Annotated in this window: 215 protein-coding genes and 1 pseudogene (1 of these 216 running past the window's edge); 102 read left to right on the forward strand and 114 right to left on the reverse strand. The window is 67.7% G+C overall.

Going from position 1 to position 229999, the window contains the following annotated elements; genetic code table 11:
* The 7 genes in view from VMT65_RS31370 to VMT65_RS31400 are tightly spaced (at most 7 nt apart) and all read right to left on the reverse strand, a layout consistent with a single transcriptional unit that may run on beyond the window.
* Window positions 1-566, reverse strand: partial view of an FHA domain-containing protein gene (locus VMT65_RS31370; protein ID WP_326312136.1) — the 5' portion only. Its footprint begins 193 nt before the window's first position; only the first 566 of its 759 coding nucleotides appear in the window; it begins with the start codon at window positions 564-566; the stop codon falls past the left edge of the window.
* Window positions 566-1855, reverse strand: a complete 1290-nt coding sequence (locus tag VMT65_RS31375; RefSeq protein WP_326312137.1) for a vWA domain-containing protein — start codon at window positions 1853-1855, stop codon at window positions 566-568. The genes VMT65_RS31370 and VMT65_RS31375 overlap by 1 nt, the downstream gene beginning before the upstream one ends.
* Window positions 1852-2979: a PP2C family serine/threonine-protein phosphatase gene (locus VMT65_RS31380; protein WP_326312138.1), complete on the reverse strand. Its 1128-nt coding sequence runs from the start codon at window positions 2977-2979 to the stop codon at window positions 1852-1854. The genes VMT65_RS31375 and VMT65_RS31380 overlap by 4 nt, the downstream gene beginning before the upstream one ends.
* A complete protein-coding gene (locus tag VMT65_RS31385) occupies window positions 2976-5522 on the reverse strand; it encodes a serine/threonine-protein kinase (protein WP_326312139.1) in 2547 nt (848 codons plus the stop codon). Before VMT65_RS31385 ends, VMT65_RS31380 begins: the two co-directional genes overlap by 4 nt.
* Window positions 5519-6700, reverse strand: coding sequence for a hypothetical protein (locus VMT65_RS31390; protein ID WP_326312140.1), 1182 nt, complete (start codon window positions 6698-6700; stop codon window positions 5519-5521). Before VMT65_RS31390 ends, VMT65_RS31385 begins: the two co-directional genes overlap by 4 nt.
* Window positions 6701-6707: 7 nt before the next feature.
* The gene (locus VMT65_RS31395; protein ID WP_326312141.1) at window positions 6708-7676 is read right to left on the reverse strand and encodes a glutamate ABC transporter substrate-binding protein; all 969 of its coding nucleotides are present in this window, start codon (window positions 7674-7676) and stop codon (window positions 6708-6710) included.
* Entirely contained in the window at window positions 7673-8941 is a 1269-nt protein-coding gene (locus VMT65_RS31400) for a hypothetical protein (protein ID WP_326312142.1), read from the reverse strand. Before VMT65_RS31400 ends, VMT65_RS31395 begins: the two co-directional genes overlap by 4 nt.
* 297 nt (window positions 8942-9238) lie before the next feature.
* On the opposite strand from VMT65_RS31400, the gene VMT65_RS31405 reads away from it, so the two are divergent.
* From VMT65_RS31405 to VMT65_RS31415, 3 genes are all read left to right on the forward strand, one after another.
* A complete protein-coding gene (locus tag VMT65_RS31405; RefSeq protein ID WP_326312143.1) occupies window positions 9239-10666 on the forward strand; it encodes an ammonium transporter in 1428 nt (475 codons plus the stop codon).
* Window positions 10666-11034, forward strand: coding sequence for a P-II family nitrogen regulator (locus VMT65_RS31410; RefSeq protein WP_326312144.1), 369 nt, complete (start codon window positions 10666-10668; stop codon window positions 11032-11034). Before VMT65_RS31405 ends, VMT65_RS31410 begins: the two co-directional genes overlap by 1 nt.
* A gap of 156 nt (window positions 11035-11190) precedes the next feature.
* Window positions 11191-14016 carry a hypothetical protein gene (locus VMT65_RS31415; RefSeq protein ID WP_326312145.1) on the forward strand — a complete coding sequence of 942 codons (2826 nt, stop codon included), beginning with the start codon at window positions 11191-11193 and terminating at the stop codon, window positions 14014-14016.
* Between the two features lie 239 nt (window positions 14017-14255).
* On the opposite strand, the gene VMT65_RS31420 is transcribed toward VMT65_RS31415, so the two are convergent.
* Entirely contained in the window at window positions 14256-14846 is a 591-nt protein-coding gene (locus VMT65_RS31420) for a hydrolase (RefSeq protein WP_326312146.1), read from the reverse strand.
* Window positions 14847-14878: 32 nt separating this feature from the next.
* Complete coding sequence (locus VMT65_RS31425; RefSeq protein ID WP_326312147.1) at window positions 14879-15331, reverse strand: MarR family winged helix-turn-helix transcriptional regulator; 453 nt, start codon at window positions 15329-15331, stop codon at window positions 14879-14881.
* 114 nt (window positions 15332-15445) lie between these two features.
* Between VMT65_RS31425 and VMT65_RS31430 the strand changes: the two genes are divergently transcribed.
* Window positions 15446-16003, forward strand: coding sequence for a TIGR03086 family metal-binding protein (locus VMT65_RS31430; RefSeq protein WP_326312148.1), 558 nt, complete (start codon window positions 15446-15448; stop codon window positions 16001-16003).
* Window positions 16004-16073: 70 nt separating this feature from the next.
* On the opposite strand, the gene VMT65_RS31435 is transcribed toward VMT65_RS31430, so the two are convergent.
* Window positions 16074-16718 carry a dihydrofolate reductase family protein gene (locus tag VMT65_RS31435; RefSeq protein ID WP_326312149.1) on the reverse strand — a complete coding sequence of 215 codons (645 nt, stop codon included), beginning with the start codon at window positions 16716-16718 and terminating at the stop codon, window positions 16074-16076.
* Between the two features lie 183 nt (window positions 16719-16901).
* Here VMT65_RS31435 and VMT65_RS31440 point away from each other — a divergent pair, with 183 nt between their 5' ends.
* The 7 genes from VMT65_RS31440 (at window position 16902) to VMT65_RS31470 (ending at window position 22829) form a co-directional block, all read left to right on the forward strand.
* A complete protein-coding gene (locus VMT65_RS31440; protein WP_326312150.1) occupies window positions 16902-17387 on the forward strand; it encodes a methylated-DNA--[protein]-cysteine S-methyltransferase in 486 nt (161 codons plus the stop codon).
* Window positions 17387-18109, forward strand: a complete 723-nt coding sequence (locus VMT65_RS31445) for a 2OG-Fe(II) oxygenase (RefSeq protein WP_326312151.1) — start codon at window positions 17387-17389, stop codon at window positions 18107-18109. Before VMT65_RS31440 ends, VMT65_RS31445 begins: the two co-directional genes overlap by 1 nt.
* 4 nt (window positions 18110-18113) lie before the next feature.
* On the forward strand, window positions 18114-18365 hold the full coding sequence (locus VMT65_RS31450) for an Ada metal-binding domain-containing protein (protein ID WP_326312152.1): 252 nt from the start codon (window positions 18114-18116) through the stop codon (window positions 18363-18365).
* A 33-nt stretch (window positions 18366-18398) separates the two neighbouring features.
* A complete protein-coding gene (locus VMT65_RS31455; RefSeq protein WP_326312153.1) occupies window positions 18399-19523 on the forward strand; it encodes an AAA family ATPase in 1125 nt (374 codons plus the stop codon).
* A 33-nt stretch (window positions 19524-19556) separates the two neighbouring features.
* Window positions 19557-20213 (forward strand): TetR/AcrR family transcriptional regulator, encoded by a 657-nt coding sequence (locus VMT65_RS31460; protein WP_326312154.1) that lies wholly within the window; start codon window positions 19557-19559, stop codon window positions 20211-20213.
* A 144-nt stretch (window positions 20214-20357) separates the two neighbouring features.
* Window positions 20358-21410: an esterase/lipase family protein gene (locus VMT65_RS31465; RefSeq protein WP_326312155.1), complete on the forward strand. Its 1053-nt coding sequence runs from the start codon at window positions 20358-20360 to the stop codon at window positions 21408-21410.
* A 93-nt stretch (window positions 21411-21503) separates the two neighbouring features.
* A complete protein-coding gene (locus VMT65_RS31470) occupies window positions 21504-22829 on the forward strand; it encodes a lipase family protein (protein ID WP_326312156.1) in 1326 nt (441 codons plus the stop codon).
* On the opposite strand, the gene VMT65_RS31475 is transcribed toward VMT65_RS31470, so the two are convergent.
* On the reverse strand, window positions 22760-24019 hold the full coding sequence (locus VMT65_RS31475; protein ID WP_326312157.1) for a PucR family transcriptional regulator: 1260 nt from the start codon (window positions 24017-24019) through the stop codon (window positions 22760-22762). The genes VMT65_RS31470 and VMT65_RS31475 overlap by 70 nt on opposite strands.
* A 135-nt stretch (window positions 24020-24154) precedes the next feature.
* Here VMT65_RS31475 and VMT65_RS31480 point away from each other — a divergent pair, with 135 nt between their 5' ends.
* Window positions 24155-24769, forward strand: coding sequence for a TetR/AcrR family transcriptional regulator (locus VMT65_RS31480; protein ID WP_326312158.1), 615 nt, complete (start codon window positions 24155-24157; stop codon window positions 24767-24769).
* 22 nt (window positions 24770-24791) lie between these two features.
* Here VMT65_RS31480 and VMT65_RS31485 read toward each other — a convergent pair whose 3' ends face one another.
* Window positions 24792-25949: an epoxide hydrolase family protein gene (locus VMT65_RS31485; protein WP_326312159.1), complete on the reverse strand. Its 1158-nt coding sequence runs from the start codon at window positions 25947-25949 to the stop codon at window positions 24792-24794.
* Between the two features lie 104 nt (window positions 25950-26053).
* Here VMT65_RS31485 and VMT65_RS31490 point away from each other — a divergent pair, with 104 nt between their 5' ends.
* On the forward strand, window positions 26054-29056 hold the full coding sequence (locus VMT65_RS31490) for a helix-turn-helix transcriptional regulator (protein ID WP_326312160.1): 3003 nt from the start codon (window positions 26054-26056) through the stop codon (window positions 29054-29056).
* A gap of 3 nt (window positions 29057-29059) precedes the next feature.
* Here the strand turns inward: VMT65_RS31490 and VMT65_RS31495 are convergent, their stop codons facing one another.
* Window positions 29060-30064: a sigma-70 family RNA polymerase sigma factor gene (locus tag VMT65_RS31495; protein WP_326312621.1), complete on the reverse strand. Its 1005-nt coding sequence runs from the start codon at window positions 30062-30064 to the stop codon at window positions 29060-29062.
* Window positions 30065-30132: 68 nt separating this feature from the next.
* On the opposite strand from VMT65_RS31495, the gene VMT65_RS31500 reads away from it, so the two are divergent.
* A complete protein-coding gene (locus VMT65_RS31500; RefSeq protein WP_326312161.1) occupies window positions 30133-30534 on the forward strand; it encodes an SgcJ/EcaC family oxidoreductase in 402 nt (133 codons plus the stop codon).
* Between the two features lie 204 nt (window positions 30535-30738).
* Window positions 30739-31488, forward strand: a complete 750-nt coding sequence (locus VMT65_RS31505) for an SDR family NAD(P)-dependent oxidoreductase (RefSeq protein ID WP_326312162.1) — start codon at window positions 30739-30741, stop codon at window positions 31486-31488.
* A gap of 495 nt (window positions 31489-31983) precedes the next feature.
* On the opposite strand, the gene VMT65_RS31510 is transcribed toward VMT65_RS31505, so the two are convergent.
* Window positions 31984-32727 (reverse strand): hypothetical protein, encoded by a 744-nt coding sequence (locus VMT65_RS31510; protein WP_326312163.1) that lies wholly within the window; start codon window positions 32725-32727, stop codon window positions 31984-31986.
* A 114-nt stretch (window positions 32728-32841) separates the two neighbouring features.
* A complete protein-coding gene (locus VMT65_RS31515) occupies window positions 32842-33207 on the reverse strand; it encodes a hypothetical protein (protein WP_326312164.1) in 366 nt (121 codons plus the stop codon).
* A 127-nt stretch (window positions 33208-33334) separates the two neighbouring features.
* Here VMT65_RS31515 and VMT65_RS31520 point away from each other — a divergent pair, with 127 nt between their 5' ends.
* On the forward strand, window positions 33335-33808 hold the full coding sequence (locus tag VMT65_RS31520) for a DUF6630 family protein (RefSeq protein ID WP_326312165.1): 474 nt from the start codon (window positions 33335-33337) through the stop codon (window positions 33806-33808).
* Between the two features lie 418 nt (window positions 33809-34226).
* Here the strand turns inward: VMT65_RS31520 and VMT65_RS31525 are convergent, their stop codons facing one another.
* Entirely contained in the window at window positions 34227-34352 is a 126-nt protein-coding gene (locus VMT65_RS31525; protein ID WP_326312166.1) for a hypothetical protein, read from the reverse strand.
* A gap of 103 nt (window positions 34353-34455) precedes the next feature.
* Between VMT65_RS31525 and VMT65_RS31530 the strand changes: the two genes are divergently transcribed.
* The 4 genes from VMT65_RS31530 to VMT65_RS31545 all read left to right on the forward strand — a co-directional run bounded on the left by VMT65_RS31530 (window position 34456) and on the right by VMT65_RS31545 (window position 40741).
* On the forward strand, window positions 34456-35286 hold the full coding sequence (locus VMT65_RS31530; RefSeq protein WP_326312167.1) for an NAD-dependent epimerase/dehydratase family protein: 831 nt from the start codon (window positions 34456-34458) through the stop codon (window positions 35284-35286).
* Between the two features lie 141 nt (window positions 35287-35427).
* Window positions 35428-38673 carry an AfsR/SARP family transcriptional regulator gene (locus VMT65_RS31535; RefSeq protein WP_326312168.1) on the forward strand — a complete coding sequence of 1082 codons (3246 nt, stop codon included), beginning with the start codon at window positions 35428-35430 and terminating at the stop codon, window positions 38671-38673.
* Window positions 38674-38876: 203 nt separating this feature from the next.
* On the forward strand, window positions 38877-39857 hold the full coding sequence (locus tag VMT65_RS31540; protein WP_326312169.1) for an NADP-dependent oxidoreductase: 981 nt from the start codon (window positions 38877-38879) through the stop codon (window positions 39855-39857).
* Window positions 39854-40741, forward strand: coding sequence for an LLM class flavin-dependent oxidoreductase (locus VMT65_RS31545; protein ID WP_326312170.1), 888 nt, complete (start codon window positions 39854-39856; stop codon window positions 40739-40741). Before VMT65_RS31540 ends, VMT65_RS31545 begins: the two co-directional genes overlap by 4 nt.
* Before the next feature lie 95 nt (window positions 40742-40836).
* On the opposite strand, the gene VMT65_RS31550 is transcribed toward VMT65_RS31545, so the two are convergent.
* The gene (locus VMT65_RS31550) at window positions 40837-41451 is read right to left on the reverse strand and encodes a helix-turn-helix domain-containing protein (protein ID WP_326312171.1); all 615 of its coding nucleotides are present in this window, start codon (window positions 41449-41451) and stop codon (window positions 40837-40839) included.
* Window positions 41452-41614: 163 nt separating this feature from the next.
* Between VMT65_RS31550 and VMT65_RS31555 the strand changes: the two genes are divergently transcribed.
* A complete protein-coding gene (locus VMT65_RS31555; RefSeq protein WP_326312172.1) occupies window positions 41615-43006 on the forward strand; it encodes an MFS transporter in 1392 nt (463 codons plus the stop codon).
* Window positions 43007-43078: 72 nt separating this feature from the next.
* On the opposite strand, the gene VMT65_RS31560 is transcribed toward VMT65_RS31555, so the two are convergent.
* Window positions 43079-43894, reverse strand: a complete 816-nt coding sequence (locus VMT65_RS31560; RefSeq protein WP_326312173.1) for an alpha/beta fold hydrolase — start codon at window positions 43892-43894, stop codon at window positions 43079-43081.
* An 84-nt stretch (window positions 43895-43978) separates the two neighbouring features.
* Window positions 43979-45502, reverse strand: coding sequence for an MFS transporter (locus VMT65_RS31565; RefSeq protein ID WP_326312174.1), 1524 nt, complete (start codon window positions 45500-45502; stop codon window positions 43979-43981).
* 474 nt (window positions 45503-45976) lie between these two features.
* Here VMT65_RS31565 and VMT65_RS31570 point away from each other — a divergent pair, with 474 nt between their 5' ends.
* A complete protein-coding gene (locus tag VMT65_RS31570; protein ID WP_326312175.1) occupies window positions 45977-46561 on the forward strand; it encodes a helix-turn-helix domain-containing protein in 585 nt (194 codons plus the stop codon).
* On the opposite strand, the gene VMT65_RS31575 is transcribed toward VMT65_RS31570, so the two are convergent.
* The 4 genes from VMT65_RS31575 to VMT65_RS31590 all read right to left on the reverse strand — a co-directional run bounded on the left by VMT65_RS31575 (window position 46546) and on the right by VMT65_RS31590 (window position 50867).
* Window positions 46546-47895: a 2OG-Fe(II) oxygenase gene (locus VMT65_RS31575; protein WP_326312176.1), complete on the reverse strand. Its 1350-nt coding sequence runs from the start codon at window positions 47893-47895 to the stop codon at window positions 46546-46548. The two genes, VMT65_RS31570 and VMT65_RS31575, sit on opposite strands and share 16 nt — an antisense overlap.
* A gap of 276 nt (window positions 47896-48171) precedes the next feature.
* Window positions 48172-48687, reverse strand: a complete 516-nt coding sequence (locus tag VMT65_RS31580; RefSeq protein WP_326312177.1) for a L,D-transpeptidase — start codon at window positions 48685-48687, stop codon at window positions 48172-48174.
* A gap of 181 nt (window positions 48688-48868) precedes the next feature.
* Entirely contained in the window at window positions 48869-50038 is a 1170-nt protein-coding gene (locus VMT65_RS31585; protein WP_326312178.1) for an MlaD family protein, read from the reverse strand.
* Window positions 50039-50159: 121 nt separating this feature from the next.
* Window positions 50160-50867: a hypothetical protein gene (locus tag VMT65_RS31590; protein WP_326312179.1), complete on the reverse strand. Its 708-nt coding sequence runs from the start codon at window positions 50865-50867 to the stop codon at window positions 50160-50162.
* A gap of 96 nt (window positions 50868-50963) precedes the next feature.
* On the opposite strand from VMT65_RS31590, the gene VMT65_RS31595 reads away from it, so the two are divergent.
* Window positions 50964-52148, forward strand: coding sequence for an acyl-CoA dehydrogenase family protein (locus tag VMT65_RS31595; RefSeq protein ID WP_326312180.1), 1185 nt, complete (start codon window positions 50964-50966; stop codon window positions 52146-52148).
* A gap of 16 nt (window positions 52149-52164) precedes the next feature.
* The gene (locus VMT65_RS31600; RefSeq protein ID WP_326312181.1) at window positions 52165-53265 is read left to right on the forward strand and encodes an acyl-CoA dehydrogenase family protein; all 1101 of its coding nucleotides are present in this window, start codon (window positions 52165-52167) and stop codon (window positions 53263-53265) included.
* A gap of 229 nt (window positions 53266-53494) precedes the next feature.
* Here VMT65_RS31600 and VMT65_RS31605 read toward each other — a convergent pair whose 3' ends face one another.
* Window positions 53495-56389, reverse strand: a complete 2895-nt coding sequence (locus VMT65_RS31605) for an AfsR/SARP family transcriptional regulator (RefSeq protein WP_326312182.1) — start codon at window positions 56387-56389, stop codon at window positions 53495-53497.
* Between the two features lie 571 nt (window positions 56390-56960).
* On the opposite strand from VMT65_RS31605, the gene VMT65_RS31610 reads away from it, so the two are divergent.
* Together VMT65_RS31610 and tuf are read left to right on the forward strand one after the other, a co-directional pair.
* Window positions 56961-59495 carry an MFS transporter gene (locus tag VMT65_RS31610; protein WP_326312183.1) on the forward strand — a complete coding sequence of 845 codons (2535 nt, stop codon included), beginning with the start codon at window positions 56961-56963 and terminating at the stop codon, window positions 59493-59495.
* A gap of 239 nt (window positions 59496-59734) precedes the next feature.
* Window positions 59735-60907, forward strand: coding sequence for an elongation factor Tu (tuf, locus tag VMT65_RS31615; protein ID WP_326312184.1), 1173 nt, complete (start codon window positions 59735-59737; stop codon window positions 60905-60907).
* Between the two features lie 454 nt (window positions 60908-61361).
* Here tuf and VMT65_RS31620 read toward each other — a convergent pair whose 3' ends face one another.
* Window positions 61362-62012, reverse strand: coding sequence for a carbohydrate-binding protein (locus VMT65_RS31620; RefSeq protein WP_326312185.1), 651 nt, complete (start codon window positions 62010-62012; stop codon window positions 61362-61364).
* 478 nt (window positions 62013-62490) lie between these two features.
* Between VMT65_RS31620 and VMT65_RS31625 the strand changes: the two genes are divergently transcribed.
* A complete protein-coding gene (locus VMT65_RS31625) occupies window positions 62491-63096 on the forward strand; it encodes a response regulator transcription factor (RefSeq protein WP_326312186.1) in 606 nt (201 codons plus the stop codon).
* Here the strand turns inward: VMT65_RS31625 and VMT65_RS31630 are convergent.
* The gene (locus VMT65_RS31630) at window positions 63066-64919 is read right to left on the reverse strand and encodes a sensor histidine kinase (protein WP_326312187.1); all 1854 of its coding nucleotides are present in this window, start codon (window positions 64917-64919) and stop codon (window positions 63066-63068) included. The two genes, VMT65_RS31625 and VMT65_RS31630, sit on opposite strands and share 31 nt — an antisense overlap.
* A gap of 128 nt (window positions 64920-65047) precedes the next feature.
* On the opposite strand from VMT65_RS31630, the gene VMT65_RS31635 reads away from it, so the two are divergent.
* Window positions 65048-66196 (forward strand): epoxide hydrolase family protein, encoded by a 1149-nt coding sequence (locus tag VMT65_RS31635; protein ID WP_326312188.1) that lies wholly within the window; start codon window positions 65048-65050, stop codon window positions 66194-66196.
* Window positions 66197-66364: 168 nt separating this feature from the next.
* On the opposite strand, the gene VMT65_RS38505 is transcribed toward VMT65_RS31635, so the two are convergent.
* The 3 genes and pseudogenes from VMT65_RS38505 to VMT65_RS31645 form a co-directional block, all read right to left on the reverse strand.
* Window positions 66365-66742: a transposase gene (locus tag VMT65_RS38505; protein WP_442790346.1), complete on the reverse strand. Its 378-nt coding sequence runs from the start codon at window positions 66740-66742 to the stop codon at window positions 66365-66367.
* A gap of 34 nt (window positions 66743-66776) precedes the next feature.
* Window positions 66777-67802 (reverse strand): annotated as a pseudogene (locus VMT65_RS31640) (IS110 family transposase); the annotation flags it as partial.
* Between the two features lie 57 nt (window positions 67803-67859).
* Window positions 67860-68954 carry a TY-Chap domain-containing protein gene (locus VMT65_RS31645; protein ID WP_326312190.1) on the reverse strand — a complete coding sequence of 365 codons (1095 nt, stop codon included), beginning with the start codon at window positions 68952-68954 and terminating at the stop codon, window positions 67860-67862.
* 141 nt (window positions 68955-69095) lie between these two features.
* Here VMT65_RS31645 and VMT65_RS31650 point away from each other — a divergent pair, with 141 nt between their 5' ends.
* Window positions 69096-69416 carry a hypothetical protein gene (locus VMT65_RS31650; protein ID WP_326312191.1) on the forward strand — a complete coding sequence of 107 codons (321 nt, stop codon included), beginning with the start codon at window positions 69096-69098 and terminating at the stop codon, window positions 69414-69416.
* A 232-nt stretch (window positions 69417-69648) separates the two neighbouring features.
* Here VMT65_RS31650 and VMT65_RS31655 read toward each other — a convergent pair whose 3' ends face one another.
* The 4 genes from VMT65_RS31655 to VMT65_RS31670 all read right to left on the reverse strand — a co-directional run bounded on the left by VMT65_RS31655 (window position 69649) and on the right by VMT65_RS31670 (window position 71935).
* Window positions 69649-70203 carry a chromate transporter gene (locus VMT65_RS31655; RefSeq protein WP_326312192.1) on the reverse strand — a complete coding sequence of 185 codons (555 nt, stop codon included), beginning with the start codon at window positions 70201-70203 and terminating at the stop codon, window positions 69649-69651.
* The gene (locus VMT65_RS31660; RefSeq protein ID WP_326312193.1) at window positions 70155-70892 is read right to left on the reverse strand and encodes a chromate transporter; all 738 of its coding nucleotides are present in this window, start codon (window positions 70890-70892) and stop codon (window positions 70155-70157) included. The genes VMT65_RS31655 and VMT65_RS31660 overlap by 49 nt, the downstream gene beginning before the upstream one ends.
* A gap of 114 nt (window positions 70893-71006) precedes the next feature.
* The gene (locus VMT65_RS31665) at window positions 71007-71438 is read right to left on the reverse strand and encodes a chromate resistance protein ChrB domain-containing protein (protein WP_326312194.1); all 432 of its coding nucleotides are present in this window, start codon (window positions 71436-71438) and stop codon (window positions 71007-71009) included.
* A complete protein-coding gene (locus VMT65_RS31670; RefSeq protein WP_326312195.1) occupies window positions 71435-71935 on the reverse strand; it encodes a Chromate resistance protein ChrB in 501 nt (166 codons plus the stop codon). Before VMT65_RS31670 ends, VMT65_RS31665 begins: the two co-directional genes overlap by 4 nt.
* 94 nt (window positions 71936-72029) lie before the next feature.
* On the opposite strand from VMT65_RS31670, the gene VMT65_RS31675 reads away from it, so the two are divergent.
* Genes VMT65_RS31675 through VMT65_RS31685 form a run of 3 tightly spaced genes read left to right on the forward strand, consistent with a single transcriptional unit; the run spans window position 72030 to window position 74465 of the window.
* Window positions 72030-73040: a YncE family protein gene (locus tag VMT65_RS31675; protein WP_326312196.1), complete on the forward strand. Its 1011-nt coding sequence runs from the start codon at window positions 72030-72032 to the stop codon at window positions 73038-73040.
* A 30-nt stretch (window positions 73041-73070) separates the two neighbouring features.
* Entirely contained in the window at window positions 73071-74054 is a 984-nt protein-coding gene (locus tag VMT65_RS31680; RefSeq protein ID WP_326312197.1) for a DUF1259 domain-containing protein, read from the forward strand.
* Window positions 74055-74096: 42 nt separating this feature from the next.
* Complete coding sequence (locus tag VMT65_RS31685) at window positions 74097-74465, forward strand: hypothetical protein (RefSeq protein WP_326312198.1); 369 nt, start codon at window positions 74097-74099, stop codon at window positions 74463-74465.
* Between the two features lie 56 nt (window positions 74466-74521).
* On the opposite strand, the gene VMT65_RS31690 is transcribed toward VMT65_RS31685, so the two are convergent.
* The 5 genes from VMT65_RS31690 to VMT65_RS31710 form a co-directional block, all read right to left on the reverse strand.
* A complete protein-coding gene (locus VMT65_RS31690; protein ID WP_326312199.1) occupies window positions 74522-74806 on the reverse strand; it encodes a hypothetical protein in 285 nt (94 codons plus the stop codon).
* Between the two features lie 76 nt (window positions 74807-74882).
* Window positions 74883-76043, reverse strand: coding sequence for an IS110 family transposase (locus VMT65_RS31695; RefSeq protein ID WP_326312200.1), 1161 nt, complete (start codon window positions 76041-76043; stop codon window positions 74883-74885).
* A 404-nt stretch (window positions 76044-76447) separates the two neighbouring features.
* The gene (locus VMT65_RS31700; protein ID WP_326312201.1) at window positions 76448-77278 is read right to left on the reverse strand and encodes a hypothetical protein; all 831 of its coding nucleotides are present in this window, start codon (window positions 77276-77278) and stop codon (window positions 76448-76450) included.
* Between the two features lie 144 nt (window positions 77279-77422).
* On the reverse strand, window positions 77423-77677 hold the full coding sequence (locus VMT65_RS31705; RefSeq protein ID WP_326312202.1) for a hypothetical protein: 255 nt from the start codon (window positions 77675-77677) through the stop codon (window positions 77423-77425).
* A 77-nt stretch (window positions 77678-77754) separates the two neighbouring features.
* The gene (locus VMT65_RS31710; protein WP_157386789.1) at window positions 77755-78288 is read right to left on the reverse strand and encodes a hypothetical protein; all 534 of its coding nucleotides are present in this window, start codon (window positions 78286-78288) and stop codon (window positions 77755-77757) included.
* Between the two features lie 292 nt (window positions 78289-78580).
* Here VMT65_RS31710 and VMT65_RS31715 point away from each other — a divergent pair, with 292 nt between their 5' ends.
* From VMT65_RS31715 to VMT65_RS31740, 6 genes are all read left to right on the forward strand, one after another.
* Window positions 78581-78766, forward strand: coding sequence for a hypothetical protein (locus VMT65_RS31715; RefSeq protein WP_326312203.1), 186 nt, complete (start codon window positions 78581-78583; stop codon window positions 78764-78766).
* A gap of 1440 nt (window positions 78767-80206) precedes the next feature.
* Complete coding sequence (locus tag VMT65_RS31720; protein WP_326312204.1) at window positions 80207-80593, forward strand: hypothetical protein; 387 nt, start codon at window positions 80207-80209, stop codon at window positions 80591-80593.
* A 279-nt stretch (window positions 80594-80872) separates the two neighbouring features.
* Complete coding sequence (locus VMT65_RS31725) at window positions 80873-81160, forward strand: hypothetical protein (protein WP_326312205.1); 288 nt, start codon at window positions 80873-80875, stop codon at window positions 81158-81160.
* On the forward strand, window positions 81157-81906 hold the full coding sequence (locus VMT65_RS31730) for an MBL fold metallo-hydrolase (protein WP_326312206.1): 750 nt from the start codon (window positions 81157-81159) through the stop codon (window positions 81904-81906). The genes VMT65_RS31725 and VMT65_RS31730 overlap by 4 nt, the downstream gene beginning before the upstream one ends.
* A gap of 68 nt (window positions 81907-81974) precedes the next feature.
* A complete protein-coding gene (locus tag VMT65_RS31735; RefSeq protein ID WP_326312207.1) occupies window positions 81975-82931 on the forward strand; it encodes a purine-nucleoside phosphorylase in 957 nt (318 codons plus the stop codon).
* Window positions 82932-82985: 54 nt separating this feature from the next.
* Complete coding sequence (locus VMT65_RS31740) at window positions 82986-84143, forward strand: acyl-CoA dehydrogenase family protein (RefSeq protein ID WP_326312208.1); 1158 nt, start codon at window positions 82986-82988, stop codon at window positions 84141-84143.
* Window positions 84144-84429: 286 nt separating this feature from the next.
* Here VMT65_RS31740 and VMT65_RS31745 read toward each other — a convergent pair whose 3' ends face one another.
* From VMT65_RS31745 to VMT65_RS31760, 4 genes are all read right to left on the reverse strand, one after another.
* The gene (locus VMT65_RS31745) at window positions 84430-84666 is read right to left on the reverse strand and encodes a hypothetical protein (protein WP_326312209.1); all 237 of its coding nucleotides are present in this window, start codon (window positions 84664-84666) and stop codon (window positions 84430-84432) included.
* Window positions 84663-84965, reverse strand: a complete 303-nt coding sequence (locus VMT65_RS31750) for a hypothetical protein (RefSeq protein ID WP_326312210.1) — start codon at window positions 84963-84965, stop codon at window positions 84663-84665. Before VMT65_RS31750 ends, VMT65_RS31745 begins: the two co-directional genes overlap by 4 nt.
* 94 nt (window positions 84966-85059) lie before the next feature.
* The gene (locus VMT65_RS31755; protein WP_326312211.1) at window positions 85060-85875 is read right to left on the reverse strand and encodes an SDR family oxidoreductase; all 816 of its coding nucleotides are present in this window, start codon (window positions 85873-85875) and stop codon (window positions 85060-85062) included.
* 9 nt (window positions 85876-85884) lie between these two features.
* Window positions 85885-86031 (reverse strand): hypothetical protein, encoded by a 147-nt coding sequence (locus VMT65_RS31760; protein ID WP_326312212.1) that lies wholly within the window; start codon window positions 86029-86031, stop codon window positions 85885-85887.
* A gap of 231 nt (window positions 86032-86262) precedes the next feature.
* Between VMT65_RS31760 and VMT65_RS31765 the strand changes: the two genes are divergently transcribed.
* Window positions 86263-87255 carry an AraC family transcriptional regulator gene (locus VMT65_RS31765; RefSeq protein WP_326312213.1) on the forward strand — a complete coding sequence of 331 codons (993 nt, stop codon included), beginning with the start codon at window positions 86263-86265 and terminating at the stop codon, window positions 87253-87255.
* Here the strand turns inward: VMT65_RS31765 and VMT65_RS31770 are convergent, their stop codons facing one another.
* The 3 genes from VMT65_RS31770 to VMT65_RS31780 all read right to left on the reverse strand — a co-directional run bounded on the left by VMT65_RS31770 (window position 87256) and on the right by VMT65_RS31780 (window position 91912).
* On the reverse strand, window positions 87256-88980 hold the full coding sequence (locus VMT65_RS31770) for an N-acyl-D-amino-acid deacylase family protein (protein ID WP_326312214.1): 1725 nt from the start codon (window positions 88978-88980) through the stop codon (window positions 87256-87258). It abuts the gene before it with no gap.
* Between the two features lie 62 nt (window positions 88981-89042).
* Window positions 89043-89963 carry an endonuclease/exonuclease/phosphatase family protein gene (locus VMT65_RS31775; protein ID WP_326312215.1) on the reverse strand — a complete coding sequence of 307 codons (921 nt, stop codon included), beginning with the start codon at window positions 89961-89963 and terminating at the stop codon, window positions 89043-89045.
* Window positions 89960-91912, reverse strand: coding sequence for a glycoside hydrolase (locus tag VMT65_RS31780; RefSeq protein ID WP_326312216.1), 1953 nt, complete (start codon window positions 91910-91912; stop codon window positions 89960-89962). Before VMT65_RS31780 ends, VMT65_RS31775 begins: the two co-directional genes overlap by 4 nt.
* 75 nt (window positions 91913-91987) lie before the next feature.
* On the opposite strand from VMT65_RS31780, the gene VMT65_RS31785 reads away from it, so the two are divergent.
* A complete protein-coding gene (locus VMT65_RS31785; protein WP_326312217.1) occupies window positions 91988-92650 on the forward strand; it encodes a response regulator transcription factor in 663 nt (220 codons plus the stop codon).
* Window positions 92647-94023, forward strand: coding sequence for a HAMP domain-containing sensor histidine kinase (locus VMT65_RS31790; protein ID WP_326312218.1), 1377 nt, complete (start codon window positions 92647-92649; stop codon window positions 94021-94023). Before VMT65_RS31785 ends, VMT65_RS31790 begins: the two co-directional genes overlap by 4 nt.
* Before the next feature lie 3 nt (window positions 94024-94026).
* Here VMT65_RS31790 and VMT65_RS31795 read toward each other — a convergent pair whose 3' ends face one another.
* Entirely contained in the window at window positions 94027-94299 is a 273-nt protein-coding gene (locus VMT65_RS31795) for a hypothetical protein (protein ID WP_326312219.1), read from the reverse strand.
* Between the two features lie 180 nt (window positions 94300-94479).
* Between VMT65_RS31795 and VMT65_RS31800 the strand changes: the two genes are divergently transcribed.
* From VMT65_RS31800 to VMT65_RS31815, 4 genes are all read left to right on the forward strand, one after another.
* Window positions 94480-95586 carry a tetratricopeptide repeat protein gene (locus VMT65_RS31800; RefSeq protein ID WP_326312220.1) on the forward strand — a complete coding sequence of 369 codons (1107 nt, stop codon included), beginning with the start codon at window positions 94480-94482 and terminating at the stop codon, window positions 95584-95586.
* Between the two features lie 106 nt (window positions 95587-95692).
* Window positions 95693-95971: a hypothetical protein gene (locus tag VMT65_RS31805; protein WP_326312221.1), complete on the forward strand. Its 279-nt coding sequence runs from the start codon at window positions 95693-95695 to the stop codon at window positions 95969-95971.
* A gap of 203 nt (window positions 95972-96174) precedes the next feature.
* Window positions 96175-96843: a lysophospholipid acyltransferase family protein gene (locus tag VMT65_RS31810; protein WP_326312222.1), complete on the forward strand. Its 669-nt coding sequence runs from the start codon at window positions 96175-96177 to the stop codon at window positions 96841-96843.
* A 31-nt stretch (window positions 96844-96874) separates the two neighbouring features.
* A complete protein-coding gene (locus tag VMT65_RS31815) occupies window positions 96875-97540 on the forward strand; it encodes a hypothetical protein (protein WP_326312223.1) in 666 nt (221 codons plus the stop codon).
* Here the strand turns inward: VMT65_RS31815 and VMT65_RS31820 are convergent.
* Together VMT65_RS31820 and pdxR are read right to left on the reverse strand one after the other, a co-directional pair.
* The gene (locus VMT65_RS31820) at window positions 97537-97944 is read right to left on the reverse strand and encodes a RidA family protein (RefSeq protein WP_326312224.1); all 408 of its coding nucleotides are present in this window, start codon (window positions 97942-97944) and stop codon (window positions 97537-97539) included. The two genes, VMT65_RS31815 and VMT65_RS31820, sit on opposite strands and share 4 nt — an antisense overlap.
* Before the next feature lie 31 nt (window positions 97945-97975).
* The gene (gene pdxR / locus VMT65_RS31825; RefSeq protein WP_326312225.1) at window positions 97976-99439 is read right to left on the reverse strand and encodes a MocR-like pyridoxine biosynthesis transcription factor PdxR; all 1464 of its coding nucleotides are present in this window, start codon (window positions 99437-99439) and stop codon (window positions 97976-97978) included.
* 46 nt (window positions 99440-99485) lie between these two features.
* On the opposite strand from pdxR, the gene VMT65_RS31830 reads away from it, so the two are divergent.
* On the forward strand, window positions 99486-100700 hold the full coding sequence (locus VMT65_RS31830) for an MFS transporter (RefSeq protein WP_326312226.1): 1215 nt from the start codon (window positions 99486-99488) through the stop codon (window positions 100698-100700).
* On the opposite strand, the gene VMT65_RS31835 is transcribed toward VMT65_RS31830, so the two are convergent.
* Window positions 100664-101482 (reverse strand): MBL fold metallo-hydrolase, encoded by an 819-nt coding sequence (locus VMT65_RS31835; RefSeq protein ID WP_326312227.1) that lies wholly within the window; start codon window positions 101480-101482, stop codon window positions 100664-100666. The two genes, VMT65_RS31830 and VMT65_RS31835, sit on opposite strands and share 37 nt — an antisense overlap.
* Window positions 101483-101557: 75 nt before the next feature.
* Here VMT65_RS31835 and VMT65_RS31840 point away from each other — a divergent pair, with 75 nt between their 5' ends.
* Complete coding sequence (locus tag VMT65_RS31840; RefSeq protein WP_326312228.1) at window positions 101558-102145, forward strand: helix-turn-helix domain-containing protein; 588 nt, start codon at window positions 101558-101560, stop codon at window positions 102143-102145.
* A 24-nt stretch (window positions 102146-102169) separates the two neighbouring features.
* Here VMT65_RS31840 and VMT65_RS31845 read toward each other — a convergent pair whose 3' ends face one another.
* Window positions 102170-102670: a hypothetical protein gene (locus VMT65_RS31845; protein WP_326312229.1), complete on the reverse strand. Its 501-nt coding sequence runs from the start codon at window positions 102668-102670 to the stop codon at window positions 102170-102172.
* Between the two features lie 122 nt (window positions 102671-102792).
* On the opposite strand from VMT65_RS31845, the gene VMT65_RS31850 reads away from it, so the two are divergent.
* A complete protein-coding gene (locus VMT65_RS31850) occupies window positions 102793-103254 on the forward strand; it encodes an SRPBCC family protein (protein ID WP_326312230.1) in 462 nt (153 codons plus the stop codon).
* 42 nt (window positions 103255-103296) lie between these two features.
* On the opposite strand, the gene VMT65_RS31855 is transcribed toward VMT65_RS31850, so the two are convergent.
* The 7 genes from VMT65_RS31855 to VMT65_RS31885 all read right to left on the reverse strand — a co-directional run bounded on the left by VMT65_RS31855 (window position 103297) and on the right by VMT65_RS31885 (window position 112604).
* A complete protein-coding gene (locus VMT65_RS31855) occupies window positions 103297-104841 on the reverse strand; it encodes a flavin-containing monooxygenase (RefSeq protein WP_326312231.1) in 1545 nt (514 codons plus the stop codon).
* Between the two features lie 8 nt (window positions 104842-104849).
* Entirely contained in the window at window positions 104850-107429 is a 2580-nt protein-coding gene (locus tag VMT65_RS31860; protein ID WP_326312232.1) for an SDR family NAD(P)-dependent oxidoreductase, read from the reverse strand.
* Window positions 107430-107458: 29 nt separating this feature from the next.
* Window positions 107459-108949 (reverse strand): flavin-containing monooxygenase, encoded by a 1491-nt coding sequence (locus VMT65_RS31865; protein WP_326312622.1) that lies wholly within the window; start codon window positions 108947-108949, stop codon window positions 107459-107461.
* A 211-nt stretch (window positions 108950-109160) separates the two neighbouring features.
* The gene (locus VMT65_RS31870; protein ID WP_326312233.1) at window positions 109161-110612 is read right to left on the reverse strand and encodes an ABC1 kinase family protein; all 1452 of its coding nucleotides are present in this window, start codon (window positions 110610-110612) and stop codon (window positions 109161-109163) included.
* A gap of 143 nt (window positions 110613-110755) precedes the next feature.
* Window positions 110756-111556, reverse strand: a complete 801-nt coding sequence (locus tag VMT65_RS31875) for an amino acid-binding protein (RefSeq protein WP_326312234.1) — start codon at window positions 111554-111556, stop codon at window positions 110756-110758.
* Between the two features lie 223 nt (window positions 111557-111779).
* Window positions 111780-112115: a TfoX/Sxy family protein gene (locus VMT65_RS31880; protein ID WP_326312235.1), complete on the reverse strand. Its 336-nt coding sequence runs from the start codon at window positions 112113-112115 to the stop codon at window positions 111780-111782.
* Window positions 112116-112154: 39 nt separating this feature from the next.
* Window positions 112155-112604, reverse strand: a complete 450-nt coding sequence (locus tag VMT65_RS31885) for a DUF4345 domain-containing protein (RefSeq protein WP_326312236.1) — start codon at window positions 112602-112604, stop codon at window positions 112155-112157.
* Window positions 112605-112706: 102 nt separating this feature from the next.
* Between VMT65_RS31885 and VMT65_RS31890 the strand changes: the two genes are divergently transcribed.
* Both VMT65_RS31890 and VMT65_RS31895 read left to right on the forward strand, forming a co-directional pair.
* A complete protein-coding gene (locus tag VMT65_RS31890) occupies window positions 112707-113315 on the forward strand; it encodes a TetR/AcrR family transcriptional regulator (RefSeq protein ID WP_326312237.1) in 609 nt (202 codons plus the stop codon).
* Window positions 113316-113427: 112 nt separating this feature from the next.
* Window positions 113428-114516 (forward strand): glutamate--cysteine ligase, encoded by a 1089-nt coding sequence (locus VMT65_RS31895; RefSeq protein ID WP_326312623.1) that lies wholly within the window; start codon window positions 113428-113430, stop codon window positions 114514-114516.
* A gap of 21 nt (window positions 114517-114537) precedes the next feature.
* On the opposite strand, the gene VMT65_RS31900 is transcribed toward VMT65_RS31895, so the two are convergent.
* The 5 genes from VMT65_RS31900 to VMT65_RS31920 all read right to left on the reverse strand — a co-directional run bounded on the left by VMT65_RS31900 (window position 114538) and on the right by VMT65_RS31920 (window position 118824).
* Window positions 114538-115323 (reverse strand): LppU/SCO3897 family protein, encoded by a 786-nt coding sequence (locus VMT65_RS31900; RefSeq protein ID WP_326312239.1) that lies wholly within the window; start codon window positions 115321-115323, stop codon window positions 114538-114540.
* Window positions 115324-115423: 100 nt separating this feature from the next.
* Window positions 115424-115963 carry a DUF4333 domain-containing protein gene (locus VMT65_RS31905; RefSeq protein WP_326312240.1) on the reverse strand — a complete coding sequence of 180 codons (540 nt, stop codon included), beginning with the start codon at window positions 115961-115963 and terminating at the stop codon, window positions 115424-115426.
* 165 nt (window positions 115964-116128) lie between these two features.
* Window positions 116129-116755, reverse strand: coding sequence for an MBL fold metallo-hydrolase (locus VMT65_RS31910; RefSeq protein WP_326312242.1), 627 nt, complete (start codon window positions 116753-116755; stop codon window positions 116129-116131).
* Window positions 116755-117840 carry an S-(hydroxymethyl)mycothiol dehydrogenase gene (locus VMT65_RS31915; protein WP_326312624.1) on the reverse strand — a complete coding sequence of 362 codons (1086 nt, stop codon included), beginning with the start codon at window positions 117838-117840 and terminating at the stop codon, window positions 116755-116757. Before VMT65_RS31915 ends, VMT65_RS31910 begins: the two co-directional genes overlap by 1 nt.
* A gap of 105 nt (window positions 117841-117945) precedes the next feature.
* Window positions 117946-118824, reverse strand: a complete 879-nt coding sequence (locus VMT65_RS31920; RefSeq protein ID WP_326312243.1) for a LysR family transcriptional regulator ArgP — start codon at window positions 118822-118824, stop codon at window positions 117946-117948.
* 73 nt (window positions 118825-118897) lie between these two features.
* Here VMT65_RS31920 and VMT65_RS31925 point away from each other — a divergent pair, with 73 nt between their 5' ends.
* The 3 genes from VMT65_RS31925 to VMT65_RS31935 all read left to right on the forward strand — a co-directional run bounded on the left by VMT65_RS31925 (window position 118898) and on the right by VMT65_RS31935 (window position 121033).
* Window positions 118898-119515, forward strand: coding sequence for a LysE/ArgO family amino acid transporter (locus tag VMT65_RS31925; RefSeq protein WP_326312244.1), 618 nt, complete (start codon window positions 118898-118900; stop codon window positions 119513-119515).
* 187 nt (window positions 119516-119702) lie between these two features.
* The gene (locus tag VMT65_RS31930; RefSeq protein WP_326312246.1) at window positions 119703-120218 is read left to right on the forward strand and encodes a DUF2199 domain-containing protein; all 516 of its coding nucleotides are present in this window, start codon (window positions 119703-119705) and stop codon (window positions 120216-120218) included.
* Window positions 120219-120655: 437 nt separating this feature from the next.
* On the forward strand, window positions 120656-121033 hold the full coding sequence (locus tag VMT65_RS31935) for a nitroreductase family deazaflavin-dependent oxidoreductase (RefSeq protein WP_326312248.1): 378 nt from the start codon (window positions 120656-120658) through the stop codon (window positions 121031-121033).
* Window positions 121034-121047: 14 nt separating this feature from the next.
* Here the strand turns inward: VMT65_RS31935 and VMT65_RS31940 are convergent, their stop codons facing one another.
* From VMT65_RS31940 to VMT65_RS31950, 3 genes are all read right to left on the reverse strand, one after another.
* Complete coding sequence (locus VMT65_RS31940; protein ID WP_326312250.1) at window positions 121048-121830, reverse strand: hypothetical protein; 783 nt, start codon at window positions 121828-121830, stop codon at window positions 121048-121050.
* Between the two features lie 86 nt (window positions 121831-121916).
* Window positions 121917-122942 (reverse strand): Gfo/Idh/MocA family protein, encoded by a 1026-nt coding sequence (locus VMT65_RS31945; protein ID WP_326312251.1) that lies wholly within the window; start codon window positions 122940-122942, stop codon window positions 121917-121919.
* 11 nt (window positions 122943-122953) lie between these two features.
* Window positions 122954-123958 (reverse strand): LacI family DNA-binding transcriptional regulator, encoded by a 1005-nt coding sequence (locus VMT65_RS31950; protein WP_326312253.1) that lies wholly within the window; start codon window positions 123956-123958, stop codon window positions 122954-122956.
* A gap of 272 nt (window positions 123959-124230) precedes the next feature.
* On the opposite strand from VMT65_RS31950, the gene VMT65_RS31955 reads away from it, so the two are divergent.
* From VMT65_RS31955 to VMT65_RS32030, 16 genes are all read left to right on the forward strand, one after another.
* Entirely contained in the window at window positions 124231-125133 is a 903-nt protein-coding gene (locus VMT65_RS31955; RefSeq protein WP_326312254.1) for a TIM barrel protein, read from the forward strand.
* A gap of 19 nt (window positions 125134-125152) precedes the next feature.
* On the forward strand, window positions 125153-126148 hold the full coding sequence (locus VMT65_RS31960) for a substrate-binding domain-containing protein (protein ID WP_326312256.1): 996 nt from the start codon (window positions 125153-125155) through the stop codon (window positions 126146-126148).
* Between the two features lie 19 nt (window positions 126149-126167).
* A complete protein-coding gene (locus VMT65_RS31965) occupies window positions 126168-127223 on the forward strand; it encodes an ABC transporter permease (protein WP_326312258.1) in 1056 nt (351 codons plus the stop codon).
* Window positions 127220-128023, forward strand: a complete 804-nt coding sequence (locus VMT65_RS31970) for an ATP-binding cassette domain-containing protein (RefSeq protein WP_326312260.1) — start codon at window positions 127220-127222, stop codon at window positions 128021-128023. Before VMT65_RS31965 ends, VMT65_RS31970 begins: the two co-directional genes overlap by 4 nt.
* Window positions 128024-128962, forward strand: a complete 939-nt coding sequence (iolC, locus tag VMT65_RS31975; protein ID WP_326312262.1) for a 5-dehydro-2-deoxygluconokinase — start codon at window positions 128024-128026, stop codon at window positions 128960-128962.
* Window positions 128953-129846, forward strand: coding sequence for a Cgl0159 family (beta/alpha)8-fold protein (locus VMT65_RS31980; RefSeq protein ID WP_326312264.1), 894 nt, complete (start codon window positions 128953-128955; stop codon window positions 129844-129846). Before iolC ends, VMT65_RS31980 begins: the two co-directional genes overlap by 10 nt.
* On the forward strand, window positions 129843-130733 hold the full coding sequence (iolB, locus tag VMT65_RS31985; protein WP_326312266.1) for a 5-deoxy-glucuronate isomerase: 891 nt from the start codon (window positions 129843-129845) through the stop codon (window positions 130731-130733). Before VMT65_RS31980 ends, iolB begins: the two co-directional genes overlap by 4 nt.
* On the forward strand, window positions 130730-132574 hold the full coding sequence (gene iolD, locus VMT65_RS31990; RefSeq protein ID WP_326312268.1) for a 3D-(3,5/4)-trihydroxycyclohexane-1,2-dione acylhydrolase (decyclizing): 1845 nt from the start codon (window positions 130730-130732) through the stop codon (window positions 132572-132574). The genes iolB and iolD overlap by 4 nt, the downstream gene beginning before the upstream one ends.
* A 204-nt stretch (window positions 132575-132778) precedes the next feature.
* A complete protein-coding gene (locus VMT65_RS31995) occupies window positions 132779-134281 on the forward strand; it encodes a hypothetical protein (RefSeq protein ID WP_326312270.1) in 1503 nt (500 codons plus the stop codon).
* Window positions 134282-134421: 140 nt separating this feature from the next.
* Window positions 134422-136410, forward strand: coding sequence for an MFS transporter (locus VMT65_RS32000; RefSeq protein ID WP_326312272.1), 1989 nt, complete (start codon window positions 134422-134424; stop codon window positions 136408-136410).
* On the forward strand, window positions 136407-137321 hold the full coding sequence (locus VMT65_RS32005; protein ID WP_326312274.1) for a winged helix-turn-helix transcriptional regulator: 915 nt from the start codon (window positions 136407-136409) through the stop codon (window positions 137319-137321). The genes VMT65_RS32000 and VMT65_RS32005 overlap by 4 nt, the downstream gene beginning before the upstream one ends.
* Before the next feature lie 70 nt (window positions 137322-137391).
* Complete coding sequence (locus VMT65_RS32010) at window positions 137392-138852, forward strand: carotenoid oxygenase family protein (RefSeq protein ID WP_326312276.1); 1461 nt, start codon at window positions 137392-137394, stop codon at window positions 138850-138852.
* A 14-nt stretch (window positions 138853-138866) separates the two neighbouring features.
* Window positions 138867-140000: an LLM class flavin-dependent oxidoreductase gene (locus VMT65_RS32015; protein ID WP_326312278.1), complete on the forward strand. Its 1134-nt coding sequence runs from the start codon at window positions 138867-138869 to the stop codon at window positions 139998-140000.
* Complete coding sequence (locus VMT65_RS32020) at window positions 139993-141177, forward strand: thiolase family protein (RefSeq protein ID WP_326312279.1); 1185 nt, start codon at window positions 139993-139995, stop codon at window positions 141175-141177. The genes VMT65_RS32015 and VMT65_RS32020 overlap by 8 nt, the downstream gene beginning before the upstream one ends.
* A 73-nt stretch (window positions 141178-141250) precedes the next feature.
* Complete coding sequence (locus VMT65_RS32025) at window positions 141251-142996, forward strand: class I adenylate-forming enzyme family protein (protein ID WP_326312281.1); 1746 nt, start codon at window positions 141251-141253, stop codon at window positions 142994-142996.
* 22 nt (window positions 142997-143018) lie between these two features.
* Window positions 143019-144236, forward strand: coding sequence for an acetyl-CoA acetyltransferase (locus VMT65_RS32030; RefSeq protein ID WP_326312625.1), 1218 nt, complete (start codon window positions 143019-143021; stop codon window positions 144234-144236).
* Between the two features lie 3 nt (window positions 144237-144239).
* Here the strand turns inward: VMT65_RS32030 and ilvD are convergent, their stop codons facing one another.
* Window positions 144240-146093 (reverse strand): dihydroxy-acid dehydratase, encoded by a 1854-nt coding sequence (gene ilvD / locus VMT65_RS32035; protein WP_326312283.1) that lies wholly within the window; start codon window positions 146091-146093, stop codon window positions 144240-144242.
* A gap of 137 nt (window positions 146094-146230) precedes the next feature.
* On the opposite strand from ilvD, the gene VMT65_RS32040 reads away from it, so the two are divergent.
* The gene (locus tag VMT65_RS32040; RefSeq protein WP_326312285.1) at window positions 146231-146818 is read left to right on the forward strand and encodes a TetR family transcriptional regulator; all 588 of its coding nucleotides are present in this window, start codon (window positions 146231-146233) and stop codon (window positions 146816-146818) included.
* Here VMT65_RS32040 and VMT65_RS32045 read toward each other — a convergent pair.
* The 4 genes from VMT65_RS32045 to VMT65_RS32060 form a co-directional block, all read right to left on the reverse strand.
* Window positions 146815-147693: an alpha/beta fold hydrolase gene (locus VMT65_RS32045; protein WP_326312287.1), complete on the reverse strand. Its 879-nt coding sequence runs from the start codon at window positions 147691-147693 to the stop codon at window positions 146815-146817. The genes VMT65_RS32040 and VMT65_RS32045 overlap by 4 nt on opposite strands.
* Before the next feature lie 38 nt (window positions 147694-147731).
* A complete protein-coding gene (locus tag VMT65_RS32050; protein WP_326312289.1) occupies window positions 147732-147941 on the reverse strand; it encodes a DUF397 domain-containing protein in 210 nt (69 codons plus the stop codon).
* Window positions 147938-148813, reverse strand: a complete 876-nt coding sequence (locus tag VMT65_RS32055) for a helix-turn-helix domain-containing protein (RefSeq protein ID WP_326312290.1) — start codon at window positions 148811-148813, stop codon at window positions 147938-147940. Before VMT65_RS32055 ends, VMT65_RS32050 begins: the two co-directional genes overlap by 4 nt.
* Before the next feature lie 486 nt (window positions 148814-149299).
* Window positions 149300-150169, reverse strand: a complete 870-nt coding sequence (locus VMT65_RS32060; protein ID WP_326312291.1) for a LysR family transcriptional regulator — start codon at window positions 150167-150169, stop codon at window positions 149300-149302.
* Window positions 150170-150272: 103 nt separating this feature from the next.
* Here VMT65_RS32060 and VMT65_RS32065 point away from each other — a divergent pair, with 103 nt between their 5' ends.
* On the forward strand, window positions 150273-150791 hold the full coding sequence (locus VMT65_RS32065) for a cysteine dioxygenase family protein (protein ID WP_326312293.1): 519 nt from the start codon (window positions 150273-150275) through the stop codon (window positions 150789-150791).
* An 11-nt stretch (window positions 150792-150802) separates the two neighbouring features.
* On the forward strand, window positions 150803-151279 hold the full coding sequence (locus tag VMT65_RS38510) for a LysR family transcriptional regulator (RefSeq protein ID WP_442790343.1): 477 nt from the start codon (window positions 150803-150805) through the stop codon (window positions 151277-151279).
* 7 nt (window positions 151280-151286) lie between these two features.
* Here VMT65_RS38510 and VMT65_RS32075 read toward each other — a convergent pair whose 3' ends face one another.
* The 3 genes from VMT65_RS32075 to VMT65_RS32085 form a co-directional block, all read right to left on the reverse strand.
* Complete coding sequence (locus VMT65_RS32075; protein WP_326312295.1) at window positions 151287-151673, reverse strand: nitroreductase family deazaflavin-dependent oxidoreductase; 387 nt, start codon at window positions 151671-151673, stop codon at window positions 151287-151289.
* Between the two features lie 99 nt (window positions 151674-151772).
* On the reverse strand, window positions 151773-152120 hold the full coding sequence (locus tag VMT65_RS32080) for a hypothetical protein (RefSeq protein WP_326312297.1): 348 nt from the start codon (window positions 152118-152120) through the stop codon (window positions 151773-151775).
* 135 nt (window positions 152121-152255) lie between these two features.
* Complete coding sequence (locus VMT65_RS32085) at window positions 152256-153089, reverse strand: NAD-dependent protein deacetylase (RefSeq protein ID WP_326312299.1); 834 nt, start codon at window positions 153087-153089, stop codon at window positions 152256-152258.
* Window positions 153090-153208: 119 nt separating this feature from the next.
* On the opposite strand from VMT65_RS32085, the gene VMT65_RS32090 reads away from it, so the two are divergent.
* Window positions 153209-154009 carry an SDR family oxidoreductase gene (locus tag VMT65_RS32090; protein ID WP_326312301.1) on the forward strand — a complete coding sequence of 267 codons (801 nt, stop codon included), beginning with the start codon at window positions 153209-153211 and terminating at the stop codon, window positions 154007-154009.
* Between the two features lie 19 nt (window positions 154010-154028).
* On the opposite strand, the gene VMT65_RS32095 is transcribed toward VMT65_RS32090, so the two are convergent.
* Window positions 154029-155027, reverse strand: coding sequence for a 1-aminocyclopropane-1-carboxylate deaminase/D-cysteine desulfhydrase (locus VMT65_RS32095; protein WP_326312303.1), 999 nt, complete (start codon window positions 155025-155027; stop codon window positions 154029-154031).
* Between the two features lie 115 nt (window positions 155028-155142).
* Between VMT65_RS32095 and VMT65_RS32100 the strand changes: the two genes are divergently transcribed.
* Complete coding sequence (locus VMT65_RS32100; RefSeq protein ID WP_326312305.1) at window positions 155143-156006, forward strand: SDR family oxidoreductase; 864 nt, start codon at window positions 155143-155145, stop codon at window positions 156004-156006.
* 35 nt (window positions 156007-156041) lie between these two features.
* Window positions 156042-157352, forward strand: coding sequence for a phytoene desaturase family protein (locus VMT65_RS32105; protein ID WP_326312307.1), 1311 nt, complete (start codon window positions 156042-156044; stop codon window positions 157350-157352).
* Here VMT65_RS32105 and VMT65_RS32110 read toward each other — a convergent pair whose 3' ends face one another.
* Window positions 157353-158000, reverse strand: a complete 648-nt coding sequence (locus VMT65_RS32110) for a TetR/AcrR family transcriptional regulator (protein ID WP_326312309.1) — start codon at window positions 157998-158000, stop codon at window positions 157353-157355.
* Between the two features lie 70 nt (window positions 158001-158070).
* Between VMT65_RS32110 and VMT65_RS32115 the strand changes: the two genes are divergently transcribed.
* On the forward strand, window positions 158071-159489 hold the full coding sequence (locus tag VMT65_RS32115; protein WP_326312311.1) for a cytochrome P450: 1419 nt from the start codon (window positions 158071-158073) through the stop codon (window positions 159487-159489).
* A gap of 1 nt (window position 159490) precedes the next feature.
* Here the strand turns inward: VMT65_RS32115 and VMT65_RS32120 are convergent, their stop codons facing one another.
* Window positions 159491-160495 (reverse strand): TY-Chap domain-containing protein, encoded by a 1005-nt coding sequence (locus VMT65_RS32120; RefSeq protein ID WP_326312313.1) that lies wholly within the window; start codon window positions 160493-160495, stop codon window positions 159491-159493.
* Window positions 160496-160619: 124 nt separating this feature from the next.
* On the opposite strand from VMT65_RS32120, the gene VMT65_RS32125 reads away from it, so the two are divergent.
* Window positions 160620-161411 (forward strand): 3-oxo-5-alpha-steroid 4-dehydrogenase, encoded by a 792-nt coding sequence (locus tag VMT65_RS32125; RefSeq protein ID WP_326312315.1) that lies wholly within the window; start codon window positions 160620-160622, stop codon window positions 161409-161411.
* A gap of 15 nt (window positions 161412-161426) precedes the next feature.
* Here VMT65_RS32125 and VMT65_RS32130 read toward each other — a convergent pair whose 3' ends face one another.
* The 8 genes from VMT65_RS32130 to VMT65_RS32165 all read right to left on the reverse strand — a co-directional run bounded on the left by VMT65_RS32130 (window position 161427) and on the right by VMT65_RS32165 (window position 169449).
* Complete coding sequence (locus VMT65_RS32130; RefSeq protein WP_326312317.1) at window positions 161427-162722, reverse strand: sensor domain-containing diguanylate cyclase; 1296 nt, start codon at window positions 162720-162722, stop codon at window positions 161427-161429.
* A 31-nt stretch (window positions 162723-162753) separates the two neighbouring features.
* Window positions 162754-163563, reverse strand: coding sequence for an SAM-dependent methyltransferase (locus tag VMT65_RS32135; protein ID WP_326312319.1), 810 nt, complete (start codon window positions 163561-163563; stop codon window positions 162754-162756).
* A 199-nt stretch (window positions 163564-163762) separates the two neighbouring features.
* Window positions 163763-164542, reverse strand: coding sequence for a M50 family metallopeptidase (locus VMT65_RS32140; protein WP_326312320.1), 780 nt, complete (start codon window positions 164540-164542; stop codon window positions 163763-163765).
* A gap of 80 nt (window positions 164543-164622) precedes the next feature.
* Window positions 164623-165822 carry a cytochrome P450 gene (locus VMT65_RS32145; protein WP_326312321.1) on the reverse strand — a complete coding sequence of 400 codons (1200 nt, stop codon included), beginning with the start codon at window positions 165820-165822 and terminating at the stop codon, window positions 164623-164625.
* 144 nt (window positions 165823-165966) lie between these two features.
* Window positions 165967-166464 carry a response regulator transcription factor gene (locus VMT65_RS32150; protein WP_326312322.1) on the reverse strand — a complete coding sequence of 166 codons (498 nt, stop codon included), beginning with the start codon at window positions 166462-166464 and terminating at the stop codon, window positions 165967-165969.
* A 181-nt stretch (window positions 166465-166645) separates the two neighbouring features.
* Window positions 166646-167890: a sialidase family protein gene (locus VMT65_RS32155; RefSeq protein WP_326312324.1), complete on the reverse strand. Its 1245-nt coding sequence runs from the start codon at window positions 167888-167890 to the stop codon at window positions 166646-166648.
* Between the two features lie 576 nt (window positions 167891-168466).
* On the reverse strand, window positions 168467-168898 hold the full coding sequence (locus VMT65_RS32160; RefSeq protein WP_326312325.1) for a PaaI family thioesterase: 432 nt from the start codon (window positions 168896-168898) through the stop codon (window positions 168467-168469).
* Window positions 168895-169449, reverse strand: a complete 555-nt coding sequence (locus VMT65_RS32165) for an SRPBCC family protein (protein WP_326312327.1) — start codon at window positions 169447-169449, stop codon at window positions 168895-168897. The genes VMT65_RS32160 and VMT65_RS32165 overlap by 4 nt, the downstream gene beginning before the upstream one ends.
* Before the next feature lie 59 nt (window positions 169450-169508).
* Between VMT65_RS32165 and VMT65_RS32170 the strand changes: the two genes are divergently transcribed.
* Complete coding sequence (locus VMT65_RS32170; protein ID WP_326312329.1) at window positions 169509-170093, forward strand: TetR/AcrR family transcriptional regulator; 585 nt, start codon at window positions 169509-169511, stop codon at window positions 170091-170093.
* Window positions 170094-170143: 50 nt separating this feature from the next.
* Here VMT65_RS32170 and VMT65_RS32175 read toward each other — a convergent pair whose 3' ends face one another.
* Both VMT65_RS32175 and VMT65_RS32180 read right to left on the reverse strand, forming a co-directional pair.
* The gene (locus VMT65_RS32175; protein WP_326312331.1) at window positions 170144-170542 is read right to left on the reverse strand and encodes a DUF6463 family protein; all 399 of its coding nucleotides are present in this window, start codon (window positions 170540-170542) and stop codon (window positions 170144-170146) included.
* Window positions 170539-171162 carry a DUF2867 domain-containing protein gene (locus VMT65_RS32180; protein ID WP_326312333.1) on the reverse strand — a complete coding sequence of 208 codons (624 nt, stop codon included), beginning with the start codon at window positions 171160-171162 and terminating at the stop codon, window positions 170539-170541. The genes VMT65_RS32175 and VMT65_RS32180 overlap by 4 nt, the downstream gene beginning before the upstream one ends.
* 94 nt (window positions 171163-171256) lie before the next feature.
* Here VMT65_RS32180 and VMT65_RS32185 point away from each other — a divergent pair, with 94 nt between their 5' ends.
* Both VMT65_RS32185 and VMT65_RS32190 read left to right on the forward strand, forming a co-directional pair.
* On the forward strand, window positions 171257-171841 hold the full coding sequence (locus VMT65_RS32185) for a TetR/AcrR family transcriptional regulator (RefSeq protein ID WP_326312335.1): 585 nt from the start codon (window positions 171257-171259) through the stop codon (window positions 171839-171841).
* Window positions 171842-172138: 297 nt separating this feature from the next.
* Window positions 172139-172639 carry a hypothetical protein gene (locus VMT65_RS32190; protein WP_326312337.1) on the forward strand — a complete coding sequence of 167 codons (501 nt, stop codon included), beginning with the start codon at window positions 172139-172141 and terminating at the stop codon, window positions 172637-172639.
* Between the two features lie 15 nt (window positions 172640-172654).
* Here VMT65_RS32190 and VMT65_RS32195 read toward each other — a convergent pair whose 3' ends face one another.
* Both VMT65_RS32195 and VMT65_RS32200 read right to left on the reverse strand, forming a co-directional pair.
* Window positions 172655-173716: a fused (3R)-hydroxyacyl-ACP dehydratase subunits HadA/HadB gene (locus VMT65_RS32195; protein ID WP_326312338.1), complete on the reverse strand. Its 1062-nt coding sequence runs from the start codon at window positions 173714-173716 to the stop codon at window positions 172655-172657.
* A gap of 163 nt (window positions 173717-173879) precedes the next feature.
* Window positions 173880-174809, reverse strand: coding sequence for an alpha/beta hydrolase (locus VMT65_RS32200; RefSeq protein ID WP_326312340.1), 930 nt, complete (start codon window positions 174807-174809; stop codon window positions 173880-173882).
* A 184-nt stretch (window positions 174810-174993) separates the two neighbouring features.
* On the opposite strand from VMT65_RS32200, the gene VMT65_RS32205 reads away from it, so the two are divergent.
* A complete protein-coding gene (locus VMT65_RS32205; RefSeq protein WP_326312342.1) occupies window positions 174994-175824 on the forward strand; it encodes an HpcH/HpaI aldolase/citrate lyase family protein in 831 nt (276 codons plus the stop codon).
* Here the strand turns inward: VMT65_RS32205 and VMT65_RS32210 are convergent.
* Window positions 175821-176564, reverse strand: coding sequence for a maleate cis-trans isomerase family protein (locus VMT65_RS32210; RefSeq protein WP_326312343.1), 744 nt, complete (start codon window positions 176562-176564; stop codon window positions 175821-175823). The genes VMT65_RS32205 and VMT65_RS32210 overlap by 4 nt on opposite strands.
* A 34-nt stretch (window positions 176565-176598) precedes the next feature.
* Window positions 176599-177168: a TetR/AcrR family transcriptional regulator gene (locus VMT65_RS32215; protein ID WP_326312344.1), complete on the reverse strand. Its 570-nt coding sequence runs from the start codon at window positions 177166-177168 to the stop codon at window positions 176599-176601.
* An 80-nt stretch (window positions 177169-177248) separates the two neighbouring features.
* On the opposite strand from VMT65_RS32215, the gene VMT65_RS32220 reads away from it, so the two are divergent.
* Window positions 177249-178142, forward strand: a complete 894-nt coding sequence (locus VMT65_RS32220) for a DUF4437 domain-containing protein (protein WP_326312345.1) — start codon at window positions 177249-177251, stop codon at window positions 178140-178142.
* Between the two features lie 45 nt (window positions 178143-178187).
* Here the strand turns inward: VMT65_RS32220 and VMT65_RS32225 are convergent, their stop codons facing one another.
* From VMT65_RS32225 to VMT65_RS32260, 8 genes are read right to left on the reverse strand one after another with little or no spacing between them, the layout of a single operon-like run.
* Window positions 178188-178931, reverse strand: coding sequence for a maleate cis-trans isomerase family protein (locus VMT65_RS32225; RefSeq protein WP_326312346.1), 744 nt, complete (start codon window positions 178929-178931; stop codon window positions 178188-178190).
* Window positions 178932-178946: 15 nt separating this feature from the next.
* A complete protein-coding gene (locus tag VMT65_RS32230; RefSeq protein WP_326312347.1) occupies window positions 178947-179735 on the reverse strand; it encodes an SDR family oxidoreductase in 789 nt (262 codons plus the stop codon).
* Complete coding sequence (locus tag VMT65_RS32235; RefSeq protein WP_326312348.1) at window positions 179732-180670, reverse strand: hypothetical protein; 939 nt, start codon at window positions 180668-180670, stop codon at window positions 179732-179734. Before VMT65_RS32235 ends, VMT65_RS32230 begins: the two co-directional genes overlap by 4 nt.
* On the reverse strand, window positions 180667-181356 hold the full coding sequence (locus tag VMT65_RS32240) for a hypothetical protein (RefSeq protein WP_326312349.1): 690 nt from the start codon (window positions 181354-181356) through the stop codon (window positions 180667-180669). Before VMT65_RS32240 ends, VMT65_RS32235 begins: the two co-directional genes overlap by 4 nt.
* The gene (locus VMT65_RS32245) at window positions 181331-182473 is read right to left on the reverse strand and encodes an aromatic ring-hydroxylating dioxygenase subunit alpha (protein ID WP_326312351.1); all 1143 of its coding nucleotides are present in this window, start codon (window positions 182471-182473) and stop codon (window positions 181331-181333) included. The genes VMT65_RS32240 and VMT65_RS32245 overlap by 26 nt, the downstream gene beginning before the upstream one ends.
* 10 nt (window positions 182474-182483) lie before the next feature.
* A complete protein-coding gene (locus VMT65_RS32250; protein ID WP_326312352.1) occupies window positions 182484-183425 on the reverse strand; it encodes an alpha/beta hydrolase family protein in 942 nt (313 codons plus the stop codon).
* Between the two features lie 4 nt (window positions 183426-183429).
* A complete protein-coding gene (locus tag VMT65_RS32255) occupies window positions 183430-184239 on the reverse strand; it encodes an oxidoreductase (RefSeq protein ID WP_326312353.1) in 810 nt (269 codons plus the stop codon).
* A complete protein-coding gene (locus tag VMT65_RS32260; protein WP_326312355.1) occupies window positions 184236-185882 on the reverse strand; it encodes a nitrilase-related carbon-nitrogen hydrolase in 1647 nt (548 codons plus the stop codon). The genes VMT65_RS32255 and VMT65_RS32260 overlap by 4 nt, the downstream gene beginning before the upstream one ends.
* Window positions 185883-186135: 253 nt before the next feature.
* Between VMT65_RS32260 and VMT65_RS32265 the strand changes: the two genes are divergently transcribed.
* From VMT65_RS32265 to VMT65_RS32280, 4 genes are all read left to right on the forward strand, one after another.
* Window positions 186136-187764: a neocarzinostatin apoprotein domain-containing protein gene (locus VMT65_RS32265; protein WP_326312356.1), complete on the forward strand. Its 1629-nt coding sequence runs from the start codon at window positions 186136-186138 to the stop codon at window positions 187762-187764.
* A gap of 17 nt (window positions 187765-187781) precedes the next feature.
* On the forward strand, window positions 187782-188192 hold the full coding sequence (locus VMT65_RS32270) for a neocarzinostatin apoprotein domain-containing protein (RefSeq protein ID WP_326312358.1): 411 nt from the start codon (window positions 187782-187784) through the stop codon (window positions 188190-188192).
* Between the two features lie 7 nt (window positions 188193-188199).
* On the forward strand, window positions 188200-188766 hold the full coding sequence (locus VMT65_RS32275) for a hypothetical protein (protein ID WP_326312360.1): 567 nt from the start codon (window positions 188200-188202) through the stop codon (window positions 188764-188766).
* A 176-nt stretch (window positions 188767-188942) separates the two neighbouring features.
* Window positions 188943-189938: a hypothetical protein gene (locus VMT65_RS32280; protein ID WP_326312361.1), complete on the forward strand. Its 996-nt coding sequence runs from the start codon at window positions 188943-188945 to the stop codon at window positions 189936-189938.
* Window positions 189939-189993: 55 nt separating this feature from the next.
* Here the strand turns inward: VMT65_RS32280 and VMT65_RS32285 are convergent, their stop codons facing one another.
* The 6 genes from VMT65_RS32285 to VMT65_RS32310 all read right to left on the reverse strand — a co-directional run bounded on the left by VMT65_RS32285 (window position 189994) and on the right by VMT65_RS32310 (window position 196039).
* Window positions 189994-190284 (reverse strand): nitroreductase/quinone reductase family protein, encoded by a 291-nt coding sequence (locus tag VMT65_RS32285; protein ID WP_326312362.1) that lies wholly within the window; start codon window positions 190282-190284, stop codon window positions 189994-189996.
* 62 nt (window positions 190285-190346) lie between these two features.
* Window positions 190347-191768, reverse strand: coding sequence for an aldehyde dehydrogenase family protein (locus tag VMT65_RS32290; RefSeq protein ID WP_326312364.1), 1422 nt, complete (start codon window positions 191766-191768; stop codon window positions 190347-190349).
* A complete protein-coding gene (locus tag VMT65_RS32295) occupies window positions 191765-192907 on the reverse strand; it encodes an FAD-dependent oxidoreductase (RefSeq protein WP_326312365.1) in 1143 nt (380 codons plus the stop codon). The genes VMT65_RS32290 and VMT65_RS32295 overlap by 4 nt, the downstream gene beginning before the upstream one ends.
* A complete protein-coding gene (locus tag VMT65_RS32300; protein WP_326312367.1) occupies window positions 192904-194292 on the reverse strand; it encodes an aldehyde dehydrogenase family protein in 1389 nt (462 codons plus the stop codon). The genes VMT65_RS32295 and VMT65_RS32300 overlap by 4 nt, the downstream gene beginning before the upstream one ends.
* The gene (locus VMT65_RS32305) at window positions 194289-195563 is read right to left on the reverse strand and encodes an acyl-CoA dehydrogenase family protein (protein ID WP_326312368.1); all 1275 of its coding nucleotides are present in this window, start codon (window positions 195561-195563) and stop codon (window positions 194289-194291) included. The genes VMT65_RS32300 and VMT65_RS32305 overlap by 4 nt, the downstream gene beginning before the upstream one ends.
* The gene (locus VMT65_RS32310) at window positions 195560-196039 is read right to left on the reverse strand and encodes a flavin reductase family protein (RefSeq protein ID WP_326312369.1); all 480 of its coding nucleotides are present in this window, start codon (window positions 196037-196039) and stop codon (window positions 195560-195562) included. The genes VMT65_RS32305 and VMT65_RS32310 overlap by 4 nt, the downstream gene beginning before the upstream one ends.
* A gap of 124 nt (window positions 196040-196163) precedes the next feature.
* On the opposite strand from VMT65_RS32310, the gene VMT65_RS32315 reads away from it, so the two are divergent.
* Window positions 196164-196952 carry an IclR family transcriptional regulator gene (locus tag VMT65_RS32315; RefSeq protein ID WP_326312370.1) on the forward strand — a complete coding sequence of 263 codons (789 nt, stop codon included), beginning with the start codon at window positions 196164-196166 and terminating at the stop codon, window positions 196950-196952.
* Window positions 196953-196982: 30 nt separating this feature from the next.
* Here the strand turns inward: VMT65_RS32315 and VMT65_RS32320 are convergent, their stop codons facing one another.
* Genes VMT65_RS32320 through VMT65_RS32330 form a run of 3 tightly spaced genes read right to left on the reverse strand, consistent with a single transcriptional unit; the run spans window position 196983 to window position 199557 of the window.
* A complete protein-coding gene (locus VMT65_RS32320) occupies window positions 196983-197690 on the reverse strand; it encodes a hypothetical protein (protein ID WP_326312371.1) in 708 nt (235 codons plus the stop codon).
* A 26-nt stretch (window positions 197691-197716) separates the two neighbouring features.
* Window positions 197717-198334 (reverse strand): isochorismatase family protein, encoded by a 618-nt coding sequence (locus VMT65_RS32325; RefSeq protein ID WP_326312373.1) that lies wholly within the window; start codon window positions 198332-198334, stop codon window positions 197717-197719.
* A gap of 8 nt (window positions 198335-198342) precedes the next feature.
* On the reverse strand, window positions 198343-199557 hold the full coding sequence (locus tag VMT65_RS32330) for a CaiB/BaiF CoA transferase family protein (protein WP_326312374.1): 1215 nt from the start codon (window positions 199555-199557) through the stop codon (window positions 198343-198345).
* 121 nt (window positions 199558-199678) lie between these two features.
* Between VMT65_RS32330 and VMT65_RS32335 the strand changes: the two genes are divergently transcribed.
* Window positions 199679-200593 (forward strand): hydroxymethylglutaryl-CoA lyase, encoded by a 915-nt coding sequence (locus tag VMT65_RS32335; RefSeq protein ID WP_326312375.1) that lies wholly within the window; start codon window positions 199679-199681, stop codon window positions 200591-200593.
* On the opposite strand, the gene VMT65_RS32340 is transcribed toward VMT65_RS32335, so the two are convergent.
* From VMT65_RS32340 to VMT65_RS32350, 3 genes are read right to left on the reverse strand one after another with little or no spacing between them, the layout of a single operon-like run.
* Complete coding sequence (locus VMT65_RS32340; protein ID WP_326312376.1) at window positions 200537-202000, reverse strand: MmgE/PrpD family protein; 1464 nt, start codon at window positions 201998-202000, stop codon at window positions 200537-200539. The genes VMT65_RS32335 and VMT65_RS32340 overlap by 57 nt on opposite strands.
* On the reverse strand, window positions 201997-202815 hold the full coding sequence (locus VMT65_RS32345; protein WP_326312378.1) for a cyclase family protein: 819 nt from the start codon (window positions 202813-202815) through the stop codon (window positions 201997-201999). The genes VMT65_RS32340 and VMT65_RS32345 overlap by 4 nt, the downstream gene beginning before the upstream one ends.
* Window positions 202812-203999, reverse strand: a complete 1188-nt coding sequence (locus tag VMT65_RS32350; RefSeq protein ID WP_326312380.1) for a CaiB/BaiF CoA transferase family protein — start codon at window positions 203997-203999, stop codon at window positions 202812-202814. Before VMT65_RS32350 ends, VMT65_RS32345 begins: the two co-directional genes overlap by 4 nt.
* 137 nt (window positions 204000-204136) lie before the next feature.
* On the opposite strand from VMT65_RS32350, the gene VMT65_RS32355 reads away from it, so the two are divergent.
* A complete protein-coding gene (locus VMT65_RS32355) occupies window positions 204137-205639 on the forward strand; it encodes a dihydroorotase (RefSeq protein WP_326312382.1) in 1503 nt (500 codons plus the stop codon).
* 21 nt (window positions 205640-205660) lie between these two features.
* Here VMT65_RS32355 and VMT65_RS32360 read toward each other — a convergent pair whose 3' ends face one another.
* A complete protein-coding gene (locus tag VMT65_RS32360; protein WP_326312384.1) occupies window positions 205661-206353 on the reverse strand; it encodes a type 1 glutamine amidotransferase domain-containing protein in 693 nt (230 codons plus the stop codon).
* A gap of 133 nt (window positions 206354-206486) precedes the next feature.
* Window positions 206487-208313, reverse strand: coding sequence for a tryptophan 7-halogenase (locus tag VMT65_RS32365; protein WP_326312386.1), 1827 nt, complete (start codon window positions 208311-208313; stop codon window positions 206487-206489).
* A 148-nt stretch (window positions 208314-208461) separates the two neighbouring features.
* Between VMT65_RS32365 and VMT65_RS32370 the strand changes: the two genes are divergently transcribed.
* Genes VMT65_RS32370 through VMT65_RS32405 form a run of 8 tightly spaced genes read left to right on the forward strand, consistent with a single transcriptional unit; the run spans window position 208462 to window position 217872 of the window.
* On the forward strand, window positions 208462-209418 hold the full coding sequence (locus VMT65_RS32370) for a DUF1702 family protein (RefSeq protein ID WP_326312388.1): 957 nt from the start codon (window positions 208462-208464) through the stop codon (window positions 209416-209418).
* Complete coding sequence (locus VMT65_RS32375; protein WP_326312389.1) at window positions 209415-210386, forward strand: DUF1702 family protein; 972 nt, start codon at window positions 209415-209417, stop codon at window positions 210384-210386. The genes VMT65_RS32370 and VMT65_RS32375 overlap by 4 nt, the downstream gene beginning before the upstream one ends.
* Window positions 210387-210418: 32 nt before the next feature.
* Complete coding sequence (locus VMT65_RS32380; RefSeq protein WP_326312391.1) at window positions 210419-211357, forward strand: DUF1702 family protein; 939 nt, start codon at window positions 210419-210421, stop codon at window positions 211355-211357.
* Window positions 211354-212301: a DUF1702 family protein gene (locus VMT65_RS32385; protein WP_326312392.1), complete on the forward strand. Its 948-nt coding sequence runs from the start codon at window positions 211354-211356 to the stop codon at window positions 212299-212301. Before VMT65_RS32380 ends, VMT65_RS32385 begins: the two co-directional genes overlap by 4 nt.
* Window positions 212302-212328: 27 nt before the next feature.
* Window positions 212329-213876: an MFS transporter gene (locus tag VMT65_RS32390; RefSeq protein WP_326312394.1), complete on the forward strand. Its 1548-nt coding sequence runs from the start codon at window positions 212329-212331 to the stop codon at window positions 213874-213876.
* Window positions 213873-215678 (forward strand): NAD(P)/FAD-dependent oxidoreductase, encoded by a 1806-nt coding sequence (locus VMT65_RS32395; protein ID WP_326312395.1) that lies wholly within the window; start codon window positions 213873-213875, stop codon window positions 215676-215678. The genes VMT65_RS32390 and VMT65_RS32395 overlap by 4 nt, the downstream gene beginning before the upstream one ends.
* Entirely contained in the window at window positions 215647-216489 is an 843-nt protein-coding gene (locus VMT65_RS32400; RefSeq protein ID WP_326312402.1) for a TetR/AcrR family transcriptional regulator, read from the forward strand. Before VMT65_RS32395 ends, VMT65_RS32400 begins: the two co-directional genes overlap by 32 nt.
* A 30-nt stretch (window positions 216490-216519) precedes the next feature.
* Window positions 216520-217872, forward strand: a complete 1353-nt coding sequence (locus tag VMT65_RS32405) for a cation:proton antiporter (RefSeq protein ID WP_326312403.1) — start codon at window positions 216520-216522, stop codon at window positions 217870-217872.
* Between the two features lie 33 nt (window positions 217873-217905).
* Here VMT65_RS32405 and VMT65_RS32410 read toward each other — a convergent pair whose 3' ends face one another.
* Both VMT65_RS32410 and VMT65_RS32415 read right to left on the reverse strand, forming a co-directional pair.
* Window positions 217906-218466 (reverse strand): TetR/AcrR family transcriptional regulator, encoded by a 561-nt coding sequence (locus tag VMT65_RS32410; protein WP_326312404.1) that lies wholly within the window; start codon window positions 218464-218466, stop codon window positions 217906-217908.
* A gap of 48 nt (window positions 218467-218514) precedes the next feature.
* Complete coding sequence (locus tag VMT65_RS32415; protein ID WP_326312405.1) at window positions 218515-219357, reverse strand: AfsR/SARP family transcriptional regulator; 843 nt, start codon at window positions 219355-219357, stop codon at window positions 218515-218517.
* A gap of 178 nt (window positions 219358-219535) precedes the next feature.
* Between VMT65_RS32415 and VMT65_RS32420 the strand changes: the two genes are divergently transcribed.
* Genes VMT65_RS32420 through VMT65_RS32440 form a run of 5 tightly spaced genes read left to right on the forward strand, consistent with a single transcriptional unit; the run spans window position 219536 to window position 229957 of the window.
* Window positions 219536-221353, forward strand: coding sequence for an NAD(P)/FAD-dependent oxidoreductase (locus tag VMT65_RS32420; protein WP_326312406.1), 1818 nt, complete (start codon window positions 219536-219538; stop codon window positions 221351-221353).
* Between the two features lie 23 nt (window positions 221354-221376).
* Window positions 221377-223119, forward strand: a complete 1743-nt coding sequence (locus tag VMT65_RS32425) for an NAD(P)/FAD-dependent oxidoreductase (protein WP_326312407.1) — start codon at window positions 221377-221379, stop codon at window positions 223117-223119.
* 18 nt (window positions 223120-223137) lie between these two features.
* Window positions 223138-224010 (forward strand): thioesterase II family protein, encoded by an 873-nt coding sequence (locus tag VMT65_RS32430; RefSeq protein ID WP_326312408.1) that lies wholly within the window; start codon window positions 223138-223140, stop codon window positions 224008-224010.
* Complete coding sequence (locus VMT65_RS32435) at window positions 224007-229643, forward strand: type I polyketide synthase (RefSeq protein ID WP_326312409.1); 5637 nt, start codon at window positions 224007-224009, stop codon at window positions 229641-229643. The genes VMT65_RS32430 and VMT65_RS32435 overlap by 4 nt, the downstream gene beginning before the upstream one ends.
* A gap of 41 nt (window positions 229644-229684) precedes the next feature.
* Window positions 229685-229957 (forward strand): 4Fe-4S dicluster domain-containing protein, encoded by a 273-nt coding sequence (locus tag VMT65_RS32440; protein WP_326312410.1) that lies wholly within the window; start codon window positions 229685-229687, stop codon window positions 229955-229957.
* Window positions 229958-229999: the final 42 nt, after the last annotated feature.

Genomic DNA, 229999 nt, shown 5'->3' on the forward strand with positions numbered 1-229999 from the left:
ACCGCGATATCCGCGGGCGCCACCGACAGATCGATATCCGGATGCACCCCCTGCGACACGCTGCGCTTGCCGATCAGAATATTGGGCCCCACCAACGCGATTCGCCGATCCGGGTAATAGTCCGGAAAATCGACCCGCTCCAGATCCGGCCCCTTCTGCGCCCGCATCCGCGCATAGTGCGCCGGATCCGCCGAAATGGTCGCGACCCAAACCCCCTGGCCAGACCCCCGCGTCCCGGAGAACCCATCCCCGCCGCCCGGGCTGCCCGACTCGCCTGCGCCGCTGAACCCACTCGCGCCGGTCGATCCGCTCGCGCCGCTGGCGGGCAGGTTGATCTCGGTCACCTCCGGGGAGCAGGTGTGTTCGGAGTAGTTCGGCTCGGGTGGGGTGGGTAGGGCCGAGTCGTGGCCGCAGTTCTCGCAGAAGCGGCCCTCCGACGGTGTGCCGCAGTTCGGGCACAGGGCGGTCTGCGGTGTGGCCGTGGGGGATTGGCCGTTCACGGGTGCGCCGCAGATGTCGCAGTAGTCCGTGGCGGTGGATTCGTGTCCCTCGGTGCAGTAGGCCATCACGGCTCCCGGCGGACCCGAGCGGTCTTGGTGGACCGCACGTCGAGGGCCATCTCGTCGACGGGATCGACCTTGTTGCGCAGGCGAATCGTGCCGGTGCGCTCGTCGACCACGTCGACGACGCTGCGCAGCAGCTTGGCGGTGTTCTCGTTGCCGGATTCGGTGGCGAGATGGTAGGCGCGCTGCAATTTGGCCGTGGCCGTGGCGAAGTCGCCCTGCTTGCGCGCGGTGAGACCTTCCTGCACGGTCTGGGCCAGTTCGGCCTGGCCGGTGTAGTGGGCGACCCGGCGGCTGATGCGTGCCGACTTGTCGGTGTCGGTGGTCCAGGTGGCCTTGACGAGGCCCTGTCCGAGAATCTCCCCGTCGGCGAGCACACTCACCCGTGCCGCCAGCTTCTCCCGATCCGGCGCGGCGGGCTCCAATTCCAACTGCACGTGATAGTCACGATCCTCGGCACCCCAAGCGCCCAGGGGATATTCACCCACCTGCGGATTCACCTCGGTGCGCCGCGCGGTCAGATCCTCGATGAACGGCGCGACCTGCTTCACGAACACGATCTTCGTACCCACCGGCGTCCACATCCGCAGCGTGAGCTCCGGAATCGTCTTCGCCAGGGAGGTTTCCATCATGGCCGCGAAGTCCTGGGCCAGCAGGTCGGGCGTCTTCACGATATCGACGGTGCCGTGCAGCGCCGAAGCGATGGCGCGCAATTCGTTCGGCTCCCAGTCCGCCCCGACGCCACGGCAGTCACAGGTGAAAATGCCCTTGGACAGCCGGATCTCCTCGGCCAGCCGCTCCGGCGTCTCGTGCTCGTTCTTGCCGTCGGTGAGCAGAATGGCGTGCACCATCGCCCCCGGATGCTGCTGCGCGATCAAACGCGACAGCCCCAGCCAGGTCCCGATGGCGGTGCCGCCGTGCGGGGACAGCTTGTCCAGCGCGCGACGGGCATTCGCGCGCTCGGTGCGGCTCGCCACCGCCGAGGCGCCCAGCCGCGGATACACCACCTGCGCCTTGTCGGTGCCCTCCACAATCGCGAACCGCGTCCCGTCGGGCATCACATCCAGCGCCGCGAGGGTCGCCCGCCGCGCCCCGCCGAACTTGTCGGCACTCCCCATCGACCCGGAGGTGTCGATAATGAGAATCTCCACCCGATCCTGCGGCGGCGCGGCCACCACCAGTTCATCGGTGGCCTCCACGGTGACGATGGCGTCGACCGTGCGCGCCCCCTCGGCCAGGTATTCGTTCTGATCGACGGCGACCGAAAGGCCTTGGTGCTCAGCGGAAGTCACGGTGTGTCTCCTGTTGCTCGGGACGGTACGGGTACGAGGGCGACGGTGATGTTGTCCTTCCCGCCCGCCCCCAGGGCGTGCTCCACCAGGGCGCGTGCCGCCGGGAGGGCGGGCAGGCTGCCGGTGAAGCGGGACAGGGCCGCCGCCTCGGGGAGGTAGTTCCACAGCCCGTCGCTGCACAGCAGCAGCACGCCGGGCTCGGTGGTGCGCAGGCTGCGCACGCAGCTGGGTGACCACTGGTGTTCGCTGTCCGCGCCCAGCCAGCGGGTCAGCACGTGGGCGTGCGGGCCGTCCATGGCGGTTTCCGCGTCCAGCAGGCCGTTGTCGACCATGGCCTGGGCCAGGGAGTCGTCGACGGTCAGGCGCTGGGAGGCGTCGCCGTCGCGCAACCAATAGGCCCGGCTGTCACCGACATTCGCGACGGTGACCTGCGCGCCGCCCGCGCCGTCGAATTGCACGAGGGCCGAGACGTAGGTGCACGACGGGGATTTGCCGTCCGGCGTACCGACGGCCTTGACCGCGGCCGCCGCGGCGTTCAACCCGGCCATGACGCAGTCCTCGGCGGACCGGTCCTGCGAGAGTGCGGACAGGCAGGCGTCCAGCCCGGCTCGTGCCGCCGCGCCCGAGGCCGCCTGCGGGTCCTCGGAGGTGGAGACCCCGTCGCACACCGCGATGACGGCCGCGGCCGGGCGCTCCGGATTCCCGCCCTCGACGACCGCCGCGGCGACGGAATCCTCATTGCGGGCGTGCAGCAGTCCGCGATCGGTGATCACGCACACCGGCCCCAGATCCGCCTCGAAGCGATCGCGTTCCGGCCCGAGCTCACCGCAACTGCTGCAGTAGCCGTCCGGGTCGAATTCGCTGCCGCCGCAGCCGGTGCAGTCCGGCGCGGGGCTGGTTTCGAAGGTGGCCGTGGTGCCCGATACCGGGTCCAGCCGGGCATTGCGGGCGGCCTCGGCGACCGGGACCGTGGACCCGTTGCCGGGCCGGAATTCCTTGGGCGGCAGGGCGATCAACCGCACGCCGAGCTTGCGGCCGCAGGCCTCGCAGAAGCGGTCGGTGTCGGCGGCGAAGGTGCCGCAGTTCGGGCAGCGAATTTGTCGGCCCTGGTCAGGCGTGGTCACAGGACCGTCCTCGGACGCACGGCATTGGCCTGTTCCACCAGGGCGATGCGTTCCCACATGTCGTCGGTCTCGTGCGCCAGATCGCGATAGCAGCGTTCCAAACCGGTGCGTACCCCTTGTTGATCGAGCGACACCCCCAGCAGCGGGGAGTGGTCGGCGGGCACCCTGCCCAGGCGCAGCCAGCGCAGCGCCGCGTCCAGGACTCCCATCCGCGCCCGGGCGGCACGGCGTTTCGAGTCCAGCGTGAGGTTATCGATGCGCTTGCCCGCATCGCGAACCAATTGTTCGGTGAGCTGATTCGGATCGTCCACGGCCAGTAGTGTTTCCACGGCGGTGACCCCGGCCTCGGTGTGCACCGCCGACGCGGCGTCCACCTGATCGAGCACCTCGACCGCCCCGGCCCGATCGTCGACCGCCCGCCGCACCCGCGCCGCCCCGAAGGCCGCGCTGGTGAAGGTTCGGTCGGTGCGCCAGACCATGTCGTAGAAGCGGGTGGCACGTTCGCGTGCGGGAGCGGGATCGGCGCTCGTCGCCCCCGCCGCTCCCGACACCGTGCCATTCCCATTGGTGGTCCCCGGTTCCGACCGACCGGAAACCGCGCCGATGCCGGTGGGTGACACCGGGGTCCCGTCGGGAGCCAGGACACCGGCGGCGACGGCGGCCATGAGTTCGGCGGTGACGGCCAGGGCCAGTTTGGGGGCGGCCTCGCCGGGGAGCGCGCTGTAGAGGGCGTCGAATTCGGCTGCGGCGGCAGGGTAGTCGCGTTGCAGCAGGAGGGCCTGGCCCGCGAACCAGGTGAGCCGCCAGTCGCCGGAAAGGGTGTCGGTGACCTCGTCGAGGCGGCGCAGGGCATCCTCGGCATCGCCGAATTCCAGTGCGGCGCGGATCAATCGGAGCGGGATCTCCACCGATTCCTCGCGGCCGGTGACCACCGACGCCAGGCCCGCGGTGATCTCGCGCTCCAGATCCTCGGGGGTGACCGCGCTGGTCGAGGCCAGCAGGGCCGCGCCGCTGTCGGCGGGATCGACCAGGGGGACCGGGAGCGCGGCGATGATCGCGCGGGGATCGGCGGGAACCCGATCGCCGACGCCGAACACCGCACGGGGCGGACCGAACCGGGTGGACAGCCCGGGGCGCGGCCGGCCGTCGTCGATGGCCAGGATCTCGCGCAGAATGCCGGTGAGCTGGTCGCTCATCTCCGTCATGGAGGTGAAGCGGGCGTCGGGGTCGATATCGGTGGCGCGCACCAGGAATCGGTACAGCGACTCGTAGCGGGCCATGAGCGGCTCGGTGTCCGGGCCGGGCAGCGGGCCGAGTTCGCCGTTGACCGGCGGGATGCGCATGATGAGCGCGGCCAGGGTGCGGCCGACGGTGTAGACCTCCGAGGCGACGGTCGGACCGGTGTCGGCGATCTCTTTCGCCTGGTAACCCGGTGTGCCATAGATGGTTTCGGTCTGGTCGTGCAGGCCGATGACCGCGCCCAGGTCGATGAGCTTGAGCTGCTCCTCGGTCTGCATGACATTGTCGGGCTTGAAATCGCAGTAGGCGAGGCCACGTTCGTGCAGGTACTCCAGCGCGGGCAGCATCTCCAGGATGTAGGCGATGGCGCGCGCGGGCGGCAGGTACTGCTGATCGGCCGTGCGTTGTTCGCGCAGCAGCTGTTTCAGCGATTTGCCGCCGACGTACTCCATGACGATGTACCCGACGGGCTTGCCGTCCGGGCCGGTGTCCTCGGCGAAGTTGTAGATCCGCACGATATTCGGGTGATCGACCTGGGCCAGGAAGCGCTTCTCGGCCACCGCCGCCCGCATGGCATCGGCGTCACCGGTATTGAGCAGACCCTTGAGCACCACGGGCCGGTCGTCGACCTTGTGGTCGACCGCCAGATAGATCCAGCCCAGTCCGCCGTGCGCGAGCGGGCCCAGCACCTCGTACTGACCGCCGACGACATCGCCGCGAGACAGCTTGGGAGTAAAGGAGAAATACGTGCCGCAGTGCGGGCAGAACCCCTCCGTGCGCCCGGGCTGCCCATTGCGGCTGCGCCCCACCGGCCGCCCGCACTTTCCGCAATCCCGGTGATTCTCCGGCACTTCCGCGGTGGCCAGCACGGCCTCGCTCGGATCCTTGCGCGGCACGGACGGCACCTTCACCATCCCGGCCCCGAGCCGTCCGCGACTACCCCCGGTAGATCCCGACCGCCCGGTGCGCACCGACCGCCCACTCCGCGACGCCCCGCTCCGCACCGTCGACCCGACACTCGACTGCGCGGTATCCCGTGCGGTCGTGGCCATGGCGGACACGGGCGCGGGCGCACTGCCGCACACATCGCAGTAGCCGTCGACAATCGTTCCGGTACAGCCGGGTTCGGCGCACTTGCCCGGATCCGCGACAGTGCCCGCTGCTGCGCTCGCCGCGCCACCGTGGGACCCGGTGCCGCCACTCAGCGCGGTGCCGCCGGTGGCGCTCTGGGCGGGCGCGGTTCCGCAGACGGTGCAGTACCCGTCCTCGATGGTCCCGGTGCAGCCGGGTTCGGTGCAGTTCATGATCGCCTCCCCGATTTCTGCGCGATGAGCTGGCGGTAGTCCGTGATGGCGCGGGTGACCGCGGCCAGGTCGCAGGGTCGGCGGGACAGCAGACCCGCGGCAATGCGGCTGGCGGCCAGGACGTCGTGGTCCTCGCTGACGCCGAGGCGGGCGGCCTTGGCGCGGTAGGCGCTGAAGCGGCCCTCGAGTTCGAGACGGCGGTCGAGCAGGCCCTGGGCGAGATGCTCGTTGTGGGACGCGGCGTCGAGGGCGTGGCCGAGGCGCTGGCGCAGCTCCCAGAGGGCGGTGGGGTCGGGCGAATTGGCTTCCAGGGCGGTCAATTCCGCGCCGTAGACGGCACTGTCGTCCGGGTGGCGGGGCAGCGGCGCGGCGAGAATGGTGCGCTCCACCTCGACGCGGGCGTGGTCGGCCCGCTCGTAGGTCTTGTGCAGCGCCTCCACCCGCGCGCGCACCCGATCGACCGCGCCGTCCCAATCCGTCGACATGGCCCGCAATTCGGAGAGCACGCTGGCCGCCTCGCGCATGCGCCGCGCCAGCTCACTCAGCCGATGATCCAGCGCGTCCGGCCCGAGCGCGAGCGGATCGGTGGCGACCTGCACCGCGAGGGTGTCCATATCCTCCGACAGCGCCCGCAATTCCGGAATCGAGGTGCCCAGCCGATCCAATTCCGCCTGCAGCGGCGCGATATCGGACATCACCCGGTGATTGACCGCCTCGACCGCGTCGAGCACCTGCACCACCACCGGAAACGCCGAGCGCATCCGATCCAGCATCTCGACTATGCCGATCAACTCCACCTGCTCGCGCGGCCCGCTCAGCGAGCGCTGCGACATCGGAATGGTATGGCGCGCCACCTCGATCGGCTGCCCGCGCAGCAGGCGCGTGATCTCCTCCCGATCCAGCGCGTCCAACCGCCGCCGCGCCCGCGCCGCCTTGGCGCGATCCAATACGGTCCCCAAGCGACCGAAGTCCTCCCACATCAATTCCAGCGCCGTCCGCGCCGGGGCCCACCGCTGCTCGGTGGCCCCGGTCGGCGGGAACCGGCGCAACAGCACCAACCCGGGATGCTTGTCCAATTCGACCAGGGTCGCGGCGATGGTCTCGATTTCGCGTGCCCGGTCGGCGATTTCGCGATCTATTTCGGCGACGGTGAGAATGTGCCCAGGATTCCCGTGCATGGCCGACTCAATCGCTGTACCGGGCGGCCGGGGGACCATTGGACGGGCCGAGCACGCTCAAACGCTGGTTGTAGAGCCGCTGCCAGGTGCCGTCGGTGCGCACCCGTTCCAGCACGCCATTGACGAAGCGCACGAAATCCGTCTTGTCCTTCTGGATTCCGATGGCGTACACGTCCGAGGCCATGGCGTCGCCGACCACCTCGAGATTGGGATCCTGGATCTTCAATCCGTACAGCAGCGGCAGATCGGTGCTGGCGGCGTCGACCTCGCCCTGCTGCAGCGCGGTCAGGCAGTCCAGCCAATTCTCGATACCGATCACGGTGGGCCGCTGGGGAAGTGCGAACACCGCGTCCAGCGTCGTCGAATTCGGAATGCCGCAGACCTTCTTGCCGCCCAGATCCGCCGCCGAGCGAATCCCCGAGCCCTTGGTGACCAGCACCCGCTGATCGGTCTGGAAGTAAACGGTGGAGAACTGGACGTCCTGGCGGCGAGCGCAGGTCGGCGTGAAATTCTGCACCACGATGTCGACATCGCCGTTCTTCAGTGCCTGCGCCCGGTTGGCGGATTCGATGGGATGCAGATCGACCCGGTTCGGATCGCCGAACAGGTCGCGTGCCACCTCGTGCGCCAGATCGATATCGAAGCCCTCGATCTCGCCGGTGGACGGATTGCGATAGCCGAACAGGAATTGGTTCTGGTCCACACCGACTTTGAGCTGACCGCTCCTGACGATCTTCTCCATGGTCGAGCCGGTGGGCATGGCCCCGGGCTGCGGCTGCGCGCCCGGACGCAGACTCGCGGTCGGGTCGCAGGACTGGTCGGCACGCTGATTGGGCGCGGCGGTGAGCACCGAAGCGCCGGGCGGCAGCCGGTTCTCACTCGGCAACTGGAAGGGCGCGGCCTGCGGGGTCGATCCGCAGGCCGCGGCCAGCAGCGCCACCGCCCCCAGCAGCAGCATCCGCATGCGCGTCTTCACAGGAACTCCTTCAACCGCGGCCACACCCCGACGACAATGGCGGCCGCCGCGGCCAACAGCAGCGCCAGCGTGCCAATGGGGCTCAGGGTGAGGGCATTTCCGGCCGTGTTCACATCGTCGCGCACTTCCTGGCGGGTGCGCTCGAGTTCGGTCTTCAGGGCGGCGTCCAGGGCGGTGAACTGCGCCGCCGAGCCCGCGCCGTCGGTCTTGATGGACTGGTCGACCGCGCCTCGATAGTTGTTGGACAGGTAGGCCGCGACTTCCTTCTGATGTCCGTCCTGCCAGCCGGAGAAGGCCTTGGTGGCGGGCGAATCGGTGCTCAGCAGCGCGCTCAGGTCCGCGCGCAGTTGAGCGCTGCTGTCGGTGAAGCGCTTCTCGCTGTCGTCGAGGTTGCCGCGGGTGATGAGTTGCAGCGTCTCCTCGGTGCGGGCCTGCTGCGCGAGAATGCGTGCCTGCGCGAGCCTTTCGAAGCGGGCGGTGGCCCCGGTATCGATGGCGGCCGAGGCGGCGATGGTGGTGGCCGCGATCCACAGCAGGGCGATCACGGTCAGTCCCGCCGCCGCGGCGACGCCCGCGTTGACCCAGCGGTTGGTGCGGCGCAGCAGGATCCAGGAGCCCGCGCCGCAGGCGAGCAGCAGCACGAGCAGCAGACCGGTGGTCCACAGGGGCAGGCCCTCGATGGCGTTCTGGTCAGCGTGCAACTGGTTCAGACGGATCTTCTCGAGCTCGGCCGCGTTCTTCAGGATCGAGCCCTGCATGAGCGCCGAGGCCTGCCGCAGATAGGCCGAACCGACCGGCAGCCCTTGGCGGTTGTTGGCCCGCGCCGCCTCCACATAGCCGGTGTAGCTGGGCAATTCGGCCGAGATCTGGCCGAGGATCTCGCGCGTCTCGGTGTCGGCCGCGCCGGTGGTGGCCTCGGCCAGCGCGGCCGCGGCGTCGGTGAGCGCGTCCTCGTAGCGGATGCGCACCTCGGGCGATTCGATGCCGCCGGACAGATAGGCGGTCGAGGCCGCGGCGTCCGCGGTGGAGAGTGCGACGTAGAGTCGTTGCGCGGCGTTGGCCAAGGGTTCGGTGTGCGCCAGCACGGTGTCGTGGCGAGAGATCCTGGCGCCCTGGGCATTCGCCGACACCAGTCCGGCGATCAGAGCGAGCAGTGCGAGGGCAGCGCCCACCGCACCGATGACGCCGGGCGCGGTGCGCGCGAAGCGTCGCGTCCACTGCGCGGCATTGCGCATGGTCGCCGGAAGACGACTCCTCAACTCCATTCCCCCGTTTCGAACCGGCCGGTGCTCCCCGTAGCCAGATCGTACGGGAGCGATGGCGGGCTGTCGATCGAGTTCCAACCGGTTGGAATTTATTGGTGAACCGTTCATTTCGAATGCACGTGCATTCGTGCGGCGGAGCGCGAAATCCAGATTTTACCGCGCGTAATCGCCGGGAAACCTTACGGCACAACACTTGGTTCACCCAATGTGACGCTAGACACCTTATGCCACAACAGAATTTAGTGCTGAAGCGGGTCTGGTGCCTGCTCGCTTCGCGGTGAGGTAGCGCTGAAAACCATGTCACCGTATCCCGATTGGCTGAACCCGGGCGACAATGCCTGGCAGTTGGTGGCCGCAACACTCGTCGGACTCATGAGCATTCCCGGAATCGCGATCTTGTATGGCGGTCTGGTGCAACGCAAATGGGCCGTCAATACCATGCTCATGGCATTCACCGGATTCTCGCTGGTCCTGGTGGTGTGGGTGCTGTGGGGCTTCAAGATGGGGTTCGGCGAGCCCATCAAACTGGGGCCAGGAATTCTGCGGGCCGCAATTGGCAAACCGCACACAATTCTGGGCTCGAACAATCAAGAGCAGGCCGTGATTCCGTTGCTCGACGGACTCATGCCGAAGTTCCGCTTCTCCGAGACCACGCTGGCCTACTTCCAGTTCGTGTTCGCGGCGATCACGCCATTGTTGTTCCTGGGCAGCGTGATCGGGCGCATCAATTTCAAGGTGTGGCTGATCTTCGTGCCGCTGTGGTCGACGCTGGCCTATTCGGTCAACGCCTTCCTGATCTGGGGCGGCGGCTGGTGGTCGCAGATGGGCGCGCTGGACTATTCCGGCGGGTACGTCATCCACTTGGCCGCGGGCACCACGGGTTTCGTGGCGGCGGCGATCATCGGACCGCGACTGGCGCGCGACCGAGAACGCGCGGTGCCGAACAATCTGCCCATGGCCGCGGCCGGTGCGGGCATCCTGTGGCTGGGCTGGAACGGCTTCAATGGCGGCGACCCGTACTTCTCGGGCTCGGATGCCTCACTCGCGGTGATCAATACCAATCTGGCGACCGCGGTCGCGGTGCTGACCTGGGTGATCTGGGACATGCTGGCCGGTCCGGCGCGGCGGCCCAACTTCCTGGGCGCGGTCAACGGCATGATCGCCGGTCTGGTCGCCATCACCCCGGCGGCGGGCTTCGTGAACAGCTTCGGCGCCATGGTGATCGGTCTGATCGCCTCGACGCTGGTGTGGCTGTCGTGGAACAAGCTCGGGCGCACCCGGCTGTTCCGCAAGGTCGACGACACCCTCGGCGTGGTGCACACCCACGGGGTGGCCGGTCTGGCGGGCGGCATGCTGGTCGGTATTCTCGCCGACCCGAACATCAAGGTGTACCTGGGCACCGGCGGCGCGGCCGACGCCACCTACGGCGGCTGGCTCTACGGGCACAATCCGAAACTGCTGCTGTGGCAGGCGGGTGCGGCCGCAACGGTCATCGTCTGGGATGCGTTCATCACCTTCGCGATCCTGAAGATCTTGAGCCTGTTCATGAGTCTGCGCATGCCGGACGACGTGCTCGAGACCGGCGATGTCGGGGCGCACGAGGAGGAGGCGTACCCGGACGACACGCTCGTGCACGCGCAGTCACCCGTGCTGCGGAAACCGCCGGTGCGCGCGCAGGCGCCGGTGGAACAGGACGGAGCGGAGATTCCGGCCAAGGAATCCTGATGTCGTCGCCGCTGCAGTTGGGCGGCATGGTCGGTGACCACGAGACGGACCCGGGCGGCGGCGCGGACGCGAAGTTGTTGACGCTGGTGGTGCCGCCGGGCCTGTTCGATCAGATCAAACAGGCCCTGGCCGCCTTCGGGGTCCGCCGCATGGTGGTCACCCAGGTCTATCGGGTGGACGACCGGGACAACCGCGTCGAGAACTATCGCGGACAGCGTTTCGAGACCGATGTCTCCGCCGGGCTGCGGGTCGAATTGCTGGCCCGCACCGAGGATGTCACCGATCTGGTCCGCATGATCGCGAGCATCGGCTCCAACCACCGGGCGTCCAATATCCAGATCTGGATGATCGACGCCCGGCGGCTGTGAACCGGCCGAACCGTCGAAAACTCCGAATCCTCGAAAACCTCGAACCTTCGAAAACTCGTTGCCGAGCTCCCGCCTCGATCGTAAGGTCGGGGCGGGAGTCGTGTCGCCTGGCGATCGGGCGGCGAATCGGGCGAATCAATCGGTGGGAGTTCGAGTTTGGCAGTGCTGTTGGCCTTCGGTGTGGTCGCCGATCGGAATCGGCGGGCCTGGCTGGTCGAGACCGGCGAGGAAATCGACCACGACGGGCCCGAGGGCGCTGCCGTCGTGCTGGGGGACCGGGACAGCGATCCGGCCCGCGTGGCGATCGCCTGCGCCGACCTGGCCGGCCTCATCGAACACGGCGGGACGGTAATCGCCGGTGCCGGAATCGATCTGGGGGAGGGCTTCGTCTCCGCCCGCCTGGCCGGGGCCAGCGGTGATCGGCGCGACGCGGTGCTGGCCGCGCTGCGGGTGCTCAAGCTCGGCGGCGCGTGGCGGCTGGGGGAGCGCACCGCCACCCTGGTCGCCCTGTTCGGGGTGACCGCGACCAAACCGGTCGGGGCCGCCGCCGAACAGGCCATCGGCGAGGGGCGCTGGGCCGCCGTGCTGCTGGCCTCGGCCGCCGCGGAGCTGCTGGGCCCCGAGCAGTTGGTGCGGGTACTGGAGTTGCGGTCTCCCGAGGGCGTCGACCCGATGCCCGAGGTGGTGCCCTCGGTGCTCGCCGCGAATCTGCGGCAGGTGCTCGAGCGGTATTCGCGGCCGCGGCGTTTGGAGCTGGTGCTGGATCTGTGGCGGCGGGTGTGCGCGTGGCAGGTCGGCGAGCTGGCGCGCGATCGTCTGATCGCGAGCCACGATCTGACGGTGCTGGACGCGCTGCGCGCCCGGTATCGGGAGTACGACGAGGCGGAAATCGTCAAGCTCGTCCAGAACTCGAACGCCGGGCCGCTGACGATGGTGGCGGCGATCCGCTTCCGACCGACCTGGCGCACCCTGTGGAAGCCCTCCGTCGAACGACTGATCCAGGACGCGGTGTCGGCGACGGTGCTGTTGCGCGCGGCGGTCGCGGTGCACGAGCTCGGCGTGGTCGCGGGCCTCGCCCGGGTGCGCGAGGAGATCGCGACGGTCTCGGCGCTGTACACCAAGAACGAGCTCGAGCGGGCACAGCGCGGCGACGCGCAGTCCGATTCCTCGGGGCTGCTGCCCGCCCGGCCCGGCGTTCACGTTCGTGAGATCGACGCCCGGCTGCGCCAGCAGGCGCAGGGTGCCGCCTTCGAGCGCTTCGTGCGCACCCGGCTGCGCACCGCCCTCGCCTACGCGCTGATCGTCGCGGACCGCTGCCGGACGCTGCTGGGCCAGGAGATCCCGCGCGAAGTGCTGCCCGAGGCGTGGGATTCGGAGGCGCTGCGGGAGTGGCGGGCGGTGGCCGGACACACCGCGCGAATCGCGCCGACCGACTGGCACTACGAGCCGCTGGTGCGGCGCGGTCGGCCGAGCCTGGCCGACCGGTTGGCCGCGGATGCCGCCGCCGTCGAGCGCGCGTCGGATCTGGTCTGGATCGCGGAACTGGCCGATGCCATGGCCCGGGCTCGCGGGCACGCGGCCGCGGTGGCCGAGGGCTACTACCGGGTCCCCGAGTTCGACACCGATCCGGCACGGCCGCAACCGCATCCGCTGACCCCGCGCGCGGAGTCGATTCCGCTCGCGGTGGCCGGGGCGGCGCAGTTGCTCGCGCTCGGTGCGATCGCGCCGCAGCGGTGCCGGGACTGGGATGAGCTGTGCGGTGCGCTGATGGGCAGCGGTGCCGTCGCCGCCGCGCTGTCGAGCGAATTCGAGGTGGACGAGAGCGTTCTCGCCCGCGATGGCGAGGTCCTGCCCGGGACGACGCTGCGCGTCCAGATCGCCCGGAATGCCGCGCATCTCGCGGAGTGGTCGGATTACATGGGCAATTGCATTGCCGGACCGTGGTATCAGGACCAGGCGGTGCGCGGGCTCAGCATTCTGGTGGCGGTTCGCGACGAATCGGGCGTGATTGCGGCCAATGCCGAGCTGCGTCGGGTGGCCGGTGGCTATGCCATGAGCGAGATCGCCGGACGGTTCAACAATCAGCCGGATGCCGCGCTGCGACAGGCGTTTCGGGTGTGGGTGGAGACGCTGCGCGGCGCGGAGCCGGAGGCGGAACCGGCCGAGCTGGACACCGTCGCGCCGCCCGCTCGGGCTCGGCGCGGGACGCACAATCCGGTGCGCGACCTCGAACCGGTGCTGCGGGAGGCCGCGCGCAAGGCGATGGTCGACTCCGAACCCGCCCTGCGCACGCTGGTGGCCCTGGCCGGTGACACCGACGGTGACCCGAAAACCCTGACCGCCCTGCGCCGTTCGACCGCCGATCGGCTGACCCGATTGTGCGCGGACCACCTCGACGCCCACCCCGCCGCACTGCCGCGCCTGTGGACGGCCACCGGTACCCGGCCGCTGGCCGCCGCCCTCGATGCGCTCGCCCCCACCCTGCTGGACCGCTACCCCCGCCTGCGCACCCTGCCGACCGACGCTCCACTGCCCTCGAAGGTGCTGCGCGCGTTGGTGAAAGATCCGGATATCGCCACGGCGCGTTCCATGGATCTGGTGGCCCAGCGCGTCCGTGCCGCCTTCGGCCGTCTGGCCCGCCGCGGCGACCGGTCCTTCACCCACGCCCTCGCCCAGCACCCCACCGCCGACCTGCTGTGCCCGCTGATCCTGATGACAACGTGCGCCCCCACGCACGCCGTCCCTGTCGTGTCGATCAGCGACCCCCACGCGATCACCGTCCCCGGCTTCCCCGTGACCGATCTCTCCGACCACCACGGGCCCTGGCAATCGGCTTGGCCCGCCGCCCACGAACTCGGCCTGCTCGACACCGATCGGGAGGTCTTCTGGACTCGCATAGCCACCCACGGCCTGCTCGTCCCCGCCGCCTGGCTGGGCTCGGGCGGCTGGCCCACCCTCTGGTCCCGAGCCCACACGAAATAGCTGCCCACACGAAATAGCCGTGCGGCGGCCGCGGTGAGCGCCATGGGTGCCACCGGATCCGAGGTGTACCGCCCTTCGCCGCGCGATGCGCCGCCCACCGCCCGCGTGCTCATACGCTTGGTGAACTCGGGGCCGCGTCGGCACGGGGTCGCGAGCAGGTGCTCCCTGAGCCTTGGGGCCGAAACCCACTGCCGCCCGGGGGATGGGCGACATGGGCATTCGGCGGCGTCGGACTGTGGTCAGCCTTGGGCGTCGAGAGTGGTGAGGGCGGTGAGGATTTCGTCGGTGGTGGCGGTGACGCCGAGGCGGGGGAAGATCTTTTCGATCGAGTGCGCGTGGGAGGTGGCGTCGCGGTCGGCGCTGGCGTCGGTGGCGACGACCACGTGGTAGCCGTGCTCATGGGCGGCGCGAGCGGTGGATTCCACGCCGATGCTGGTGGCTATGCCGCCCAGCACGATGGTGGTGATGCCGCGGCGGCGCAGTTGCACGTCGAGGTCGGTGCCGTGGAATGCGCCCCACTGGCGCTTGGTGATTCGGATATCGGAGGGCTGGACGTCGAGTTCGCTCACGAGTTCGTCCCAGCCCTGCGGCGGGGTGAACTGCCCCCCGGGCTGCATGGTCCGCCCGGGCGGCATATCGCTGCCGTCCTCGGCGAAGGAGACCCGCACCAGCACGACTGGCAGCCCCTGCTCACGAAATGCCTTGGCCAGCTGCGCACCGCGCCCGACCACCGCGTCGGCGGCATGCGGAACGGTGGGTGCGGCCGTGATTCCGCGCTGCAGGTCGATGAGCACCAGCGCGGTCTTGGGATCCAGCAAATTCGACGTCAAGGGGCAATCCTTTTCTGGGAGTAGTGATTCCGTCAGTCCTCGACCAGTCGAGCGAGCAGTGGAATCGCCGCGATCAACGAATCCTGCTCGGCCGGTGACAATTTCGTGCGAATGGCCTCGGCCAGCCAATCCTCTTTGGCGTCGTGTGCGGCCCGCAAGAGTCGCCGCCCCTCCGCCGTGAGCGACATGAGTACCTGCCGCTGATCGGTGGGATGCGCCGCCCGCGACACCAGCCCCCGCTCCTCGAGCGCCGCCAGCGTGGTCCGCATCGACTGCGGCCGAACCCGCTCCGCCCGAGCGAGATCCGCCACCGACAACGCTCCCTCGCTCCCCAGCCGACTCAGCACCACCGCCTGCGACGGAGTCACCTCGATCCCGGCCCGAGCCGACCGCAAATGCCGCAACAGCCGACTGCTGACCACCCGCAACTCGGCAGCAGCCAACACCACCTCACCCGCAGCCGTACCCCTCCCGCTCGCACTCACTCATCCACCATCCCATCAAGACAGTCAAACTTGCAAGTTTCCCTGTCGAATCGAGTTGGAAGGACGACACTTGCCCTACAACTGCACGAACGATCGTGCGTATAGTGTCGAGTTGTGGACATCTTCGAGCTGGACCGCCGTGCCCTTACCGATCTCGTCACGCTGGTCGGCGGGTTGACCGATGCCGATCTCGATCGGCCTACGCCGTGTGCGGGGTGGGTGGTTCGGGATTTGTTGCGGCACATGAATTCCGAACATGAGGCGATCAGTGAGGGCAGCTTGAATACCGAGATCGTGCTCGAGGCGGATCCCAGAAAGGCCTTCGCCCAAGCCGCTTCTCGATGGATCGAGGCCTTCGGCGGACTCGCTGCCGACCACCTGGTTCGCCTTCCGAAGTTCGGCACCGAACTCCACGCGCAGTCCCTCCTCCGAGTCCATTTCATCGACATGCTGACCCACCGCTGGGACCTGGCCAAGGCCCTCGCCGTAGACCCCGCCCTGCCGGAAGACCTTCTCGCCGTAGCCCTCCCGATCGCCACCGCCATCCCGAACCAAGGCCCCCTCCGCGGCCCACACGGCTACGCCGCCCCCCTACCCGCATCCCCGACCGCCACCCCCACCGACCTCCTGGTCTCCGCCCTCGGCCGCTCCCCCTCCTGGCCCACCCCCTAGCTCACGAGCATGCAATCCAGCAGATGTCTCTCGGCGTTTCCCTGCTGGATTGCATGCTCGTGGTGCGGGGTCAGCGGCGCCAGAAGAGGTGGTGGGTTACGCCGCTGGGGCTGGGGACCTTTTCGAGGTGGAAGCGGTCGAGGAGGGAGTCGGGGGAGGTCCAGAGGCGTTCGCCGCGGCCGAGTTCGATGGGGGAGACGGCGATGTGGAGGGTGTCGATGAGGTCGGCGTCGAGGAATTCGCGGACCGTTGCCACGCCGCCGCCGATGCGGACGTCCTTGCCGTCGGCGGCCTCGAAGGCTTGGGCGAGGGCCTCTTTGGGGGTGGCCTCGAGGAAGTGGAAGGTCGTCTCGCCCAAGGTGATCGAAGGGCGGGGGTGGTGGGTGAGGACGAAGACCGGGGTGCGGAACGGGGGCTCGTCGCCCCACCAGCCCTGCCAGTCGTAGTTCTCCCACGGGCCGCGTTGCGGCCCGAACTTGTTGCGGCCCATGATCTCCGCGCCGACATTGTTGCGGAAGTCTCGGGTGAAGTAGCTGTCGAGGCCGTAGGTGCCGCCGGGGTCGGTGCGGGTGGGCCAGTAGGCGGTCGCGCCCGCCCAGGAGAACATCGCGGCGGGCTCGGCGTGGCCGAAGGGGCGTTCGAGGCTTTGGCCTTCGCCGGAACCGAATCCATCGCTGGACAGATTGAAGTTCTGCACGCGAACCAACTGGGGCATCGGCATCGCCTTTCGGTAGCAATCGTGGGCAGCTCCGAACCTACCGAAAGTTTGTTCGAATGGCTCTAGGCTCGGCGCGGGTGGCCGAATGCCGCCAATGCCATGGCCGATTTCCGCCGGTTATCGGGTGGGTGGTCGAGCAGAGTGGATGGGGACGAGGACGGAACGATCAAGGAGGAAGCGATGACCGTCTACACGACCATGGCCAGCCCGGTCGGGGAACTGCTGTTGGTAGGGGAGATTCGAGACGGCGAGACGGTGCTGACCGCGGTGTCGATGGCCGGTGGGAAGAGCCTGCTGGTGCAACCGGATTGGGTCGCCGACGCGGACGCGTTCGCGGCGGTGGTGCCGCAGTTGGCCGCGTACTTCGCCGGTGAGCGCACCGGATTCGACCTTCGATTCGGTGACGGCGGAACGGAATTCCAGCGGCGCGTCTGGCGGGCGATCGATGCGATCCCGTACGGCAGCACCACCACCTACGGGGAGATCGCGCGCAGCATCGGCGCGTCCCGGGCCGCCGTGCGGGCGGTGGGATCGGCGATCGGCGCGAATCCGCTGCTGATCGTGCGGCCCTGCCATCGCGTGATCGGGGCCGATGGCTCGCTCACCGGATACGCCGGGGGCATCGAGCGCAAGCAGCTGCTGCTCGAACTGGAACGGATCGCGTGATGACGGCCCCCACCCTGTCGGTGTGGGCCGGGCGGGTCGCCCAGCAGGACTGGGCGGCCCTGGCCCGGGAGCTCGACGAGCACGGGCACGCGCTCATGGGACCGCTGCTCACCGCCGACGAATGCCACACGCTCGCAGGGCTTTACGACGAGGAAGGCAGATTCCGGTCGACGATCGACATGGCCCGGCATCGCTTCGGCTCGGGGGAGTACCGGTACTTCACCCACGAACTCCCCGGCATCGTGGCCGAGCTGCGGGCCGCGCTGTATCCGAAACTGCTGCCCATTGCCCGGGATTGGGCCGGGCGGCTCGGACGCCCCGGCACCTGGCCGGAGCACCTCGACGAGTGGATCGCCCAGTGTCACCGGGCCGGTCAGGTGAAGAGCTCGCAGATCCTGCTGCGCTACGGCCCGGGCGACTGGAACGCCCTGCATCGAGACCTGTTCGGCGACATGGTCTTTCCGCTCCAGGTCGTCATCGGCCTGGACGCACCGGGAGTCGACTACACCGGCGGCGAGTTCCTCATGGTCGAGCAGCGCCCGCGCGCTCAATCCCGCGGCGCGGCAATGTCCTTGCCGCAGGGCCACGGTCTGATCTTCACCACCCGCGACCGCCCGGTGCGCGGTGCCCGCGGCTGGTCGGCCGCACCCATGCGGCACGGGGTGAGCGTCGTCCGATCCGGCCAGCGTCACACCCTGGGCCTCGTCTTCCACGACGCCTGACGCCATGTACACCCTGCTCGGCCCGGATGGCCCGTACCGCAGTCGAACTCCGGGCACTCTCGGCGGCCACCGCCGCCTGCGCATCTACGGCCGCCTGGACTGCCCGGCCGCCTTACGTGCCCTCGCCCGCGGCGGCTACGCATCGCATCGCGTCTTCTTCGCCGACGAGGCCACCGCGATAGCGACCGGATATCGCCCGTGCGCGGTGTGCTCGCGCACCGCCTATCGTGCGTGGCGTGCCCACCACACCAACTAATACGGACCGGTTGGTCGCTATACCCTGGACCGCATGCTGACCACGTTGGCCGTGGAGAACTACCGGTCCCTGCGCAATCTGCGGGTCCGCCTCGGCCGCACGAACGTGATCACCGGCGCGAACGGCAGCGGCAAATCCAGCCTGTACCGCGTACTGCGCCTGCTGGCCGACTTCTCCCGCAATGGCGCGGTCGCGGGGCTGGCCCGCGAGGGCGGCCTCGAATCGACGCTGTTCGCCGGTCCCGGCCGCTCGGGCCCGAACGTGCCCTTGCTGCTGCGCGTCGGCTTCGCGGGCGAGGACTTCGGGTACGCCGCCGAACTCGGCCCACTGCCCCCGGACGAGACCATGTTCGGCCGGGATCCGGAGATCAAGACCGAGGCCGTCTGGGCCGGACCGGTGCTGCGACCCTCCACGGTCCTGGCCGAGCGCAGCGGCCCGGTGGTGCGACTGCGCGACGAGGGCGGCGGTTGGGGCATGGTGCCGCACACCGTGAAGGCCTTCGACTCCATGCTCTCCGAACTCGCCGACCCGCAGCGCGCCCCCGACCTGCTGGTCCTGCGGGAACGCATGCGCTCCTGGCGTTTCTACGACCACCTGCGCACCGATGTCGCCGCCCCGGCCCGCGCGCCCCAGATCGGCACGCGCACCATGGCTCTCGCACACGACGGCGCGGACGTGGCCTCGGCCCTGCGCACCATTGTCGAAATCGGTGACGCCAAGGCCCTGACCGAGGCGGTCGACCACGCCTTCCCGGGCAGCCGCATCGAGATCGTCGACCACAATGGCCGCTTCGAATTGCTGCTGCGTCAGCCCAAGCTCTTCCGCCCGCTGGCCGCCCCGGAACTCTCCGACGGCACCCTGCGCTATCTGCTGCTCGCCGCCGCCCTGCTGTCCCCACGTCCGCCGCAGCTGCTGGTCCTCAACGAGCCCGAGACCAGCCTGCACCCCGAACTCCTGGACCCGCTGGGCCGCCTGATCGCCCGCGCCGCCGAGGACACCCAGGTCGTCGTGGTCACTCATTCCGATGAATTGATCGGTGTCATCGAGGAGTACGCCGATTCCCCGACCATGATCGAATTGGTGAAACGGGAGGGCGCGACGACGGTGGCGGGACAGGCTTTATTGGAGGAACCGCCATGGTATTGGCCGGACCGTTAGTCGCTCGGTGACGTGGAAACCTATTCTGGGGGCGTGAGTGTGGAAACTGTCGGTGAGCCGGGTCCGTTGCCGCGTGGGCGACATGGGCTGACTCGCGAGCAGGTGGAGGCGTCGCAGTACCGGCGGCTGTGCACCGCCGTGCTGGAGGCGGTGGGGGAGCTGGGCTTCGCGGCCACCACGGTCGCCGATATCGTGACCCGCGCCCAGGTGGCGCGGCGCACCTTCTACGCCGTGTTCGGCGGTAAGGACGAATGCTTTGCCGCCGCATACGATCTCGCGGTCGGCGCGGCCCTGGATCAACTCCGGGAAACCGTCACCGGACTGGAGGGCGTGAATTTCGCGGAGCGGGTGCGGATTTCCTTCGAGATCTATTTGAATGTGCTCGCCATGCAACCGGCGGCCGCCCGCGCGCTGTATGTCGAAACGCTCGCGGCGGGACCGGGATTGGTGGAACACCGGCTGCGCGTGCACGAGCGTTTCGCCGACTACATCATGGCGGTGGCCCGGGTCGGTGTGCGTGACGGCGATCTGGCCGCCGAACCCGATCGCGAGCTGATCGACATGCTGCTCGGCGGCATCGACGACCGGGTGCGCGCGTGCCTGCATCAGAAGGGCGCGCAGGCGCTGCCGGAATTGGTGCCGCTGTTCACCCGCACCGCCATCGCCATCGCGAGCACGCCCGCCGCCTGACGGCTGTTGGTCGCCACAACCGCTCGGCGTGGACGGCTTCGATCACTGTCACCTGACACAGCGCCGGTGACACAGGCCACAGTCGGCTCCTACGGTCGCAATCGGATTCGACGCATTCGGTCGGACCGGGCAGTAGGAGATTTCATGAGTTCGACCCACCGCAGACTCGGCAGCGCCGTCTTCGCCGGTGCGACCGCCCTGGCCGTGGCCTGTTCGACCGGCGTGGCCGCGTCCGAACCGGCCGACTCCGGCAGCAGTTCGGGCTCGGCGATCGTCAGCACCGCCTCGGACACGGTCGGCGTCGGCCCCGAAATGTCGGCCTTCCTGGCCGCTTTCGGCTTCGGACTCGCGCACCCCGACGCCGCCCCGCCCGGATCCAACGACTGGAACTGCAAGCCGAGCGCCGAGCATCCGCGCCCGGTGGTGCTGGTGCACGGCACCTGGCTGAACACCTACGACAGCTTCTCGTTCCTGTCCCCGCAGGTCGCCCGCGCCGGATTCTGTGTCTTCGCCTTCAATTTCGGCCGCGAGACCCCGCTGGGTGGCGGTGGCATCGGCCCGATCCTGCCGGGACGCTACGGCGTCGGTTCGCTGGAGGATTCCGCGAAACAGTTGGCGCAGTTCGTGGATCGCGTGCTGGCGGCCACCGGCGCGCCCGCGGTCGATGTGCTCGCGCACTCCCAGGGCGGCCCGGTCACCAGCCAGTACATGAAATTCGAAGGCGGACAGGGGAAGGTGCGCAAGGTGATCACCTTCGGCGCGACCACCCACGGCACCTCGCTGCTCGGCCTCGCCAGCCTGGGCCGGTTCATCACCAATCTCGGACTCGACATTCTCGGCTTCTACCAGCCGCTGATCGGCCAGGCCAATACCGAGCAGGTCGTCGGCTCGGAGTTCTACGCCAAGCTCAATGCCGGTGGCGACACCGTGCCGGGCGTCGAGTACACCGCGATCGGCACCACGCACGACGAGATCTCCAACCCCTATGACTGGACCTTCCTCACGCCGGGCCCGGATGCGACGGTGGAAAACATTACGCTGCAACAGGATTGCCCGGAGGACCTCTCGGACCACCTGACCATCATGTACTCCCCGCGAGCGGCCTCCATCGCCCTGCGCGCGCTGGACCCGGCCGCCCACCCCACCTTGGTCTGTACCTTCAACCCCTGGGTCATCGGTGGCAGCGGACATATCTAGCGAATGCTTTGGGGGCTTCGCCCCCAAGCCCCTGAAAAGAAGGCGCCGGGTGCCTGGCCCCCGGACCCCCGTTCGCTCTCTGGAAGGAACACGATGACGATCAGCGAAGCGATCGAAACCGGCTATGTCGCCGAGGAATTCGGCACGCCGGGCACGATTCCGCTGCTGCCCGGAATGGATCCGTTCTACCGCTCGCCGATCGACCCGGGATCGGTTGCGCCCGGCACGATTCTGCGTTCGCGCCCGGTGACGGTGGGCCTGCTCGGACGCCTGCCGCAGCGTGTGCGAGCCTGGCAATTGCTGTACCGCAGCACCGATCTGGAGGGTCGGCCCGAGGCCACCGTCACCACGGTCATGCTGCCCTGGGACGCCGATCCGTCGCGGGAGCGCCCGCTCGTCTCGTTCCAGTGCGCCATCGACGCCGTCGCGCAGAAATGCTTCCCCTCCTACGCTTTACAGCACCGGTCGCGCGCGTTGGGAGCCATCCCGCAGATCGAATTCCCGCTCATCGCCGCGGCCCTGGCCCGCGGCTGGGCGGTGTCGGTGCCCGACCACGGCGGCCTCAACGGACACTTCGGCGCGGCCCGGGAACCGGGTCACCGCGCCCTCGACGGCCTGCGCGCGGCCCTGCGCTTCGAACCCTTGGGCCTGCACCCGCGCACCCGAATCGGCCTGTGGGGCTATTCGGGTGGCGGCCTGGCCACCGCGTGGGCGGCCGAACTCGCGGCCGAGTACGCCCCCGAACTCGAGATCGTCGGCGCGGTCGCGGGCTCACCGGTCGGCGACCCGGCCGCCGCCTTCGTCCGCCTCAACGGCTCGCCCTTCGCGGGTTTCGCCATGGTCTTCACCGCCGGACTCCGCCGCGCCTACCCGCGCTTGGACGATGCGGTCCGCGCCGTCGTCTCCGCGGAATACCTGGACCTGCTCGACCGCGCCGAGCACATCGCCACCTTCCCCCTCCTGGCCCGCTATGCCGGTCGAAATGCCAACCGGCACATCCAAGGTGGGCTCGGAGCCCTGCTCACCCGCCCCGAGATGCGGACCGTCCTCGCCGACATCGAGCCCGGCGCGACGGCTCCCGCCATGCCGATGTTCGTCGTGCAGGGCGTCAACGACGAGGTAATCGCGGTCGCCGATGTCGACGCCCATGTTCAGCGCTACCACGATCGCGGCGCGCACGTCCGCTACCTGCGCGACCGCCTCAGCACCCATCTGCCGTTGCAGTTCCTCGCGATTCCGGTCATGGTCGACTGGCTCGCCGACCGCCTCGCGGGCCGCCCGCTGCCCCCGTCGGAGGTGCGCACGGTGTGGTCGGTGGCCGTCTCACCGCGCGCGCTCGCCGAACACGCTCATTTGATCGCGCTGCTGGCGACCATGCTGTCGGGCCGACCGATTCGCACCCGTTCGGCCTTCCGATAGCTCCGCGCCACCAGCGCCGAGCGTAGATACCACAGCCCGGACGGCTGCGCCGGATCGAATCCGGTCAGCTGTCCGATGCGTTTGAGCCGATTGTCGACGGTATTGGTGTGCACACCCAACAGGCGCGCGGTGTGCCGGCGGCTCAGGTCGTTGCCGATGTGGCGGCGCAGCGTCTCCAGCAGTTCCGGATACTCGTCCAGCGGATCCAGCAGCGTCCCAAGGTATTCCCGGCCCGGGCCCGGACGGGTCAGCTGGTATTCCATGGCCAGTTCGTCGAAGCTGTGCAGCCCGGGCGCGCACTCCAGCCGCTGCACCATGTCCAGCAGCTCGTGCGCCTGTTCGGCGGCCTCCGGAATGTGTTGCGTCTCCGCGTGGATCACCGTGGCGGTGATGGAAACCTGTGCGGCCCGCGACAATCCGGCCACCAGCTCGTCCAGATCCTCGGCGCGCACCTCGCGCGCGGGCAGCAGTACCGTCCCGCCATCGGCGCTGAGCAGCGACAGCGCTCGACCCGCGCCCTGGCGCGCCAGCTCCGACTGTGTGCGCCGCAGCTTGCGCCGCGCCACCACCTCGCCGTCCACCCGCGGATCGCTCTCGCCCGGATGCGCCGGAATGCTCAGCGCCAGAATGTAATACGACTCGTCGATCTCGATACCCCCGGCGCGCGCCATGGTCGAGGTGGGATGCCCGGCCAGCAGCGCCGAGGCCACCGTGTGCACCGCGGTGTGATGCTCGGCCACCACCGCGCGATGCTCGCGCACATAGGCGACGGCGAACGCGGAGTCGACCATGGCCAGCACCTCGAACAGGCCGCGGGCGGTGGCCGCCAGCCGGGCGTAGTCCTCGGGGCCGGTGGCGTCCACGATGAGGTCGAACCCCAGCGCGAACCCGTCGTGCACGGCCCGGTGAATGGTCCCGATGGGAATGCCCTCGCGCGCCCAGTCCGCGCCCGCTCGTTGCAGCCGTTCGATCTTGGCCGAGACGTCCCGGCCCTCGAGGACCCCGGCGGCCAGCTCGAGACAGGTGCGGGTGACGGTGGTGACCTCACCGCGCAGCGCGTCCCCGGGCAGCGTGCCGCAGCGGGCCACGTGTTCGGCGAAATGCGCGACCAGGGCGGTCGACAGTGCGCGCGCATCGCGCAGCGGACCGGAAATCGGTGCGGCCGTGAGGGGTTGCGTTGCCTTGATCATGCGCGAATCCTCCACAGCTATCTGGGAACTCCAGAGTTCCTACTGGACCGTAACTGTAGCCTGGGTCACCTTGCGCGGCAATATGCTTCACACGTTCGCGCCGGGGTGGGGTCGGCCACGAGTACGATCGGTCGTATGGAGAGTGCGGAACCCGAGATCACCGACAAGCGACTGCTGCGCGGCTCGCGCACCCGTCGGCTGGTGCTCGGCCGGGCGGTCGACATCGCCTCGCTGGACAGCCTGGAGGGTCTGAGCTTCGGCCGCCTGGCCACCGACACCGGGCTCAGCAAGGCCGGAATCCAGACGTTGTTCCGCAATAAGGAAGCGCTGCAACTGGCCACCATCGACTACTTCCGCGAGGTGTTCATCGACACCGTCACCCGCCCCGCCCTGGCGGAACCCCGTGGGGTGCGGCGCCTGCGCGCCCTGATCGACCACTGGATCGATTACGCCGCCGAACCCCTGTTCGAGGGCGGGTGTTTCCAGTCGGCCAATCTCGCCGAATTCGACTCTCGCCCCGGGCCGGTGCGCGACGCGTTGGCGGACAATCAGCGCGCCTGGGTCGATTTGGTGGCGGGGGAATTGGCGTATGCCGTCGAACATGGCGAAATCGCCGACCTGGATACCGATTTGGCGGCATTCCAGATCGACGCGGTGCTGCGGGCGGCGAATACCGCACTGCGACTGGGGGACGGCGACGCGGTATCGAAGGTGCGTCGAGTGGTCGAGGGCTTCCTGGCCGCCCCTTGAACAAGGGGCGGCCAGGTCCGGCTCAGCGATTCAGCGCGGCGAAGAATTCCCGAATATCCCCGACCAGCAGCTCCGGCACCTCCAGCGCCGGGAAATGCCCGCCGGAGTAGAACTCCGACCAGTGCACGATATTGTGCGCCTTCTCCGCGAAACGCCGAATGGCGTAGTCCGCGGTGGTGAAGACGGCGACGCCGGTCGGCACCGTGCCCCGCGGCTTGGGCGCGAACATCGCGTAGTCGTGGAATCGCTCGTAGTAGTAATTCGCGACGCTGCGCGCGGTATCGGTGAGCCAATAGATGGCCACGGTGGTCAGCATGCGGTCCCGATCGATGGCCTGCTCGAGCTCATGGCTCTGATCGGTCCATTCCTTGTACTTCTCGACGATCCAGCCCAGCTGACCCGCGGGCGAGTCCGCCAGCAATTGCGCGATCGTATTCGGCCGCGACCCCGCCAGATTCATGTAGGCCGAGCCGTTGTCCTGGAATTCCTTCATGGCCGCCAGCCGCTGCCGCTCGGCCTCGGTGAGCGCGGCCATATCGGCGGGATCCCCGGTCGGGAAGGCGACCAGCGCATTGACGTGCACGCCGATCACATGCTCGCTGTCGTGGCGACCCGTCAGCGGGGCGACGAACGCGCCGTGATCGCCGCCCTGCACGCCGTAGCGGTCATAACCCAGCCGCGCCATGAGTTCGGCCAGCGCCGCCGCGACTTTGCCGTCGTGCCAGCCGGTTTCGGTGATCGGCCCGGAGAAGCCGTGCCCGGGCAAGGTCGGAATCACGAGGTGGAAGGCCGGGGCCCCGGGCTCGCCGTGGGCGGCCGGATCGGTCAGCGGGCCGATCAGGTCCAGGAAATCGGCCGGGGTGCCGGGCCAGCCGTGGATCAGCATCAGCGGCGTGGCGTCCGCGCGCTCGGATCGGATGTGCAGGAAGTGCAGGTTCTGGCCGTCGACGGTGGTCGTGAACTGGGGGTACTCGTTCAGCTTGGCTTCGACGGCACGCCAATCGAACTTCTCGGCCCAGTAGGTGGCCAGCTCACGCAGATACGACGTGGGCACCCCGCGCTCCCATCCGGCGCCGGGGACCTCGTCGATCCAGCGGGTGCGGGTCAGGCGCTGACGCAGATCGTCCAGGTCGGCCTGCGGAATGTCGATGCGGAAGGGGCGGATCTCATTGCTGCTCATGACATCGAGTTTTCCGATAAAGACCCCACCCCCACATCACGACAATTCACTATTTACCCGCTTGGCTGGGCGCTTGACCGGGATCACGGCATGATCGTGGAGTGGTGAGTTTTCCCGGCAGCAGCGCCCTGGTCGGTCGGGCCGCTGAGGTGTCCGCGCTCGTGACGGCGGTGGGTGATGCGGGCACGCACGCGGTGCTGGTCGCGGGTGAGGCGGGGATCGGGAAATCGCGGTTGATGGGGGAGTTCACCGAACGGCTCGACCCGGGGGCGCTGGTCTTGATCGGGCGATGCCCCGAGCTCGGGACCGGCGGGGTGGCGTTCGCGCCGTTTCTGGCGGTGCTGCGCGGACTGGTGCGCAAGCTCGGGGTGGCGGCGGTGGCGGAGCTGCTGCCGCCTCGACCGGCGCTGGCGAACTGGTTGCCGCAGTTGGCGGTTCACACCGGCGGGGCGGTGGTCGAGGCCGATCGGATTCGGCTGTTCGGTGAAATCCTCACGGTGCTGGAGCAATTGGCGCTGGCACGACCGGTGGTGGTGATCCTCGAGGATCTGCACTGGGCCGATGACGCCAGCCGCGATTTGCTCACCTTCCTGGTGGCCAATCTGACCGACGCCGACGCCTTGATGGTCGGGACCTACCGGCCCGGTGAGGCCGGACCGCTGCGTGGGTTGGTCGCTGAACTGCGCCGCAATCCCGGGGTGACGGTACTGGATCTGGCCCCGCTGTCCCGGCACGAGGTCGGCCGCCAGCTCGCGGCGCTGCTCGGACGCGAGCCCGATCCCCGCTTGATCACAGCGGTTTTCGAGCGCAGCGGCGGGAACCCGTTGTTCGTCGAGGCGCTCGGCCAATCGCCCGAGGAGCTTCCCACCGAACTGTCGGATCTCCTGCTCGGCTTCCAGTCCGGCCTCTCCCCGGAGGCGCACGCCACGGTCCGACTGGCCGCTGTGATCGGCACTCCGGTCCGCCACGAACTGCTCGCCGCCACGGCGGACCTCGCCCCCGGCGAATTGCACCGGGCCCTACGGGAACTGATCGACCGGCATCTGCTGCTCCCCACCGACACCGATTACGAATTCCGCCATGTCCTCATCCGCCAGGCCATCCACGACGACCTGCTCCCCGTCGAACGCACCCGCCTGCACGCCCGCCTGGCCGAGGCCCTCCGCGCCGAAACCGTCCTGCCCACCGCCGACACGCTCGCCGAACTGGCCCATCACTCCCAGGCCGCAGGCGATCTCGTCGCGGCCCTGACCGCGACCTGGTCCGCCGTCTCCGCCGCCCCGTCCGCCCACCCCGAGCGCCTGCGCCTGCTGGAACAACTCCTCACCCTCTGGGACCGTGTGCCCGCCCCCGAATCCCTGATCCACACAACGAAACTCGCCGTGCTGGAACAGATCGTCGAAGTGGCCCTGGCCATCGGCGCGACCGAACGCGGTCTCGCCGCCGCCGATGCCGCCCTCGCCCTCCTCGACCCCAGCGGCGCAGGGACCCCGGGGCGGTCGGACGCCACCGCGGGGGCCGAGGTCGTCGAAGCGGGCACTGGTGCGGGGGAATTCGACGCCGGGCGGGTGGCGCGGCTGTATCGGCGGCGGGCGTATCTGCGGGCGACCACCGGGGCCGGACCGGGGGAGGATCTCGTGAGGGCGCTGTCCCTGCTACCGGTGGAGCCACCCAGTGCGGAGCGGGCTGAGACGTTGGTGCAGTCGGCCTCGGCGCGGATCTTCCGGGGGGATGCGGTGGGGTCGGCGGCGGATGCCCGGGCGGCCTTGGCCATTGCGCGGCGATTGGGGGCAGATGCGCTCGTGGCGCGTGCGCACGCGCATCTGGGACTGGCGGGTGCGGCGGCTGCCGAGGTGGCGGCGGCCGGTGCCGCCGTGGTCGACACGGCGGTTGGCATGTCCGAGGCCGAGAGGCCCAGTGGAACCGATTGGGCGCTGGCGCATTTCGCACAGGCGCATCGGGCTGCCGCGGCGGCGGGGGACGCGCGGATCGTGGTGGATGTGGCCACGTGGGAGTCGGCGGTATTGGTGGCGGCGGGGCGGTACGAGGCCGCCATCGCCGCGGTGCGGCAGGGGTTGCGGGCGGCGCACGAGTCGTTTCGGTTCGGGGAGTCCGCACCGATTCTGTATGTGAAGTGGGCGCAGGCCTTGGCCGCGTTGGGGCGGTGGGATGAGGCGCGGGCGGTGGTGGACGAGGCTCAGTTCGAGGAGCTGCCGCCATTGAGTCGGGCGGCGATGATGCTGTGCTTCGCGCGAATATCGTTGGCGGAGGGCGATTCCGGGGCGGCACGGGAAGCGGCGGCGGAGGTGGCTCGACTGCTGGGGGACAGTCGATGGGCCGCGCAGTACCGCCTGGAGCTCGTCGCCTTGCGGTGCGCGCTGGCACTCGAGGCGGGCGCGGAGGACGCGGCGGCCGCCGATCTCGCGGGCCTGTTCGCGGGTCCGGATGGCGCGGCGACCCTGTTCGCGCATCCGCACGAGGCGTGGCCGCTGGTGGTATTGGCGGCCCGAACCGCCGGAGCGCCAGCGGAATTGCTCGCCCTGGGCGATGCGCTGCCCACGGCCTCGCCGGTGGATTCCGTGCATCGGGCGGTGTTCACCGCGCGTTTGACGGGTTCGGCCGCCCGGTGGCTCGCGGCGGCGGCCGCGTGGCGCGCGATCGAACGGCCCTACGACACGGCCATCGCCCTGCTGGGTGTGGCAGAATCCGCTGCGGCCGAAGGGAATCGACGCCAATCCGCCTCGGCTCTGCGAGAGCTGATCGAGATCGCCACCCGACTCGGGGCCGTCCCGCTGCGCCGATCCGCCGAGGTGATCTCGGAGCGCGTGCGCATTCCGCTCGACGACTCCGCGAAGCGGCCGTCGAAAGCGCAGGGCGGCAACCCGTCCGGCCGCTTCGGCCTCACCACGCGGGAACTCGAGGTGCTGCGTCTGGTGGCCAAGGGGCTGAGCAATCGGGGATTGGCCGCGGAATTGTTCATCAGCTCGAATACCGCCGGCGTCCACGTCTCGCGCATCCTGACGAAGCTGGGCGTGGCCAGCCGCACCGAGGCCGCCGCCTTCGCCCACGAGCACGGACTGCTCGGCGAGAGCGCCGAAAGGGCTTGAACGTCAGGGCAATCGGGGTTCCAGTTCGAAGATCCGAAACAGCTCCTCGAACTGGAAGTACGTGATCATGTGGGTGATCAGACCGTCTCGAACGGTGAAGACCTGTAGGCTGTGCAGCGCATACCCGTTCTCACCGTCGCGGACGTAGGCCGCCAGCGCGGGCTGTCCGTTCGCCCACACCGGCAGCATTCGCCAATCGCTGCCCGAGGTGTCGAACACCCGCGCGATGAATCCGGCGTAATTCGCCCGTCCCACATACCAATTGAGCATGGGCGGCATCTCGAGAATCACATCGTCGGACAGCAGCTTCTCCAACGCCGCGAGATCCGCGTTGCGGAAGGCGGTGACGTAGCTGTCCACCACGGCCCGCTGCCCGGCGCTCTCCGAGACATCGTCCTCCCGGATACCGCTCTGGCTCAATGTTTTCCGCGCCCGCTGCAACGCGCTGTTCACCCCCGCCGGAGTCATGTCCAGCGCCTGCGCCACCTGCGCGGCGGGCCAGTCGAGTACCTCGCGCAAGACCAGCACCGCCCGCTGCCGTGCGGGCAACTGCTGCATGGCCGCGACGAACGCCAACCGCAGACTGCCCTGCGACAGTGCGGCTTCCGACGGATCGGCGATCAGCGAATCCGGAATCGGCTGCAGCCACGGGATTTCCCCGCCGTGCATCAATCCCTCGCGCGGATCGTCACCCGGCGAGTGCCCGAGCCCGGACGGCATCGGCCGCCGCCCCCGCTGCTCCAGCGCGGTCAAACACGCGTTGGTGGCGATCCGATACAGCCAGGTCCGCATCCCGGCCCGGCTCTCGTCGTAGCTGTCGCGCGCCCGCCAGGCCCGTAAGAGCGTCTCCTGCACCAGATCCTCGGCGTCCTGCACCGAACCGAGCATGCGGTAGCAATGCGCGAGCAACTCCCGCCGATACCGGTCGGTGGTCGCCGCGAAGTCCACATCCGCCATGCGCTCAGCTCCTCGAAGACGCCCTGCCGAACTTTCTACACCGCCGCCGATGAATCCGGCACACCTCGCCGGTAGGTACTCACGAGCCGCATCCCGCGGCCATCACCCGAGGAGGAACCATGTCCGACATCGCCGTACAAACCACCGACCGCGAGGCCGTCCTCGCCATCCTGACCGGCATCTACGACGCGTGGGCCGCCAATGACGCGGCCGCCTTCATCGCCGACTACGCCCCGGACTCCACCTCCGTGCTGCCCGGCGAATTCCGTTCCGGCCGCGACGAGGTCCGCGCCCACATGGCGGCCGGCTTCGCGGGCCCGCTCGCGGGCTCGAAGGTCCTGAGCAACCCGGAACAGGTCCGCTTCCCGCTGCCCGACACCGCCATCGTCATCAGCCGCGACGCGATCCTCATGGCAGGCGAATCCGAGCCCCCGCAGGACCGCTGGGTCCGCTCCACCTGGACCATGATCCGCCGCGACGGCCGCTGGCTCCTCACCGCCTTCCACACCTGCCCCGCCTAGCCCAGCAACCGCCGAGCACCGCAGCGTCGGCCGCAGCGGTGCTCGACGGCTCGGTCGGTGTGTGCTTGGTGGCCCACCGGTGTGATGCTCGACGGCGCAGCCGGTGTGGTGGTTGACGGCGCAGCCGGTGCTCTTGTCCACGGCCCAGCTGGTGTGTGTCGGTCGCTGGCTGAGCCGATCTTGCTCGATGGCACAGTGGAACCCATGGAGAAGCAGACGAGTCGGGGTGTACTGGTGACGGGGGCGTCGCGGGGGATCGGGCGCGCGATCGCGAAGGCCTTCGCCGACAACGGGGATCGGGTAGCGGTGCACTATTCGTCGCGGCGGGCGGAGGCCGAGCGAACGCTGAGCGAGTTGGTCGGCGAGGGCCATGTACTGATCGGCGGCGACGTATCCGACGCCGACGAGGCCGCGCGGATCGTCGACGAGGCGATCGCCGCCCTGGGCCAGGTGCACGTGCTGGTGAACAACGCGGCCGTCAACCTGCCACATCCACTGCCGTCGACCGATTACAAGGAGTGGCAACGGGTTTGGCGACAGACCGTCGACGTGAACCTGCTCGGCACCGCCAACGTCTCCTACTGCGCGGCCCGCCACATGATCGACAACGCCCTACCCGGCCGCATCGTGAACATCGGCTCCCGCGGCGCGTTTCGAGGCGAGCCCGACCACCCCGCCTACGGCGCGACCAAGGCCGCAGCCCAAGCCCTCTCACAATCCCTCGCAGTCTCCCTGGCCCCCTACGGAATCGGAGTAGCCTCCGTAGCACCGGGATTCGTAGCCACCGAACGAGTAGCCGACCGCGTCACCGACGCCATACGCGCCCAAAGCCCCTTCGGCCGAGTAGCCGCCCCCGCCGAAATTGCCACCGCCGTCCGCTACCTAGCCTCCCCCGAGGCCATCTGGAGCTCAGGCACAGTCCTGGACGCCAACGGCGCCTCCTACCTCCACTAACCCCGCAGTCGAACCAAGCAGTCTCGTTAGTATCGATCATGACGCCGCAGGAATCGTTCTCCCAGCTGGACGCCGCTGCCCGACGACAGGTTCACCTATCGCTATGCGACGATGCCCTAACAGTCTGGCTCGCCTACGTGCGCCAGAAGCCAACCACCCTCCGCTACCGCGACTCGGTCACGGGAACACGTCAACGCGTAGACATTACCTCCCAGCCGACGCCCTCCAAGCAGCCCGAGCCGGAGCAGATCTCACCGACGTGACCGACCGATACCTCGAACCCATCACCGCCCTACAAGACGCCATCAACCAGTCCTTGTCCGCTCACGACCCCATCGAGGCCGCGTCACTTCTGGCACGCGCAACCGCCACCACAGATTCCGCCCCAACCGGCGACACCTGAACGACCTTTGACCGCCTACCGCCGGCCAGTCCGGTCAGCGGTAGGCGGCGGATGCGGATGTCTTGTACGGCAATGGTTTCCGTGCGCTGTGGCTAGTTGGATCTTTGGGCAGCGTATGCGGGGAACCATGCCCGCATCGCGGCGTCGAACGCGGATGCATCCTCGAGGGAGTCCCACCGGTGGAACTGATCCCGCTGCAGATACCACCGCATCAACACGGCCGCATCCTGCACCCGGCCGTCCAGCACGCACAGCACGACAGTGCCGCGCAGCAGCGTCGGATCCGGATTCGTCTCCCACGGCGCGATTGTCGGCTCACGCGCCGTCTCGAGCAGATCAGGGAACGTAGACCGTTTGGCGAACCACTCACGCACCGGACCGCGGACGTAGTCCATGTACTGGGCCACCGACACCTCGAGTTCCGCATCGAAATCGATCGACATCACCGGCGGCTTCGGCGAAACATCCAACAGGTCGAAGCGCCCACTATCGATGTCACCGAATCTCAGCCCGTCGCCAGGCATGTCACGCATGACCTCCTCCACGGCTGGCGATCCGATCCGCGCAGTCCCTTCGAGGCGCAGGCCCCCATCACGGTGACGCTCGATGTGAGCATCGACAGTCGCGGTCATCCTGGGGATGGACTCGCTCGCCGGACCGAAGTAGATCTCCGTCCACAGCAGCCTCCCGGTAGCCGGCCACCGCTGCGGCGGTGCGCAGACCGTGAAGCCTTCTGCCGCCATCGCCTTCGTCAATCGAGTGATGATCTGCTTGGTCCACTGAGCCTGGTTACGTGCACCCACCGTTTTCGCCCCCCAAACACCTTGCTTTGACATGCCAAGTCCTACCCGCCGGCACCGACAGACGGCGCTACGAGGTTCCTGTTTCTCGGATGGCTGGTTCGGCCAACGCTCAGGAAACATCGAATCCTCGACACTTCGCATCTGCGATCAGGGTCCGTGGCTGGCGTCGATTCCATGCAGCAGCGTCCAGCCCGCGACGAGCAATCCAACGCCGAAGATGATCGCTCCCCACACACAGCCCAGCCGCACAAGACCATTGGACAAGATGCCGTCCGCCGAGCAGGACGTCTCGAAACCGCAATGCGTCGGCTCGTCCAGCGCCATCCACACGATCGGTGACGCGAACCCCGCCGGTAACACCCCGAGCACGCCCAGCGTCCTCCACGTGACGAAGAAACGTCGCAACCTGGCCGAACTACTCTCCGCCACAGGCCATACCGTCGACGACTCATCGTGTTTCGCCGAGCCCGCCGCCCCGCCACGCCCCACCTGAATCTCCCCACGCTCGAACAACTTCGGCGATGCTACCGATGGCGACCGACACGCTCGCGTCTGGCGTGGAGCTGGGTGCCGCCCCTTCACAACCTTGTCGGTGGCTCGGTCTAGGTTCAGTTGTCGAAGCGTATTCGGAGGCGCAGCAGTGGAATTCGACAACCGTGAAGCATGGGCGAAGGTCGCCCAGTGCCTGGTACCCGGCTATCCCCAGGTGGCGCGGGCGGTCCGGTCGGGTACAGAGGACCCTTTCGATGAGATGCGGTCGGCTCTGGACAACCTTGGTCAGAGCGCCTACATCGACTGGAAAAGCGATCCCGATGATATTCGACGGGACCTTAAGGCGATACAGAAGTTTCCCCACAAGTTCCGCTGGAGCTGGTACCCCGCATTCATTGCCACGCTCCAAAACTGCGACTCGGGCGAAGACACCGTCGCAGCCCTCGAAGAGATCGGCGAACGCTGCTTGGAGATCAAGCATGCACTGCTCTCCCTCGAAATCGACGCCGACGGCTACGCTCTGACGGCCATCCACATCGACCGCCTTCCGTTCCTGCTGGACCTCACTGCCGAAGCCGGCCGAAGGTTCCGGGTGATCCGCCGAGGTTGCTGGGAGTCCTGAGCTCCCAGGGCCGGGTATCAAGGTGCTCGGCGGCGTCCATCGCGTTCGATACTCGCCCGGTATTCGTCCAGTCTGCGTTGGTCGACGAGGAAACGAATGGTCGCCGATAGGGCGGCGGGCTCCACCGTCCACGCCCCGGTCGGCACCGTCCACCGGTCCTCCGGATCCTGCCGCCGTGCCCGCGATGTCGGACGTGATCTGTCGATCGCCGCCGCCGGTGGACAGGTGAGGACGATCTCCATGTACGAGCCGCCTCGCTCAATCCGTTTCTCTCTCGTCGCCACATTCGTGATCGCCTCCCAGGGAAGGCCCCAGTCGAAACCGACGGCACCGCCTTGTCCGCCAATACCTTTCCCGCCTGACATGCGCAACTATCGCCATAGATCCTGCCGCTGACGGCTCGCCGCCCACACCGATCTCAGGCCAGGCGAGTTGGTAGGGGTGCGAGGGTGTAATTCCGCCAGATGTAGTCGTCCATCTGGTGTTGATCGCCGGAGAGGTTTACCACGCGGTCCACCTTGCCGTGGGTATCGAAGTGCCACACCAGCGCCCAGGTTGTGTCGACTTTGCCTTGGCCCTCGGTCGAATAGCCACGATGGATGTCGACGACGTATTCCTCGTTGGCCTCGAGGAAGAAGGTCTCGGCCGTGTCCGAGCGATTGCTGCACCTCGGGCACGAGGTCGTCGCCCTGGTCAGGCCCGAAGCGGCCGAAGTGGTCGGCGCGTACGAGGGCCGCATCGGTGATCTGCTCGACCCCCGGACCCTGACCGCCGCGGTCACACCGGATATCGACGCGGTCATCGATGTGGCCACGCCACTGGGGGACCAGGCCGCCGACGCGGCGGCGATCGCCGCGCTGACCGCGCCGCTGGTGGGCACCGGCCGCGGATTCGTCTATACCAGCGGCGTCTGGGTACTGGGCGCGACCGAGGACCGGACGGCCGACGAACAGTCGCCGGTCGACGCGATCGAGATCGTTCGCTACCGGCCCGCTATCGAGCGACAGGTGCTCGCACTGGCCGACGAGGCGGTGCGCGCCACGGTGATCCGTCCGGGTCTCATCTACGGCCACGGTGGCGGCATTCCGGCGCTGCTGGTGGATCTGGCCCGCAAGTTCGGCGCGCCCCGGATCGTCGGCGACCTCGGAGTGCGCTGGCCGATGGTGTACATCGAGGACTTGGCCGAGCTGTACGTCCGGGTTGTCACCAACGCGTCGGCCGGCACTCTCTGGCACGGTGTCGCGCATCCGGCGGTCGCCGTCAAGGATCTGGCCGCGGCGGCCGGTGCGGTAGCCGGGGTCACCACAGAACCGGTGGTGTGGCCGGTCACGGAGGCCGCGGACGAGCTGGGCGCGCCGTTCGCCGCGGCGCTGGCGCTGGACCAGTCGGTGAGCGGTGCCGCGGCGCGGGACCAGCTGGGCTGGCGACCCGATGGCCCGAACCCGATCGTCGAAATGCTGGACGGCTCTTACCGCTAGCGGATCGCCCAGGGCGGGCTGCGGTGGTGAGCCGCGGCCGCGCGATTCGGTTGGGAGACGGACCGATTCGCCGGAGGGCAGTACGCAGATTGACCGCCGTCACGACACCGATGCAAGATCGACCGTGATGACAGGCAATGCATGCGGGTAGTGCTGTTGGGAACGGTGGCCGCGATATCGTCCGACGGATCGCAGGTTCGGATCGGGGGACCTCGGGTACGCGCATTGCTGGCCTTGCTGGCACTCGACGTCGGTCGCGCGGTATCCGACACCCGGTTGATCGACGGTATCTGGGACGAGGATCCACCGGTGGAAGCGAGCAATGCGCTGCACACCCTGGTCAAGCGGCTACGGACCGCCTTGCCCGCCCAGACGGTGATTCGTGAGGGTGCCGGCTACCGGCTCGCGCTGGATCCGGCGGCGGTCGACGCGCGCCGGTTCACCGACGCGCTGGACCGAGGACGGGCCCGATTCACGGCCGGTCAGCCAGCCGACGCGGCGGTCTGCCTGGACGAGGCACTGAACCTGTGGTCCGGTGAACCGTTGGGCGGCACTTGCGAATCGGCCGGGCTGGCTGCCGCCGTAACGGGACTGAGCGAGCAGCGGTTGGCGGCGATCGAACTGCGCGCCGATGCCTACCGTGCGCTCGGTCGCAGCGCAGAGCTCTTGCGCGAGCTGCGCGTCGAGTCGGCCGCGCAGCCGTTGCGCGAATCTCTGATCGCCCGTGTGGTTACCGCGCTGGCGGCGGCCGGACGTGCGGCCGAGGCGGTCGAGGAGTACCAGCGGGCCGAGGCGGTGCTGGACGCGGAGCTGGGCACGACGCCGTCGGCCGAATTGCGCACCGCCTTCGAGCAGATCACGAAGATCGCGGCCGCGGAACCGCCGCGCCCGCCCCTCGCCGCGCCGCCGGTACAGCCGCGCCGCCTGACCAGTTTCGTCGGCCGGGCCGACGACGTGTCCGCAGTCATCCGAAGCCTGCAGCGCTCCCAATTGGTCACGCTGATCGGTACCGGTGGTGTCGGCAAGACCCGGCTGGCCATCGAGGTGGCAACCGCTCTGCCCGAAACCTATACGGACGGATGGCTCTTCATCGAACTCGCGGCGGTGGAACGGGCACCGGCCGGAGGGGCGTCCTGGTTCGGCATCGGTGGTGCCCTGCTCACCGTGCTCGGCCTGGCCGACGGACCGCGCGACGATTGGCTGACGGTGATCTGCCGCGCCCTGTCCGGGCGGCGGCTGCTGCTGGTACTCGACAACTGCGAACATGTCGTCGACGAGACGGCCCAGCTGGTTGCGATGCTGCTGCAACGACTTCCGTTGCTCACCGTGCTGACCACCAGCCGAGAGCCGCTGGGGGTGGAGGGTGAGCGGCTGCATCCGGTCGGCGCGTTGCAGACCCCGATGCCCGGCATGAGCGCGCGAGAGGCCACCGAATACGCTGCGGTACAGCTGTTTCTGGACCGTGCCGCCGCGGTCCGGCCGGATTTCGCACTCACCGAAGAGAATTGCGCGGACGTCATATCGATCGTGCGGGGCGTCGATGGCCTCCCGCTGGCGATCGAGCTGGCGGCTGCCCGGCTCGGAACGCTGCCGCTGCGGGAGGTGGCGGACCGCCTGACCGATCGATTCCGGTTGCTCACCAACGGTTCCCGGCACGCAGTGCCGCGGCATCGCACCCTGCATGCCGCGGTGGCCTGGAGCTGGGAACTGCTCACCCCGGCGGAGGCCGAGCTGGCCCGCCGCTTCGCGGTGTTCGCGGGTGGCGCCACGGTGGCCGCGGTGCTCCAGACCTGTCCCGGCGCCGAAATCGACACGCTCACAGCGCTTGCCGGCAAGTCGCTGCTGGAATTCGACGGCGAGCGATACCGCATGGCGGAGACGGTCCGGGCCCACGCCGCGGCGGAACTGGCCCGCGCGGTCGAGAACGAGCAGCTGGCTCGGGCGCACGCCGATTGGTGTATCGAATTCGCCGGACAGGCGGCGGCCGGCCTGCACGGACCGGCGCAGGACGAATGGCTGCGGCGGCTGGCGGCCGAATACGGCAACTGCGAATCCGCCTTGGCATGGGCGATACGGACCGGCGACGCCCGACGCGCGGTACGACTGTATGGCGAGCTCCTGTGGTACTGGCGGCTGTGCGGCCGGTACCAGGCCACGTCGGACTGGCGCCGGCAGGTATTGGAACTGGCAGGGGATGCGCCGCCCGAGGGCTGTACCGCCGCATATCTCGCGTGCCGGTTCGCCGAACAGCTACCGGCGAACCAGACGACCCTCTGGTGGGGTTCGATCCAGCACGACGTCACCCGGTTCGACGCCCTGGTCCGGGCCGCGATGACCGAACCGGACCCGCCGCATCCGAAGTTCGTGCTCATCCTCGCGATGCGGGACCACCGGTTCGGCGACGACCGGTTGCTCACCGAATGCGCCGCCGCGGCAGATGACGGTGTCCGCGGCATGGCGCTGATGTGCCGCGGCCTGGATGCGCTGGCCGGGGATACACTCCGGTGGGTCCCGACCGATCTCGAGGCCGCGGTGGCGAGCCTGGACAGAGCCGGGGAGCCGTGCGCGCTGATGCATGCGCTACTCATGCTGTCGCAGCTGCGTATTCACCGTGATGGTCTGGCCGCGGCCCGGGCGGACATCGCGCGGGCCATCGACCTGATCGGTACGGATCTGGGCATTGCCGAGCAGCTCGGCGTGTTGAGCATCGCAACCGATCAGCTGCTCCTGGGTGATGACATCGACAACGCCGTGGCCTTGCTCGAACGGATGCGTACCCTTGCGACGGACGTGGAACTGCCTGCCCCGCTGCGGCGATTCCTGACCTCGATCGAGGGCCACCTGGCGTTCCGGCAAGACCGGCTCGACCGGGCGGCCGAGCTGTACGCCCGGGTGTTCGCCGAACCCCTCGACTATCCCGCACCTGCGGCCGGGCGATTCGATTTCGTGCGGTTCGCCAATGAAGTGCAGCAGCGCTGTAGATACGCTCTCGCCCTGCTGGATACGGGATTTCCGGAGGCGTCCGCCGTGGCGCTGCGGGCGGCGAGAGAACTGGCGGTGCCCACCTCCGCGGTCCTGGTGTCCGAGGTGGCGGTCGCCGGAGCGCGGCTCGCGGTGGCAGCCGGTGCTCCCGAACGCGCGGCCCTGCTGCTCGGTGGCGCGGACGGGCTACGCGACCGTGCCGATCTACCGCATCGCGGTGTCGATCGGAACCGCGCCGAGGCCCGGGCACGGGATGCACTGGGGCAGAGCGGTTTCGACGAGCCCTACGCTGCCGGTACCCGGCTCTCGGTTGGCCAGGTGACCGAATTGCTGGGCGACATCGACGTTCTGGTCGCGGATGCCGCCCAGCCGGATGGGATGTTGCAACCGACCACGATCGAGTGACAGATCCCGACTTTGATTGAACGGTCGGCGATTTGGGACCATCTTGGCCGCGCGCTGTCACCCCGCTGGCAAGCGCTGACAGTGGGCTGACAGCGCCGTCGGACAGCGTTCACGACCATGAGGAAAACGAATGCGACGATACGGGCCGCCCATGTACCGGCGGTCGATGCGATGTGGGAAGTTCCGGCTCTGGGGTGGGCCGCATGATCGTCGGTGCTCGCCGGGCGAGCAGTGCCACCATGCGTGTTGCGCTGCACCGGGAATGGGGATTGCCGCTGGAGATCGCCGATGTCGCGCGACCCGAGCCTGCCGCCGGGGAGGTGCGCGTCGCGGTACGGGCGACCAGTGTGAACCCGATCGACATGCACACCGGCCGCAATTCCGGCTATGAGCAGTCCATGCGGCTGCCCTGCATCCCCGGATGGGACGTCGCGGGCGTGGTGGACGCGGTGGGGTACGGCGTGACCCGCCACGCGGTGGGAGATCGTGTCTACGGTCTGGCCTGGTTTCCCTACCCCGCGGGCACGTACGCCGAATACCTGACCGTTCCCGCGTATCACTTGGCGCCGATGCCGAAATCGGCGTCCTTCGCGGAGGCGGGGTGCTTGCCGATGGCCGCGCTGACGGCGTGGCAGATGCTCGACGCGCTCGGCACCCAGGCCGGTCAGCAGGTGCTGATCAGCGGCGCTTCCGGCGGCGTGGGGCATGTCGCGGTGCAACTGGCGGTCGCGCGCGGAGCCGTGGTCACCGCGCTTGCCCGTCCCGAAAACCACGCCACACTGCGCGAATTGGGTGCGCACAGCTGCGTGGACTACACCGATCCGGACGCCGTCGCGGCGATCGGCAAGGTCGACGCGGTGCTCGATTTGGTGGGATCCGATTTCGGCGCTTCGCTGTTCGACCGCGTACTGTCGGGTGGGGTGATCGCATTGTCGACCGCGTGGTCGATCAACGGGTACCGGGACGCCGCGGCGGAGCGGGGTATCCGGGTGGCCTCGTGCCTGGTAGAACCCGATCCGATGGCTCTGGCGGCGCTCGCGGAACTGGTCGACGCGGGCGCGGTGCGGGTTGTGGTCGGCGCCGAGTTCGGTCTCTCGGACGCTTCCGCCGCCCAGCGTTGGGTCGAGCATAGGCGCGGCTTCGGCAAGGCCGCGATCCTGGTGAACGCACCGGAGCCCGCATGACACTGCGATTCGGGATGCAACTGGCGCCCACCGCGTCCGAGCTGACACAACTTCGTGAGCTGGCCCGGTTGGCCGACCGGGAGGGGCTGGATCTGCTCGGCATCCAGGACCATCCCTATGCGGGATCCTTGGCCGACACCTTCGCGGTCGTCGCCACCGTGCTGGCCGACACCGAGCGGCTGCGGGTGTTCCCGGACGTGGCCAGCCTGCCGCTGCGCGGTCCAGCGATGCTCGGCAAGCAGGCCGCCACCCTGGATCTACTGAGCGCGGGCAGGTTCGAGCTGGCACTGGGCGCGGGCGCTTTCTGGCAAGGGATCACCGCCATGGGCGGCCCGGCACGGACGAATCCCGAAGCGCTGCAAGCGCTCGAGGAGGCCACCCGCATCATCCGCGCGATGTGGATACCCGGGCGCAAGGCGCACGAGGACGGTTCCTACTACGCCGTGCACGGCGTGCAAACCGGTCCTGCCCCAACACATTCGGTCGGCATCTGGTTCGGCAGCGTCGGGCCGAAGGCGCACGCACTGACCGGTCGCATCGCCGACGGCTGGGCGGCGCCGATCCCGCACTACCTGCCGTACGAGAAATGGGCTGCCGCGCAGGAGATCATCACGGCGGCCGCCGCGGACGCAGGCCGCGACCCGGCGAGCATCACCAGGATCGCGCAGCTGGTCGGGCACATCACCGACGCCCCGGGCCCGGTCGAACTGCGCGGCGAGACACCCATCCGGACCAACGCCGCCGGCTGGGCCCGCATCCTGGCCGACCTCGCCACCGACACCGGTTTCGACACCTTCGTCTACTGGCCAGAATCCCCGGACGAGACCCAGCTACGCCGATGGATCAGCGAGGTCGCGCCGATGACCAGGGCACTACAGCCCTGAGACGACGCCCTGCCGGCTCGGGTGGCTTCGTTGTTCTTCGGCACCCGAAGTGGGCGATGAAGGGGGATGCTGAATTCTGCTGCGGTGCATGGGAATCAGAGTGGCTGGTCTTTGGTGGCGTGTGGGTGTTCGTCGGCCGTGGGGGCCGCGAGGGTCACCGTGGGGGGATGGGTGGCGACGATGAGCACTTCGGCGGTCTGCTTGCCGGTGTTGGTCACGGTGTGCGGCAGGTGTGCCGGAAAGTGGACCGTGTCGCCCGCGGTCAGGGCGGCGAGTGTGTCGGTGTCGATGGTGAGGTCGACGGTGCCGGTGAGGACGCACAAGAATTCCTCCCCGGTGTGGCGAGCCTCGGGTATCGACTTGCCGCGCTCGAGGGTGAGTACCAATGCGTCGAGGCCCGGGTAGCGGCCGCTCAGGGTAGAGGCTTCGCCGCCGGCGATCTGCCGCGATACCCGGTCCGCGCGGCGGGTCAGGTGATGGTTGCTGGTCTCCTCGCCCTCGACGAGTTCGCTCAGTGTGACCCCGAAGGCACGAGCCAGTTCGATCAGGGTTCCGATGGACGGTTGCCGGGCGGCCGACTCGATCCGGGACAGCTGGGTGGTGGATAGATCGACGCGAGCGGCGAGCGTCGCCAGGGTCCATCCTCGTTCGGCGCGCATCTTGCCGATGCGGCGGCCGATCCAGCCGGTGTCGATTTCGCTCTCGGACATGCGGCCAAGGTACCGCAGCGACCAACTCATCTGGCCACAGGGGCAATCGAATTTGCCAGTGGGGTTTCCGAACGCAAGCGCCGGTTTTGCCAGTTCACTGCCGGGCGGCAGCAATACCGACCCATAGGTATGGTTATCCGGTTCTCTTGGAAGGAATTGCGCGATGAGGGTTCGCGACTCGGGGGCGCGGATCGCGCTGGGGTCGGCGGGGTTGCGGCGAATCGTGGCCGCGTCCATGGCCGGAACCGTGGTCGAATGGTATGAGTTCCTCCTGTACGGCACCGCGGCGACCCTGGTCTTCAACAAGGTGTTCTTCGCCGCGGGAACCGGCGAGCTGGATGCCATCCTCGCCGCCTTCCTCACCTACGCGGTGGGCTTCGCGGCCCGGCCGCTGGGCGGAATCGTGTTCGGGCACTTCGGCGATCGCCACGGCCGCAAGGGCTTGCTGCAACTGAGCATGATCCTGGCGGGTACGGCCACCTTCCTGATGGGTTGTCTGCCGACCTTCGCACAGGCCGGCTATTGGGCGATCACGCTGCTGGTGATCCTGCGGTTCATCCAGGGCTTCGCGGTCGGCGGCGAATGGGGCGGGGCCGTCCTGCTGGCCGCCGAGCACAGCCCCAGCCGCAGCCGAGGATTCTGGGCGTCGTGGCCGCAGGCGGCCATGCCGATGGGCAATTTGCTTGCCGCGGCGGCACTGCTGGTGTTGACCTCGGCGCTACCGGACTCGGCGTTCCTGAGTTGGGGTTGGCGCGTGGCGTTCTGGTTGTCGGCGGTGGTGGTGTTGCTCGGCTACCAGGTGCGCACCAGGGTCACCGATGCGCCGATCTTCGTTGCCACGCAGGACTTTCGGGACCGCCAGGCGACCTCGGGCGCGATCGAGGTGTTGACCCGCTATCCCCGCGCGTTGTTCACCGCGATGGGACTGCGGGTAGGCGAGACGGTCCTCTATTACACGGTGGTCACCTTCAGCATCACGTATCTGAAGGTGCATGTCGGTGCGGACACCAGGGCGATCTTGTGGTGGCTGTTGGCCGCACACGCCGTGCATTTCATGGCAATTCCTTTGGTGGGCAGGCTCACCGACCACTATGGTCGGCGACCGCTGTATCTGATCGGCGCGCTCGCCGCGGGCACATGGGGGTTCTTCGCGTTCCCGATGATGGACAGCAAACAGAACGGGGTCGTTCTCGCGGCCGTGGTCATCGGCCTGGTCTTTCACGCCCTCATGTACGCCGGACAGCCCGCGCTCATGGCCGAGATGTTCCCGACCCGGATGCGGTATTCCGGTGTGTCGCTGGCCTATCAGGTGGGGCTGATGGCCGGCGGCTCGCTCGCGCCGATCATCGCGGTGCGGCTGCTGGACACCTACCGGTCGTCGGTGCCGATCGCGGTGTACGAGGCCGTCATGGCCGGTGTCACCGTGGTAGCGCTGTTGTTCTACCGGGAGACGTTCGGGATCGACCTGACCGAGGTCGATCGGGCCGATGCCGAAAGCGTTGCGGCGCTTGCGCTATCGCGCGGCGCCGACGAGCCGACCGGGGCGGCTGCTTGACGAAGCCGACGTTCGATCGGCGATGACGATGCCACACACGGTGATGTGTGCGGCATCGTCGGGGTCGCGGATCTACGCCTGCTCACCGAGGGCGGCGGCGGTTTCGCGGACAGCGTCGGCGACGGCGTGGAAGTCCTTGGCCAGGATCTTGGAGTGGTTCGAGCCGACGCGGGCGCTGACGGTCAGGTGCGGGTTGGTGAGCAGCAAAGGCTCCAGGGAGGCTCGCACCTTACCGATCTCCTCTTCGGAGGCACCGAAATTGGCGCCCGTCGCCATGACATAACGCACCGGGGTCGTCAGGCGGTCCAGCACCGGGGCGAGGTCGGCACACAGCCGGTTGAGCTCGATATTGACCTCCGCGTGCTGGGTGGGGCTCATGCGCGCGGCCAACTGCAGCGGGCGCAGCAGCCACATCATCGGACCCATCTTGGCGAACATCGCACGGATGCGCTCGATGTCGGCCTCGTCGGTCAGCCCCCACGGCATCGCGCCGTCGGCCGAGACGACCCCGGCCAGGCGTCCGGGGTTGCGGTCGGCCCAGTGCACCGCGACCAGCGCGCCGTAGGACCAGCCCACGAGAATCGGCTTCTGGTCGGCGATGCCGCGCGCCGCCAGTACCGCATCGACATCGCGGACACAGGCGTCGAAGGAGTAGTCGCTCGAGGTCGCCGACTTGCCGCGGGCCCGCTCGTCGAAGGTGATGTGGCGGAAGCCCGGACCGAGATCGGCGATGACCTTCTTCCAGTTCTTCTGGGTGGCATAGGAACCGTTGAGGTAGACGACGGGGATGCCGCTGCCGCCGGTGTCGGTGCAGGCCAGGGCGGTGTCCTCGACGTCGATCAGGCCGGTCCAGGTCGTGTTGGCCGAGGCGATGGTGTTGTTCGACATGATGGGGTCTGCTCCTTTTGATTCGCTTGGTATGAAGTGGATGAGTCGGTTCGTGGTGTCAACGGCCTCGGCCGGTGGACACGACTACTGTCGCGGGCCGAGCTGTCGTGTCCCTGACATGGACCTGATACGTGCGCTGACATCGGCGGTAGCGGAAGCACGGCTGCGCAGCAACGCCCGCGCAAGCAGAGCAGCCATCACGATTCCGGTCGCGCCGGCCAGAAAGCTGCCCGACATCGCGGTGGTGAACGCGTGGCGCGCGGCCGTGGCCAGTGTGTCGTCACCGGTCCGGGCGGCGGTGGCCAGCGCGTCACCGATCGATCGCCGGGCCTGGTCGGGTGCGGACTCCGGCATCGCGGCGGTGAACCGGCTCGACAGGATGCTGCCCAGAATCGCAACGCCCAGAGCGGCTCCCGCCTGCGAGAGGGTGCTGTTGAGGGCGGAACCGACACCGGCCTGTTCGGCCGGAACCGCGCCCATCAGGGCCGTGACCGCCGCGGGCAGCGCCAGTCCCGAGCCCGCGCCGAACACCAGCAGCGCCATCGCGACCATCCCGAAGCCGCTGTCGGCACGCAGCGCCGCCAGCAGCAGCGATCCGGCAGCCATGACCATCAGTCCGGCCACGGTGAGTGTCCGGCAGCCCAGCCGGCCACCGGCTTTCGCACCGAAGGTGTTGCCCAGCAGTGAGGACAGCGCCATCGGGATGAACGTCAACCCGGCGGTGGTCGGCGAATAGCCGAGCACCGATTGCAGATACTGGGTCAGCGCGAGCATCAAGCCACCATTGCCGATCTGGACCAGTGTGAGCGCCGAACTGCCGCCGGTGAAATCGCGATCCCGGAACAAGCCCAGCGGAACCATCGGCTCGGGCGTGTGGTTCTCCCAGGCCACGAATCCCACCAGGCCGACGACGGCGACGCTCCCCGTAGCGAGCGTGGCCGCGCTGTGAATACCGTTGCGGGGCAACTCGATAATCGTCCACACCAGTGCCGTCATCCCGGCCACGGACAGCACCGCACCCAGTGGGTCGGGACGCCGCCACGGACCGGTCGACTCCGGCATCAGCACGAGCGCCGCGACGACAGCCAGCCCGACGATCGGCACATTGATCAAAAATATTGCGCCCCACCAGAAGTGGGAGATCAATACGCCACCGAGCAATGGGCTGCCCACCAGGCCCAGCATGCTGACCGCACCCCACACCGCCATCGCCCGGCGGCGTTCGGCGGCATCGAAAACGGTGATGAGGATCGACAGCGTGGACGGCATGATCAGGGCGCCACCGATTCCCATGGCCACACGGTCGAGGATCAACTGCAGCGGCGTAGCGGCCAGGGTCGCCCCCACCGACGCGCCACCGAAGATCACCAGGCCGATGATCATGACCCGGCGGCGGCCGAACCGGTCCGACAGGCTACCGCAGGTGAGCAGCGACCCGGCGAAGACGAGCATGTAGGAGTCGAGAATCCACTGGATGTCCTGCGCATCGGCGTGCAGGTCTCGCGACAGTGCGGGCACCGCCACCGACAGCGCCATATTGTCGATCACCAGCACCAGCGCACTCAGACACAGCACGATCAGGATCAGCCAGCGGCGAGGGTCGAGCACTTGGGGTGCAGGCGTTTTCGCTGCGGGTAACACTTGCATGGACAATCTCTTCCGTAGTGGACGCCCGGATCCGGGCGCGAGGGACCGCCGCACGCACCTGGGATGCGACCGGTGAGGTTGAAGTGAGTAGGTGCCGAGATCATCGGCCCGCGGCCACATCAGCGTGGTCGAGGCGGACCTGCCTCATAGGCAATAAGCGTCGCGGCACTCCCGGGGGTGACCGGACGGGTGAGAGGGGGCTGCGAGCGACATGGTCGTCGCGGTGGTGGTGCTTGCGCCTACGATGTGATTCGCTACGAATCAGTCAGGGGCGCAGTCTATTTCGCATGCTCATGCGTCGATGGTGGAGCCTTCCTGGATGGCCGCCGAACCGACCGGCGGCCGTGTGCCACAAGCATCGGATAACGATCAACGGTTGTCAACCCCAGAGGTAATCCATTTTGCCTATGAGGCAATGGCGGGTAGATTGGGCGCATGCCAGAGCGCGAGATCGATGCCAGATGGATCGGGCGACGCATCGCCCAGCTACGCGGCGAACGAGGATGGACCTTGGCCGCCCTCGCCGATCGCGTCGACCTGTCCGCCACCCAACTGTCCAGAATCGAGTCATCCACGCGACAACCCTCCCTGGGGACGCTCATCGAACTGGCCCGCACCTTCGGGATCGGGCTCAGCCAACTCGTCGATGGCGAGCCCACCGCCGAATATCACCTCGTCCGTCGCGCGGACCGATTGTCCAAAAACCTCACCGACAGCGAATTATCAACCCTGAGTTGGGATTTCCCCGATATCGAAGCACTACACGTCATACTCGAGCCCGCCTCGGCGACACCCGAGGCCGAGCACTCCGGTCGAGACCTGCTCTGCGTGATCACCGGCAGCGTGCGCGTCACCATCAACACCGACACCCTCGACCTGGATCGCGGAGACGCACTCCGGTTCTCCGCGCATCTACCCCATGTCATCAGCAATGACAGTGCGGAAACCGCGGAGGTCATGATCATTCGCATACACCCCGCGGGCCCTCACAGGGGACGGGCGAGCTACGGCAATTTGTAATTGCTGAGCCGACGGTTGCTCGTTCGGCGATGCGGGGTGTTCGGTCGATCTCGAATCTGGACGGCCGGTTGATCGTTCGGGGTGTCTGCTATCGATGAGCGGCGGATGACGATTGCTGCGCGGTGGTACCAGAAGTTGGCGGTGTTTCCTTCGTTGCCCATGTAGCCCTCGATTTCGGAGGCGAATGGCTCGAAGGTTGGTTTCGTGTCGGCCGTGCACAATTCCTCTTCGGTGACGATCTCTCGTACGGGTTCACCTGGGGTTCCGGAACGGTCGATCAGCCAGGTCAAGGTGATGGTGGATGACAGCAGGTCGCCGACATCGTCGGAATCCGGGGTCAGGGGGAGGGTGGGCTGTGGTGCAAAGCTTGTGGCGTCTTCGTGGATGGGGTCGGTCATTTCACCGTCGTCGTCGAAGTCCACTTCGGAGCTTTCGACGCATTGCCAACCGTCCTCGACGCGCTCCCAGCGCTGACGATAGATCAGCATGTAGGAGGTGTAGTCCTCCTCGTAGGAGTCCGCGACCTCCGCGAGGGCCAGTGACGCGTCGTAGCCTGCGAGTTCGGCTGCGGCGAGCATCATTCCGGTCCGGGCGGCATCGCCGCCCTTGAGTCGATCCCAGCCGAACCCCTGCTGGGAGTACTGATGATCCAGCAGGTAGACGAGTTGACGAGCGCGCGTGGCCGATTCGCCTCGGGCCAGCGATCCGCTCGGTGCGGTGAAATATGCGCGCAACTGCTCGGCCAGCAATGCGACCGACGGATGCGTGGCGAACCCGGCGGTGTCCGGTCCGGTACGTCCGTGCGCAATCAGGTTGTAGGTCAGCGTGATTCGGAACCCATCGGTGACCGGCAGCACCTCATGCGCGCAGTCGCCATAGAACGCGACGAAGGACAGCTCCCGCGGCGAACCCTGGTCGGTGATCTTCTTCCCCTGTTGCTCGATCACCAACTCCCCGCCGGTGAACGTCGAGGGCAGTGTCACCACCAACGTGCCGATCATCCCGTCGGCTTTCTCCGAATCCTGGTGCCGCTGAAAGAATTGCCCCGGCTCGTACACCAGCATCGAATGCAGCTCCGCCGACAATTCACAGCCCGACGCCAGCCCCAGCTCGGCCCCCAGCGTGTCCAGCATCGGCCGCAACGTCTCGTGCCACCGCCGCTCGTCGACCGTGACGCGGTCTCGCGGAATCTCCCACGTATCACGCACATTCGCGTCCAACAGCGTCTGCTCGCGCAGACCGTACCGCGCCGGCCGCGCGACCTCGCACAGCCCCCGCGCCTGCTCCGGCGTCACGGGAAACCGGATCGCCCCCACCCCGTCCACCTCGATCACCAGGTTCTCCGCCGACCCCGTCCGACACGCAGCGAATGAACCCGCCGCAGGTACCGACCCCATCAACTCGCCGATCCCCCGCAGGGCCTGGTCCGACATGCACTTCTCCCATGCTCAGCAACGTTCGCGAGCATCCTCTCAAAGCCCACCGACGATTCGACCCCGCTGCCGGGACTCCTCGAAAACGACGCGATCGCCGCAACCTCTCGAAAATCGAGAGGGTTGCGGCGATCGCGTGAAAGCGCCCTCGAGGGCTGGTGCCGTAGGCGGTTTCGCCTACGGCACGACCTCGACGGTGTCGCCCGGGTTGAGGTAGTTGAAGAACTCGCGGGCTCCGTCCGGCGTCATGCGGATGCAGCCGTGGGACTTCTTGTCTACCGGACCGATGTGGAAGGCGATGTCGCCGTTGAAGAAGACCGCGTATTCCATGGGGGCGTTGTGCATGGTGCTCCAGTGGAACGGCTTCTTGAACGACACGTGGAACACACCCGGCGGGGTTTCGAAGCCGGGCATGCCGTGGGAGATCGGGGTGGGGCCGAAGACGACCTTGCCGTTGTCCATCAGCCACGCCTCATTGGTGCCGAGCTTGAGGCAGGCGCGAGCGCCCGCCGTGGTGCACGGCGCGTTGACATCGCTGGGTGCGATGCCGGGAACGATCGCCGGGACGCCGGGAACGTCCGGCCCGCCGGGCCACAATGGTTCGGCTTGCGCGGGCACCGCCGCGAGTCCTGCGACCGCGACACCGGCGAAGACCGCCGATTTCGCCGCCAAGCCGAGGGAACTTCTGCTCATCATCGACTTTCGACCCTCTCCTAGCCTTGGCCCGCCACCCTGTTCGATGCGCCTATCAGGGCGAGGGGACATCTGTGCGTTGGAACGAGCATGGGACCAGTGGGTACCGGTGATCATTCTGACCGGTGTGATGGAAGATTCGCGGTATAAACCGCCAGAGGCGCGCCGACACGCCGGGAGATCACCGAATCGGCGGCAGGGTGCGCTCATTCGGGTCGACGCCGGTGGGCAGGTGCGCGCCATTGTTGGGCACATCCGGGCGCGGGGCGTTGGCCGAGCCGCGAATCTGCTGGTCGGCCGGTGGATCAGTGCAGTAGTTCCAGCGGCTGAAGGTCGGGATCGTCACGATGAATGCCGCGAGTGCCCGCGTCGAGTATTGGCACCACGGTCGGGGCCAGGCGTCGACAATCGTGTAGAACTCGCCGTCGTGCGCGGGCACGCCCATGGCGGAGGTGCCGATCACCAACGCCGGGAACAGCGCCCGCAGCGCCGGAAGTCGCAGTAGCGCGGCCCGAACGATGGCGCTCATGGTGGTGATCAGGCTCTGAATCGGGTCCATGTTCCGGTCGAGCGTGGCATTGGCGACGGCCAACTGCTCCGGTGCGTTGTCGAGCAGATGCCGCAATTCGCCGTCGGCATTGCGGGCCTGGGTGACCAGCAGTTGCGAATTGCGGGTCAGGGTCTCGAGATCCGGTTGCGCGTGGGAGCTGGTGCCCGCGATGACCTGCAGGCTCTCGATGAGGCCGATGGTCTGCGGGAGCCGATTGTCCAAACCGGTGGTGGCCAGGCTCAATCCGTCGATGAGGCCGCGCAACTGATCGGGCCCACCGCTGAGCGCGGTATTCAAATTGTCCAGAATGACGGCGTATTTGTCCGGATCGATCTGGGCGATGAGGTCGTTGCTATTGGCCAGGGTCTCCCAGATCGGAACCGGTGTGGTGATCCGGTCGGGATTGAACGCGATGACCTGCCCGTCGTGCAGGAACGGCGGATTGTCGGTGCGCGGCCGGAAGTCGAGGTACTGCTCACCCGCGGCGGAGAGCGCGCCGACATGGATGTCGGTGTCGGCGGGGATCTTCCAGCGGTCGTCGATCTTCGCGGTCGCCGACACCTCCGCCCCGCCGTCGATGAGGTCGATCGCGGTGATCGACCCGACCCGGTACCCGCGCCAGGTGACATCGTTACCGGCCTGCAAACCACCCGACCGACCCAGCTGGACGGTGACCGAATAGGTACTGCCGGGCCGCTGCACCCGTGCGATGTCGATCGTCAGATAGGCCGCACCGATCAGGAGCAGCATCACCAGCGACAGATTCGCCACCAGGATTTTGCGCTCGCGCAGAAATGTCACGTCGGGCCCGCCTCCACCGCTGATAACAGCCACTAGGTTCGATGCACAGCAAACATCAGGCGAAACTGCGCGCAATCTAACCACATCGGGGGCGGAGGGCCCGGCAACGACCGCCGTCGAGCTAGAACTCGCGTGCGGCGGGAGCGCCCGCGATGTCGTCGAGCAGCCCGAGTTGGGCTGCGCGGACACCGATTTGGAACCGACTCCGCACCTCGAGGCGGGTCATGAGCTCGGCGATGTGGCGGCGATAGGTGCGCAGGGAGACGCCCAGGCGGCGGGCGGCGGCCTCGTCGATGAGCCCCAGGTTCAGGGTGTTCAGCACCGCGCGGGCGGTGTCGTCGAGTACGACCCGGGTTTCCGCGGGCTCGGTCAGCCCATGCCCGGATTGCCAGCTCAGCAGCGCGAATTGGTGCAGCGCCCGCAGCAACGCCGGTTCGCGCACCAGATACGCGTACGGGTGATCGGCCCCCGCGCCACTCCACAACACCGCGACCCGCCGGTCGATGATCAGCGCATTGTGGAAGTCGTTGTCGGTGACCCGAATCTGCGCGCCGCGCGAGGAGTGCCGCAGCAGCGGCCGCCGATCTCGCAGCTCGAGATAGTCGGGGGAGTAGAGCAGCCGCACCTGCTTCCCGGCACTGAGCAGATCGTCGACCACCACCTGCCCGAGCCGCAGATGATCGAGCGAATTGGCCGGATTGGAGACGGCCACCACCGCCTCGTGCCGCGCGTATCGGAGCAACCGATGGACGTCCTGATCCCACCGCCCGTCCTGGCTGAACCGGACTATTCCCGCAGCCAGGCGCCCGGACCGCTTGTGCTCCATCACTTCTCCGATCGTGACACCGAACCCCCGCGCCCGGCCGAGATGGCAGCTTCCTGCCACTCGCCCGGCCACGGCCCCGCCGCTTCGTACGTTCGGCCCATGCACATCAGTTTTACTGAAGATCAGGACCGCTTGCGCAAGCGTGTGCGCGAGTACTTCGCCGATCTCGTCACACCGCGGGTCCGCGCGGCACTGCGAGCGGGACCGGGCGGAGAACACGGCGACGGCACCGTCTACAAGGACGTGGTCCGGCAGCTGGGTCGTGACGGCTGGCTGGTGCTGGGCTGGCCGGAAGCCCATGGCGGACAGGGCCGATCGATGCTGGACCAGCTCATCTTCCTGGACGAGGCCGCCGCGGCTGGCGTGCCCCTGCCGTATCTGACCGTGAACACGGTCGGGCCGACCATCATGCGCTACGGCACCGAGGAACAGAAGGCCTACTTCCTGCCCAGGATCGCCCGCGGCGAACTGCACTTCTCCATCGGCTATTCCGAGCCGAGCGCCGGGACCGATCTCGCGTCGCTGCGCACCCGCGCGGTCCGCGACGGCGACGAGTACGTGATCACCGGCGAGAAGATGTGGACCAGCCTCATCGAATACGCCGACTACATCTGGCTGGCCGCCCGCACCGATCCCGCGGCGGGTAAGCACGCGGGCCTGTCCGTCTTCATCGTTCCGACTGCGGCGCAGGGATTTTCGTGGACCAAGGTGCACACCATGGCCGGAGTCGGCACCAGCGCCACCTACTATTCCGAGGTCCGAGTGGCCGCCGCGAACCTGGTCGGCGGCGAGAACCAGGGCTGGGCGCTGATCACCAATCAGCTCAATCACGAACGCGTGGCGCTGGCCTCGGCCGCGCCGCTGCGGGAGTCGCTGCGGCAGGTGACCGAGTGGGCGCGGAATGCCTTGCTGCCCAATGGCTCCCGCGTCGTGGACGTCGAATGGGTCCGCATGCACCTGGCGCGCGTCCACGCCCACGCCGAATATCTGAAGCTGCGCAATTGGCGCACCGCGTGGGCGGCCGATCGCGGTGAGCTCGGCCCGGCGGAAGCGTCCGCCACCAAGGTGTTCGGCACCGAGTTCGCCATCGAGGGGTATCGGTTGCTGATGGAGGTGCTGGGCGCGGAGTCGGTGATTCGCGCCGATTCGCCGGGTGCGCTGCTGCTGGGCCGGATCGAACGCTTCCACCGCTCCGCGCTCATCCTCACCTTCGGCGGTGGGGTCAACGAGGTGCAGCGCGACATCATCGCCAAAACCGCGCTCGGACTGCCCGTCAGCCGCTGAAGCAAGGAGTAGCACAATGGATTTCGAATACACCGAGGCGCAGCGGGAACTGTCCGGATTGACCCGCGAACTGCTCACCGACTGGTCCGAACGCCATCCCCGGCCCGACGACGGCGGATTCGACCCGCAATTGTGGAAGGCCTTGGCGGACACCGGATTACTGGAGGCGGCGCTGCCCGAGCGGGTGAACGGTGGTGGGTTCGGGCTGCTCGAACAGTGCGCCATTCTGTGCGAGATCGGCCGAACCGTCGCTCCCGCACCGTATGCCACGAGCATCGCGGTCGTGGCGGCCACTCTGGGCGAGTTCGGCGACGACCATCAGATCGAACGCCGGGTGCGCCCGCTGCTGCGCGGTGAGACCACCGTGGCCCCGGTGCTGTCGCGGATGGCCCCGGTACCGACGCGTGGTAGCGCCGCCTTCGAGGCCCGTCGCGACGGGCGGGGCTGGCGGGTCGACGGTGCGCAGTCGGCTGTCGCGGCGGCGAGCTTCGCCGACGGGTTCCTCATCGAGGCCCGTGCGGGCGCGAATTCACTACTGCTGTTGGTGGATCGCGACACCGAGGGCCTCGAGGTCACCGCACAGCAGGTGGTGAACGGCACCGACGCGGCACTGGTCGAATTGCGTGCCGCGGCCGTCCCCGACGCCGATGTGATCGCGGTACCCGGGGCGGCGGGGTGGGCTGGCCGACGCGCAACCCTGGCCACCTGCGCCCTCCAACTGGGCATTTTGGCCCGCGCGCTGCAAATGACCTGCGAATATGCCTGTGAGAGAAGGCAATTCGACAAGCCGATCGGCACCTTCCAGGCCGTCCGGCAGCGCCTGGCCGACGCCTACATCGACGTCGAGGCCGTGCGTCTGACCCTGTGGCAGGCCGCCTGGCGCGAATCCCGCGCTCTGCCCGCCGAATCGGAGATCGCCGTCGCGAAGTTCTGGGCCGCCGAGGCCGGGCACCGGGTCGCCCACACGGCCGTGCACATCCACGCCAGTACCGGCATCTATCTGGACTATCCGATGCAGCGCTACTTCACCGCCGCCAAACGTGCCGAATTCGAATCGGGCAGCGCGACCGACCAGCTCCGCCGTCTCGGCGACCAGCTGGATGCTGTCGCACCGTGAATCATGGGCGCGCCCGGTGAATTGGGATGGATGCCGTGAGTCGGGGGATGGGTGCCGGATACCGTCGCCTTCCGCGGCGACGGTCATCCGGACCTGCACGAGCCGTGTGCACACCCCTCGTATGCACGCGGAACCTGCCTCCTCACGCGAATGCCCCGGGTGTTGCAGCCCCGGGGCACCCACGTGGACGCACAGTGCCACGGGGCGATAAAAAGCGAATAAACGTTCGCTATTGCGCGGTGGGTCCGGGCGCGAAGAGGGTCGCCAGGGTCGGCGCGGGCAGCCCGGCGCGGCGGAAGATCTCGGCGGCGTCGGCGTGCTCGCGTTCCGCGGTCTCGGTGTCGCCGAGGGCGGCTCGGGCGGTGGCGCGCACCGACAGCGCCCGCGCCCGGTCGATGGGGTCGGCCGCCTTCCTGAGCAGACGCAGCGCCTGGGTCGCTTCGCATTCCGCGGCGGCGTCGTGCCCGGCGCGCAAGTGGATCTGCGCCAGCCGCGTCCGGGCCCAGCCCTCCCACAGTCGCACCCCGTTGCGATGGGCCATGCGCACGGAATCCTCGGCCAACTCCAGCGCCCGCTCGTGCTCGCCGAGCATGGATCGGGTGGCGGCCAGTTCGTGGGTGGCCCAACCCAGGGCGACCGCGTTCGAACACCCCTTGGCCAGTTCGATGGCGCGTTCGGCCACCGCGACCGCCTCGGCGTACTGACCCGACTCGCACAGCGTGCGGGTGGCCAGCGCGAGGATCCACGCCTCGAGGGACCGATCGTCGAGCGCGCGGGTCCAGGCGATGGCATTGGCGTAATGCCGGTGCGAGTCCTTCGTATTGCCCACCCGCCGGTCGGCCACCCCGAGTAGAACCTCCGCCAGCACCTGCAGCCGGCGTTCGGCGTCGTCGGCGGGCTGCGAAATCGGCTGCAGAAACTCCAGACTCGCCTCCACCTCGCCCAGCCCGACCTGCATCATCGCGCCCAGAGCCACTCGAATGCGCCGCGCACTGGCGTGATCGCCACTGCGAATCGCGGTGTCCAGCAGGCCCTTCAGGGCATCGGCGAGTTCGCGCGCGCGGCTGCCGGTGTCCATGAGTTCGGCCATCACCCAGGCCAGATCGGCCGCCAGCGCGACGGCCCGGCCGCCCAGCCGCGCCGCCTGCCGGTGCAGCGCGATGATCACCGGCCGCTCGACGTCGTTCCAGGATTGCCCCTCCGCGCCGTCGGCGAAGGTGTGCCCGGGCACGGTGGTCGGCACCAGCAGCAGGGTGGTATTGCTGTAATCCAATGTGCCGAGCAGGTTTTTGGTACTGGCCAGATAGTAGTCGAGCAGGCGGATCACGACCTCGGACTCCCGCTCGTCGGCATTGCGCGTGGATGCCGTCCCGGCCAGCCGCGCACCGAACAGGCGCAGCAGATCGTGGAAGCGGTACCGCCCCGGCGCGGGCGTCTCCAGCAGGCTCAGATCCACCAGCGACTCGCACACCAGCTCGGCCTGCGGCACCGGCACACCCAGCAGCGCGGCCGCCCCGTCGACCGGGAAGTCGGGGACATCGGCGCGCGCGAGGGTGCGAAATGCCCTGGCCTGCTCGGTGTTCAGCTGCCCGTAGCCGAGACGGAAGGCCGCGTCCAGGGTGAGATCGCCGGTTTGCAGCACATCCAACCGGCGGCCCTCGTCGGCGAGGCGCTCCACCAGCGAGGCGATGGTCCACTGCGGCCGCACCGCCAGCCGGGCCCCGACAATGCGCACGGCCAGCGGCAGGCAGGCGCACTGATCGATCACCGCGTAGGCCGCATCCAGTTCGGTCGCAACGCGTTCGGCCCCGAGTATGCGGGTCAGCAGCGTCAACGCCTCCTCGCGCTCGAGCACGTCGAGGCGGGTGCGCCGCACGGCGGGCAGCTCGGTCAGCGCGGAGCGACTGGTGATCAGCACGGCCGTGCCCGGCGTGCCCGGCAGCAGCTGCGACACCTGGGCGCTGTCGCGGGCATTGTCGAGCACCACCAGAATCCGCTTGTCGCTCAACAGGGTTCGCAACTGCGCGGCCCGATCGTCGACGGTCGAGGGGATATCGCCCTCGGGCACGCCGAGCCCGCGCAGGAATCCGCCCAGGGCGTCGCCGGTGGTCACCGGTTCGGGGTCCACACCGCGCAGGTTCACATACAGCTGGCCGTCGGGGAAGCGGTCGCGCACCCGATGGGCGACGTGCAGGGCGAGGGTGGTCTTGCCGACCCCGCCCATGCCGCCGACCGCCGAGACGGCCACCGCGGGCCCGCCGCCGGTGAGCTGGGCGGCGATCTCCTCGGCCACCCGGGACCGACCGGTGAAATCGGCGATATCGGGCGGCAATTGGGCCGGGGTGGCCACGGGGCGGGCCGGTCGCAGCACCGGCGGCAGTTCGGCGCGCAGGATGCGCGCGTGCACCGCGCTCAGTTCCGGGCCGGGCTCCACCCCGACCCCGTCGACCAGGGCGCGGCGGGCGCGGGCGTATTCCTCGAGCGCCTCGGCCTGGCGGCCGCAGTGATACAGCGCGGTCATCAGCAGGGCGCGGAAGCGCTCTCGCAGCGGATGCTCCTCGATGAGGGGCCCGAGTTCGGCGACCGCCTCGGCGCTGCGGCCGGTTTCGATATCGAGGGCGAGCCGGTCCTCGAGGATGGACAGTCGCCACTCCTCGAGCCGGGCGCGCTGGCGTTCGGCGTACGGGCCGGGCAGCCCGCCCAGGGCCGCGCCCTGCCAGCGGCCCAGCGCCGATTCCAGGGTCTCGCGCGCGGTGGACGGATCCTCGCGGCGCAGCCGTTCGGCCGCGGCGACCTGTTCGGAGACCTCGTCGATATCGGTGTGGCCCTGGGGCAGTCGCAGCGCGTAGCCATCGCCGATGGAGATCAGCAGGGTGGAGGGTCCGCGGTTGACGCGTTCGGGTTCGAGCTCGCGGCGCAGCTTGGCGACGTGGGTGCGCAGGGCCGGGACCGCGCGCAGGACCGGGTCCTCACCCCAGATGCCCTCCACGAGTTCGGCGGCGGTCACCGCCTTGCCCTCACGCAATAAAAGCGCCGCGAGCACGGCACGCCGCTGGGGCGGACCCAAATCCAAGGGCGTGTCCCCGCGCCACGCGCGGACCTCGCCCAGTACTGCAAACCTCAACAAACCGACCTCCCCGTTCGGCAGTGTAGAGGGACGGAGCTCGCACCGACTCGTCGACTATCCTGCACCGATCCCCCTCCCGCACACTGGAGGATCGTCCCGGATGTCCGGCAGCATCAATCGATTGCGCCGAGGGATCCTCCGACCCCCGCCCTCGCCCGGCCGCCCATTGGCCGGTCATTGGTGAATTCCAAGCCGCCCGACCGACTCTGATCCCGGGCATCCGGCCGAGTCGGATGCCCCCGATCATCCGGAGGCAGTCATGCGGGTCAAGTCCACCGCCGTCCTGGCGCTCTGCGCCGTCTCATTCGGCCTGGCCGCCTGCAACGCGCCCAAAACACCGACCGGGCCGACCATTAGACCCACGGTTGCGGTAACCACCACCGCGACCGACGCGGTGACTCCGATCACCGCGGGCTCGCCCGTGCTGACCACCCCGTCTCCGAGCTACAGGCGCAGGTGAAGCCCGGCATGCTCGCGGTGCTGTCGAGTTGAGAGCCCTTGGCACGACACGGGCGCACCACGCCGGGAAACCGGAAGGACGGTCCAACTCCGGACGTAACCTGAGGTCGTGGCGGTGATCGGCGATGCGACGCGGGCCGGGGGCGAGGGCGGAAAGGGCACGGCGCGAGCCGGAATCGCCTTGGCCACGCTCACCGCGGTCCTGTTCGTCACCTTCCTCGACACCACCGTCGTCAGCGTCGCGCTGGCCGATATCCGCTCGGAGCTGAGCACCGATGTGGTGCTGCTGCAATGGGTCGTCAATGCCTACACCCTGGTGTTCGCGAGCCTCATGCTGGCCGCCGGATCACTGGGCGACCGGTGGGGCCGCAAGCGCGTGATGGTCGCCGGATTGGCGATCTTCTGTGTGGGATCGGTGCTTTCGGCGCTGGCGACCAGCGTGCCGCTGCTCATTGCCGGGCGCGCGGTCATGGGCCTGGGCGCGGCGGCCTCGGAGCCGGGGACCTTGTCGATCCTGCGGCAGGTCTTTCCGGACGCCCGGCAGCGGGCCAAGGCGTTGGGCGTGTGGTCGGCGGTGTCGGGTCTGGCCCTGGCCGCCGGTCCGGTCCTGGGCGGCGTACTGGTCGACGCCTACGGCTGGCGCTCGATCTTCTGGTTCAACCTGATCATAGGCGTGGTGGTGGGCGCGGCCGCGCTGTGGTTCGTGCCGGAGAGCGCGGATCCGCAACCGGGGCCGATGGATTGGGGCGGATCACTGCTCGGCGCGGTCAGTCTCGCCGCGCTCATCTACGCGGCCATCAGCGGTGAGCATCGCGGCTACGGCGCGGCCTCGGTGGTGGCGCTGTTCGTGGTCGGCGGGCTCGCGTTCCTGGGCTTCGTGGCGGTCGAGACGCGGGTGCGCAATCCGGTCTTCGATTTCCGCTATCTGCGGCTGCCGCCGGTGCGCAGTGCGCTGGGGGTGGCGTTCGCCGTCTACTTCGGGGTGTTCTCGATCTTCTTCTTCACCGCGCTGTATCTGCAGGTGATGATTCACTATTCGGCCGCGCGCACGGCGGGGGTGTTCGCGCCGATGGCCGTGGCGATCATGGTCGGCTCGCTGGTGGCCGGATTCTGGGTGGCCCGCACCGACGCCCGGACGCCGATGATCATCGGGTGCGTGCTGAGCGGGGCCGGGATTCTGCTGACCCGCCACGCGCTGTCCGGTTCGATCGGATTCGCTGAATTGTCGGCCACGCTCGCGCTGGCCGGGCTCGGCTTCGGTATCGCGGTGGTGCCCTTGACCTCCGCGGTGTTGACCGGTGTGCCCGCCGCGCATTCGGGCATGGCCGCCGCGGCGACCAATACCATGCGACAGGTCGGCGCCGCGGTCGGGGTCGCGGTGCTCGGGTCGCTGGTGAACGGCTTGCTCACCGCCGATTTGGACAAGAAGCTGACCGACCTGGGTTTGCCGAAGGAGTTGCAGCCCGTCGCCGTCGACGCCGTGGAGCGCGGACGCATTCCCTCCGGGGTGGACCTGGGCACCATGCTGAAGTACGCCGCGAAGGTACCCGAGGTGTTGGCGACCGGGACCGTCGCCTTCCATCACGGACTCGATGTGGCCCTGCTGGTTTCGGCGCTCATGATCCTCACCGCCGCCGTGCTGTCCGCGCTCACCCTCAGCGACGAGGGTGACTCCCGACGCTGGTGGCGCGAATTGCCGCCCGCCATGGGCGCTTTCGTCATGGCGACCGGAATCCTCTCGGTGGGACTGCATCTCACCGGCTTCGAGATGCTCTCGCGGGCTGCGCTCGCGCTGGCCGCCATGGTGTGGCTGGCCCTGGCCACCGATTTCGTCTCCCGACTGCTGTGGACCCACACCCGGTGGGTGTCGGAGGCCGACACCCCGCCTGCCCTCATGGCGGTGTCCGCCACCGCGGTGCTCGGGACCCGAATCTCCTTGCTGGGCTGGAACTTCGCCGCGACAGCGTGCCTGGTGATCGCGGTCATCCTCTGGCCGGTACTGCTCACCCTGGTGATCGCCCACTGGAATCGACGCATGCCCGGCGCGGTGTTCCTGGTCTGCGTGGCCACCGAGGGTCTGGCCGTGCTGGGTGCCACCCTGGCGCGGGCGGGTGTCGCGGACTGGCTCGCGACGGCGGCCCTGGTCTACTTCGGGCTCGGATTGCTGCTCTACGTCGCGGCATTCGCGCATTTCGACATCACCCAGATCTGGCGCGGGGCCGGAGACCAATGGGTCATGACCGGCTCGATCGCCATTTCCGCCCTGGCGGCCTCGAAACTCGCCGGGTGGCACGGCTTTACGGGAACACCGCACTCGACACTGCGTGTGCTGTCCCTGGTGCTCGTCGGCATCAACCTCGCCTTCTACGTGATCCTCCTGGTCGCCGAGGTGGTGCGGTTCCGGCCCGGCTACAACGTCCGCCGCTGGGCGACCGTGTTCCCGCTCGGCATGACGGCGGTCGCCGCGCTGTCCACCGGGGCCGCACTCGACCTCGGCTGGGCGCGGATGCTGGGCCGGGTGCTGTTGATGGTGGCGGGCGCGGTGTGGCTGCTCATCGCGGCGGAACTCCTCCACACCTGGACGGTGAATCGCCGTGCGCCCGACGCGGTCCCGCCGGAGACCGCTGCTTCACCCGGAAAATAAGTAGCGCGAGTCGGTTTCGCTCGGGCAGCATGTCGGACATGTTCGCGCAGCCCATCGTCGCTTCGCCCGCGGTCGCGGGCGCGATCGCCGCTGCCCTGGGTGTCGCGGCCGCCGCTCTGGTTGCCGCATTCGACGGCGCACGACGCTGACCTTCTCCGGGACGTCCCGGACCTCAGACGGGGAAGGTCGGCTCGCTGCTGAGGTCCCTCGAAACCCCCACTCCCGGTTGGAGAACCGTCATGGCCAAGCAGGCCTATGTCCGCACCAAGCCGCACGTCAATATCGGCACCATGGGTCACGTCGACCACGGCAAGACCACCCTCACCGCCGCCATCACCAAGGTCCTGGCCGAGCGCGGCGGCACCGCCTTCGTCCCGTTCGACCGCATCGACCGGGCCCCGGAGGAGATCGAGCGCGGCATCACCATCAATATCGCGCACGTCGAATACGAAACGGCCACACGGCATTACGCCCACGTGGACATGCCCGGCCACGCCGACTTCGTCAAGAACATGATCACCGGCGCGGCCCAGCTGGACGGCGCGATCCTGGTGGTGTCCGCCGACGACGGCGTCATGCCGCAGACCAGCGAGCACGTGCTGCTGGCCAAGCAGGTGGGTGTCGAGCACATCGTGGTCGCGCTCAACAAGGCCGACGTCGCCGACGGCGAGCTGCTCGAGCTCATCGAACTCGAGGTACGAGAGCTGCTGTCCGCCAACGGCTTCGACGGCGATGGCGCACCCGTCATCCCGGTCTCCGGCCTGCGGGCGCTGCACGGCGACGAGCACTGGGCCGGGCAACTGCTGCGGCTGCTCGACGCGGTCGACGAGTACGTGCCCATGCCGATCCGCTACACCGACGCCCCGTTCCTCATGCCGGTCGAGAACGTGCTCACCATCACCGGCCGCGGTACGGTCGTCACCGGTGCGGTAGAGCGCGGCCGCGTCCGCGCCGGAGACCGCGTCTCGGTACTCGGCTTCGGCGGCGAACTGGAGTCGGTGGTAACCAGCGTCGAAACCTTCGGCCGCACAATGGAATCGGCCGAGGCGGGCGACAACGTGGCACTCCTACTGCGCGGCGTACAGCGGGGCCAGGTGGCCCGCGGTCAGGTGGTAGCCGCGGTCGGCAGCATCGCCGTGCACTCCGGCTTCACCGCCCGTGTACACCTGCTAACGGCCTCCCATGGCGGTCGTCGCACCCCCATCGCCACCGGTTACCGCCCGCAGTTCTTCCTGCGCACCGGTGACGTCTCCGGCCACGTGGTCCTCCCCGAGGGCCGAGCCATGCCAGGCGACACCGTCGAACTGTCGGTCACTCTGGACCGCGCGGTGCCGCTCGAGCCGGGCCTGGGCTTCGCGGTACGCGAGGGTAACCTCACCGTCGCCGCGGGCACCGTGCTCACGGTCGCCTAGTACGCAAGTCGTGTAACTGCACGACCCGTTGCCGTTGGGGCCGCTACCGCACAAGCGATACCGGCCCCAACGTCGTTTCACGGTTGCGCTTGGCGCGATCACGGCGTTGGCGTACTCGCTATAGGTGAGGTTCATCAGCCGGTTGATCACTGCGCCGCCCGGCCGATCCGGATCGCCGTAGTAGATGAGAATCACCGACCACACGTGCTCAGCAGCGATGGCGCGGATTCGCGCCTCGTCCTCGCCCAATGCCTCGCCGGACACGTCCGGTCGCAGGAATCCGATCATGTGGTTGCTCATGATCGTGTGGTGAGGGTGCAGGTTAGCCAGCGCGCCAAGGACTTTCGCCTTACGGTGAAGCGCTGTCAACCGACTGAGTCGCGCCGTGTCTGGCCCGCCGGCCTGCCTCGCACCGGGATCAGTTCGAGATTCTGGTGCGAGGCAGGTCAATCAGTCAGAGACGTTGCCAGAGGGCCGGGGTGAGCGGCGGGGTCCAGTTAGGGGCATAGGCGGTATGGGCCTGGATGCAGCGATACTGCACACCGTCGTAGGTCACGACGTCTCCGACTTTGTACGTCGCGTTCTGTTGCCATTCAGCCACAGGGGTCGTAGTCGTCGTCGGCGGAACCGTGGTCGTGGTGGTCGGGGGGACGGTCGTAGTAGTTGGAGGGACGGTCGTGGTCGTCGGCGGTGGAGTAGTGGTGGATGGAGTGGTAGCAGTGACCGGCACGGCGACCGTGGCGGTATCGGCGGTGTTCGGGATGATGTCACCCATAGGGTCGGTCGAGTTCCATGTGAACTCGGCATGCATGTTGACCGTGCCTACAGCCGCAGGGGTCCACTGCAAACAGAACGTGACGCCGTCAGCGGGCCAGTTGTATGTGTCGAACACTTGGAAACCGAGTGACTGGGTGCCGTCGTACAGCGTCACCCGTGGACCGCTGACCAGACGAAACAGGTCTTGCTTGGCACAGACCTGGTAAGACTGCCCGACCTGGAACGTGGTGCCCTGCACGGTTATCCCAGTTCCGGTGATGTCTGCCGACGCAGTGTGAACGCCCAGCACAGGTGCCGCAGCCAATACTGCGAGACCCGCGATTCCCATCCCTACTCGGCGCGCACTGTTCGGGTTCTTCGTGAGTCCCCTGGTACCGAGCCCCCACCGGGCGTGGCCGTTTGCCATCTTCTGTTCTCCAAATATCTCTTCGCCACCGAAACGAATGGCGTTCGCAGGCTAGCCAACAGCCCGTACCAGCTGAATCGGTCGTCGAATCGGTATCTGCGACACAGCGTCGTGCGCCCCGGCTATAACCAAAGGCCAACGGTCAGTGTAGATCTCACAAATTGCAGGCTGCAGGCGCGACACGGCCACCACTGGCGCGCAGAGCACCCCTTCGGCCGCTACAGCCGGGTACCAGGAACTGGTCAACCTTCGCCCAGGCTTCACGGTTGTCGAATTCCACTGCTGTGCCGCCGAATACGCTTCGATGAATGACCTTGAATGAACCACCCGACAACGTTGTGCGCGGGTATCGCTTGGTTCGCACAGCCCACCGCTGCTCGGCGTCGGTACGGTGAAACCCGTGGTGCGTGTGTTGGTGGCGGAGGACGTACGGATGTTGCGGGCGGCGCTGGTCCGATTGCTGGAACTCGAGGGCGATATCGAGGTCGTGGCGGAGGTCGAGCGGGGGGACGCGGTGCTGGCGGCGGCCTTGGAGTGCCGGCCCGAGGTGGCCGTGCTCGATATCGAGTTGCCCGGCGGGGACGGGTTGGAAGCGGCTGCGCGGCTTGCGGAATCGCTGCCGTCGTGCCGGGTGCTGATCCTGACCGGGATGGGGCGACCCGGGAATTTGCGCCGTGGAATCGCGGCGGGCGTGGCGGGATTCATGCTCAAGGATTCCCGGCCGGACGAACTGGTGAACGCGATTCGTACAGTGGCGCAAGGGGGTCGAGTGATAGATCCGCACCTGGCCTATGCCGCGCTGGAAGTGGCGGACTGCCCCTTGACCACCCGGGAGGTCGACGTGCTGCGGTTGACCGCCACCGGCGCGACGCCCCGCGAGGTCGCCGCGACGTTACACCTGACCTATGGAACGGTCCGCAACTATCTGGCGTCGGCTGTGGACAGATTGGGTGCCCGCAGTCGGGTGGACGCGATTCAGATTGCGAGCGAAGCCGGTTGGCTCTGATCGACCGGCAAGGCGGCCGTCAGGGTGAAGGTGTACGGTCCACGATCCGCGGTAAGGCGGCCGCCCGCGGCGGTGAGCCGCATGGTGAGGTTGGTCAGGCCGGTTCCCGTCCGCCCGTCCTCGCCCGCGGGGGTCGGATTGTCGTTGGTGACGTGCAGTCGGGTCCCGCCCTCGTCGGTGGTGAGCAGGATCGAGGTCCGCTCGGCACGTGAGTGGCGTACGACATTGGTGACGGCCTCACGCAGCACCACCGCCAGGAGCTGATCATGGGCCGCCGGGGTGGGCGAATGTTCCACCGTGACTTGGGATCCGGCGGCCTCGAGGACGCCGCGCGCGCTCGTCAGCTCCTCGGCGAAGGACGCCCGGGTGATGCCGTCGGGAATGGCGCGAAGTTCGGACAGCGCGGTGTCCGCCAACGGGGCCAGCTCGGCGACTTCGGCGCGCGCGGCGTCGGCGTCGCGCTCGAGCAGCCGGGCGGCCAGCTCGGCCTTCAGCGTGATGCTCGCCAAGGCGCGCCCGAGCAGATCATGCACATCCCGTGCGACGCGCAACCGCTCGGCGACCACCGCCGTCCGGGCCGCCTGGGCACGAGTCTCCGCGAGTTGGCGTGTCACCGGCGGTATTCGGCACAGCGAGTAGACGAGGATGGCCGACACGAATGGCGCACAAGACCAGTACAGCATCGATCCGAAGGAAGAACCCGCGGGGAGTGCCAGGGGAAACAATACGGTCGCCAGTGCGGGAATCGCCCACGCCCGGGCATCTCGGATCCGGACCACACACGCGCCCAATACCAGGACGATGGGCGGGGTCAGCACGTCCGACGATGGGTACACCGGCAGGAAGATCATCGACAGTCCGAGCGCCAGGTGGATCGGCAAGGTCCAGCGCCAGGCTCGGGGTGTGGACCCATCGGGCCGGGGCGCACCGTGATACAGCTGGAGGGCTCCCGACACACCGATCAAGGCGCACAGCAGCCAGATCGGCGGGTACGCGGTGCTGTAGGTCGCTATGTCGAACAGCACGATCACCGAATGATCAACCAGCACAATGACGAAGAACCACCAGGCCAGACGTGCGGAGAGCGCGGTGCGCTGCTCCGGGGGCGGCGGAGCGGGTTCGACGTGGTGCGCATCGGCGACCGACCGGGCACTGCCCATGGCGGCGCGGCTGAGCTCCGCTACGCGCTCGAGTCCGGCGCGATTCGGGGCCTGCTGGGTTTCCCGCAGCGCGCGCAGGATCGTCATCAGATCGGCCCCCAGCGTGCGACTCAGCCGCGCCGTCATGTGCCGGCGTTCGGCGGCGACGGCATGCGCCGCGAGCCATTCCCGCTCCCGGTCCATCTCGTCGAGCTGTCGTGCCATGTAGACGGGCGCGAAATGGATGATGGACACGTTGATTCCGATGATCATCACGATGCCGAGCAGCCAGAACGGCGGGACGTTGCCCGGCCGGTGGATCAACGCGAGTTCGGCGGCCACGGCCGCGGCGGTCAGGACCCAGGAGACCGGCGCGGACAGGGTCAGTAGCAGAGCCGCCCCGAGCACGCCGGACAGCGGACCCCAGATCTCCCCGATGATCGCGTACGGACCGTAGACGAGGAGCGTGAGCGGAACCAGCAGCACTCGCGGCCGCCACCAGCGCACCATGATCAGCGCCAGCACCGCGAACGCCGCGCAGATCACTGCCGCTCCGAAGACCGGAACCCACAGCGGCCAAACCGGATTCGCGAGGTTGTCCATCATGCTGCCGACCCGGCCGATCACCCCCAGCAACAGCAGCCCACCGACGAGCACCCACTCGGGGCGCGGCCACCTTCTCACCCAAACCTCCGCCCCATGCATCCTCAGCTGCGGATTATGCATTTTGCATGTGCCGCCGCGCAATCCACATATCAACCGGTGCACACGGGCACTACCGGCCTCGCCTCCGCCTGACGATGCTCGTGATCATGAGTACAGAGATCGCCGTTTCCCTCGACTTGCGTCCTTTCACCGTTGCCGTCACCGACGCAGAGCTCGCTGACCTGCACGACCGGCTCGCTCGCACCCGGCTGCCGCAGCCGGGCCCGGTCGACGACTGGGATGCGGGCACCCCGAACTCCTACCTGCGCGAGGCGCTCGAAGCCTGGCGCGCCTTCGACTGGCGCGCCGCCGAGGCGCGGATCAACGCCGTGCCGCACTTCACCACCGAGATCGACGGCCAGACTTTCCATTTCATCCACGTCCGCTCCGCCCACCCCGACGCCACCCCGCTGCTGCTCGCGCACACCTACCCCGGCTCGTCGGTCGACTACCTCGACCTGATCGACCGCCTCGTCGACCCGGTCGCACACGGCGGGCGCGCGCAGGACGCGTTCGACGTCGTCATCCCGGACGCGCCGGGCTACGGCTTCTCCCAACCTCTCGCCGAGGCAGGCTGGACGACTGCCCGAGTGGCCGAGGCGTACGACCGCCTGATGCGTGACCTGGGCTATGACAGCTACGGCATCCACGGCTCGGACAACGGCGCGATGGTCGCCAGGGAGCTGGGGCTGCTGAACCCGGACGGATTCCTCGGACTGCACGTTCTACAGCTGTTCTCCTTCCCGTCCGGTGACCCGGCCGAATTCGAGCGTCTGGAGCCCGCGGACCACGCCGGTCTCGCACACATGCAGTGGTTCCAGTCGGTCGGCGGCTACAACACGATGAACGCCTCCCGCCCGCAGACCGTGGCAGCCGGTCTCAGCGACTCACCGATCGGGCTGCTCGCCTACAGCGAGCTGTTCAACAACTTCGGCAACGGCACCTCCCTCGTACCGCTGGAGAAGGTCCTGCTCGAGCTGACCGTGAACTGGTTCGCCAACGCGGCGTCCGGGATGAGCCGCAGCTATCTGGAAAACGCACGTGCGCAGGCCCAACCGCGGACGAGCAACGCCCGCACCGGCGTCGCGGTCTTCAAGGACGACTTCCAGACGATCAGGGTCTTCGCCGAACGCGACAATACCAACATCGTGCACTGGAGCCGCTTCGAGGAGGGCGGCCACTTCGCAGCCCTGGAACGCCCGGATCTCCTGGCAGGCGACATCCGCGCCTTCTTCGCCGACCCCGAAGACCACTGACCCCTCGACACCGATCCCCGCGCCGCTGCGAGACCAGCTCGGAGCGACCGCGCAGCCGGCAAGTTCCCCAACCGCCCGATCGACATCAGCGAACTCTGACATAGCCGGCCACCGTGTCCACTAAGCCGAGCACACCCCCCGAACGCACGCTCATGGCGCCCCTTTAGGTCAAGACCTGATTCGGGTGTCGGGGTTACTCTGTTGGGTGGGTCCGGGATGTGGCTTGTCCGAAGGATCGGTGTGCGGGTTGGAGCCGGTCGCGCTGGAGTGTGTAGTCGTTCCCGATTGCCCTCCCGGGCCTGCTAATTCGCGTCTGTCCTGGTCGGCGAGCATGCGTGTGTAGACGCTGTTGGACAGTCGTCGTTTGAGTGCTCGCATTGCTTCCATCGAGGTCTTGCCGGCGAGTCTTTTGCGGTCGTAGTAGGCGCGACCGGGGGTGGCGTGGCGGAGCTGGACCACGGCCATGATGTGGAGCACCCGGTTGATCTTGCGGTTGCCCGAGCGCGATAGCCGATGGCGTTTCTGGTCTCCGGAGGAGGCATCCAAGGGCGCGGTTCCGGTCGCGGGTCGCGAACCGGTCGCGGGTCGCGAAGCGGTGGATATCGCCGGTGTCGGCGAGAAGTCTTGCGGCGCTGGAGGGCCCGATGCCGTTGAGGTCCATCAACGTCGAGCCGCGGTCGCAGACCAGGCCTCGCAGCTCTTTGTCGGCTGCTTTGATCTTGCTGTCGATGGTTTCGAGTTCGTCGATCTGCTCGGTGACCAGTCGTTTCTGGACCCGTGCGACCGGATCGGCTGGGGTGATCGTGGTGAGCAGGGCGCGGGCCTGCATGGCGGAGAGGAACTTCTTCGCCCCGCCGGGCAGCAGATCCAGCAGTAGTCGATGGATGCGGTTGACGGTTTGGGTGCGAGCGCGGCCGAGTTCCTCGCGGCGGTCGGCGAGTAAACCCAAGGCGATCAGTTCCGGATCGGCGGTGATGCGCCGCAGGTTCGGTGCGCGTAGTGCGGCCAGCGCGACCGAGTGGGCGTCGACGGGATCGGTTTTGCGGCCGTTGCCGGTGGCGAAGACCCGCACCTGCGCGGAGAGCTTGGCGGGCACGTCGATCACGGTTTCCCCGTCGTGGATCAGTCGGTGTGCCAGGTGGCGGCCGATGCCGTTGCATCCCTCGATCGCCCATAGCCGGTCGGTGAATCGCCGTGCTGTGGTGAGCATTTCGTCGTATCCGGGTTTGTCGGTGGTGTATCTGCCGCTGGTCAGGACCGTGGCGGTGGGGTCGATGATTTCGATGGTGGCCGAGCGTTTGTGTGGATCCATGCCGATGATGACGGTCATCGTCTGTTCCTCCCGACGCAGGTTTTCGGTGTCCGTGACGGGGAGGGCACCGCTACTTCGAGCCAGGGCATGCCCCTTTTCAGCCACTCCCGCACGGCACCCGGCGGGAGGCAAGCCATGAGTGAGCCACACCGGTCCAGCTGGCGGGCAGCCGCATTGGAGAGCATCCCACCGGGCACCTGGACCAGGCCCTGGCCAGGACCCAGCCCTACCACCATTCTCTAAGTAGCCGAGTTGAGTGTGTCGTCGACGAACATGCTGCCGATGGCAGTTCATAGGTGTCGCCCGCTGGCGAAGGCGACACCGGTTGAGTCCCTCCGTAGTCGCTGCGGGTCAGGCCTGGGCGAGGCCCAGCTCCGTAGCGACATAAGGCAGCTCTACGACAGGTGCACCGTTTACAAAACCCCTGGACACAAGTACGTTCGGATCCGCAACTCCGCAGATTGTTCGCAAGGTCGCGATCGTCACTTCCGTGAGACTGTGCACCGTTGGATTCGCGGTGCCACTCCCGGCTTTGGGGGTGCTCCAGTTCATCGCGCCCCACTGCCACCCGAGCGTGGTCATCCGATCTTGCAGCTCCTGCGAACCTGGGCCGCTCTGTTTCTCGTTCCAGAACACGCCACGAACTAGGTGAGCATTCCCGCTCTTGGACAACTGAATCGACAGCGGCGTCCCTGGGACCGAGAGGTCGAGGTAACCCAAGAGCGGCAGCGTCGTCAGTACCCATCCCATCCGCTCAGCGAGGTCGTCCCAACTCGAGCATTGGGCGGGCACGCCTCGCTTCGTCGGCCGATCGGGAACGACGGTTCCCAGCCGCGGAGGCTCGGTGGGTCCTTCGTCGTTGAAGGCACAAACCCGGAGGTCGGCCGGTCTGCTGCCAAGCCCATCCCGAAGAACGGCAACGATCGCCGCGGCGAATTCATCGCGGTAAGCCGCGTTGTGCCGCCAGCCCGTTCGCCACTCACGGGCAAGCTCGGCAGGACCATCGCCTCGCTCGCCGATCCGGTCGGCTTCCTCAGCAGCCCGCGCGGACCCCGGCAGCGGCTCCCACACTGCTTGTTCCATTGGCCGCATACCGCCGGTCTCGTAATCGCGCACCAGCGACAACGAGGCTGTCCGCTGCGATTGCAGTACCGCCCGTAGCCGGGCGGCGACACCTCTGTCATCGGGAATCGACACCGTGACACCAATACCCTTCCCGTCCGGGCAGAACAGGATCCGCTGTCGGCTGGCGGTATCGTGCAGCTGCACGCTCTCGTCGGCCTGCGGCCACACGATCTCCCCGTTGTCATCCCAGTCCGGATACAACACCCGAGGGATGTCAGCTTGCAGCAGTGCCCAGTCGTCCTCGGCCACAGTCACTTCCTTCCACATAGCGGCCGCCAATGTAGCAACGCAGAACGACAGTGACTCGCCGAGCAGGCGCACACCGACTCATCGAGACGAACGCACTCAATTGCCGCGACCCGGGCGGTTCGACATGGCCGCCGAGTCCGTCAAAGGCCAACGGGCGGTGGTTACAGCTGAGCCTCGATGAATTAGGGATGGCGTCGTGGAACGCTGTTGGCCATGGATAGATGGTCTGGGTATCCGAGCCTGCCGAGCAGCTGGCTGGACCTGCGTGGCGACGACGATGAAGTGGAACGTCGACGGCGGGCAGTTGAGCGGGAGCTGGCGGCCGAGCTTTCACCCGATCACCAACTGTTCGGACATCGGGCGGCGGTGGTCGGTCAGTCGGAATCTACCGATGACATTCTGTTGCTGCTGGAGGGCCGCATCTGGGCTCTGGTTCACCTGACATGGCGTGGTTCGCCCGAGCGACCACCATGGCCGAGGGTGAAAACCTATGACAGCGTGCACGCTGTACAAGAAGCTCTCGACCACAACTAGCGGCCGTCAATGGCGCGCTTTTAAGTCACACTCCCGCGGCCTGCAACGGCGGGACTCATCGACTAGAACGCACCATAGTGCCGCGACCCGCGCGGTTCGAAACGGCCAAACGGCTGGCCCTGAAGATCGCTGGGGCAGACCGGTTTGATCTCGAGCCCGCCGCCCCCAGCGGCGACCGAACGCACTGTCCTGCCGAATGTCGTGCGTCCGAACGGGCTCGTTTCGCTCGTAGTCAGTGCAGGAGCAGTCCGAGGATGCCTGCGGCGAGTACGACGTAGGGTTCCTTGATTTTGAATCGCCACAGCACGCCGAGGGTGGTCAGGGCGATGGCGGCGGTGATCCAGTCGGTTACCGCCTCTCGCGTTAGGACTACCACGGCTCCGGAGAGGGCTCCTGCGGCGGCTGCGGTCGCGCCGGTGACGAAGGCGCGGATTTGTGGGTTGTCGCGGTGGCTCAGGAACCAGCGGCCGGGGACGACGACGCCGAGGTAGATAGGGATGAAGATGGCGATGGTGGAGACTATGGCACCGGTCAGCCCGCCGACGAGGTAGCCGATGAATCCGGCGGTAATCACGACCGGGCCCGGGGTGATCAGACCCATGGCAACCGCATCCAGGAATTGGCCGTCGGTGAGCCAATGATGTTGGTGGACAACGCCATCGCGCAGGAACGGCACGATCGCCAGGCCCGAGCCGAACACGACCGCACCAGTTTTGAGGAAGAACAAGCCGAGCGCGGTCAGGGTGCCGCCCCCGGCCAGCGCGCCGAGGCCGAGCAGCATCGGCATGGCCGAGCCTCACCACGATCTCCTCGGTCCTCGGCCTCCGGCTCCGAGTCATCCTCGGTAGCAACGGCTTTACGCCGACGCCGCCAAGCCGCCAGGTCTGGTCGGGCGTCGAGGGTGATCATCAGCAATCCCGCTCCGATGATGACCAGGATCGGTTCGGTGCCGGTCACCGCGGTGAGTACGAAGATGACCGCGCTGATCGTCCATAGTCGCCAGTCTTTGCGGTCGGTCATTTTGACCAGGTTGATCGCGGCGAGGGTGATGATGGCCATCACCGCAGGTGCGATGCCGTAGAACAGCGACTGCACGACAGTGAGTCCGGAGTAGCGGGCGTAGATCGCGCCGACGGCGACCACCATCAGGAACGAGGGTGCGATGAAAGCCCCGGCGACCGCGGCGGCTCCGAGTGCGCCGCGGCGCATGAACCCCACCCACATGGCGACCTGCGCGGCGAGCGGGCCGGGCATGGTCTGCCCGAGGGCGACGCCGTCGAGGAAGTCCTGACGGTTCATCCATGCGCGTTTCTCCACCAGGTCGCGCTGCATGTAGCCGACCACGGCGATCGGTCCGCCGAACCCGACGGCTCCCAGTTTCAGGAAATAGGCCAGGACACTGCCGAATCCGACCTGGTTTGCCGGGGTGGCTCCGGTCGAGGCGTCATGGCCTGTCGGCGATCCTGCGTCACTCATGCGAGGAATGTAACCATGGTTGCATCAATTATTCGATGTGGGGTCATTCACGGAAAGCAATCGGGGCCGCCCACGTATGGGCGGGCGGCCCCAGGGTGTCTCGGGTAGGTACGGTCAGGCTGGTTCGCGTCCGAGCAGGGTGGCGCGGCGGTGGAATTCGTAGAGCCCATCGAACATCGGTCCGGTGAGTTCGAGGATGCGTTCGTCGGTGCAGATCATCGACAGGCCGCGCAGCACGGTGTCGAGGCCGGGGGCCTCGGGGGCGTCGTAGCGTTCGTCGTCGAGGTCGGCCTCGTGCACGATGGCGGCCAGTTTCCACAGCACCGGGTCGTGTAGGTCGTAGCGGCGCAGGATGGTTTCGAAGCTGCAATCTCCGCCGTGATGCGACAGCTCCACCCCGCGCATGTCGAAACCGGTCGCGTCGGCGGGCAGTTCGCTCGGGTCGCCGACGAACACGAACTCGGCGTCCGGGTCGACGTGCCGGCGGAGCAGCCACGCACACGCGGCCCGGTCGATGTGAATACCGGCACGGGTCGCCCACTTCACGACGACACCCGCTTGGTCCGTGAAACATCCAGCATGGCAAGGGATTCGATGGCGGACACGGCCTTCTCTCGTTCGGCGGGCGGGAAGTAATCGCGACGTTGGATGCGACGCAGTTCGGTGCGCAGGCGTCGCGCGAGCGACTGCCGCGCGGTCACCGAGGCCGGTGCGGCCGCGGCTTCGGCGGTGAGGGCGGCATATTCGGCGGCGCGGGCCTCGGCCATGCTCGCGGCCAGGGCGCGTTCGGTGGCCAGGGTGGTGGGGCGGGCGATCCACAACGACGCGCTGCCCTCGGCCTCGAGGACTTCCTCGGCGATCCATTCCAAATGCTCGCGGGTGCGGGCGTCGGCGGGCAGGGCGACCAGGCCGTCGGAGATCTGCCCGACACCGAGGGCTTTGAGCTTGCGCCAGACCGCGATCCGCCGCGTGGAAGGGTCGCGCGGCATCCGGTAGGACAGCATCACCCACTCGCCCGGCGTGCCGGGTCGTTGGTCGAGCATTGAACCTCCCGTGTGCTGCCCGCGTGAAACCACTATCGTAGTCTCGCAACCACGGTTACATTCCCGGGGAGAGGGAGGCGGTGCGGTGGGGTCGATGCGGCAGGTGGCGACGGTGGCCGCCATCGCGATACTGGCGGCCGGGTGCACCGCGTCGCAGGCACCGTCCACGACCAGCGGCGATCTACCGCTACACAAGGTCGGGGAGCTTGCTTTGACCGGCGGCTCGGCGCGTTTCGACTACATCAGTCTCGATCCCGGGCGCGGGTTGTTGTTCCTGGCACATATGGGAGCCGGGCAATTGATCGAGGTCGACGTCCGCGCACATCGAGTGGTGCGCACCCTCCCCGATACCCCTGACGTGCACGGCGTTCTGGTCGTGCCCGGCAAACATCGGGTCTATGCGACGGTCACCGGCCGCAACCAGGTCGTGGCCTTCGACGAGGACACCGGCGCGGTGGCGTTCACCGCTCCGACCGGCGACTATCCCGACGGCCTGGCCTACGACCCCGTACGCGGCGCGGTGTGGACGACCAACGAGCGGGCCGGCAGCGAGACCGTGGTCGACGCCGACACCGGAAACGTGCGTGCCCCAGTGGCTTTGGGTGGCGAGGTCGGCAATGTCGTCTACGACCCGGCCACCGACAGGATGGTCGTCGCGGTGCAAGGCAGCGGCGAGCTCGCGGTGATCGCGCCGGATACCTTCACCGTCACCGACCGCATCCCGACACCGGGCTGCCAGGGTCCGCACGGGCAGGCCCTCGACAACGCGTATCAGCTGATGTTCGTCGGCTGCGAGGACAGCGCCACCTTGATCACCGTCGACCTCGCCCGGCACCAGATCCTCGACCACAACAGCGTCGGCCAGACACCCGACGTCCTCGCCTACGACGCGAGCGCGCAGCGGGTGTACGTCGCCTCCGAAAGCGGCTGGGTGAGCGTGTTCGACCGCCGTGAGGGTCACACCACCGCGGCAGGGGCGAAGCACCTCGCCGACGGCGCGCACACCCTCGCTCTCGACCCGACCACCCGTCACTCCTACTTTCCAATCCCGAAGGGCGCACCCGACGGCGGGCCCTCGCTCTGGGAATTCGAACCCACCACCTAACCCGTACCCGCAACGGCGACAGGACATCTCATGCGCACTCCCGTCAGTGGATCCGTCCGACGTGTGGCGATCCTGACCGCACTGCTCGCCGTCACCGTGACGGCAGGCTGTTCGAACAACGGCGGCAACAATTCGAGCACTACGTCGATGAGTATGCCGATGGGCGGCAGCCACAAACCCGTCGCCACCACCGACGCCGATTGGAAGGCTGTCAGCGATATCCTCGGCCGCACAGGCAAATTCGGTGACAGCAACACCGTCTATCGCATCCCGCTGGTCCGCTCCGACCTGCAGGTCACCACCGGTGGTGTGCAGATCAAACCGGGCCTGTCGCTGGGCGGCTATGCCGCGTTCGGCAAATTCGACGACGGCACCATGGTGATGGGCGACCTCGTCGTCACCGAAGCCGAGTTACCCAAGCTCACCGACGCCTTGCAGGCCAACAGCATTCAACAGACCGCCCTGCACAAACACCTCCTCGAACAATCCCCACAGATCTGGTGGACCCACATCGAAGGCACGGGCGACCCGGCCAAACTCGCCCAGGGTCTGAAAGCGGCCCTCGACACCACCGCCATCCCGCCTGCCGCCGCGCCCCCGGCCCAGCAGCCGCCGGTCGACATCGACACCGCCGCAGTGGACGCAGCATTGGGCCGCAAGGGCACCGCCGACGGCGGGCTGTTCAAATACACCCTCGCCCGCGCGGAAACCATCAGCGAGAACGGCCACGTCCTGCCGCCGACCTTCGGCGTCACCACCGTCGTCAACTTCCAACCCGTCGGCGAGGGCAAGGCCGCCATCAACGGCGACTTCGCCCTGACCGCAACAGAAGTCAACAAGGTCATCGAAGCCCTGTGCAAGGGCGGCATCGACGTCGTCGAGGTCCACAACCACATGCTCTCCGACGACCCGCACCTGTTCTTCCTGCACTACTGGGCCGTCGACGACGCCGTCACACTGGCCAAGGCACTGCGCCCGGCCCTCGACGCCACCAACCTCGCACCCGCGAAATAGCCCCAGCCACAAGCGTTCCACCACTCGCAAACCGAGGACCTCGTGACCGTCGCGGCTACCGGGCCAGTATTCAGCCACCTGCACATCCTGCTCACCGCGGCGATCACGGCCGCCCTCACCACCGGTTTCGCCGTCTGGCGGCTGGGCCGCGACGCCTGGATCGACGTGCTCGGCACCGGCCTCGCCACCGGTGCCGCGGTCTACCTCTGGCGAACCAGCGCCAACATGCCGCAACTCAACGACGACGGCCTACCACACTTCTCAGCCAACGACTGGCTGGCACCGGTACTGGTCTACCTGTTCATCTCGTTGTACGCGACACTGCGGCCACCAGCCGACCGACAACGCTTCGAACAGACACGCGCGCTCGCCGTCCTGACCGCACTGGCAGTCAACGTCATCACAATCTGAGCCGCAAACGCACTCAACTAGCCGCGACCCGCGCGGTGCCAGCCGAAAGTGTAGGTTCACACCTCGGGTTTCCGGTCCGCTCGATGAGATAAGCGCTGGGTGAACGTCTCCGCCCACGCGGCAGCTTCTGATCCGTCGTCCTCATCGGGCACCGACCTGCCGGGCCGTGCCTGCCCCGGCAATGCAGCCCGCTTGTCACCACCGGGGCGGGCTTGCATGGCGAGTATCCGAACGCACCAGGACAAGTAGGCTTCCAGGCTCATCCCAGCCGCGTCGGCAGCCTCGAGCAGCGTGAGTCGATCCTCGTCGCCCACGGTCACGACAATGTCCCAACTCGGCATGGCCGTAAACGATATCTCGCGCACATCACTGTTGCCTGATAGGTGACTCGACATCCGCACATGCCTCCCCTCTATGTCAAGACGTGGGTGTGGGGGCGGGGTTAGCCTGGATGACGGGTCCGGGATGTGGCTTGTCCGAAGGATCGGTATGCGGGTTGAAGCCGGTCGCGCTGGAGCCAGGAGTCGTTCCCGATTGCCCTCCCGGGCCTGCTAATTCACGACGTCGTTGGTCGGCGAGCATCCGCGTGTAGATGACGTTGGAGAGTCGGCGTTTGAGTGCGCGCAGGGCTTCCATCGAGGTCTTGCCGCCGGTCTTGCGTAGGTCGTAGTAGGCGCGCCCGGGTGTGCGGTTGCGCAGTTGGACGATGGCCATGATGTGCAGGACCCGGTTGATCTTTCGGTTCCCGGCGCGCGAAAGTCGATGCCTTTTCTGATCTCCGGAGGAGGCGTCCAGGGGCGCGGTGCCGTTCCAGGACGCGAACCGATCCCGGTCCCGAAACCGCCGGATATCGCCGACGTCGGCTAAAAGCCTTGCCGCGGAGGACGGTCCGATCCCGTGCAGGTCCATCAGGGTGCATCCGCGTTCGATGACCAGTTGCCGCAGCTCTTTGTCGGCGGTCCTGATTTTGCGGTCGATGGTTTCCAGGTCGTCGATCAGCTCGACGACCAGCCGCAACCGGACCCGGACGGCCGCGTCCGAGGGCGCGATCGGGGCGATCAACTCCCGGGCCTGGCGGGCGGAGAGAAACACCTTGGCGCCGCCGGGGATCAATTCCAGCAGCAGCCGGTGCAGCCGGCCGAGGGTTTCGGTGCGGGCGCGGCCGAGTTCGTCGCGGCGATCGGCGAGCATGCCCAGCGCGATCAGGTCCGGATCGGCTTGGACGCGACGCAGATTCGGGGAATGCAACGCGGCCAACGCGACGGAGTGGGCGTCGACCGGATCGGTTTTGCGGCCGTTGCCGGTGGCGAAGACCCGCACCTGCGCTGACAGTTTCGCGGGCACGTCGATCACGGATTCGCCGTCGTGAACGAGGCGGTGTGCCAGGTGACGGCCGATGCCGTTGCAGCCTTCGACCGCCCAGACCCGATCGGTGAATCGTTGTGCAGCAGTGAGCATTTCCGAGTATCCGGCGTTGTCGGTGCTGTATCGACCGGTCAGTAGTATCCGTCCGGTCGGGTCGATGGCTTCGATGGTGGCCGAGCGTTTGTGTGGGTCCATCCCGATGATGACGGTCATCGCCGTGCCTCCCGTATGCGCGAACCTTGGTGTCCGTGCGGGAGGGCACCGCTAGTACGAGCTTGGGGCAGACCCCTCTTCAGCCACTCCCTGCACGGTGACCGGTGGGAGGCAAGCCATGTGAGAGCCACACCAATCCAGACGGTGGGCAGCCGCTTATAGGGAGCTTCCCACCGGGCACCTGGACCTGATCCTGGCCGGGATCCGATCCTGACACCAGTCTCTTACTAGCCGCGAGCCGCGCCGATCGAACCGGCCAGCGCGACGGGACGGAAGATCAAGTGGCGGTGTCGGTTCGAGGCCGGCAGAACGTCCTGCACTGGGCCGAATCCTGGCCGGGAACCGGCACTGCCATCGAGTGCCCAAGTAGCCGAGTCGCGGTCGGCTGATATCGATCGTGAAGTTCAGCCGTTCTTGTGTGGTGTGGGGTCGGTGCTCGCCAGGTATTCATCCAGTCTGCGCTGCTGCGCGATTCGCGCTCGCTCGCTTCCCCTCGGCGGGGTCAGCATCGCTCGCACCTGCTTGGGCGTGATGCTCGCCCGCTGGTCAGGATGGTCGACCAGGAACCGGATGGTCGCCGCGAGCGCGCCGGGCTCCACGGTCCATGCTCCGGTCGGTATCGTCCACTGTCCCTCGGGGTCCCGCTGCCGCGCCCGCGCGGTTGGTTTCGATCTGTCGATCACTGCCGATGGTGGACAGGTGAGGACGATCTGCAGGTACGAACCGCCTCGCTCCACCTGCTTGGCTCTCGTCGCCACCGCCGTGATCGCCTCCCAGGGCAGCTCCCAGTCGAAGCCGGCGTAGGCCACGTGCAAGGTGTGTTCGGCGAAGGTGATGTGCCGCGAGATCCCGGTGAGAAGAAGCGCTGTGAAGAATCCGCTCCCGAGCATGAGGATGAGACCAGCCGCTACGAACCATCGGGGGACGTCTGCGGTGAGGCCGTACCAGAGAATCGTGGCACCGGCGACGATGAGAAGGAAGGAGAATCGTCCCACCGGGCTGCGCCAGGGACGATAACGCAGAACCGCTCGCCCGGCCACTACCGCCATGGCGGGACGCTCGGGAGTGGAGAACATCGAAACCGCTGCCAGACCGAAGGATACGAAAACTAGTCGATGGTCCCCCGGCCCGCCGAACACGGCCATGGCCAAGAAAACGAGCCCGGCCAACGGATAGATCAGAGGAAACATCCTCCGGCCCAGGACCGGCTCGAAACCCGCCGGTCTGTCGGACACCCGCCGCGTCATAGGGCCCCCTCCGTTCCCCCGTCGGCGACGAGCACGATCGACAGCCGACCGGCCGCGGCCGTAGATCAGAATCGTAGTCCCTTTCGTTGCGGGGGAAGCGTTTCCAGCCGCCGAGCCGGTGGGCCGACGGCGTCAGAAGTCGGTCAACGCGTGCCGTTGCTCCCATAGCTTGGCCTTGGCGAACGCCTCATGCACGTCGTACGCCGAAATGCGTACGGTCATCGACCGATCTACCTGCACCTCGGCCGCATTCGGTATCGCCCTGACCTTGATCAGCGCTTCGGCGACCTTGCGTTCCATCTGCTGCGAGTACTTCGTCATGTATGCCGGATCGGCGTTGATCGTCTGCAACAGCGGGCGGTTCTCGGACTGATGCTCTCGGAGCACGTCACCGATCAGCGACCGGAATCGACTTCGGCGGGCGGCAAGAACATCCGCTTCTGCCGACGAAAGGATGAGTGCACTCAGAGGAAAGCTTCCAGAACGGTCTCGCAGAAGGCGATGTCGACTGCATCGTCAGCGATGAACCGATCCGCCTCGGACAGGAGAGCCGATGCCCGGTCTGTCACGTCCTCGTCCAAGTAACAGACGAGCTCGTGACATGCCATGCCTTCCCAGATGAGCTCCTCGGCCCGATCCCGAGGTTCGTGATCGCGGATATGCCGCCACACGATGTCCAGGCGGGCTGCCGCCGCGTCCTGATCGAGAATCCCGAGCCGCCACGAACGTCCGATCAACCCGCAGACTGCGCTCCAGAACCCCAGCAACGGCAGGTCTCCCAGGTCAGGCTTCGACTGCGCCCGCAGATGCCGGACAGCATCATCGATGCTGGGGCGCCAGATCGAGGGCATTGCGGCCAGCGCGAGTGCGGCAGGCCAATCGCCTCCAAGCGCTACGACGGGCTTGGCGAGGTCCATCCAGTCCACGTTGTCGAAACAGACGCCGAACTGTGAATCAGTCAGGGAGTGAACCACTTGCGCCAATCCAGCCCGCACCACACGCCGGAGCGTAGCAGCGTAACGAGTTCCGACCTGAATCCGGGCGATTCATGATCATCTACATGAGATTGCGGCAGCATCCGCTTATGCCGATGAGGTTAGGCCGGGGCGGGGACATCGCATTCGGCTCGCCCGCGCGTTGTCCGCGATACTGGTACACCAGTCCAGAATCCCCGGGCGGCCATCTGTAAGTTGTTGTCCGGCAGGGAAGGAACGTTCGGTCTCGGTGTGGAGCTATTGGTGGGCGGTCGGTTGGGGCGTGGGGGTGAGCCTGTTGGGTTGGAGACTGGTGATGGACGAGGACTTCCGACGCCGCCAGGTGGAACTACGACTTCGCTGGGAAATGAAGCGTGCTGGGCGTGACGAGGCCAGGTTGAGATCCCAGATGATGACCCAGTACAAGGTGGCAGGCTACGTGATGCTGCTGGTCGGCCCAGTGGCCGTGATCCTCGGATCCATTAGCCTCATAGCCCACTGATCGGAGGAGTCCCGCTGCTCAAATAGAACAGCGTTTCATCGACTGATGGCAACACTCCACCGACTCGCACCGCCTTCGAGGAACTGCAGAGCCGCGACGCTGCTCCGTGACGTCGGTCAACGCATCGCTTTCATGTTTCCCCGAGAGTTGTTCTCCGATCAGGAAATCGAACGTCTCCGGGTACTGCCGGTGGTCGCAGGGTCTGCAGGTGTCGGTAGGCATCGGTAGGTTGTCGGTGACCGAAGGGGTCGGTCACCGCAGAACTGGGTCTGACACGCCGTCCACAGTGAACACACGCGGACAGCCCAGCGCCAGCCAGCACGTCTTTCTATGCGTGGCGAAGGATTCAACCAGCCGTTGCCGATCCGGGGCGGCGAGTATCCTCACCCACAAAGAAGCTGTCCGCCAGTATTTCGTCAGGGGCCTGGATCGATGCTGCGCGTCGATGGTCAGCCCACGTATCCCCACTCGCAGTCGGTATAGAGGTCGGCAGATATTGGGGATCGGCGCACCAAGACCGAACACGGATCTGCGGTCGAAGTTGTTCTGGTGTATAGAGTCATCGAGGTCGACCCGGCACAGTCGAACCCGACGGACTGCCAACGGGACGTGTCGGCGCACGTGGCAGCCCGATGGCTGTAGTTGGCGGGCATCACCAGGGGCTGTTCATCCAGCCACGCTGCCGGCGCACTGAACTGGGTGATGTATTCGTATCGAGGGTCACCCATCCACCCGCCACCCGTACAGCGGTCTTCTGCTCGTTTCAACCGGAACTGTTGCGGGACAATGAATGCGAAATGCTCCGTCAACTGCGCCCGCACCTGCTCATCAGTCAGGGACCCGCACGTCGGACCCGCGGCTGCGTTCCGTGGCGCGGACCGACCGACCATCACGAGTCCCATCAGCACGACAACCGCCGAGACGCCGACCACTATCAACCCTCCACGCCATCCCAGGGCGCGCCGAATTTGCATTGCCGCCTGCCACCTCCCCGGTAGCCCCTGCGGCACAACCGATCCACCCACACGATATCGATCACAGCCGACAACTGACCTACTGATGGACCTGCGGCGCCATCACTCGACGCTCCGCCGGCCGCAGCCGCAGCTTCCGGCTCGGTGCAGTGGAATGTCGAGATCATTTGGACGCACCGGCGAAGGTCGTGGTGGAACCTGGATGGGAAGCGGCCTTCATACGCAAGGAATCGCGGCACTAATCGGTACCTGCGGATCTCGCACCGCGAACGCACGATAAGTAGCCGCCTCCCGCGCGGTTCGAAGCGGTCAACGCGGTCCTGGGGACGACCGACGGCCCGAGGCAACTCGGGCCGTTCTGGTGTCCACAAATGCCGAGATGAGTGTGGTGGGCCTATCCGTGCATTCATCCGCGCTCCGTGGCAGCTTCCCACCAGAATCCTTGCAGTAGTGCACGATTAGGCCCATGCCCGACCAGTCCATCCAGGCCGTCCTCAAGGACGGACTGATCAATCACGGCCGCATCATCGAAACAACGCTTTCGACACTGGAAGCGGACCCGCTGCTCGCGGAGCTGGCCACGCTGATCGAGGACGCCGACGAGGCCGACGTGCGGGAGGCGGTGCTGTGGGCACTGAACTCTCCCGAGTGTGCGTACGTCGGCCAAGCACTGCAGTACTTCGGGCACGCATTCCGGTGGGAGTGGCTGCGAACCGAGATCCAGCAGCGTTTCGACGAGGCGACATCCAGGGACGACCTGCGCGCGATGCGCTGCTGGGAACAGATTCTCGAAGCCTTCGAAGAGGTGGCGCCAGGATGCCGATCGCTGGGCGAGCTAGAGGTTCCGGAATGATGGGGCCCATGACCAGCGAGGAAGGCGGTGGCAAGGAAGCATGGCGCGACAAGGATGGCCGATGGCATTACACCCCTGAAGGACGAGCCAACATGATTGCACGGGCGCGACAGAACAGGAGCGACAGCCAAGCCCTACTGGGTATGCTGGCCGACCGGTTGACACCTGACGCCCTCGAACGGTTTCGGACCTACCAGTTTGTCGGTGAGTGGTTAATGGTGGTCTCATCCTTCGCCGCGTGGCTCGTGAAAAACAAGGTCGCCATCACCGCCGCCGAACATGACTTCCTCCGCACGGTCCGGCGATCGGCCCGTCGAAGACGCGCCCACCTCGTGGGCGTATGCCGAAATCGCCACGGACACCGGGCTGTTCAGCAGTACGGCCCGGCTCGGTCGCGGCGTGGCGGCGACGGCCGCCATCGCCGCCGAGACCGTGCGCAGGCTCCTCCAGTCGGATCGAGGCAAGGCCGGTGCGTGGACCCCCGGGGCCGCGTTCGGACCCGAGTTCGTTCCCGCCGTGACCGGAATGCTGGTGACGGGCAACGAGTCCGAGGCGGTCCGGCGATGAGCACCCTGCCCGAGCGGATGCACCGCCTCGGCGACGAGTACGTCAACTTCTGGCTGCTCGACGACCCGGCGGGCGTGGTCCTCATCGACGCCGGACTGCCCCGGCACTGGTCCGGCCTGACCGCCGCGCTCGCGGCACGCGGCCGATCGCTCGCCGACATCACCGCGGTGCTGCTGACCCACGCCCATGCCGACCATCTCGGCCTGGCCGCGCGCATCGCCCGGGAGTCCGAGGCGGAGGTCTGGGTTCACGCCGACGACGCCGCACTCGCCGCCGATCCCCGTGCGGTGAACCGGTATTCGCCCTCGGAGCGGTCCCTTGCACCGTATCTGCTGCGGCATCCGAGCGGTCTGCGCGCGCCGCTGCACATGCTGCGCCTCGGCATGGCGTGGACGCCGCGTGTGCCGCGGGTCCGCACGTTCACCGACGGGCAGCGGCTGGATCTGCCCGGCAATCCCGTGGCCGTGCACACGCCCGGGCATACACCCGGCAGCGCGACCTTCCTGCTGTCGGAGTATGGAATCGCCTGCACCGGAGACACTCTCGTGACCGATGACGCCATCGGCGGGCGCCGCGGACCGACCGCGATCTGCCGGGGAATGACCAACGACGGTGCCGCGGCCACCCGTTCGCTGCGGCGGCTGACCGAGTTCGACGCCGAGCTCGTCCTTCCGGGTCACGGCGCACCGTGGACCGACGGTCTGGCCGCCGCGGCGCGGGTCGCCCTCGATCGCGGTATCGATTGATGCCGACCGCGGCCTCGGCTGACATCGACGATCCCGGCTTTTGACCGGAATGTCGCTATTGTTTCGCCATGACCACTCGTTGCCAGAAGATCGCTGTCGCTGTGGGAGTGGCCGCCTTGGCCCTCGCCGGTTGCTCCTCGAACTCGAAGAGTGATTCGGACAAGATCGATGTCGGAGTCCTGGTCATCACCATGTTCGACCCGGAGAACGAGGTCTGGTTGCAGCGGGAACAGCTGTCGACCACCGTCGACGTGCCGGGCGCGTTCAAGCCGGTGCGGTGCAATGCGGACAAACTGTGTGTGGCCGAGACCGGGCAGGGTAAGGCCAATGCCGCCACGACCATGATGGCCATTCTCGGTAGTGACAAGTTCGACTTCTCCAAGGCCTACTTCCTCACCGCCGGAATCGCCGGAACCCCGCCCGAGCAGGGCACTCTCGGCGGTGCGGCCTGGGCGCGCTGGGTGGTGGACTTCGATCTGGGCAACCACCTGGAACCGGCCGCCGCACCGGACGTTCCGTTCGGCTTCCGCCCGGTGGAGGATTACAACACCGCCGCCTACGAACTCGACGGTTCCCTGGTGGACAAGGCGTACGCCTGGACCAAGGACGCGAAGCTGGCCGATAGCCCGGACGCGGCCGCCGAGCGTGCCCAGTACCCGGGGCAGGAGGGCCGCACGCCCGCGGTCATGAAGTGCGACACCATGACCGGCGACGACTTCTTCTCCGGCAAGTTCCTCTCCGACACCGCGGGCTTCATCATGAAGGACCGCACCAAGGGCGCGGGCACCTACTGCACGACCCAGATGGAGGACAACGCCACCGCCACCGCCTTGAAGGCGCACGGCTACCTCAACCGCTATCTGTCGTTGCGGACCATGAGCAATTTCGACCAGCCCTACCCGGGCCAGTCCGTGGTCCAGCACCTGGACCAGAGCAGCGGCGGCTTCAAGATCGCCCTCGAGAACCAGTACACCCTCGGCAAGACCGTCGCCGAGCAGCTGCTGAAGAACCCGCCCCAGGGCTGAGCATGGCCGGGATTCTCTGGTCCGGGACGCCGCGGATCCCGGACCATGGGGTCCATGGAACGCGGGCACTACGGTCACGATCATCGGGCATTCGCCGAATTGGCGCGGGGATTCGTGCGCAAGGAGGTCGCGCCGCACTATCTCGAGTTCGAGGCGGCCGGAATCGTGCCGCGCTCGGTCTTCGCGCGGGCGGGGGAGCTGGGACTGCTCGGCTTCGCGGTGCCGCAGAGCTACGGCGGGCTGGGGGTCGACGACTTCCGGTTCAATCAGATCCTCATCGAGGAGTTCATGGCGGGCGATTGCGCCGGGGTCGGACTGAATTTCGCGCTGCACAACGACATTTGCACGCCGTACCTGGTGAAACTGACCACCGAGGAACAGCGCGAGCGATGGCTGCCGGGCTTCGTCGCCGGGACCAGGATCGCCGCCATCGGCATGACCGAGCCGGGCGCGGGCTCGGATGTGGCCGGAATCCGCACGGCCGCAGTCGATATGGGCGACCACTTCCTGGTGAACGGCGCGAAGACCTTCATTACCAATGGCATCAACGCCGATCTGGTCATCACCGCCGTCCGCACCTCGCCGGAACGGCATCGCGGGCTGAGTCTGCTGGTGCTCGAGCGCGGCATGGCGGGCTTCGAACGTGGCCGCAATCTCGAGAAGCTGGGTCTGAAGTCGCAGGACACCGCGGAGCTGACCTTCACCGATGTCCGTGTCCCCAAGGCGAATCTGCTGGGCGAGGTGGGCCGGGGCTTCGAATACCTGATGGGCAATCTGCCGCAGGAACGCATGCAGATCGCGGTCGCCTGTCTGGCGAGGGCGCGCGTCGCGCTGGAGCTCACGATCGAATATGTCGGTGCCCGACAGGCTTTCGGTCAGCCCGTCGGAGCGTTCCAGAACACGAAGTTCACCCTCGCGGACGTGTCGACGGAAATCTCTGTGGCGGAGGCGTTCATCGACAAATGCGTGCTGGAACTCAATGCCCGACGCTTGACCCCCGCCGACGCGGCCAAGGCCAAACTGTGGGCCTCGGAAATGGAATTCCGCTGTATCGACCGGTGCCAACAGCTCTTCGGCGGCTACGGCTACATGCGCGAATACCCGATTGCCCGCGCCGCCGCCGACGCCCGGATCACCCGCGTCTACGGCGGCACGTCCGAGATCATGCGCGAAATCATCGGCCGCGACCTGAAACTCGACGGCCCGCGATAATTGCCTTGCGGCCGTAGGGAATTCACCTCGGCCACGCGGAAGTCCGCCCGCGGCTGGCCCGGCTCGTTCCTGGAGTTCGAGCAGGCAATCGCAGCGCCCCGGCCGTCCGGAGAGTTGCCCTGGCCGCGTGGAGGTTCGATTCCGGCGTGCGGAGCGTTGTCCTAGCCGTGCGAAGTTCACTTCGGGGGTCCGGAGAGTTGTCCCGGCCGCGTGGAGGTGCGCCTCGGGCGTGCGGAGGTTCGCCCCTGGCCGCACGGAATCGCCTCGGCCACTCGGTGATTCGCCGCTACGGCGTGAACCGGGAGCCCTTCGCGACCCACGCCCCGCGCCCGCGCACCGTGATCGACCACCGGCCCCGGCGACCCGCGTCCACGATCAGCCCGCGCCGCTCCAGCCGGGTCACCGCCGCGCGCGCCGCCCACGTGGTGATCCCGGCATTGGACGCCAGCTGGTCGACGGTGAGCAGCCCGCCCGGGGCGAGCACGCCGAGCACCGCGTATTCCGCGGCGAGAGCGGACCTCACGCCTGCCTCGCCCTCGTCCGGGTGATCGACCGGCGCGGCCGCACCGACTCGATGTCCACCATCTCGGCGAGCAGCGACACGATGTGCGGGCTCACATGCTCGGGACTCGGCACCAGCACCGCGTCCACGTGGGTCTGGCGAACCAGGGCGAGGAGCCCGAGCGCCGGTAGTTCCGAGGGGGCCAGCAGGGTGTATCCGAGCGTGCGCGCCAGTCTGCGGCATTGCGCCATATCCCAGGCCAGCGCGCGTCCGGAGACGTCCGGGTCGATGTAGGTCAAGGCAATCGCTTCTGCCCTCATGACCAACCTCTCGTCACGAGAACGCGATTCGCTACCGGTCACCACGCGAAGGGGCAGCGAAAGGACAGTGCTGCCAGCGGAAGGACAGTATTGTTCAGCGTTTCAGGCCGTGCGCGGACGCGATGAGCCGCTCCATGACCGTGCGCGGCAGGATGCGGCGAATCGCGAACATGACCGGGGCGTTGCTGCCCACCGCGTACAGCGGCCGGGGTCGCTGCGAGTTCGCCGCCGCGACAATCGTTTCGGCCACCTTTTCCGGTGCGATGCCCTTGCTCATTCGTTTGTCGAGCACCGCCATGAACTTGGTGAATTCGGCGGTGTGCGGTGAACCCTCGGCGAGGTATTTGCTGCGGCGTTCGCTCAGACCCGTATTGATCTGGCCCGGCTCCACGGTGGTGATCCACACCCCGAACGGGGACTCCTCGAACCGTGCGGCGGTGGCGAATCCGCGAATGGCGGCCTTGGTCGCCACATAGGACGAGCGGTAGGCCATGGGGAAGCTGCCGAGCATGGACCCGACCATGACGACCCGCCCGTACCCGCGCTCGCGCATCCCGGGCAGCACGGCCTGAGTGAGCGTGATCGCACCGAACACATTGAGCCGGAACAGTCTTTCGATGGCCTCGCCGGGCAACTCGGCCAGCGGCCCGGCCTGACTCTCACCCGCGTTGTTGACCAGCACATCGACCGGCCCGAGGTCGGCGACGAACCGCCGGATGGATTCCGCGTCCGTCAGATCGAGGGCGCGGTACTCGACGCCCGGCACGCGATCGGCCGCGGCCAGGGTATCGGGATTGCGGCTGGTGCCGATCACCTGGTGGCCCTGGGCGGCGAAGGCCGCGGCGGTGGCCTTGCCGATGCCGGAGGACGCGCCGGTGACCAGGACGGTGCGAGTCGGTGTGCTGCTCATGGCAGCACGCTATCGGGTGCGGCGCGCGGGGGTGCAGCGGGCCTGCCGGCGTTCGGCGGCGGATTCGCTGGTAACCGAACGGACGCCGAGCCAGATGCCGAGGCCGAACGCGGGTACCGCCAATGCGGGAATGAGCAGGAAGGCGGTGGAACTCATGATGGGGAGACCTCGATTGCTGGTCGTCGTCCGGGCCCGACCTTCATGAATCGCGCTGACGGCGCAGCCGTTACGTGACGAATTGTTCTGTCCGATGCGCCACACCGAATGGTCTGCCGTTGATATGTTTCGCCAACCCGATGGGGAACAGATGATGGTCGGGAGAAGTCGAAGAGGACCGCGTACATGTTCGACTGGGATCTAGCCAGGAATACCTCCAGCGTGCACATCATGACGCAGCTCGCGGAGGAACGGGGGATGCGGGCGGGGGATTGTCTGGCGGGGGCCGGACTCTCGCCGTCGGCCGTGACCGACGCGAATGCCGAGGTCACCGCCCGGCAGGAACTCGCCGTGGTGCGGAATCTGCTCGCGCGCTTCGGGGATGAACCGGGGCTCGGGGTGGAGGCGGGCAGTCGGTATCACATTTCGCTCTACGGGCCGTGGGGACTGGCGCTGCTGGCCAGCCGGACGCTGCGCGACGCGGTGGAGGTGGCGCTGCGGTACGTGGAGCTGGCCTTCGCGTTCGGGCAGTTGAGTTTCGTGGAGGTCGGCGGCGAAGGAGTGCTGCGCTTCGACGATCACGAAGTGCCCGAGGATGTGCGGGCCTTCCTGGCCGAACGGGTCATGACCGGCATCCAGATGATCGGCCGGGAGCTGTTCTCGGTGGGAGTTCCGGTGCGGCGCTTGAGTTTCCGGCACGAGCCACCCGCCGACACCGCGCGCTACCGGTCGGTGTTCGGGCTCGAACCGTGCTTCGGCGCGGTCGCGCACGAACTGGTCTTCGACGCCGCGTACCTGGATGTGCCGCTGCCGCAGGCCAACGAGTGGGCGCGGCGCAATTGCGAGCAGATGTGCCGCGACCTGTTGGCGCGGCGGCACGCGCGCTCGGGTGTGGCGGGCGCGGTGCGGGATCTGCTGGTGCGCAATCCGGGGGAGATTCCCGATCAATCCGAGGTCGCGGCGGAGCTTTTCGTGAGCCCGCGCACCCTGTCGCGACGGCTGCACGACGAGGGCACCTCGTTTCGCGCGCTGCTCGACGAAGTGCGCCAGGCCCTGTCGGAGGAAATGCTCGACCACACCGGTATGACCACCGAGCAGGTGGCCGCCCGACTCGGATATGCCGAGGCGGCCTCCTTCATTCGCGCGTTCCGGCGCTGGAAGGGTTGTCCGCCACAGGAATACCGGGCCCGCGGGCTGCGGGCCCGGGTGCCGGAACCGGTGTGATCAGCCCGTCGCGGTCAGGAACGTGCCCGCGTGCAGGGTGGTGCCGAATCCTGGTGTGAATTCACCATATTCGTAGACCGGGTGGCCGCCGACCACGGTGGCGGCCACCGCGCGATCATTGCGATTGACCATCCGATGCAAACCCGCCACACCCGGGAACGGGGCCTCGGCGTATTCGCTGCTGGAGCCGTCGAATCCGGCGGGGTCCACCACGGCGATATCGGCGCGGGCCCCGACGGCGAGGCGGCCCGCGTCCAGTCCGTACCAGTCGGCGAGTTCGCCGGTGACCCGGTGGATCGCGGCCTCGACGGACAGGAACCCGCGCCGGTGCGCGCGTTCGAGCAGGCGCAGGCCGAAGTTGTAGAAGGCCATATTGCGCAGGTGCGCACCGGAATCGGCGAATCCGACCTGCATGACCGGTGAGCGCTGGAGCCGGTCCAGGACCTCCTCGCGGTCATTGGCGATGACGGTGCGCCAGCGCAATCGCGCGCCGTGCGCGACCGCCAGGTCCAGCAGGGCGTCGGCCGGATCGATGCCGCGCTCGTCGGCGACCGCGCCGAACGACTTGCCCTCGACGTCCTTTTCGGGGCAGGACACGATGACCGCGTCGTACAGGTCCCGATTCCATACGCGCGGACCGAATCTCTTGGTCAGATCCTTGCGGAACTGTCGGCGGTAGTTCTCGTCGGCCAGCAGTTCGCCGCGCTTCATGACATCGCGAATATTGAGCGCGGCGACACCGGAACCGAATTCCTCGAACACCACCAGGTCGACACCGTCGGCGTACACCTCGAACGGCACCGGCAGATGCTGCCACCGGAACCGCGCCCCGCCAACGATATTCGCGATCCACGCGGCCGCGGTCGCGGCGCGGGCGGTGGTGCGATCGGCCTTGACGTCCATGCCCGCGATGAGAGTCGTCTTGAGCGGCTTGCGGATTCGCCCGGCGCTCTCGGCGAAGTAGCGGGCGATCTCGGCGCGGGAGGTCAGATTCGGGGTGCTCTGATGCACGCGCCCGCGGCGGCGCAGAATCGCGTTGAGGGCACGGTATTCGCGCCAGGTCGCGTAGGTGGACGGCAGCTGGCGGGTCGGGAAGCGCACGCCCTCCAGCTTGGAGAACGAGCTGCGGATCGTGGACAGGCCGAGGAAACCGGCGTCGAGGGCGTCTTCGAGCATGGCGCACATGCGTTTCAGCTCGGCCTCGGTCGGCTCGGCGTGGGCGTCGACGGCGCGGGCCAGGCCCATGACCGTGACGCGCATATCCGAATGGCCCAGGAAGGCCGCGACATTCGCGCCCAGCGGTCGGTCGGCGATGGCCTTGGCGTAGGTGTGCGGGCCGTCCCAGTCCTTGTGCTCCTTGACCGCGCCGTGCACCGCGTCCCACGGCAGAGCCTCCACCCGCGCGAACAGGTCGGCGCAATCCTCGGCCTCGGAATAGACCGTGGACAGCGAGCAGTTGCCCAGCACCACCGACGTCACGCCGTGCCGGACGGATTCGCCCAGGCCGGGATTGCCGAGCACCTCGGCGTCGTAGTGGGTGTGCACATCGAGCATGCCGGGCAGCACCCACTTGTCGACGGCGTCGATCGTGCGCACCCCCTCGGGCAGGTCCGCGCCGATGGCGGCGACCTTGCCGTCGCTGACTCCGACATCGGCTCGGACGCCCGGTTTCCCGGTGCCGTCGAATACCGTGCCGCCGCGAATGACCAAGTCGCACTGAGCCATCTCGCACCACCCTGTTCTCGAGCTCGCCGTCTTACACGCTACCTCCGGAGTATGCGCCGGGGTCAGCGCCGCGGGAAGGCGATGGTCGCGGTCGGGGCGCGATGGTCCGGGCCGGGGATGGTCAGGACCGCCGCCGCGGCGGGGTGCAGACCGCGTACGAGCAGGTGATCCAGGCGGACGAGGGGAAAGATGCCGGGCCAGGTGAATCCGGGTCCCGCGCCCGGGATGGACTGGGCGTCGGTGTAGCCGGGAGCGAAGGATTGCCAGTGGCGGTCGGTGGTCGCGGTATTGAAGTCGCCCGCCACCAGCACGTGGGGTGCCCGGTCGGCGCTGAGTTGGCGCGAGAGGACTTGCAGGCCCGCGTTGCGGGTCGCGGTGTCGGCCGGGCGAATCGAGGGCAGGTGCACCACGTAGACCACCAGATCGCCGTACGGGGTGTCGACGTGGGTGCGCAGGCCGCGCTGCCAGCCGATGCCGACATCGGCGGTCGTGGTGTCGGCGGTGGGATAGCGGCTCCACAGGGCCACCGTGCCGCGCTCCTCGTGATACGGATAGGCGGCGTTGAGGATTCGCTGGACCGGCGCGCGATCGGTCGCGGCGAGCTCCTGCACGGCCACGAGGTCCACGTGGGTGGCCACCAGGGCACGGGCGGTCGCCACGGGGGTGGGATTGTCGGCGAACAGGTTCTGGGAGACGACCTTCACGGTGCCCGACGGCGACTCGGTGGCCGTGGCCGTCGGTGCCCACCACGAGCCGAAGGTGTAGGCCCACACCAGCAGTGGTGCGATGAACGCCGCGGCGCCCGCCGGGCGGCGGCACGCGACCGCGACCACGGCGAGGATCGGGACCGGGACGATGAGCCACGGCGCGGCGGTATCGGCGGCGACGCCGAGGCCGAAGACGTCGGGTATCCAATCGTGCGCGACCAGCAGCACCGTGAGAAGTGCCGCGGCCGCGACGAATACGAGGGTTCCGGGTTTCATCGGGCGGGGCACAGTCGCCGGGGGCTGGCATCGCCCTTCAACTGGGCGTCGACGCAGCCGCCGGGCAGGCCGTGGTAGTCGGCGGTCCCGAAATTGGCCGTGACCGTGAGCTCGCCATCACCGAAGACGCTGCTCTGCACCAGGTGATCGTCGCTGAGCCAGCGGAAGTCGCTCATCGGCAGGGTGGCCGCCTGCTCGTGCAGGGGCGCGAAGAACTGTTGCAGCCGAGCCATTTCGGGGCCGTGCTCCCGCAGCGTCTCGCCGTCCAACACGAAGTTGAGCGGTGTGTTGTTCAGGATGGCGGTCAGTGCCCGCATCGTCTCCTGCTGCGGCAGTTTGTAATACGACAGCTCCCAGCGATCGACATTGATCAGCGAGTCGTGCAGGACGGTCTCGTAGAGCGGCACCCGGTACACGGGGTCGAACATGGCGGTGACCAGATCGGTGGGCAGATCCACCGGCTTGAAGAACACCTTGGGCGCGGTGTCGGGGTACCAGGCACCCCAGGTCTGGCGGTCGCGCTGCAGCTTCCACAGTCGATCCGAAATCGGGTTCTGGGCACCGTGATCGAAGGCCAGCACCGGGGCCGCCCAGGAGCCGGCGGCCTCCGAGCCCAGGACGGTCTTGCGGTCCTCGGACAGCCAGCGCATGCGGGCCAGCCGGTTGTCGCGATCCTGCCGCTGGGTCATGGGATGGGCCGGGGTGGCGTCGTCGAAGAACTCGCCCGCGGCGTCGACGTCGAGGAAGTAGGTGTTCGCGCCATTGGCGGTCATGGCGGCGTAGCGATCCCGATAGAGCTTCGGATCCTGTTTCAGCGCTTGGGAACTCAGGTAGCAGCCGCGATCGCCGAAGCCGGTCTCGGGGGTTCCCTTCGCGTCGTGCACGCAGCCGTCGGGCCAGACGGTGCCGGGCCAGCGCGAGGACGGATTGTCCGCGGTGGCGGGGTCTTGCGCATTGGCCCACGAATCATACGGGCCCGCAAGGTATCCGGCGTCCTTGGCGGCGGTGACGGCCGCCGGGGACATCGGGTCGTCGCCGGAGTCGTAGCCGAGCCACATTTTCGACAGGCCGAGGCTCTTCATCTGCGCGATGGCCTCGGGCGTGCGAGCCTGGCCCCACAGGTAGGCGTGGAATGCGCCGAGCAGTCGGGCGATCTCGGGATTCTGGTCGATCTTGTCGCGCAGGGAACGGAATTCGCCGTGCTCGATGAGCCAGGCGCGGTAGTCCTTGGCGGCGGCGACGGGGGAGGAATCGGTGAGGGCGAAGTCCACGGTGTAGTCGCCGGTGCCCGCGTTGGCGGCGAAATCGTGTGTGGCGTCGGCGATCAGCCTGCCGTTGTCCGAATGCACCGTGACGCTGCTGCCGATATCGGTCGGCACGATGTAGCCGACGCCGCGATCGCCCACGCGGTAGCCCCAGAACGGCATGGTCAAAGCGGAGGTGAGCGGCAGGGATTCACCGATCAGACCGGTGTCGGGGCCGTTCCAGAACGGGTCGCGGACCGGCAAGGACAGGCCCTCGCCGCGGGGGAGCTGCAGGGCCGAGCTGTCCTGGTCGGTGCCGGTGATCGGCCACCGCAGGGAGCCGTCGCGGTCGCTGTGCACGGTGACGCGCAGGCGGCCGTCCTCGGCGGCGGCGGAGACGGTCAGTGCCCGATCCGGATACGACCAGGTCGCCGCCCCGCCCGTGACGCGCACCGGGCCGGTCGCGCCGAGGGCATCGGCCGCGGGTGCGGAGAGCTCGTAGGTCTTGCCCTCGGAGTTCGCGGTGACACCCAGGGTCTTGGTGTCGACCTGGGCGGTGCCGCCGGCCATCGGGATAACCACGTAATTGCCATTAATGGTCGGCGTCGGCGCGGATGCGTCCTTCCCGCACGCCGTGAGTCCGGCGGCGGCCACCCCGAGAATGGCCAGGACGGCCGGGGTGCGATGCGGTATCCGAAGTCTCATGGCCCCCACGCTCACCGACCGACATGAGAGTCGGATGAGAAAGCGCAGGTGGCGGTCGTCCGTATGATCCGTGGGGTGCGTGTACTGGTAGTCGACGACGAAGCCGCGGTGCGGGACGCGCTGGTGCGCGCCCTCACCACCGAGGGCTACCAGGCCCGGGGAGTCGGCGATGGCGCGACCGCGCTCACCGAGGTTGCCCGCTGGCAGCCGGAGGTCGTGGTGCTCGATGTGCTCATGCCGTTCATGAACGGACTGGCCACCTGCCGCACCCTGCGCGGGCGCGGCGACCGCACACCGATCCTCATGCTCACCGCGCGCGACGCGGTGGCCGACCGGATCGAGGGGCTCGACGCGGGGGCCGACGACTATCTGGTCAAGCCGTTCGATCTGGACGAGTTGCTGGCCCGGGTCCGCGCGCTGGTGCGGCGCACCTATCCCGAGGACGGGGCCGTGCTCTCGGCCGGAGATCTGGTGCTGGACACCACCGCTCACACCGTTCGGCGTGGCAACCGCGAGATCGAGCTCAGCAGAACCGAATTCGCGCTGCTGGAGGTGCTGCTGCGCAATGCGGGGCAGGCGTTGCCGCGCGAGACGCTCATCGAGCGGGTGTGGGGGCGGCAGACGTCGAACTCGCTGGAGGTGTACATCCGGTATCTGCGGCGCAAACTCGAACCGGAGGGGGAGTCGGCGCTGATTCACACCGTGCGCGGGGTGGGGTATCGGTTGGGGCCGTCGTGAGGCGGGGGTGGGATCGCCTCGGGTTGCGCGGACGGATCGCCGTATTCTTCGTGCTGGCAATGGGTTTGGCGCTGGCCGGAATGGCCGCGGCCGCATACGTGGTGGTCGGGCACGAATTGAACAGCACCCTCGATCTGGGCCTGCGCCGCCAGGCCACGCGGATCGCCCGGCAGTTTCCGGCCGAGCCGTCGGTCGCGGCGATCTCGGGGCCGTGTCAGTACCTGGCCGCGCCGAGCTGTGTGCAGGTGGTGGCGGCGGACGGCGGCATCGAGTCCGAGCACCTGCCCGACTACTCCCTGCCCGTCGATGCCGAAACCCGGGCGGTGGCAGCGGGATCCGCGGATGCCTTCTTCACCGACTTCACCCTCGGCGGGTATCGCATGCGGATGTACACCACGCAGTTGCGACCGGGCAGCGCGGTGCAGGTGGCGCAGCGCTCCGACACCGTCGACACCGGGGAGCGGCGGGTCGGTCTCGCGCTGCTCGCGGCGGCGGGCGCGGGGCTGGTGCTGGCCGCCCTCATCGGCACGGTGCTCGCGCGGCGTGCCCTCGCACCGGTGGCGACGCTCACCGAGGCGGCCGAAAAGGTCGCCCGCACAAGGGATCCCAAACAGCACATCGCTGTCACCGGATCCGATGAGGTGGCGCGGCTGGCGGCCAGCGTCAACACTATGCTCGACGAACTCGACGCGGCGCTCACCGCCGAACGCGATTCACGCGCCGCCCAGCAACGGCTGATCGCCGACGCCTCGCACGAATTGCGCACGCCGCTCACCGCATTGCGCACCAATATCGATCTGCTGCGCCGCGCCGATCGCATGTCGGCGGCCGACCTGGACGAGACGGTGTCGGCCTTGCGCGTGCAGTCCGAGGAACTCTCGGGTCTGGTGACCGACCTCATCGATCTGGCGCGCGCCGACGACCCGGACGCGGCACGCGAATCCCTCGAGGATCTGCGCCTGGATCTGCTCACCGCCGAATGCCTCACTACCGCCCGAAGGCATTGGCCCGCAATCACCTTCGACGCCGACCTGCGTCCGGTTACCGTGGCGGGCGCACCGGCGCGACTGTCACGGGCGATCACCAATCTGCTCGACAATGCCGCGAAATTCAGCCCCGCCGACGGCACGGTGCATGTCACCGTCGCCGACCGGCGGCTCTCGGTGCGCGACGAGGGCCCGGGCATCCCCGCCGAGGATCTCCCGCACATCTTCGACCGCTTCTACCGATCACCCTCGGCGCGTTCGACCCCCGGGCACGGCCTGGGACTGGCCATCGTCGCCCAGGTCGCCGCGCTCCACCACGCCACCCCCGCGGTCGAATCGACCGCGGGCGGCACCACCGTCACCCTCACCTTCCCGAGTGGCGGCTGATGCTCAGGTAGGTGTCGGGCAGAACGGTTCACACGACGCCGGCGGCGTCGGTGCCGGAGTTTGCGGCTCATCGAAATGCGCCGAACTCACCAACACCATCAGTCCGATGGCCAGACCGAGGATCAGGGCGAAGGCGGTTGCCACGACCCCCCAGTTGAGTCTCGGAAAGGTAATGACCTCATCGCCGTCGTCGAGGGCAAGGAAAACGACCGCCGCACTCCCGGGCGATCGGAACAGTTGTTGCAGTACGGAATTACGCCACCAGCGTCCAGACATGGCAGCACACGAGCCTTTATCTATTGTTCTCCGGGTTCGCCACGACCGTGGCAACATCAACGCTACGCCCGAAATGTCGCGATAGCTATCAGCTATATAGCCTGGCTGTCGGCCTTGCTCAACGCCTCGCGGAAATCCTCATCCGACGCGGGCACAATGGGAACAATGGGGGGCAAAACCATGACGCGCCGACGAACTCTTCGGATCACGAGCGTCATTCACAAGAGCGCGGCCGACCTGGAAACCCTGACGGCCGCCGTCCAATTCCTTCGGGGCCTGACTGCGGTAGCACCGGGCGCTCGACCGAGTCTGGCCTTCGCCCTGCGAAAGTTGGCGCTGTGTCAGGCCGACGCGGGACGGCACAAGGAAGCCCTGGCCGCCGCCGACGAGTCGATAGGGATCTGGCGCGGCCGAATCTCGGCCCGGCGTGGCCGCTACCGCGTCGAGTTGGTGCTCGCCCTCTGTGTACGCGCCGACATCCTGGACTGCCTGGGCCGCGGACCCGAGGCCGAAACCGGTGCACGCCAGGCACTCGCACTGTGCCGCGACCATCTCGCGGGCGACCCGCGCCGGATCGGGCCCGCATTGCTGGTCGCGCTGGACACCCTCGCCCGAGTCCTCGACGCGCACGACAACCCACACGAGGCGCTGCCGCTCGGCACGGAACTCGTGCGAATCCTGCGGCGCCTCACCGCACGTCGGCCCCACTACAACCGCTCCCTGGCCGCGGCGACCCACCAGCTCGGCGTCTACGCCTACGACGCGGATCGGCTCACGGACGCCTTGCGCGCCACCGACGAAGCTCTGCGGCTCTATCAGCGCCTCGAGGACGACCAGCCGGGCGCGTTCACCGCACACCTGCGGGCGGCCACCACCAACCGAGACCTGTTCCTCACCCGATTGGAGCAGGCCGGAAAGGTAGTCCTGGGCCCGTACCCCCTCTGCGCGGATTGCGAACTCGTCAACGGTGGCCTCGTCGCGGTGCGGCACCGCCAACGGCACATCCGCGTCGCCGACCGACAAGCCTGCGTCGACACCGCCCTCGCCGACATCATCATCGCGCTCTGGGAGCACGACTGCGACACCGTCTGCTCCTGCGAAGATATCGACGGCCGAGCGGGCGTGGTGCCAGTGGCAGCCCACCTCGACCGCACCGCGAAAACCTTGGCGGATATCGGTTTCCGGACCGAGGTAGCGGACGGCGCGATCTTCTTTTCTCCGCACGGTACGGATGGCCGCGATGCACCGAGGCGAGCGACGGAACCGATAGCCCGCGGTCAGATGTGACGGAAGCGTGACGCCTACCGGTGGCGGCGAACCGGGGGCGGATCGCCGCTCGTGGTCGGGGTGCATCTCGCTCGGAGATGCCCACGGTCCCAGGAAGGCGGACATCATGATTCGTAAATTCGCCATCGGGCTGGCGGTCGTCCTCGCCGCCACATTCAGTGGCGCGGGCCCCGCGCTGGCGGGCTTCGGCCAGGACGGCTACACCCCGCCCGGCGGCTGCCAAACCAATGGGGGCGGCGGCGTGGGGGCCGGAAAAGGGGTCGGCGGTTCCTCGGGCGGCACCGGGGCGAACCCCAACGGCACCACCGGACCGAATGGCCAAGGCGGCGTTGACCAGAATGGATTCCCCAATAGCTCCACCGACCCGGGTCCGCTCTGCGAGTAGCGGTCCTGCCTTGGGGTGAGTCCGACCGCGGGCCCCCGCGCCGACCCCCGACGCGAGGACCCGCCCGGTGCATTCGGACGCCCGAGGTCTCCGAGCAGCACGCGCGGATCCTGTTGGTTGGGCTCGAGTATTTTTGCGCTGTCGGATCGGCAGGTCGCGCGACGAGGATGAATCCTGTTACCGCACCCTTGAAATGGAGCATGATGACCGACCCCACCCGCCGCCCGAAGGGCTTGGGCAAACGAGCCTGGTTGACAACCCAGGTGGTCCGTCGCCTGTTGCGCGCACTGGCCTGGTCCAACTTCGTCGATGTGACCGTCATCGGGCGGGATCGTGTTCCGGTGACCGGTGCGGTCATTGTGGCCAGCAACCACATCTCGATGCTGGACGCGGTGTTTCTCTGGGGTGCGCTGCGTCGCCGCGCTATCGCCATCGCCATGGCCGAACTGTGGACCTGGCCCGTGGTCGGCTGGCTGGTTCGCCGCCTGGGTCAAATCCCGGTGACCCGCCGCAATGCCGAATCCGGCCGCACCGCACTGACACAGGCCGAACAGGTTCTGCGCCATGGCGGCGTCCTCATCATCTATCCCGAAGGCCGCCTGGTCGCCCCCGGCGAATCCGAACCCTACAAGCCGGGCGTGGCCAAACTCTCGTTGGCGACCGGCGTCCCCATCGTCCCGGTCGCCACCACCGGCACCGACGGAGTTCTTCCCTTGCGCCGCACCCGAGGTGACGGCCCCGCCTTCAACCGCCGCCACCCGGTCATCATTCATTTCGGAAACCCTATCGACCCAGCCGATTTCGACGATCCGGAGAAACTCCTCGACCACCTCCGCCACCAGATCGAAGCCCTGCGCGCCCAGGCCAACTGATTCGCGCACCCCGATCGGGTTAGGGTCGGGTGTGAATGTGCGAGTGATTCCGGGGAAGTTGATCGAGGTTCCGACCGCGGACGCGACAGGGATGGACCGGCGGGCGTTCGGTGAGTTCACCGGGCCGAATGGGGAACTCGCGTCGTACGCGCTCGGCTGGACGACGGGGGCCGAGCCTCACGTCGGTCGGATCACGGTTGGCATCGGGGCCGGGAATCCGGGCGGGGGCACCTTTCATGCCGTGATGTTCGAGCACGAGTGGCGAAGTTCGTTCGGGCTCGTGGACGAGCCCTTCGAGGATGTGCCGGAGGGCGGCCCCGACCTGACCGCCGAACAGGCACGGGCGCACGACGATATCGCGTCCGTGTGGTGGGTCGTCGACAACATCATGTGGTCCGACCCGCGCGCCTGGTGGATGCGGCACTGGCTGTTGCTGACGCGCTGCATTCAGACGCCCGAGGTCTTCGAGCAGCAGGAGCCGATCCTGTTGGTCAGCAACGACGCCGACGACGATCTGTGGCAGCTGATCGGGCCCACCGACGCCGGTAGCGAGGGCCACATCGGGCATCTGTATCACGCGATCGACGAGGACCCCACCCTCATCGACGTGGCGAATCTGCAACCCGGCGAGCGGGCGACCCGCGAAACCCCGGGCGGCCCGTGGACCCGAACCGCACCGGAACCCGAAGCGGGCTAACCGATCTCGGGTACCACGGCATCGGCCTCGATCTCGACCAACAGGGCCGGATCGATCAGTTGGCTGACGCCGATCATCGACGCGGCGGGCCGGATGTCGGCGAACACTTCACCGTGCGCCTTTCCGACCTCTTCCCAGCGGCTGATGTCAGTGACGAAAATCCGGGTCCGCACCACGTTTTCGACACCGGCACCCACCTCGGCCAAGGCCGCGGCGATCCGCCGGAGCGCCTCCCGGGTCTGTTCGGCGATATCGTCGCCGCCCACGGCCCCGCCATCCGGTGCCGCGGCGGTGGTCCCGGCGACCGATACCCATTGCCCGACCCGGACCGCCCGCGAATAGCCCACGATGGGCTCCCATACCGCGCCCGAGGAAACATTCTGTCGATTCGTCACCGGGCTCATTCTGCACAACCCGGGCGGGCGCGCAATTCCATTAGCGATCGGGTTGCGGGAGGGCCGCGCAGAGTGCCTCGAGCGCCGGGCCGAAGGCGTGGTCGGCCGGGGTGCCGTAGCCGATGACCAGACCGTCGCGGGCGGGCGTGGTGGCGTCCGGGTGGCGGTAGCGGTGCAGGCCGTCGACGGCCAGGCCGAGTCGGCGGGCCGCGCGCAGGGTGGATTCCTCGGTGCCGGTGGGCAGTTCGAGGACGGCGTGCAAGCCGGCGGCGATGCCCGTGACACGAATGTGCGGCGCTCGGCGGGCGAGCGTCTCGACCAGCAGGGCGCGGCGACGGCGGTAGGTGATTCGAGTGCGGCGCAGGTGGCGATCGTAGGCGCCGCCGGAGAGGAAGTCGGCGAGGGTCAGTTCGGCGATCACGCTGACCCACATCTCCCGGTCCTCCTTGACGGCGAGCACCCGATCGACCAGCGTGTCGGGCAACACCATCCAGCCCACGCGCAGGGCGGGGGACAGGCTCTTGCTGACGGAGCCGAGATAGACGATGCGATCGGGATCCAAGCCTTGCAGGGCCCCGACCGGCTCACGGTCGTAACGGAATTCGCCGTCGTAGTCGTCCTCGAGCAAGAACGCTTCGGTGGAGCGAATCCAATCGACCACTGCGACACGGCGTTCCGGATGCAGGGGGCCGCCGGTGGGGTACTGATGGGCGGGGGTCAGGAGCACCGCGCGGGCGGGGCTGTCGCGTAGCTCGTCGACCACCGCCCCGTGCGTGTCCACGCTGATTGGGAGCGTTCGAACACCCTTGTCGCGCAGTAGTTCTCGGTGATAGGGAAGGCTGTACGCCTCCATGGCGATCGGCCCGTCGAGGGCGTCGGCGAGAAGGTGTAGACCGTGGGCGAACCCGGTCGTGATCACAATCCGCCCGGGATCGGCGCGCACGCCACGGGCTCGGCTCAAATACTCGGCCACCGCGTGCCGCAATTCCGGCCGACCGCGCGGATCACCCACGCCGAAGGCGTCATTGGGAGCCGCGGCCATTGCCCGGCGGGTGGAGGCCACCCAGTCGGCACGCGGAAAGGCCGCGGCATTGGGAGAACTCGGTTGTAGATCGTGCCGCAGTCGGCTCGGGCCGAGGCGCGCTGGATGGGCGGTGCGATCGATCGGCGTCGGGGCACTACGCTCGACCGGCATCGCGGCCGTGCGCCGCGCCACCCGCGTGCCCGAGCCCTGCCGAGCCGTCAGCCAACCCTCTTCCACGAGTTCGGCATACGCGGCCGCGACGGTATTGCGCGCGATCCCCAGATCTGCGGCCAGACTCCGGTACGGCGGCAACCGCGTCCCCGGCGCGAGCCGTCCCGACCGGATGGCCTCGCGCAATGCCGACATCAACCGCGTGCGTCGACCGCCGCCACCCGCGAGCGCCAAATACAAATCGGCACCCGCCGCTGCCCCGCCCTCCGAACCTGCTGCTTCCTCGGAATTGGCCCAACTATCTGCCATGGAAATGCACCATAACAGTGGGTCTTTCGGCTCGTACGGTCAGTTCATGTCCACTTCAGTCGCGATCGCGCCCGCCCGGTCGCCAGTCAAGGGCTGGCTGGCTGTCCTGGCGGTGACGCTCGGCATCTTCTCCCTGATGACCTCCGAACTTCTGCCCGTCGGTCTGCTCACCCCGGTCGGCTCGGCCCTGCACGTCTCCGAAGGCGTTGCGGGACTGATGGTCACCGTGCCCGGGTTGGTGGCCGCGTTCTCCGCACCGATCGTCACCGTGGTGACCGGCCGCATCGACCGCCGGATCGTGCTGGCAGTCCTCATCGGCCTGATGGGCGCAGCCAATCTGGCCTCCGGCTTCGCCACGAATTTCGCGGTGGTCCTCATCGCCCGCTTCCTCATCGGCCTCAGCGTCGGCGGCTTCTGGTCCATCGCCGGTGGCATCGCGGTGCGCCTGGTGCCCGAGCATCAGGCCGCCCGGGCCACCGCGGTCATCTTCGGCGGCGTCGAAACCGCCTCGGTCCTCGGTATTCCCGCCGGAACCGTGCTCGGCGACCTGAGCGGCTGGCGTGTCGCCTTCGCCGCCGTCGGCGCGCTGGGTCTGTTCTCGGTGGTCTGCATGGTGTTTCTGCTCCCGGCCCTGCCCACCGAGGAATCCATCGAGCTCCGGGATCTCCCAACGGTTTTCCGCTCGAACACCGCCCTGCGCCTGGCCCTCGCGCTGACCTTCCTGATGATCACCGGCCACTTCCTGGCCTACACCTTCGTCCGCCCGATTCTGCACACCCACGGCATCGACGAGCACGCCACCGGCGCGCTCCTGCTGATCTTCGGCGTGGCGGGTATCTGCGGCAATTTCCTGGCGGGAACCTTGGTCTCGAAATCACTGCGCGGCACCACGATTGCCATTGCCGTGGCGCTCGCTACCGCGACCACGGCCCTGGCTCTCCTCGATACCAACACCGTCACCGCCGCCGCCCTCCTCATCCTCTGGGGCCTCGGTTACGGCGCGGTCCCCGTCACCTTCCAAACCCGCGTCCTGCGCGCCGCTCCCGCCACCCCGGAACCCGCCTCCTCCCTCTACGTCTCCACCTTCAACCTCTCCATCGCGCTCGGTGCGCTCGTCGGCGGCGCGGTGGTCGACCAGTACGGCCCGCTGTCGGTCCTCTGGCCCGCCACCGCCTTGGTCCTGGCAGCCCTGCTGATCCTCGCCCTGTCCCGCCGAACGGCTCGTCAGCCGAGCGGCGGTGCCAGGTATTCCAGCGCATAGCCGGTGCCGGACGGCGTCACCCGGGCAATGCCGGGCGAGTCCAGGTGAGCACCGGCGACGAAGTGGTCCGGCTGGACCAGTTGCTCGAGGAGAACCGCTCGCGCGGCGCGGGCCTGGGACTGGTCGCTGTCGAATTCCCAAGCCACGTTCGGCTTTTCGAATTGCAGCGTGGGAACGTGAACGGTGTCGCCCCAGATCAGCAGACGGCTGGTGCCGCTGGCGATCTCGTAGACGGTGTGCCCGGGTGTGTGGCCGGGAGTCGGGATCGCGGTGGCCCAGTCGTTGATCGCGGTCCGCTCCGAGACGGGTACGACCCGGTCGCGGAGCGGTTCCAGCCGCCCGGTGAATACCGAGGCGTCGCCCGCGCCGATCCACACGCGCTCGAGTTTCGGGAAGGCTTGCGAACCGTCCGGCGTGATCAGGCCGCTCACATGGTCCTCGTGATTGTGAGTGATCGCCACCTCGGTGATGTGTGCGCGGTCGACGCCCGCTTCGTCGAGCGCGTCGTAGATCAATCCCATCGTGGGGACGTGCCAGTTGTCGGAACAACCGGTGTCGATGAGCACCGATCGGGTGCCGTCGGTGACGAGGAAGGCATTGACCGCCAGCCGCAGGTTGTCGTCGACCAGCGGCACGGTGGTTGGCAGCTGAGGCAGCGTGCGCCCCGCCTCGTCGCGCAGTCGCGTCGGCGGCATGTCGATGTACCCGTCTCGCAACGAGATCACCTGCAGCTCACCGAATTCGAACCGGGCGTGGTGCTGGCCGCTCGAGATCAAACGCATGAAACCTCCATCGGTGTGGACACGCCTCACGTGTCTCCGATAGAAGAGTACATCTACTTTGGTAGAATTCCAGGCATGGGTGAACCAGAGGACGGCGACGACACCATCGGTGTGTTCGGTGCGGCTGTGCGGCGACGCCGCGAAGAGGCAGGTCTCACGCTCGAGCAGCTGTCGACCCGGTCGTCGGTCAGCCGGGCGATGCTGTCCAAAGTCGAACGCGGCGAGAAGAGTCCGACCATCGGCATCGCCGCCAAGATCGCCCACGCCCTCGACGTATCCCTTTCGGACCTGATCGGTGGGCCGGCCGCAGCGGCTTCGGGTGCGGCCGTGGTCATGCGAAAGAGCGAGCGTGCCGTATTCCACGACCCCGAAACAGGTTTCGAGCGGCACATGGTCTCACCCGCCCCGGGCGCGGGATCGGGCGAAATGGTCTTCCACTACCTCCCGGCCCAGATCTCCACCGGACTGCTGCCCGCGTATCCCCCCGGCACCGAGAAGCAACTCATAGCTCTGAAGGGCAGGGTCACGGTCTTGATCGGCGGTGTCACCGAAACCCTGCACCCCGGCGACTCCCTCTACTTCCGAGCCGACGTCCCCCACGGCTTCGCCAACCGAACGGACTCCCCCTGCGAATACCTCATGATCATTTCCCGCCGAGCCTGAACGACCGCAATCATGGAGCTTTCGCTAGTACGCCTTCCCCGGAACGCCGAGGCGGCATTCGCCGGATCCGGCGAAGGAACTGCCCGAATTGCACAGGAGTTGCGTGAGGTAGGCGCCGGTTCGTTTGGCGATCGCCTCCGGGGAGTTGATGCCGATGATGTCGACGGTGGCCGACTTCGACTGGCCGCCCTGCTGCGCGAGCACCGTGTGCGTGCCCGCCGTCTGCGGTGTCCAGCTGGTCGTGAGCTTTCCGGGTTCGTTCGTGCCCGAGCTCGCCACCGGTGTGCCCGTGGCCAATGTTGTCCCGTCGACGCTGATGGTGACCGGGGTCGTCATGTCGAAGACGTAGGCGGTGAGGCTGCATGCCAGGGTCGTCGCCTGGCAGCCGAGCGCCCCGTCGCCGGGTCCCACCCAGATCGAGACGGTTCCCGACGCGGCCGTGGCCGTTCCGGTCGAGAGCGGAATCGCCGCCGCGAGCAGTGCTGATCCGAGTGCGGCGTAGCGAACGGTCTTTTTGGTGTGCATGGCCGAGAAGTATTTTTGAATCATCCTTGTTTCACAAGGAGTTTCGGTGACCCCGGTTTTCGGGGGTCCGGGTTGGCCGCGGCCGTAGCGCGATCGCGGGACAGGATGGTTCCATCGGTGGTATGAGCCAAAGTGATGAATCCGATCGGGTGGTGTCGGCGGGGCGGGAGATCGCCGCGGGGGCGGACCGGATATTCGAGTTGATCGCCGATCCGGCACAGCAGCCGAGCTGGGACGGCAACGACAATCTCGCCAGCGCGGAGGCGGGCCAGCGGGTGCGCGGGATCGGGGAGATGTTCCGGATGACGCTCACCAAGGACTACATGGTGCGCGAGAATCACGTGGTGGAGTTCGAGGAGGGGCGGCGGATCGCCTGGCTGCCTTCGGAACCCGGGAAGCAGCCGCCCGGTCACCTGTGGCGGTGGGAGCTGGAGCCTTTGGGCGACAACCTGACTCGGGTCACCCACACCTACGACTGGACCAACCTGCGCGACGAGAACCGCATGCCGCGCGCCCGCGCCACCACCGCGGACAAACTGATGGCCTCCGTCGATCGCCTCGCGGCACTGGCCGAGAAGGACTGATCCTTCGCGCGCTCCCGTTCGCGGGTCCCTGAATTCGGGGGCTCAGGAGATCGCCTCCTGAGGCTCGCGCACCGGGGTGACGGTGAACCGGTAGTCGTCCAACGGGAAATGACGGTTCTCCCAGTACATTTCGAGTTGCGTCGAGGGGCGGAATGCCGCACCGTCGCCCTGGTAGTTGATGTAATAGGTGTTCGAGGTAATGCAGCCCTGCGTGAACAGGTGGGTCCTCTTGGCCCGCCTGTCCATACGCGCGAAATACCGATCGTGCGGCTCCTGCCGCACCTCGACGCGGGTCGCGCCCCGGCGACGAGCCTCCTTGATCACCCGCGCGGCGTGCGCCGAGGTCGATTCGATCAGCGGAATGTAGGAGCCGGGGGCGAAGGCGTACGGTCCGACAATGAGGAACGCGTTGGGGAACTTCGGCACCGAGACGCCCTGGTACGCCTGGAATCGGTGGGCGTCCCAGAACTCACCGAGCTCGAGGCCGTCGCGCCCATAGATGGGATACGGCGGCGTATAACCTTTCTCCATCACCTTGAATCCGGTGGCGCACACCACCATATCGAATTCGCGTTCCTGTCCGTCGGCGCTGACGATTCCGGTCGGCGTGAAATGCTCGATGGGATCGGTCACCAGCTCGACATGCGGTTTGGTGAAGGTCTTGAAATACGTGTTCGAAATGGAGGGACGCTTACACCCGAATCGATAGTCGGGGGTGAGCTTGCGGCGCAGTTCCGGATCGCGCACCTGCGTGAACAGCCAAGCCTTCATGGCATTCTCGGCCACCGACATCCCCAGCGACGTCACCCGCGGATAGTTGGAGATCGCCAGCCCGGCCCCCAGCCCCGCGTTCACGCCCACATTCCCGACGAACCGCACCGTCCGCCGCAACGGTGCGAAATTCAGCACCGCATTCGCCACCGGGCCCATCGGGAAGTCCAGCTTGGGTCCGATCCAGATGGCCCGCCGCTGATACACCGTCAACCGCGAAACATCCTTGGCCAGTTCGGGAATCACCTGCAACGCCGTGGCCCCGGTGCCGATCACCGCCACCCGCTTGCCCCGATGGTCGTAGTCGTGATCCCACCGCGAACTGTGCATCACCTTGCCGGTGTAGTCGTCGAAGCCCGGAATCTCCGGATTGTGCGGCTGCTCCAACCCACCCACCGCACCGATCACATAGCGTGCCGTGAGCCGCGACCCGTCCTCGAGCTGGATCCGCCACAGATTGTGCTCCTCGTCGAAATCGCCCCGCACCGCCCCGGACCCGAGTCGCAGCTTGTCGCGCAACCCCTGCCGGTCCACGACCTCCTCGGCATACCGCTGCAATTCCTCCCCGGGCGCGAAGAATCGCGACCACCGCGACCGCGGCGGGAACGAGAAGTTGTACACCGGAGATGGAATATCGACGGCCACACCGGGATACGTGTTCGCCAGCCACGTCCCGCCGACCCGGGGCCATTTGTCGATGATGACGAAATCCTCGACCCCGATCCGCCGCAACGCGACACCCGCCCCGATCCCGCCGAGACCCGCGCCGACAATCACGGCTTCATGGACGGGTCGAGAACCATTGGTGGAAGGCATGATCGGCCTCATTTCCAGGATTGGTCGGTGTCGAAGGCGGCGGCCCGCGCGATGACCTCCGGTAGTTGCTGCCGCCGCAGCTTGCCCGCGGTCGTGCGCGGCAGCTCGGGCACGAACGTGATGTCGCGCGGCACCTTGTAGTTGGCGAGGGTCGACTTGATGTGCCGTTGCAGTGCGGCGGCACTGGTGCGCGATCCGGTTTTTAGCACCACGGCCGCCGCCAGCCGCTGCCCGAAGTCCGCGTCGGGCACCCCGATGGCGCCCGCGTCGGCCACCGCCGGATGCGCCAGCAACGCCTCCTCGACCTCCTGCGGGAAGACGTTCTCGCCGCCGGAGACGATCATGTCGTCGGAGCGGCCGTCGATGAACAGCCGGCCCTCGGCGTCGAAATGGCCGAGATCGCCGGAGTCCATGTGCTTTCCGACCATGTCCTTGCCGCGGCCGTCGCTGTAGCCGTGGAACATGGCGGGGTTCTTGTTGATGATGCGGCCGGTGACGCCGGGCGGGAGCTGGCGGCCGTCGGCGTCGACTATGCGGATGTCCACGATGCCGGTGGGCGGTCGCCCGACGGTTCCGGGCGCGGCGCGCAGATCCGCGGGGGTGGCAATGGTTCCGGCCCCGGTTTCGGTGGAGGCGTAGCCGTTGAACAGGACATCGCCGAACTCGTCCATGAACGCGGTGGCCAGCCGGGGCGGCAGGGGAGCGGCCCCGCACACCACCATCTGCAGGCTCTCCAGGTGATGGCCGCGTCGATCGCGCTGGGGAAGATCCATGATGCGTTTGAGCATGGTCGGCACCAGGCAGGCGATGTGCACGCCGTACCGCTCGATATCGGCGAGAACGGTTTCGGCGTCGAACCTTTCGTGCACGAGGGCGGTCGAGCCGAGCAGGAAGGCCCCGACCAGCGCGAAGAAGCCGTAGGTGTGATGCAGGGGCGGGGCGATGACCATGGGATGCCCGAGCCGGGGGATGGGCTCGACCTTGGCGAGATCCTCGAGCGCCAACACCATGCGGGGATGTAGTGCGGACAGCGTGAGCCCCGACGGGCCCAACTGTCGTGGCGCACCCTTCGGAACGCCGGTGGTGCCGCCGGTCAGCAGAATGAGCGAGCCGCCCGCGGCGGGTTCGCGCACCGGCGGGCCGCCCGCCGCGACCAGTTCGGCCACGGTCGGCAGTCCACCCGCCGCGCCCCGCACCACGACGCGGTGGCCGTGGTAGCCGGATTTCTCTATCTGCGTGTGGAATTCGCTGTCGTAGAGCAGCACTTCCACGCGCTCGCGGGTGAGGACCTCGCCGATCTGCGGGCCCGCGAAACCGTAGTTCAACGGCACCAGATCCGCCGACAGCCGTGCGGCGGCGTAGGCGGCGATCACGAAACCCCGGTGGTTGCGACACAGGACACCGATCCGTTGACCGCGCCGCACATCCCAGCGAGCGCGCAGTGCCGCGGCGAGCCGCTGTACCTGTCGATCCAGCTCGGCCGCGGTGATGGCACCGTCGTCGTCGATCATGGCCGGGCGATCCGGGAACCGTGCGGCGAAGCTCGACAGTGCGGTCGACAGGCCGATCCCGCTCCGCAGCGCCCACGCCAGCCGGGGAATCCTGCTGGGCGGCACCAGCTTCAGCGCTCCGCTGGCGGGAATCCACCCCGCGACCGTCACCGCGTCGTCGAGCAGATTGACCGTGCGCTCCACCCGACCGATCGGCCCGGCCCAGTCGACGGGCCGATTGTTCCAATTCCCGGTCTTGGCGTACAGCGTCAGCATGCGCTGCGCCGCAGGGGAATTGTCGAGCGCGTACGACAGTGGCGCGGCCGCCCGCTCCCACCACGGCCGAATCGCCAAGGGGCGGTCCACGATCGCACGGCACACCAGGCTCGCGGCCTCGTCGGTGGACATGCTCGGCGTGTAGCGGTAGATCCGGTACGGGCCCAGCATGTCCGAGCGCACCAGTTGCAGGTGAACAGTCGTCACGGTGATGCCGTCCGCGCGCAATTCCGGTGCGGCACCGCGCATCCAGGAGTTGAACGCGGACTTGGAGGCGATGTAGGCCGTCCAGCCGACGGGCGGGCCGTGCACACCGGCGGTGCTGATATTGACGATGTGGCCTTCGCGCCGCGCGCGCATGGAGGGCAGGAGGCTCAGCACCAGTCGGACCGGGCCGAGATAGTTGATGCGCGCGGTGTCCTCGAAGTTGTCCCAGCGGTCCAGGGAGTCCGAGAGCCAGCGGCGAATGGACTTGCCCGCGTTGTTGACGAACACATCGACGTGACCGTGGTCGGCCAGCACCCGCCGGATCAGCGCGGCACAGGCGTCGGGATCGGCGAGGTCGGCCGGATAAGGGTGCACGGAGCCCGGGAAATCGGCTGTCTCGGAACACAATTCCTCCAGGAGCGCCGCGCGTCGGGCCACCGCGATGACGGTCGCCCCATTGGCCGCCAGCCGCCACGCCGTCGCCCTGCCGACGCCCGAGGACGCCCCGGTCACCAGAATGATCTTGCCCGTCACGGCCGGTGCCAGCCGGCGGTCGCCGATGCCGTATCCGGCCGCGCCCAGCGCGACGCGAACCGATTTCGGTAGTTCGAACATGGCTCAACTCCTTTGTCGAGCGGAAGGGGTCAAGCGGTCAGGCGATCGAATTCGTAGTCGGAGAACGGGAATCGATGATGCGCGCGGCGCGCCGAGAAGAATCCCGTGGGCCGGATATACGTGCTGTCGCCCTGCGAATTGCGGTAATACGTCGGCACATGCGCGTTCAATTCGCTCAGGTAATAGCGCATGGCCGCACCGCTGCGGTAGATGCGGCGATGGTAGGCGTCGTGCACGTCCTGCCGGACCGCCACGAAGGTGGCCCCGCGTCGCCGCGCCTCCGAAATCGCCCGCACCGCATGGTCGGCCATCATCTCCACGAAGGCGTGCCAGCCGCTGCCGGTCCACGAATACGGGCCGACCAGCGTCCACCGATTCGGCAATCCGGGCAGCGCGACGCTCTCGTAGGCCTGCAACCCCTGTTCGGCGAAGTACTTGCCGAGATCCATGCCGTCGCGTCCGACCACCATGCCCGGCGTGTAGGTCTCCGGGTCGGAGAAGACGTGATAGCCGGTGGCCAACACGATCATGTCGAAGTCGCGCTCGACGCCGTCGGTGGTGCGAATGCCGGTGGCGGTGAAGCGTTCGATGGGGGTGGTCACCAGGTCCACGTTCTCGCGGTTGAAGGCGAGCAGGTAGCCGGTATTGAGGGTCGGTCGTTTGGCGATGGGACCGTAGTCGGGCGTGAGGCCCTCGCGAATCCGTGGGTCCTGCACCATGAGTCGCAGCAGGGTGCGGTAGCCGCGGATGGCTGCGGCGTCCATGGCGCGCAGGGTCGGTCGGACCACGGGCATCGGTGCGGTCGACATGGTCCGCAAGACGGCGTCCACCGCCACCAGCGCCGCGCCGTGCACGGTGGCGGTCACGCCGGGGACGTGCAGGGCCAGGCGGACCGCGCGCGGAATGCGCGGATTCGGCTTGGGCAGGCACCACACCGGGGTGCGTTGGAAGACCGCCAGGCTGCCCACCTTTTCGGCGATGGACGGGGTGATCTGCACCGAACTCGCGCCGGTGCCGATGATCGCGACCCGCTTACCGGTCAGGTCGTAGGTGTCGTCCCAATCCGAGGGCCGCTGAATCTTGCCCCGGTACTCGGTGAGTCCGGGAATGCCGGGGTCCTGCTTGGGGCTGATGAACGCGCCCACCGCGCTGATGACGAAGCGTGCGGTCGTGACCGTGCCATCGGCCAGGCGCAGTCGCCAGCAATGCCGGTCCTCGTCCCATTCCTCGCCGAGGACCTCGGTCCCGAATCGAATGTGCGGATACAAACCGAAGCGCCGGGCCACCGCCACGTGATAGCGCCGGACCTCGGCTCCGGCCGCGAACAGCCTGCTCCAGTTGGGATTTCGGGCGAACGAGTACTGGTAGGCCAGCGAGGGAATATCGACTTCCAGGCCCGGATAATGGTTTTCCTGCCAGCTGCCGCCGACCTCGTCGGCCCGCTCCAGCAGGACGAAATCGGTGACCCCGGCTCGTTTCAACTTCACCCCGGCGGCGATTCCGCCGGGTCCCGCGCCGATGACGGCGACCTCGTGGTCGGGAGCCGAAAACTTCGCTGCCGATGTGTCTTTGGCTGCCGATCTGTCTCTGGATGCCGGTGTGTCGTTGGATGCACTGGTCACGACGGGGACCCTCCGAGCGGATTCCGGCGCTGCGCTGCGCCCGCTCCCCAGGGTAGTTCTGTCTGGGACAGTGATCAAGGCCTGGGCGGCAACGGTGCTCCGGTGCGGGTCAGCCCGCCGCGAAACCCTTGGCCGGAGCGCTCGCCCGGCGCAGGCGCACGGCATTGAGATCCGTCGGCTGGCCGGTGCGGACGCGATGGCGTTCCATGACCTCCCGGAATTCCGGTGACCAGCGCAGGATCTCGTCGCGCATGGGCCCGGTCGTGCCGAGTTGCGCGATCAGGCCGAGCAGGGTGACGAGTGCGCGCTGGAACGGCATGAGATACGCGGGCAGGCCGAGCTGTCGATAGGCATTGCTGAGCTTGGGGCTCATGGCATCCAGCGTGCGGCCCCGCAGCCAGGCGCTGTCCACACGGAAGGTGTCCGCGCGCAGGATCTCGGTGAACGGCATGAGCTTGGCGGCCAGACCGGCGCTGTCCAATCCGCGCGTGCCGTCGATGAATCCGTGCCTGCGCGCGAATTCGTCGAGTTCGGCCGGACCGCCATTGATCAGGGCGTCGGCGATATCGCGCACCAGCAGGGGGAATTGGGCCGGGGGCCATGCCGGACAGGCCCCGAAGTCCACCACGCCCAGTCGCCCGTCGGGCAGGACGCGGAAATTGCCGGGATGCGGGTCACCGTAGAGCAGTCCGGATCGTGGTGCGCTGGACCAGAAGAACCGGATCACCTGCATGCCGACTCGATCCCGTTCCGCCTGCGCGCCCGTGCCGATCACGCGCGAGAGCGGGATGCCGTCGAGCCATTCGCTGACGATCACGTCGCCGTGCTGCGCCACCACCCGCGGCACCCGGAAATCCGGATCGTCGGCGTAGGTCTGGGCGAATCGGCGCTGGTTCTGGGCCTCGGCCTCGAAATCGAGTTCCGCGCGCAGACATTCGGCCAGTTCGTCCACCACCGCCGGGCCGTCGGCGTGGGGGAGGAAGACCGGTGCCAGCCAGGCCAATCCGCGCAGCTGGCGCAGATCGCTGTCGACCGCGGCCCGGGCCCCGGGATACATGACCTTGACCGCCACCGCGCGACCGTCGTGCCAGATCGCCCGGTGCACCTGGCCGATGGTGGCCGCGGCGGCCCGCCGGTCGTCGAATTCGCGGAAGTGGGCGCGCCAGTCCGGGCCGAACGACTCCGCGAGCACGCCGTGCACCGTGCGCGGCAGCATGGGCGGGGCGGCATCCTGCAGGCGGCTCAAGGCGATTCGATACGGTTCGGCCAGGTCGGGCGGCAGGCCCAGTTCGTAGATGCCGAGGATCTGGCCCAGTTTGGCGGCGCAGCCCTTCAATTCGCCGAGCACCTCGGCCATGTGCTCGGCGGTGCGCAGCTGGATCTCGCGATCCACCTCGTCCGCGGGTCGTCCCAGCGCCCGCTTGCTCGCCCCGGCGACCTGTCGTCCGGCGAAGGCCAGCGGCACCGAGGCCAGCTTCGCGGAACGAACTGCCTTGCGGGCGGGCGGATTTCCGCCCGCGTCCCCATCCCCCCGTCGGGCACCGCCGCGCCGAAAACTCATCGATCAACCAACCCCTTGTGCGCGCGCACCGGTCGACATGCGCACGAGGAAGTCTGCCACGAAGTGAAACTCTGCGGTACGGAAAGCTGTCCGTCTCGGTACGCGGTCTCGAATAATGGGATACGCGAGGGGAAACCTGATGGTCAGGGCTGGTTGGCGGCGACCAGGGCCAGATCGGTGAGGCGATGGGCGCGGGCGATCTCGGCGGGGGTGAAGGGCTCACCGGTGCGCAGGAAGGTGATGGGTCCGTCCGGCAGGGCGATCTCGAGCAGCGTGCCGCCCGGCACCCGGTCGGGATCGGGGTCCGGAACGTATTGCGCGCCCAGCAGTTCGGCGATCACCAGCGGCAGCTCCTCGGGATCGGCGGCCACCCGCGCCGCCAGTCCCAGCGCCCGGGTCTGGCCGTCGACCAGCGTCAAGGCCGAGGCGGGCCAGATGCCGACCGCGATGCCGCCGGCCCGGGAGATCGCGTGGGTCAGCCGCGGCGGGGTGACCTCGGCGGGCGTGGACACCACCAGTTCGTCGAGCACCCCGTTCTCGAGATGGTGCACGTGCACGGCGAGAATATTGGCCCGCCGATCCGCCAGATGCTTCGCGAGCAATTCCAACCGCCCCGGCTTGTTGTCCAGCCGCACCCGAATCCGCCACAGCTGCTCCGCGCTGTCGAGCCGATGCCGATGCCGCAGCTCCGGACCGTGCAACCACCGCGCCAGATACCGCATGGCCCCGGGCTCGACCACCCAGATGACGAGAATCGTGGACGTAATGGCGAGAATCGAAACCGTTGCCAGATAAGACAACTCGAGATGAATGACCAGTGCGTGCAACGCCAACTCGACGGGCAGCACCGCCCCGAGCTTCGCCAACGCCATCCGCGTCCGCCGCGGATGGGGCAGACGACCACACACCTCACAGGCGAGCGCATGTACCTCGGTTTGCCTCATATTCACCACACTGCGCGACCGACGTTTCCCCCGTGTGCCGCGCTGTAAAGAAGCCATGACGGATACCGACAAACCCCCTGAGCCCCTACACAATTCAGTGAACCCAACCACACCCCGCCCCACCCTGTGCCCCGCCCCACACCCATTTGCCCCACCTCTGCCGCCCCGGCCATTCTCTGCAGCCGCACCTTCGAGGTCGGCGGGGGATGGCGTGGTGGACGGGCTACTTGGGCGGTAGCGACTTCGCGTATTCGACGCCGCGCCGGACCCATTCGTCGAGGGCGTCCTCATCGGCGACGGTCTCGCCGCTGACCCGCAGCCAGCCCGGCATCTTCTTGCCGCGCATCTCCATGGGCTCGACCGCGCCCGCCCGCAGGAGCGGTCCGGAGGTCTCCGGATTCGCGCGCACCAGCAGCCCGCCCTGCCCGCTGGCCGCCACCGCCATATTCCCGCCGACCAAGAACGCCAACCCCCCGAACATCTTCTTCTCGACCACGAGCGGCAGGTCGGGCCCCAGCGCATCCCGAATTCGGTCGGCCAACTTCTCGTCGTATGCCATACCCGGCATTGTGACCCAGGCCACCGACAACCAGGCGGATCAGTGCGTTGCCGAGGTCGAAGTCGGGGCTTGGGTCGGTTGCCGGGTGAGCGCGGTCAGGTCGGTGCGGATGGACCGGTCGGTGACCTTTTGTAGTAGGGCCGAATAGATCACGGGCGTCGCGAGTTCGACGACGATCATGGCGATGTAGAACCAGTGCGGCCAGCCGACGTAGGCGACGGTCAGCAGGCGCACCAGGCCGCCGACGAAGAAGATCAGCATCAAGAGGTGGATCAGTCCGGCGTGGCGGTCCAGATCCCGTGCGGCCCACAGGCATGCGATGCCGTAGGCCAGGAACAGCACCATCGAGAAGCGGACATCGCCGTCCAGCGTCGCGTTCGGGGTGTTCGCCCCGATGATCGTGCTCGGGCCGATGACGATGTGCGCCAGCGCGATGAGAATGTCGGCAATGCCGAAAATGATGAGATACCAACGCAATACGGATTTCACGGCCGTCCCTCACTGCGCTCGGCGAAGCTTAGTGTACGCGTGTCAACTAGATGCCTGCGAGCGTAACTCTGCTAGTGCACACGCGTCAACTATCGTGGAGCGATGCCACCGCGCCGCCGCCTCACCCCCGACCAGCGCCGCGCCGAACTCCTCGACATCGGCGCGCAACTCTTCGCCGAACTGCCCTACGAACAAGTGCAGATGGACCAGGTCGCCGACCGCGCCGGAGTCTCCCGCACCCTCGTCTACCGCCATTTCCCCAAGAAGAGCGCCCTCTTCGCCGCCATCTACCAGCGCGCGGCCGAGCAACTGCAGGCCGAGGTCCACCTCGACCCCGAACTCCCGCTGGCCGAACTCGTCGCCACCGGTCTCGACGCCCACCTCGACTACTTTGCCGCGAATCGCAATACCGTCCTCGCCGCGAATCGAGACCTCGCCGGCGACCCGGTGGTTCAGGCAATCGTCTTCGGCGACCACGCCGCCATGCGTGACGCAATGCTCGCCGCCACCAACGTCACGGGCCCCGACCGCAAGGCCCTGTCCGCAGTTCTCACCGCCTGGCTCATGTTCGTCCACACCCTCTGCCTGGAATGGCTCGAACACAACACCCTCACCCGAGACCAAGTCCGCACCACCTGCCTCTCCACTCTCACCGCCGCCCTAGCCCCCACATTCGCCCCCCAGCCCGAACCCTGGCCCACCACCATGTAATTCAGCGGGTCTCTTCTCGGCGTTTGCCCGCTGGATTGCATGTTCGTGGAAATCGGCCAGAGAGACCGCTCCGGCAGGTGTCGAGGGGGGCTTTATGAGGTACACAGGATGGGTGGAAGCCCCGCCGACCGTGGGTGTCGAAGAGGAGTTTCTCCTGGTGGATCCGCGCACCGGTGCGCCTGTCGGGAGAAATGCCGATGTGGTGCGGACCGCCGCGGATTTCGGCGTGGATCTGCAAATGGAGATCATGCGGTGCCAGGTGGAGACCAATACTCGCGTGCACACGAATACCGCTGATCTGCTTCGGGAATTGCGGGAGTTGCGGCGGGGTGCGGCGGCCTCGGCGGAGAAGAACGATGCGCTGCTGCTGGCCGCGGCGGTGCCGCCGAACGTTCCCGAGGAGCTCTCGATCACGGGGACGCCCCGCTATCAGCGGATCGCCGAGAACTTCGGGCGGCTGGCGCGCGAGCAGGGGCTGTGCGGGTGCCATGTGCACGTGGCGGTGCCGGACCGGGCGGCCGCGCTGCGGGTGAGCAACTTCCTGCGGCCCTGGCTGCCGCTGCTGCTCGCCTTGACCGCCAACTCGGCCATCTACCGCGGCGGCGAAACCGGTTATGCCAGTTGGCGAAACATTCTGTGGCGGCGCTGGCCCAGCGCCGGGCCGCCACCGCATTTCGAGTCGGTGCACGAGTTCGAGTCGGCCGTGGAGTCCATGCTGTCGCTGGGCGTCATCCTGGATCGCAAGATGGTCTACTGGGATGTGCGGCCCTCCAACACCTTTCCGACCGTGGAGGTGCGCATCAGCGATGTGCCCGCCACGGTGGAGGAGTCCGCGCTGCTGGCCAGCCTGGTGCGCGCCTGCGCAATGACCGCTCACACAACCGATTCCGTGCCGGTCATCGCGGAGGGCACACTGCGCGCGGCCTACTGGAAGGCCGCGCAGCAGGGCATCGACGGCGACGCCATCGATCCGGTGGACGGCAGCACCGTCCCGGTCGAGGACCTGCTGACCCGACTCATCGACCGAATCCGCCCCGCCCTGGTCCAATTGGACGACCTCGACTTCGTCATCAACGCCGTGGCCGCGCTGCTGAGTCGAGGCAATGGCGCGCGACGCCAACTCACCGCCTTCCGCGCACGCGGCGAACTCGGCGATGTGGTCGACGAACTCGCCGAGGCCACGGTGTCCTCCTGCCGGTAACCACTCGAGTTGCGGGCCGCGCTATTTGAGCTGCAGGCAGAGCGCGAAATCCTCGATCTCCGGGCCGCCGTTGAAGCTGGTCTTGTGCGTGATGATCACATCGGTGGCCGGGTACTTGTTGTCGCACTCGGTATCACCGGTCGGGCCGGTGGGCTTGGCCAGCACGGTCGCCTGCGCGCGCTGATCGCCGCACTCCACCACCTCGACCTTCGGGTGGTCGTCCTTGGCGATATCGCCGTTCTTGTCCCACACGCAGTCACCGACCTTGGCCGACTTGGCGTCATGCGCGGGCTGGGTCGTCGGCAGGGACGGAATCGACGGGATCATCGGAATACTCGGCACGGTGTAGCTGGTCGACGGCGGGTTGAGGTAGCTGTAGCTGTTGCGATTCGACGAACTGCCGCTGCTGTGCGCGCCGCTGTAGACGATGAGGCCGAGCACAATGAACGGCAGGAACAGACCGACGATCGCGGGCCGCTGCCACAGCGGACGCCCCGGATTCATCGGCAGCGAGGGCGCACCCGGAATCGGCGGTCCCAGCTGCTGCAGGCGTGCCCGATTGACCAGGTTGATCAGCAGGGTGACCGGATTGGCGATGATCGCTGAAATGGGACCCCACCAACCCTGGACCAGGCTGTCGCCGGTCATCTTTCGGAACGAGGCCAGACCGCAGTCGCGGCAATAGGGCCCCGGCAGTTTCCGGAACTGCATGATGAAGACCATGCCGCGGTGGGCGCGAAAATCGAGATCGACCGCGGGCGTGGAACCGCAATAGCGGCAATAGACGCCATTAGCCTGCGTGGACAAGCCGACAATCCCCCCTGGGTGAAGCTGGAAACCGCCGTATTGAAACACATCACTGTGACAATCGCAGATTCCAGCTGGGGCGCCCGTCCAGCATCTGGGATTACGGCATCGGCTGATCGTCGACGATCATGTCGTAATTGACCTTTGTGCCCTCGACATTGGTGGTTTTGGCGGTGACACCCCAACGGGTGCCGTCGGTTTCGGTGATGACGCAGCGGATGGTCGCGCCGGTCGCGCCGCGCAGGAGGCCGTTGCAGGTGGAAGACTGGGGGGCCGAACCTACCTTCTGCTGGTAGAAGTTCGAGACGCTGGAGGCCACGTCGTCGGGCGCGACGAAGGCGTCGGTGAGGTTCAGGTCGTAGTAGACGTCCTTGCCGTCCACCTTGGTGACCTTCGCGGTGATCGGCCACGTCTGGCCGTCGGCGGAGGTGACGCTGCAGGTCTGGGTGGCGTCCACCTTGGCGGGCAGGCTGCCGTCGCAGGACGTGGACTTGGCGTCCTCGTGTGATTTGTCCTTGTAGAAGCTTCCGACCTTGGTCTGTACATCGCTCTTGCTCACCGAGCCGGAACCGGACGAGGAGCAACCCGCGGCGAGCAGGGGGACACACATCAAAGCCAGAGCGGCTGTCAGCATTTTCATGAACAACTCTAGGCGCGGGTTCGCTGGGAAAATCCCCGGAATGAGCGTGCAAAACCGGCGAACCCGGCGTGTCCGGCACTGGCACGCCGTATTTGGGGGTTGATTAGGGTTTTTGACAGTGGTCCGGTCCGGGGCGAAACCCTGGACCGGACCACTGTCGGGGCGTCAGTTGACGCGACTGCGCCACTCGTCCAATTGCGGAGACTCATCGCCGATGGTGGTCGATTCGCCGTGGCCGGTGTGCACCAGGGTCTCCGGCGGGAGCGTGAGCAGGCGTTCGGCGATCGACTCGACGATGGTGCCGTAATGGGAGTAGGACCGACCGGTCGCTCCGGGCCCGCCCTGGAAGAGCGTGTCGCCGGTGAAGACCGCGCCCATGTCGGGCGAATAGAAGCAGACCGCCCCCGGTGCGTGCCCGGGCGTGTGCAGCACGTGCAGTTCGGTCCCGCCGACCGCGATCACCTGCTTGTCCGCCAACTCCCCGTCCGGGCTGACCTCCGGATGAGTGTGCCGCCACAGCACCATGTCGTCGGGATGCATGAGGACGGGAGCGCCTGTGGCCCTGGACAATTCGGGAGCGACCCGAATGTGATCGTCGTGCGCGTGGGTCACCAGGATGGCCTTGACCGTGCGGTTGCCCACGACATCGAGAATGGCCTCGACATTGTGCGGGGCGTCGATGACCACGCATTCCAGATCGTCGCCGACGACCCAGACATTGTTGTCCACGTCGAAGGTCTCATTGTCGAGGCTGAAGGTGCCGGCGGTGACGGCATGATCGATGTGCGCCATCAGAACACCACCACCGAACGCAGCACATCACCGTGATGCATCTTGGTGAAGGCCGACTCCACCTCGCCCAGATCGATGGTCTCGGAGACGAAGCCGTCGAGGTCCAGGCGACCCTGCTTGTACAGCTCGATCAGGTACGGGAAATCGCGCGAGGGCAGACAGTCGCCGTACCACGAGGACTTCAAAGAGCCACCGCGCGAGAAGAAGTCGATGAGCGGCATGTCGAGGGTCATGTCCGGTGTCGGCACGCCCACCAGCACCACGGTGCCCGCCAGATCCCGGGCGTAGAAGGCCTGCTTCCAGGTCTCCGGGCGGCCCACGGCATCGATCACCACATCCGCGCCGAAGCTGTCGGTGAGTTCCTGAACCCGTTCCACCGCATCCTCTTTCGCGGCGTTCACGGTGTGGGTGGCTCCGAATCCGGTGGCCCACTCCAGCTTTCGCTCGTCGATGTCGACGGCGATGATGGTGGTCGCGCCCGCCAGCTTCGCGCCCGCGATGGCGGCATTGCCGACACCGCCGCAGCCGATCACCGCGACGCTGTCACCGCGGCTCACCCCACCGGTATTGATCGCCGCGCCCAGACCGGCCATCACACCGCAGCCCAGCAGACCGGCCGCGGCGGGCGAGACGCTCGGATCCACCTTGGTGCACTGCCCGGCGTGCACCAGGGTCTTCTCGGCGAACGCGCCGATGCCCAGGGCCGGGGTCAGCGGCGTGCCGTCGGTCAGCGTCATCGGCTGTGCCGCATTGAAAGTGGAGAAGCAGTACCAGGGCTTGCCCTTGCGGCAGGCGCGACACGAGCCGCACACCGCCCGCCAATTGAGGATGACGAAATCCCCGGGCTCCACATCGGTGACGCCCTCGCCCACCGATTCCACGATGCCCGCCGCCTCGTGTCCGAGCAGGAACGGGAATTCGTCGTTGATGCCGCCCTCGCGGTAATGCAGATCGGTGTGGCAGACCCCGCAGGCCTGCACCTGCACCACGGCTTCCCCCGGACCCGGGTCCGGGATCACGATATCGGTGACTTCCACGGGAGCGTTCTTGGAGCGTGCGATGACGCCGCGCACGATTTGGGACAACGAATTTCCTTCCTGGCCGACCGCAATGCCCTCGACTATGGCATCCGACTCCGCCCACGTCATCTATTACCTTCGGTCACAGGGAACGAATCCGCTTGTGGCCTATCACAAGAGGGCTTGCGCGGCGGACTCGGCAATGGTCGTGGCGACCAGGCTCAGCGCGGGCGAATCCAGCTTCCACTGCTGCCAGTAGAGGGGGACGTCGATGAAAACCTTCTCGTCCAAGGGGACCAGATTGTCCTCGGGGCGAATCATAGCGTCCGGGATCATGCCCCAGCCCATGCCCACGCGGACCGCGTCATTGAATCCGGCCGAGGACGGAATGTAGTGGCGCGGGGGATCCACCGGCTTGCGGGTGTAGTGGCGCATGAGGCGAAACTGCAGGTCATCCTTGCGATCGAAGAGGACGACCGGCGCGTGCGCGAAGGATTTCGCGTTCGCGCCATCGGGAAACCAGGTGCGCGCGAATTCCGGTGCGGCCATGGGACGATAGCGCATCGCGCCCAGGCGGCGCACCGTGCAGCCCTGGACCGGGGCCGCGGTGGAGGTGATGGCGGCCATGACGGTGCCGTCGCGCAGCAGGCGGGTGGTGTGCTCCTCGTCCTCGCGGTGGACCTCGAAGCAGACGCCGCCGGCGGCGCGGCCGAGGGCGTCGATGACCCAGGTCTGCAGTGAATCGGCATTGACGGCAATGGGAATCACGACCGGGCGATCGGTGGGCTGATGCACGTCGCCGAGTTCGCGGGCGGTGTCGCTGGTGAGCAGCTGAATCTGGCGGGCCAGGCGCAGCACGGTGAGGCCCGATTCGGTGGGCTGCACCGGTTTGGTGCGCTGCACCAGGATCCGGCCCGCGGCATCCTCGAGCGCCTTGATGCGCTGGCTGATTGCCGAGGGAGTCACGCTGAGCTTGCGGGCGGCCGCGTCGAACGTACCCTCGCTGATGACGGCGTCGAGGGCGCGGAGTTGGTCGAGCTGCAGGTCCATATTAAGAAATCGTAATGGTGCCTCAGAATCTTTAGCTGGCCTGGTCCTGGACGGTTGTCCTAACTTCGGACGGGTGAACGCATCATCGGCGGCCCTGGCGGCCATCTCAGGACTCGGTTTCGGACTCTCCCTCATCGTGGCGATCGGCGCGCAGAACGCCTTCGTGCTGCGTCAGGGGATACGAGGTGAGCACGTCCTGCCGGTGGTCGCGGTATGCATCGCCTCCGATGTGATCCTGATGACGCTGGGTGTCGCGGGCTTCGGCGCGATCGTCGGCTCCGCCCCGATGATCATGACGATCGCCAAGTACGCGGGCGCGGCCTTCCTCCTCGGCTACGCCTTCCTCGCCGCCAAGCGCGCCTTCTCCGCCTCCGGCCTCGCCGCGGGCGGCGGCGCCCCCATCGCCCTGGGCGCGGCCATCGCCACCTGCCTGGCCGTCACCTGGCTCAACCCCCACGCCTACCTCGACACGGTCGTCCTCCTCGGCTCCTTTGCCAACACCTACGCCACCCCCGACCGCTGGTTCCTCACCGCCGGAGCCATCGCCGGCAGCCTGATCTGGTTCCTCTCCCTAGGCTTCGGCGCCCGCCTCCTCGCCCCCATCTTCGCCAAGCCGAAGGCCTGGAAGATCTTGGATTCCGTTATCGCACTGGTGATGACAGCACTAGCAGTCGGTTTGCTGGCCAGCTAGCTACGGCTGTTGCTGAACATCGCCGACCGTCCGGCGGTTCTGACCAAACGATGAAGCCGCCACGACTTCGATAGCGACCCATCATGACTCGGTGATTCACTCGGCGAAGGACTTCCATTTCGCTAGGAGTGACTCATGTTTCCCCCTTCTGACCGGTAGCGCTCGAGGATGACGCTAGGTTCCGGTCGTGACTTCCAGTTCCAGCTTCCGTTGCTCCTGCTGCGCGCAACCGCACGATGGCCCACCGCTCAGCTATGCGGCTCCCGCGCCCGTGTACTGGCACGCCGGCCTCGAGCATCAGCCGGGCAATATGCTCGAGGGTGAGCGGTGCGTTATTGGCGGAACGCATTTCTTCATCCGTGCACGCTTGGTTCTGCCGATCGTGGAGACGGGTGACGAGTTCGAGTGGGGTGTCTGGGTATCGGTCAGCGAGCAGAGCTTCGGTCGAATGTCACAGCTGTGGGACAAGCCGGAGCGAGTCGAAGAGCCACCGTATTTCGGATGGCTGGCCACCGAGCTGACCCCCTACGAACCGACGACACTGAACCTGAAAACCAACCTGCACACCCAACCCGTCGGCATCAGACCACTGGTCGAACTGGAACCGACCAACCACCCCTTGGCGATCGAACAATGCCTCGGCATCACCCTCTCCACCATCCAATCGATCGCCGAACGCCTCCTCCACCCGCCCATCCAATAGGCATGTCGTTGGCGAATGCTCAATGGGGGTAGCCGATTTCGACCATGTCCGGTCCCAGCGCGAGGAGGTCGACGTCGGGATCGAGTGCAGCTACGACCGCGACGAGCATGCATTTCAGCAGGTAAACGTCGAGAAGGGGTCTGCTGAAATGCATGCTCGTGGGGTGCGTACGGGGTGAGTGTCGCTGGCGGGGGTCAGTGCCTGCGGCTGAAGAAATCTGTGGCGGTGTACTCGGTGCTTGGCAAGTCGTTCAGGGCGGTTGCCAGCGTCAGCAGGGCAGGGGAAGTGGACCCATGGCTGCCTGCGGAAGTTTGGTGTCTCCATGCCGACGCCGTCCACCTGGCGCGTACACGCGACACCACCGCATCCTATGCGGATAGCGATACGTCTCCGCAACCGGCGAGATCTGAACTGGCACCGGCGGTAGTGTCGGCGGCATGCGGATTCGTCGTTCGGTTGCGAGCTTCAACAAGTACGTCACCAACCGCATACAGGGGCTCTGGGCGTGGTTGGTGCCGCCGTGGGCGGTGGTGCATCACACGGGTCGGTTGTCGAAGCGGGCGTTCGAGACGCCGGTTGTGGGGTTCAATACTCCGGAGGGGTTCGCGATTCCGATTCTCTATGGGCCGCAGAGCCATTGGGTCAAGAATCTGCTGGCCGCGGGTGGGGGTGAGATCCAGCGGGGCGGCAGGCGTTACAAGCTGGTCGATCCGCGGGTCGTCCCGGCATCGGAGATCACCGCGAAGGGGATCGCGGGCCTGTACACCCGGGCCGGAGACTCGACGCTGGTCGCCACGCTCGGCGAGCGCGTGTAGGGCACACAGTGGGGTCAGGAGCCGTATTGCCAGGCTCCGATGTAGTTGCTGCCGTTGGAGCCCGAGGTGGGCAGGCAGTAGACGGCTCGGCCGGTGGTGGATTTGGCTATGACGTCCTTTTTGAGGTTGCAGATGGAGCCGGGGTCGTGGGTGCCGGTGGTCAGGGTGCCGGGGCTGTCCCAAATGTAGGTGGGGGTGGTGGATCCGGCTTTGCGGGTGCAGACCAGTTGGGTGCCGGTGGGAGAGTAGGCGAAGGTTCCGGCCTCGGCGGTGTTGCAGGGCAGGCCGACCGAGGGGCGGCTGACGGGGAGCCAGCGGGTGTGGGAGTCCGCGGCCACGTCGCAGGTGAGGACCGTGCCGTCGGGGGTGACGGTGGTCTGGCCGGGCTGGTCGCAGGCGGCTTGGGCGGCAATCGACGTGGTGGTCGTGGTGGTCGAGCTCGAACTGGCCGAAGTGGTGGTGTCGGAGGTGGAGCCCGAGTCGGAGGAGTTCGGTGTGGTGGTGACGTGCGCCGAGCTCGGGGGCGGGGTCAGGACGACGCGCGGCGTGGTGGGGCCGGTGGCGTTGGGGGCGGCATTCCAACCGCCGTGACCGGAGACGAGCAGGAATCCGATGGCCAGCACCGCGACGACAATGGTCGCGCTCAGCCCGATAATGGCGTATTTGCTGGCCTGCGAGCCTTTTCGGCCGCCACCGTATTCCGGCTCGTCGTCGCGGATGGCCTCGAACACCTCGGTGTCCTGCGTCCACAGCCGATCGTTCGGTCGATAGCCCGGAGGTATCGAATTCCCGTTCATCCCAATAGCTCTCGTTCGGTGGTCCCGCTGTGATCACCGGGCTATCGGAGAATAAACGTGGATGCCGCCCCGCGGTAGCCGAAGTTTCAGCGGCGGATGTCGGATAGCCGAACCGGCTTGCCCTGATGCCGCGACAATTCGCAGGCTTCGGCGATGTAGAAGGCCTCGAGGGCATCGGCGGGCGGGCACGGATTGGCCGTCCGACCGGTGATGACACCCAGGAAGGTGACGAGTTCTTCGGTGTAAGCCCCGTGGAAGCGATCCATGAATCCGGGGTAGGCGGGCAGCGCCGAGGGCGGATAGCCGGGCTCGACCGAATGCAGCGGGGCCCGCTCGTCCAATCCGACGATCGCGTTGCCGGTGGAGCCCAACACCTCCAGCCGCACGTCATAGCCCGCGCCGTTGTAGCGGGTCAGCGAAACCGTGGCCAGACAGCCGTCGTCCATTCGCAGCACGACCGCGGCGGTATCCACATCCCCCGCGTCGGCGAAGAACTGCTCACCGCGATTGGCCCCGGTCGCGTACACCTCGACCACCTCCCGCCCGGTGACCCACCGAATAATGTCGAAATCGTGCACACCGCAATCCCGAAACAGCCCACCCGAGCGCGGAATGTATTCGGCGGGCGGCGGCGCGGGGTCGAGCGTGGTGGCGCGCAGCGTGTGAATCCAGCCCAGATCACCGGCCGCGATGGCGGCCCGCGCCGCGCGATACCCGGCGTCGAACCGCCGCTGGAACCCGATCTGCACCGGCACATTCGACCGCTCGACATGCTGAACCACCCGCAGCGTCCCGGAAATGTCGGCGGCGATCGGCTTCTCGCAGAACACCGGGATGCCCCGATCCACGGCCGCGGTGATCAGCGCCGGATGCGAATCGGTGGCGGTGGTGATGACCAGCCCGTCGATATCGGCCGCGAACACCGCGTCGATATCGGCCGCGAACTCCACCTCCAGCTTGTCGGCGGCGGCGCGGGCGCGCTCGGTGTCGGCGTCGGTGACGATGACCCGGCCCACGCCGGGTAGCGATTTCAACGTTTCGGCGTGGGAGGTACCGATGCGGCCGGTACCGGCCAGACCGAGGGTGACCGGGGCGGCCGAGGTCGAGGACATGATGGCTCCTGTCAGTCGCGGGGTGGGGCGGTGGTCGAGCGGACGACCAGAGACGGCTCCAGACGTTTGCGCAGCGGATCGGCGCGCTCCGCGCGCAGCCGTTCGTTGAGCGCCTCGACGGCCAAGCCGCCGATGCGTTTGCGCGGTTGATCGATGGTGGTGAGGGCGACGTGCCGCAGCGCCGCCAGCGAGGTGTTGTCGTAGCCGACGACCGAGACATCGTCCGGCACCCGCAAACCCGCCTCCTCGAGCGCGGCCATCGCGCCCACGGCATTGAAATCGTTGCCGCACACGAGTGCGGTGGGAAAGCTGCTGGGGGAGAAGATGTTCAGCAGTTTGCGCACGGCCGCCGCGCCCGCCTCGTCGGTGTGCTCGCTGGGAATCACCATGGGCTCGAGGCCATATCGGGTCATGGCGGCGGTGTAGCCCTTGCGGCGCGGCGGCGCCGCGAAGGCCGCGCCGCCGTCCAGGTGCACGATGCGCCGATGCCCCAGGGCCACAAGGTGATCCACGGCCAACGCCGCGCCCAGCTCGCCATCGTCATTGACGGTGTCGACCGCCGGGCTGGTGGAGGTTCGCGAGACCAGCACGATCGGGCACCGGCTGGCGGCGTCGCGAATCGCGGCGGCGGGCAGCACCGGTGAGAGCAGGATGATCCCACCGGGCCGGAACGCCAGCAGGCTTTCCAGCGCCGTGCGTTCCCTTGTGGCACTGCGGCGTCCGGTATTGAGGATGAGTTCCAGCCCCGCCTCCTGCGCCGCCTCGTCCATGCCTTCGACGACATCGGCGAAGAAGGGATTGCGCAGGTCCGACACCATGACCCCGACAATGTTGGAGGTACGGCTGGCCAGCGAGCGGGCCATGGCGTGCGGCTGATACCCGAGTTCGGCGGCCGCGGCCAATACCGCGCGTCGCCGATGCTCGCTCACCTTGGGCGAATTGCGCATGACCAGCGAGACCAGGGCCCGGGAGACGCCCGCCCGAGCGGCGACATCCTCCATGGTCGGTCGGGTCATGCTCGCCTCCGCGCGGCTGTCGGGGTGGTCGGATCGGTGTGTGTCGCACGCTACAGCGTTGCCATGGCGCGAGGCAATAGAGCGCTCTAATCGGATATTCGGGGCACAACTTCGGTGCTCATTTGCGCTGGAAGGCCGTGTTTTCCGTGAATACACAGCACTTTTCAGCGCATGTTGGACTCTTGACACCGGAGTGAGCCAGGTTACATTGTTGGAGCGCTCCAATGACGGGCGCCTCGCAAGAGGGCAAACGACGGGTCTGGGAAGTGCCGATGACCGAACAGCTCCATTCACTGCGTATCGCTGCCGCGCCGATCTCCTGGGGAGTCTGCGAAGTCCCCGGGTGGGGACACGTGCTCGAGCCGACCACGGTCCTGGCCGAGATGGCGGGTCTCGGCATCACGGCCACCGAATTCGGACCGCCGGGGTATCTACCCGAGGACCCGGTCGAACTACGAAAAGCGCTGAGCGCCTACGGGATCGATCCGATCGGCGGTTTCCTCGCCCTGGCGCTGCACCGTGCGCCGAGCACCGCGCTGGCCGCGGCCCGCACCGCCGCCGCGCTGTTCGCCGCCGCCGGTGCCGAGATCCTCGTGCTGGCCGCCGCGACCGGACACGACGGTTACGACACCCGCACCCCGCTCACCGATCACGAGTGGCGAACCCTGGTGGACACCGCCGCCTCGGTCGGCGATATCGCCGCCGAACACGGTCTGCGCGTTGCCCTGCACCCGCACGTGGGCACCCACGTCGAGACGGCCGCGGAGGTGGACCGCTTCCTCGCCGACTCCGATCTGGACCTTTGCCTGGACACCGGGCACCTGCTGATCGGCGGCACCGACCCCGTCGAGCTGGCCCGCCGCCACGCCGACCGCATCGGACACATCCATCTCAAGGACGTCCGCGCGGCCTTGGCCGCCGAAGTGCGCAGCGGCGCTGTCGAATACAGCGAGGCCGTGCGCCGCGGCATCTACGTCCCCCTCGGTGCGGGCGATGTCGATATCGCCGCGCTGGTCCGGGAGGCGCACGCGGGCGGCTACCGCGGCTGGTACGTCATCGAGCAGGACACCGCGCTGGCCCCCGGCGATTCCGCCGAGATTCCCACCGCGAACGCTCGAGAAAGTCTGCGACACCTGGCCGAGATCGACGCCGGTCTCGCCTCGGCTCGGATTTAGTGGGGAGGTGAAGACGACGATGTCCGCGAATCCCCACGCGCGCCGCCCCCGGTGGCTGCGCTTCGCGCCCTGGCTGGCCGCGGCGGCCGTACTGTCCGCCTGTAGCGGCCCGGGTGCCGACGTCACCGGACCCAGCCAGGCCCCGGCCGCGGTCGGGACCCTGAAATCCGTGGCCGTGGTGACCCACGGTTCTCCCGGTGACGCCTTCTGGAATGTGGTCAAGAACGGTGCGGAGGCCGCCGGGAAGGATCTCGGCGTCCGGGTCGAGTACAACTCCTCGGGCGATCCGACCCAGCAGGCCAAGCTCATCGACAATGCCGTGGCCCAGGGCGTCGACGGGCTGGTGGTGTCCATGGCCAATCCGGACGCCTTGAAGCCGTCGGTCGAAAAGGCCGTCGCCGCGGGCATTCCCGTGGTGACCATCAACTCCGGCGAGGCCGAATCCGTCCAGTTCGGAGCCATCGGCCATGTCGGCCAGAGTGAGCGCATGGCCGGTGAATCCGCCGGTAAGCGCCTCGCCGACGCCGGAAAACACAAGATGCTGTGCGTGATTCACGAGGCCGGAAACGTTGGCGCGAACGAGCGTTGCGCCGGTGCCACCCAGGGCTTCGGCACCGCGACCACCCTGCAGGTCGATATCAACAATCCGACCGATGTGCAGTCCCGCATCAAGGGCGCGCTCGAGGCCGATCGGTCCATCGACGCCGTGCTCACCCTGAATTCGCAGATCGCCGCCCGCGCGGTGGACGCGGTGAAGGAGTCCACCTCGCAGGCCACCGTGGCCACCTTCGACCTGAATTCCGATGTGGTGAACGCGATTCGAGCCGGATCGCTGTTGTTCGCGGTGGATCAGCAGCAGTACGAGCAGGGGTATCTGCCGGTGGTCATGTTGAAGCTCTACAAGTCGAACCTGAACACCGTGGGCGGCGGCCATCCGGTGCAGACCGGTCCGGCGTTCGTGGACAAGTCCAATGTGGAAGCCATTGCCGCGCTGGTCGGCCAGGGCACACGGTGAGCGGCCGGGAGTGAATGACATGACTGCTACGACAACGACATCCGAGACGACACCCGCCCCGACGCCGCCGGACCGGCTGGCCATTCTGAACCGGCTGGTGGCCCGCCCCGAGGTGGGCGCGCTGCTGGGCGCGGTGGTGGTGTTCCTCTTCTTCACCGTCATCACCTCGAAATTCGTGAAGCCACTGGGCATTTCGACCTGGCTGGACGACGCCTCGACGCTGGGCATCATGGCGGTGGCCGTGGCGCTGCTCATGATCGGCGGCGAATTCGACCTGTCCACCGGCGTCATGACCGCCTCGACGGCGCTGATCACCGGCCTGCTCGCGGTGCACGCGGGCTCGAATGTGTGGCTGGGACTTGCGGTTTCGCTGGTCTTCGCGCTCACCGTCGGCGCGCTCAACGGCTGGGTGGTGATGCGGACCGGGCTGCCGAGTTTCATCGTCACCCTGGGCACCTTCCTGGCGTTGCAGGGCTTGAATCTCGGTGTGACCCGGTGGGCAACCGGCACCGTGCAGGTGTCGGGCGTGCGTAGCGCTTCGGGGTATCAGTCCGCCGGTTGGGTTTTCGCCTCCACCACCAAGATCGGCGGCGCGAGCATTCAGGCGTCGGTGGTGTGGTGGATCGTGGTGACCGCCATTGCGGCAATCGTGTTGGTGCGCACCAGGTTCGGCAACTGGATCTTCGCGGTCGGCGGCTCACTGCCGACGGCCCGGGCGGTGGGCGTGCCCGCCACCCGCACCAAGATCCTGCTGTTCATGACGACGGCCTTCGCGGGCTGGATCGTGGGCGCGTGCAATCTGTTGCGCTTCGCCAGCGTGCAGGCCAATCAGGGTGTGGGACTGGAGTTCCAGTACATCATCGCGGCGGTGATCGGCGGCTGTCTGCTCACCGGTGGCTTCGGCTCGGTGGTGGGCGCGGCCATCGGCGCGCTCATCTTCGGCATGGCGCGGCAGGGAATCGTGTTGGCGGGCTGGAACAGTGACTGGTTCATGCTGTTCCTGGGCGTGCTGCTGTTCTCGGCCGTGCTGGTCAACAACGCATTCAAGAAGCGGGCGGAAAGGGTACGCCGATGACCGAGCAGACGAAGCAGGCGGCACAGCCGTTGATCGAAACGATCGGCATCGGAAAGAGTTACGGCGGCGTGGTGGCGCTGCGAGACGTGTCGACGGTGGTGAATCCGGGCGAGGTTACCTGCGTCCTGGGCGACAATGGCGCGGGCAAATCGACGCTGATCAAAATCCTGGCGGGCGTGCATCAACACGACAGCGGAGAGCTGCGCATCGAGGGTGAATCGCGCCGATTGGCCTCCCCGCGTGAGGCTTTGGACCTGGGCATCGCCACGGTGTACCAGGACCTCGCCGTCGTGCCGCTGATGAGTGTGTGGCGCAATTTCGTGCTCGGCTCCGAACCCACCAGGAACTACGGCCCGATCAAGCTGCTGGACCGCAAACAGGCCCAGGACATCACCCGAAAAGGGCTGGTGGACATGGGCATCGACATCGCCGACCTGGAACAGCCGGTGGGCACGCTCTCCGGCGGCCAACGCCAATGCGTGGCCATCGCCCGGGCGGTCCACTACGGAGCCAAGGTGCTCATCCTCGACGAGCCGACCGCGGCCCTGGGCGTGAAGCAGGCCGGTGTGGTGCTCCGCTATGTGGTCCAGGCCCGCGATCGCGGCCTGGGCGTCGTACTGATCACCCACAACCCCCACCACGCCTACCCCGTCGGCGACCGCTTCCTCCTCCTCAAGCGCGGAGCCATGCTCGGCAGCTACGAGAAGTCCCAGATCGACCTCACCGAACTGACCCGCCAAATGTCCGGCGGCGCGGAACTCGAGGCGCTGCAACACGAGCTGGAACGGGTTGTGTCGTAAATGAATTCGTTGGAGGTGTTGACGATCGGCCGGGTCGGGGTGGATCTGTATCCCGAGCAGAGCGGGGTGTCGCTCGCCGAGGTGCGCACGTTCGCGAAATCCCTTGGCGGGACGGCGACCAATGTGGCGGTGGCGGCGGCGCGGCTGGGGCGCCGCGCCGCGGTGCTCACCAAGGTGGGGCCGGACGGGTTCGGGGACTTCGTGCGGGAGGCATTGGAGGGGTTCGGGGTTTCGGCGCGGTACGTGGGTACGGCGGCTCAGTTGCAGACGCCGGTGGTGTTCTGTGAATTGAAGCCACCCGCGGATCCGCCGTTGCTGTTCTACCGGCTGCCCATCGCACCCGATCTCACGCTGACCGAGGACGAAACACCCTGGGATGTGGTGGATTCCGTGCCGCTGCTGTGGGTGACCGGGACCGGTGTCAGCGCCGAGCCCGGTCGCTCCACCCAGCGGGCGATTCTGGAACGCCGGGCCCGGCGCGGGCACACCGTGCTGGATCTGGACTACCGGCCCATGTTCTGGCCCGATGTGGAGACCGCGCGCACCGAGATCGGCTGGATGGTCGATCACGTGAACGTGGTGGTGGGCAATCGCACGGAGGTGCAGGTGGCCGTCGGCACCGCCGATCCGGACGAGGCCGCGGACCGCCTGCTGGCTCGCGGCGTCCGGCTGGCCGTGGTCAAGCGCGGCGCGGAGGGCGTGCTCATCGCCACCGAATCCGAGCGCTGGACCGTGCCGCCCTGCCCGGTCGAGGTGGTATGCGGCCTCGGCGCGGGCGACGGTTTCGGCGGCGCGCTCATTCACGGGCTGCTGTCCGGCTGGGACCCGCACCGGCTGGCCAGCTACGCCAATGCCGCCGGGGCGCTGGTGGCCTCGCGGCTGGCCTGCGCCGACGCCATGCCGACCGATGCCGAGATCGAGGAGATGCTGTGCAGCTGACCGACGCGCGCTGGTACGACCTGCTACACACCCGCGCCACCGACCCCGAGGCCGTGCGGCGTGCCTACGCCGACCGGCGTCGACGGCCGAACCTGTTGTCGGACAAGGGAACACTGTTCCTGGTGGCCGCCGACCACCCGGCCCGCGGAGCGCTCGGGGTCGGCGCGGACCGCACCGCCATGGCCGACCGGCGCACCCTGCTGGAACGCCTGCTCATCGCCCTGGCCAATCCGGCCGTCGACGGGGTGCTCGGCTCCCCGGACATCGTCGAGGAACTGCTGCTCCTCGACGCCGTCCACGACAAGATCGTCATCGGCTCCATGAACCGCGGCGGCCTGGCCGGCGCCGACTGGGAGATCGACGACCGCTTCACCGGCTACGACGCCGAATCCCTGGTCAAATACCGCCTCGACGGCGGCAAAATGCTACTCCGCCTGGTGGATTCGGACCCCGGCACCATCCCCACCCTGGAAGCCTGCGCCCGCGCGGTCTCCGAACTCGCCGAACACGGCCTCATGGCCATGGTCGAGCCCCTGCCCTACGCCCGCGACACCACCGGCCAACTGATCATGCACAAGGACGCCGCCTCCCTCCAACGAGCCATCACCGTGGCCTCCGGCCTCGGCGTCACCTCCGCCTACACCTGGCTGAAAATCCCGGCCCCGGAGGATGTCTCGGTGCTCGACGCCACCACCCTCCCGGTCCTCATCCTCGGCGGCGCACCCTCCGGCGACCCCGACGCCGACCTAACCTCCTGGGGCGGAGCCCTCCGCCACGACGTGGCCCGCGGTCTGGTGGTCGGCCGCAGCCTTCTCTACCCACCCGACGGCGATGTCGCGGGCGCGGTTCAGGCAGCGGCACGGGTATTGGAGGCGGCGCGATGAAGGATCTGCATCGACCGGCTGGGACCCTGGCGGATTCGCGTGATCCGGTGCTGTTGACACCCGAGGAGGCCGGGTGGAACTACACGGGCCTGCGGGTGTTGCGGCTCGACGCGGGGGAGCGGCGGGTCCTGGAAACCGGGGAATTCGAGGCGTTCGTGCTGCCCCTGGCCGGGGCTTGCACCGTGCGGGTCGATGGGTTGGTGTTCGAACTTGCAGGCAGGGACTCGGTTTTCACGCGGGTCACCGATTTCGCCTATGTGCCGCGCGATGCCGAGGTCGAGTTGTTCAGCGCGGGCGGCATCGACCTCGCATTGCCTATGGCGCGGTGCGTCAATCGGCTGGAACCGAAATATGGCCCCGCCGACGAGGTTCCGGTGGAAGTGCGCGGGGCCGGGCGGGCCACGCGGCAGGTGACCAACTTCGGTACGCCCGGGGTGTGGGAGCACGCGGACAAGCTCAATGCGTGCGAACTCATTACGCCGGACGGGAATTGGTCCTCCTATCCGCCGCACAAGCATGACGAGGCGTCCGAGTGCGAGGTCGTGAACGAGGAGATCTACTACTTCCGGATCGCCGGGCGGGACGGAATCACGCCGGACCGTGCGGGATTCGGGATGCACCGCACCTATACCGCCGACGGCTCGCTCGATGAGAATGTCGCGGTTCGCGACGGCGACGTCTTCCTGGTGCCGCACGGGTATCACGGGCCCTGTATCGCCGCGCCCGGCTACCCCATGTACTACCTGAACGTCTTGGCCGGTCCCGCGCCGGAGCGATCGATGGCCTTCTGCGACGACCCCGCGCACGCCTGGGTGCGGGCGGGGTGGGCGGACGAGCCCTTGGATCCGCGGTGCCCGGTCACCTCCCACGAAGGACGGCTCGTATGAAGCTCACGACCGCGCAAGCGCTGGTGTCCTGGCTGATCGCGCAGCGGGCGGAAACCCTCGACGGCCGCGAAGTCCCCTTGTTCCCAGCGGTTTTCGGCATCTTCGGGCACGGCAATGTGCTCGGCCTCGGCACCGCCCTGTCCGAGCGTCGCGCCGAGATTCCCGTCTGGCGCGGGCACACCGAGGAGGGCATGGCCCTCGCGGCGGTCGGTCTGGCCAAGGCCACCCAGCGGCGACAGGTCGGCATCGCGACCTCCTCGATCGGACCGGGCGCGTTGAACATGGTGACGGCCGCCGGTGTCGCGCACGCGAATCGGCTGCCGCTGCTGCTGTTGCCCGGCGACACCTTCGTCAGCCGCGCACCCGATCCAGTGCTGCAACAGGTCGAGCACTTCGACGATCCGACGCGCACCGTGAACGACGCCTTCCGTGCGGTGAGCCGGTATTTCGACCGCATCACCCGACCCGAGCAACTCATCGCGACCCTGCCGCAGGTCGTGCGCGTGCTGACCGATCCCGCCGACGCCGGGCCCGTGGTGCTCGCCCTGCCGCAGGATGTGCAGGCCGAGACCTACGACTTCCCCGACGCCCTGTTCGAACCAGTGGTGCACCGCGTCCCCCGCCCGCGACCCGATCAGCGCATCCTCGCCGAGGCCGCCCAGGTGCTGCGCGACGCCGAACGTCCACTGCTCGTGCTCGGCGGCGGAGTCCGCTACTCCGGCGCGGGTGACAGCGCCCTGGAATTCGCCGTGCGTCACGGCATCCCGGTCACCGAAACGACCGCGGGCCGCACCCTCATCCCGCACGACCACGCGCTGTACGCGGGCCCGCTCGGCATCACCGGCGCGGCCTCGGCCAACACCCTGGCCGCCGAGGCCGACGTGGTCCTCGCCGTCGGCACCCGCCTGCAAGACTTCACCACCGCGTCCTGGACGGTCTTCGCCCCGGAAGTCCGTATCGTCCATATCAATACGGCCCGCTTCGACGCGGTCAAACACGGCGCACTCGCCGTCGTCGGCGATGCCGATGCGACCCTGCGCGACCTCGAACCCGAACTAGGGGACTGGCTGGCCGATTCCGACTGGACGGCCCGCGCCACCGCGGTCCGCACCGAGTGGGACGCCCACATCGACAAACTCCGCGCCCCCGCACCCGGTCAGCCCAGCTATGCCCAGATCGTCGGCGTCGTCAACGAGCTCAGCGGCCCCGCCGATTACGTCATGACCGCCTCCGGCGGCCTGCCCGGCGAACTCGTCGGCGGTTGGCGCGCCCACGGCGGCGCACCCACCATGGACGTCGAATACGGCTTCTCCTGCATGGGTTACGAACTCGCCGGAGCCTGGGGAGCCGCCATGGCCCACCCCCGCGGCCTGGTCACCACCCTGCTCGGCGACGGCTCGTACCTCATGCTCAATTCCGAACTGTTCTCCGCCGCCTTCGCCGGGCACCCCTTCGTCGCCGTGGTGTGCGACAACGACGGCTACGCGGTCATCGCCCGCCTGCAGGAGGGCCAGGGCGCGGACCCGTTCAACAACTTCTACGCCGACTGCCGCACCAATCACGCCGACCCGCCCCGCGTCGACTTCGCCGCCCACGCCCGGTCGCTGGGCTGCTCGGTGTTCACCGCGGGCGAACTCGCCGAATTCCGCGACGCCTACGCCCGCGCCCGCACCGCCGCCACCGCCGAACAGCGCCCCGCCGTGGTGGTCGTGGGCACCCGCCCGTCGACCTGGACCGAGGCCGGGGCCTGGTGGGAAGTGGGTGTGCCGCAATACCTCTCGGGCCGCGCCGACTACGACCGCAGCAAACCCCGGCAGCTGCGCTACACCCGACCGAGTTGATCGCTCCCAGGTTGCGGTGGTGATCGTAAATCCGGGCATACCGCCGTCCGGGTGACCCGAGCTCCCAATTTGTGGCAGACTCGGCGCAAACACAAGGCGGCCGATCGATGGCGGTATTCATTGATCGGTGCGGTGAATGAGCAGCGGCGGGCACAGTTGGACAGTGCCCGTTCGGAAATCGGGCACGGGAGTTTGAAGGTCGCAATGGATCTCAGCGCCATCGAGCGTCAGGTGGCCGCGGAGCGCGGGGCCGCGCGGGACCGTACGCCCGAAGCGGAGCTCGCCCTGGCGACCTCGCTGTGCGAACTGGCCCGCGCCCTCATGGCCACCAAATCCGATCCGGCACAGCGCGATCGATCACCCTCGGCGCTCGAACCCGCGCAGGAGGCCGTGCTCATCCGGCTGCGTTGGCTCACCGCCGGACACGTCACCGCGCCGTTCGCGGCCGAGGTGACCGAGGCGCTGCGGCTTTTCGAGCAGGCCGCCCGCACCATCGGGCACCGCGAGCTGGCGACCTCCACGATCCGCAATGCCTGTCAGGCGTATCGGCATGTGGCGCAGAACTATCCGCTGGCCGCGGGCGCGTCGGCCGACGCGCTGTCCAAGTGCAGCGTGTGGCTGTGCCGCCTGGATCCCAAGGCCGCCGTCGCGGCGGGTGAGGACGCCGTGCGCATTCGCGCCGGACTCTTCGCCGCCGACCCGGACCAGGCCAACCGCTACCTCGCCTCCCTGAACACGCTGCTGCGGACCCTGATGGTGGGCCGTCAGCGCAAGCAGGCGCTGGCCATGTACCGCGAATGCTATGCCAGCGTCACCTCCCCGGCCATGACGCAGCGCCTGCGCGAAATCCGGGTCGAGGACATCGGATTCACCAGCAAGACCGTCACCGCGCTGCGGAAGCTGGAATGCGCGACCCTCGAGCGCGCGGGCTATCTGACCCAGCAGCAGATCCTCTATCAGACGGCCGGTGACCTGGCGACGATCGAGGAGATCAACTGGCAGCTGGCCCTGGTCGGCCTCAAACCGATCGCCGCGGGCGCGCTGCCGGATCAGCCGTCGAAGCCGGTGGAGATCAACACCTCCTTCGGCGCGTTGGCGGTGCGCTGCTCCTCCCGCAATGGCGTCACCCTGGTCCGCGCCGCCATCCTGGCCGCCTACACCGCCGACGGCGCGGAACCGGTGCCGAGCTCGGCCTATCTCGGTGTCTCCGAAAAGCATTGGAGCACACCCGAACCCGAGGCCAATACCGCCGAGCGGCTCGGCGAGGACGTGGTCCTCATCGAGAAGATCTCCGAACACTGGGTCTCGGTGAAGAGCCTGAACTGGGAGGTTGCCCCGGTCGGCCGCCACCCCCTGGCCCTGCGCCTGTCCCAGGAATGGCCGGTGGTCAGCGTCACCACCACCGAGAACATGTCCTACGAACTGTGCTGGTACGAGGGCGGCGCGGCCACCCAGTACGCCGCCCTGGGCCTCCCCGCCGCCCAGATTCCCCTCGAAAAGCCCCTGGCACCCCTCGATTTCAAGGCCCTCTCCGACTACGGCGCGGACTACGCCTCCGAAACCCAGGTCCGCTCCGCCTTCGGCAACACCACCATGTTCACCAAACTCACCTGCCTCCCCGGCAGCGGCATCCGCCAGGCCGCCGAAGCGGGCCCCTTGGCCGCCCACGGCTCCAACATTCTCTATTTCCGCAATCCGGAGAAGTAGCGGACATTCAGTCCTGATTTCGGTAACAGTGATTCGGGTCACTCATGCCCGCTACCCTGTTTTCACCCGGTTGCTCGTGCGATTGACGCGAAGGGTAGTCGAGGGCGCACGAAATGCCGTGGAGAGAAAGGCGTCTCGACATGAGTAGCACTCCGACCGCGGCCAGGCCCGCCGCGGAATTTCCCCCGCCGACCTTGCTCACCGGGTTGTGGCAGCGCAAGCTGCCGCACTATCCGGAGACCCCGGCACGCTCCTGGTATCTGTTCCTCGTTGTCGTCGTGTCGATCGCGTTGTACTACCAGCTGTTCGTGTCGGGGGCGGTGGGCAATCAGCTGATCGCCTACTTCCACCTGACCTTCCGCTGGTTCGTCATGATCTTCATCATCGGCGCGGCCTTCGGGGCGGTGGCCTCGGTGATCACCGGCGCGCTGGATCGGTGGGGGCGGGCGAACATCGTCGCGTACGGGACGGTTATCACCTCGCTGCTCACCCTGTTCGCGCAACCGCAGTGCACGTCGAAAGCGGCGTTCCTGGCGGTGTACTGCGCGATCAGCATTGTCGAGGGCGCGGTGCTGGTGGCGACACCGGCGCTGGTGCGCGACTTCTCACCGCAGCTGGATCGTGCCTCGGCCATGGGTTTCTGGACCCTCGGGCCGGTGCTCGGCGCGCTGGTCACCACGGAGATCTCCACCCACACCCTGGACGCGCACCCGGACTGGCAGTACCACTACCGGCTCTCGGGCGTGATCTGCACGGTGATCTCGATCGTCGGCCTGATCGGGCTGCGCGAGCTGAGCCCCAAGCTGCGCGATCAGATCATGGTCTCGCTACGCGACAAGGCGCTGATCGAGGCGCGGGCGCGCGGGCTGGATGTGGATGCGCTGGAACGCAACCAGTGGCGGCAGATGATGCACCTCGACATCCTCGGCTCGGCGCTGGCCATCTCGATCTTCCTGGCGTTCTTCTACACCATCGTGTCGTTCCTGCCGGTCTATATGGCGACGAACTTCGGGTTCACCGCCGCGCAGGCCAATGCGTTGGGCAACTGGTACTGGATAGCGAGCGCGATCTCGCTGGTGCTGACCGGGATCGTGTCCGACGCGCTGAAGGTGCGCAAACCGTTCATGGTGTTCGGCGCGGTCATCAGCATCATCGGCGGCTATGTCTTCCTCAGCTACACCGACCATCCCGGCACCGACTACTACACCTTCGCGGTGGTCATGAGCTTCACCGCCGTCGGCAGCGGCATCGCCTACTCCACCTGGATGGCCAGCTTCACCGAGACCGTGGAGAAGCGGAATCCGGCCGCGACGGCCGTCGGGCTCGCGGTGTGGGGTGGCACGCTGCGGACCGTGGTGACGTTCGTGTTGCTGGGACTGCTGTTCGTGGTGACGGCCGCGGGCACGCTGGTGAACTACGGGCCGCGGTTGCAGACCATCAATGCCAAGTACCACAACGAGATTCAGACGATTCAAACCGTCGGCGCGGATACCTTGACGGCGCTGGGCAAGAATCCGAACGACGAGGCGGCGCAGGTCGACGCGCTGGTCAAGCTGACCGGTGAGTCGGCGGCGAATGTGAAGACCACGGTCGAGCTGAACGCCAAGTATCCCGACGAGCTGGCCACCTTGCAGTCGATCGATCAGTCGACGCTGGTGAAACTGCTGACGAATCCGAACGATCAGGCCGCCGCGGCCAACGCGGTCGGGCAGGTCGCGCAGAAGTTCAAGATTCCGCCGGATCAGGCCGTCGCCCGGATCACCGCCGCGGAGAAGGTGCCCGTCGATCAGTTGGCGATCGCCTCCCAGACCGGTCCGGCGCTGACCACCGCGAGCGCGAAGCTCGAGGCCGTGAGCGCCATTCCCGCCGACGATCTGGCCTATCTGTCCGCGCACGGTCAGGAAGTGCAGCAGGCGCAGGCGGATTCGCCCAAGCAGTGGAAGCGCTGGTGGTGGATCTGCCTGATCGCGCAGATCGCCTTCATCCCGTTCGTGTTCATCATGGCCGGACACTGGAGCCCGAAGAAGGCGGCGCAGGAGGCGGCCGAGCACGACGCGGCCGTGCAGCGTGAGCTCGCGAGCATGACGGGCGAGCCGGATCACCCGGATGAAGTACAGTTATTGAAGTGACGAATCCGGTGGCCGCAACCTTCGATCTGCTCGGTGATCGACTGACGCTGACGATCCTGCGGCACGCCTTCGTCGACCACGCGCGCCGGTTCACCCAGTGGGCCGACCGCACCGCAGCGCCGCCCGCCGTGCTCACCGCGCGGCTGGCGGCGCTCGTCGATGCGGGGGTGCTCGAGCGGGTGCCGCGGCCGGGAACGGCGGAACGGTACGAATATCGGCTCACCGAGCTGGGTTTGGCGAGCTGGGAGATCCTGGTCTGCGTCTGGTCGTGGCAGCGGGAGTGGACCGGCGAGTGGGCGCTGCTGCCGGAGTTCACCCATACCGACTGCGGGCATCGCGGGCCGCCGACGGTCATGTGCCGGGCCTGCGGGCGCGATGTCACCACCCACGACACCGAGGTGGAGTTGGATCGGGATGCGTTGTGGCACCTCACTTCCGGGCGGCGACGCTCCGGGCGCGCGGCCGGTCCGGCTCGCGGCGACGCCCGCTTCGACGAGATCATGGAGGCCATCGGCGACCGGTGGAGCGCGGCGGTCACCGGGCTGGCGCTGGCCGGGGTGCGGCGGTTCTCGGATTTCCGCGCGGCACTGAACATGTCGCCGACCACGCTGACCGAGCGGCTGTCGCGGCTGGTCGACGCGGGCATCCTGCAGCGACCGGACGCGGGTGGGCGCGACTACCGATTGACCCCGCGCGGGCGAGCGTTGTTCGGGGTCTTCGCCTTTCTGCTGGCGTGGTCGCGGCGCGCGCATCCGGAGACGCCGGAGTCGGGATTGCTCATCCGGCACAAGGACTGTGGTGCGGTGCTGGTCCCGGCGCTGCGCTGTCGCGGGTGCGAGGCGGTGCTGGCCCGGCGTGATGTCCGCTTCGAGCCGCCGGTCACCGGCCGGGCTCTTGACAGCCTCGACTGAGACGCGTATCACTTCAATAACTGTAGTGATTGATGCCGGGTGCGGCCTGCCCGGTCGCTGGAGGCTTGTCATGCCGCTCAATGAAGAACTCATCGCGCCCGCCGCGCAGGCGCTCACCAATCCCTATCTCGAAGGTCCGTACTCGCCGGTGGCGGAGGAGACGACCGCCACGAATCTGACTGTGCTGCACGGGGAATTGCCCGCCGATCTCGACGGCGTGTACGTGCGCAACGGCCCCAATCCGCAGTTCGCGCCGCTCGGCCGATACCACTGGTTCGACGGCGACGGCATGCTGCACGCGGTTCACTTCGAGGACGGTCGGGCGACCTATCGGAATCGCTTCATCCGCACCGCCGAATTCGAGGCCGAGCACGCGGCGGGAACGGCGTTGTGGCGCGGGGTGATCGAGCCATGGGACGACAATCCGCCCGGCGACCGCCGCGAACGCAATTCCGCCAATACCGATCTCGTGTATCACCACGGCAATCTGCTGGCCCTGTGGTATCGCGCGGGCAAGCCGTACGCGCTGGATCCGATCAGCCTGGAGACGCGGGGCATCGACACCTTCAATGGCACTCTGCGCGGTGAGGTTTCGGCGCACGCGAAGGTGGACGAGCGCACCGAGGAGCTGCTGTTCTTCGACTACGGCATCCACTCGCCGTACCTGCGTTACGGGGTCGCCGATCCGGACGGCACGGTCAAGCATTTCACCGGCGTCGAGCTGCCCGGCCCGCGGCTGCCGCACGATATGGCGATCACCGAGAACTATTCGATTCTCATGGATCTGCCGCTCTACAACGATCCACGCGCGGCGGCCGCCGGACGGTTCAAGATCCACTTCGATCGGAGTCTGCCCAGCCGATTCGCGGTGCTGCCGCGTTATGGCGAAGGGGCGCAGGCGAAGTGGTTCGAGGCCGAGTCGGGCTACATCTACCACACCGTCAACTCCTGGGAGGAAGGCGAGGAGATTGTCCTGGTGGTCTGCCGAGTCTCCGAGCCCAGCCCCGTCTCCGACCGTGCCCATCCGCTCGCTCAGCTGCTGGCCTATCTGCGGCCCGAGGCGAAGCTGCACAAGTACCGCTTCAACCTCCGCACCGGCGTGACGGTCGAGGACGTGATGGACGACGTGAACACCGAATTCCCGGCCATCGACCAAGGCGGCACCGGTCGACGCGGGCGATATTCGTATCAAATGCGGCTGTCGGTGGATCGCACGATGATCTTCGACGCCGTCATCAAGTACGACATCCTCACCGGCGCAAAGGAAACCGCGCCCTTCGGCGACGGCATTTTCGGCAGCGAACTCACCGTCGTGCCGCGCCCCGGCGGCACCGCCGAGGACGACGCCTGGCTCACCATGTTCGCCCACAACAATCACACCGGCCTGGGCGAAGTCTGGATCTACGACGCCGCCGACCTCACCGCCGGTCCGGTCTGCCGTCTCGGGCTGCCGGTCCGCGTCCCCCTAGGTTTCCATGCCACCTGGGTCAGTGGCGATCGAATGAGGGCTGCCGCCCGGCCGGTCTCGTGAAATAGGTTGACCGCGTGACCTTTCCCACATTGAGTGTCAGTCTTCCCTATTGGCAGAACCGCGAATCCCTCGATGCCCTCCAAGTGGCCGAGGCCGCGGACAAACTCGGCTATCACCGCCTGTGGATCGGCGAGATGGCGACCTTCGACGCCTTCGCCCTGGCCACCGCCATCGGGCAGTCGCCGGGCCGAATCCCGTTGTGTATCGGCCCGGTTCCGATCGGTGTCCGCAGCCCGGCGACCATCGCGATGGGAACGGCCTCCGTCGCCGCTCTCACGGGTCGCCCGGTCGATATCGCCCTGGGCACCTCGAGCACCGTTGTCGTCCGCGACTGGCATGGCCGTCGACGGCACCGCACCGCACGACATTTGGACGAGACGACCCGCATCGTCCGCGCGCTGCTGGCCGGTGAGAAGGTCGAATACGACGGCCTGATCGAACGCGTGCGCGGCTTCCGCCTCCGACTACCCGCCCTGCGCGCGACCCTGTCCACCGCGGTGCTCGGAAAGACCGTGGGCAGCGCCGGAATCGAAAGCGTCGGAGCGATTCAGGGCCGAGGCGTTGCCGAGGGCACCGCACCCGACCATGCGACCGCACCGGCGAGCGGTGGCGAAGTCATCGTCGCGGCGTTCGGCGACAAGGCTCTCGAGGTGGCCGCGCGCTGCGCCGACCGCGTCGTCCTCAACCTGGTGACACCCGCCCAGGTGGCCCGATGCGTCAGCGCCATAAACGAATTCGCCGCCAAGGCTGGGCGCGCTGCTCCACCGGTCTCGGTGTGGGTGATCGCCGCGGCCGATCCCGACGACGACGCCTTCACCACGGTCCGCCAGGGAGTAGTCGGCTACCTGCGCGCCCCCGGCTACGACACCATGTTCACCGAGGCCGGATTCGGCGACGTGGTGGATCTGGCGCACAGCGGCGCACACCCCCGCGACGTGCTGGCCGCCATTCCGAACGAATTGCCTTCGGCGGTAGGCATGTTCGGTGACGTAACGACCCTGACGGCTCGACTGGCCGAATACGCCGAGGCCGGTGCGGACGAGGTCGTGATCGTCCCCGTGACCACGGCCGACGACCCGGCCGGACATCGAACCCTGGACGCCCTGGCGGGCATTCGTCCCGAACAGTCGGAGCACGCCGGTGAGTGAAGCGTTCGTCTATGACGCGGTGCGGTTGCCGCGAGGGCGGGTGCGCAAGGGCGGGGGGACGTTGGCGGAGATGCCGCCGTACGAGCTGTTGGGGCAGTTGCTCGCGGCGCTCGAGCGGCGAGGTTGTCCGCCCGCGGCGGTCGATGACGTGATCGTCGGGGTGAGCACCGCGGTGGGGGAGCAGGGCGGGGATGTGGCGCGGGCGGCCGTGCTGTGGGCCGGATGGCCGGATTCGGTGCCGGGGGCCGTGGTTTCGCGATTGTGTTGTTCGGGGCTGGACGCGGTGGAGAGCGGGGCGGCGCGGGTGGCGGCAGGGTTCGCGGATCTGGTGGTCGCGGGTGGGGTGGAGTCGATGTCGCGGGTGCCGATGCTGGCGGATCGGCCCGCCATCGCAGTGGACGCGGATCTGGGGGAGCGGACCGGGTTCGTGACCATCGGGGTGTCGGCGGATGTGACGGCGGCCGAATACGGCATTACGCGGGCCGAATTGGACGCCTACGCGGTGCGGTCGCATCGGCGGGCCGGGAGCGCGACCATGTCGGATTCGGTGATACCCGTGCGCAAGGGCGACACCACGGTGCTCGCCGCCGATGAGGGTGCGCGGCCGGATGCCTGCGTGTCGGCCTTCGCGGCCCTGCCCACGCTGTTCGGCGAGGACCCGTCGTGGGAACGGGTCGCCCGTCGTCTGCCGGGTGCTCGTCGCCCGGCCGCCGGGCTGCACACGATCGCCACCGCCCCACAACTCGCCGACGGTGCTTCGGCGCTGCTGCTCGGCAATTGGCGGGCAGCGGACATTCTCGGACGATTGCCGGTCGCGCAGATCGTGGGCACGGCACAGACCTCCGTGCGATCGCCGCTCCTGACCGCGACGATCAGCGCGGCACGGGTGGCATTGCAGCGGGCCGGAATCTCGGCCGCGCAGCTGGATGTGATCGAGGTGAACGAATCCTTCGCCGTCACACCGCTGGTGCTCATGCGACAGCTCGGGCTGGACGCGGCACGGGTGAATCCGTCCGGCGGCGCGGTCGCGGTCGGCCATCCGCTGGGTGCGACGGGCGGAATTCTCATCACCCAAGCCCTCGATGAATTGCGCCGCCGCGACGGCGAATACGCGCTGGTCGCCATTCCGGCCGCGCTGGGGTTGGGCTCGGCGATGGTCGTGCGCCGCATGACATGAACCGCCGCACGAGATGAACCGGGTCGCCGATCGCGGCAAACCCACCCTGACCGACTCACGACAAGGGCAGCAGATGGCCGAAACATTCTCCCCCACACCGGCTTCCACGCTTCGTGACGCGGTGTCGACCTGTCACCCGGACGACACCGTGCGCTCCTACCTCGAGCGCGGTTGGTGGCAGCCGGAGACGATCCCGGAGGTCTTCCGCCAGCGCGTAGCCGAAACCCCGGACGCCCCGGCGCTCACCGACCCCGCCAACTTGGCCGACCTGACCGGAGCCCAGCCCCGCACCCTGACCCGGCGCGAACTCGACGCCCACATCACCGACATCGCAGGGGTCCTGCTGGCCAACGGCATTCGCCAAGGCTCCACCGTCGCCATCCAGCTCCCCAACTCCATCGCCCTCACCGCCACCTACCTGGCCCTGTGGCGACTCGGCGCGGTCGCGACCCCCATGCCGGTGTCCTACCGCCGACACGAGCTGTCCGGGATCGTCGCCGCCACCAATGCCGAGGCGATCATTACCGCTGGGAGAGTGGGCGATCGCGCCCTGGCGGCCGAGGCGCTCGCGGTAGCCGGAGACGAGCGCACGGTCTTCGTCTTCGACTCGCACGATGTGGGAAGTGCGCTCGGGGGTCGGGAGAGTGTGGTGCCGATCGGTAGCGAACCCCTGGACGAGGTACGTGATCAGCTGCGCGACTACGAGTCTCAGCTCGGGTTCAGTGTGAACGATCGGGTGACGATTTGTTGGACCAGTGGGACCGAGGCCGCGCCCAAGGGGGTGCCGCGGTGTCATGGGGATTGGCTGGCGGTGGCGGGTGGGGTGCAGGATGGTCTGGGGGTGACGCCGGAGTCGGTGGTGCTGAATCCGTTTCCGATGGTGAATATGGCGGGTTTCGCGGGGTCGTTCTTGCCGTGGTTGTTGGGTGGTGGGCATCTCGTGCAGCATCAGCCCCTGGATCTTGGGGTGTTCTTTCGGCAGATCGCCGAGCATCGGGTGACGCATACGGCCATGCCGCCCGCCTTGCTGACCATGCTGCTGCAGAACGATGCGCTGCGGGCGCGGGCGGATCTGTCCTCGTTGCGGACCGTCGGTTCGGGTGGTGCGCCGCTACCGCCGTCGGTGGTGCGGAAATGGCAGGAGGAATTGGGGATTCAGGTCATCAACTTCTTCGGTTCCAATGAGGGCGTGAGTCTGTTGGGGGCTCCGGCGGATATCCCGGATCCGACGCTGCGGGCCCAGCATCTGCCGTACTACGGTGCGGCCGGGGTGCGGTGGTCGACTCGGCTGGCCGAGCGGACCAGCGTGAAACTGGTCGATGTCACCACCGGGGAGACGGTCGGCGAGAACGGGGGACGTGGTGAGCTGAGGCTGCGTGGCCCGGCCGTTTTCGGGGGCTATCTGCCCGGAACCGCCGCGACCGAGCCCTTCGATGAGGACGGATACCTCTGTAGCGGTGATGTTTTCGAGCTCACCGAGGATGGGAAGTATCTCCGGTTCGTGGACCGGGTGAAGGAGATCATCATTCGCGGCGGGATGAATATCGCGCCCGCCGAGATCGAGGGTCTGCTCATGGACCATCCGGCGGTCGCCGACGTGGCGGTGGTCGGGTATCCCGACGAGGTGCTCGGCGAGAAGTGTTGCGCCATTGTCGTTCCCGCGGTCGGGATGACCGTGACGCTCGATGATCTCGTCGCACACCTGAAGGCTCGGGATGTCGCGTCCTTCAAGCTGCCCGAGCGTCTGGAGATCGTCGAGACGCTTCCGCGCAACCCGGTCGGCAAGCTGCTGCGCCGGGAACTCCGCGCTCAACTCTGAATTCCAAGGAGGACCCGTGTCCGTGTACATACTCGGCGGCGCGCAAACCGATTTCGCCGTCAACTGGCATCGCGCCGGATTGGGATTCGACGCGCTCATCGGCGGCGTCCTCGACCAAGCGCTCGAAGCCGCCGGTCTGGCGGCGAGCGCCATCGAGGTGATCCATGTGGGCAATGCCTTCGGCCAATTGTTCACCGGCCAAGGACATCTCGGCGGAATGCCCGCGACCGTCCATCCCGGGCTCTGGGGTGTACCGGCCGCCCGACACGAGGCTGCCTGCGCCTCGGGCAGTATGGCCGCGCTCGCCGCCATGGCCGACCTGGAGTCGGGGCGCTATGACTGCGCGCTCGTCCTGGGCGCGGAACTGGAGAAGACCGTCCCGGGTGCGCAGGCGGCCGCCTATATGGGTGCAGCCGCCTGGGCTGGCCACGAAGCCGAGGGCACCGATTTGGTGTGGCCCACGCAATTCGCCGCCATCGCATGCGAATACGACCGCCGATACGGCCTCGATCCCGCGCATCTGCGGGCCATCAGCGAGCTGAATATCACCAATGCCCGCCTGAATCCATATGCCCAGACCCGTGACTGGACCTACACCGACGACAGCTTCACCGACGACGATGCCGCCAACCCGCCGGTCGTCGGGAAGCTCCGGCGTCAGGACTGTAGCCAGATGACCGACGGTGCGGCCGCCGTCATCCTGGTCTCCGATCGATTCTTGAAGCAGCACAGCGACTTCCGAACCTCGGACACCGCCGTGATCTCCGGCTGGGGACATCGCACCGTCGGCCTACCGCTCGACGCCAAATTCCGTGCCTCCGCCGAGGATCCCTACGTCTTCCCCCACGTCCGCACCGCCGTCCTCGACGCCCTGACCCGCGCGGGTCTGCCCGACATCCACCAACTCGACGGCGTCGATGTCCACGACTGCTTCTCCATGTCGGAGTACGTGGCCATCGACCACCTGGGCCTCACTGCCCCCGGCGAAAGCTGGAAAGCCGTGGAGTCAGGCACTATCGCCCGCGACGGCAGTCTCCCCATCAACCCGGGCGGCGGCCTGATCGGCATCGGCCACCCGGTCGGAGCCACCGGCGTCCGCATGCTGCTCGACGCCTACAAACAGGTCACCGGCCGCGCGGGCGACTACCAACTCCCCGACGTCACCCGCTACGGCACCGTCAATATCGGCGGCAGCACAACAACCGTCGCCAGCTTCGTCGTGGAGTCCGTCGCCGACTGAGACTCAGTCGGCGAGCTTGGCCGGATCGCGCACCGCGCCGCGATCGGCGGAAGTAGCCAGCAGCGCATAGGTTTTCAGCGCCAGCGACACCTGCCGGTCGCGATTGCGCGGCCGGTAGCCGCCGTTCGCCTCCAGCCGCACGCGTCGGGATTCGAGCTCGGCGTCGTCGACATGCAGGGTCAGGGTGCGTGACGGGATGTCGATGGTGATCGAATCGCCGTCCTGGACCAGGGCGAGGGTGCCGCCCGCCGCGGCCTCGGGGGAGATGTGGCCGATGGAGCAGCCGGACGAGCCGCCCGAGAAGCGGCCGTCGGTGATCAGCGCGCACTCACCGGCCAGTCCGAGACCCTTCAGATACGAAGTGGGATACAGCATTTCCTGCATGCCCGGGCCACCGCGCGGGCCCTCGTAGCGGATCACCAGGACGTCCCCGGACTTGATGCGCTTGGACAGGATCGCCTCGACCGCGTCCTCCTGGGATTCCACCACCACGGCCGGGCCGGTGAAGGTGTGCATGTGCGCCGCCACGCCCGCCGACTTCACCACCGCGCCGTCGGGAGAGAGATTGCCGCGCAACACCGCCAGTCCGCCGTCCCGCGAATGCGCGTGGGCGACATCGCGAATGCAGCCCTCGGCGGCGTTCACATCCAAGTCGTGCCAGCGTTCGGACTGGGAGAAGGCGCTGGCCGAACGCTTGCCGCCCGGCGCGGCATGGAACAGCTCCACGGCGGCAGCAGTGGGATCGGCGGCGCGCACATCCCATTGAGCCAGCCACCCATCGAGCGAATCCGCGTGCACCGCATGAACATCGCGGTGCAGCAGACCGGCGCGGTTCAGTTCACCCAGCAGCGCCGGGATGCCGCCCGCGCGGTGCACATCCTCGATCAAATAGTCGCCATTGGGGGCGACCTTGCACAGGCACGGCACCTGTAGCGACATCTTCTCGATATCGGTGAGGTTGTAGTCCAGCCCGGCCTCCTGCGCGGCGGCCAACAGGTGCAACACCGTGTTGGTGGAGCCGCCCATGGCCAGATCCAGAGCCATCGCATTGTCGAAGGCCTTGCGGGAGGCGATGTTTCGGGGCAAGACTGACGCGTCGTCGGCGTCGTAGTAGCGGCGCGCGATATCCATGACGGTCCGGCCCGCGGCCCGGTACAGCTCGGCGCGGGCGGTGTGGGTGGCCAGGGTCGTGCCATTGCCGGGCAGGGCCAAGCCCAGCGCCTCGGTCAGGCAGTTCATGGAATTGGCGGTGAACATGCCCGCGCAGGAACCGCAGGTGGGGCAGGCGTTCTCCTCGATGAGGGCCAGGTCCTCGTCGGAGACGTCGGGGGACACGGCCTCGGCCATGGTGACGATCAGGTCGAGGCGGCTGCGCACGGTGCCGTCCACCAGCACGGCGGTGCCGCCCTCCATCGGGCCGCCCGAGACGAACACGGTCGGGATGTTCAGGCGCATGGCGGCCATGAGCATGCCGGGGGTGATCTTGTCGCAGTTGGAGATGCACACCAGGGCGTCGGCGCAATGCGCGTTCACCATGTACTCGATCGAATCGGCGATCAGGTCGCGGGAGGGGAGCGAGTACAGCATTCCGCTGTGCCCCATGGCGATTCCGTCGTCCACCGCGATCGTATTGAACTCGCGCGGGATGCCGCCCGCCGCGCGCACGGCCTCGGAGACCATGCGGCCGACCGGCTGGAGGTGGGTGTGACGGGGCACGAACTCCGTGAAGCTATTGGCGATGGCGACGACCGGCTTGCGGCCGATATCCGCCGACGGGACGCCGCTGGCACGCATGAGCGCGCGGGCCCCGGCCATATTCCGTCCGTGCGTGACCGTGCGGGAGCGCAACTCGGGCACGATGCCACCTCCTGCTCTCTGTGCCGTTCGCGAATCAGGATCATCCGCAACCGTTTGGTTGCAACCGTGTGGTTGGAGTTTGCCACAGCCGCGGGTCCAACCGCAACCGTGTGGTTGGAGATGGTTGGATAGGGCCCATGGCGTGGGATACCGAGCGGACCAGAAGGCTGCTACTCGAGGCGGCGGTGCACGAGTTCGCCGAACGCGGACCCGACGGTGCCCGGGTGAACGCCATCGCGGCCCGCGCGGGCATCAACAAGGAACGCATCTACCAGTACTTCGGCGACAAACGCGGCCTCTTCGAAGCCGTCCTCACCGACCAACTCGAACAACTGGCGGCCGCCAGCCCCCTCTCCGCCGACAAGGCCGGAGACCTGGCCGAATACGCGGGCCACGTCTTCGACTTCCACCGCACCCACCCCCAATTCCTGCGCCTCATGTACTGGGAGGGCCTGCAGCCCCAGGAAGGCGAACTCCCCGCCGAATCCGCCCGCGCCTCCCACTACGCCGACAAGGTCGCCGCCCTGGCCGCCGCCCAACAGGCCGGAACCCTCACCGACGACGTAGCCCCGGGCTACCTCCTCTACGCCGTCGCCGCCCTCGCGGCCTGGTGGTTCGCCGCCCCCCAGGTGGTTCGCATGATCCTCGGCGCGGACACCGACAACCCGGAGGCCCTGCGGGCGGCGCTGGTCGCCCTGGTGCGGCGGCTCGAGATCCGGGACTAGCGCTTCACCAATTCCCTGATAGCCCGGACGATCTCGGCGGGTGCCTCCTCGGCCATGAAATGACCGCAGCCGATGAGCTCGTGACGGAGATCGGGAGCCCAGGCCCGCCAGATCGCCTCGGCATCGAACCCCAGCTCGGCACCCCAGTCCTGTGCCAGCGCGGTCACCGGCATGCGGAGGGTGTTCCCGGCCGCGCGGTCGACACGGTCGTGCTCGACATCGACGTTCGCCGAAGCGCGATAGTCGGCGACGATCGAGGGGATCGCATTCCGGCTCGCCGTCAGGTACACCTCGCGAATCTCGGCCGGGATCGCCGCCGGATCGCGGGTCCAGATATCGAGGAAGTGGCCGAAGAACGCATCCGCGCTCGCGCCGATGAGCTGCTCCGGCAGACCGACCGGCTGGGCCATCAGGAACAGATGGAACCCGACGACACCGGTCGAACCGCTCATGACATCCCACATGTCGAGAGTCGGAAGGACGTCCAGGGCCAAGAAGTGACTGACGTTCTCCGGGTGGTCGAGGGCGGCGCGGAATCCGACCAGGACGCCGCGGTCGTGCCCGGCCAGCGCGAAGCGGTCGTGCCCGAAAGCCTGTGCCAGCGCGACGATATCGTTGCCCATCGTGCGCTTGGAGTAGGTCTGGCCATGGATGTCGACCGGTTTGTCGCTGTCGCCGTAACCGCGCAGATCCGGGCAGATGACGGTGTGATCGGCGGCCAACTCCGCGGCGACGTGCCGCCACATGAGATGGGTCTGGGGAAACCCGTGCAACAGCACGACCGGGCTGCCGGACCCGGCCACCGCGACATTGAGGGCGACCCCGTCGGCGACGGTCACACGCTGATACTCGAAATTGGGTATACGCGGGCTCATGACGGCCAACCTACTTCGGACCCCCGACAACTCCTCCGCTAACCCAGATCGAACACCCCGGCCCGGACGGCGGTATTGAAGCTGTCCCACGCCGAAGCCTCGAAAACCACCACCGGACCGGCATCGCCCAACGTCGAATCCCGCACTGCGACTTGGCCACCGCCGAGATGCGCCGCCTCCACGCAGTCCCCACCCGAACTGCTGTAGCTGCTCTTGAACCAGTGCGCCCCGGATAGATCGATCGTCACGCTCGGTACTCCTTGCCAGCGGACACCAAGAGGTGCCGTGTTGCGTCCGGATCCAAACTTACCCTGGCGATCTCGGTGAAAGCGTCTCGATATCGCCTCACCTCGACCTCCCGCTCCAAGTAGCCATCACCGGCGTAGTCCTCGATATAGATCACCGGCGGTTCGATCATCCCGGTAGCCGGGAGCTTCGGAAACTCCAGCATCGCAAACGATCCCACTCGGGATCCGAGATGCCGGGGAGCGTTGAACGGCACGACGCGAATGGACACATTCGGCAACTCGGACAGCTCGACGAGCCTTGCCATCTGCTCGGCCATGACGGCAGGGCCGCCGATCTGCTCCCGCAGCACGGTTTCGGACAGGATGGCATCGACCGTGAAAGCTCGGTCGTTGAGCCGTACCTGGCGTCGGACGGCCATCTCGACACGCTTGTTCACCTGCTCGGTCGCGAGGTCCGGCCACTCGGTCCAGGCAATCGCGCGGCGGTATTCGGGTGTTTGCAGCAATCCGGGCAGCAAGCTGAGCCGCCAGACCGCCAACCGCCGCGCCGCCTCTTCCAGGCCGAGATAGTGATCGAACCGAGGATTCATCTCGTCCGCATAGGGCCGCCACCAATTCTGCTGTGCCGATGCGAGTTCCCGGGTCAATCCAATGAGAACCCGGCGCTCACTGTCGCTCACCCGATAGGCATCGGCGAGCGCATTGATCCACAGCTGCGGCACTTTGGATTTCAGCCCATCTTCGAGCCGTCCCATGGTCTGAATCGATGTCTCGACGATCTGCGCGGCAGCCGATCGCGACAGTCCCGCCCGCTGGCGGTATTGGGCAAGCAGTCGTCCGAGTGAACGTGCCGGGAGGGTGGATCCAGTCATTTCGTTTCTCTCCCTATTGAAGGGCGGCGAATCTGGAAGTATCCGTTCTGGAAGTTTGGCACTTCTCTGCCGTTTTGGCCATGGCGGAAGTTCCAAAGGCCTGGTGGGTTGGCGTGTACTCGTATCACCGCGCGCGGCGAGTCCAAATATCAACTCCCACAACTGGAGCCAGTCATGACGTTCGTATCGCACGACATTCCGGACTATCCGGTCATGAATCTCGAAATGGCCAAATCCGCCCTCGCCAAACATCATGACTGTGGTCCCGACTGTGAAGCCAAGAGGGTACTTCGCAGCCCGCGTCCCCCTCCTGGAGTGCCGAGCCGACCATCCCCCATTGCGGTCTCACCACGTCGGCCACCCGCCCTGGAACATCTTCTGCACCGGGGACTAGTTGATCATGGGCCTAAACGTGCACAAAGCCACCGAAATTGGCAGAAACCTGCCCTCCGGCAGCTATTTGGGCACGAATAGGCCCATCTCTCCTCAACAGTGGATCTGCTCCACGGCGCGGTGCAGTGCGGCTATGAAAGCTGAGGTTGCCGGTGGAATCGGTGGCTCGCCATAGGTTGCCAGGTAGATGCGTCGCCGAAAGTCGGGCAGCGGGGTGGCCTGGATCAACGGTGCGCGGTGGCTGCGCAGCGTCAGGGCGGGAATGGTGGTCACGGCCATGCCCGCGGCGACCAGGGCCTGTTCGACGATCACGTCGTCGCTGGTATAGGTGATGCGCGGGGTGAATCCGGCGCGCTGACAGGCTTCGAGGAACTCCCGGCGGCAGTTCGGGCACCCGGCGATCCAGTCGGAGTCGCGGTGGTCTTCCAGTGTCTGGCCGGGTTCGAGGCTGAGCAGGCACATGGGGTCGTCGAACAGGTGGACGGTGTGGATGTCGTCCGGCGTCGTGTCGTCGTAGCGGAAGATGACGGCGGCGTCCACCTCCCCGGCCCGCAGGAGATCGCAGGCCACATTCGGGTGGGCGTCGGCCAAATGCAGTTCGATGCCGGGATATTCGTGGCGCAGGGTGATCGCGGCATGCGGTATCAAGGTGGCCAATGCCGATTGGAATCCGGCCACCCGAACCCGGCCGGTGCGCAGCCCGACCATCTCGGACAATTCCGCGGCGGCGGTGTCGACCCGGGCGATGATCTCGGCCGCGCGGCGGGCCAGGTGCTCGCCCTCGGGCGTGAGCCGGATACCGCGGCCGACCCGCTGCACGAGCCGAGCGCCGGTCTCGGCCTCCAACCGGGCCAGGTGATGGCTGACGGCGGGCTGCGAATAGTTGAGCTGCTTGGCGGCTTTGGTGACCGAGCCGTGCGCGGCGATCGCCGCGAGCACGCGTAATCGCACGATATCCAGCATCCATCAAGGATATTGATCGGTAGGCGCGAAAATTGTCATTGGACGAATATGACCTCCCGGCGAGACGCTGAGCGGCACAACCGCTTTCGCGAGGGAGGACACCATGACAACCGCCTCGACCACTCGCCCGACCACCCCGGCACTCGACGATCTCGTCGCGGCGGTGCGCCGGGTGATCGATCGGCGAGTCGACTGGGCCCGCACCGCGGAACTGGTCGCCGAACAGCTCCGCGCCCATCTGCCCGGCCCCGATGTGCTGACGCCGGACCAGCGTCGCGGTGATCCCGACGAGCTCGCCGGTCATATCCTGCACGTGGAACCCGATGGCGCGTTCTCCATCGTGGGCCTGGTCTGCCTGCCCGGCCAGACCACCCGCATCCACGACCACATCACCTGGTGCGTCGTCGGCGTGCTGGCGGGCACCGAACACGAGGAACTGTTCGACGCGTCGCTCCCGCGAATCGGCGTGCGCGACAACGTCGCAGGCGAGGTCGGCGGCTTCGCCCCGCCCGGCGATATCCACCGCATCGGGAACGAAACTCGCGAACCCGCCATCAGCCTGCACATCTACGGCACCGACATCACGCGGGTCGGATCCAGCGTGCGGCGCGACTACAACTGAGGGAGACCGTCGTGGACACGGATGCGCGGGTGGAGCTGCGGCAGCTGCGGGCGTTCGTCGCGGTGGCCGAGGAACTCAATTTCGGCCGCGCGGCGCAGCGGCTCTATGTCACCCAGCCCGCGCTCAGCCGAACCATTCGCGCCCTGGAGAAATTGGTGGGATGCGACCTGTTCCACCGCAATACCCGCAGCGTGAACCTGACCTCGGCCGGGACGGCACTGCTCGAACACGCCCGGGACGTGCTCGACGGACTGGATGCCGGGCTCACCGCCGCACGTGCCGCGGGCGGGGAGAACGTGACGGTCGAACCCGCTCTCGCTCCCACGGAGGTCGACTTGCCCATCGGCGCACCGGAAGTGGCGGAACTTTTCGGCCATTTTGCCCGGCTGCTCCACCGTGCGCACACCGCGCGCGTCGTGCGCGACGACGTCACCGTCGACGAGGTGATGGCCCTGTTCGCCGGTGCCTTTGCCGCGAGCCGCGGCTAGCGGCGAGCTAGGTGGTGACGGTGTCCGCCGCGAAGAGGGGAAGGCGGCGGGCCATGAAGCGGGCGAGTCCGGGGAGGGAGGTTTCGCCGCGGGGGATGACCCGGGGATTGACGAGGCGGTAGCGGCGGAAGGCGTAGGTGGTTTCGGCTTCGCCCGCCGCGAGGATGTTCTTGATCCAGTCGGTTCGACCGTGGCCCATGGCCACATACAGCGTGCCGCCCACGCGGAAGGCATTGACCGGGGTGGAGAACGCGCGGCCCGACTTGCGGCCCCGATGCTCGATCACGGCGAAGCCCGGGAGGTAGGGGCCGAGCTTGCGGACGACCGGGTTCATGTACTTGACCTGCAAGCGGTCGAACCAGGCCGGGAACATGTTCCGCTCAACGGTATCCACGGCGGCGTCTCCTTCACATAGCGTCCGATGCAAGGTACCGCCCGGGTGGAGTCGACGCGAGCCCCTGCGAGCGGTGGGCTCGCAGGGGTGGGGGTGGGGTCAGCTCTTGGGAGTCGTCTCGGCGGGCTTGGCGGCGTCGGCGGGCTGGGCGGCCGCGGCGGCTCGCTGCGCCTTGACTTCGCTCTGCCACTTCTCGAAATCGGCTCGCATCACGCTGATCTGGTGTTCGAGGGCGTCACGGGTGTCGGCCCACCACTTCGAGGCCGCCTCGCGCAGATCCCCGGCGGTCTTCTCGAACTCGTGGCCTTCCTGCTGCAGCGTCGCGCCCAGTTCCTCGCGGCGGGCCTGCAGCTTGGCGCGGTTGGCCTCGCGCGTCGCGGCGGACGACTCCTCGAAGCGCTTGACCTGCGCCGCTAGCTCCATCAGCGATTCCGACAACGGCTTCATGTTCATGTCCTCTCGAAGGTCTTGATCCGCGCGCGGATTCGGCCGTCGGCCACCACCAACACTGACTTGCGGGCGGACCGTGGAGAAGGGCAGAACGTCCTTGGAGCGAATGCCACTGGGCATCGCTTATCGGAATCAGTTGGGGGCGAGAGCGTTTGCGAGTGCGGTGAGGACGGGGGCGCAGGCGGTGTCGAGGGTGAGGGTGGCGAGGTCGTCGGCTCGGGTGCGGCCGCGGTTCAGGATGATGACGGGGCGGCCGGATTTGGCGGTGTGGCGGGCGAAACGGAGGCCGGACATGACCGTGAGGGAGGAGCCGATCACCAAGAGTGCATCGGCGGAGTCGACCAGGTCGTAGGCGGCGGTTACGCGGGGTTTGGGGACGGATTCGCCGAAGTAGACGATGTCGGGTTTGAGGAGGCCGCCGCACGCGAGGCAGTCGACCATGCGGAACGAGGCTGTGTCGGTGACCACCGCGTCGGCGTCGGGGGCCACTTCCAAGCCGTCGACGGGATGGGATTCCGCGAACCCGGGGTTGGCGGCTTCGAGGCGGTCGGCCAGGGACAGGCGGGAGGTGAGGGAGTCGCAGGTGAGGCAGCGGACGCGGGCGTAGATGCCGTGCAGATCGATGACGTTGCGGTGCAACGCTTTCGTGTGGAGGAGATCCACGTTCTGGGTGATGACGCCGGAAACCACGCCCGCGCGTTCCAGGCGAGACAGCGCGTGGTGGGACGGGTTGGGGCGGGCGGCGTCCATGCGACGCCAGCCGACGTGGTTGCGGGCCCAATAGCGTTGCCGAAACACCGGATCGCCGACGAACTGCTGATAGGTCATGGGGGTGCGGGGCGGGGAATCGGGGCTGCGGTAATCGGGGATGCCGCTGTCGGTGGAGATGCCCGCGCCGGTGAGGACGGCCAGGCGGCGGCCGGAGATCAACTCCAGGAGGCGATCCAACTGCTCGGGAGCGGGCATACGCCCAGCGTACGACGGGCCGGTGCAGTGGGACCGGTCACACCGTGTCACAGGTGCCGGGGCCGTGTCGTCAACCAGTCGAGACGCCATCGAGAACATGGCGGAAACGACAGAAGGAGATGATCACAATGGTCGAGACGGTGCTGGTTACCGGTGGCACGGGCACCCTGGGCAAGCTGGTGACGCCGCTGCTGCTGCAGGCCGGGGTCAGCGTGCGGGTGCTGAGCCGCACCGCGCGGGAAAGCGTGGACGGAATCGACTACGTGGCCGGAGACCTGCAGACCGGCGCGGGCATCGAGGCCGCGGTCCAGGGTGTGGACACCGTGCTGCACCTCGCGGGCGAGCTGAAGGGCGACGGTGAGAAGGCGCAGATCCTGGTCGACGCGATCAAGGCGGCCGGGGTCTTCCCGCACCTGATCTACATCTCGGTGGTGGGCGCGGAGCGGGTGCCGGTGCACAGCTTCATCGACCGCCAGACCATGGGCTACATGGCCAGCAAGCGGGACGCCGAAGTGGTGGTGGAGAATTCGGGCCTGCCGTGGACCACCCTGCGCGCCACCCAGTTCCACGATCTGCTGTTCGGCATGGTGACCGCCATGGGCAAGCTGCCCGTCGTCCCGGCCTTCGACTTCCGGTTCCAGCCCATCGAAACCGCCGAGGTGGCAGCGCGATTGGTGGAACTGGCGCTGGGCGAGCCCGCCGGACTGGTCGACGAGATCGGCGGCCCGACCGTGTACACCATGAAGGAACTCCTGCGCAGCTACCTGGACGCCACCGGACGGCGTCGCCCGATCCTCACCGTGAAGGCACCGGGCAAGGCGTCGCGCGCCTACGCGGCGGGTGCCAACCTGACGCCGGATCACGCTGTGGGACAGCGCACCTGGGAAGAATTCCTGACCGCCAAGCTCGCCGAAGCGTGATCGACGGACGGGTTCGGCCTCAGCGCGGTCCGTTGGTATTGAGATACACCACCGGACCGTCGCCGAACCGCCCGTGCGCGTTCATGTCCAGCAGCGCCGCCATGGCCTTGGCGGTATAGACCGGCTCCAGTTGCATGTGCTCGCGATCGGCCGAGAGTGCTTGCGCGGTAGCGGCTTCCGGCATGGGATAGCCGTATCCGGGGCCCAGATACTCGGTCACGATATCGAGATTGTCGGTGGGGGAGAGGTGCTCGGGAAGCCGAGCTCCCCGCTTGCGCAGCAGCCGCTCGCTGCGGGCGGCAAGCTTGGACAGGGTCGATTCGTCAAGGCGCAGTGTGTCATTCACGACCACGCCCACCACCCGGGTCGACAATCCGGCCAGCCGTAGACCGAGTGAAAGCCCGGCGGCGGTCCCGCCCGAGCCCACCGGAATCACGATATGGCTCGGCTCCGGCAGCTCCCCGGCCCGCACCTGCTCCGCCAATTCCAGTGCCGCCTCTACATATCCGAGCGCACCCACCGCCGAGGACCCGCCCGCGGGCAGGAAATACGGTGGTCGGAATCCGGAGAAATTCCGCCCCAGCAGATACGGCGCACTCGCGATCGTCCGCGCCTTGGTGTGCGTGAAATGCAGCTCCGCCCCCGAGTCGCGCAGCCTTTTCAACTGCGCCCGCACGTGATCGTCCTCGGGCTGATCGATAAGCGCCAGAACGGTTTTCAACCCGTGCTCGCGCCCGTACAGCGCGGTCGCCAACCCCCAGTTGGTGCCCAGCCCGCCCACCGTCACAATGGTCATACGGCCCTGCCGCAGCGCATCGGGCAGCAGCCATTCCAGTTTGCGGACCTTGTTGCCGCCCCAGCCGCCGTCGCCGAACTCGCTGTCGTCCTTGAGCCAGATGTCCGCGCCGACCGTGTCCAGTGACGCCAGCCGCCGCACCGGTGTCGGACTCGTTCCCAGCCGCACATGCGGGAGGGTCCGCGCGAGGTCGGGATAACGCTGGTGCAGATGCGGAGTCATCACACCAACCCTATCGACTGGCCAGTTCCGCGACGAGTGTGGCGGCCAGCACACGACGCCCCACCCGCGACTGCTACTTTCCGAAAGGACCTTAGATTCGGCAAGGAGAACTTTCATGCCTGGTGTAACCGATCGCGTCGTCATTGTCACCGGCGCCGGTGGCGGCCTCGGCCGCGAATACGCGCTGCTGCTGGCCCGCGAGGGCGCGCTGGTCGTGGTCAACGACCTCGGCGGCGCGCGCGACGGCTCCGGCTCCGGCCACAGCATGGCCGACGCGGTGGTCGAGGAGATCCGCGCCGCCGGCGGCACCGCGGTCGCCAACTACGACAGCGTCGCCACCGTCGAGGGCGCGCAGGCGCTCATCCAGACCGCGCTCGACAACTTCGGCGCGGTGCACGGCGTGGTCAACAACGCGGGCATTCTGCGCGACACCAGCTTCCTCAAGATGACCCCCGAGGCCTTCGAGGCCGTACAGCGCGTGCACCTGTTCGGCTCGTTCAATGTCACCCACGCCGCCTGGGGGCACTTCCGCGAGCAGGGCTTCGGCCGCATCGTCATGATCACCTCCACCTCCGGGCTGTACGGCAACTTCGGCCAAGCCAATTACGGCGCGGCCAAACTCGGACTGGTCGGCATGATGAACACCCTCGCGATCGAGGGCCGCAAGTACGACATCAAGGTCAATGCCGTGGCACCCATCGCCGCCACCCGCATGACCGCGGACATCGCCTCGCCCGAAATGCTCGAGAAGCTGCCGCCCGCCCAGGTCGCGCCGATCGTGGGGTACCTGGTCAGCGAGGAGAACGAGGACTCCGGCATGACCTTCGTGGTCGGTGGCGGCGCGGTGCACCGCGTCCAGCTGTTCGCCAACAAGCCCGTCTTGTTCAGTGCGGTCCCGACGCTGGATGAGGTGCGAGAGAATTGGAGTCGTATTACCGATATGTCCGACGCTCAGCCCGGGGTGAATCCAGCGGGGTGACCCCCAGCGGGCCGAGCCTGCTGGAGGAGCTCGCCATGAGCGAGAACATGTGGGACGCACTGGTTGTCGGAGCCGGAGTGGGCGGGCTGTGCGCGGCCGCCCGGCTCGCCCACCACGGCTACCGCACCCTGGTGGTCGAACGCCTGGATCGGGTGGGGGGCCGCGCCTCCACCGAGGAGATCGACGGATTCACCATCAATACCGGGGCGGTGGTCGTCGAGATCGGCGGCATCACCGAACAGACCTTTCAAGAGGTCGGGGCGAAATTCGAAGTGCGCCCGGCGGATCCGCCGATTCTCTACCGGATCAACGGTCGCGATGTGGACGTCACCAGCGGTGGGTGGGGACTGCTCATTTCGCAGCTGACCCGGCACGGGGCCAGGCTGCTCACCGGGATCGGGGCGGCTCGCGAGGACAGCGGGCTGCCCGATCGAGAGCTCTCCACCGCCGAATGGGTGCGGCGGTACACCAAAAATGATGCGGTGCAAGGGATCTTCCGCAATATGTGCGGGTCGATCTTCGCGGTCGGGTCGGAGGAGCTGCCGGCGCGGGTGTTTCTGACGTACTTCACGCGCAAGTCGGCGTTCAAGAAGTTCGGGTTCTGCCCGGAGGGGACGATCGGGCTGTGGAAGGCGCTCGCCGAAGTGGTGGAACACAATGGGGGACAGGTCTGGCTGAACAGCGAGGTCGAGAAGCTTCTCGTCGAAGACGACCGCGTCACCGGGGCCCGCATTCGCCGCGACGGTGAAACCACCGACGTCACTTGCGCTTTCGCGATCAGCGACATCGGTCCCTCGGCGACCCTGGATCTCGTTGGCCCCGAACACTTCCCGTCCGCCTACGTCGGCACCGTGCTCCAGCGCGACCTGCCCTGCGCCATGATCTCGGTCAATTTCGCCAGCCGCGATCCCCTGCTCGAGGCACCCGGGCTGCTCAGCTTCGCGCGCACCCGTCGCCTCTGCTACGTCGCCAATTTCACCGCGACCTGCCCCGAGATGGCACCGGAGGGTTGGCATCTCTACGTCGGCACCGGTGTCCCCAAGCCCTCGGTCGGCGACTTCGACCCCGAGGCCGAAACCGCCCTGGTACTCCAGGATCTCCGTGAAGAACTCCCCGGCTTCGACCAAGCCCGAATCCTCTCCATCGCGGTCACCCGAGACGACTGGCCGCCCCAACGCGCCGTCGCCGGATACGACCTCCCCCACGACACCCCCTTCGCCAACCTCTGGAACGTCGGCGACGCCGTCAAGGAATACGCCAACGGCGGCATCACCGCCTGCGCCGAAACCGCCAAGATCGTCGTCGACGAAATCCTCGCCACCGACCTCGCCCGCCGCGATCCTTGATCAGGCCAGTTTCTCGGTCATGCCGGGGAGGCGGTCGACCATGGCGACGACGTAGTCGGCTACGAGGTCTATCAGGACTGGGCGGTCTACCTTTAGGCCGCCGTCGAGCCAGACGAGGATGAGTTCGGCTGCGCCGCCGGTGATCAGTTGGGCCAAGGCGGTGAGGGCGGTGTCGTCGCCCTCGGGGCGGTCGAGGAGGACTCGGGTTTGTTCGATGAGGAGGGCGGCCACCTGGCGCATGCCTTCGAAGCGGCGGCGCATGAGGAGTTCGCTGCCGTAGGCCTGGGCGAAGGCGATATTGGCGCGGCGGGGGTCGTCGGTGACGGCGATGATGAGGGCGGCCACGCCCGCGCGGAGTTTCTCGTCGGAGCCGCCGGGGGTTTCGGTCATGGCCGTGCGGGCCCGGGCGAGGGCCTCGCCCTGGACCTCGTCGAGCAGGGTCGCGGCCAAAGCGTCCAGGTCCGTGAAGGATTCGTAGAAGAAGCGGGGGCCGACCTTCGCCTGCTCGCACACGCCGCGCACCGTGAGAGCGGCCAGCCCCTGCGTTCCGACGATCTCCAGCGCGGCGTCGAGCATTCGCCGCCTGCGCTGTTGTTTGCGCTCATCGGTCGTGGTGCCGCGATAGGTTCCGTTGAAAGCCCGCGTCACCCTGACAGCTTGGCACAGAAATCGGGAAACGACCGTTTACGGATATCTCCGTTTCCGCTACCGTTGGTACATGGCTGTTCGAAAAGCCGTGGTGAATCACCGAATTCAGCGTCGCGCCGCCGGGGTGCTGGAGCGTTATCCCACCGTGCCGCGGGCGCTGGCGGCACCGCCGCCCGGCAGCGGGCTCGAGCCGGTGATGGGGGATTACGGCCCGCCCGGCATCGGACACGTGGTCGCCACCCTCGCCGATCCGCTCGGATTCAGCCGCGAACGCATGAGGCTGTTCGGTCCGGTGCAGTGGATGGGTGTCTTCGGTCGCCAGGTGGTCGGCATCGGCAGTCCGGCCGCCATCGAGGAATTCCTGCTGGACCGCAAGCATGTGCTGTCCGCGCAGAAGGGCTGGGAATTCCTCATCGGTCCGTTCTTCCGCGGCGGAATCCTGTTGCGCGACTTCGAGGATCACGCCTATCACCGCCGCATCCTGCAACAGGCGTTCACGCGGCCGCGGCTGATCGGCTACCTGAATCTCACCACCCCGCGCATTGTGCGCGGAGTCGACTCCTGGCAGCCCGCCCCGGATTTCCCGCTCTACGATCACGTCAAGCAGTTGCTGTTGGAACAGGCCACCGTGGTCTTCGCGGGCGCGGAACTCGGCCCCGAAGGCAACCGCCTCTCGCGCGCCTTCGAGGACGCCGTGCACGGCGGCAAGGCCATCATCCGCACGAATATGCCCGGAGGAGTGTGGAATCGGGGCCTGCGCGGGCGCAAACTCCTCGAGGGTTACTTCCGCCGCGAACTGCCCGCCAAACGCGCGGGCGCGGGCGAGGACCTGTTCAGCGTGCTGTGCCATGCCGAGACCGAGGACGGCGAATCCTTCACCGACGCCGACATCGTCGACCACATGATCTTCGTCATGATGGCCGCGCACGACACCAGCACCATCGCCATCTCCATGCTCGCCTACGAACTGGCCCGCCACCCCGAATGGCAGGAGCGGCTGCGCAAGGAATCGCAGGCCCTGGGCAAACCGACCCTCGACTACGCCGACCTCGACCGCCTCCCCGGCCTGGAGATGGCGTTCAAGGAAACGCTGCGCATGTACGCCCCGGTCGGGCAGATGGTGCGAGAAGCCCTGGAGGACACCGACATCGCGGGCTACTACATCCCTAAGGGCGCACTAGTCATGGTCGGCGCGTACTCCATGATGCGCAACGAGGAATACTGGCACGATCCGGACGTCTTCGACCCCGAACGCTTCGACCCCACCCGCGCCGAAGACAAATCCCACCGCTTCGCCTGGCCTCCGTTCGGCGGCGGCGCCCACAAATGCATAGGCCGCTACTTCGGCGGCATGACGGTCAAAGCCACCATGCACCGCATGCTGCTCAAATACCGCTGGACCGTCCCGGACGACTACGAGGTTCCTCTCGTCGCGGGCACCGGCCCCACCCCGGCCGACGGCCTCCCCATCCACCTCCGCCGCCTCTGAATCACCGCACGTCGCGGGGGATTCCGAGTTCGATGTCGAGGTAGCGGAGTTCGGGGTCGCGGCGGCGGCCGTTGCGGAAGGCTCGGAAGACGAGATCCTGCGGGTGCCCGACGGTGAAGACTTCGGTGAACGTCAAGACCGTGCGGCGGGGCGCGCCCCGTAGGCACGGATTGAAGCCCGCCTTGGCGAGGGGGCCTTCCCAGATGAGCGCCGCGCCGCCGGGGACGCTGTGCGGGGCGAAGCTCCAGCCGAGATCGCGCATGCGGCGGTCGAATTCGCCGGTGCCCAGGCCCGCCACGTCCCAGCCGCTGGCCTCGTTGAAAAGCTGTCTGCCGTGCAGGAATTGGACGAAGCACGGGTCGGGGCCGGGGTGCGGGGTGCTCAGGTTGATGACGCCGTCCCACGGCAGGGTGGTCAGTGCCCAGGCCAGGCGCGCCTCGAAATCGGCCCAGTCCGAACAGCCCACGGGCGCGTCGCGTTCACTGGGCCGGTCGGCGGGCAGCCCGTAGCTGCCGGTGCCGGGCGCGTCCATGCTCCAGGTGGCGAACCGTAATCGGTCGCCGTCCATATCGAGCCCCTCGCGCAGTACCGTCACCACCGATTCGGCGACCGCGCGCCGAAAGTCGACGGTCTCGTCGCGCGGCCAGCCGGTGCTCCACTCCCGCGCCAGCCGCGGCTGCTGATGCACCCGCTGCATGGCCCGCCACTGCGGATCCGGTGCGGTGGCATCGGATTCCGAGGGCAGCGGCACCGGGTCCCAGGTGCCGTCGGGTTGCTCGCGCAGCACGCTCAACAGCCGTTCGGCGTCGGCGGCGTCGTCGGGGACCGCCACGATCACCTCGATCTCGGTGCCCTGCTGCGCGAAATGCACTCGGCGGCCGGTGAGTTCGTCCCGGATCTGGATGAAGCGCGGATTCCACCCGAGCCCGGATTCGTCCGCGTCCTCGTCCTCCTCGAGAAAAAACGGCATCGACTTGACCAGCACATCCCAACCCTGCGAACCCACCTTGCCTCCCTCCGGGTTCTCGCCAACCTACCCGCCGGTCTTCCACCGCGGCTACCACTGGGTACCGGTCGGCCCGCCCGCTGTGGTAGAACCTGTTCTAGTTTTTACACCTCGAGGACCACGAATGAACTGGTACACCGGAAATACCGTCTACGACACCGTGCTCACGATCGCCTTCGCGTTCGCCGCCTTCGTTCTCATCGGCGGCCTCTTCGGGCAGAGCCCGTACGGTCGCTTCGCCACCACCAAGCTCGGACTCAATCTCAATCCGAAGCTGGGCTGGTGGTTGATGGAGATTCCGGCCACCGTGGTCTTCGCGGTCGCGTACCTGACTGGTCCACGCCGCTTCGAGCCGACTTCGATGGTGCTGGCGGCCATCTGGATTCTGCACTACGGCAATCGGGGCTGGTTCTTCCCCCTCAATATTCGCCAAGTGCCCGGCAAGACCAGCAGTTTCAATGTTTCGGTGCTCGGCATGGGCATGCTCGTCACCACCCTGCACGGCTACCTCAACGGCGCGCTGTTCAGCCACGACTACCTGGGGCAGTACGGCACCGACTGGCTCACCGACCCCCGCTTCATCATCGGATTGCTCGTCTACCTCAGCGGTTTCGCGCTGCTGGCCAGCTCCGAGCACATCGTGCGCAATCTGCGCGACAAGAACAACCCCGGCGCAACCGAATACAAGATTCCGTACGGTCTGGGATTCCGATTCGTCACCAGCCCCACCTATCTCGGCGAGCTGGTCGCTTGGGCGGGATTCGCCATTCTCACCTGGGCGCTGCCCGGCGTGGTCATCTTCCTGATCACCTTCGGCAATCTGGTGCCGCGCGCCTTCGCCACCCACGGCTGGTACCGCGAGAAGTTCAGCGACTACCCGCCGGAGCGAAAGGCCCTGGTGCCGTTCGTGATCTAGTGGGCCCTGCGTGATCTAGCGGGCGGCCCGGCGCGGGGGATCACCGCGGTGGCGCAGCGCCTTGTCGCGGTACATGGCGGTGTCCACGGCGTGCATGAGCTCGTCGATGGCGGTGGCGTCGGTGTCCACCAGCGCGGTGCCGATGCTGGCGCCCACCCGCACCGACAGCCCGGCCACATCGAACGGATCCTCCAGCGCGCCCAGCAGACTGTCGGTCACTTCGTCCAATTCCGCCTGGCCCGAGCAGTTTTCGACCAGCACGATGAACTCGTCGCCGCCCAGGCGGGCCACCACGGCATTCGAGGCCACCGCCATGCGCAGTCGGTGCGCCACATCGCAGAGCACCCGGTCCCCGGCGGTGTGGCCGCGCCGGTCGTTGATCTCCTTGAAGCCGTCCAGATCCAGATAGCAGACCCCGACCTGACCGGAGGCCGCGGCGAGGCGATCGAAGAACAGCAGCCGGTTGGGCAGACCGGTCAGCGAATCATGGTGGGCGTCATACCAGAGCTGATCGGCCAGCTGCTTGCGGTCGGTGACATCGACGGTGACGCCGATGAGGAAGCGCGGCCTGCCCTCGCTGTCGCGGACGATGGTCATGGACAGGTCGATGACGGTGTGCGTGCCGTCGGGTTTGGTGTGCTCGGTTTCGAAGCGGAAGCGGTCGATCTCCCCGGAGAGCAACCGCTGGAACAGTCCGAACGCCTCGCCGATATTGGCCGGGCCCAGAATGTCGGCGACCGACCGACCCGGCATGTCCTCGGCCGGGACGCCCAGGGTTTCGGCCATGGCGTTATTGACATCGACCACCTTGCCGGTGCTGATGTCGACCGTGCCGATGCCCACCGACGCGCCCTCGAAAATGGCCTGAAACCTGGCCTCGGACAGGTGCCGCCGGGCTTCGGCCTCGCGGGCGGCGGTGAGCGCGGCGCTCAGCGTCGTCTCCTGTTCGGCCAGCGCCACCGCGCGCAGACCCGCGGTGAACTCGGCCGCGAACTCGGCGGCCAGCTCGATGGTGCGGTCGCGCACCGGCCAGTAGTCGGCGCAATCGGGTTCGGGACAGACGGTTTCGACCAGGTCCTTGCACAGCACGAAGACCGAGCGGTTCACCGCCAGCGGATCACGGTAATTGGCGGCGACCAGCGCGGCGGCGGCCTCGCGCGCGACCGACAGGTCCCCGGTGCCGCGCACCGCCTCGATCAGGCGGGGGCAGAAGCCGTCGAGCAGTTCCTCGACCTGGTCCCGGGTGAGCGTCGGCGCGACCGCGCCGTCCAGCATGTCGGCCCAGCGGACCGCCAGCTCGCTCACACCCACCGCGGCAACCCCCTTCCCCTGCCTCGATCACCTAGGCCTTGCGGCCCACACCCGCCAAACCGAGCGAGCGGCCCGGCGTCTCGTGCTGATCGCGATCGGATTCCGGCCGCCACAAGGGCAATTCCACCACACCGGGTTCGAGGGGCTCCCATTTGCCGAACAGTGCGGTGATCTCCGCACGGCCGCGGAAGTGCAGGCCGATCTTGCTGACGTTGGTGGAATTGTTCTGCAGCTTGGCCGCGTCCTCGGGGCGAGTCGCGGAGGTGAGATGGGAGATCGCGACGAAACTGCCGGGGACGACCGCGTCGTAGAGGGCGTTGACCTTGTCGATCGGGGCGAAGTCGTCGGCCATGAGGTGGAGGACGGCAATCAGAAGAACACCGACCGGTTGTTTGAAATCGATGATGCCGGTGCCCCGTGCCTGCTCCAGCAGGGCCGCGGGCTCGCGCAGATCCGCCTCGATGGCCGTGGCATTCGCATTGCCCGCCAGAATCGCCCGCGCGTGCGCGACCGCCACCGGATCGATATCGGCGTAGAGCACCCGGCATTCCGGATCGATGGCCTGGGCCACCTCGTGCACATTGCCCGCCGTCGGCACGCCCGAACCGATGTCGAGGAACTGGCGCACCCCCGAATCCACCAGGAACCGCACCGCCCGCCGCAGGAACGCGCGATTGCTCAGCGCCAGCCGCGGCAGGTCCGGGACGAGCTTCTTGGCCTGCTCGGCGGCCTGGCGATCCACCTCGAAATTGTGCGAACCGCCCAGCAGCGCGTCGTACATGCGCGCCGGACTCGGGCGGTTCATGTCCACGCCCTCCGGGGCCCACGCCGGTCTTTCCATCCCCAAACCCTCCTAGCCGCAACGATCGAACGTCCGCCGCTCGGTGGTGCCACGAGCACTGAGCCGTGCTGAGCGAGGCGGGCCGAGATCCGGGCAAATCCGGTGTTCCCGATCACCCGGGCGGTGCATACCGAATGGTAGTCGGCATTCGCCAGATGCCTTGCAGTGATACCACTTCCGCCCTGACGTGGGGGAATGCTCAGCGCGGGGTCGATGCCGCGCAGGTGCTGTGGGTGATGGCGGGCACGCAGATGCCCGAGACGTCGGCCAGCAGCAAACGCGCGCCGAGCACGAGCGAGCACACCGCGATCGCGCCGAACAGCAGCACCCACAGGATGCCGGGAATCCGGGTCAGATACGCGAGTTGATCGGCGTCGGAATTGGGTTCGTGCGCGCGATTGCGCTGCAGCTCGATCACCGGCCGCACCGCCGCCAACAGCAGGAACCAGGCCGCCGCGTACGCCAGCGCCGCCTGGGTGGTGTCGGTGCCGAACCAGGACACCGCGACGACCAGGCCGCCGGTCACCAGCAGCGACAGCAGACCGTAGAAGTTGCGGACCTTGAGCAGCAGCACCAGCAGCAGAGCGATGGTCAGCCACAGCATGAGCGTGATCCGATGCGCGCCCAGCAGCGCGGCGTAGGCCAACCCCACCAGCGCGGGCGCGGGATATCCGGCCGCCATGGTCAGAATCATGCCCAGGCCATACGGTTTGCCGCTCGACACGGTCAGACCGGAAGTGTCCGAATGCAATCGGATGCTGTTGAGCCGCCGACCCGTCAAGAGCGCGGTGAACGCGTGCCCGCCCTCGTGGGCGATGGTCACCACATTGCGCAGCACCCGCCAGGTCGGGTGGAAGACCACCAACACCAGCGCCACGACCCCGGTACCAACCACCAGTTGCCAGGGCGGCGCGGCCTGCGTCGTGGTCAGCCGATCCACGATCGTGCCGCCGTGCTGAACGAACTCCGCTGTATCCACCGCCGCACCCTATCGACTCCAGCTGAGCGCGACCACAGCTCGCGCCGCTGGATCAGGAGCCGCGGCGATGCGTGGCGGGGCTACCAGGCGACGGGGAGGGTCTTCGGGCCGCGTAGCAGCATGCCGGTTTTCCAGGGGATCTCGTCGGCGGGGACGGCCAGGTGCAGGGTCGGGAAGCGGCGGAGGAGGGCGGTGAGGGTGACCTGGAGTTCGAGGCGGGCCAGTTGCGCGCCGACGCAGTGGTGGAAGCCGTGGCCGAAGGCCAAGTGCGAGTTGTGGTGTCGGTCCAGGGTGAGGGTGTGGGCGTCGGGGAAGGCGTCCTCGTCGCGGTTGGCGGCACCGAGGTCGACGAACAGCGCCTCGCCCGCGCGGATGAGGGTGCCGGAGAGTTCGACATCCTCGTTCGCGATGCGAGGGAAGGCCCCGCCGTTGCCGAGTTGGACGTAGCGGAGCAGCTCCTCCACCGCGGCCGGGACCAGGTCCGGATCCTCGCGCAGCCGGTCCCATTCGCCGGTGGTGAGCAGTACGTAGGTGAAGTTCGCGATCTGGTTGGCGGTGGTCTCGTGACCGGCGACCAGCAGGGTGATGCCGAGGGTGACCAACTCGTCCTCGGTGAGGCGGTCCTCGTTGTCGCGGGCGGCGACCAGCGCGCCGAGCAGATCGTCGGTGGGATCGGCGCGGCGCACCGCGATCTGTTCGGTGAGATAGGTGGCGAGCGAACCGTAGGCGGCCATGCGCTCCTCGGCCGACACCAGCGTGGTCGACATGACCGCGTCGGAGAATTCCCGGAACCTGTGCTGGTCCTGGGCCGGCACACCGAGCATTTCGCAGATGACGGTGACCGGCACCGGCAGGGCCAGGGCCGTCACCAGATCGGCGGGCGAGCCGGATTCGGCCATGGCCGTGAGCAATTCGTCCACCAGCCGCTCGGCGCGCGGCCGCAATTCCTGGACGCGGCGCGAGGTGAACGCGGTCATGGTCAGTTTCCGCACCCGGGTCAGCTCGGGCGGATCCATGCTGGTCAGCACATTCGGCAGGGCGGGCGTCTCACGCACCCGCGGCACATCCTCGCGCCCGACGGTGGCGGCCCGGCCGAACCGGGGATCGCTGAGCACCGACCGGACATCCGCATAGCGGGTGACCAGCCAGGCCTCGCCGCCGAACGGCAGTCGGACGCGGGAAATCGGTTCCTCGCGTTGCAGTTTCGCCGCGAGCGGATGTGGATCGAGCCGAATCGGATCGCCGAATGGATAGCGGCGGACTTCGGTGTGGGTGGTCACGCGGAACTCCTTCTCCCCGAGCTGACAATTGCAGGGTAGAAGTGGGTTCCGTCGCCGTCAAAAGATCGAATCGCCTTACAGATAAAGGAAATTCGTGTATTAAGCGATCGCGCTGAAAGATTGCGAGCGGGTGGAAATCCGCGGTCAGGCCGCCGCGCACGGGGTGGGGTCCGGCGTGGTTTCCCGCTTCGCCTCGGCATTCGCGGCGGGTTGACGCTGCGCGCGCAGGTGCCCGGAGATGCGCGCGAGCAGTTCGCCGGTGTGGATCGGCAGCGGCAGGCATTCCGACGCGCCCTCGGCCAGCAATGATTCGTGCACGTCGGGGTCGTGATCGGTGGTCAATACGAGGATCGGCGCGGTGGTGCGCGACCGTAGCTCGCGACACAGCTCGGCCGCGGCCATATCCTGCAGCGCCCGGTCCAGCAGAATGATGTCGGGAGCCAGGCGGGTCTGCGTCCGCAGCGCCTGTGCGCCGCTCGCGGTCTGCACCGCCAGATGGCCCGCCGCCGCGAGCACCAGCACCGTCATCTCCGCGACGGCCGGATTGCTCTGCACCACCAGGACTTTGGCCGGTGCGCCATGGTTCTCGCCCCGCGCGGAACGCGGATGAGTGATGGAATTCGATATCTGGGATTTGTTCATGATGTGCGGTCCTCCGCTGGCAGAATCCCCCGACCCTGCCGTCATCTGTAACCGACGGACCACGACGCTAACCTGTCGACCGACCGGGATGCCAGCAATTTGCGGAATTAGCTAGGTGATAGCTGATCTTTTTTCTGTCCGGACATGCATGGTTAACCGTATGTTTACTCGAGCCCGGCGATCAGCATTGGCGAGTGAAGCGGACCTCCACCGTGGTGCCGTCGGCGATCGAGCGGTTGTAGGCCAGATCCGAGCGGCCCTGGTTGTCGATGGCCACGGACTGGAAGTCGCCGAGTTCGCGGTTGGCGCCGCAGGTGGAGCCGCCGGTGCAGATGGGGCCGAACTTCACCGGGGTGGGGTCGGCGGCGGTCAGGGGCGTGAAGCTCGCACCGAAGTCGGTGCTCTCCGAATAGGACTCGTACCAGGGTGTGTCGGCGGGAGTGGTGTCGGCGGTGGCTTCGCTGGCGTTCCAGTACAGGGAGATGGCGATCTTCGGGCCCTTCGCCGCGACCCACGGGTAGACCGCGGTGCCCGCGGTGGTGAGGGCGCGTGGCGCCGACCAGGTGTCACCCCAGTCGGTGGAGGTGGCGAGGCGGACGATGCTGCGGGTGTCGGTGACATCGAGCCAGGTTGCGACGAGATTGCCACCACCGGCATCGGCCACGGTCGGGAAGACGAGGGTGGTGTTGGCATTGCCCGAGGGCGAAATGGTCCGCACCGACCAGGTGAGTCCGCCGTCCAACGAGCGACTGAACTTCACGCCCCCGTTCTGAGCGCTGAAGACGACGCCGACGCGATCGGTGAAGAGCGTGCCGCCGGGCGCGGCGACGATCGTTCCCGCCGCGCAGGTGAGGCACCCTTCCTGATCGAGGATGGTCGCGGCGACGGTGGTCAGCGGATAGAACAGGCCGTCGCCGAACGACCGCGAGACCCCGATCCCGCTCGGCAGCTGGTGATAGGCGAGATACACCGCGGTCCCCGAATTCGCCAGCCACGGCCGATCCTGGATCGGCAGCCCGGCCGCCGGGAGCGCGATCCACGAATCGCCCTGATCCGACGACCTGGACACGGTCGAACTCCCGGCCCACAGATCGGCGAACGCGAGATCACCGTTCGGCGCGATGGCCAGGGTGGAGTCACCCCCGCCCAGCATCACCCCGCGCAGCCCGGGCGGGGTCGCCACCCAGCTCGCGCCGTCGTCGCGGGAGCGAAAAACACTGCTGGGCGAGGAGATCCCGCCAGAAAGCAGGCCGGTCGGTCCTTCTATATAGAGCGTCCCGTCGGGCGCGACATGCATCCCGGGCTCGAATGCCTTCTGCCCGACCACGATCGGCGCGAGGAACGCCGCCCCGGCTCGCGCGTGCGGTGCGGTGGCCACCATCGCGACGGCCACGACCGCCGTGAGCAGGACCGGCGCGATCCGCATCCAAGAGATCCCCACGGCCGGTCGATCATTCCCGATCCGGAACATGCCGTTCCTTCCAGAGGCGATGAGACAGAACAGACTCCCTCTCGGACCTTTACCACCCGGCCCGCCTCGCCTCCGCGTGTCCGTCGCGCGCCACGGGGTGTCCGTATGTCGACCCGCCGACAACCCGCTCGCGGCGGGCTCGCCCGCCGCCGACCCGCGGCGTCCGACCCGGTTCGGCGAGCTCATCGAGCTAACGCGCAGGGAATATTGTGACCGGGTGTGCAGGGGCACTGACCTGACGTGCCGATTGCCTGGAAACGGCTTTCCCGCAGTGAGAATGGGCCCTATCGTCGCAGGTGGGATTCGATCAGGTGTCGTCATCGAGCTATCCGGTGGCATGAACTCGAAATCCCAGGGGCCGACTGCCCTTTCGGCCCCGGAACGGTCACTTCTCCCAGCCATGGAAGCGGCCGAGTACGAGATCGCCCGACGACCGGCGGGAGTCCCCGATTCGCCTTGCCAATCCCGCCGGTTCGGCCGCCCTCGGTTCCCCTGACCCTCGACGCGAAAGCGCTTGGCCGAGCGAATCGCTCATGCGCCCGGTGGTTCGATCGCTCGAACCGTGCCCTGGGCTGTCGCGCACAGCACCGGATCGCCAACCGCGGGGACCGAGTAGACCCGGCAGTCGCAGACCGCCTGGCGGCGGGTGGCGTCGACGACGCGGGCGACCGCGCGCAGCGCGATTCCGTCGGCTGGTCGCAGATAAGTGATGGTGAAACCGCCGGTCAGGACATTCGGGCCCAAGACCGCGCCACCCGCGAAGGTGATGGTGTTGTCGGCGAGATAGGACAGCACTGCGCCGTGGACGTAGCCGAACTGCTGACGCAGGTCGTCGCGGATCGGGACTTCCAGAACGGCGTTGTCGGCGTCGAAGGCGGTGAGTTCCGCGCCGACCAGGACGCTGAACGGTTGGGCTGCCAGCACAGCGCGGGCCTGGTCGAGGGTGGGGACGGTGGCTGTCATCGGACGGCTCCGGACTCCTGGGCGGATGCGGGGGACGGCAGCTGTCGGGCCGCGTGCTTGCGGGCCTCATCGCTGTGAATTCGACTGCGAAGGAAGCGAACGTAGGGGCTGTGGTGGTTTCTCGGCGTGGTGCCCGGGACCAGAGCGGTCTCGGCGCGGTCGAGTGAGTCCTCCAAGAGCGCATCGTGCAGCCAGCGCCACAGCAGCGGCCAGGTGAGGCGGTCCTTTCCGCGGGTACGCATGATCAGTTCGTGGGTCAGTCGGGTGTGCCTGGCGTCCAAGGCTTCCACGAGGAATCCGTGGGTGCCATCGAAACCGCTCGGTCGATGGAACCGGAATTTCACCTCGCGCCCTGGGATGTACTTGACGCAGGTGTAGCGGATCGGGCCGTGCCCGCCGACCGCGTTGACTCCCAGTGAACGGTCGAATCGCATTGCGGGCCACTGCTGGATCGGCCACAGCCGGTCGTCGTCGGTCGCCAGCGTGTCGAGCAGACGGCCCACCGCCTCGGCGTCGGCTGTGATCACTCGGCTGTGAATGTTGCTCACCATGATCGGGACCTTTCAATTAGCGAGTGCTCTCTAAAACAATTAGAGGGTAGTCTCTATATGTGTCAAGGAAACCTACGCACACCTCCGACTCGCTGCTGGACGCCGCCGCCGAGCTGGCCGCGTCCGAGGGCGCGGCGGCGGTCACCATGAGCGCGGTCGCGGCGGCGGTGGGCGCGCCGAGTGGCTCGGTCTACTACCGCTTTCCGGACCGGGCGGCATTGCTGGCGGGTCTGTGGCTGCGCACGGTCGATCGATTCCAGAGCGGGTTTCTCGAGGCCTTGTGGATCGATCCCCCGGAGCAGGCCGCGAGGGCCGCCGCACATCACGTGATCGAGTGGGCGCGAACGCATCCAACGGAGGCCGCGGTCCTGCTCGCGGGTCCGGCGGCCTTCGGGTCCGCGCAATGGAGCGCTGAATCGGCTCAGGTGGCCGCGAAGCAACAGGCTCGAATCGACGACGCCGTCACGGAACTCGGGGACCGGCTTGGTTTCCGCAGTCGGGTCGAGCGGGAACGGTTGGCGCTACTGATCATCGAACTGCCTTACGCGGCCGTGCGGCGATGCGTGCGCAAGTCTCGCGCCGAGCTGAGTGACGCGGTCGAGGCTGTCGATCGGATCGTGCGCGACACGCTCGGGGTTCGATAGCGGTCGGTGCGGGTGGATGCGCGGGGTGAAATGTCCACCCCGCGTGCTCATTAGGAGCTTCCGACCGGTGCCTGAGCGCGGGCGGTTCGTCGGCTGCCCGCTATCAGTAGGCCGGTGGCGACTGCCATGATCGGCCAGGGGGTGAGCGGCATGATCAGTGCGCCCAGGGCGGTCCATGCTCCGATCACCGGGGCGATGAACGACGGTGGGGTGAGTCCGCGGCGGTCCAGCCACAGGATGGTCAGGCCGACCAGGACGAGCGGAATTCCGAAGCTGTCCACCGAAAGCCAGAGTGCGCTGTTCGCGGGGCTCATGGCGGACAGGTCGTCGTGCCAGAGGGATCCGGTGAACCAGTCACCGGCGTAGCGCAGGGCGCGCTCGAGGGTCAGGGCCAGGATGGTGTGCGCGGCTCCGAAGAAGACGATGAGCCGACCTGCCCAGGCGATCATCGGACCTCCCCGGCCTCGTGCACGGTGTCGCGGCTCGAATCGTGGTGGGGCCAGACGCGATTCCATCGTCGCAACATGGCGGGATAGACGATCAACTGACGGAACGGTTCGATACCGGCCATGTACAGGCGGCCGAGTAGACCGTGTGGTTTGACCAAGACCGCCATGCGCAGTTCGTAACCGTCGGCGGTCGAGACCCAGCCGAAGTGGGCCACCCCGTGCACGGTCTGGTTCGCCAGTTCGAGCGCCGCCTCATCGGGGAGTTCGTACAGCGTGGTGAACGGGCTGTTCGGTACCGGCGATCCGGTCGATTCCTGGCGCAGATCGTCGGGCAGCCGGTCGGCCAGCGACTCGACTCGATTTCCCAGGCCCTCGCCGGGCTCGTCCCAGCCCAGCAGCGCGCCGAGTCGCCAGCGCACGGCGAACAGGAATCGCACCAGCGGGGAAGCGCCCGAGGGGCCGTCGTCCGCGCGGAAGGCGGCCAGAATGCGCGGGAAGTCGTCCGGTCCGCCGCCCGGCGCGCGAAAGGCCCAGACGTCCTGCACGTCGAAGTCGGGCGCGATTTCATGGATGCGCCAAGGCCTTTCGGTGTGTTCGGTGTGGGGGAGTCGATTGGACATGACACCGTCCTCTACGAGTTATACGGTTGCGTATAATCGAAGAGTAGATCTGTTATACGGCTCCGTACAACGCTGAAGTGAGGTGGATCACCGGATGGGCGCACTGCGCACGCCACGCGAAACATGGATCGAGGCAGGGCTTTCGGCGTTGGCCACCGGCGGCGTCGACGCGGTGCGGGTCGAGACGCTCGCCAAGGCGCTCGGCGTCACGAAGGGCGGCTTCTACGGCTATTTCGGCGATCGCGACGCGCTGCTCACGGCAATGCTGGACACGTGGGAACGCGAAGCGGTCGACAATGTGCTCGAAGAGGTCGGGCACGCCGAGGGCAGCGTGCTCGACAAGGCCCGGCTGGCCGGTCATCTCACCTTCTCGAGTGATCGATTGCTCCCCATCGACCTGGCCATCCGCGACTGGGCCCGCCGCGACCCCGCCGTCGCCGAACGCCTACGGCGCGTGGACAACCGGCGCATGGACCTGCTCCGCGATGCGATCGGCACCGTGTGCTCGGACCCGGACGAAATCGAGGCCCGCAGCCTGCTCGCCTTCTGCGCCGCCATCGGCAGCCACTTCCTCGCCGCCGACCATGAAGGTCGTACCCGCGAGGAGGTCATCGCCCGCGCGGGCGACCTGATCCTGAACCGTTCGGCGGCGGCGAAACCGGAACCTGGGCAGGTATGACGCGGTAGCCCTCTCGGTGGCGGCCCCGCGATCTCCGGGTGCGGTCGGATCGGGCGGGCGGCACCGGTTTGCTCGATGTGGCGCGATCCGCCGGTGATTGGCGCGTTCGGTCCCGCGAGATTCGGGGATGCGCCACGGGGGATCGTGCAGAATGCCGAGCGTCCACTAGTTCCCGAATTCGAGAGCCTGCCAGCGGATTCGGGGCCTGGCGGGCAGTCGGCGTTGTCGGGGCCGCTCCGGCGGCGAGATGAGGGGTGACACGGTGGACGAGCGAAGCTGGCGTGCCGGGGAATCGGCATGCTGAGCACGGCGCAGTTGCGGGAAATGCTGGCGATGCTGCCCCCTGACGTCGATGCCGTGGGAGCGGTGGATGATTCGCCCGTCGAGCGGGCCGAACTGTCCGCGATCCTGCACGCGGTGCTCAGCGACACCATGCGGCGCTCGATCATCGAGGCACCGCTCGGGCACTGCCGTCCGTCGTGGGCCTCGGCGATCGAGGCCGCGGACACGGCCCTGGCCGATTGCGGCGCCCCGGCCTCGGAACAGGCTCAGTTCGACGCGAATTGGCTGGGTCAGCGCATCGGGATGCTGGCCGCCCGCGAGGCTCCCGCGGCCGCCCGCGCCCTGCTGACCGCCGCCTCACACGCCGTGGAGGCCGCCGGTGTCCTGCTGGCAATCGCGCGGGATCCGTCCGCCACCGCCGCGCGCGACAGCTGGCCCACCGCCATCAACGACCTCGCCTACGCCTTCCATCTGGCCAACGACGAACTCGGCGATCTGACTCAACCGATCCGCTGAGCGCCGCCCGACGGATCAGGCCAGTTGGACGGTGGCGGTGGCGCGGCCGAAGATGCGGCGTCCGGCGTGTTCGGCGGTGAGGGCGGCGACGGCCGTCCGGGTGGCGGGGTCCATCGACTTCACCTTGCCGGTGAAGCGGATTCGGCCCGCCTCGTGGTCGCTGACGTGGACGGGGCTGGTCATGCGGGCGCTGAGGCCGCGAAGTGCGCCCGGGTCGCCCAGCCAGGCGGTGACGAAGGCGGCGGCCAGGCCCAGGGTGAGCATGCCGTGCGCGACCACGGTGTCGAATCCGAACTGTGCGGCGGCGGCGCGGTCCCAGTGGATGGGGTTGGTGTCGCCGGAGACTCCGGCGTAGTTGACCAGGTCTCCGGTGGTGAGACACACGGTGTGGGGCGGCAGTTCCCGGCCGACGGCCATCTCGTCGAATCGCCGGGCGTGCACGGCGGGCCGCAGTGGGGTGGCGGGTTCGATGCTCGGTTCCGCGGTGAGGGCCTGGAATCGAATCGGCGTCGGCGCGGAGTTCGCGGTGCTGGGCTCCGGCGAAATCGCTTGTGCGCCATCGAGAATGAGGCGTTCCGCGTCCGTTCTTCGTGGGCGGGCGACGTAGCTGGTGTAGGTCTCGAGAACCAGTCGGTGCCGGTGATCGGTGAGCAGGGTTCTGGTGGTGAGCAGGTCACCGCCGAAGGCGCGCCGCCACGAATGCAGATACGCCTCGCAGACCAAGCGGTCTCCGGCGGTGATCGGTCTGTGGAACTCGATGACCTGATCGGTCTGCACCACCTCGTCGAGACCGTAATCGAGAGCCAGCGTCTCGAACAGCCGGGCCTGCGCGTGAATCGCGATGACCGATGCGAAGGTCGGTGTCGCGATCAGCCCCGAGTACCCGAAATCCCGGGCAACCCGCTGATCCCAGTGCACCGGATGAAAGTCCTGCACCGCCCGCGCGTACTCGCGAATCTTCTCGCGATTCACCACATACCCGTCCTCGAGGCGACACCCCCACCCCACCATGGCCTGCGCGTGCGCCGCGCGATCCAATCCCACTGCCGCGTCAACCGTTTCAGGGAGGGAAGTCATGCCGAGACGCTATCGCGGAGAGTCGCTGTGCGATAGCGATTTCGGCGAACCGATCATCCATCGGCCTATACGTCCGACGGGAAAACCCCGTCGCCAGCGGTGATGCCCTAGTGCCCGGTGGTTAGCCAGCGGATGACCCTCCCGCTGCAACGACCTCCAACCCTCACCGTAATAGCGTCGACGACGGTGACGCGCTGTCCTGGATGGGGATGAGGCCGTCGAAGAAGTCGGTGGTCCAGTCGGTGGCGAGGGTTTGGACGGTGGTGATGTTCGCCGGTTGCGGTATGCCGCAGAGCATCTCGCCGAGCAGGTCGGAGCTCGCGCCTTCGGCGTCGGTGTGCTCGCCGGTGGTCAGGCGCACGCCGAGGAAGGGGCGGTGCAGCAGGGTTTGCAGGGCGGTGGTGCCGGAGCCGAACGCATTGCACAGCGACGGCGGGCCGGAGACGGTGAGAATGGGCAGGCCGGTGGGGTCCAGGTCGGCCAGGGCCAGGTCGGTGTTGTTTCCCAGGAACGATTTCACCGGGTCGAGCAGGACCAGGCCGCGCAGGCCCGCCCAGGCGGCGGGGGCGGCGGTGTGCAGACGGTGGGCGACATACTCGACGGCCTCCGCACCGGCGGAGTGGCCGAGGAAGACGAACTGCCGCGGCATGGCCGGTGCGGTGTGCCCGGCGTCGGCCGCGGCCGCCGCCAGGCTGCGGGCCAGTGGGCCGTCCGGATCATCCGCGGTGGCGAACAGGCGGGCGACCTGGTCGAGGAACGGCGTGTTGTCGCCGAGGTTCTGCAAGGTGCAGCCCGCGAGATTCATGAACGGCAGGCTGGGGGCGAAGACCAGATAGCCTGCCGCGGCCAGGGATTCGGAGAGCGCGGCGACGTTCTGGTTCGCGCGGGCGAAACCGTGCTGTACCCAGACCAGCCCGCGCGGCGCACCGGCCGGCAGATACCACTCGGCACTCTGCCGCAGGGTCGAGGCCGCGCACGGCAGGTCGATCGTGCCGGGCAGGGCGGTCGATTCGGCTGCGGCCGGGCCGATTCCGGCGACGGCGGCGACGCACGCGGCGGCCAGAACGGTCAGTGCAGAACCCCGAAGGCTCATCGCGACTCCAGTACGAGCACACGCTGTTTCCGTTGATGGAATAGCGTTTCTTTCTCTTCTGGTCCGGACCCTACCGAACAGCCGCTGGACGTGGACGCGAATGTAGGGATATGTTTCCACAAACGAAACACTGTTTCACTCGAAATCGTGTGTGGCGCAAGCTTCGCGGTGAGGAGACGCCCCGGTGAGATCCGCGCTCTACGTCCCCGGCAATCGCCCCGATCTGTTCGACAAGGCCCTGGCGGGCCCGGCCGACGTGGTGCTGCTCGACCTCGAGGACGCGGTTCCCCTCCGGGACAAGGCTTCCGCCCGCGCCGAGGTCGCCGCCTGGCTGCGCACGGTCACGGTGACCCGGCCCCGCGTCTGGGTCCGGGTCAACCCCGAGGACGTCGAGGCTGACCTGCGCGCCGTCGCGCTACCGGCCGTAACCGCCGTCTGTCTCGCGAAAACCGATGCGCCGCGGCAGGTTCGCGCCGCCGCCGCGATCCTGGACGCGTGCGAGCCCGGGCCCGCGCGCATCGAGATCTGCCCGCTGCTCGAAAGCGCGGCCGCCATCCTCGATGCCCGCGCCATCGCCGCCGCGCCCCGCGTCGCCAGACTGCAACTGGGCGAGGCGGATCTGTGCGCGGACACCGGCATCGAGCCCGGCGCGGACCGCGGCGAGCTGCTCGCCGTCCGCACCCAGGTCGTGCTGGCCAGCGCCGCCGCCGGAATCGCGCCCCCGCTGGGGCCGGTGAGCACCGACTTCCGCGATCTCGACGCCCTGCGCGGCTCGACCGAGTCACTCGCCCGGCTCGGCTTCCAGGGTCGAGCCTGCATTCACCCGGCCCAGGTGCCGGTGGTGAACGCCGTCTTCACACCAACCGAGGCCGAGGTGGTCCGTGCCCGAGACCTCGTCTCCCGCTTCGATTCCGCGCCGGGCGGCATCGTCTTCGACGAGCGGGGGCGCATGGTGGATCGCGCCGTGGTGCGCCGCGCCCGTCGTCTGCTCGCCGAGCTCTCGGACGAGCGTTAGTGCTCGCGCAGTAACCGGCCCGCGCCCGCGACCCGGTCGTCGATGCCGTGGTCGCGCAGCGCGTGCCACAGCGTGGCGGCATTGATGGCGATCACCGGCTTGCCGAGTTCGAATTCGAGTTCGTCCGCGAGGCCGACGAACGACAGATTGGTGCCTACCTGAACGATCGCCTCCACCTCGGGGCCATCGAGGGCGGCCACGACCTCGCGCAGCCGCTCGGGTCCGACCTTGGCGATGTCCATGGCGGTCGGGCAGCGCAGACCGGTGATGGCGGCGACATCGAAACCGGCCTCGGTGAAGAACCGGCCCACCTCCTGGTCGGCGATGGGCTGATAGGGAGAGAAGACCGCGATGCGACGGCACCCGAGTTCGCGCAGCGCCGCCCGGCACGAGCTCGCGCCGGTGGTCACCGGCAGGCCCGTCCGTTCGCGCAGGCGGCGTTCGAAGGCGGCATTGCCTTCGACTCCGCCCCAGAAGGTTTCGGCCGACATGCCCATGACCATGCGATCCGGCTCGGCGGTCAGCGCGTCGCGGACCGCGGTGTCGATGGCGGCGCGAATCTGGGTCAGCAGCGCCTGGAAGTCGTCGTCATCGCCCATGACCGGATTGGGGATGTACATGGATCCGGCACGGTAGGCGATGCCCGGCAGCCCGGCACGCCAATAGTCGTGCTCCACAACGGTGTTCGTGCTGGGCACGATCACGCCGAAGACGGCACGGGTCCCGACGGCATTGGTCATGGCATCCCTCTGATGGTTCGGTGAGTGTTGAGGTTCAACGCGAGTGGAGCGCGTTGCGGGACAACGCATCCGACACGGCGCGATGGGCGCGCTCGCGGTCGACGGGGCGGTCCAGCAGCAGGACGTCCAGCAGCAGCGGCGCGACGACGGCCATGGCGCTCTCCTCGATCTGCGGCTCACCGGCCACACCCGCCGCCCGCACCGCCGCGCGAATGGGGTCGAGCAGATCGTCGACATAGCGCTGCCGCAGTTCCGCGCAGGCCGGATCGCTGGCCGAGGCGGTCACCAGGGCGCGCAGGAAGGCGGCGACGGGCTTGTCGCGCAGGCGATCACACAGCGAATCCACCTCGGCGTGCAGATCGGCCACGGGGTCGCCGGTGGGTTCGGGCGAGGGATGCGGCGCGACGGCGATGAGGGCCGCCAGGAAATCCCGCGGGGTGGGCCAGTGCCGGTAGATGGTGGTGCGGGCGACGCCCGTCATGCCGTGCAGCCGTTGCGGTGTCAGCGCCGCCGCGCCCTCGGTGAGGATCAGCTCCAAGGCGGCGGTCAGCACGATCTCCGCGGTGTCGGCGGCGGGGCCGACCGGGCGTCCGGGTCTACTCACGGGATAAACGATACATCTTGTTTTGAAAATTGATAAGCACTACATTCTGTATCGGAAACACTGCTCCCGCAGGAGGATTCATGCGTCCCCATGTCGAACTCATCGACGAAAAAGACCTCATCTGGCATGCCGCCGAGTTCATCCACGCCGAAGGCACCGCCCGGCAACGCAATCTGAGCTACGACGAGGAGGACGGTTCGGCTTCGCTGAAGGTCCACTTCACCAGCGACTGGACCCGTCCGGCCGGGGTGCACGTCGCCGACACCGAATGGTTCGTGCTCTCGGGTCGAATCACCATCGGCGACACCGAACTCGGACCCGAAGGGTTCTGGATGGCTCCCGCCGGAGTGTTGACCCCGCCGCTGCGCGTCGCGGCCGACACCGAGATCCTGCTGTTCCGCGAGCGTGGCGGCTGGGATTTCGAACCGGCCGACGCCGACCGCGAATTCGTCCGTCCCGACCAGAAATTCGTCGTCCACGACTCGGCGGCCATGCCGTGGATCGACGTCAAGGACGGCAGCCCCATGCGCTTCGACCTGGGCGGCACCCCGGTCCCCGGCCTCTATATCAAGCTGCTGCACCGCGACGAGAAGACCGGCTTCTACACCCGCCTGATCAAGGCCAAGCCCGGGTGGCGCGAGGTGCCGCTGGCCCACCACCCGTGCAGCGAGGAGGCCTATTGCCTCGACGGCGGTTTCGAATACAACTTCGGGTCCATGTGGCCGGGCACCTATTTCTGGCGGCCCCCGTTCATCCGCCACGGCGACTTCACCGCCGACGCCGACCGCGGCTGCACCTGGATCGTTCGCTCCGACGCCGATCTCGTCGACTGGTACACCGACAACGCCAAGGTCGTCATGACCGGCGACGCCACCAACTGGGGCGAGGGCTTCCCGCACAGTGCCGCCCCGCGCTTCATCACCCCGGTTCGCTCCAAATCCATTGGGGAATGGGCGGATCCGACTCACCAGTGAAATGAGCCCGCCCCGGCGAGGGATTCACCTCGCCGGGGCGGGCGTTCAGTGGTCGCGCAGCAGCCCGCCCACGCCTTCGACCCGGTCGCCGATGCCGTTGTCGCGCAGGGCCATCCACCAGGTGGCGGCATTGATGGCCAGCACCGGCTTGCCGAGCCAGCGCTCGGCCTCGTCGGCCAGCCGCACCATGGACAGATTGGTGCCGCACTGCACGAGCGCGTCGATCCCGTCGCCGTCGACCTCGAGCAGCGCCGCCCGCAGGTCGGACTCGGTGACGTGGGCGATGGAAACCGCGGTGGGACAGCGCAATCCGCGGATCGCCTTGACCTCGAACCCCAGCTCGCCGAAGAAGCGCACCACGTTCTCGTCGCCGACCGGCTGATACGGGGTGACCACCCCGATGCGTTTGGCCCCGTACAGCTCCAGTCCGCGCCGGCAGGCCTCCGCGCCGGTGGCCACCTCGAGGCCGGTCGCCTCCTGGATCTGGCGCACGAAGCGCCGGTTGCCTTCGACTCCGCCCCAGAAGGTTTCGGCCGACATGCCCATGACCATGTAGTCGGGTTCGCAGGTCAGCACCCGTTCGCAGGTGGCCACGAGCTCGGTGCGGATCTGGTCGAGCAGCCGACCCATGCCGGCGTCGTCGCTCATGTTCTGGTCGCGGATGTGAATGCGCCCGAAGTGGGCGGTGACCCCCGGCACGCCCATGCGGGCGAAATCGGGTTCCACGACGGTATTGGTGGAGGGTGCGAGCACGCCGAACTTGGCGCGCCAGCCCAGGACGTCAGGCATGAAGTCTCCGGTGGTTCAGGCGGATTCGGGGGTGGCGAACAGGTCGCGGCGGCGGAACGGCGCGGCGGCGAAGCGGCGCATAACCTTGCCCGGCGTCAGCCAGGCCACGTGCGCGCCATTGCGGGTCCGCGTGACAGCGCGCCGCGCCAGCCAGGGTGCGACGGTCTCGACCCGGTCGGCGAGAATGTTGAACACCTTGCGCGCCTTGGCCAGTTCGGCCTCGTCGCCGTACCCGTGGGTGAGCAGGTCGGTCACCACCATGCCCGGACTGAGCGTGCCGACCGACACCCCGGCGGGTACCTCCTTGGCCAGCCCGGCGGTGAGGTAGGTGACGGCGCGTTTGGTGGCCCCGTATCCGGTCAGGCCCGCCACCGAGCGTCCGTCGCTGCCGAGTCCCTCCATGTTCCACACGTGCCCGCCGCCCGCGTCGGCCATGCCCGCGATGGCCACCGCGCAGCCGTTGACGACGCCGATCAGATTGGTGTCCACCACTTTTCGAGCCTCGGCCTCCGGCAGCGACCACAGTGGAGTGCGGGTGTGGGAGACGCCCGCGTTGTTGATCCACACGTCGACGCCGCCGAACCGCGCCACGGCCGCGTCCCACAGCTCGCGGGCTTGGGCGCGGTCGGTCATATCGGTTCGCAGCACCAGCGCGGTCCCGTCCAGTTCGGCGCGCAGCCGCTCGACGCGCTCGGCATCGGTGCCGCACACCGCCACCCGGTGCCCGTCGGCCAGCAGCGCCCGCGCCATCCCCAACCCGATGCCGCGGGTGCCGCCGGTGATCACGACCGTGCGCGCGCTCATTCGCGCTCCAGGACGCCGTGCATGACCACCGCGAGGCGATTGTGGTCGAACAGCTGATACACCACGGCGAGCCGGGAACCCGACCCCATGCCCGGCTCGGCGTCGAGCATGAACTCCCGTCCGACCAGCCGCCGACCGTCGGTCTGGTGCAGGCGCACGAAATGGGCCCGCCCGTAGGCCTGCCCGTTGCCCCAGACATCGGGGCCCTCGTGGAACGAGCGCGCGCCGTCGCGGCGCACGGTGGTCCTCGAGTCCAACAGCGTGATCCGCGAGTCCGATTCGACGGTGCCCGACAGGGTGAGATGGTGCTCGGCCGTGAGCAGGCCGAGCGGGTCGATGGTGAGCGTCATCCGGGTCTTGCCGATGTTCACCTGCTCGCCCGTCCACAGTTCGAGATCACCGGCGAAGCGACTCTCGTCCTTGGTCGGAACCGTGAAAGTGACGGCACCGCAGCGTGTCTCGGTGGCGATCCGATCCTCGACCAACTCCGGAACACGGGTGTACACGCCGTTGAACACACCGATCACGGCCGGGCCCTGATACAGCACCGAGGAGTAGACCTGGGTGTCGTCGAGCGTCTGATTCCACGTATTGAGCGACACCTGCCAGCCGGGCCCGTAATAGTGCGCGTCCACGAACCCGCCGTAGGGCTGCCCGGACCCGTAGAAATCCGGCCCGGTGTAGATGCGATCCCCGTCGGAATCGAGCACGCCGAACGCGAAGGGCGCACCGAGCGCGAACCGTCCGGCCAGCTTGCCGCCGCCGGTGAGCCCGCCGTCCATGAAATAGGTGGTCTCCCCGTTCTCGAACACCGACGAGCGGCGGATGTCCTCGAAGCCGAGCCACTGGCCCTCGGCATCGAACAGCGACGGCCGTCCCACCCACTCTCCTGCGATGCGCTGTTGGAACGCGCTGGGTTCGGTGTCGGTACTCATGCTTCCAACTCCCCGCGCACTCGCTCGGCTTGTTCGGGCCCCAGCAGCCGGGTGACCTGCTCCCACACCGGATCCACCTGTGGGCTGAACAGATTCGCCCGGTTGGCACGGTCGCGTGCCGCCAGATCGGTGTCCACCGCGGGAACCCCCTTGTCCAGCAGCGTGAGCCAGTGCCGCAGGTAGGCGTCCACCGTGCCGCCCAGCTCCTGGAACGCGGTTTCGTCGGCCCGGCACACCACCATCCACGGCGACATGAGCGCCCGCTGCCGCGGCCCGATCGCGGCCGCCGAGACCCCGTCGATCCGCCAGGCCGCCTCCAGCAGCGGCGTCAGCGGCAGATAGGCGGCGTCGAGATAGTCCAGGTGCACGGCCAGATCGGCGCGCGGAATGAGATCCAGGTGCATGGCGTAGTACTCCCCGCCGTACACCGAGTCGAGCGTGAAATGCGGTACGGCGGAATCGCTTCCGGTGAACGCGAAGATCATGTGGCTGTCCAGCCCGATGGACGGCACCACCAGATCGACCGTCACCGCCTTGTCGATGGGTCCGCCGCGCAGCACGCGCAGCCGCCCTACCGGATCCGGTGCCATGGCGCTGGTCAGCGCCACATCCTCGCTGACGGTTAATCCCAGTGCGCTGGAAATGGTTTCGAGGGTGCGCTCACTCAGCGCTGCGGGCAGGGTCATGCGGTTGTCCTCCATTGCGGGCCTTGTGCACCCAGGCGCTGGCCAGTTCGGGATTGTCGCGGCGCGCGGGCGAGGCGATGACGGTGGCGGTGCGCCGGGGCGCGTCGCCGGTGATGATGTCGTCGCCGCCGACCCACCAGCCCTGTTTGATGAGCTGGCCGCGCCGTCGGCGGTAGGCGACCTGCAGGGCGTCGCTGCGCACGTGCAGCTCGTCGGACAGATCGAAGGGAAGCAGTTCGGGCCGTTGCGATTCCACCACCGGCCGGTCCTGCAGCAGGATCTTCTCGATGCGTTTGCGGGTATTGCCGTCCGCCCAGGCGCCGGTGAAGAAATTGCGGAAGCCGAGAATCTTGACCAGGGTCCGATCCTGCGACAGCGGGATATTGAAGTCGTAGAGCAGCAGGTCGCCGATGGGCAGCCGCACATGCAGTTTCACGATATTGGGCAGATACCAGGCATTGGTGACGGTCACGTACTCCGCGCGCGGCTTGCCCCGGAACAACAGCCCCCACAGCCCCTTCGGCGGCGGCGGGCTCAGCTCGATATCGGCCTCGGCCGACCAATCCGTCTGGCGCACCCGGAAATCCGGGATCTCGGGCTTGTCGGGATTGCCGAAGGCGGTGCCGTGCACGAATGGTGTGTGCGACGCGTCGACGACGTTCTCGAAGGTGCGCTCGTAATTGGCGTCGACCACCATCTCGTATTGGACCGCGCGGAAGGCCGGATCGTCCCACTGCGGTATCTCCGGAATGGGCGGCCGCTCCGCCTCGGGCAGATCGCCGAGAAACGCCCACACCATGCCGTAGCGTTCGACGGTCGGATACGCGTCCACCCTCGCCTTGCGGGGGATGGTGCGCTCGGGGGCGTTGGCCGGGATGCGCACGCACGCCCCGGCGGAGTCGTATTGCCAACCGTGATACGGACAGGTGATGCAATCCCCGGTGACCTTGCCCATCGACAGCGCGCCGCCGCGGTGGACGCACAGATCCGACAGGCAGACCACCGCGCCGGATTCGGTCCGGTACAGCACGAAATCCTGGCCGAGGCAGGTCACCTGGCGCGGTGTCCGATCGACCCGGTCGGCGAATTCGACCGCGTACCAGAAGTTCTTGAGCAATGCGATCTCCTCAGCGCCGCTTCAGCAGCATGCCGTCGTCGAAGCCCGCCAACTCGTCGCGGGCGGCGGGCGAACCGCGCAGATGCGCGTGCAGGAACAGGGCGGTCAGGTGGGCGAATCGACCTCGGGCATCGGTGTTTCCGGGTCCGTCCAGGAAGGCGCGGGCCGCGGTGGGGTCGGCATCGGCGATGGCGAAGTGATTGGCCCCGGGCACCACCGCCAGCAGATGCTCCCCGTCGGGCAGGGCCTCGGTGAAGGTGCGCTGCACCGGGTCGGGCCGATCCTCGCCCTCGCCGTAGCGGTCGGCGCTGCCCTTGATGACGCCGTCCTCGGTGCCGACGCCCAGCAGCACCGGGCAGCGCACCTGCGCGGGCAGCACGGTGCCGGGCTCCCAGCCGAGCATGGTCGCGACCATGGTGTGTGCGCCCCACGCGAAAACCGCTCGCACGGAAGGGAAGTAGCGCGCCGACTGCAACACCACGGTGCCGCCCGCCGAGTGTCCGCCGAGTGCGATGCGGTCGAGATCCAGTGCGCCGCGCAGGGGTTCGGTCGCGTTGAGTTCGGCCAGGGCCGCGAGAATGGCGGGAATGGTCGGGCAGGTGGGCCGGGTGCCGTAGGCGTCGGGGCGCGCGGCGGCCAGATCCACGCCGGGCGTGAGGCCGCGCTGACCGCCGAACAGCTCGGCCACCCGATCGAAAGTGACCACCACGAAACCGCTTTCGGCGATGGCCGTGGCGAAGCGGCGATAGGAGTCCTGACCGACATTGACCCCGGACAGGAACACCACCACCGGGTACGGCGCACCGGACGGGTCCGGCGCGAACACGCCGGTGAGCCGCTCGGCGTCGTCACCGGTGGCCACGGCGGGGTAGTAGACCTTCAGATGCGCGGTGTCGAACGGCGCGTCGCCGTCGGTGCGGACCGACCACCACAGGGAACGAATCAGGGTCATCGCGTCACCCCACCGGTCGGGGCAGCACGCGGTCGCCGCCCCACAGGGCACGCACCAGGCGCTGGGTCAGCTCGGGTCCGAACATGCGCTCGCCCATGACGTTCGCGGGATCGCGTTCGGCGATATTGCGGCGCACGCGCAGATCGCGGGCGGCCAGTTCGGCGCGCTCGGCCTCCGGGACCGTTTCGGCGGCGTCGACCCAACCCAACCACTGGTCGACCTTCGCGGTCAGCAGTTCGGCCACGGTGTCGAGATTGGGCCGGGTCGGCGGGAACGAGTAGCAGTAGGCGGTGGGGGACAGGCTGGCGCGAATGAATCCGGTGCGGCTGGTGAACCAGGTGAAGTCCGGGTGGTCCTGTTTGAAGGCCAGCCACGGCGCGTCGGCGTCGGCGTAGTAGCGGTCGTAGTACTCGCCGTCGCCGACCAGGTCGCCGCGCGGCACCCCGTCCACATAGAACCAGCCCTCCGGCCACAGCAGCAGCGCCGACCCCAGATGCGGCACTCGCACCCGCGGACCCAGCCACGCGGTCAGATGCATGTTCACGAAACCCGTTGCGGGATCGCCGATCCAGGAGTGCACCAGCCAATCGATCTCCGGGCCGGAATAGGCGGCCAGGCTGCCCGACGGCCCGCCGTCGGCGGCACCATAGGATTCAAGGTCCGCGGTCGAGGGGTCGCGGGTGAGTTCGAAACGCGCCTCGATCCGTGCCTTCAGCCCGGCCAGCAGCGCCTGCCACTCCCGGAAGGTCTCGGTCACATCGGTTCTGGGGTTCTCGTAGACCATCTGCTCGACGTGCTGGAGGGTTTCCTTCATGGCAGCTCCGGTTCGGTTGTCGCGGTGACGGATTCGCGGGTGAGGGCGGCGGTCGCGGCCGCGGGTCGGTCCGCCACCAGATCGGTGCCCCTCGACACCCGGCGATTGACGGCCTGCGCCGGGCGGACGGTGGCGAACAGGTGATCGGCTCCCGGCGGCGCGGAGATCACCTCGGGATGACTGATCACCCCGGCGAAGGGACCCTGCCAGGGCGTCCACAGGGTGAAATCGGGACTCAGGGCGTAGACGGCGGCGGTCAGTTCGCCGCTCGAATCCAGGCCCGCGGCAACGATATTGAGGCGATTCTCGGCCGCGCGCTCGGGCAGGCCCAGGCGATACTCCCAGGGCTCGGCGGGGGTGTGCGCGACGGCCACCACATCGGCGTCGGCGACGGCGGCCAGTCGGAAGGTCTCCGGAAACAGCGCGTCATCGCCGACCACGAGAGCCAGTCGGGCCCACGGCGTCTCGAAGACCTCGAGCCGCGAGCCGAGCTCGGTGAGCCAGGGATGCCGCCGGGTGCGGTGCAACTGGGGCTGACGTCCCCGCACACCCGTGCCGTCGACGAGCAGACCGACATGCGAATCACCGGAACGCACCGTCACCACCGCGTGCGCGGACGTGCCGCGCAAGGCCGCCGCCACCGCAGTGACCGCGAGCGGCTTGGCCAGGCATTCGGGCACCACGATCAGTCCCGCACCGGCGGCGGCGGATTCGGCGATGCGGTCGAGATCGGGCAGCGTCACCGCGACCCGCTGCGTTCGAACCGCGGTGGTGGTCCGGGTGGCGCGTGACGGGGCGAGCAGCGGGGTGTACACCCGGGGGCGGCGCGCGGCGAACAGGTCGGTGCCGTCGGGCCGGTGTTTGTCCTCGGCGCGGCGCAGATCGATGTCCGCCATGACCACCGCATCGCCGGACGGGGGAGCCTTGGCCACGACGGTGCCGTCCGGGGCGACGATCTGGCTCTCGCCCGCGCCGTGCAGGCGATCGGCCGGAACGCCCAATGTGGCCGCGATGGTGGGCAATTGGTCCTGCGGCAGCAGCGGACCGACCTTGTTGGCGGCGACCACCCACACCTTGTTCTCCGCCGCGCGCACCGGAATGTGCAGACTCGCCTCGTCGATGGCGAAGGAGTTGAGGCTGTTGAGCAGCACGTGCGCCCCCCGCACCGCGAGCGAGCGCGGCACCTCACAGATCACGCCCTCCATGCACGCGTACATCCCGATTCGGCCCAGCGGGGTCTCGATCACCTCGGAATCGGTGTCGCCGCGGTCCAGATGGTCGTTCTCCGCGCCCATGAGGATCTGTTTGTCGGACTCGCCGAGCAGGCGGCCGTCGGGTCCGTAGAGCAGGCCGGTAGCGGTGACGCGACCGTCGGCGCGGGCCAGCGTGACGCCGATCTTCAGGTAGAGGCGGTGCCGCGCGGCGCGTTCGGCGATGGCGGTGAGGAAGGAACCCTCGAGCCGGCAGGCCATTTCGCGCGCATGAGACCGGTCGGTGTACCACGATAGGTGATTACAGAACTCGGGCAGCACCAGCAGTTCGGCTCCGGCCGCGGCCGCGTCGTCGATCATGCGCAGGCAGGTCTCGAGGTTGACCGCGACGTCGGTGCCGACGGCGAACTGGGCGGCGGCGACTCGCGTCATCTACGCGCACCTCCTGATCCATAGTGTTTCGGACATCGAAACACCGTTTCCGTTTTTGATTCTGTACCGGTGTTCGGAATCTGTCCAGTGGACGCCCGAAGATCCCCGCGCGGCTGATCACCGAAGTCTCAAATGCGCCTGTTTCCAGGCTGTTACGTGCGGGTTCGCGCTTGACACCCACTCCCGGCGACGGTTCAATATGGCAATTGCGAAACCGCGTTTCGTTGTGCGAAACGCTTGGGAGGTGAGGGAAGTGGGCCCACCGGTCCTGCTGATCGCCGTCGCGGCGGCCGGTCCCGCCGCCGGAATCGAGATCGCGCTCTTGGGCAAACCGCTCGGCGGCACCACCGGACTGCCGGGCGTCGTCGTCGGCTACATCGGGCTCACCGCGGTGGTGCTCGGCTGCGTGGCCATCCTTCCGGCTCGGCGCTGGCGGCTGCTGTCGTCCGGTCGGCGGATCGGGGTGGCGGGGCTGGTCGCGGGCGCGGGACTGCTTGTCGCCGGGCTGGTTCCGACGGCGTGGGGGCTCACGCTCGGCGTGCTCGTGACCGGCGCGATGGCCGGACCGCTGCTGGTGAGCGCGCTGGCGGAGGCGAGTCCGCGCGGGTTCCACGGGTTCATGTCGGTGGGCGCGCTGGCCGGAGCCGTCGCGGCGTCGGTGTGCTTCGAACATCCGGGGATCGCGTTGGTCGCGGTCGGTGCCGTCGCCGCGGCGGCGGGCGCGGTGTACGCCGCGCTGAATCCGGTGCCCCGCGCCGGCTTCGACGGCGGGCTCCGGCACTGCGTTCGACTTCTGCGCTGGGAGTTGATTCGTTATGGCGCAATAGGTTTCGTGACAGGTGGTACGGTGCTTCCCGCACTGCATCTGCTGCTGTTCCGGTGGAGCGTGCTCGACGCCGACCAATCCGCCCGGCTCGCGATGGCACTGGTGCCGACCATCGTCGTGGCTCTGCTCGGATACCGGCGCGCGACCGCGTCGGCCCCTCTGCTGATTCTCGCGGCCGGGGGTCCCATGTTGGTGGCCACCGCGCCGGGGGCATGGCAGACGGTAGTGGGTGTAGCGGTCGCGCTCACGGCGGGGGTTCGTGTCGTAGCCGTCGCCGATTCCTGGTCGCGACAACAGATTTCGGATAGCGAGCGCTGGACCGCCGCCGCCGTGACGGGACTCGCGCTCGGGTTCGGTGGCGGCTGTGGCCTGGGGGTCGTCGTCGGCCTGAGTCGGGCGTGGGGAACCGGGACCGCGTTGACGGTGCTCGCCATCCCGGTGCTCGTCATTGCCCTGTGCGTCACACGGCTGCTGTCGCGCGGTCGCGCCGTGCTCGCGCTGACCGCGGCCGGGGTGGTCGCCCCCGCCGGTATCGCCATGGCCGATCCCGGCCAGCCCGCCGCATTGCATGTCAGCGCGACAACCGATTTGACCGAGGGGCAGCGAGTGACCGTGTACGGCACCGACTTTCAGCCCGGCCTCTCGGCGGTGGCGGTCGGCCTGTGCAAGCAGGGCTTCACCAACGGGCTCAAAGACTGCGACCTCGACGGCGGGGCCACCTTCGTGAACATCGACGGCGAAGGCAGATTCAAAACCCTGACCCTCACGCTGCACCCGCGCTTCAAGGAAATCGACTGCACCCGCCAGCAATGCGTGGTGGCCGCCGCGCCGCTGCCCGGCACCGAGCCGTCGGCGGTCATCGCCGCCAATTCCGCGGCGGTGACCATGTCCTTCGTCGGCGCGCATCTCACGCCCGCGACCACTCCGCCCCCGCTCACATCCGCGACGGCTGCGCCCGCCGACACCCGAGGCCCGTCCACGGCGCTGTGGTCGGTGACCGCGGGGCTGCTCGTCATCGTCGCCGCAATCGCCCTCGCCGATCGGCGAAGGCAGTAAGAAAGGTAAGGAACACCATGTTTCGATACGGAACCCGATTGGGCGCGGTGCTCACCGGCCTGACCGCCATCGCTCTGTTCGGCGGTGCCACCATCGCGCAGGCCGCCTCGGTGGACGTGAGCCAGGCCTGGGGCGTCTCGGCCGGGCAGACCATCAGCGTGTCGGTGAGCGGCCTCGCGCCGAACCTGGCGTCGGTGGCGGTCGGCCAGTGCACCGCGCAGATCTCCGGGCCGTCCGACTGCAACCTGGGCGGCTCGCTGCTGGGAACCGCGGACGTGCAGGGTAATTGGTCGGGCGGCAGCATTACCCTGGTGGCCTCGGTCGGCGGCGTGGACTGTACCGCGGCGGCGGGCGCGTGCACGATCGCCGTCACCAGCCTGACCGACCCGACCAACATCCTGGCCTCGGTGCCGCTCAGCTTCGGGTGAGGACACCATGAGACGCGACATCCTCCGGGGTGTGGCGGGCGCGGCGGTCGCTGCCGCCGCGCTGCTGGCCGCCGCACCCGCCGCGAGCGCGGCGCCCACGCTGCATCCGACGCCGGGCGGGGCGGTGAGCGTCGGCGAGGTGATCACCATCGCGCTCGACGGCCTGCCCGCCAACCTGCCCAATGTGGCCATCGGCCAATGCAAGCCGACCGTCACCTCGCCCTCGGACTGTCAGCTGGACCGCTCCCTGCTCGGCAACGCCGACGCCCAGGGCGTGTGGCAGCCCGGCCAACGCGGGCGCACCATCGTGCTGACGGCGTCCGTCGGCGGCGTCGACTGCGCGTCCGCGCCCGGCGCGTGCACGCTGGCCGTCACCAGCCTCACCAATCCCACCAATATCCTCACCTCCATTCCGCTCACCTTCGGCAGTGCCACGACCACGAAACCCGCTGCGCAGCAGACCGACTCGAGCGATTCCCATCTCGCCGTGATCGTCACCGGGATCGTCGTGGTCGTGCTGCTCGCGGCCGCCCTGACCTATCTGCTGCTGCGGGCGAGGTCCCGGCGCGAGTAGGGGCGCGCGGACGCGCTCGGCGTGCGGAGCGCATGGCCGGTCCGGTGGACCGGCCATTTGTGCTGCGCGGCAACGGAATTCAACTCCGCTAATGTTACGCAAGTTTGTTTCAGACTGTTGACTTGCCGGGGTGTGAGTCGCCTAATGATCCCTCAGAAACGAAACATCGTTTCTCGATGAGGAACAAAGGAACTCTCTTGATCATTCGACGCCTGCTGGCGGCCTTGGCCTCGGCCGTGGTCGCCCTCTCCGCCCACGCCGGTGCGTCCGCGCCGACGGCCACCGCCGACACCGCCGTCGGCTTCGTCGCGAATACCGTCGACATCCGCTGCGCCTTCACCACGCTGCACCAGAGCAGCAATTGGTACTTCCCGTCCGGCACGCCCAAGGCACTGGTCTGGTTGCAGCACGGATTCGCCAGCGCCAACGACTCGGTCGACGACACCGCCCGCAAGTTCGCCGCGCGCGGGTTCCTGGTCTTCGCGCCGACCCTGCCGACCGCGAACATCTTCGGCTGCACGCTCGAAAACCTCGGCAACAACACCGATTTCCTGCACAATGTGGCCGACCTGTTCGGCAAGTCCGGCGATCTCACCGACAAGCTCGGCCGCAGCTTCACCGACGCGCGCACCAAGGCGGGCCGCTCCGAGGTGGCCCTGCCGACCGCGTGGGTCTTCGCGGGGCACTCCGCCGGTGGCGAGGCGGTGCCGTACGTGACCCAGACGCTGCGCGCGAACTATCCGAACGCCTTCGCCGAACTGCGCGGCGAGATCCTCTATGACCCGGTCAAGAGCTTCATCGGCAACAACCTCTCCAGCTCGCTCAACCACCTGGACAACACCACCCTGCCGATCCTGGCCGTGACCGCGCCGCCCTACTCCTGCAACCGCGATGGCGCCGGCACCCAGGTGCTGATCGATCAGCTGCACCGTCCCTTCCTCGGGGTGCGGCTCACCTCCGGAGCCCACATCGACGTCGAGGCGTCGAGCGCGCCGGACCCGGACAAGGTGCTCTGCGGTACGCCGCAGGCCAAGAATGTCGATGCCCTGCAACATCTTTCGGTGGGCTGGGCCGAGGACTTCGTGAGCGGTTCCAAGACCCCGGACCTGTACCCGGGCGGCAGCTACTACCAGGGCTTGGTCACGGCGGGCACGATCACGACCCTGCCGTGATGGTCGGCAGCTGAGTAATGCGGCGGCGCGGTCGGTATGACGCGCCGCCGCATTGTCAGTGCGCGACGGTCGCGACGAGGGTAGGGCGGCCGTCGATGGTGGTCAGGTGCGGGTCGGTCATTCGCAGATGGTCGCCGCGATGTTCCAACTCGAAGGCACCGGATTTCAAGATATTGCGGACCCAGTCGCTGCGCTCGCCGTAGTTGACCGCGATGCGAAGTTCGTCGCCGCGCCAGGTGGTGCCGACCGGGGTGCGGAAGCGGCGACCGGATCGGCGGCCGATGTGGACCACATTGGCGTAGCCGGGAATTCGGGCGGTCAGGTAGCGGACAGCGGGGTTGGTCACGCGCCGGTTGTATCTCGCCAGCGCCCGCATCGCCTGTCTGCGCACAGCACCACGATAGTCCGTCAGCTGCTCGTGGCCGATGGGTAGGCGCGGGCGGGGAGGCCGGGGCCGCCGGGGCGGAAGGCGGCGGGGGAGTGGACGACCGTGGTCTGGGTGTATTCGCGCAGGCCCTCGTCGGCGTATTCGCGGCCGTAGCCGCTGCGCTTGATGCCGCCGAAGGGGGCGCGCAGGGACATGCCGGTGCGGTTGTGGGTATTGACGAAGGTGAATCCGGCTTCCACCCGGGCGGCGAAGGCGAAGGCGCGGTCCTCGTCGGCGGACCAGACCGACGCGCCGAGACCCAGATCGGAATCATTAGCGCGAGACAGGACTTCGGCTTCGTCGCGGTAGGTGAGCAGGGGTACCGCGGGGCCGAATTGTTCGGTCGCGACCAGTGCTGCGTCGTCGGGCAGTCCGCAGGCGAGGATCGGGTCGACGAAGTAGCCCTCCCCTCCGGGGCTTTTCGCCAGGGTGATGATCCGTCCGCCGCGTGCGGCGGCATCGGAGATCAGCGCCGTGACCCGATCGGCGGCCGCGCGGCTGACCACCGGACCCATGGTCACCGTCTCGTCCAGGGGATCTCCAACGCGCAGAATGCGCTGTGCCGCGGCCAGATAGGCGTCGAGGAACTCCGCTTCGCGTCGCTGGGGCACGTAGAGGCGTTTGGCCGCCATACACACCTGACCCGAGGTGGCGAAGGACGCCAGCACCAATCGCTCGTAATCGTCCGGGGTGAGCGCGAAGTCGTCGAGGAATATCGCGGGGTCGTTGCCGCCGAGCTCGAGGACCTGCGGTTTGAGCGCCTGTCCCGCGGCGGCCGCGATCGCACGTCCGGCGGCCTCACCGCCGGTGAACGCGACCTTGCCGACTCGTGGGTCGGCGATCAGGGCGTGAACCAGATCGGGGCCGCCGTGCACGACGGTGGTCTCGGGCAGCAGTGCCGCGACCCGGCTCACGGTGAGCGGGGCCAGCGGAGAGGGCTTGAGCAGCACCGTGTTTCCCGCCGCCAGCGCGGGACCGAGCTTGAGCATCGAGAGAATGATCGGGGCATTCCAGGGCGTGATGGCCGCGACGACTCCGTACGGCCGCGGTGTCAGAGCCATTCGGCCCTGGCGGTCGTCGACCTCGGTGGGCGCGAACACAGCCTCCGCCCGGTCGCAGAGCCAGCGCAGATACACTGCGGCGAAGGAGATTTCGCCCCGGCAGTCGGCGACCGGCTTGCCGGTCTCGCGGGCCAGCAGCACCGCCAGTTCGCCCACTTGCGCGTCCATGGCACCGGCGGCCGCCCACAACAGTTCCAGGCGCGCGAGCAGCGGTGTGCGCGACCATTCCCGGAATCGCCGATCCGCCTCTCGCGCAATAACATCCACCGCTTCGGGCGGGGTGATGGGCACCGAGCCGACCAGCTCGCGCGGGCGGGCCGGATTCTCGCGGTCGATTCTCATGCGGTGGCCTCGAGCGAGTCCATCAGGCACGCGCGTCGCAGGTGGGCGCGCGCGGCGACCGGGTCGGCCGCGAGTTCGCGCAGGTGCCGCCGATATTCGTCGTCATGCGCGTGCAGCCGTGACCAATTGGCGCGACTGGTGCGCTGCACATGCTCGACGGCGACGGTCCGGCGTTGCCGGGCGGCGCGGTCGAGCACCGTGTCCGGCGCACCGTCGAGCACGTCGGCCAGCGCGGTGGCCATGCGGACCGCGTCGTGGATGCCGCTGTTCATGCCGAGCCCACCGAGCGGGTTGTTGACGTGCGCGGCATCGCCCATCAGCAGCACGCGCCCGTCGCGGAAGCGCGAGGTCACCCGCTCGTGGACCCGGTACAGGCTGGCGTGCGCGATGCGCCACGGCCGTCCGAGCTCGGCGACGCCGGTCAAACGGCTAGGGAGCCTGTGTAATTCGTGCTCGTCGGAGGTTCCGTTGGGGGTCGGCAGCAGCACCCGCCAATGGTCGGGGGTGCGCAGCAGCACCAGCCACTCGCGGGGATCGAACACGTAGTTGATGGGTGCGATGCCGGGCAGTGCCGCGGTGAGATCCTCGTCGACGGAGGCGACCAGGAACCGTTCCGGGTAGGTGCTGCCCTCGAAATCGGCCGAGATCGCGTGCCGCACAGCCGAATGCGCGCCGTCCGCGCCGATGAGATAGTCGCAGTGCACCGGCCCGCGCGAGGTCGCGACCCGCACCCCGTGCGCATTGGTCGAAACCCCCTGTACTGCATGTGAGAACCGCACTTCCACCGTGTCGGGCAGGGCGTCCAACAGAATCGGGGTGAGCTTGCTCTGTTCGCACTGCACCCGGTAGGGGAACTCGGTGTCGCTCGCCAGGACGCCCAGGTCCAGGGTGGCGATGGCGTCGCCGCCGCGTTCCCGATACTGAAATGTCGGAGCCACCAGGCCTTTTCGCAGCAGCGCGTCCACCACGCCCAGCTCCCGCAGCATCTCCAGGGTGGGCGGGTGGAAGGTGGAGGCCCGGGATTCGGCGGCCAATCCGGGGCCCTGTTCCAGCACGGTGACATCGATTCCCCGCCGGGCGAGCACCAGCGCCGCAGTGAGCCCGACCGGTCCCGCGCCCGCGATCGCAACGGTGCTCATGAGGTGTGCAGGGCGAAGCGCCCCTCGACGCCGACCACCCGGGCACCGGTGAAGAACCGCAGCGTCTCGGCCGTGCCCTCCTCGCCCAGCCCGGACACGCCCCACGCCGGGCGCGGAGTCATGAGATCCAGGCTCATGATCGAGGAACCGTTGACCTTCACCTCACCCGCGCGTATCCGGCGCGCCACCGCCAGCGCGAAATCGGTATCCGCCCCGCACACATAGGCTTCCAGCCCGTACGGCCCGGCATTGGCCAGCCGCGCCACATCCTCGACGCTGTCGTAGGTGACGACACCGGCGACCGGGCCGAACACCTCGTCGGCGAGATCCGCGGCGAGCAACGCCGGGGCGACGTAGTTCCCGTGTTCCGGCGCAGTCCCGTAGGACCGGTGCTCGCGTTCTTCGAGGGCCGCGCGCACGATTCGAGCGTGCCGGGAATGCACCAGCGGACCCAATTCCGTCGACCGATCCAGCGGCGGTCCCATGCGCAGCGCCTCGAGCCGTTTGCCGATCGCCTCGGTCAATTCGCCCGCGCGCGCGGCGGGCACGATCAGCCGCCCCAACGCCCGGCACCACTGCCCATTGAGGGTGGTGAGCAGTTCCGCACCCATGCGCGCGGCGGTATCGAGATCGGCGTCGGGCAGCACGATCAGCGGATTGTTCCCGCCCAGTTCGAGCTGGCAGGGGCGGAACAGGGGCGCGGACACGGTCGCGATCTCGCGGCCGCCCGGCACGCCACCGGTGAAGGACACCGCCTTCACGCGCGGATCGGCCACCAGCCGCGCACCGGTCGCGGCATCGCCGTGCACGAGCTGGAACATGCCCGCGGGCACATGCTCGGCGATCACCTCGGCCAATACCACCGCGCTGTACGGGGTCAGCTCGCTGACCTTGAGGATCACCGGGCAGCCCGCCGCGAGCGCATTGGCCACCTTGTGCGCGGCCATGGGCGCGGGTGCGTTCCACGGCACCAGACACAGCGCGGGACCCAACGGCAGCCGATGCACCTCCACCGAGCCACGGTCGGCCCGCAGCGCGCCGCCGCGAATCTGGTTCGCGGCCAGGCGGAACGAACCCGAGACGATCGCGCCCAGCAGTTCGATCTGACGCAGCGGCACGCCGGTGGCGAACGCGTCGAGTTCGGCGATGCGGTCCAGTCGGGACTCGAGTCCCGCGGCAATGGCGTCGAGGGTGTCGGCGTCGATGCGCCCGGAAGCCCTGTCCGCCACCCGGAGTGCGCGCTCCAGCGTCTCGGGGCCGGTCGCCCGCGCCCGCGCCACCTCGTCGCCGGTGCCCGGATTCTCCAGTGACAGACCGATATCCAGGGCGGGCACTCGCCATTCACCGTCGACCAGGTCGCGAAGCTCGGGGAGTTCGATACTCATCGCGCGGCCTCCACCGGTGCGGTGGCGAACAGGTCGTTCGCTCGTGCCTCGGTGACGATGCGCGCGACCTCCAGCATGCCGCGCTCGGCCGGGAAGGTCATGACCAGTCCCATGGCCAGGTCCCGCAGCGCCCGCCCGGTGACCCCGTGCATGGACGCCGCCGAGGTGCCGCCCGCCTTGAGCGCGCCCAGCGCCACCCGGAAGCACGCCTCGGTGACCGCGCCCTTGCCCAGCCGCCACTGCGCGAAGACCTCCTGCTTGGATTTGAAAGGGACCTCGGCGGTTTCGACGGCGAGTTGATAGCGCAGCCACAGATACGCGGTCTGCAGGCTGCGGGTCATCTCGCCGAACAGCAGCTGATGCACCGGGGAGGAGGCGATCGGCTCGTCGGTGTCGGCGAAGCGTTTGGTCGTGGTGGCGGTGAGGATCTCGTCGTAGACCCGCTGCGCGCAGCCGGTGTAGACGGCCGCGATGGCCAGTTGATTGCCGACGAAACTGCCCCGGCTCATGGTCAGCATCTTGGTGAAAGCGCCCGGCACGCCGAGGGCTTCGTCCGCGGGGACGAACACGTCCGCGAGCCGGATGCCATTGTTGGCGGTGGCGCGCATGCCCAGGCCGTCCCACGGGGCGCGGGTGCTCACGCCCGGTGCCTCGCGCGGGACGAAGAAGGTGGCCAGCCCCTCGGCGGTCTCGTGGCCCTCGAGTCTGGCCGAGGTCAGGTAGTAGTCGGCGACGCCGGTCGCGCAGCCGAAAGACTTCTCCCCGTTGAGAATCCAGCCGCCGTCGACCTTACGCGCGGTGGTGGCGATGGTGATGTTGGCCGCGGAGGTCTTGACCGATTCCGAGGCGAAGTTGGCCAGCCACACCCCCTCGCCCATACGGGTGAGCACCTTCTCGGCGAAGGCGCGCACCACCGGAATCTCGGCATCGTCGAACAATCCGGCGTCGATGGCTTCCAAGGGCAACAGCCCGCGCGAGGCGCTGGTGTTGTGGAAGAAATAGGCCAGCGCGGTGGAGGGGCAGGCGGTGCCCATGGCGTAGGTGGCGGCGGCCAGATCGCGCAGGGTGCCGCCCAGACCGCCGAACTTCTCCGGCACCACCAGGCCCAGCAGTCCGGCCTCGCGCAACAGCGCGACATGCGAGGCGGGGAAGGTGGCGGTGGCGTCGGCCTGCTCGGCGGCGGCACGCAGGGCGGGCAACACGGATTCGACGCGTTCGGCGCGTTCGCGTTCGGCCGGTGTCATGTCTTCGACGAGTCGTTGTCCGATCATCGGGCGATCCCCTCGTGGTAGGTGCGGTCGTGATAGATGAGCGGGGCGGTCGGGCGCGGCATGGCGGCGTCGCGGACCAGTCCCAGCACGATGGTGTGATCCCCGGCCGGATAGCACGCGGCCACAACGCAATCCAGCCAGGCGACGGCGTCGGCGAGCACGGCCGCACCGGTGGCGGCGGTGACCCAGTCGCCCAGCGCGAAGCGGTCGTCGGTGGCCGGGCCGGAGAACCGGCGGCCCACCTCGCGATGGTCGCTGCCGAGCATGTTCACCGCGAAAACCCCACTGTGCCGAATCATTCGGCAGGTGGCGCCGCTGGATGTCAGGCATACCGAGACGAGCGGGGGATCCAGCGCCACACTGGTGAACGAGCTGGCGGTCATGCCGTGGCGGCCGCCGTCCTCGGTGCGCGTGGTGACCACGACGACCCCGGTTGCCCACTGCGCCATCACCGTCCGGAGATTCTGCGAATCCATCCTCTACTCCGTTTCGGTAGTGGAAACGCTGTTACGCACAAGGTAACGCTAGGCGGTCGGTGGCGCAACCGCCGTGCGGGCGATCGTGTTTCCCATGGGGAAATCTCACCTCTACACTGGCCGCGTGCCCGATACCGACACCGACAGTCAGAGCCGGTCCATCGCCGCGGTCGAACGCGCCATGGACGTCCTGCTGCTCTTCGGCCGCAGCGGCCGACCCGATCTCGGCGTCACCGAGATCGCCAACGAGCTCGGCATCACCAAAGCCGCTGTGCACCGCATACTTACGGCATTGCGCAGCCGGGATCTGATCACCCTGGAACCCACCACACGCCGCTACGCGCTCGGGCACGCGGCCATGGCGTTGGGCCGCGCCTATCTGGCGCGCACCGATCTGCGGGTGATGGCGGGCCCGGAACTGCGGCGCCTGGCCACCCTCACCGGGGAAACCGCGACCCTGTCCATTCGGCGTGGCGACACGCGCATGTACGTGGACCAGGTGGTGCCGGATCAGGAGCTGCGCATGGAAGTGGCGCTGGGGCAGCCCTATCCGCTGCACGCGGGCAGCTCCTCCAAGGCGATCCTGGCCTACCTGCGCAAGGAGGAGATCGACGAGTACCTGCGCCGGCACGAACTCACCGCGTTCACCGACGCCACCGTCACCTCGCAGCGCAAACTGCGCACCGAGCTGAACACGATTCGCGGGCGCGGCTACGCGGTGTCGCTGGGGGAACGGCAGGTCGGGGCGGCCTCGATCGCCGCCCCGGTGCTCGATCACGATGGCGGCGTGGTGGCGGCGATCAGTGTGTGCGGGCCGCTGTCGCGGTTCGAACCGCACATCGATGACTACGTGCCGATGCTGCTCAAGGCCTCCGGCGCGCTGTCGACCCAACTCGGCTACACGGGTCAGTGATCGGCATTCTCGGTCGGTGATTCGCGCGCCTCACAGGTGCGCGCCCGGTTTGAACACGCCGAGCGCGGCGGCGGCGAGCACGCTGCCCCAGATCACCCACACGTAGGGCAGGCAGCCGTTCACGCTGCGGCGCAGCACGGTCTCGGCCTCGGTTCCCGAGCCCTCGGCCAGCATGCGGCCGAAGGCAGGACCGAAGGAGCGCAAGGTGATTCGAATGCCCAGTCCGGCGGCGATGGCGGCGCAGTAGAGCAGGATCTTGCCGCCGAGCCAGCGGGGGTTGGTGGTGACGCCGAACGGGTCGTGCGCGCAGAGCGTGTAGCTGCCCGCGGCGGTCATGCCCGCGATGACCGCGGTGCGCAGCGTCAGATCGGCCCGGTGGATGGCGGCGATTCGCCCGTGCGTGCGGTGCGTGATCACCGTGCACGCCAGCCACACCGCGGCGATGATCCAGACCAGCGCCAGCGACCACCACGGGAACAGGTCGACGCCGAAAATCCGTGCGCCATGCGGTGATTCGGCCATGAGCGTCACGCCGCTGGGCAGGAACAGGACCAGGCAGATCTTCGGCCCGAGGTCGAGGCCGCTCATGATGGCCAGCGCGGTCGCGCGGGCGGGCGGGGTGAGATCCGGGTTGATGACGAAGCGGCTGGAGTAGAACACCCCGAGGTCACCGCCCAGCCAGAACACGAACAGCACCAGGTGCAGCAGGATCCACCAACCGTAGTGATGCGGTCCCATATTTCCTCACGAAGGTCTTTGTCGGCTCAGCGGAGCGCCGCGAGCGCGGCGTCCAGATCGATGACATCGGCGTATTTGGCGTCCAGATCCAGCAGATTCGCCTCGTGCAGGCGCGAATCGCGGTCGCCGCAGGCATCGGCCACCACCAGCGGCCGAAAGCCGTGCTGCAGCGCGTCGGTGGCGGAGGCGCGGACACAGCCGCTGGTGGTGAGGCCGGTGACCAGGACGGTGTCGACGCCCAGGGCGGTCAGGGTCGCGGCCAGCGAGGTGCCGTGGAAGGCGCTGGCGTACTGCTTGACGACCACCACCTCACCGGGTTCGGGGGCGGGCTCGGCGAGGAAGTCGCCGAGCGGATTGCCTTCCTCGAAGACGCTGAGAGCGGGGACTTTTCGGCGGAACAACCCGCCGTCGGCACTGCCGGGGCGGTAGCTGACCCGGGTGAAGACGACCGGGCTGCCCACTGCGCGGGCTCGCGCGACCAGCGTCGCCGTCGTGCGGACCGCGTCTTCGACCGGGGCGCGCAGCGGCGAGCCGTCGGCGAGGTAGGCCGCGCACACATCGATCACCAGCACGGCGGGCCGTTGCCCCGGGCCGAGGCGTCCCGAAAACCCGTGGCGGCGATAGTCATCGGCCAAGTCCGACATGGGTCTCCTCAGACGATGCCGTCGGCCGCGAGCGCGGCGAGCTGGTCCGGGCCGAGTCCCAGCAGTCGGCCGTAGACCTCGGCATTGTGCTCGCCGAGCTCGGGACCGAGATGTCTTACCCTGCCCGGGGTTTCGCTGAGCTTGGGGAAGACGTTCTGCATCGGAACCTCGCCGAGTTCGGGATGCGCGAGGCGCACGATGGCTTCGCGGGCGGCGAAGTGTGGATCGGCGAACATGTCGCGGGCGGTGTAGATGCGGCCCGCGGGCACGCCCTCGGCGTGCAGCAGCTCGAGCAGCTCGTCGGCGGGCCGGGCGGCGGTCCAGTCGGTGATGATCGCGTCGAGTTCGGCCATGTGCTCCCCGCGCGCGGAGTGGGTGGCGAAATGCTCGGCGCTCACCAGTTCCGGCCGTCCCATGGCCTTGGCCAGCCGGGTGAAGACGGTGTCCTGGTTGGCGGCGATGAGGATCATCTCCCCGCCCGCGGTCGGGTAGACGTTGCTGGGGGAGACATTGGGCAGTACCGGGCCGGTGCGCTCGCGCTGGTATCCGGTGACACCCCATTCGGGCAGCAGCGATTCCATCATGGCCAGCACCGCCTCGTAGATGGCCGAGTCCACGATCTGACCTCGCCCGGTGCGCTCGCGATGATGCACGGCGGCCAGCGTGCCGATGGTGGCGAATACCGCGGCCAGCGAATCGCCCAGGGAGATACCGGTTCTGGCGGGCGGGTGATCGGGATCGCCGGTGGTGTAGCGAATCCCGCCCATGGCCTCGCCAATGGAACCGAAACCGGCGCGCGGCGAGTAGGGGCCGTTCTGGCCGTAGCCGGTGACCCGGGTCAGAATCAGCCCCGGATCGCGTGCGCGCAGCGTGTCGTAGCCCAGGCCCCAGCGCTCCAGGGTGCCGGGGCGGAAGTTCTCGACCACGATGTCGGCGCGGGCGATGAGATCGCGCGCGAGGGCCTGCCCCTCGGCGGTGCGCAGGTTGCAGGTGACCGATTTCTTGTTGCGCGCCACCACCGGCCACCACAGCGACTTGCCATACGGCTTCTCCCGGCCCCACTCCCGCATGGGATCCCCCTGCCCGGGCGACTCCAGCTTGATCACCTCGGCCCCGAAGTCGCCGAGCAGCTGCCCGCAGAACGGACCGGCCAGCAGCTGTCCCATCTCGATCACCCGCAGATCGGCCAGTGGGCCCGACGCGGGGTTGGTGTCCTCGGCCATTCGGCAACTCCGTTCCATCCCGGCAAGAATGGATACAATGTATCCCGTAGCGAAACGGCGAGCAAGATCGCGATCGATTCAATTGCCTGCCCGCCGAACACGTTGGCACTACGGAGGATTCGTGGACATCACCCTGGTCGAAGTCGCGCCCCGCGACGGCCTGCAGAACGAGAAGCGGCCCATCGCGACCGCCGACAAGATCGAACTCATCCACCGCGCCGTGGATGCGGGCGCGCGCCGCATCGAGGCGGTCAGCTTCGTCGACCCCAGGCGGGTACCGCAGATGGCCGACGCCGAAGCGGTGCTGGCAGGTGTGCGCAGGGACGCCGAGATCTCCTACGCCGGACTGGTTTTCAACGATCGAGGTCTGGACCGCGCGGTCGCGGCGGGGGTCGACGAGATCAATGTGGTGGTGGTCGCGACCGACACGTTCAGCCGCCGCAATCAAGGGTGCGGCACCGAGGAGGGAGTTGGCCGCTGGGAACGCCTGGCCGCACGCGGCGCGGAGGCCGGGCTGTGGCGCACCGTCACCATCGCGGCCGCCTTCGGCTGCCCGTTCGAGGGCGAAGTGCCCGAAGCCCGCGTGCGCGATCTCGTCGCCCGGGTGGCTGCCGCGGGCCCGGACGAGATCGCACTGGCCGATACCATCGGCGTCGGCACACCCGACCGGGTACGCCGACTCGTCTCCACGGTGACCGAGCTGGCTCCGAATGCGCTGCCGCGCTGCCATTTCCACAACACCCGCAACACCGGCTACGCCAATGCGCTGGCCGCCCTCGATGCCGGCGCACGTGCCCTGGACACCAGCATCGGCGGAATCGGAGGATGCCCGTTCGCTCCGGCCGCGACAGGCAATATCGCCACCGAGGACCTCCTCTACACCCTCGACCGCATGGGCATCACCACCGGCGTCGACATCACGGCCACGATCGAAACCGCCCACTGGCTGGGCGGCCTACTGGCCACCCCCGTCCCCGCCCTACTCGGCCGAGCCGGACTGTTCCCCAATACCGCAGTGACGCAACCAGTTCCGTGAGTCGTGTCGGAGGGGGTGGAGGAGTTGGTCGAGGTTGGGGGCGGTGGAGAGGTGGTAGGTGATTTCGGCGAGAGAATCTGCGGTTGTGGGGGTGAGGTAGGGGGCGGTGTTGAGGCGAAATTTGAGGGCTAGTTCGCTGTCCGACAACGGGTTCTGGGGGCCGCCTCGGTTCGATTCGATGCGTTCGGTGAGGGTGCGGCCGTCGTGGAGATGGGCGGTGAGGACGGCGGGGAATTGGTGGGGGAAGATCTCGTCGCTGTGGGGGTCGGGAGTGCAGTGGACTCGGGCGGCCAGCGACAGGCGGTGGGGGTCGCGGGCGGCGGTGTCGGTGAAGTCCTCGTGGAAGACGCCCAGGCCGCCGCCGCCGATGAGCGCGGCGGCCACCGTGTAGGGGCCGGAAAACGCGGCGTGGTAACCGGATTCGGGGCGGGCCTTCAGCTCGGGTGGGAAGGCGATGGTCCGGAGGGCCGCGGCGGGGGCACCCAGCTCGAGCGAGGCGATGTGCTCGGAGAGCACGCCCCGGGCGCGCAGGCGCAGGGCGGCATCGATGCCCGCGTGGGTGAAGTGGTTGCAGGGGTATGGCTTGAAGCAGACCTCGCGTACCTTCCAGTCGTCGCCGAGTCCGGTGACGAGGGCGGCGGGATCGGCACCTTCGCCGCAGAAGGCCTGTAGCAGGCCGAATCTGCCTTCGAAGACGGTGGGCGGGCCGGTGAGTCCGGCGCGGGCCAGGCTCGCGGCGACGACGCCGGCGTGGGCGGCCCAGCCGCAGTGGACGCGTTTGACGGTGCCGCCGGTTCGGTTGGCCTCCAGCAGGCCCGAACCCATGCTGGCGGCAATGCCCATGGCGTGGGCGATGCCGGTGGCGTCCAATCGGGACAGCATGGCCGCGGCGGCGGCTGCGCCGACCGCGCCGCAGATCGCGGTGGCGTGCAGTCCGCGTTCGAAGAAGATCGAATTGCCCAGGGCGGCATCGTATCCGGCGAGTCCGGCGCGCACGGTGATCTCCACCCCGACCGTGACCGCGTCCAACAGCGCCGCACCGGTCGCGCCACGCTGCTCGGCGACGGCCAGCGCGGCGGGCACCACGGCCGCCGATGGATGCAGCACCGACAGCAGGTGGGTGTCGTCGAAATCCAAAGCGTGCGCGAGGGTTCCGCCGAGCAGCGCCGCACTGGGCGCGGGCACCCCGCCCGGCAGGCCGAGGGCGGTGGCACCGGCGTGGCCGCCCCATTCGGCGATCACCGTGCGCACGGCCGCGGCGGGCGGGGAGTCCAGGGCCGCCACACTGTTGCCGAGGACGTCGAGCACGCGGCGGGCGGCATCGGCGCGCAGTTCGGAGCCGACGCCCTTGACACGGGCGGCATCGGCGAACTGGGCCAGGCGCGTGACCAGGGTCTGCTCGTTCATCGGCTCACCGCAGCGAGCGGGCGCACGGGGGAACCGGTGCCGCCGACAATGCGCAATGGCGCTAGCAGAAAGGCGAATTCGGCCAGTCCGGCGTCGGCGAGGGCCTCGAGCGCGAGATGCTCGAGAATGTAGATGCCGGACTCGACGAGCAGCACCCTGTGCACCGGCAGCACGGCGTGCCCGGCCCCCGGCCGGATGCACTCGTAGGCGGTGGTATCCGATCCGGTGGCCACGATTCCTCGCTCGGCCAGCCAGTGGGCCGCCTCGACACCCACGCCCGGCACTCCCGATACCGCGCCCAAATAGGCGTCGCGGTCCTCGAACAGCCGCGACCATCCCGTGCGCACCAGCGCCACATCGCCCGATTCCGGTCGCACCCCCGCGTGTTTCGCGGCGGCCCGGAGATCCTCGACGGTGATCTCGTAGCCGCCGGGCAACGTCTCCACCCCGTGCACGCGGGCCACGTCCAACAGCACCCCACGGCGCAGCAGACCCGGCAGGTGCTCCGCGCCGTGCTCATGGAACAGCCCACCCCGCTGCGCGTGCTCGGCCGCGACGCCGCCGTGCAGCAGACCTTCGTGGCTGACATGGCTGAGCGCGTCGATATGGGTGCCGACATGCCCGCCGGTCACGATGATCTCGTTGGCGGCCGACCCGCCGTCGGGTCGCACCATGTCCCCGTGACGGCGGATCAAGGTCATGCGGAAGCCGGGATGGTTGGGCGAGCAGGGCATGCCGGTGAAGAACGGCTGGCCCAGTTCGATCAGGTCGACGCCACCGGAGATGGCCTCCAGCAGCGGGTTTCGCTCGTTCATCGGACCACTCCCGCCGCGCGCAGCCGTGCCAGTTCCGGATCGTCGACACCGTAGGCGGCCAGCACCTCGGCGGTGTGCGCGCCCAGCGGCGGCCCGCTCCAGCGGATCGAGCCGGGCGTTTCGGATAGTCGGAACAGGATGTTCTGCATGCGAATCGGGCCCAGTTCGTCGTCGGGCACGGTGACGATCGATTCGAGTGCCCGGAATTGCGGGTCGGTCAGGATGTCGGCGGCGGTGTAGATCGGCGCGACGGCCGCCTCGGCCTTCTCGAAGGCCCGGACCACTTCGTCGGTGGGCCGCTGCGCGATCCAGGAGCCGACCGCGGCGTCGAGTTCGTCGGCGTGCGCGGCACGTCCGGTGCCCGTGGCGAACCAGGGCTCGTCGAGGAATTCGGGGCGGCCGACCAGCCGCAGCACACGCTCGGCGATGGACTGCGCGCTGGTGGAGACCGCGACCCAGCCGCCATCGGCGGTGCGGTAGATATTGCGCGGGGCATTGTTCGTCGAGCGATTGCCGGTGCGCGGCGGCAGCTGCCCCAGCTGATCGTAGGCGAGGATATGGGGGCCGAGCAGCGTCAGAATGGGCTCCACGATGGCCAGGTCGATCTGCTGACCGTGACCGTCGCGCTCGCGCGCCCGCAGTGCCGTCATGATGGCGAAAGCCGTTGTCAGCGCGGCGATTCCATCGGCCAGACCGAACGGCGGCAAGGTGGGCGGGCCGTCGGGTGCACCGGTCATGGCCGCGAAACCGCTCATCGCCTCGGCCAGGGTGCCGAAACCGGGGCGGCGCGCGTACGGGCCGAATTGCCCGAAGCCGGTCACGCGGGCCAGCACCAGGCGCGGATTGTGCTGTCGCAGTGTGGGATAGCCGAGCCCCCAGCGTTCCAGGGTGCCGGGCCGAAAGTTCTCGATCACCACGTCGGCATCGGCGGCCATGCGGCGGAACAGGTCCTGACCGTCCGGGGTGCCCAGATGCAGGGTGACCGACTTCTTGCCGCGTCCCAACATCTTCCACCACAGGCCGACGCCATTGCGTGTCGCTCCGTGCCCGCGCACCGGATCCCCGTTCGGGTGCTCGATCTTGATCACCTCCGCGCCGAAGTCGGCCAGCAGGGTGGCGGCCAAGGGGCCCGCGAACAGTGTCGCCGCATCGATGACTCGGATGCCCGAGAGTGGGCCGGCCATGGCTGAACTCCTAACCCGTCGGTGTGTTTCTCAGAGCGAAACACTGACGATGGCATGCAGGTTGACTACCTGCGAATCCTACTGCCATGATCGGCCTGTTGGTAAAGTGGTTTCGCAGAAGGAAACTGGAGTCAATCGTGGCGGAGATCGATCTGCTGATTCGGAACGCGCGCGTCGTCCGCCCCGGAGCCCCCGACGCCACCGAGCCCGAAATCCAGGACATCGCCGTGACCGACGGCGTGATCAGCGCTGTCGCGCCGGGGATTTCGGTGGCGTCGGCGACCGAGGTGGTCGACGCCCAGGGGCGGCTGGCCTTCCCGGGTGCGGTGGACGCACACCAGCACTGGGGGATCTATTCGGAGCTGTCCGAGGACACCGTCTCCGAGAGTCGCGCCTGCGCTCAGGGCGGTGTCACCACATCGCTGAGCTATCTGCGCACGGGTCGCTACTATCTCGATCGCGGTGGCTCATACCGGGACTTCGTGCCCGCGGCGCTGGACCGCATGGCCGGGCGATCCTATATCGACCACGCGATCCACCTCGCACCCATGACCCGCGAGCACATCGACGAAATTCCGTACCTGGTCGAGGAATTCGGGATCACCTCGTTCAAGATCTTCATGTTCTACGGCGGCCACGGGCTGCACGGACGCTCCGCCGATCAGGCGGAGTTCCTCATGATCCCGCCGGGGGAGCGCTACGACCTCGCGCATTTCGAATTCGTCATGCGCGGCCTGCGGCGGGCGCGCGAGCGCTACGGGGACGTGATCACGCTCTCGCTGCACTGCGAAACCGCCGAGATCATGGCCGCCTACACCGAACTCGTGGAGCGCGAGGGCGTCCTGACCGGGCTACGCGCCTATAGCGCGTCACGCCCGCCGCATTCGGAAGGGCTGGCGGTCACCACGGCGTCGTATCTCGCGCACGAAACCGGTTTCCCGACCATCAATCTGCTGCACCTGTCCTCGGCGAAGGCGGTCGACGCCGCCCTGCGCATGGCGAAGGCCTTCCCGCACATCGACTTCCGCCGCGAGGTCACGATCGGCCATCTGCTCGCCGACGTCGACACCGCGCACGGCATCGGCGGCAAGGTGAATCCACCGCTGCGCGAGCGCGCCGACGTCGAGGCGCTGTGGGGGCACCTGCTCGCGGGCGAGATCGACTGGGTGGTCAGCGACCACGCCTGCTGCCGTGACGAACAGAAGTTCGGGGTCGACCGCGAGGATGTCTTCCTCGCCAAATCCGGTTTCGGCGGGGCGGAATACCTGTTGCCCGGCCTGGTCGGCGAGGGGATGAAACGGGGTCTGAGTCCCCAGCACATCGCCCGCCTGACGTCGTGGAATCCGGCTCGCCGCTTCGGACTCACCGGCAAAGGCGACCTCGCCCCGGGCTTCGACGCCGATATCGCGCTGGTCGACACCGGGGTCAACTGGACGGTGCGCGCCTCCGATTCCGAATCGGCCCAGGAGTACTCGCCTTTCGAGGGCTTCGACATGACGGCGCGGGTCAGCGACGTCTTCCTGCGTGGCCAACGCATACTCGCCGAGGGGCGCGTCGAGGGCGAGCCGCGCGGGCGCTACCTGCCGAGAGCGATCGCCACCGAGAGCCGGTCTAGTCGTGACGGGCACGGATCCCGGTAGGTCAGCCCGGGTCGGCGGCCCTCAGAGCGCCTTCAACAACTCCGCGGCCAGCGGGGCGGAGGAGGCCGGGTTCTGTCCGGTGTAGAGGTTGCGGTCGACCTCGATGTGGGGAGCCCACGGCTCGCCTTCGCGGTAGTCGACGCCCAGTGCGATCAGACGGTCCTGGAGCAGCCACTTGGCCTTGTCGGCGAAACCGGCCTGTGTCTCTTCGGCATTGGTGAACGCGGCCACCCGGTAGCCCGCGAACGGCGAGTTGCCCTCGGGGTCCGCGGTGGCGAGCAGTGCGGCGGGCGCGTGGCACACCACGCCCAGCGGCTTGCCCGAGGCGAGCGCGGCGTTGAGCAGCCTTCCGGAGTCGGCGTCGACCGCGAGGTCCTCCATCGGACCGTGCCCACCGGGGTAGTAGACGGCGTCGAAATCGTCCAGCCGAACCTCCCCGAGGCGACTCGGCCGAGTCAATTCGGTTGCGGCACGCAGGGTTTCCGCGATCTTCTCCGCGCCCTCAGCGCCGCCGTTGGCCTCGGGTGCGAGGCTGCCGCTATCGACGCTCGGCACGACGCCGCCCGGGGTGGCCACGACGATCTCGTGCCCGGCGGCCTTGAACGCCTCATAGGGCGCGGCGAACTCTTCGGCCCAGTACCCGGTCGGGTGCTTGGTGCCGTCCGCCAGCGTCCAGTGGTCGACGCCGGTCATGACGAACAGGATCTTTGCCATGAAGCGACGATAAGCATCCTGCAATTAGATGACCAATAGAATTGTTCATGGCCGATATTGGTTCCTCGATGGAGCCCGCCGACGCCCCGGCCATCCGCGCGGCGGTAGCCGAGCACCTCCTTCGAGCAGAAGACTATCGGACTGCGGAGTCGATATCTTCGGTGCTCGGCACAGGGTTTTCGTCCGGTTTCGACGGACCGCCCATGGTGATCCAGAGCGGACTGGTCGGATTCTTGTGCCGGTCTTTGCGATAGATGGAGAGGAAATCGGTGATCAGAGGGTCGCGGCGCCACTGCTGGATGCGGTCCACGACTTCGTCGGTGTAGTTGTCGGCGTGGGCCTCGATCACGGTACTGATCAGCTGGCCGGCGAGTTGGGCGAACAGGCGGGTGTTGGCGGAGAATCTGGTCTCGAATTCGGCCGGGGTGAGGTCGTCTGCCATGCCGCGGTGCAACCGGTCCATGAAGTTCAGGGGCACGTGGGTGTCGATGTATTGCGGGTCGAGGGGCGGGCCGTCGATGGTCTGCCATTCGGTGAAGAATTGCTGCATGCGGTTGCTGATCTGGGTGAGCCTGCCCAGATTGGCTGCCACCGACGGGTTTGCGCTGATCGTTCGGAACTTGTCGTGGAAGAAGAGCAGACCGAACACGCCCCAGTAGAAGGCGGTATCCCAGACGACCTTCGAGGACATGATGCGGGCGCTGCCCATCAGCGGGTAGCGCTTCTCGTAGATCGAGCGCCAGAAGTCGGCGACGTTGCGGTAGAGGCTGTCATGGATGGCCGCGAGCGCGGTGACATCCTCGCCTGCCAGGGAACGCAGGATGAGGTCCGAGGTCAGGCCATTGCTGATCGAGATCAGGTCCAGGCCAGGGGAATACAGCGGATCCAGGAAGAGCCCCGCTTCGCCGGTCAGCGCCCATCGCTGATCACCGGCATAGACCTGCTCGGCGCTGTAGCAGTAGTCGCGCATGACCCGGAAGTCCTGGATCTTGTCCAGGTGCTGATCGATCTGCGCCGCCGCCTCGGGCTCGAACTTCCGAATCCATTCCAGCGCCTTGTCCAGCTTGTTGAAGGTGTCGAAGTTGTGCAGGTCGTCGTCGCACACGATTCCCACGCTGGTCGAGCCGGACGCCAGCGGAATCAACCAGAGCCAATAACCGGGCCCCATCAAATGATTGGTGGAGTGGTAGCGCTTGCCCTCGGCTGTGCGTCGCGTCCACTCGGGGTCATCGGACCAGGTGTCGATATCGATCCGATGCGCCACTCGGAACCACGACGCGTTGGCGGTGTGCGCGACCGGAATACGCTGCCTGCCCAGGCGACGCCGCAGTACCTGGGTGCGGCCGGACGCATCGACCACCCAGCGCCCGGCGACGTCGCGTTGCCCCTCCGGCGTCTTGATCCGCACCCGGTGCAGTGGCTCCTCTGGGCGCAGGTCGACATCGGTGACCTTGCAACCGCTGATGAACTCGACTCCCGCTGCGGCGCACCGCCGCCCGATCTCGTTCTCCAGTCGGCCCCGGTCCAGCTGGTAGGTGTCGAGGGGTAGCCAAACCGACGTGCCCACCTCGACCCGGCGCGTGATATCGGAGTTGTCGCCGCCGGTGAAGAAGAACCGAAGACCGAATTTGCGCAGCTGTCCGTTGTCCAGATGGTCTTTCAGCCCGAGAATGTCGCGCAGGTAATGCGCGGAGATCTCCACGGTCGATTCGCCGACCTTGTGCGCCGCTTCCGGAACCGGGTGCGGTTGGTTCTCGATGACGATCACCCGGATGTCCGGCTGCGTCCGTCGCAATTGCAGTGACAGGGTCAGTCCGGCCATCCCGCCGCCCAGGATGACCACGTCATAGTGCCCCGGCTCGGCCGGGCGGGAAGCCTGTCGCGCGCGCAACACCTCGGCCAGCGCGGCCTTCTGCTCGTCGGACAGCTCGGACAGTTGTTGCCGTACTGCTTCAGTCATGGTTCCTCCTCGGGAACACACTGTCCGGCAGGCAATTTCGGCGGTCTTCCGAACTCGGTAAGTCCTGCGTAATGGCCACTCACATCATCGGTGGAGACAAGCAGCAGTCCACAACTCCTTCCAGGGGAGATCAGACACGATGACTACTTTGCTGGCCCGGGCGCGTTTGGCGGTGCTGGGCGTTTCGGAGAAAGAAATCCTCGCATTCAAAAAGGGCGATTCCGCGAGGTGGCGCCATCTCGAAGATGCGTTGCGGGCCGAGGTCGGCGGCTATCACGCGGTGCTCGAGGGCGGCGGTGTGGAGGCCATCGTGCGGCGGATGGACCGCTTTCCCAAGCACATGAACGGTTACGCCCACGAGGGCGTGGCGATGGGCCTTACAGGAATGGATTGCTGGCTCCCGGGGAAGTCGCGATTTCGAGAGTTTCTCTCCGGCGCCGGTGACGCGCACATCTACATGTCCCATATCGGCGCGGGCGAGGCGCTCGCTCGGATGCGGCGCCTGCCCGAACCGTTCCTGAACCGTCTCGACGACCCGGTGGCGCGGTGGCTGGTCATGGATGGCTACGGCTTCCACCAGGGCTTCTTTCAGCGGGCCCGCTACGTGGATCGACAGGTCGTGCCACCCTATCTCTCCCCGTACGCTCGTCGCGTCTTCGATCAAGGCGTCGGGCGCAGCATCTGGTTCACCGTCGGCGCCGACGTGGACCGCGTCGCGGCCGACGTGGCCGCCTTTTCCCCGGCCCGCCAGGCCGATATGTGGCTGGGCATCGGGACCGGGTGTTGCTACGCCGGTGGCTTGGCTCGGCACGAGATCGAGCACCTGCGGGAGGTGTGCGAGCCGTATCTCCCGTACGTCGCGACGGGCGCGGCCTTCGCGGCCAAGGGCCGACACCGCGCGGGAAACCCGGTGTCCGACACCGACCTGGCGTGCGAAGTGCTTTGCGAGACAACCAGTATCGGCGCTGCCGCGATAGTGGACGACGTGCTGGACAATATGCCCGCGCATTACTCCCGTCCGGCCTGTGAAGTCGTCCAAGACCATGTGATCGAGGCGTTCTCCGCGCGCGTCGGCCGCCCGGCGGATGTGGAGCGCGCGCTATGACACTCGCACCCACGGCCCCCGTCGACAGTGGCCTGCGCGACACGGTCGGCACGCTGTTGTGGCGGTCCTTCGCCGCAGCCGGGGCGATGCCATCGGCTCCGGAGCTCTCCGACGGCGCGTCGGCCGCGCGGTTGAAGCATGTCGTGTTCACGGTCACCGAGTGCAGCCGAACGACACTGCTCGATCCCAGATTCGACACGCTGGTTCCCAAGCTCGACGCCTACGACGCAGAGCTGCACGGCTTCGCCTACGAAGGCGCCGGGGTGGGACTCGCCGCGCTCGATTGCCTGTCGCCCCGCAGGAATCGCACCGCGGCCCTCGCCACCGGTCCCGGAGCGCATCACGTCTTCGGTATCTATCTCGGTGCGGGCATGTGCCTGGCGAGGATTCGGCGCGACCCCGAATCGTTCCGCAGGCGACTGGGCGATCCGTTGCTGAGCTGGATCATCCTGGATGGGTACGGCTTCTATAAAGGATTCTTCGCCTACCGGCGGCATGTGCAGCACCGGTTCGTGCCGCCACACCTGTACGGATACGGGCGCCGCGTCTTCGATCAGGGTGTGGGACGCGCGATTTGGTTCGCCGCCGACGCCGACGCGGATCGGGTCGCGGCGACCATCGCCACCTTCTCGCCGTCGCGGCAGGCCGACCTGTGGAGCGGCGTGGGCTTCGCCTGCGGCTATTCCGGGGGCATCGAGCGCAGCGCCCTCGATGCGCTGCCCGCCCTCGCCGACAGCCACCGCGGTCACCTCGCCCTGGGCGCGGCGATGTCGGCCAAGGCCCGCCATCTGGGCGGCAACCCGGCCTCCCACAACGAGCTGGCCTGTGAAGTGTTGTGCGGGACCACCTCACAGCAGGCCTCGGCGATCGCGGACTCCGCGGTGCGAGATCTTCCGTCGGGCAACGACGTTCCCGCCCACGCACTGTGGCGCCAGCGCATTCTTCAGGAGTTCCTGTCACCATGCTGAGCAAAGTTCTCCAGCCCCTGCTGAAACTGTCGGTGGACGACTTCCCGCGGGTGGCCAAGCAGCAGTTCGGCGACCTGCCGGAGATGGACGCCGTGTGGCCGCACTTCAAGCCGCCGTCGCACGCGATCCTCGACAACTTCTGGGCGACCCTCGACCACCCCGGCTTGGCCGATGTCATTCCCCTGCTGGAAGCCAACCCCGCCAAGGTGCGCGGCGTCGCCTACGAAGGCGCGGCAATGGGCCTGACGCTGCTGGATTTCCTGCTGCCCTACCGCAAGCGGCTCAAAGGTTTTCTCGCGGTGTGCGGTGTGTACAAGCCAATGGTCTATGTCGGCGCGGGCATGATCCTGCCGTACCTGCCAACCGATCCCTTGCGGGTCATCGCGCGCTTCGACGACCCCGAGCGATGGCTGATTCTCGACGGATTCGGCTTCTTCCGGGGATTCTTCGCCGCCCGGGACAGCTTCGACAGACAACTCAGGCCCGACGGGCTCAGTGGCGAATCCGCTCGCAACTTCGACAGCGGACTGGGGCGCAGCCTCTACTTCGTCAGCGCGGCCAATCCGGACCGGATTGCCGGTGTCCTGCAAGCCTTTCCGGAGTCGCGCCGCCGCGACCTGTGGGGCGGGGTCGGCTTGGCGTGCGGTTACACCGGCGGGGCGCTCGACCGTGAGGGCTTTCAACGGCTGCTGCGCACCGCGGGCCCCTACGCCGCCGAAGTCGCTGTCGGCCTGGCGGTGGCGGCAGGGTTTCGCGAGCAGACCAACCACCCCGCGGACCATACAGATGGGGCCTGCGACGTGTTCTGGGGCCTCGAGGCCGCCGATGTGGCCAGGCTGGTCGCGGCCGAATGCGCTGGCACACACCCTGATCCGTCCGGGCCGCGATACGACGCGTGGCGGCAGCGGGTCAAGGCTGTCTGGACAGAACGCCAGCAACTGACCGCCGATGCAGGAAGGGCAGATCGATGACCGCAGTGGGTAGCGTGCGCCGTCGCGTATTCGGCATAGCGGAGCCGCGAAAAGTCTTCGACAGGCCGGGGTTCGCGCCGGTGGCCTGGAGCCGATTCGCCCCGGTGATGGAGTCACTTGCCTTGGGCTACAACGTGACCCTGGAGGACAGCGCCATGGCGGTGCTGATCCCCAAACTGGAGGCGGTCGACCCGGTGCTGCACGGATTCGCCTATGAGGGCGCGGCCATGGGCCTTGGCGTCCTCGACGTCATCGCGCCCGGGAAGCACCGGACGGCCGCTTTCGCCGCCGGGCCGGGCGCACGCCACATGGCTACCGTGTACGTCGGTTTCGGCTTGGCCCTGGCGCGGTTGCGGCGGCGGCCCGAAAAGTATCTGACGCAACTCGACCCGGTGCTCGGGTGGGTCGTCGTGGACGGCTATGGCTTTCACGAGGGTTTCTTCGCGCGTCGTCGCTCCATTCTGCGACAACTGCGGCCGTCACATCTGTCCGACACCGGGCGGGAACTGTACGACCAGGGCATCGGCCGGTCACTGTGGTTCTCCACGGGTGCCGACATCGCGCTTGTCGCGGAGGCGATTTCGCGCTTCGCGCCCGGCCGCCAGGTGAACCTGTGGACGGGTACGGCCATGGCCTGCAGTTTCGCCGGGGGCACCGACCGCGCCGGTCTCGAACAGCTGTGCCGGGCAGCCGGAGCTCATCGTCATCGGCTGTCGTGGGGGGCCGCGGCGGCGGCCTGGACCCGCGACCTCGCCCACAACCCGACTCCCCATACCGACCTGGCTTGTGAAGTGCTGGGCGAGATCTCGAGTTCCGACGCTGCCCGGGTGTTGGAGAAGACTCGCCACGAACTCGTCGGAAACCCGCCCTCCGCGTCGTATCGAACCTGGCGCGAAACCTGCATCCCGAGGCTCTTGGCCGGAACCGCCGGTCGCCCGGCCTGATTCGACGACACTCTGAGAGGCGCACGCATGCGCAAGTACCGGGAGACCATGATTCTCTTCGCGCTGATGGCGACCGCGTACATCGTCACCGTGGAAATCACGATCATGAACGTGGCACTGCCCACCCTGACCAGGGACCTCTCGGCCACCACGACCCAGCTGCAATGGGTGGTCGACGCCTACAACCTGTTCCTGGGCGCCTTCGTCCTGGCCGCCGGGAGCCTCAGCGACCGGCAAGGCCGCAAGGGCGCCCTGCTGCTAGGGATGGGAATTCTCGTTGTGGCCTCCCTGGCGGGGGCATGGGCCGAGACGAGCGGCGGTCTGATCGCCGCGCGGGCCGGGATGGGACTGGGCGCGGCGCTCATGTTGCCCACCACATTGTCGATTCTGGCGAACGCGTTCACCGAACGCCGCGCCCGCGCCCGCGCCATCGGATTATGGGGCGCATCAACGGGTTTGGGCGTCGCCACCGGACCGATCGTGGGCGGCTGGCTACTGGGCCGCTACTGGTGGGGCAGCATCTTCGCCTTCTTGGCGCTGCTCACCGTGGCAGTCGCCGCGCTCATCGTCGTGTTCGTGCCGACCTCGCGCGACCCGAAGACACCGCCGATCGACTGGCGGGGCCTGGCGCTGTCGATCGTCGGGTTCGGGGTGCTGGTGCTGGGCATCATCGAGGCCCCGCAATGGGGATGGGGGGAGATCTCGACCATCGCATGCTTCGCGATTGGCGTGATGGTTCTGCTGATCTTCATCGCGGTGCAGCGGCGCACCAAGGATCCGATGCTGGATGTATCGCTGTTTGCCAACATGCGCTACACCGCGGCGAGTTGCTCGGTCGCCATCTCGTTCTTCGCGCTCAATGGCTTCATCTTCCTCATCACGCAATACATGCAGCTGGTGAAGGGCTACAGCGCGCTGTCCATGGGTCTGCGCCTGCTGCCGATGGCCGGCTCGATCGGAATCGCGTCGATCGTCGGTGCGTGGCTCGCCGTGCGGATCGGGAACAAGGTGGTCGTCACCGCGGGCCTGATTCTGTTCGCGGTGGGTCTGGCGTGGGCGGCGACGAACACCGGCAGCACCGCCTACAGCTTCATGTCCATCAATATCGTTGTGCTCGGCCTGGGTTTCGGCCTGATCAGCACCCCGGCCACCGAAGCCATCATGGGCGCGGTCGCCAAAGAGAAGGCCGGGGTCGGTGCGGCGGTCAACGACGCGACCCGTTTGTGCGGAGCCACCCTCGGAGTGGCGGTGATCGGCAGCATGGCTTCCTCGCTCTACTACAACAGAATGGGTTCGACGGTGTCCGCCGCGCTGCCCGACTCCGTCATCTCGGCCTCCGACGGCTCCCTCGGTGGCGCGCTCGAGGCGGCGAAAGACCTTGCCGCCCACGCAGACAGCGAGGGCGCCCGGCAGTTGTCCGACACCGCTACCTCCGCCTTCCTGTTCAGCATGCAAGGCGGGTCGTTACTCGCGGCGGGAACCGTCTTCGCCACCGCCGTCATGGCCTGGCTCCTCTTGCCCGCCCGCCCGCGCACCCACGATTCCGAACCCGGCCCGGTGGAGGTAGCACAATGACCGATCAGACAGCGCCCGGCAACGCGGATTCCGCGTTCGATGCAGTGGCGTTCGACGTGGTGATCCTCGGCGGTGGCGCCGCGGGACTGACACTGGCACTGCAACTGCACAACGCGCGCCCCGGCACCTCGATCGTGGTGGTGGAGAAGAGTGTTCGGGCGCCCGAGGCGGCGCACAAGGTCGGCGAGTCCACGGTTGACATCGCCTCGCACTACCTGCGCGACGTGCTCGGGATCGAGCCGCACATCAGCGATCTGCAGCTGGAGAAGTTCGGGCTGCGGTTCTTCTTCACTCAGGGCGACAACCGGGACATCGCGCGCCGTGTCGAGCTCGGCCACGCGCGCCGGACCCATGTCGCGAAGACCTATCAGCTCGACCGCGGGCGGTTCGAGAACTACCTGTCCGACGAGCTGAGCGCCGCCGGTGTGGCCATGTGGGTCGGGCACAAGGTCGAGGAGATCGACCTCACCGGGGGCGATGATCGACACCGCGTGCGGGTGACCACACCGGACGGGCAACATCGGGATGTGCGGGCCCACTGGGTGATTGACGCCTCGGGCCGCGCGTCGCTGCTCAAGCGGAAACTTGGACTGTCGAAACCCAACGGCCACAACGTCAATGCCGCCTGGTTCCGCATCGATTACCCGATCGACATCGGTGAATGGTCGGATCTGCCGAGTTGGCACGAGCGCATCGGTGACGGCCGCCGCAGCCTGTCGACCAACCACCTCGTGGGTGAGGGCTACTGGGTGTGGCTGATCCCGTTGGCCTCCAACACGATCAGCGTCGGCATCGTCGTGGATGCCGATCTGCACCCGTTCGCGCGGATCAGCCGTTTCGAGAAGGCGTTGGAGTGGTTGCGCGAGCACGAGCCGCAATGCGCGGAGGTGATCGAGTCGCATCGCGACAAACTGCTCGACTTCAAGGTCATGCGCAACTACTCCTATGGCTGCGAGCAGGTCTACTCGGCGGACGGCTGGTGTTTGACGGGCGAGGCGGGAATCTTCCTGGACCCGCTGTATTCGCCGGGGTTCGATGTCATCTCGATGAGCAACGGGTTGATCACCGATCTGGTCACCCAGGCCCTCGACGGCGCGGACGTCGACGATCTGGCCGCCATCCACAACAACGTGTTCTTCATGGTCACCGACGGGTGGCTGCCCATCTACGAGGGCCAGTACCCGATCCTGGGCAACGCTCGGGTCATGAGCGCCAAGGTCCTCTGGGACACCGGGGTCTACTGGGCCGTGCCTTCGCTGCTCTACTACCGAGACCAGTTCCGGCAGTTGGTCGATCGGCCGGGACTGGTGCGGCAGCTGGCGCGGATGTCGTCGATCACCGAGCCGGTGCAGCGGTTCTTCCGCGAGTGGTACGCGGTCGAACCGCGGGTGCACGCCGACGGTTTCGTCACCTACTACGACTTCGATTTCATGATCCGCTTCCACGAGGGCATGGTCGCCGACCTTTCCGACGCCGAGGTGGGTGAGCGGCTCGCCGGCAACCTCGACGAGTTGGAGCGGATCGCCGGGGAGCTCGTGGCGGCAGTGCTCGCCGAGTGCGACGCCGCCGAGGACGAGGCGCGCCGCGCCCAGGCCGGTCGGTGGCGTGCCGACAAGGCGTTGATGCGATTGGTGGAAATCTATCGGGCGCACGACGATTCGGCGAATGCGTGGATCACCGTGGGACCGGACGGGCTGGCCAAGGGCGGCGGCCGGGACTTCTCGATTCGCCCCTACTCCGCGGACCCGGCGGCGCTACCGGAAACCGACAGTGACCGCGCGGCGGGTGCGCTGGGGAGATGAGATGACGGTACCGGCACGAGTGCTGAGTCGGCGCGAACGACGGCGGCTGGAGACCTGCGACGAGATCGTCGAGGTGGCAAGGGATGTGCTGCGCGAAGGCGACGATCTGTCGTTGCGGGCGGTCGCTACCCAGATGGGAATGACGGCGCCTGCCCTGTATCGCTATATCGATAGTATCGACGAATTGCACGTGCTGGTCGCACGCGCCATCTGCACCGACGTCATCGCCGCCATGGCTGAAGCGGGCGAACGCTATTCGCGAGACGATCCCGCCGCCCGGCTGGCCGCGTCCGCCACCGCGCTACGTTGCTGGGCGCTGGCAAACCGCACCGAATTCCTGGTGGCCTTCGCGAACCCGACGCTGGCCGCGGTGTCCTGCCCGATTCGCCGAAAGGCGCTGGGACGGCTGCCCGCGGGCGACGACGATTCGCCGAATCCGTTCGCCGCGTACTTCGCTCAGATGTTCATTGACCTGCATTCGCGCGGATTGATCGTGGTGCCGACCGCCGACGATCTGAACCCGCGGTTGTACGCACTAATACAAAAGAGCGCCGCCCAGCGGGACAATCCGTTCTACGCCGCGCTCGGTGTCGAGGGACTGGGCACGTATTGGCTGTTCAAATTGGCCTGGGTCCGGCTGTACGGGATTCTCGTGGCCGAGGTCTACGGGCAGGTCGACGAGGAACTCGTCGGCTCCGACGTGGCTTTCAACACGCTGATGCGCGAAACCTTTTCCAGCCTCGGCCTGGCCGACAGGTGGGACCGGCTCGTCGAGGTAAGTCGCGCTACCGCGCTGCGTGCGGACACCTAGAGAATCACCGACGACGTCGAGGAGTCAGCCTTGCCGACATTGCTGGAAATCACGAGTCATCTTTTTATTCAAATGTTGGTCATCTTGGTGACCTATCGCCTCATCTGGCCGCTGTTTCGCAGGCTGGCGCAGGTCCAGGTCGTGGCTGTGATGGTCGCGGGATTCTTGTTGGGGCCGTCGGTGTTCGGCGCGATTTGGCCCGCGGCGCAACACTGGTTGTTCCCGACCAAGCTGCACATCGGCAACACCTCGATCATTCATCCGAATCTGATCGCGATCTATATCGTCGGGCAAATCGGCCTGGTGCTCTACATGTTCCTGGTAGGCGCCTCGTTCAAACTCGATATCCTCGGCGCCCACATGCGGCAGGCGGGCGCTACGTCGGCCTTCGGTGTTGTCGTTCCGATGATTCTCGGAGGTCTCATTGGCTCGCTGATGATCACCAATGGCGGCTATTTCACCGAGAAGGTCAGCCATTGGCAGGGTGCGTTGTTCATCGCGGCCGCCGTCGCGATCACGGCCTTTCCGATGCTGGCGTGGATCGTCTACGACTCCGGGCTGATGAACACGCGATTGGGCACCATGTCGCTGTCGTGCGCCGCGGTCGATGACGCGTGCTCCTGGCTTCTGTTGGCCACCGTGGTCGCCACCACCAAGGGCGATATGAGCGATGCGCTGACCACCCTGCTCGGCGGCATCGCCTACGTCCTGGTCATGGTGTTCGTCGCGCGACGCTGGCTGGCGCGGCTCAATACCTGGACCCCCCGCGGGGATGCCGCGCGTACCGGCGGCATTCCGATCGCGCATCTGACGATCGTGTTGCTGGTCATCCTCGCTGGTTGCTGGTTCACGGATTCCATCGGGCTGTTCTCTGTCTTCGGCGCGTTCGTAGCGGGAGTGGTCATGCCGCGCGGCGAATTGCTCGACAAGATCCGCGACCGCTTCGAACCCCTGGTCGCCTATCTGTTTCTACCCGGCTTCTTCATCTATTCCGGGCTCAACACACAGCTGTCGCTGATCTTCGCACCCGGGGTGCTACTGATGGGTGCGCTGGTTCTGGTGGTGTCCTTCGCCGGGAAGTTCGGCGCGATCGGTCTCGCCGCGCGGTGGCAGGGAATGGGTTGGCGCGAAGCAGGTTCGATGGGCGCACTCGCCAACGCCCGGGGACTGATGGAGCTCATTCTGCTCAACATCGGGCAAACAGCGGGTCTGATCACGGACGAGCTGTACACCATTCTGGCGCTGATGACGATTGTCACCACCTTCGCCGCCACACCGATTCAGCGGATCTTCGAACGCCGCGCCTGGAAAGAGGGTTACGTCTTCGGCCCGATGGGGGAGGAACGCAAACCGGCCGAAGTCGCCACGCCGGTCAAGCCCTGAGACCCTGGTTCCCGACCTCTGCTGATCTCAGGATCAGCAGAGGTCGGGCACATCCTGGACGTCTTCGAGGATCTCGACCGCCCACGGCACCGGGATTGCGTCGTGGCCGACAACGCCCATGGCGCTCATGACGGTCAGGAGCATCCCGGTGGCCACGAAGTGGCGGGCTTCGGAGACCGACGCTCCAGTCAGTTCGCGGGCTACGCCGTAGATCCGGCCGAAACCGGCGCGAACCGCCTCGCCGATCACGGGGTCGCCACTGGCGGTGAACCCGTGCAGCATGCCGAGCAGCGGCTCTCGCTCGGTCAGGAAGATGTCGTAGGCCTTGCCCAGCACCTCGACCGCCTCCGCCGTCGGTGTGGCGGGGTCGAGCCCGGCGACGGCCTCGCGGAAGGTCTCCTCGATCCGGCCGCAGACCTGTTCGATCACCGCGACGAACAGCTGCTGCTTGGTGCCGAAGAGCCGGATCACGTATGGCTGCGAGACGCCCGCGCGGCGAGCGATCTCATCGGTTTTCGTCGCGGCATAGCCGGACTCGGCGAAGGCGGACACGGCGGCGGCGAGCACCTCGGTGCGACGACCGGTCGCTGTCATCCGAATTCTCTTGGAACGCACTGGGTTTCCTTCCCAGACGGTCGCCGGTCAGCCCGCGCGCTGGATTCGTTCCCACAGCCGCAGGGCGGATCCACTCGGATCGGCCCCGAGTTCGCGGCGGATGGTTTCCAGGTATCGCGCGAACTGAGTTCTCGCAGCCAGGACATTGCCTTGGCGCAGATTGACTTCCGCGATCGCCGTGGATGCCTCTTCCGAGTATGGATCTCGTTCCAGGACCGAAAGCGCGATCGGGAGTGCCTTGTGTATCTGGCCGCGAACCAAATACAGCCGCAGCAGTCGGCTCTCCACGTCGCGGTGCGCAACGTCGTATGCAGTACGCGATGAGTCGAAGGCCTCGTCGAACAGGTTCTCCGGCAGAAAGGTTCGACGGTAGTAGTCCAGCACCAGTTCGTATGAAGTGATCGCCGTCTCGACATCGCCCTTCGTATCGGCGTCCTTGCCCGCGGCTAGGAGCCGTTCGGCCGCGCGGACGTCGGTCCACCAGCTGTCGGCGAAATCGAACCAGTACAACCCTTTACCGTCGGAGCGGATGAACGTCGACGGCTGGCGAGCGGCCAGGTCGGGCTCGAGCAAGTGCCGCAGGTAATGCAGCGTCACATGGAGTCGGTTCGGATTGCTGCGCGATCTGCGCACGGGCCAGAGCAACTCACACAATTCCAGCGACCCGACGCGGATACCCGGATTGAGCAGAAACCACTTCAGCAGCGTGCGCGCACTCGTACGACCGAGCTCGGCCGCATCGTTGAGTGGCGCGCCGTCACGCGAGACGTGGAACGGACCGAAGAAGCGAGCCTGAAATCGATGACTCTCGGCGTCTGTGGCCCGTGTGTGTCGAACTCCCTCCTGGTCGCCTGCATGGCGTTCGGTCATATGGCCTCCCATGTGAAGGCCGCAGCTATCGATCAGCGGCGTTGGTTGGAACTCGACCCGACGCCGTTGTCCTGGGTCGACCACCCTAGTGAACACGCGACTACTTTCGTGACCCTTTCGCGCCACGTAAGCGCACCGAAAGTCACTGCCGTGACAGTACTTCGGGGAGGAGGCAGCCATGACCAAATCGGTACGACATCGACTCTCCGGATTGTCGGGAGACCAGCGGGCAGCGCTCGCGGAGTCCCTGCGCGCTCGCCGGGCAACGGAATCGGCCGCGCCGGGACACTATGACGTGGTCATTCTCGGCGGCGGTACCGCGGGCCTGACGCTCGCGCTTCAGCTTCGCCGACAACGGCCCGGTATTCGAGTGGCTGTCGTCGAACGGCTCGCCCATCCGGTTCCCGAGACCACACACAAGGTGGGGGAGTCCACCGTCGAAATCGCCGCGCATTATCTGCGCGACGTACTCGGATTACAGGACCACCTCGCGACTCAGCAGATCCGCAAATTCGGGTTGCGAATGTTCTTCAGCAACCACGACAACACCGATATCGCTCGGCGTGTCGAATTGGGCAGCTCGGTGTTCGTGCCACTGAGCAGCTACCAACTCGACCGCGGGCGTTTGGAGAACGCGCTCGGCGTGTGCTGCGTCGAAGCCGGGGTCGAATTCCTGGCCGGCCGCAAGGTGGCCGAGGTGGAGTTGCGACCCGACGACGCGGTGCACCGGATTCGGATCGCTGGTCCCGACGGGGAGCGAGATATCTTCGCGCGGTGGGTGGTCGACGCCTCCGGACGCGGCCAACTGTTGCAGCGTCAGCACCGTCGGCTGCGCAAGCCGGTCGGCCACACCGCGAATGCGGCGTGGTTCCGGATCGCGCATCCCATCGATGTCGGCACCTGGACCGACGATCGGGACTGGGCCGCGCGGATCGCCGAAGGCGAACGCGCCATGTCGACGAATCACCTGATGGGCGAGGGCTACTGGGTGTGGCTCATCCGGCTGGCGTCGGGCTCCACCAGCGTCGGGATCGTGGCCGAGGCCGAGGCGCACTCGTTCGGTTCCTTCAATACTCTCGACAAGGCGCGGGAGTGGCTGCGCCGCCGCGAACCGCAGTGCGCGGCAGTCGTCGACGAGCATGCTGACGTCATCCAGGACTTCCGGGTGATGCGCGACTACTCCTATGGATGTGAGCAGGTGTTCTCGGGGGAACAGCGCTGGTGTCTCACGGGCGAGGCGGGCGTTTTCCTGGACCCGCTCTACTCGCCGGGCCTGGATCTGATCTCCATCGGGAATGGTCTGGCAGTCGATCTGATCACCCGATCGCTGTCGGGTGAGGACGTCACCGCACTGGGCGCGATCCACGACACCCTGTTTCGCAATGTGGCCGCCATCTGGCTGGCGGTCTACGAGAAGCAGTACGGACTCATGGGCAACGCGCGGGTGATGACGTCGAAGGTCATCTGGGACACCGCGTTCTACTGGGGCGTGTTCGGTCTGCTGTTCTTCAACGACAAGTTCCGCAGTGCGGCGACCGTCCCTTCGCTGGCCGCGGACCTGGGGCGGCTGACTCAGATCAGCAACCGGGTTCAGCAGTTCTTCCGTGAGTGGGCCGCGATCGACGACTCCGCGCTGCCGGCGCAGTTCGTCGATCTTTACGCACCGCTGGACTTCATGATCGCACTGCACGCCGGTATGGCCGACGAGTTGACCGATGCGGAGTTCGAGCAGCGATTCAACAAGAACACGCGCCTGTTCGCGCAACTCGCCGGTCAGCTGGTCAGCACGGTCATCGCCGCCTATGCCGAGCGGACCTACGACGACGAGGTCGTCGCCCGCATCCAGGGCTGGCAGCGCGACCCGATCATCGCCGAGCTGCTGGCTGTCTATCGCCGTGAGCGACACCGTAATCCGACCAGCCCGGAGTGGATCAACGTCCCCCGGTCCGAGGCCGGACAGCCGACGCCCGCCGCACCGGCGGCAACCGCATCGTGAGCGCCGAATCCTGAGGAGACACCATGAACACTTCGTCCAAGACGCCCGGCGGGGATCGAGCACCCGAGACGGTCGATGTGGCCATCGTCGGTGGCGGCATCGCCGGACTGACTCTCGCCCTGCAGTTGAAGAAGTCCATTCCCGACCTCGCGATCACGGTGATCGAACGGCAGGCGCATCCGGTCACCGAGGCCGCCCACAAGGTCGGTGAGTCCAGCGTCGAGATGCAGGCGCACTACCTGCGCGACGTACTCGGCCTGAAAGACCACCTCGAGGCCGAGCAGCTGCGCAAATTCGGGCTGCGGATGTTCTTCCCCCACAACGGGAATCACGATATCGCGCGTCGAGTGGAGTTCGGCCAGATCGAAGAGGCGCCGCTGCCCACCTACCAGCTCGACCGGGGTCGCCTGGAGAATCACCTGGGCACCCGGATCGCCGCCGCGGGCGTGCGTTTCCTCGACCGGCATCGTGTCGTCAGTGTCGACCTGCGCGGCGGCGACCAGCAGCATGTGATCCATGTGAGCGGTGGTGACGAACATCGAGTCATCCAGGCGCGCTGGGTGGTGGACGCGTCCGGGCGGGCGGGCCTGCTCAAACGGAAACTCGGCTTGGCCAAACCGATTTCGCACCACGCGAACTCCTCGTGGTTCCGGATAGCGCGTCCGATCGACATCGGCTCGTGGTCCAGCGACGCGGACTGGCTCGCGCGCACCGACGTCGAGCGCGGCCCCTACGGCCGCCGCGGTGGCGCTCGCCGCCTGTCGACGAATCATCTGATGGGCCACGGGTATTGGGTATGGATCATCCCACTTGCATCGGGATCGACGAGCATCGGCATCGTCGCCGATGCCGAGATCCACCCGCACGAGGGCTTCAGCACGCTCGACCGTGCCCTGGAATGGCTCGCCAGCCATGAACCGCAGTGCGCGGCGGCCGTCGCCGACCACCGCGACGAGATCCAGGACTTCCGGGTCATGCACGACTACGCATACGGCTGCAAGCAGGTGTACTCCGAGGATCGCTGGTGTCTGACCGGCGAGGCCGGGGTCTCGATCGATCCGCTGTACTCCTCCGGCGGAGACCTCATGGGGATCAGCAATGGGTTGATCGTGGACCTCATCGAACGTGACCGCGCCGGGGAAGACCTGCGGGAGAAGGTCATCGCGCACAACCAGGTGTACCTGGTGCTCAGCGAGATCTGGCTGGTCGCCTATCAGCAGCAGTTCCAGCTGATGGGCAACCCGCAGGTGATGGTTGCAAAGGTCATCTGGGACACCATCATGTACTGGTCGGTGCCCGGCCTGCTGTTCTTCCACGAGAAGTTCCCGCGCCTGGGCGACAGCCCCCAGTCTATGGCGAATCTGTTGCGCGCCTGGAAGATCCACACCCGCGTGCAGCAATTCGCACGTGAATGGCATGCGGTCGACGATCGACCGGCCGCGGGCGTGTTCGCGGAGCCGTACACACTGCTGCCCTTCATCGTCGAGCTGCACGAGGGGATGGCCGCCGGCCTGCCGGACGACCAACTGGACGAGCAATTCGCCAGGAATGTCGCGCTGCTCGAGCAGGTCGCCGGGCAACTGGTCACCACGGTCATCGACCGACTGCGCGAGACTCCGGAACTCGCGGCCGAGGCGCAGATCGAAGCGTGGCTCGCCGACCGCTTGCTGTCCGAGCTGCGGTCGGCGTACCAGCGGTCGCACGAAACCAATCCGATCACCGACGCGTGGGTCACCTTGGGCCGTCAAAGCCCCTCGATGGCCTGAGCAGAGGAGGACCACCGAATGACCGGGCCGACCATGACAGAACAGGGCCTGCGGGCACGACTCGCGCACCTGCCGCCCGAACAGAGGGCCCAACTCGCCGAACGCCTGCGCCGCACGCGGCCGTCGGCGGCGCCGGAGAAGTGGTTCGTCCGGCACGGGAGCGCCGATCCGGCCTTGCGACTGTTCTGCTTTTCCTACGCGGGCGGCGGCACCACCCTGTTCCGCAGTTGGAGCGATCAGCTGCCCGAACAGGTCGAGGTGTGTGCGATCCAACTGCCGGGCCGCGAGTCCAGGGCGGCGGAGCCGCCCCATCGGCGACTGGTCTCGCTCGTCGGCGACCTGGAGACGGCGATCGTGCCCCTGCTCGACCGGCCGTTTGCGCTGTTCGGGCACAGCATGGGTGCGCTCGTGGCGTTCGAATTGGCCCGACAGTTGCGGCGCACCGGCTCGCCGCAACCGGCCAGGTTGTTCCTGGCCGCATTTCGAGCGCCTCAGCTGCCGAACCCCAATATCCGCATCTATCACCTGCCCGACGAAGTGCTGAAAACGGTGCTGGCCAAGGAGGGCACGCCGCAAAGCGTGCTGGACAACGACGACATCATGCGTGCCCTGCTGCCGATACTGCGCGCCGATATCGAAGTGTGCGACACCTACGAGTACACAGCCGAAGCGCCGCTGTCGATTCCGATGTCGGTCTTCGGCGGCCAGCAGGACGTGCGCGTCGGGCGCACGGACCTCGAGCTGTGGAAAGTGCAGGCGGGCAACGACTTCGGTCTCACCATGCTGCCGGGCCCGCATTTCTTCATCCAGGTCAGTCAGGACCTTCTGCTTGCGCATCTCACCAACGAACTGCGATCCACGCTGAACAACGGAGGCGGTATTCCGGCATGAGCGATCCACAGCACGACAACCTCCAGCGCGACCCCATCGCGATCGTCGGAATCGGATGCCATTTCCCCGGCGGAGCGGTTACCCCGGACGCCTACTGGGACATGCTCTGCGCGGGCGTGGACGCCACCCGCGAGCTGCCGCGGGATCGCTGGGAGGTCGGCAAATTCTATGACCCCGACCCCGCCAAGCTCGGCAAGATGAGCACCTTCCGCGGTGGTTTCCTCGAGCAGGTCGACCAATTCGACGCCCATTTCTTCGGTATCTCGCCGCGCGAGGCGATCTGGCTCGATCCGCAGCAGCGCCTGCTGCTGCGCGCGGTGTGGGAGGCTCTGGAAGACGCGGGCCAGGACGCGGACCGCCTCGCCGGTAGCGACACCGGCGTCTTCGTCGGCGGTTTCACACTGGATTACAAGCTGCTGCAGAACTATGGGGTGCACAGCCGGTACGAGCTACAGGCGCACTCGGCCACCGGCATGATGATGACGATGCTGGCCAATCGGCTGTCGCACGCGTTCGACTTCCGCGGCCCCAGCCTCACCGTCGACACCGCCTGCTCCGGGTCGCTGGTCGCGCTTCATCTTGCGACACAAGCGATCTGGAACGGTGAATGCGCGCAGGCCGTCGTCGGCGGCGTCAACGTGATGCTGGCCCCGAACATGACGATCGCCGAATCCAAGGGTGGGTTCCTGAGCCCCGATGGCCGGTGCAAGACGTTCGACGCCTCCGCGAACGGCTACGCGCGCGGCGAAGGCGCGGGCGTGGTCCTATTGAAGCCGCTCGCCCGGGCGCAGGCCGACCGCGACTCGATCTACGCGCTGGTCCGCGGGACCGCCGTCACACAGGACGGTCACACCAATGGCATCACCGTCCCCAACGGTGACTCCCAGGAAGCCGCCATGCGCGCGGCGTACGCGCGGGCCGGAGTCTCGCCCCACGAGGTGCAGTACGTGGAGGCGCACGGGACGGGCACGCCACTCGGAGATCCGATCGAGGCGACCGCGATCGGGCGAGTGCTGTCGGTGAACCGGCGCGAGGGCGACCCCATCCTGGTCGGGTCGGTCAAGACCAATATCGGGCACCTCGAGGCCGCGGCCGGCGTCGCGGGCCTGATCAAGACCGCCCTCTGCCTCAAACACGGTCGGATTCCAGCGAATCTGCATCTGAAAGAACCCAATCCCGCCATCCCGTTCGCCGAATTCGGACTGCGCGTCCCCACACAGCTGACCGAGTGGCCCGCGACGAGCGGTCCGCGATACGCGGGAGTGAACTCGTTCGGATTCGGCGGCACCAATGCCCATGCCGTGCTGCAGGGCCCGCCTCGGCAACAGCCGGTCCCACCGCGTGGCGAGGATCGGCGCCGCGTCGTTGTATTGTCGGCGCGCACCGCCGACGCACTGCACGAGCTGGCCGGGTCGATGTGCGAGTACTTCGAGGGCACAGGCGAAAGTCTGGCCGATATAGCGTATTCGTCCGCGCTCCGCCGCACCCACCACGAGCATCGTCTCGCCGTGGTCGCGCGGGATGTCGATGACGCCCGAGCACGGTTGCGTGCCTACCTCGACGACGGGAAGTCCGCCGGTGTGGTCGCGGGCCGAGCCCGGCCGCGAACCAAACCCGCACTCGCATTCGTCTTTTCGGGCATGGGCCCGCAGTGGTGGGGCATGGGGCGGCAGTTGTTGACGACCGAGCCAGTCTTCCGTGCGGCCGTCGAAGCGTGCTCGGCCGAATTGCGGAAGTACACCGGCTGGTCGCTGATGGACGAGTTGCTCGCTGACGAGGAGCAATCCCGCATGGCGGAGACGGAAGTGGCGCAACCGGCCAACTTCGCTCTGCAAGTGGGTCTTTCCGAACTCTGGCGGTCCTGGGGAATCGAACCCGATGCGATCATCGGACACAGCGCGGGGGAAGTGGCCGCGCAGTATGTGGCCGGGGTGCTGAGTCTGGCGGACGCGACCAAGGTCATCTACTACCGCAGCAGCCTGCAACAGCGCACCTCCGGCAGCGGCCGCATGCTGGCCGTCGGTATGACACCTGAAACCCTGAATCAGGCGGTGGCCGACGCCGGTCCGATGGTGTCGGTCGCGGCCATCAACAGCCCGAGCGCGGTCACGCTATCGGGCGAGGCCGCGGTACTCGAGAGCATGGCCAAGCAGTTGGAGACCTTCGGCGTCTTCCACCGCTTCCTACCCGTGAAGGTTCCCTTCCACAGCCACTACATGGATCCGCTGCGCGCGGAGTTGGAGGCCGGGCTGGCCGGACTGCGGCCCGGCCACGCGAGGGTGCCGCTGTACTCCACGGTCACCGGCAGCCGCATCGACGGCAGCGCTGCCGACAGCCGCTACTGGTGGCAGAACGTACGGGCCACCGTCCTGTTCTCGGCCGCGTTCAGCGAGATGGTCGACGACGGCTACACCCACTTTCTCGAACTCGCGCCGCACCCGGTCCTGGCGAGCTCGATGCGGGAATTGCTTACCGGGCCCGAGCGCGAAGGGCTGGTCGTCGGGTCGCTTCGCCGCGACGAACCCGACGACGAAATGCTCTTGCGGACACTGGGTTCGCTGCACGGCCATGGTCACCCGGTGCGGTGGGAGAGCTTCCATGCGCCCGACGCGCGGTTCGTCAAGCTCCCGACCTATCCGTGGCAGCTCGAGACCTATTGGAACGAGTCTGCCGAGGCGCGCGAGGACCGCCACTACCGGCAGGTGCACCCGCTGCTCGGGCAGCGGATGAATGCCGCGCATCCCACATGGGAAGTGGAACTCAACACCTCTCATCTGGCGTACCTGGCCGACCACCGGATTCAGGACAATGTCCTGCTGCCGGGTGCGGCACTCATCGAGATGGCCTTGGCCGCCGCCCGTCAGGTCTACGGCCCCGGCGATTACAGCGTCGACACGTTGCAACTGCACCGGGCGCTGGTGCTGCTACCGGTCTCGGATGCGCGGTTGCGTACGACGCTCTATCAGGAGGATGCGCGGGTCGAGATCGCCAGCTACCTGGCGCTGCCCAGCGGGGAACGGCAGTGGACGATCCACGCGACAGCCCAGATCGCCACGAGCGCAACGACACCCGAGGCGCACGATGTCGCCGCCATCATCGCCGGATGTGGGCAGCAGGTCTCCCACGACGAGTTCTACACACGCACGCGCGGCATGGGATTTCAGTACGGCGCCGCATTCCAATCGGTCGGCGATATCGCCACCGGTGACCGGGTGGCGGTCGGCCATGTCGCGATTCCCGACGAGATCTGTTCCGGGCTCGAGGATTACCTGTTCCATCCCGCGCTGATCGATGCCGCCTTCCAGGTTCTGCTGGTCGCGGCGGCTCCGGCCGAAGCGGCCGAAGACCGCGCGACACCCTATCTTCCGGTGCGGATCGACCGGATCCGCGTGCTGGCGCCGCCCACGGGAGACATGGTCGTCGTCGCGCGAGTAGTCCAAGCCGATCGATCACGGATCGTCAGTGACATCGCCCTGTGCGACAACACCGGACGGGTCCTGGTCCAGATCGACGGGTTCCGAGCGCAATCCCTCGCCGCGGCGGCAAGTCTGTCCCCGGAACGGATCGACCGTGGTCTCTACGAGTTGACCTGGCAGGCGGTCCCTGCGACGAGCGTGAGTGCCGATGATGCTGTGGCGCTCGCGGATTCGCCGCTCGACGCGAACGGTACCGACGATGCCTGGTTGATCTTCACCGACGCGACCGGTGTCGGTGCGGAAGCGGCGGCGCTGGTGCGGAGCGGCGGCCGCCGTGTCATCAGCGTGAGCCACGCCGATGTCAGCGACGTGGACGACGGCCGTGATGACGAGTACACCATCGACCCCGCCAACCCGGCTCACTACGTGCAGGTGATGCGAACCCTGCGCGAGCAGAAGATCGGCACGGTCGTGCATCTGTGGAGCCTCGATATCGACTTCGACGACGCCGAATCGGCCGAGGACCTGCAGGCTGCGCAAGAGCTCGGCGTGTACTCGGTCACGCTCCTGATGCAGTCCCTGTCGGCCGAGCTTTCCCAGGTACCGAAGGTGTGGCTGGTCACCCGCGGTGCGCAATCCGTTGGTGCGGAACGAGATCGGCCGAATATCGCGCAGGCCCCGCTGTGGGGGCTGGGGCGTGTCATTGGTCATCAGGAATTCACGACGCTCTGGGGTGGCCTGTGCGATCTGGACCCGATGGACAGTGACGCACAGCAAGCGCGGTTGCTGGCCGAGTTGATCACCAAGCCCGACACCGAGGATCAGATCGCGCTGCGGGGGAGCGGACGCTACGTCGCCCGCCTCACCGAGAGCGCGGACCTGACGCCGCCGTTCCCGGCGCGGATGCGTGCCGCCGGTAGTTATCTCGTCACCGGTGGTCTGGGCGCGCTCGGCCTGCTGGTCGCGCGATTCCTGATCGAGCGCGGCGCGCGCGACGTGGTCCTGATGGGCCGAACCCCGCTCCCGGATCGGCGAACCTGGAACGAGCTGCCCGCCGACCACCCGCGCCGAGGTCTCGTCGACGAACTCCGCAAGCTCGAATCCCTCGGCGCCAGAATTCATCTCGCCGCCGTCGATGTCACCGACGCCGAACAGCTGCAGAGCTGGCTCAGCAGGCACGGCGAGGCGGGCCTGCCCCCGATCGTCGGGGTCGTGCACGCCGCGGGCGTCGTGGACGACGAGTTGCTGGTCCGCATGGAACGGGAAACCTTCACGAAGGTATTGCGGCCCAAGCTGATCGGCGGCTGGCTGTTGCATCGCCTGTTCCGGGATACGGCGCTGGACTTCTTCGTCCTGTTCTCGTCCACCGGATCGGTGATCGCGTCACCGGGCCAGGGAAACTACGCGGCAGGCAACGCCTTCCTGGACGCCCTGGCGGGTTATCGGCGCGGGCTCGGCCTGCCGGCACTCAGTATTGGATGGGGCCCGTGGTCGGTGGGCATGGTCGAACAGCTCGACCTCGAGCAGATGTATGCCCGCCGCGGCATCGAACTCATCACCCCCGAAACCGGCATGCAGATCCTGGGCCGGGTCCTGCATCAGCGTCCGGCCCACCTGGTGGCGATCACCGTCGACTGGGCGACAGCACGCGAAACCTCGTTGACGGGCCAGATGCCGCCGATGTTCTCCCAGCTAGCGGTCCGCGGCGAAGGCGATGACATCGATGCGAGCAGTACCGATTCCGAATCGCTGGTGGCGACGCTGCGGCAAGCAGGCGAGGACGAACGCGCCGCCGTGCTGGGCAAGTTCCTGCGCGAGGTGGTCGCGCGGGTGCTCGGTTCGGACGCGGAGAAGATCAGCACCGAGGAGACACTCAGCAGTCTCGGGCTCGACTCGATGATGGCGATCGAGATGAAACACCGCATCGAGGTCGTCCTGCAGATCGATGTCCCGGTCCTCGACCTGCTGCAGGGCGCCACTATCGCTGCCCTCGCGGCAGGGATGGTCACCCGCCTCGAGTTCGGCGGATCCGAATCCGTTGCCGAAGCCGACGAGTCGGCGCCTGCCGCGACGGGCGAGGCCGGTGAGCAGCTCGACGAGTTGGAACAGCTTCTAGCCCAAGCCTCTCCCGACGAACTCGAGGCGCTGCTGAGGGAGCTCGAGAGCGACCAGTCCGCCGCCGACCACCACGGCCAGGACGGCGTGGCGGTGGTCTGACCGGCGCACCACCCACCACCCCGGACCCCGAGGAGATACGTATGCCTTACGTGATCACCGAACCATGTATCGGCAGCAAGGATACGTCGTGCTACGACGTGTGCCCGGTCGACGCGATCCAACCCACCCCCGACGCAACAGACTTCGACAACTACGACCAGATGTTCATCGACCCGGTGGCCTGTATCGATTGTGGCGCCTGCTCTGCCGTGTGCCCGGTCGAAGCGATCTACAACGAAGATGACGTTCCGCAGCAGTGGCAGTCGTCGATCGCGATCAACAGGCGACACTTCGAAGCCCAACAGGCGCCGTGACCATCCGGACAATGCAAATTCAGCAATCGCGCCTGCGGCAGG

The organism is Nocardia sp. CDC153, from assembly GCF_035818515.1.
In the GTDB taxonomy this organism is placed as follows: Bacteria; Actinomycetota; Actinomycetes; order Mycobacteriales; family Mycobacteriaceae; genus Nocardia.

What these genes read in the sequence shown, in the direction of transcription:
- VMT65_RS31635 (WP_326312188.1), top strand. Translation starts at nt 65,048, where the DNA reads ATGAGTACAGAGATCGCCGTTTCCCTCGACTTGCGTCCTTTCACCGTT.
- VMT65_RS31755 (WP_326312211.1), bottom strand. Translation starts at nt 85,875, where the DNA reads ATGAGCAGCACACCGACTCGCACCGTCCTGGTCACCGGCGCGTCCTCC.
- VMT65_RS31935 (WP_326312248.1), top strand. Translation starts at nt 120,656, where the DNA reads ATGCGGATTCGTCGTTCGGTTGCGAGCTTCAACAAGTACGTCACCAAC.
- VMT65_RS31535 (WP_326312168.1), top strand. Translation starts at nt 35,428, where the DNA reads ATGCGGGTAGTGCTGTTGGGAACGGTGGCCGCGATATCGTCCGACGGA.
- VMT65_RS32210 (WP_326312343.1), bottom strand. Translation starts at nt 176,564, where the DNA reads ATGACCAATGCCGTCGGGACCCGTGCCGTCTTCGGCGTGATCGTGCCC.
- VMT65_RS32160 (WP_326312325.1), bottom strand. Translation starts at nt 168,898, where the DNA reads ATGACAGCCACCGTCCCCACCCTCGACCAGGCCCGCGCTGTGCTGGCA.
- VMT65_RS32330 (WP_326312374.1), bottom strand. Translation starts at nt 199,557, where the DNA reads ATGGCCGAGGACACCAACCCCGCGTCGGGCCCACTGGCCGATCTGCGG.
- VMT65_RS31910 (WP_326312242.1), bottom strand. Translation starts at nt 116,755, where the DNA reads ATGGCGCACATCGATCATGCCGTCACCGCCGGCACCTTCAGCCTCGAC.
- VMT65_RS32425 (WP_326312407.1), top strand. Translation starts at nt 221,377, where the DNA reads ATGAACACTTCGTCCAAGACGCCCGGCGGGGATCGAGCACCCGAGACG.
- VMT65_RS31735 (WP_326312207.1), top strand. Translation starts at nt 81,975, where the DNA reads ATGACCACTCGTTGCCAGAAGATCGCTGTCGCTGTGGGAGTGGCCGCC.
- VMT65_RS32270 (WP_326312358.1), top strand. Translation starts at nt 187,782, where the DNA reads ATGTTTCGATACGGAACCCGATTGGGCGCGGTGCTCACCGGCCTGACC.
- VMT65_RS31820 (WP_326312224.1), bottom strand. Translation starts at nt 97,944, where the DNA reads ATGAGCCCGGTGACGAATCGACAGAATGTTTCCTCGGGCGCGGTATGG.
- VMT65_RS32235 (WP_326312348.1), bottom strand. Translation starts at nt 180,670, where the DNA reads ATGAGTACCGACACCGAACCCAGCGCGTTCCAACAGCGCATCGCAGGA.
- VMT65_RS32295 (WP_326312365.1), bottom strand. Translation starts at nt 192,907, where the DNA reads ATGAGCACCGTTGCGATCGCGGGCGCGGGACCGGTCGGGCTCACTGCG.
- VMT65_RS32165 (WP_326312327.1), bottom strand. Translation starts at nt 169,449, where the DNA reads ATGGTGAGCAACATTCACAGCCGAGTGATCACAGCCGACGCCGAGGCG.
- VMT65_RS31445 (WP_326312151.1), top strand. Translation starts at nt 17,387, where the DNA reads ATGACGGCCCCCACCCTGTCGGTGTGGGCCGGGCGGGTCGCCCAGCAG.
- VMT65_RS32025 (WP_326312281.1), top strand. Translation starts at nt 141,251, where the DNA reads ATGGCCGAAACATTCTCCCCCACACCGGCTTCCACGCTTCGTGACGCG.
- VMT65_RS31650 (WP_326312191.1), top strand. Translation starts at nt 69,096, where the DNA reads ATGGATAGATGGTCTGGGTATCCGAGCCTGCCGAGCAGCTGGCTGGAC.
- iolD (WP_326312268.1), top strand. Translation starts at nt 130,730, where the DNA reads ATGAAGCTCACGACCGCGCAAGCGCTGGTGTCCTGGCTGATCGCGCAG.
- VMT65_RS32375 (WP_326312389.1), top strand. Translation starts at nt 209,415, where the DNA reads ATGACACTCGCACCCACGGCCCCCGTCGACAGTGGCCTGCGCGACACG.
- VMT65_RS31505 (WP_326312162.1), top strand. Translation starts at nt 30,739, where the DNA reads ATGGAGAAGCAGACGAGTCGGGGTGTACTGGTGACGGGGGCGTCGCGG.
- tuf (WP_326312184.1), top strand. Translation starts at nt 59,735, where the DNA reads ATGGCCAAGCAGGCCTATGTCCGCACCAAGCCGCACGTCAATATCGGC.
- VMT65_RS31875 (WP_326312234.1), bottom strand. Translation starts at nt 111,556, where the DNA reads ATGAGGCAAACCGAGGTACATGCGCTCGCCTGTGAGGTGTGTGGTCGT.
- VMT65_RS31450 (WP_326312152.1), top strand. Translation starts at nt 18,114, where the DNA reads ATGTACACCCTGCTCGGCCCGGATGGCCCGTACCGCAGTCGAACTCCG.
- VMT65_RS31860 (WP_326312232.1), bottom strand. Translation starts at nt 107,429, where the DNA reads ATGTTCGAACTACCGAAATCGGTTCGCGTCGCGCTGGGCGCGGCCGGA.
- VMT65_RS32055 (WP_326312290.1), bottom strand. Translation starts at nt 148,813, where the DNA reads ATGACTGGATCCACCCTCCCGGCACGTTCACTCGGACGACTGCTTGCC.
- VMT65_RS31725 (WP_326312205.1), top strand. Translation starts at nt 80,873, where the DNA reads ATGACTTCCTCCGCACGGTCCGGCGATCGGCCCGTCGAAGACGCGCCC.
- VMT65_RS31765 (WP_326312213.1), top strand. Translation starts at nt 86,263, where the DNA reads ATGACGCAGCTCGCGGAGGAACGGGGGATGCGGGCGGGGGATTGTCTG.
- VMT65_RS31485 (WP_326312159.1), bottom strand. Translation starts at nt 25,949, where the DNA reads ATGAGCAGCAATGAGATCCGCCCCTTCCGCATCGACATTCCGCAGGCC.
- VMT65_RS31475 (WP_326312157.1), bottom strand. Translation starts at nt 24,019, where the DNA reads ATGATCAAGGCAACGCAACCCCTCACGGCCGCACCGATTTCCGGTCCG.
- VMT65_RS31595 (WP_326312180.1), top strand. Translation starts at nt 50,964, where the DNA reads ATGCACATCAGTTTTACTGAAGATCAGGACCGCTTGCGCAAGCGTGTG.
- VMT65_RS32105 (WP_326312307.1), top strand. Translation starts at nt 156,042, where the DNA reads ATGAGCGAGAACATGTGGGACGCACTGGTTGTCGGAGCCGGAGTGGGC.
- VMT65_RS31555 (WP_326312172.1), top strand. Translation starts at nt 41,615, where the DNA reads ATGAGGGTTCGCGACTCGGGGGCGCGGATCGCGCTGGGGTCGGCGGGG.
- VMT65_RS31945 (WP_326312251.1), bottom strand. Translation starts at nt 122,942, where the DNA reads ATGTCCTCGACCTCGGCCGCCCCGGTCACCCTCGGTCTGGCCGGTACC.
- VMT65_RS31960 (WP_326312256.1), top strand. Translation starts at nt 125,153, where the DNA reads ATGTCCGCGAATCCCCACGCGCGCCGCCCCCGGTGGCTGCGCTTCGCG.
- VMT65_RS31545 (WP_326312170.1), top strand. Translation starts at nt 39,854, where the DNA reads ATGACACTGCGATTCGGGATGCAACTGGCGCCCACCGCGTCCGAGCTG.
- VMT65_RS32310 (WP_326312369.1), bottom strand. Translation starts at nt 196,039, where the DNA reads ATGGATTCGCAGAATCTCCGGACGGTGATGGCGCAGTGGGCAACCGGG.
- VMT65_RS32280 (WP_326312361.1), top strand. Translation starts at nt 188,943, where the DNA reads ATGAGGAACAAAGGAACTCTCTTGATCATTCGACGCCTGCTGGCGGCC.
- VMT65_RS31870 (WP_326312233.1), bottom strand. Translation starts at nt 110,612, where the DNA reads ATGAGTTTTCGGCGCGGCGGTGCCCGACGGGGGGATGGGGACGCGGGC.
- VMT65_RS31780 (WP_326312216.1), bottom strand. Translation starts at nt 91,912, where the DNA reads ATGAGACTTCGGATACCGCATCGCACCCCGGCCGTCCTGGCCATTCTC.
- VMT65_RS31670 (WP_326312195.1), bottom strand. Translation starts at nt 71,935, where the DNA reads ATGCTCGACCAACGACCCGGCACGCCGGGCGAGTGGGTGATGCTGTCC.
- VMT65_RS31695 (WP_326312200.1), bottom strand. Translation starts at nt 76,043, where the DNA reads ATGACCGTCATCATCGGGATGGACCCACACAAACGCTCGGCCACCATC.
- VMT65_RS32410 (WP_326312404.1), bottom strand. Translation starts at nt 218,466, where the DNA reads ATGACAGCGACCGGTCGTCGCACCGAGGTGCTCGCCGCCGCCGTGTCC.
- VMT65_RS31455 (WP_326312153.1), top strand. Translation starts at nt 18,399, where the DNA reads ATGCTGACCACGTTGGCCGTGGAGAACTACCGGTCCCTGCGCAATCTG.
- VMT65_RS31675 (WP_326312196.1), top strand. Translation starts at nt 72,030, where the DNA reads ATGCGGCAGGTGGCGACGGTGGCCGCCATCGCGATACTGGCGGCCGGG.
- VMT65_RS31905 (WP_326312240.1), bottom strand. Translation starts at nt 115,963, where the DNA reads ATGAAAATGCTGACAGCCGCTCTGGCTTTGATGTGTGTCCCCCTGCTC.
- VMT65_RS31540 (WP_326312169.1), top strand. Translation starts at nt 38,877, where the DNA reads ATGATCGTCGGTGCTCGCCGGGCGAGCAGTGCCACCATGCGTGTTGCG.
- VMT65_RS32390 (WP_326312394.1), top strand. Translation starts at nt 212,329, where the DNA reads ATGCGCAAGTACCGGGAGACCATGATTCTCTTCGCGCTGATGGCGACC.
- VMT65_RS32420 (WP_326312406.1), top strand. Translation starts at nt 219,536, where the DNA reads ATGACCAAATCGGTACGACATCGACTCTCCGGATTGTCGGGAGACCAG.
- VMT65_RS31400 (WP_326312142.1), bottom strand. Translation starts at nt 8,941, where the DNA reads ATGGAGTTGAGGAGTCGTCTTCCGGCGACCATGCGCAATGCCGCGCAG.
- VMT65_RS31855 (WP_326312231.1), bottom strand. Translation starts at nt 104,841, where the DNA reads ATGCCTTCCACCAATGGTTCTCGACCCGTCCATGAAGCCGTGATTGTC.
- VMT65_RS31950 (WP_326312253.1), bottom strand. Translation starts at nt 123,958, where the DNA reads ATGACCCGACCGACCATGGAGGATGTCGCCGCTCGGGCGGGCGTCTCC.
- VMT65_RS32260 (WP_326312355.1), bottom strand. Translation starts at nt 185,882, where the DNA reads ATGACGCGAGTCGCCGCCGCCCAGTTCGCCGTCGGCACCGACGTCGCG.
- VMT65_RS31830 (WP_326312226.1), top strand. Translation starts at nt 99,486, where the DNA reads ATGTCCACTTCAGTCGCGATCGCGCCCGCCCGGTCGCCAGTCAAGGGC.
- VMT65_RS31385 (WP_326312139.1), bottom strand. Translation starts at nt 5,522, where the DNA reads ATGAACTGCACCGAACCCGGCTGCACCGGGACCATCGAGGACGGGTAC.
- VMT65_RS31920 (WP_326312243.1), bottom strand. Translation starts at nt 118,824, where the DNA reads ATGGACCTGCAGCTCGACCAACTCCGCGCCCTCGACGCCGTCATCAGC.
- VMT65_RS31550 (WP_326312171.1), bottom strand. Translation starts at nt 41,451, where the DNA reads ATGTCCGAGAGCGAAATCGACACCGGCTGGATCGGCCGCCGCATCGGC.
- VMT65_RS32220 (WP_326312345.1), top strand. Translation starts at nt 177,249, where the DNA reads ATGCGTCCCCATGTCGAACTCATCGACGAAAAAGACCTCATCTGGCAT.
- VMT65_RS31560 (WP_326312173.1), bottom strand. Translation starts at nt 43,894, where the DNA reads ATGTCGAACAACACCATCGCCTCGGCCAACACGACCTGGACCGGCCTG.
- VMT65_RS31715 (WP_326312203.1), top strand. Translation starts at nt 78,581, where the DNA reads ATGGACGAGGACTTCCGACGCCGCCAGGTGGAACTACGACTTCGCTGG.
- VMT65_RS31730 (WP_326312206.1), top strand. Translation starts at nt 81,157, where the DNA reads ATGAGCACCCTGCCCGAGCGGATGCACCGCCTCGGCGACGAGTACGTC.
- VMT65_RS31465 (WP_326312155.1), top strand. Translation starts at nt 20,358, where the DNA reads ATGAGTTCGACCCACCGCAGACTCGGCAGCGCCGTCTTCGCCGGTGCG.
- VMT65_RS31655 (WP_326312192.1), bottom strand. Translation starts at nt 70,203, where the DNA reads ATGCCGATGCTGCTCGGCCTCGGCGCGCTGGCCGGGGGCGGCACCCTG.
- VMT65_RS31835 (WP_326312227.1), bottom strand. Translation starts at nt 101,482, where the DNA reads ATGCGTTTGATCTCGAGCGGCCAGCACCACGCCCGGTTCGAATTCGGT.
- VMT65_RS31770 (WP_326312214.1), bottom strand. Translation starts at nt 88,980, where the DNA reads ATGGCTCAGTGCGACTTGGTCATTCGCGGCGGCACGGTATTCGACGGC.
- VMT65_RS31410 (WP_326312144.1), top strand. Translation starts at nt 10,666, where the DNA reads ATGTCGTCGCCGCTGCAGTTGGGCGGCATGGTCGGTGACCACGAGACG.
- VMT65_RS32385 (WP_326312392.1), top strand. Translation starts at nt 211,354, where the DNA reads ATGACCGCAGTGGGTAGCGTGCGCCGTCGCGTATTCGGCATAGCGGAG.
- VMT65_RS32065 (WP_326312293.1), top strand. Translation starts at nt 150,273, where the DNA reads ATGACAACCGCCTCGACCACTCGCCCGACCACCCCGGCACTCGACGAT.
- VMT65_RS32085 (WP_326312299.1), bottom strand. Translation starts at nt 153,089, where the DNA reads ATGCCCGCTCCCGAGCAGTTGGATCGCCTCCTGGAGTTGATCTCCGGC.
- VMT65_RS31940 (WP_326312250.1), bottom strand. Translation starts at nt 121,830, where the DNA reads ATGAACGGGAATTCGATACCTCCGGGCTATCGACCGAACGATCGGCTG.
- VMT65_RS32000 (WP_326312272.1), top strand. Translation starts at nt 134,422, where the DNA reads ATGAGTAGCACTCCGACCGCGGCCAGGCCCGCCGCGGAATTTCCCCCG.
- VMT65_RS32225 (WP_326312346.1), bottom strand. Translation starts at nt 178,931, where the DNA reads ATGCCTGACGTCCTGGGCTGGCGCGCCAAGTTCGGCGTGCTCGCACCC.
- VMT65_RS31760 (WP_326312212.1), bottom strand. Translation starts at nt 86,031, where the DNA reads ATGAGTTCCACCGCCTTCCTGCTCATTCCCGCATTGGCGGTACCCGCG.
- VMT65_RS31740 (WP_326312208.1), top strand. Translation starts at nt 82,986, where the DNA reads ATGGAACGCGGGCACTACGGTCACGATCATCGGGCATTCGCCGAATTG.
- VMT65_RS31660 (WP_326312193.1), bottom strand. Translation starts at nt 70,892, where the DNA reads ATGAGTGACGCAGGATCGCCGACAGGCCATGACGCCTCGACCGGAGCC.
- VMT65_RS31840 (WP_326312228.1), top strand. Translation starts at nt 101,558, where the DNA reads ATGGGTGAACCAGAGGACGGCGACGACACCATCGGTGTGTTCGGTGCG.
- VMT65_RS31470 (WP_326312156.1), top strand. Translation starts at nt 21,504, where the DNA reads ATGACGATCAGCGAAGCGATCGAAACCGGCTATGTCGCCGAGGAATTC.
- VMT65_RS31690 (WP_326312199.1), bottom strand. Translation starts at nt 74,806, where the DNA reads ATGCCGAGTTGGGACATTGTCGTGACCGTGGGCGACGAGGATCGACTC.
- VMT65_RS32125 (WP_326312315.1), top strand. Translation starts at nt 160,620, where the DNA reads ATGAACTGGTACACCGGAAATACCGTCTACGACACCGTGCTCACGATC.
- VMT65_RS32340 (WP_326312376.1), bottom strand. Translation starts at nt 202,000, where the DNA reads ATGAACGAGCAGACCCTGGTCACGCGCCTGGCCCAGTTCGCCGATGCC.
- VMT65_RS32320 (WP_326312371.1), bottom strand. Translation starts at nt 197,690, where the DNA reads ATGGGACCGCATCACTACGGTTGGTGGATCCTGCTGCACCTGGTGCTG.
- VMT65_RS31965 (WP_326312258.1), top strand. Translation starts at nt 126,168, where the DNA reads ATGACTGCTACGACAACGACATCCGAGACGACACCCGCCCCGACGCCG.
- VMT65_RS32365 (WP_326312386.1), bottom strand. Translation starts at nt 208,313, where the DNA reads ATGACTGAAGCAGTACGGCAACAACTGTCCGAGCTGTCCGACGAGCAG.
- VMT65_RS31750 (WP_326312210.1), bottom strand. Translation starts at nt 84,965, where the DNA reads ATGAGGGCAGAAGCGATTGCCTTGACCTACATCGACCCGGACGTCTCC.
- VMT65_RS32155 (WP_326312324.1), bottom strand. Translation starts at nt 167,890, where the DNA reads ATGCGGATCGCGCCGGTCCTGCTCACGGCGGTCGTGGCCGTCGCGATG.
- pdxR (WP_326312225.1), bottom strand. Translation starts at nt 99,439, where the DNA reads ATGGCAGATAGTTGGGCCAATTCCGAGGAAGCAGCAGGTTCGGAGGGC.
- VMT65_RS31775 (WP_326312215.1), bottom strand. Translation starts at nt 89,963, where the DNA reads ATGAAACCCGGAACCCTCGTATTCGTCGCGGCCGCGGCACTTCTCACG.
- VMT65_RS32060 (WP_326312291.1), bottom strand. Translation starts at nt 150,169, where the DNA reads ATGCTGGATATCGTGCGATTACGCGTGCTCGCGGCGATCGCCGCGCAC.
- VMT65_RS31620 (WP_326312185.1), bottom strand. Translation starts at nt 62,012, where the DNA reads ATGGGAATCGCGGGTCTCGCAGTATTGGCTGCGGCACCTGTGCTGGGC.
- VMT65_RS31720 (WP_326312204.1), top strand. Translation starts at nt 80,207, where the DNA reads ATGCCCGACCAGTCCATCCAGGCCGTCCTCAAGGACGGACTGATCAAT.
- VMT65_RS31570 (WP_326312175.1), top strand. Translation starts at nt 45,977, where the DNA reads ATGCCAGAGCGCGAGATCGATGCCAGATGGATCGGGCGACGCATCGCC.
- VMT65_RS32415 (WP_326312405.1), bottom strand. Translation starts at nt 219,357, where the DNA reads ATGACCGAACGCCATGCAGGCGACCAGGAGGGAGTTCGACACACACGG.
- VMT65_RS31390 (WP_326312140.1), bottom strand. Translation starts at nt 6,700, where the DNA reads ATGCACGGGAATCCTGGGCACATTCTCACCGTCGCCGAAATAGATCGC.
- VMT65_RS31600 (WP_326312181.1), top strand. Translation starts at nt 52,165, where the DNA reads ATGGATTTCGAATACACCGAGGCGCAGCGGGAACTGTCCGGATTGACC.
- VMT65_RS31435 (WP_326312149.1), bottom strand. Translation starts at nt 16,718, where the DNA reads ATGCCCCAGTTGGTTCGCGTGCAGAACTTCAATCTGTCCAGCGATGGA.
- VMT65_RS31795 (WP_326312219.1), bottom strand. Translation starts at nt 94,299, where the DNA reads ATGTCTGGACGCTGGTGGCGTAATTCCGTACTGCAACAACTGTTCCGA.
- VMT65_RS32190 (WP_326312337.1), top strand. Translation starts at nt 172,139, where the DNA reads ATGCTGAGCACGGCGCAGTTGCGGGAAATGCTGGCGATGCTGCCCCCT.
- VMT65_RS32100 (WP_326312305.1), top strand. Translation starts at nt 155,143, where the DNA reads ATGCCTGGTGTAACCGATCGCGTCGTCATTGTCACCGGCGCCGGTGGC.
- VMT65_RS31805 (WP_326312221.1), top strand. Translation starts at nt 95,693, where the DNA reads ATGATTCGTAAATTCGCCATCGGGCTGGCGGTCGTCCTCGCCGCCACA.
- VMT65_RS31880 (WP_326312235.1), bottom strand. Translation starts at nt 112,115, where the DNA reads ATGGCATACGACGAGAAGTTGGCCGACCGAATTCGGGATGCGCTGGGG.
- VMT65_RS31510 (WP_326312163.1), bottom strand. Translation starts at nt 32,727, where the DNA reads ATGTCAAAGCAAGGTGTTTGGGGGGCGAAAACGGTGGGTGCACGTAAC.
- VMT65_RS32135 (WP_326312319.1), bottom strand. Translation starts at nt 163,563, where the DNA reads ATGGAAAGACCGGCGTGGGCCCCGGAGGGCGTGGACATGAACCGCCCG.
- VMT65_RS32275 (WP_326312360.1), top strand. Translation starts at nt 188,200, where the DNA reads ATGAGACGCGACATCCTCCGGGGTGTGGCGGGCGCGGCGGTCGCTGCC.
- VMT65_RS32305 (WP_326312368.1), bottom strand. Translation starts at nt 195,563, where the DNA reads ATGATCGGACAACGACTCGTCGAAGACATGACACCGGCCGAACGCGAA.
- VMT65_RS32195 (WP_326312338.1), bottom strand. Translation starts at nt 173,716, where the DNA reads ATGACTTCCCTCCCTGAAACGGTTGACGCGGCAGTGGGATTGGATCGC.
- VMT65_RS32430 (WP_326312408.1), top strand. Translation starts at nt 223,138, where the DNA reads ATGACCGGGCCGACCATGACAGAACAGGGCCTGCGGGCACGACTCGCG.
- VMT65_RS31680 (WP_326312197.1), top strand. Translation starts at nt 73,071, where the DNA reads ATGCGCACTCCCGTCAGTGGATCCGTCCGACGTGTGGCGATCCTGACC.
- VMT65_RS32435 (WP_326312409.1), top strand. Translation starts at nt 224,007, where the DNA reads ATGAGCGATCCACAGCACGACAACCTCCAGCGCGACCCCATCGCGATC.
- iolC (WP_326312262.1), top strand. Translation starts at nt 128,024, where the DNA reads ATGAATTCGTTGGAGGTGTTGACGATCGGCCGGGTCGGGGTGGATCTG.
- VMT65_RS31405 (WP_326312143.1), top strand. Translation starts at nt 9,239, where the DNA reads ATGTCACCGTATCCCGATTGGCTGAACCCGGGCGACAATGCCTGGCAG.
- VMT65_RS32180 (WP_326312333.1), bottom strand. Translation starts at nt 171,162, where the DNA reads ATGTCCAATCGACTCCCCCACACCGAACACACCGAAAGGCCTTGGCGC.
- VMT65_RS31800 (WP_326312220.1), top strand. Translation starts at nt 94,480, where the DNA reads ATGACGCGCCGACGAACTCTTCGGATCACGAGCGTCATTCACAAGAGC.
- VMT65_RS32040 (WP_326312285.1), top strand. Translation starts at nt 146,231, where the DNA reads ATGGCGTGGGATACCGAGCGGACCAGAAGGCTGCTACTCGAGGCGGCG.
- VMT65_RS31580 (WP_326312177.1), bottom strand. Translation starts at nt 48,687, where the DNA reads ATGAGCAGAAGTTCCCTCGGCTTGGCGGCGAAATCGGCGGTCTTCGCC.
- VMT65_RS32230 (WP_326312347.1), bottom strand. Translation starts at nt 179,735, where the DNA reads ATGAGCGCGCGCACGGTCGTGATCACCGGCGGCACCCGCGGCATCGGG.
- VMT65_RS32255 (WP_326312353.1), bottom strand. Translation starts at nt 184,239, where the DNA reads ATGAAGGAAACCCTCCAGCACGTCGAGCAGATGGTCTACGAGAACCCC.
- VMT65_RS31890 (WP_326312237.1), top strand. Translation starts at nt 112,707, where the DNA reads ATGCCACCGCGCCGCCGCCTCACCCCCGACCAGCGCCGCGCCGAACTC.
- VMT65_RS31845 (WP_326312229.1), bottom strand. Translation starts at nt 102,670, where the DNA reads ATGCACACCAAAAAGACCGTTCGCTACGCCGCACTCGGATCAGCACTG.
- VMT65_RS32345 (WP_326312378.1), bottom strand. Translation starts at nt 202,815, where the DNA reads ATGAACGAGCGAAACCCGCTGCTGGAGGCCATCTCCGGTGGCGTCGAC.
- VMT65_RS31995 (WP_326312270.1), top strand. Translation starts at nt 132,779, where the DNA reads ATGGATCTCAGCGCCATCGAGCGTCAGGTGGCCGCGGAGCGCGGGGCC.
- VMT65_RS32200 (WP_326312340.1), bottom strand. Translation starts at nt 174,809, where the DNA reads ATGAGCCTTCGGGGTTCTGCACTGACCGTTCTGGCCGCCGCGTGCGTC.
- VMT65_RS32290 (WP_326312364.1), bottom strand. Translation starts at nt 191,768, where the DNA reads ATGAGAATCGACCGCGAGAATCCGGCCCGCCCGCGCGAGCTGGTCGGC.
- VMT65_RS32090 (WP_326312301.1), top strand. Translation starts at nt 153,209, where the DNA reads ATGATCACAATGGTCGAGACGGTGCTGGTTACCGGTGGCACGGGCACC.
- VMT65_RS32350 (WP_326312380.1), bottom strand. Translation starts at nt 203,999, where the DNA reads ATGGCCGGCCCACTCTCGGGCATCCGAGTCATCGATGCGGCGACACTG.
- VMT65_RS32115 (WP_326312311.1), top strand. Translation starts at nt 158,071, where the DNA reads ATGGCTGTTCGAAAAGCCGTGGTGAATCACCGAATTCAGCGTCGCGCC.
- VMT65_RS32185 (WP_326312335.1), top strand. Translation starts at nt 171,257, where the DNA reads ATGGGCGCACTGCGCACGCCACGCGAAACATGGATCGAGGCAGGGCTT.
- VMT65_RS32080 (WP_326312297.1), bottom strand. Translation starts at nt 152,120, where the DNA reads ATGAAGCCGTTGTCGGAATCGCTGATGGAGCTAGCGGCGCAGGTCAAG.
- VMT65_RS31500 (WP_326312161.1), top strand. Translation starts at nt 30,133, where the DNA reads ATGTCCGACATCGCCGTACAAACCACCGACCGCGAGGCCGTCCTCGCC.
- VMT65_RS32360 (WP_326312384.1), bottom strand. Translation starts at nt 206,353, where the DNA reads ATGGCAAAGATCCTGTTCGTCATGACCGGCGTCGACCACTGGACGCTG.
- VMT65_RS32095 (WP_326312303.1), bottom strand. Translation starts at nt 155,027, where the DNA reads ATGACTCCGCATCTGCACCAGCGTTATCCCGACCTCGCGCGGACCCTC.
- VMT65_RS31850 (WP_326312230.1), top strand. Translation starts at nt 102,793, where the DNA reads ATGAGCCAAAGTGATGAATCCGATCGGGTGGTGTCGGCGGGGCGGGAG.
- VMT65_RS32240 (WP_326312349.1), bottom strand. Translation starts at nt 181,356, where the DNA reads ATGACCCTGCCCGCAGCGCTGAGTGAGCGCACCCTCGAAACCATTTCC.
- VMT65_RS32395 (WP_326312395.1), top strand. Translation starts at nt 213,873, where the DNA reads ATGACCGATCAGACAGCGCCCGGCAACGCGGATTCCGCGTTCGATGCA.
- VMT65_RS32045 (WP_326312287.1), bottom strand. Translation starts at nt 147,693, where the DNA reads ATGAGCCCGCGTATACCCAATTTCGAGTATCAGCGTGTGACCGTCGCC.
- VMT65_RS32440 (WP_326312410.1), top strand. Translation starts at nt 229,685, where the DNA reads ATGCCTTACGTGATCACCGAACCATGTATCGGCAGCAAGGATACGTCG.
- VMT65_RS32010 (WP_326312276.1), top strand. Translation starts at nt 137,392, where the DNA reads ATGCCGCTCAATGAAGAACTCATCGCGCCCGCCGCGCAGGCGCTCACC.
- iolB (WP_326312266.1), top strand. Translation starts at nt 129,843, where the DNA reads ATGAAGGATCTGCATCGACCGGCTGGGACCCTGGCGGATTCGCGTGAT.
- VMT65_RS32175 (WP_326312331.1), bottom strand. Translation starts at nt 170,542, where the DNA reads ATGATCGCCTGGGCAGGTCGGCTCATCGTCTTCTTCGGAGCCGCGCAC.
- VMT65_RS31810 (WP_326312222.1), top strand. Translation starts at nt 96,175, where the DNA reads ATGACCGACCCCACCCGCCGCCCGAAGGGCTTGGGCAAACGAGCCTGG.
- VMT65_RS31970 (WP_326312260.1), top strand. Translation starts at nt 127,220, where the DNA reads ATGACCGAGCAGACGAAGCAGGCGGCACAGCCGTTGATCGAAACGATC.
- VMT65_RS32250 (WP_326312352.1), bottom strand. Translation starts at nt 183,425, where the DNA reads ATGACCCTGATTCGTTCCCTGTGGTGGTCGGTCCGCACCGACGGCGAC.
- VMT65_RS31440 (WP_326312150.1), top strand. Translation starts at nt 16,902, where the DNA reads ATGACCGTCTACACGACCATGGCCAGCCCGGTCGGGGAACTGCTGTTG.
- VMT65_RS31480 (WP_326312158.1), top strand. Translation starts at nt 24,155, where the DNA reads ATGGAGAGTGCGGAACCCGAGATCACCGACAAGCGACTGCTGCGCGGC.
- VMT65_RS31955 (WP_326312254.1), top strand. Translation starts at nt 124,231, where the DNA reads ATGACCGAACAGCTCCATTCACTGCGTATCGCTGCCGCGCCGATCTCC.
- VMT65_RS32325 (WP_326312373.1), bottom strand. Translation starts at nt 198,334, where the DNA reads ATGTCGGACTTGGCCGATGACTATCGCCGCCACGGGTTTTCGGGACGC.
- VMT65_RS32300 (WP_326312367.1), bottom strand. Translation starts at nt 194,292, where the DNA reads ATGAGTATCGAACTCCCCGAGCTTCGCGACCTGGTCGACGGTGAATGG.
- VMT65_RS32150 (WP_326312322.1), bottom strand. Translation starts at nt 166,464, where the DNA reads ATGAACAAATCCCAGATATCGAATTCCATCACTCATCCGCGTTCCGCG.